Below are 226,661 nucleotides of genomic sequence, written 5' to 3'. Positions count from 1 at the left end.
GACAAATCCCTGGTGCAGGCGGCGTCGGCGGAACTGCGCGCCGAGCAGGTTTTGCGCCGTCTGCAGACCATGGCGCAAGACCTGGGACTGATCACCATCGCCGAAGGCGTCGAAGGCCGTGAGCTGCTGGAATGCGTACGCGCCATCGGCATCGACTGGGGACAGGGCTATCTCTGGGGGCAGGCGCAGGGTTTGAATGCAAGCGGCATCAGTCTTGTGGGCTAAGGGTGGTATAAGTGGTCAGCGGCAAGATGCACACAAAGAGTGACCTGGAATGAGTCGGCAAGCCGCCCCATTCCGCTGGGGGGGTTGGAAGGATGAACACAACCATTGGAGTCCAATCATGATGCGCACGACCGTTTTGAAGAGTCTGTCAGCCGTTGCGCTGGCTGTCGTTCTACTGCCCGCCGCCCAGGCGGATGACAATCCATTCTGGTCATTGGCCATCGGCGTGCCGGGGGTCGTGGCCAATCTGGGCAATGCCTACCCGGTCGCCCCGCAGCCGGTGTACATGGCGCCGCCGGTGCAATACGTTCCGGCCCCCTCGTACTACATGGCTCAGCCCTATGCCCCGGTACCGCAGTACCAGTACGAGCAGCCGCGCCGCTGGCGTGAGGACCATCGCGGCGAAGGCGATCATGGCGATGGCAGTGATCGTTGAGCCGACGAACCGAGTCCGAAGCACTTCTTGAAAAACCGGCGCGAAAACAACCATCGATATGCAGCATCCATCCGTGCATTCCCCGACGCACACGTCGCGCTATGGGGCCGTAGCCCGCCTGTTCCACTGGACCGTCGTGCTGCTGCTGGTTGGCGAATATTCCCTCGCTTGGCTGATGCCCGACATCCGTAAAGGCACGCAACCCGCCGGGCTGATCGCCTGGCATCTGGCCATTGGCCCGCTCATCCTGAGCGTGATGCTCCTGCGCCTCGGGTGGCGCAGCGCAGTGGGCGCCCCTGAACCGCACCCTGGCGCCGCCTGGCAAGAACTGGCGAGCAAGCTCACGCATGGTTTGCTCTATGCGCTGCTCCTGGTTTTGCCGCTTCTCGGCTGGATCAACGCCTCCACGCGGGGCTGGTCCATTAGCCTGCTCGGCATGCCGCTGCCAGCGCTGGCAAGCCAGGGTTCGACCGTAGGCCGCGACCTGGGCGAATGGCACTCCACACTGGCCTACATCGTGCTGGGGCTCATCGGCCTGCACGTGAGCGCAGCGCTCTATCACCACTGGGTTCGCAAAGACGGCCTGCTGGCCAGGATGTGGGGCTGAACGCGGCTCCGGGCGCTGACCCAACCCGGTGAGGCCAACGAACCTTCGAGATCGCCGCGAGCTTGGAGTCATGATCCGTCCGACATGAACGTCAGATGACGAAATCGTCATCTGACGTTCATGTTCCCGTGCGAGTTCGCCGACCAGAATACGGCCACGGTTTCTCTGCCACACGAGCTTGGCATGTTTGGCCTTTTGGGTCGTTCCGGCCGGTTGGGCCAGCCAACGCCTGCGTTCGAGGTCTTCAAGGCTTGCCGATGATGCTGCCCGATGGTTTGAATTGCTTTGTTGGAGGCTTGGCCCCGGGCGTTTGCCTCAGCCCTGCCCAGGCCACGGTCGTGAAACCATCCCCTCCAGATCTCATCGGCCTGCCTCCGTCAATCGCCTTGGCATCGGCACCCAGTCAAGTGCCTGCCACAACACCTGCGCAGCGGTCGAATTGGGGTCTTTATCCTGCAAGCCCGACTTTTGGCGTTGGCCTCGCAGACACGTATCTGATCGGTGCGGCGCTCGGGGTCCTGGACTATGCGGGGCTGTACCGCCTGGATCATCCCGTTCAGCAAAACACTTCCGGCATCTGGTCCATTGCCAAATCTCCCCAGTTTCCCGCCGAGCTGATTGGTCTGACCCTGGCAGGCGCGGTCTGGGAAGGGGGAAACAACCGTCTTGGCAAAACGCTGTGGCAGAGCGTGGACGCTGCCGCCATGGCCGGAATTTCGACACAGGCGCTGAAATGGACTTTTCAGCGTACCCGCCCCTCAGCCACCAACAACCCCGGTCGACGGTTTCAGGGCGTGCATAACCAGAGCTTTCCCAGTGGCGGTGTTTCGTCCATCACGGCATTGGTCACGCCCATCATCTTGGAGTATCACTCACCAAACCAACCCGGAGGTGGATGCGCTGGCGGCCATTCCCGTGTTCGACATGGCGGCTCGCATCAAGGCGCACGGCCATTAGATGACCGACACCGTGGCCGGCGCCGTCGTCGCCAGTGGTTATTTTGCCCATCAGTTGAGCTCACCCGTCATCCTCGGCTTGCTCACGGGTGGTTTTTACATGGGTATGCGCGAGAGTTTCCAGCAAGCGCCAAAGCGGCATGCTTGAAAAGCGAACAACAAGAAATCATGAGCTTGGGACAAGACCCAAGCCGACAGGGTGCAACACGATGCAGAAGCCAAACCGATAAGCAATGATCAGCACACCTGTGACAGAAATCAACCATGAAGTTGAAATTTTCTCCAAGGTTCCAGAAATTACGCTGTATTTCTGGGTCGCCAAGTTATTGACGACGGCGATGGGTGAAGCGACTTCAGATTATCTGATGTCGCATCTGAACCCATATCTTGCCGTTTGCCTTGGGGCGGCGGGATTTCTAGCGGCCTTTGCGCTGCAGTTTGCCGTTCATCGCCATATCGCCTGGGTCTACTGGTTGATGGTGGCCATGGTGAGCGTCTTTGGCACGATGATGGCGGATGTGGTTCACATCGTGCTTGGCGTTCCCTATGCATTGTCGACCACGATTTTTACAATGGCCCTGGCCATTATTTTTATTTTATGGTGGCGCATTGAAAAAACCATTTCCATTCACAGCATCCATACGCGGCGCCGGGAGTTTTTTTACTGGGCGGCTGTGATCGCTGCCTTTGCTCTTGGAACAGCCGCGGGCGACATGACCGCGAGCACATTCCACCTGGGATATTCAGGGTCGTCGATCTTGTTTACTGTGCTCTTTGCAATTCCGATCATGGCTTTTACGCGCTTTGGTTTGAATGAGGTTTTTACCTTTTCCTGAATCCGTGAGCTCGGGCATGCGGAATTTTCATAAGTTGTTGATGCATAATGGTTTATTCGATAAAATGACCCCTTTGTCTTCTCACCCAGCGGGTGAACGTTCCGGGGTATGGCATGGGGTTTGGATTTCGCGTCAAGCAACTCGACTATGACCTGACGCCGGTGGCCGGTCTGGCCCTTGTCGGTCATCACCTCAAGCGCCTCGATCCTCTGTTCAAACGCCTGGATGCCCAGTGGCCTTGCCGCGGCGGACTGCCGCCCAGCACACTGATGCGCAGCTATGTTGGCTTGCTCGCGCAGAGCAAGAGCGACTTCGATGCCATCGAAGGCTTTCGAGGCGATCGTTTCTTCCAGGAGGCGCTGGGTCTGGTGGGTGTGCCGTCCTCGCCCACCCTGCGCCAGCGCCTGGATGCGCAGGCCGCCCTGTGGTTTGACTTCACCTCCCAGGCGATTGAAGCGCTGCTGCGCAAGAGCCAACCGGACTATGGTCTTTTGCCTTGCGGTCATGTGCCGCTGGACATCGACACCTTCGCGATGGACAACTCGGGCACAGCCAAGGATGGGGTGAGCCGCACCTACGCGGGGGTCGATGGCTACTGCCCGCTGGCGGCCTACCTGGGCACGCATGGGTTTTGCCTGGAGTTCGCCCTACGTCCGGGCGCGCAGCACTCGGCTTCGGAGACGACCTACAACCTCGAGACGGCCGTGCCCATGGCGCAGCGCCTGTCGACCGCAGGCCCCAAGGCGCCGATTCTCGTGCGCATGGATGCGGGGTTTTGCTCGGCCGCCTTGATGGCCGACATGCAGCGCTGCAACAGGCCAGGACTGCCCCGGGTCGATGTTCTGATCAAGTGGAATCCCCGCAAGACCGATCCTCTGGAGGTCTTGCGACGGCAGGAACTGGAAGGGGGTTTGTTGTGGCAGCATCCGCGCGCAGGCAAGCGCGTGGCGGTTTGGGAGGTGGCCGTGCAGGTCGAAGGCATCGCCCATCGCCTGCGCCGCATTGTGCGCATCACGGAGCGCACCGTCGATGCCCGTGGCCAGCAGTTTTTGGTCCCCGAGATCATCTTGGAGGGCTGGACGACAAGCTTGCCCAAGGCCATCAGCGCCGAGGCGATCATCGACCTGTACGCCGGGCACGCTACGCACGAGCAGTTCCATGCGGAATTCAAAACCGACATGGATCTGGAGCGACTGCCCTCGGGGAAGTTCGACACGAACGATCTTGTCTGCCAGCTTGCGGCCCTGACGATGAACGTGCTGCGCCTCATGGGGCAGCAAGGGCTGCTGGGGCCGCATGCACCGGTGCGCCATGCGGCCAGGCGACGGCGTCTGAAGACTGTGATCCAGGAACTTGTCATCCGCGCAGCACGCGTGATCAACCATGGCGGGCGGCTGTGGTTGGGACTGGGCGCCAACGACAAGGCAGCCCGTGCCTTTTGCGATCTGCATGCGCAGTTCGCCGCCAGCGGCTGAAGACGCAGTCCAAGCTTTCCCAGCACCCCAAGACGCTGGCCACAAGGGCTCNGTCCGGGCTTTTTCATGGGAATCCCGCGCCGCGGCCGGCCCCTCTTTTCGCCCAAGCTTGCGGCGTGCGAAATTCGGTCATTCCACGCTAGACTCGCGGCTATGTCGAATTTGCGCAAACCCGTCGTTCGCACAGTCGTATTTGCCGACGTTGTCGGTAGTACCGGGCTTTACAAATCACTGGGTGATGCCGTTGCGGCGAGGCTCATGACCAGCGTGACCGATGCCATGTCGACCGCCGTGAGCCAATTCCATGGCCAGGTCGTCAAGACCCTGGGTGACGGCGTCCTCGCCGTGTTCGACAACAACGCCGAGGCGGTGCACGCCTGCAGCGAGGTGCAGCGAACCCTGGCCAACTGGGGCCATACCGGCAAGACTCCGATCGCCGTTCCACTGAAAATCGGCTTGTCGCGCGGCCCGGTGGTCCTGACGCCAGGCGACTGTTTCGGCGATGCCGTGAATGCCGCCGCACGCCTTTCCGACTCGGCTGGCGGCGGGCAAATTCTGGTGAACGATGCCGTGATGGAAGGCCTGCCGCTGGAGCTGCTGGCGCGGCTTCGCAGCCTGGGCGCCATCTTCTTGCGTGGTTACGACGTGCCTGTGCCAGTGCACCAGATCGAATGGGACACCACCTGGCAGAACAGCCAGACATTGCCGCACCAGCCCACCGTCCTGTCTGCCGTCACCCAGCGGCTCAATCTGTGCTGGCTCGACACCGCCCAGGACTTCAGCCCCGAACAAAGCCCCATCCACATCGGCCGCACGCAAGCGGCGGAGTTTGCCGTCAACGACATTCGCGTCTCTCGTCAGCATGCGCGCATCGAGTGGCGCGGCAGCTATTTCATGCTCACCGACCTATCCAGCAATGGGACCTGGGTGCGTTACAGCGGCCAGGACAACGTGCTCGCCCTGCGCCGCAACGAATGCGTGCTGCACGGGCAAGGTGAAATCTGCCTGGGCGCCAAGCCGACCGATCCGACGGCGCCCACCGTGCTGTTCCAGCTTCACGACTCCTGATTTCGACGCTTTGCCTTCCATGCAGCAACCCGTCGCAGACCGCCAGTACACCCATGGCGCGGAACCCGGCATGGCCGTGCTCCTGCTGAATCTGGGTACGCCCGACGCCCCCACAGCCCCTGCCCTGCGCCGTTACCTGCGCGAATTCCTCAGCGACCAGCGCGTCGTCGAAATTCCGCGCGCCCTCTGGCTCCCGCTGCTGAACGGCATCATCCTGCCGCTGCGCGCACCCAAGTCAGCGGCCAAATACGCCAGCATCTGGCAGGCTGACGGCTCGCCGCTGGCCAGCGGCACCGCAGCACTGGCACGGGGCATGCAAGCCAGCCTGGCCGCGAAGGGGCACCAGGTCATCGTCCGTCATGCCATGCGCTACGGCAACCCGGCCACGACGGCAGTGCTCGACGAACTGCACGCGCAAGGCGTCACGCGCCTGCTGCTCGTGCCACTGTATCCGCAATACAGCGCCGCCACCACCGCCTCGTCGCTCGATGCCGTCATGGCCTGGCTGCGTCGTGCCCGTCGCCAACCGGAACTCCGCACCCTGCGCAACTATGCCGATGATTCCGGCTACATCACGGCCCTGGCAAGAAAAATTCAGCGCCATTGGGCCGAACATGGTCGAGCCGAACAATTGATCATGAGTTTTCACGGCATGCCACAGCGCACCCTCAAGCTCGGCGACCCCTACCACTGCGAATGCCACAAGACCAGCCGACTCTTGGGCCAGGCCCTGGGGCTGGATGCAAGCCAGTACAAGGTCACGTTCCAGTCGCGCTTCGGCAAGCAGGCCTGGCTGCAACCGTATACCGAGCCCACGCTGCGCGCACTCGCAAAAGCCGGAACCCAACGCGTGGATGTGGTCTGCCCGGGGTTTGCCGTCGACTGCCTGGAAACACTCGAAGAAATTGCCGTGGAGGGCAAGCAGGCTTTCCTCTCCAGCGGTGGTGGCGAATACCACTACATCCCCTGCCTGAACGCCGATCCAGGCTGGGTCGAAGCCTTCTCCGGTTTGATCGAAACCCATCTGCAGGGCTGGCCTACCCGCCGAACCGTTGACGCGGCACAGCGCAACGCCAGCCGCGACCGCGCCAAAGCCATGGGTGCGGACAACGTCTGAGCAAGGTCGCGCACGCAAGGTTTGCGCGGTACATGACAGCGCCTTGGAAGGTTCCACGCCAGTCCGGGTAGCCCTTGCCTAGAATGCGTCCTTTCTTTTTGAACGATTGCGCGCAGATTGCCGAAGATTGCTTGGCGTCTCGACATCCGCCAAGCCCCGTGCCGTTCCCCATGTTCCGCCGCCTGCCAGACTGGGCCCTTGATGCGCTGGTGCTGCTCATGGCCGCCCTGTGCCTGTTCTGGGGGTTGGGCGGGCCGCCGATTCGCGACAACAACGAAGCGCTGTACGCCGACATCGCCTGGGCCATGGCGCGCGGCGGCTCCTGGATCATCCCGCATCTGGACGGCGTGCCCTACATCGAGAAGCCCCCGCTGCTGTACTGGCTCATGGCCCTGAGCTTCAAGGCCTTCGGCGTCGGCGCCTGGCAAGCGCGCCTGCCCGACGCCCTGGCCGCCTGGCTGCTGAGCGCGGGCTGCATCGCCTACGGCCGCCATCTCGGCGCCCCACTGGGTGGGCGCTTCGCCGCCCTGGTCAGCGGCACCGCGCTGGGCCTCGTGCTGATCGCCCGCACCATCCTGTTCGACCCCCTCATGCTGCTGTTCTGGCTCAGCGCCCTGGCCCTGACGGTGCTGGGCGTGCACCAGCGCCGCCGCCTGTGGCTGCGCGCCGCCGCCGTGCCCCTGGCCCTGGCCACCCTCACCAAAGGCCCCGAGGCGCTGCTGCTGCTGGGGCTCATCGCCGTGCTGCAGCTGCTGTTCGCCCCCGGCGCCTGGACGCGCGCGGCGCTGCTGCGCTTTTATCTCGACCCCTGGGCCATCGCCCTGTTCGTGCTGCTGGCCGCCCCCTGGCATCTGGCCGCCCTGCGCGCGCAGCCCGGCTTCGCCTGGTTCTTCTTCATCAACGAGACCATCATGCGCTTTCTCGGCCGGCGCATCCCCGATGACTACCACGCCGGCCCCTGGTGGTATTACGGCCCCAAGCTGCTGATCGGGTTTTTCCAGTGGAGCGCGCTCCTGGCGCTGCTGGCCTGGCGCAGCCCATGGCTGCCACGCCCGCAGGGGCCGAGCCCGGCGGCCGATGCCACCTCCCGGACCGCCCCCCATCATGCCACCCCCGCGCAGGCCAGCGCCACAGCGCGCTGGGCGCGCAATGCCGCCGTGGTGCTCACCGTGTTCTTCTCCATGGCCGGCAACAAGGGGGCGTACTACCTGCTGCCGGTGGTGCCGCTGGTGGCCTGGTGGCTGGGGGTGAAGCTGCAACTGGCGGCGGACCAGGGGGCGCTGCCCCGTGTGCTGCCCTGGCTGGGCTGGGGTGCGGCGCTGTTCGGCCTGTTCGCCGCGGCGCTGGGGGGGGTGAGCCTGACGCCCGGGGTGCACGCCTATTGGCGGCAGATCGGCTTGCCGCAGGCGCAATTCGCGCTGCTGCCGGCGCTCATCGGCGGCGTGGCGCTGCTGGGGCTGCTGGCGGGCGCTCTCCTGGCGGCCGGGCGCTTGCACGCCGGGCTGCTGGCCTTGGGCCTGGCCGGGGTGGTGATGGTGGGCTTTGCCACCCAGCTGGACATCGCCAAGACCGCGGACACCTCGCAGAAGCATGTGGCCGCGGCCATCCACGCGGCGCTGCCGGGCGGGGCGGCGATGTTCTCCTGGCAGACCTTCGAGGACCATGATGCCTCGCTGCTGCTGTACGGCTTTCGTCCGCTGCGGGTGATCGACAGCACCAGCGCGGATCTGTGGTTCGGCTGCCGCCATGCGCCGCAGGCTGCGATCTGCGTGGGACCGCAGGCGCTGGAGCAGGCGCGCGCCCAGGGCCGGGCGGTGGCGGTGTGGGTGGCCCGCAGCCGACTCCCCAGCTTCTTGCACACCGGCCTGGCACAGGGCCTGCTGCGCTTGAACTTCCGCAACAGCGTGGTGTTCTACAGCCAGGGGGCAAGCCAGAAGATGCCGCATGCGAGCCCCACCGAGAATTCTCACGCCAACTGATGCCACCATCAACCGGCACCATCAACCGCCCCAATCTTGCAGGATTTTGAAACCCATGAAGACCCTCATGCGCAACATTGCAGAAACATTCAATGTCTATGGTGCCCGGATGCGCCAAGTCTTCCTCGTCTCTCTGCTCGGCAGCCTGATTCTGCTGCCGCCCACAAGCCAGGCGGGTGTGATGCGTTGGGCCGATCGTGCCACGCAAAACCTCACCAACATCTACGACAACGGCACACCCGATCTGTTCGTCACCGGCTACACCTGGCACGACCCGGCCACCTACACCGCAGCCAAGCGCGCTCAACTCAACAGCCATGCCTGGGGCCTGGGTTGGGGCAAGCACATCATCGATGCGAACGGCAATGACGAGATGGTTTACGCCATGATGTTCTCCGACTCGCACCGCAACGCAGAACCCGTGGTCGGTTACGCGAAGCAGTGGTTGTGGGACCCCGTCGGCGCCTTGCATTTCGGTGCCGGCTACACCGCAGGCATCACCTCGCGCGCCGATATTTTCAAGAACATTCCATTCCCCATCGCCTTGCCGCTGGTCTCGGTGGGCTATGGCCGCTTTACCCTCTACGGGACTTTCCTGCCGAAAGTGACCAGCACTTTGAACAACGGCAATGTGGCGTTCTTTTTCGCGCGCTACGCCTTTCGCTGAGGCCTCATTCGGCCAGCGCGGCTGTGGCCGCGCCTTGGTCCCGAGGCGCTTGAAACTTTTTCTTGCAGCCCTTGTGAAACCATCAACCGTCCCGCGCGTCGCCGGGCTGATCATGATGGTGCTGGCGAGCCGCGATTCGGTACTTAGGGCCTCGGTTTTTTGAGTGTTCCAGAATCGACCCCAGCCTCCAAGCAGCGCACAAAACTACCCCTCCCAGCCTTCCCCACATCGTGGAGGATGAGCCGGCCCCCTGCCTATGCGTGTCGAGTGATGCGAAGATGCTCGGACTGCCGCGTGCATGCCTGGGGATGAAGACGCCGCGCCGATGTGGCGCGGCAAACCTGCTCAAACTTTGAGTCTGGGCTTATGCGCGCGGCTTGGCGCTGGCATTTGTGGCCCAGGTTTGGGTGTGTCCGTTTGCGGCTGAACGTCGATCACGGTCACCGGTAGCACCGGAGCCAGATTCCAGAGTGGTTGGGACAGCAACACCGGCAGGTTGGGGGGCGTCACGTACAACGGTGCGCTCCATTGGGCCACGGTATTCTGCAAACTGGCCATTTGCGATTGCATGGCCTGCATTTGCTGCATGGCCCAGGCTGGCATGACGCCCCCGTCGCTGCGTTGGATCACGATGCGGGCGTTGCCCTGAGGGCTTTGCCAGGTCCAGGTCTTGACTTGCACGGGGCCTGCTTGGGTGTGCTCGACCTGCACGGTTTCATGCATAGGAATGGACTGGCCATCGAAATGCACGACGAGCGGTTGTGCGGCCAATGCCACGGCGGGTATGAACGCGGCGGCGGCCAGGAGTAAACGACGTTTACACATGGGAAACCTCCTTGATCAGTTTTGGACATCATGGCCTGACCCAGGCATCGACGGGCCAAGGCCATGTGGTTCGTTCACCAAACCCGGCGCAGGTTCCTGAAGCCAGGCTTAAGCCGAATCGACCAGGAGACGACGCCGGCAACAAAGTGCCGGTCGGGGCTCAACACTCGATGATGTTCACCGCCAGCCCTCCGCGGGCGGTTTCCTTGTACTTGGTCTGCATGTCGGCGCCGGTCTCGCGCATGGTCTTGATGACTTTGTCGAGCGAGACATGATGCTGGCCGTTGCCGTGCAAGGCCATGCGGGCGGCGTTGATGGCCTGCACCGCGCCCATGGCGTTGCGCTCGATGCAGGGAATCTGCACCAGGCCGCCGACCGGGTCGCAGGTCAGCCCCAGATGATGTTCCATGCCCACCTCGGCGGCGTTTTCCACCTGCTTCACGCTGCCGCCGAGCACCGCGCACAAGGCCCCGGCGGCCATGCTGCAAGCCACGCCGACCTCCCCCTGACAACCCACTTCGGCACCAGAGATGGAGGCGTTCTCCTTGTACAGCAGGCCGATGGCGCCGGCCGTGAGCAGGAAGTCCACCACGCCTTGCGCGTCGGCCTCGGGGGTGAGGCGCATGTAGTAATGCAGCACCGCGGGCACGATGCCGGCAGCGCCATTGGTGGGGGCGGTGACGACGCGGCCGCCTGCGGCGTTCTCCTCGTTCACCGCCAGCGCCCACAGGTTCACCCAGTCGAGTGCGCGCAGCGGGTCGATCGGGCTCGAGGCCGCCTTGCCATGCAAGGCGGCGTACAGCGCCGGGGCGCGACGCTCGACCTTGAAGCCGCCGGGCAGCACGCCTTCGGTGTGGCAGCCGCGCGCGACGCAGTCCTGCATCACGCGCCAGATGCGCAACAGGCCGGCGTCGATGTCGCTGTCGTGGCGCCAGTGGCGCTCGTTGATGCGCATGATGTCGGCGATGCTGCAGCGATGCTGCGCCGCCAGCGCGAGCAGTTCGGCACCGCTGTGAAAGGGCAGGGCGAGGATGGTGGTGTCGGGGGCGATGGCGGCGTGACGCGAGCCGTCGGCGGCGAGTTCGTCGCTCAGCACGAAGCCACCACCGACCGAGTAATACGTGCGTTCGGCCAGCAGCGCGCCGGCCGCATCGAAAGCCGCGAAACGCATGCCATTGGGGTGCAGCGGCAGGGGCTTGCCGCGCTGGAACAGCAAGTCGGTCTGCGGGTCGAAGGCCAGGCCGTGCACCCCCAGCAGCGTGAGGCGCTTGGCTTTGCGCACGGTGTCGATCCGTGCAGAAACTGCATCGACCCCCACCTTGTCGGGCTCCTCGCCCATCAGTCCGAGCATCACGGCCTTGTCACTGCCATGGCCTTTTCCCGTGGCCGCCAGCGAGCCGTACAAGCGGCATTCCACGCTGGTGGTGGCCGCGAGCAGGCCCTGTTGTTGCAAGCCGGTGGCGAACAGGCGCGCGGCGCGCATCGGCCCGACGGTATGGGAACTCGACGGACCGATGCCGATCTTGAACAGGTCGAACACCGAAACGGCCATGGTCATTCCTTGGTGAGGTGTGCAGGCACCTGGCGCAATGCGTGCCGGCTCAGCGGTTCATGCCGCCTGGGCGCAGGCGGCGGCCAGGTCGGCGGCAAAGGCGTCCACGGTTTCGGGCTGGGTGTCCCAGGCGCACATCAAGCGGCAGCCGCCGCCGGCGATGAATTCATAGAACTTCCAGCCGGCCGCATGCAAGCGCGCGATGCTGGCCGCGGGCAGCTGCGCGAACACCGCATTGGCTTGCGGCGGGTGCAGCACGCGCACTCCCGGCAGGCCGTGGATGGCCTGGTACAGGCGCTGCGCCATGGCGTTGGCGTGACGCGCGTTGCGCAGCCAGGTGTCGTGCTCCAGCATGCCCACCCAGGGCGCGGAGATGAAGCGCATTTTCGAGGCGAGCTGCCCGGCCTGCTTCACGCGCCAGGCGAAATCGGCGGACAGGTCGCGGTCGAAAAACACCACCGCTTCGCCCACCGGCAGGCCGTTCTTGGTACCGCCGAAGCACAGCACGTCAACCCCGGCGCGCCAGGTGATTTCGGACGGATGCACGTCGAGCGCGGCCACCGCGTTGGCGAAGCGGGCGCCGTCCATATGCAGCTTCAAGTGCCGGCGCTTGGCGATGGCGGCAATCGCCCGCACCTCCGCCACCGAGTACACCGTGCCGAGTTCGGTGGCCTGGGTGAGGGAGACGACCTTGGGCTTGGGGTAGTGGATGTCGTGGCGCTTGGTCACCAGATCTTCCACCGCGTCCGGTGTGAGTTTGCCCAGGAGCGCGGCGGCGCTGTCGCTTTCGCCAACCAGCAATTTGGAGCCGTTGGAGAAAAACTCCGGGCCGCCGCATTCGTCGGTTTCGATATGCGCCACCGGCGAGCAGATGACGCTGTGATAGCTCTGGCACATCGACGCCAGCGCCAGCGAATTGGCCGCGGTGCCGTTGAACACGTAGTACACGTCGCAATCGGTCTGGAACAACTCGCGCAGCATGTCGGTGGACTTTTGCGTCCAGATGTCGTCGCCATAGGCCGGCTGGTGGCCGCTGGCGTTGGCGTCGAGCAGGGATTGCAGGGCTTCGGGACAGATGCCGGCGAGGTTGTCGCTGGCGAATTGCTGGCGGGGGGTGGTGGAGGTGGTCATGGGCGATGGGAACGGGTGTGGAGCCTGGGCGCGGCGTTGTGCGCCGCCTGCTCTTCGATGGACAATCCTGCATTCGACGCTCTTTCCGCTCCGCCTTCAAGCCACACCATGCGCCTGACCCAGTTTTCCGATTACGCCTTGCGTGTGCTGATGTACGCGGCCGAGCATCCCGAGCGCCTCGTCACCATCACCGAGCTGGCCGACTTCCACCGCATTTCGCGCAGCCATCTCACCAAGGTGGTGGTGCATCTGGCGGGGAGTGGCTATTTGCAATCCGTGCGCGGCCGCGGCGGCGGTTTGCGCCTGGCGCGCGAGGCGGCGTCCATCCGCATCGGCGAGGTGCTGCGCGGCACCGAGGAAGACTTCCGCCTGGTGGAATGCTTCGACCGCCATACCGACGCCTGCGTGCTCACGCCGCATTGCCGGCTTGCCCGCGGTTTGCATGCGGCGCTCGATGCCTTTTTTCAGTCGCTCGATGGCCTGACCCTCACCGATCTGACAGCAGGGGGCGGTGCGCGAATCGACACGCAGACGGTCGCGCTTCCAACGCCGACGCGCAGGGCGCGGCGCACGGTGCCGGCCGCATAGGTCCGATCCCGTGGCGGCATGAAGGGTTTGCCGAAGCGCGTCGCGGGTTATATGATTCATGAAAAATGAATCAATAAATCCGCCCCGACACGGTGGACCCAGGACACGACCCATGAGATTCGACCCCGCACTGTGCAGCGATGACGCCATCGCCCGCATGGTGCATGCTTTCCATGCCAGCGTGCGGCAGGACGATCGGCTCGGCTCCGTCTTCGACGCGCACATCGCCGACGGGCCCACCCATTTGGCGAGAATGGTGGACTTCCGGCTTTCCGTCCTGCTCGGCTCCGGACGCTGCGGCGGCACGCCGATGCCGGCCCACCAGGCCTTGCCGCAACTCGATCCCGCATTGTTCGCGCGTTGGCTGCGGTTGTTCGAGGCCACCACCCAGGCGGTGCGCGGACCCGCGATGAAGGCCAGGGCCGACGAGTTGGCCGGGCGCATCGCGCAGAGCCTGTGGCTGGGCTGGCAGACGGCCAACCGACCGCAGGCGGCGGCTCGTGGCCTGGAGGGCACGCACCATGTCTGTTGATCTCCTGCGCGTTCAAGAGCCGGACCCGCCCCCGGTTGCCGCGCCCTCGTTCGCCGCCAGTTTCGAACTGGGTTTTCGCCCGCTGTACGCCCTGGGCATGGCCTGGGCCGGCCTCGTCGTGGCGATCTGGGTATTCGCCCCCGGCGTGGCGCATGTCCCGCTCGTGGGCGTGCTCTGGCACGCGCACGAGATGCTGTGGGGCTTCGTGGCGACCATCGCGGTCGGCTTCCTGCTCACCGCCGTGCCCAACTGGACGGGCCGGCCGACGCTGCGCGGTTGGCCGCTCGCCGCCTTGTGCCTGGCGTGGCTGCTGGCGCGCGCAGGCCTGCTTGCGGGCGGCCCGTGGTTCAGGCCCGCGGCCGCGCTCGACGTGGCGTTTTTCGCCGCCGCCGCCGTGGCCTGCGCCCTGCCCATCCTGAAGACACGCAACCGGCGCAACCTCGGCGTGCCCTTGCTGCTGCTGGGCCTGGGGGCGACCGACGCGGCCTTCCTGTGGGCGGCGCAGAGCGCGGCGTTCCCCGAACTCTGGCGGGCTCTGCATGCCGGCCTGCTGCTGATGGCCGTGGTCGCCGCCCTGATCGGCCGCCGCGTGATCCCGTTCTTCGCCATGCGCGCCGTGCCGGGGCTGCAACTGAACGTGGCCGCAGGCAGCGGTGTGGTCAACCTTGCGCTGCTGGTGCTGGCCGTGGGCTTGCAGATGCTGGGCCGCTGGCCCGTGGCCGAGGGTCTGGCGCTGTTCGGCTCGGCGGGCATCATGCTGACCCATCTGTTGCGTTGGAAGCCCTGGCGCGTGCTGCACCAGCCGCTGCTGTGGATTCTGTATCTCGGCTATGCGGGCCTGGCCGGCGGCCTGGCAGCGCGCGGGGCGCAGGCGCTCGGCGCGTCCGTCCCCGACTCGCTCTGGATTCACCTCCTCGCCGTATGCGGCTTCGCGCTGTTGATCATCGGCATGGTCACCCGCACCTCCCTGGGCCACCTGGGGCGGGCATTGCGCCTGGACCGCTGGTCCCTGCTGAGCTATGGGCTGCTGCTGGCCGCCGCGGTGCTTCGGCTCTTGGCTTTCGTGCCGTGGCCGGCGCAGGTCGCGGCATTGCAGGCGTCCGCCGTGCTGTGGGCGCTGGCTTGCTGGGTGTTCGTGCTGCGCTATCTGCCCTGGCTGCTGCGACCCCGCGCCGACCGCCCGCTTGCGGGCGGCATCGGGCGCAAACCGGGTCCTGCGCGAGGTTGACATGACATTCGTGGTCACCGAGGATTGCATCAAGTGCAAGTACACCGACTGCGTGGCGGTTTGTCCCGTGGATGCGTTCCGTGAAGGCGCGAACATGCTGGTGATCGACCCGCGCGACTGCATCGACTGCAATCTGTGCGTACCGGAGTGTCCCGTGGCCGCCATCTATCCCGAGCACGAGGTTCCGGCAGAGCAGCAGGAGTTCATCGCGCTCAATGCCGGCCTGGCGCGCAGTTGGCCGGTGATCACGCGGGTCAAGGCCGCGCCGGTGGATGCCGATGCATGGGCCGAGGCGCGGTACAAGCGGCATCTGCTGGACCGCCCCCGCCGCGCTGATCGCGCATGTTCGCGCACGCCTTGGCGCTGTCCCGTCCTCGCCGTCGAAGCCTGGGCAGATGCCGGTTTCATGCTGATCCGGAGTTCCCATGCTGCTTGAGTCCCTACTCGCTTATGCCCATATCTCCGCCATCCTCTTGCTGGCGGTGTTCCTCACCAGCAAGACCGCGTTGATGCGTCCCGAGATGATCGAGGGTCGCAAGTCCGTCCTCGATCGACTGTTGCGTCTGGACGATTGGCTCTGGGGGAGTTTCTGTGCGGTGGGCGCAACCGGGCTTGCCTACATGGTCTGGGGCGCCAAGGGCTGGGGCTGGTATGTGACCAATCCCTTGCTCTGGAGCAAAGTCGGCTTTTTCTTGCTGATGGTGGGCATGTCGATTCGCGCAAGCCTGAATCTGCGGCATTGGACACGGGAGTGCAGGCTAGGCGGGCGTTTCCCGTCGGATGATGCGATCCGCCGCCAGCGACGCTGGCTGATGTGGCAGTCGCATGTCATGATCGTGATCCCTTTATTCGGCGCCTTGTTGGCCTATGGTTTTTGAATGTCGAACGGCGTTCGGCGCTTGTTGTAAAGATCGTTACATCAAGAAATATTGTTAACATCAAGTTACGAATGGATCTGATCTGGCGCAAAAAAGATTCATAAGGTGTTCCTTATATTCGATCCCTGCTCTGCAGGCAAACTCGAGCGCCCGCCCATCCATGTCTGAACCCAGAGGAGAAAACTGTGCCAGAAGAACGCCCTTATGAACCCATGCCCGTGCTCGGACCGGATGGACGCCCCATCCCACGAGCCGACCTGCCCATGCCCGACCTGCATTTCGCCCGACCGATGGGCGCCTGGGTGATCGTCGCGGCGCTGTTCATCGTCGTCGTCGGTCTTTGGGCTGCCGTGGCGACTTACTTTTCCATCCATGCATGAGGTGAACCCATGACGACATCTGCACATGATGCTTTCGAGGACAGATTCCACCATGTTGCGTTGCGACACGAGCGGGTCTGGATTTTCATCGCAGTCGCTTTGGTCGCCGTGCTGTTTGTCGTGGCCGTGTACTTCGTGGTGCACGACTACGGACTCGTGGCCAAGACCACGAAGTTTTACAGCAACCCCGACACACCGGCGACATTGGCCGATTTTCAGGGTTCCGGCATCAAGCAGACCGGGCCCAATAGCTACAACGTGTACGAGATGGGCCGCGCCTGGAGCTGGACACCAGGCACGGCAACGCCGATCACCTTGCCGGCCGGCTCGCACGTCACGTTTTACGTGACCAGCGGCGACGTGCTGCACGGCTTCGAGGTGCAGGGCACGAGCATCAACCTCACCGCCATTCCGGGCGTGGTTGGGCACGTGAGCTACACCTTCGACAAGCCCGGCACCTACTACATCATCTGCAATGAGTATTGCGGCGCCGGCCATCAGGCCATGATCGGCAAGATCGTCATCACCGGAGCGAAACAGTCATGAGCGCAGTCCTGAGCCCTTCTGCCACCCGCAGCCTGGCCGTGCCCACCGCCGGCGACATCGCCAGTGAAAAGAAAATGCTCCTGGCCTTCTGGGTCACGGGCTTCCTGGCGCTGATGGTCGGCATCGCCATCGGCGTGTTGCAAAGCACCAATTACGCCGGGGTCGACCTCTATCCCTATCTGCAACCCTTCCTCAAGTCCTACTACCAGGGCTTGACCATGCACGGCGTGCTCAACGCCTACGTGTTCACGTTTTTCACCATCTCCGGCTGGCTCATGTATCTGCCGGCGCGCGAGCTCAAGCTCAAACCCAATATGACGCTGGCCTGGCTCACCTACGGGCTGATGCTGCTGGGCACGCTGATGGCGGCTTATGCGATGTTCGACAACTCCTCCAGCGTGCTCTACACCATGTACGCGCCGCTGCAGGGCAGCGCGTGGTTTTATCTCGGCATCACGCTGGTGGTGGTGGCGAGCATCCTGCCGCTGTTCGTCGTGCTCGGCATGCGCGCGCGTTGGAAAAAGGCCAACCCGGGCCAGCTCACGCCGCTGGTCACCTACATGAGCGCGACCATCCTGCTGATGTGGCTGCTTGCCGCGCTGGGTGCAGGCTCGGAGGCCGTGCTGCTGCTCGACCCCTGGGCGCTGGGCCTGACCAAGACCATTGACCCGCTGCTGGCACGCACGCTGTTCTGGTGGACTGGCCACCCCATCGTGTACTACTGGCTGATGCCGGGCTATATATCGATTTACGCGTTGCTGCCGCGGCAAGCCGGTGGCAAGCTGATTTCCGATCCGCTCACGCGCCTGGCCTTTCTGCTGCTGCTGGTGTTCTCGGTGCCGGTGGGGACACACCACCAGTACACCGACCCCGGCATTGCGCCGGTCATCAAGGGCGTGGTCACCGCGTTGACTTTGTCGGTCGCCATTCCCAGCCTGATCACGGCCTTCACCGTGGCCTTGAGCCTCGAGTACGCCGGGCGCCGCCGTGGAGGCAAGGGGCTGATGGGTTGGTGGACGGCACTGCCGTGGAAAGACGCATCGGTGGCGGCGCAGGTGCTGGCACTGGTCACGTTCATCTTCGGCGGCGCTGGCGGCATCGTCAACGCCAGCTGGCAGCTCGACAACGTGGTGCACAACACGCTGTGGATTCCCGCCCACTTCCATCTCACGGTGGGCACGATGACCACGCTGGTGTTCATGGGTGTGAGTTTCTGGCTGCTGCCCCACCTCACCGGACGCAAGCTCTACAGCCCGAAGCTCGCGCTGTGGAGCGTGTGGCTGTGGTTCATCGGCCTGATGACATGGGGTTTCGCCGGCCACTGGGCAGGCATGGACGGCGTGCCGCGCCGCACCTGGGTTTCGGGCCTGCCGCACGACCAGTACCTGCAGCTTTATGGGGCGGTGCATTCGGCACTCATCCTGGTGGGGATCGGCGGTGTGATCGCCGCGCTCGGCGCGGTCTGCTACTACATCGTGTTCTTCGGCACGCTGTTCGGCAAAAAAGACGACAAGGCGATGGTCGAGATTCCCTTCACCGAAGTCATCGCCGGTCCCGAAGGCTCGGCGATGGCGCGCATCGCCGAGCACCTCGGGTTCTGGACCATTGCCACGCTGATCATCACCCTGGCCGTCTACATTCCCGTGCTGTGGCCCATGATCACGCAGCCCATCCACGCACCCGGCTTCGTGTTGTGGTGAGTCAATGAGGGCTGCAAGCGCCGCGCCTCCAGCCCCCGAGCCGCTCAGGCGGCCCGGGGGCTGGAGGGCGTCGGTGCTGCGTGCCGTGCTTGTCTCCGCAGCCCTGATCGCAACGCTTTTCGCATGGTCGCGGCTGCAGCAGCACGCGGTTGCGCTGCATGGCACACCGCTTGCGCCGTCCCCCGCGCCGGCTTTCGTCGGATTCACCGACACGCAGGGCAGGGCGTTTTCCTGGGGCAATGAGCGCGGGCGCGCGGTGCTGGTGTTCTTCGGCTACACACATTGCCCCGACGTCTGCCCGCTCACCCTCTCGGCGCTGGCGCAAGCGCTGTCCACGCTTGGCCCGCTGCGCCGGCGCGTGCGCGTGGTTTTCGTCAGTCTCGACCCCGCACGGGATACGCCGACCGTGCTGCGCGCCTATCTCGATGCCTTCATCGCCGACGCCATCGGCCTGCGCGGCCCGCTATCCGCAGTGGCCGCATCGGCCCGGCAATGGGACGTGACCTGGCGGCGCGTGAACGCGGAAGGGGGCGACTACTGGATCGATCACACCGCCGCAGTCACCCTGGTCGGGCCCGATGGCCGGCTGCTGGCGCGCTACGGCTACGGCCAGCTCACCGATCCCGCGTGGCTGGCGGCCGATTTGCGCGCAACGCTGGAGTCCAGGTGACAGCCCCGGGATGGCCGCTTGCCGCATGGAGCGGCTGGTTCGCACTGGTCGCGGCTGGCGCGGCGCTGTATGCCCTGGCCGCGAGGCGAGGGCGCTGGCCCTGGTGGCGCGCGGCGGTTTTTGCCCTGGGGAGCGCGCTCACCCTGTTTGCGGTCTGGGGACTGAACAATCCGCTGGCGTCGATGACCGACTACACCGTGGCCCTGATGACGCTGGGTCAGGTGGTGTCGCCCTTTCTGCTGCTGGGTTTCCCGCCTGCTGCGCGCTTGCAATGGCGCTCCAGCGGCAATCGCTGGTGGGCGGCGTGGCTGCTCGATCCCTGGGTGGCCGCGGCGGTGTTCGTGCTGCTGACCCTGGGCGTGAATCTGCCCGGCGTGTTCGACACCGCCTTGGCCGATGCGCTGTTTTCGGCGCCCATCGGCATGTTGCTGCTGGTCTCGGGGTTGATGTTCTGGGCGCAGCTGCTGCCTGGCAGCACCGGCATCGGGCAACGCTGGGTAGCCGGCATCTATGCCTGGCTGGCCAGCCTGCCGATGATGATCATCGCCGCCGTTTGGGTGTGGAGCGGGCATGTGCTCTACACGCCGTATCTCGATGTGTTGTGTCTGTGGAACCTGAGCCCGCTGGACGATCAGCATTACGCCGGTCTGGTGATGTTCGCCGCCGGCCTGCCGCTGCAACTGCGCGCTGCATGGCTGCTGATCATGCCGGGTGACGACGAAGACCAGCAGGACAGGATGAAGGGCCGTGATTCAACCACGATGGGCGTCGCGTCTGATCGATGACGTGCGCCTTTGCCACGACTCCCGACTGAAATCGAACTGAAACGCGCCCACCGCAAGGCCTGCGAGCCTTGAAGATTGGCACATGGCGCATATTCTGTTTGTATATTCGTAGACGTTGGGCAAACCCGTCGAACGGCTTCAAGCGGCTCCAAACGCCAACCACAGCACAGCACAGCACAGCACAGCACAGCACAGCACAGCACAGCACAGGAACCACACCATGGCCACCAATGATGCGCCGCAAGGCCAGGGGAATCCGGCCGGCAAAAAATTGCCCAAGTTCGACCCCAAGACCCGCGTGCACCTGGGCTACTGGCTGATGGCCATGGTCGCCGTGTTCTGGCTGCAAAGCATCTGGTCGACATCCCAGGACGTGCAAACCGTGCCTTACAGCCAATTCCAGACCGAATTGCAGCAAGGCAAATTCAGCAATGTCGTGGTGGGCCAGCAGACCATCACCGGCACCCTCAAATCGCCAGATGCCACCGGCAAGAAAATCATGGTTGCCGTGCGGGTCGATCCCCAACTCGCCGGCCAGTTGCAGCGTCAAGGCGTGACCTATTCGCAGGCTTACAGCAACACCTGGCTGAGCAACATTCTCTCGTGGGTGCTGCCGGCGCTGGTGTTTTTCGGTGTCTGGTATTTCATGGTGCGCAAGTTCGCCGAGAAGCAGGGCGGCATGGGCATGGGCGGCTTCATGTCCATCGGCAAGAGCCGGGCCAAGGTCTATATGGAGAACAGCACCGGCGTGACCTTCGCCGACGTGGCCGGTGTCGACGAAGCCAAGGCCGAACTCGAAGAAATCGTCGATTTCCTGAAAAACCCGGTGGATCACAGCCGTCTGGGCGCGCGTGCGCCCAAAGGGGTGCTCCTGGTCGGCCCGCCGGGTGTGGGCAAAACCCTGTTGGCGCGCGCCGTGGCTGGCGAAGCCGGTGTGCCGTTCTACTCCATCAGCGGCTCGGAGTTCGTCGAGATGTTCGTGGGTGTCGGCGCCGCGCGGGTGCGTGACCTGTTCGAGCAGGCCAGGAAGCAGGCACCGGCCATCATCTTCATCGACGAACTCGACGCCATGGGCCGCGCCCGTGGTTTCAACCCCTTCGGCGGTGGCGGGCACGACGAGAAGGAGCAGACCCTCAACCAGTTGCTGGTGGAACTCGACGGTTTCGATTCATCCACCGGCCTGATCATTCTGGCCGCGACCAATCGGCCGGAAATTCTCGATGCTGCCTTGCTGCGCGCAGGCCGCTTCGACCGTCAGGTGCTGGTCGACCGCCCCGACAAGATCGGCCGGGTGCAGGTGCTGCAAGTGCATGTGCGCAAGATCCATCTCGACCCGAAAGTGGACCTGGAGCAGGTGGCTGCGCTCACGCCCGGGTTCTCGGGGGCCGATCTTGCCAACCTGGTGAACGAAGCCGCGCTCATGGCGACGCGCAACAACGCCCAGACCGTCACCACCGAGCATTTCACGCTCGCTGTCGAACGCATCGTCGCCGGTCTGGAGAAGAAGAACCGCCTGCTCAACCCCAAGGAACGCGACATCGTCGCGCATCACGAAATGGGCCACGCCATCGTCTCCATGAGCCTGCCGGGAACGGACGTGGTGCACAAGGTGTCCATCATCCCGCGCGGCGTCGGCGCCCTTGGCTACACCATCCAGCGCCCGACCGAAGACCGCTACCTCATGACCCGCGAGGAACTGGAGAACAAGATGGCGGTGTTGATGGGTGGGCGTGCCGCCGAGCACATCGTCTATGGCCACTGGTCCACCGGCGCCGCCGACGATCTGGCCAAGGTCACCGACATCGCCCGCAGCATGGTCACGCGCTACGCCATGGTGGACAAGCTGGGATCGATGACCCTGGAAAATGCGCCGCAAACCATGCTGGGCGGGCCCGTCATGCCGCAACAGCGCGAATACAGCGAGCAGACCGCCCGTGAAGTGGACTGCGCCGTGCGCGAACTGGTGAATGCCGCATTCACCAGCGCCAAAGCCATCCTCCAGAGCAAACGCGCCATGCTGGACGAAGGTGCGCGCCAGTTGCTGGACAAGGAAACACTGAGTGGTGCCGAACTCAAGGCGTTGACGCAGATTGCCGTGCCTGCCGAATCGGCCGCCGCAGAGACGAATGCAGAGATGAAGCCAGCACCCGCCGCCAGCCCGGCATCTGCCTGATTCGGCCGGGCGTCGCCCAAAAAAACGCCGGCCGATCGGCCGGCGTTTTCAACGCAAGGGGTGCGCTGCTTTACTGCGTGACCTTGGCTTGCGCGAGCAATTCCTGCTGGTACTTTTGCACCGCTTCGCGCTGCAGTTCCTGCATGATTTGGGGCTTGAGTTGATCCATGGTCGGCGGCTTGGCCGGGCGGGTCTTGTCCAGCTTGATGATGTGCCAGCCGAACTGGGTCTGCACCGGGGTGGTGGTGTACTCGCCCGGTTTGAGCTTGGTCAGCGCGGCGGCGAACGGTTCCACGTAGTTGCCGGGAGTTGACCAGCCCAGATCACCGCCCTTGACGGCCGAGGCTGCATCCTTCGAGTATTTCTTGGCCATCTCGCTGAACTTGGCGCCCTTTTTCAACTGCGCGATGATGTCATCGGCTTCCTTCTCGGTCGGCACCAGGATGTGCTGGGCTTCGTACTCGGTGGTGCCGAAGCTCTTGGCGAACTGGTCGTACTTGGCCTTGACCTGCGCGTCGGTGATCGGATGCTTTTTCAGGTAGTCCTGGAACAGGGTGCGAATCAGAATGTTCTGGCGGCCGACCTGGATTTCTTCCTGCACGTCCTTCTGGTTCTGCAGGCCTTGTTTTTCGGCTTCCTGCACCACGACTTCACGCAGGATCAGCTCTTTCTTGATCTGGTCCTTGAGTTGCGGGGTCACGGGCTGGCCGGACTGCTTGGCCATGTTCTCGGCGACGATGGTGACCATGCTCTCGGGAATGGCCTTGCCATTGACGGTGGCTGCCGTCTGGGCGAACGCCGCGGGGGACAGCAGGGCGAGTGCCAAAGCTGCTGGCAGAAGTTTGATCAGGGGTTTTTGCATGACTGAATGGGGAGGGGTTCGTGAGCGCAGGCCACAAGGACCACGAGGGCTTGCAACCTAGGGTTGGGGTGGCTTGGATAAGTCGCCCGGGGCATGCAGGTCGAGCACGAGGGCATGAATGTCGTGCGCCAGCATCGAAGCCAAAGCATCATACACGAGCCTATGGCGCGCAAGCCTTGACTTTCCGCTGAATGCATGGCTGACCATGCGCACGCGAAAATGGCTGCCCTGGGCATCGAAGCCGCCATGCCCGGCGTGGCTGGCGGATTCGTCGATGACCTGCAGTTGCTCGGGGTCGAGCGCCAGCCGCAAGGCCTGCTCGATGCGCTGGGCGCGGTGCATCAAACGCTCCATCAGGCGTTTTTTCGCGGCAGGTAGCGGGCGATCATCAAGGACTGGATGACGGCGAACACCAGCGTGAGGCCCAGGCTGCCGAAGAGCTTGAAATCCACCCAGATGGCCGTGGAGTAGCGGTAGGCCACCCAGATGTTGACGATGCCCATGACCGCGAAGTAGCCGGCCCACGACCAGTTCAGCCGCGTCCAGGCCACGGCGGGCAAATCCATCTGCGTGCCCAGCAGTTGGCGGATGAAGTTCTTGCGGAACAGCACCTGCCCGCCCACCAGCACGACGGCGAACACCCAGTACAGCACCGTGGGCTTCCACTTGATGAAGGTGTCGTTGTGCAGCAGCAGTGTGGCGCCGCCGAACAGCACGACGATGACGAGGCTGACCCAGAGCATGGGCTCCACCTTGCGGCCCTTGAACCACACCCAGCCGATTTGGGCGAAGGTGGCGGCGATGGCCACGCCGGTGGCCACATAGATGCCGCCGAATTTGAAGGCGACGAAAAACAGGATGATGGGAAAGAAGTCGAACAGGAGTTTCATGCCCGTCATTATCCTTGTTCGCCGGTGCTGTCGGCATGCTGGCCGGGGGCGAAATCGAGCGCTGCGGAGTTGATGCAGTAGCGCAGGCCGTTCAGTCCGGGGCCATCGTCGAACACATGGCCGAGGTGGGCATGGCATTTGGCGCAGCGCACTTCGGTGCGCACCATGCCATGGCTGCGGTCTTTCACTTCCTCGATGGAACGTCCCCAGGCCGGCTCGGTGAAACTGGGCCAGCCGGAGCCGGAGTCGAACTTGGTGGTGGAGTCGAACAGCAGCGCGCCGCAGCACACGCAGCGGTAACTCCCATCCGCATGGTGGTCCCAGTATTGGCCGGTGAAGGGGGCTTCGGTGGCGCTGCAGCGCGTCACGCGGTATTGCTCGGGGGTGAGTCGGAGACGGTAGTCGGCGTCGGCTTTGTCGTCGGACTGGGTGGGTGACATGAAGCAATCTCCGTGGAGAAGAAAAGCTGAAGCGTGGTTGGGGCGAACATGCCGGGGCGGTCGAGCCGGTTCAAGACGAGCAGGACAGGGCGGGAGCTTCGGCATCCTGCGGCGGTGCGGCGGCGTAAGCCGCGTGCTCGGGCTGCTCCGCATAGGGATGCCGCAGTACGGCCATCAGTTCCCGCGTGGCGGAAAAATCGCCGGCCTCGGCTTGGGCAATGACGTCTTGCGCCAGATGATGGCGCAAGACGAAGCGCGGGTTCACAAGATCCATCGCCAGCTTGCGTTCGGCGTCCGCACGGCCCTGCTGCTGCAGGCGCTGGCGGTACTCGGCAACCCAGGTGTGGAAGCGTTGCGGGCGGGTGGCGAACAGGCTTTGCAACGCCTCGGGAATCGGGCTGCCGGGGTTGGCAGACAGAGGGCTCAGCAGGCGAAAACTCAGGGTCCAGTCGGCCTGGTTCTCGGCCATGGCCGCAAGCCAGGCGTCAACCAGGGCATCGTCGCCGCCTTGCGGTGCACCCAGGCCCAGTTTGTCTTGCAACTGGGCGCGCATGGCTTGCGAGAACTGCGGCTCGAAGGCTTCCACTGCGTCAATCGCGAGCCGGGGATCGCCGATCAGCGGCAGCAAGGCCTGGGCCAGCGCCAGCAGATTCCAGCGCGCAATGGCCGGCTGCCGTCCCCAGGCATAGCGGCCGGAGCGGTCGGTGGTGTTGGGCGTGTGCGCCGGATCGAAGCCGTCCATGAAAGCGAACGGGCCATAGTCCAGCGTCCAGCCCAGCATCGACATGTTGTCGGTATTCATCACCCCGTGGATGAAGCCCACGCACTGCCATTGCGCCATGAGCCGGGCGGTGCGCGCCACCACGCCCTGCAGCAGGGCGAGGACAGGGTTGGCGGCATCGGCGCAGGCGGGATCGATGCGGGCGATGGTCCAGTCGGCCAGGCGGCGCAGCGCTGCATGCCGGCCGCTGTAGCTGAAGTGTTCGAAATGGCCGAAGCGGATGAAACTCGGCGCCAGGCGTGTGACGACCGCCGCGGTTTCCATGCGCTCGCGCGCCACCGGCAAGCTGGAGGTGACGAGGCAGAGCGCACGCGTGGTGGGAATGCCGAGGTGCCACATGGCTTCGCTGCAGAGGAATTCGCGGATGGAGGAACGCAACACCGCGCGCCCATCGCCATGGCGGGAGTAGGGCGTGAGCCCTGCCCCCTTGAGTTGCACTTCCCAGCGCGCATGGCCGCAGTTCTGCGTGGCATCCGGCGCGTCGAGTTCGCCCAGCAGGTGGGCGCGGCCGTCACCGAGTTGCCCGGCCCAGTTGCCGAACTGGTGGCCGGAATAGACGGTGCTGATCGGGTCGCAACCGGCCGGCAGGGTGGTGCCGCTGAACAACTCGGCCCAGGCCTGCTGCGTTTCAGGATGGGTCGATCCCAGATGCAGACCCAGCAGGCGCGAGGCATCTTCGCTCACCAAACTCAAGCGCGGTGCGGGTAGCCCCATTGGCCGAACAGGGCTGAAGAATTCGCTCCCCAGGCTGCGATAGGGCTGGTCGAAGCCGAGGTCGACCCTGTTTGGAGTCGGTAGCGAGCAAGTTTCCATGGCATGATTGTCCCCGAGAGCGAAAGCCCTGCGGCGACTGTGTCTGTGTGCGTCTCGAGACCAACCCGCGAGCGATGGGGATGTGGCCCAGGGCTGGCGGCCCGATGACGGAAATCACGCCATACCACTTGCGGTATCAGAATGAAACATTTTGATACCGTGGCATCGGGCCTGCCGTCGAAATGCAGGGTTTTCCCGTGGGAAAAGCGCTTGAGCAGCCTGCGTGCATTGCAGCAGAATGTCACCTGTCAAACCAACAAACTCCAATGCCGAACACGCCGATATTGCGGGCCCAGGGGCTCAGCAAGCAGTTTTCCGGTTTCGCCGCGGTGCAAAATGTCGATCTGAAAATCGAAGAGGGATCGATTCATGCACTGGTCGGTCCGAACGGCGCTGGAAAAACAACCTGTTTCAATTTGCTCAGTAAATTTCTCCAGCCCAGCGCGGGCGATATTTATTTTCGTGAGCAGAACATCACAAAAATGTCTCCAGCCAATATATCCAGGCTGGGCATGGTGCGCTCGTTTCAAATCAGTGCCACATTTGCGCACATGAGTTTGCTGGAAAATGTGCGTGTGGGCCTGCAGCGCAGTTCCGGGCTGGCGCATCAGTTCTGGTTGCCAAAGCGCGCCCTGCGCAAATTGGACGATCAAGCCATGAGCTTTCTGGATCTCGTCGGTTTGTCCGCCGAGGCAGAGCAACTGGCCACGAACCTACCCTACGGCCACAAGCGTGCGCTGGAACTTGCCACCACGCTGGCGATGAATCCGCAACTGCTCTTGCTCGACGAGCCCACCCAGGGCCTGGGTCATGAGGATGTGGAGCAGGTCACCGATCTCATCCGTCGCGTCGCCAAGGGTCGCACGGTGCTGATGGTTGAACACAACATGTCGGTCATATCCCGCATTTGCGACCGAGTCACGGTGATGCAGCGCGGCCAGATCCTGGCCGAGGGCAGTTATGCCGAGGTGTCGCGCAATCCTGAAGTGATCGCCGCCTACATGGGCGACGAAGCCGAGGAGATGGAGACATGACCGCACCCGAGGTGCTGCATGCGCCGTCCGCCTCGGCTCATGCGCCGGCTTCCGACGCAGCGCTGGAAGGCGCTGCAAGTGCCGCCTTGCACATCGACAAGCTGCACGCCTGGTATGGCGAGTCGCATGTGCTGCATGGTGTGAACCTGCACGTCCAGCCTGGCGAGACCGTCTGCCTGCTGGGCCGAAACGGGGCAGGGCGGACCACCACCCTGCGCGCCATCATGGGGCTGACGAGTGCGCGTACCGGCAGCATTCGTGTGTTCGGACATGAGGTCATTGGCGTGCCGCGCCACCGCGTTGCGCCGCTTGGGGTGGGCTACTGTCCGGAAGAACGCGGTATTTTCGCAAGCCTCAGCGCACATGAAAATTTTTTACTTCCCCCTGAATTGAAAACCGGGTTTCCCGGACTCAGCGAAGACGAGATCTATGCTTTGTTTCCCAATTTGCGGGAACGCGCCAAAAGCCCAGGAACGCGCCTATCCGGCGGCGAACAACAAATGCTCGCGGTGGCGCGCATTTTGCGCACCGGCGCGCGCCTGCTGTTGTTGGATGAAATTTCCGAAGGCCTTGCTCCTGTTATCGTGCAGGCTCTCGGCCTGGCGATGAATACACTGAAGAGCAAAGGCTTTTCAATTCTGCTCGTCGAGCAGAATTTTAGATTTTCCGCGAATTTGGCCGACCGGTTTTATGTCATGGAAGGCGGCCAGATCGTTCTGGAAATCGCGCGAGCCGATTTAGAAAAAAATCGCGCGACACTCAAGGGTTTACTCGGAATTTGAATCCGGTCAAACCATCCATCCACAAGGAGACTTGCATGAAACTGAACAAACTGACTTTGGCACTCGCCCTGGCACTGGGGACGGCATCGATGGCCCAGGCCGAGGCGCCGGTGAAAATCGGCTTCATCACCGATTTGTCTGGCGTCTATTCCGCCGTTGACGGCCCTGGCGGCGTGGCCGCGATCAAGATGGCCATCCAGGACTTCGGCGGTTCGGTTCTCGGCCGCAAGATCGAACTGACGAGCTTCGATCACCAGAACAAGGCCGACCTGGCCGCTGGCAAGGCGAAGGAATATTTTTCGCAGGACGGCGTCGACATGCTGATCGGCGGCACCAACAGCGCCACCGCACTGGCCATGGAACCCATTGCCGCACAGTACAAAAAACCGTTCTTCGTGGTGGGCGCGGGTGCGTCCACCATCGTCGGCAAGCAATGCACCCCTTACACGGTGATGTATGCCTACAACACCACGGCGCTGGCACGCGGCACGGCCAGCGCCGTCATCAAGCATGGCGGCAAGACCTGGTATTTCCTCACGGCCGACTATGCCTTCGGCAAGTCGCTCGAGAGCGAGGCGGCCAAGGTGGTCGAGGCCGATGGCGGCAAGGTCGTGGGTCAGGTCTACGCCCCGCTGGGCGCATCCGACTTCTCCTCCTATCTGCTGCAGGCGCAGGCCTCCAAGGCGCAGGTGCTCGGCTTGGCCAATGCCGGTGGCGACTCCGACAACTCCATCAAGCAGGCCAACCAGTTTGGCGTGACCAAGACCATGAAGCTGGCTGGTCTGCTGCTGTTCATCACCGACATTCACGCCGTCGGCCTGCCCGCCGCGCAAGGCCTCTACCTCACCACGCCGTGGTACTGGAACCAGAACGCGCAGTCGCGGGCCTGGGCCGAGCGCTACTTCAAGGAGATGAAGGCGATGCCGACCTTCATTCAGGCTGGCGACTATTCCGCCACGCTCACGTATCTGAAGGCGGTGAAGGCGGCCGGGACCACCGACGGCACCAAGGTGATGGACGAGATGCACAAGATGAAGGTCAACGACATGTTCATGCATGACGGCTTCATGCGCCCCAGCGGCCTGATGATCCACGACATGTACCTGGAACAGGTCAAGACCCCGGCCGAATCCAAAGAACCCTGGGACTACTACAAGCTGGTGCAGACCATCCCCGGCAACGACGCTTTCGGCCCGGCGGCCGCCTACGGCTGCCCGCTGGACAAGTAAGAGGCAAGAGGCGTTGAGGTGCCTGCCTCGCGCGCTGCCGAACGGCGCGAGGCAGGCTTTCACCGAACCGGTTTGACGTTCGAGCACCCCCAAGGTCGGCTCACCGACCCGGACCCCCGTGAGGGTCAAGAAAACTTGGGGCGGCCCTGCGTTTCCTTGAGAGGTGCAGCTTGACTGAACCCTTTGGTTTTCCCTTGCCCTTGCTGCTGGGGCAACTCATGCTCGGCCTGGTCAACGGCGCGTTCTACGCCATGTTGTCCCTGGGTCTGGCCGTGATTTTCGGCTTGATGGATGTGGTGAATTTCGCCCATGGCGCCTTCTTCATGATGGGCGCGATGTTCGCCTGGATGGGCGGGCAGTACTTCCATCTCGATTTCTGGTGGATGCTCCTGATCGCCCCCTTGCTGGTGGGACTGTTCGGCGTGTTGGTCGAGCGCCTGATGCTGCGCCGTCTGCGCGGCATCGACCCCATTTACGGCTTGCTCCTGACCTTCGGCCTCACCCTCTTGATCGAAGGCGTATTCCGCTCCTTCTTCGGCGTGGCGGGCTCGCCCTACAACCCGCCTGCGCTGCTGAGCGGCACCCTGGATCTGGGCTTCATGTATCTGCCCGTGTACTACGCCTTCGCCGTGGTCGCCAGCCTGGTGGCCTGCTTCGGCACCTGGCTGCTGATCGAGCGCACCAAGCTTGGCGCCTATCTGCGTGCGGGCACTGAAAACCCGGCGCTGATCCAGGCCTTCGGCATCAACTTCCCGCTGCTGGTCATGCTCACATTCGCCTTCGGTTCGGCGCTCGCCGGCCTCGCCGGGGTGCTTGCGGCTCCCGTCATCCAGGTGTCGCCGCTGATGGGTTCCAACCTCATCATCGTGGTCTTCGCCATCGTCGTCATCGGTGGCATGGGCTCGGTCATGGGCGCCATCGTCTCGGGCCTGGCGCTGGGCATCATCGAGGGGCTGGCCAAGGTCATTTATGCCCCTATTTCCACCACCGTGGTGTTCATCTTCATGGCCCTGGTGCTCACCGTGCGCCCCGCCGGCCTTTTCGGCAAGGAAAAATGACCATGCCCTGGCGCACGCGTTTACCTGCTCATGTGACCTGGGCCTTGCTGCTGCTGGCCTTGGCGGCGCCCTGGCTGGGGCTCTACCCGGTGCTCGGCATGCGCATGATGTGCTTCGCCCTGTTCGCCTGCGCCTTCAATCTTTTGGCGGGTTATGCCGGGCTCATTTCCTTCGGCCATGCCGCATTGTTCGGCGGGGCGGGTTATCTCACCGGCCTGGCCCTCACCGCCTGGGGTTTGCCCACGCCGGTGGGCATTCTCATCGGTGTGCTCGCCGCGCTGTGCATCGGCCTGGTGATGGGTTTGCTGGCGGTGCGGCGACAGGGCATCTACTTTTCCATGATCACCCTGGCGCTGGCGCAGATCGTTTATTTTTACGCCTTGCAGGCTGATTTCACCGGTGGCGAGGATGGCCTTCAGGGTATTCCGCGCGGCAGCCTGTTGGGCTTGCCGCTGCAGTCCGACCGGGTGATGTACTACGTCGTGCTGGCGGTGTTCGTGGCCAGTTGGTGGTTCATGCGCCGGGTGGTGAACTCCCCTTTCGGCCAGGTGCTGCAAGCGGTGCGCGAGAACGAGCCGCGCGCCATCTCGCTCGGCTACCGCGCCAACCGCTACAAGCTCGGCGTGTTCCTGCTGTCAGCCGGGTTTGCTGGGCTGGCGGGGGCGATGAAGGCGGTGGTGATGGGTTTCGAGACCCTGACCGACGTGCACTGGAGCACTTCGGGCCTGGTCATTCTCATGACCCTCGTGGGCGGCCTCGGCACCGACCTCGGACCCATCCTCGGCGCGGTCATCATTACCGTGCTGGAGGAAAAAATGGGCACCATTGCGCGCTTTCTGGTCGACCTCACCGGCATCCACTGGCTCAACAACCTCAACGACTCGGTGAGCATGGTGATCGGCGCCATTTTCGTGCTCTGCGTGCTGCTGTTCCGGCGCGGCATCGTGGGCGAGTTGCGCGCCCGGCTACGCGGGACGCAGCCGTCCTGAGATCGATTGCACAGCAGGGGTTTTGACGGTACGGATGGCCGCCCTACCGGCTTCCAAGGATCTCACCACGAAATCAACCTTCCGTGTGTTCGCTGTCCCCGGCGAGAAGACCGTGGCGAATTCAGGCATGATGCGCGCCCAGTTCAACCTCAGCCGAGCTGCAGCGAACGGCCTGTGCCGATGGTTGCCTGAGTAAGATGGGCAGCATCGACCGGATATGCGTTCGGCATGTACCGCCAACTGACTCTTCTGCGCATGCGCTGGTATGCCGCCGCCACCGGCCGCGTCTTGATGCGGCATTGGCAGCTATTCGTCATCGCGGGCGTGTTCGTGCCGGTCGGAACCCCGGTCGGCAAACTGGTGATGAGCCTCGCCATGCCGCTGATGATGGTCCTGCGCGTCGGCAGCGACACCATCTGGCATTTCCAGCGCATCGTGCTGATCCAGGGCATCGCCCTGGTCTGGGTCATGGTGCAACGCCGTCACATACTCGGCGGCGAATTCATGGCCTATGCGCAAGCGTTGCCGATCTCTCTGCGCGAGCGGCGCTGGGTGGATGTGTCGGTGCTATTGCCCGCCAACAGCCTTTTACTGGCTCCCGTGGCGGCCTTGCTCATGGTCGCGCCCACCGGCGTGTCCGGACCAACATCCACCGCGTTCCTGCTCGCCTCGGCGGGGGTTCTGGCCAGCCTTGTGCTCCTCGCCCAGCTCGCCATGCTGGAGCGACACCCCGCGGCTGTCCTCACGATCGGCGTGGCCGATGGGGTGCTGAGTTGGTGCCTGACCCGCCCGGCCGATGCGGCAGGATGGCTTGCCCTTGGCGCTTGCGTGCTTTTCGGCGCGTCCTTCCTGCGCGTTCCGCCCGGCCTGTTCAAGGCTTTGCGTCAGGCCAGGATGCGGCGCGCCTCGGCTGGAAGAAAAAACCGTCTTCGACCGTTCTTCCGGTTATTGCCGCCGGCCAGGCGCATTCAGATGCAAGCCCTGTGGTTGCAGCATGCAGGGAGCACGGCTGTGCGCATGGCGGCGGCCATGGCGCTGGTCCTGGGCGCCGACGTGCTGATGCAGGTCTTCGCCTTCGACACCCGCGCCTTGCCCACCGCCATCCTCGCCATGGCCGCCGTCGCCCTGATCATCAGCGGCCTCTACCGCGTGCTGCGATCGGCACATCTGCCGGTGCAGCCCTATCTGCGCGCACTGCCTCTGCCAAGACGTTTCTGGGCGGCGCAGGATACAGCCTTCGTCGTCGCGTTGGGCGCGGTGCCGCTGGCGGTTCTGCTGGTTCCGCTGGGCCTGCATCGCGGCTCTGCCGTCATGACCCTGCTTGCCCTGGCCCTGGCCTACTTCGTACTGCTGGCCTTGCTGCGATTTCCGCTGGTCTACGGCGGGCGGCAGGCCGTTTTGCTGGGCGTGATCCTGGCCAGCACCTGGTCCGGCGTGGCGATGGCTGCGGTTGTTCGATAGGAGTGTGGCGATGCTGCGGTTCTCTGGAATCACGAAGGCGTTCGGCTGGCGTCAGGTGTTCCACGGCATTGACGACGATCTGGCTCCCGGCGTCTATGCCCTGCAAGGGGCGAACGGCAGTGGCAAATCCACGCTGCTGGGCATCCTGTCGGGGGCGATCGCGGCCGACTCCGGCGACGTCTGGATCGACGGCGTCAGCCTGACCGCCGACCCGCTCGCAGCCCGCCAGCGACTGTCTTATGCGCCTGATGAGAGTCCCATCTATCCCTTCATGGGCGGACGGGACCTGCTGGACTTCGTCGCGATGGCCAAACAGGCCAAGGTCGATTCCGCCATGCTCGATCTCGCCGCGCAACTCGGCCTGAGCCCGTACATGCAGACCCGCTTCGGCGCCATGTCGCTGGGCACGCAAAAGAAGTTCCTGCTCTGCGCCGCCTGGATCGGCGAGCCCCGTGCGATGCTGCTGGACGAGCCTTCCAACGGCCTGGACACGCGGGCGCGCAAGCTCCTGGCGCAGCGTATCCGGGCACGCGGACCGCAAAGCCTGACCCTGTTCGCCAGCCATGACACAAGCTTCGTCGAGGCTTGCGGGGCGACGGTGCTGCATATGGACCGTTTCACGGCGCATGATCCTTGCACGCAGGCGCTCGGCTGACTTTCTGACCGGCCAGCCGCGAAATCTTGGGGGCGGGCTTGCTCAGTCGGCGTCAGGCGGCAGATCGTCCTGCGGCTTGACCGCGTCCGGGCGTGACACCAGCACCTTGTCGATGCGCTTGCCGTCCATGTCCACGATCTCGAAGCGCCAGCCGCCCCAGTCGATGTGGTCGCCGGTGTGCGGCAGCCGCGCCAGCAGCAGCATGAGCATGCCGGCCAGGGTGTTGTAGCGTTCCTTCTCCTCCTCCGGCACGGACTTGAGCGCGAGCTTGTCTTTGAGGTCGCCCACGGGAATCAAACCGTCCAGCAGCCAGGAGCCGTCGTCGCGCTGGATCGCCCAGGGCTCTTCGGACGGGTGGCTCTTGAACTCGCCGGCAATGGCCTCCAGGATGTCCTGCACCGTGACGATGCCCAGGGTCTGGCCGTATTCGCCCAGCACCAGCGCGGTGTGATCCGAGCTTTGCTTGAAGGTCTGCAGCAGCTCCAGCCCGGTGAGACTTTCGGGCACGAAGATGGCGTGGCTGGAAGCCTTGCTCAGGTCCTCGATGCCCTCGCGCCGGATGAAGCGGCCCAGCAGTTCCTTGGTCGACACCAGGCCGAGCACGTCGTCCAGGTCGCCGCGCACCAGCGGAAAGCGCGAATGCGGAGACTGCGCGATCTTGGCCAGGTTGTCGGTCAGCGGGTCTTCCACGTCGAGAAACTCGATCTCGTTGCGCGGCGTCATCAGCGAGGCGATCTGGCGGTCGTCCAGGCGGAACACGTTGCGCACCATCTCGTGCTCCTGCACCTCGATGACGCCGGCGTCCGAGCCTTCCTCCAGTACCACGTTGATCTCCTCTTCCGTCACATGCGTGGGCGCGTCGGTGCGCACCCGCAACAGGCGCAGCAGCAGGTCGGTGGAGAACGACAGCAGCTTGACGAACACCGCCACGCTGCGTGCCAGGACGAGCATGGGCTGCGCCACGAACAGGGCGATTTTTTCCGGGGCCAGCTGCCCCAGGCGCTTGGGCACCAGCTCGCCAATCACGATGGACAGATAGGTGATGACCAGCACCACCAGCGCGGTGCTGGCGATGTTGGCAAACTGCGGCAAGAGCCCGAAGCCTTGCAGCCAGAGGCTGATGGGAGCGGAGAACGCGGCCTCGCCGATGATGCCGTTGAGCACGCCGATGGACGTGATGCCGATCTGCACCGTGGACAGCAGCCGCGTGGGCTGCTCGGTCAGCCGCAGCGCGGCGCGTGCCGGAACGCTGCCGGATTCGGCCATCGCGGTCAGGCGCGCGCGCCGGGCCGTAACCAGGGCGATTTCCGACATCGCGAACAGGCCGTTGAGCAGAATCAGGGCGAAAAGAATCAGGACTTCCGTCATCATGGTCAGGCTCGTCAGTCAAACACGGGGCCGTCCCGAAGCTGACATGCCGCCTCGGGTGGCAGACGCAGCAGGCAGCGTCCAAGGGAAACTCGGGAGAGGACAATAGCCGACGCGGGATAGCCTACGCGGACAGTCAGCAGGCGCCCGCTTTGGCGGGCGCGGCAACGCGTTTGGCCGCGTGCGCTTTGGCCGCGCGTGCATCTGCGGATGCGGCTGCAGATGGGACTGCGGCTGTGCTGCAAGCCCACCAGGGAGAGGGGCGAGGTGGTCACGCCGCCGGGGGCTTCTGCCGCGGGGGCAGGAAGCAAGTAGGGCGAAGGTTCAGGCGAAGGGTCCAATGCGGTGGGCAGAGTCTGTGCGGTTCTTGAACTGGCTATGCTTGAAAGCAAAACCCGGGCCCGAGCGAGCCCGTAGCAACCCATCAGGAGAACCTTGACTCATGTCCAGTGAAGAACATGGCGGTCAATTAGACCAGAACCTTGCAACAAATCGTGAAATGCAAGCAGCGGAACACGCCGCGGTGGGGGCTGAACCGGGCGCGGCAGAACCTGCACCGCGGCCCGCCACGCTGCTGCAACACTCGCCCTACCAGGCCCCGGCTGGCTTCAGCGCCGTGCAGCCGGCCACGCACCGCGCCTCCACCGTACTGTTCGCCAACGTGGCCGCCATGCGCGCCCGCGACTGGCGCCACAAGACCGGCTACACCTACGGCCTGCACGGCACGCCCACCACCTTCATGCTGGAGGCGCGTCTGGCCGAAATCGAGGGTGCGGTGCATGGCCTGCTGTGTCCATCGGGGCTCTCGGCCATCGCACTGGTCAACCTCGCCTTGCTGCAACAGGGCGACGCCGTCATGCTGCCCGCCAACGTCTACAACCCCAGCCGCGACATGGCGCAAACGCTGCTGTCCGGCTGGGGCATCGCGCTGCAGGTCTACAGCCCCATGGACCTTGCCGCCACCCAAGCGGCCATCACGCCGCAAACCAAGCTGCTGTGGCTGGAGGCGCCGGGTTCCGTCACCATGGAAATGCCCGATCTGCGCGGACTCGTCGCCCTGGCGCGGCAGCATGGGCTCGTCACCGCCATCGACAACACCTGGAGCGCGGGGCTGGCGCTCAAGCCCTTTGCGCTCGGCATCGACATCTCCATGCAGGCGCTGACCAAATACCAGTCCGGCGGAGCCGACGTGCTCATGGGCGCGGTGCTGACGCGCGACGAAGCCTTGCAAGACAAACTGCTCGACGCCCATATGCGCCTGGGCCTGGGCGTGGGCGGCGACGACGCCTCCCTGGTGCTGCGCGGCCTGCACAGCCTGCATCTGCGCTACCACGCGCACGACCAGGCCGCGCGCCGCGTGGCCACCTGGCTGCAGCGCCGGCCCGAAGTGCAGACCCTGCTGCACCCCGCTTTTCCCGGCAGCCCCGGCCACGCCCATTGGGTGCGCGACTGCAGCGCCGCCGCCGGGCTGTTCAGCTTCACCTTCCAGCCGCAGATCACCGCAGCCAAGGTGGACACCTTCGTCGACGCCCTGCGCCTGTTCAAGATCGGCTATTCCTGGGGCGGGCCGGTGAGTCTTGTCGTACCCTACGACGTGGCCGCCATGCGCGGCGCATCCTGGCCTTACGCCAGCCCGCTGGTGCGTCTGAGCATCGGCCTGGAAGACCCGGACGATCTCATCGCCGATCTCGACCAGGCCTTGCGTGTGACGTTAGGCTGAGCCGCAAGGGCCGTACCGGCGCACCGCAGCCACCCACCTTCAACCCACCTTCGTCACGAATCACCCACAAGGGAGAACATCATGGGTTTCCGCTCCATCCTGCTCGTCGTGCTGTTCGTCCTGGTCGCCGGCTTCGCCGCGCTCAACTGGGCGGCCTTCACCGCCAGCACCACGTTGTCACTCGGCTTCACTTCGGTGCAGGCCCCACTCGGGCTGGTGATGCTGGCCCTCAGCGCCGTGCTCGCGCTGGTGTTCCTCGGCTTCGCGCTCTACGTGCAAACCACGTCCCTGATCGAGAGCCGCAAGCAGATGAAAACCCTGCAAGCCCAGCGCGAACTGGCCGACAAGGCCGAAAGCTCGCGCATCACCCAGCTGCAGCAAAGCCTGGAAGCCAGCTTCAACCGCCAGGCCGCGCAACTCGAGGCCCACAAGGCCGAACTCACCGCCCGCATCGACCGCCTGGAACAAACCCACGCACAGCACCTCACCGAGACCAGCAACGGCCTTTCGGCGGCACTGGCGGAGCTGGATGACCGCATCGCGCGCAAGGGTTGATGGCGGTTGCGGTTGCGGCCGCGGCCGCGGCCGCGAGAGCACGAGGTGCTTGTACGCAGCGCCAATACCTCGGCTGCAAGCCAGTCGCAGGTCACGTTCATGAGCCGCAGAATGACCCAGCAAAAGTAAATTTTATTGGGTCGTCATGGCGCTGACCTCACAGTTGTTCCGCGAGCACGAACCGTTCAGCGCCGTTCCCGGGCTGCCATCGGCCAGGCTTCCGCTTCGGTGAAGTTGCCCGGAATTCATGGCTTGCTGGTCGACATGCTCGTGCCGGGAAAACGTCTGGGCGACGTGGTACGCGTGCCGGAACTGTTGTGGTCCGCGCAAACCATTCCGCACCTCGACTACCGGCTCGAAGCCAGCGATCCAGGAGCCATGCTGGCTGGCGGGCAACTCGACGGCGTGATGCGGGGCCGGCGGCGGCTGCGCGGCCAGACGCCGGTTGACGAAGCGCAAGCTGCCGCCGGGCCTGCCCTGCAGAACGTCGCGTTCGCGCCCAGCCGCAACCTCGGCGACGTGTGTGGGCGCTGACCGAGCTTTGGGAGGAACGGGGATTCGGCGAGTTCAGGCGTGTGCGCCGTCGCACGCGCCGCCGCCTCGATGAAACTCAACCGACGGTGCGATCCGACGTCCAAGCTCGGCGTCCTGCGCTGGCTGCAGACGCTGGCGCTGCCGCCAGTTCCTGCTTGGCGTGGTGCAGACGGCCGAAGGATGGCCGCTGCCCCGCAGGGTCTGGGAGGGCGTCACGGAGCGAGGAGGCGCCGGCCACACCCTCCTCAAGGCACGCAAGCTCCAGAAACCGACGACAGACGCCCAGCGCGGCCTCCTCTGTCTGGGCACGTTTCGAACCTAACCCCTGCAGTATCCAGCACTGACGAGCACAATTGTCGAGCTCCGGGGGGAGGCTGCAAGGCCGCGGCGGGGTCAAGCGCCAAGCGTCCGGCTTGCAGGGCTTCACGCAAGGCCAGCGCCAAGGCGATTTGGCGCGTCGGGTCGGGCTCGATCAGCGCGGCAAGCGCACCCCTGCGGGCGCAGATTGCGTGCGAGGCCTGCGCGTGCGGTGAGCCGTTTTGCGCCGCGGTCACGGATGTCGCCGTGGTGCTCACTGGGTTTTCTTCAGCACCGTCATGGCCGAGGCGATGAGCCCCGCTGCCTGACTCATGTCGTTGGGCACGATGAGGGTGGTGCTGGCCTTGGCGACGTTGGCGTAGGCGTCGAGGCCTTGCTGCGCGACCTTGAGTTGCACGGCTTCGATTCCGCCGGGTTTGCCGATGGCGGCGGCCACCACTTCCAGCGCATGCGCGGTGGCGTTGGCCACGGCTTCGATGGCCGCGGCTTCGCCCTGGGCGCGGTTGATGGCGGCCTGGCGTTCGCCTTCGGAGCGTTCGATGAAGGCCTGGCGTTCGCCCTCGGCCTGGTTGATCTGCTGCTGCCGTGCGCCTTCGGAGGTGGCGATGACGGCGCGCTTTTCGCGTTCGGCGGTGATCTGGCGCTGCATCGCATGCAGGATTTCGCCGGGCGGCGTCAGGTCCTTGATTTCATAGCGCAACACTTTCACGCCCCAGTTCATGGCCGCGTCGTCCAGCGCCGACACCACGCTGTGGTTGATGAAGTCGCGCTCCTCGAAGGTCTTGTCGAGTTCGAGTTTGCCGATGACCGAGCGCAGCGTGGTCTGCGCCAGTTGCGAAATGGCCAGCACGTAGTTGGACGAGCCGTAGCTGGCGCGCATCGGGTCGGTCACCTGGAAATAGAGAATGCCGTCCACCGTGAGCTGGGTGTTGTCGCGCGTGATGCAGATCTGGCTGGCGATGTCCAGCGGAACTTCTTTCTGCATGTGCTTGTAGGCGACGCGGTCGATGAAGGGGACGATGAAGCTCAGGCCTGGCGCCAGGGTGCGGTCGTATTTGCCCAGGCGTTCCACCACCCAGGCATGCTGCTGCGGCACCACCTTCACGCCGCGCGAGACGATGATGATGGCGATGATGACCAGGATGATGGCCAGTTCCATGGCAGTTCTCCAGTAGGGGGGATGGGGCGCGGCGCGCCTGCTGGCGGGCTGCGGGAGGTGAATGTCGATGTCCGGCGATCAGCCCGGATGTGTGCCGGATTGTGCCTGCGCCGCGGCGGCATGGCCCGTCGCCAGCGGCTCCAGAACCAGGGTGTTACCGTCCATCGCATGAATGCGGTATTGCCCCGGCTGTGGCTCGCCCCGGCCGCCAAAGCGGGCGGTCCAGTCGCTGCCACGGTAGCGCACGCGGGACTCGCCGTTGGCGTCCCAGGCGCTGACCTGCACGACGGAGCCGATGTCGAGGTTGATGTCGCGGTTGGCCTGCGGCGCCGTCTTGACGCGCTTGTTGCGCATGGTGTAGAGCACGGCGATCAAGCCGGCGCCGACCGCTGCGGCGGCCACCCATTGCCAGGTGGCGCCCAGGCCCAGATGCGCCGCCAGCGCGCCGGCTGCGGCGCCAACGGCCAGCATCAGCAGGTAGAAACTGCCGCTGGCGAGTTCCAGCGCCACCAGCACGGCGGCGATGATCCACCATTGAACGGGGGTACTCATCATGATGGCCTCCCGAGGTTTTGACTTGTGTTCATGGGATTTTTCTACACTTCGCGCTTCACTTGGGGCGTAAGCCTATCTTTCACCGGAGTCCATCATGCGCTTTCGTTTTCCCATCGTCATCATCGACGAGGACTTCCGCTCCGAAAACAACTCGGGCCTGGGCATCCGCGCGCTGGCGCAGGCCATCGAGGCCGAGGGCGTCGAAGTGCTGGGCGTGACCAGCTTTGGCGATCTCTCCAGCTTCGCCCAGCAGCAGTCGCGCGCCAGCGCCTTCATCCTGTCCATCGACGACGAGGAATTCGCCTCCGCCGAGGTGAATGCCGAAGCTCCGGTGCTGCAGACCCTGCGCAAGTTCATCGAGGAAATTCGTTTTCGCAACGCCGAAATTCCCATCTACCTCTACGGCGAAACCCGCACCTCGCGCCATATTCCGAACGACATCCTGCGCGAACTGCATGGCTTCATCCACATGTTCGAGGACACGCCGGAGTTCGTCGCGCGCCACATCATCCGCGAATCCAAGGCTTATCTGGATTCGCTGGCGCCGCCGTTTTTTCGTGCCCTGGTCGGCTACGCGGCCGACGGTTCCTACTCCTGGCATTGCCCCGGCCATTCCGGCGGCGTGGCTTTCCTGAAAAGTCCGGTGGGGCAGATGTTCCATCAGTTCTTCGGCGAAAACCTGCTGCGCGCCGATGTCTGCAACTCGGTGGACGAACTCGGGCAACTGCTCGACCACACCGGTCCGGTGGCGGCGTCCGAGCGCAATGCGGCGCGCATCTTCCATGCCGACCATCTGTTCTTCGTCACCAACGGCACCTCGACCTCGAACAAGATGGTGTGGCATTCCACCGTGGCGCCGGGCGACGTGGTGGTGGTGGACCGCAACTGCCACAAGAGCGTGCTGCACGCCATCATCATGACCGGCGCGCTGCCGGTGTTCCTCACGCCCACGCGCAACCACTACGGCATCATCGGCCCGATTCCGCGCGATGAATTCAAGCCCGAGAACATCGAGCGCAAGATTGCCGCCAACCCGCTGACCGCGCATCTGGCGGGCAAGGTCAAGCCGCGGGTGTTGACCATCACCCAGTCCACCTATGACGGCGTGGTCTACAACGTCGACACCATCAAGCAGATGCTCGACGGCTATATCGACACCCTGCATTTCGACGAAGCCTGGCTGCCGCACGCCACCTTCCACCCGTTCTACACCGGCATGCACGCCATTGGCCAGGGGCGGCCGCGCACCAAAGAGGCGATGGTGTTTTCCACCCAGTCCACCCACAAACTGCTGGCGGGGCTGAGCCAGGCTTCGCAAATCCTGGTGCAAGATTCCGAGACCCGCAGCCTCGACCGGCCGCGTTTCAACGAGGCCTATCTGATGCACAGCTCGACCTCGCCGCAATACGCCATCATCGCCTCGTGCGACGTGGCCGCGGCGATGATGGAGCCGCCCGGCGGCACCGCGCTGGTGGAGGAGAGCATTCTGGAGGCGCTGAACTTCCGCCGCGCCATGCGCAAGGTGGACGAGGAGTTCGGCCACGACTGGTGGTTCAAGGTCTGGGGACCGGACGAATTGGCGCCGGAAGACATCGGCGCGCGCGAAGACTGGCTGCTCGGGCCGCAGGCGCAGTGGCATGGCTTTGGCGAACTGGCGCCGGGCTTCAATATGCTCGACCCGATCAAGGCGACGGTCATCACCCCTGGCCTCGACCTGCACGGCAGCTTCAGCGAAACCGGCATCCCGGCGGCCATCGTCACCAAATTCCTCGCCGAGCACGGCGTCATCGTGGAAAAAACCGGACTCTACAGCTTTTTCATCATGTTCACCATCGGCATCACCAAAGGCCGCTGGAACACCCTGGTGACGGCGCTGCAGCAGTTCAAGGACGACTACGACCGCAACCAGCCGCTATGGCGCATCCTGCCGGAATTCGTCGCCAAGTATCCGGTGTACGAGCGCGTCGGCCTGCGGGAACTGTGCCAGCGCATCCACACCGCCTACCAGGCCAGCGACGTGGCCCGGCTGACCACCGAGATGTATCTGTCGGACCTGCAGCCTGCCATGACGCCCACCGAGGCCTATGCCAAGATGGCGCACCGCGACATCGAGCGCGTGGACATCGACGAGTTGGAAGGGCGTATCACCACCGCGCTGCTCACACCCTACCCACCGGGCATTCCGCTGCTGATTCCGGGCGAGCGCTTCAACCGCAAGATCGTGCAATACCTGCAATTCGCGCGCGACTTCAACCGCCAGTTCCCGGGTTTCGCCACCGACATCCACGGCCTGGTGGAGGAAGACGGGCCCAACGGCAAGCGCTACTGCATCGACTGCGTGCGGGGAACCGCGTAAGCGCGTACCTACCGGTACGCGCTGTGAGAACGTGAGCGCGCTCAGCGCTGTTGCTGCTGGTACTGCTGCCGCAGCCGTTGTTGTTCCTCGGGCGGCAGTCTCTGGTAGCGCTGCTGCTCCTGCAGGATGCGCTGGCGGCGCTCGGGTGGCAGGCGCTCCCATTGCTGCATGCGCTGGTTCCATTGCGGTCCGCGTTCCTCGCCCTGACGTTCCCGGTTCGCCATGGCAGGCGTAGCGGCGGTCAGGCCGATCAGTGCCAGGGCGAGCCAGAGGACGCGACGTGGGAATCGACCTTGCATGGTGCGGCCCGAATCAGGCGGGGTTGGCATGGCGTGCGTCCTGCATGGCCTGGGGATGGGTGGCCAGCCATTCATAGAAGTCCATGTGCTGCACGGCGTCGGCGGTTTGCGCGTTGAGCATGATGGGCTGCAAGGGCGTTTGCGTATGGCTGGACAGCAGCGGCAGCGCAGCCAGCGTGAAGATCGCCAGAGACGCGGTGACGAAACCCGCCGCCATCACCCGCGGCCAGCGCAAGCGCCGTGCTTGCTTGGCCTGCGTGCGACGTGCCGCCAACTGCGGCAAAGGTGCAAGCCCGGCCGCCAGCCGCGCACCGAACTGGGCCTCGGCAGCCAGCGATTCATTGGACCGCAAAGCCTCCTGCACGACACGCGACTGCTCGGCATCGAGCAGGCCAGCGCGCCAACGGTCGATTTCGGCCGTTGTGATGGATGTGTTGGTGTTCATGGCGTCACCGTTCACGATGAAATTCCCCCGGTTAATGGATTATCACTCTGCAGCACATTGCGCAGGCGGGTCAGGGCGCGTAAGTGATGGGTTTTCACGCTGCCTTCGCTCACATGCATGGCTTTTGCCGTGTCGGCGATCGACAGGCCCTCCATCTCGCGCAACATGAAAGCCTCGCGCTGGCGCGCGCTGAGCTTGCCGATGGCGTCGGCAATCCGACCGGCAAGCTGCAGGTTGCCGAGTTGGTGGTCAGGGCCCGGGCCTGGGTCGGCCAGGCTTTCCCACGGTGCCGGCGCGCTTTCATCGTCATCGTCGCTGGCAAAGAAAAAATCGAACACCTTCTCGATTTTCTTGCGCCGGTGCCAGTCGGTGATGCGGTTGCGCAGAATGCTGTAGAACAGCGGTGCCCATTCCTCGGCAGGTTTGTCACGGTAATTGCTCACCAGTTTGGCCAGGCTGTCCTGCACCAAGTCGGCGGCCAAATGCGAATTGCCCGCCGTTTCCAGCAGCGCCAGCCGCAGCGCGCGCGGGCGCACCTCCAGGCAGAAGCGGTCGAGCGCAGGTTCCTGGCTCACGTCGTCAAGCGTAAGTGTGAATGCATGTGACATAGCATAGTGTGCGGTGGCTGCGGACGATTCAACGCGGTTTCCTCGCTGCAACAACGCGAAATGGGCGGCTTTTCAGGACAGCATGCGCAAGTTTTTTTGTAACAATTTGCCGGCGCTGAATCCGAACTCCTGACCCGGCCGGCCTCCCTAGAATGGGCAATCACTCTGACTTGCCGCCGTGAATCCCCTGCTCAGCCGACTCCAGCCCTATCCCTTCGAGAAACTGCGCGCCTTGACGGCGGGCGTACGTCCCAATCCTGCTTACGCGCCCATCAGTCTCGGCATCGGCGAGCCCCGGCATCCAACGCCGGACCTCATCAAGCAGGCCCTGGTCGATCATCTGGACGGCCTGGCGCACTACCCGGCCACGGCTGGCAGCGCGGAATTGCGCCAGGCTTGCGCAGCCTGGGCCAGCCGGCGCTATGGCGCGGCGCTCGACGCTGCCACGCAGGTGCTGCCGGTGAATGGTTCGCGCGAGGCGCTGTTCGCGCTGGCGCAGGTGGTGCTGGACCCTGCGCGGGAGCAAGCCACCGTGGTCAGCCCCAATCCCTTTTACCAAATTTACGAGGGCGCGGCGCTGCTGGCCGGGGCGCATTGCCATTTCGCCCCGGTGGATGCGGCGCGCAATTTCGCGGTGAACTGGGACGCCGTGCCCGAGCAGGTGTGGCAACGCACCCAGCTGCTGTATGTCTGCTCCCCGGGCAACCCTACCGGGGCCGTCATGCCCCTGGAGGAATGGGAGCGTTTGTTCGCGCTGTCCGACCGGCATGGTTTCGTCATTGCCAGCGACGAGTGCTACTCCGAAATCTGGTTCGGCGATGCAGCGCCTCTGGGCGGGCTGGAAGCCGCGGTGCAACTGGGCCGCACCGATTTTCGCCGGCTGGTGATGTTCACCTCGCTGTCCAAGCGCTCCAACGTGCCTGGGCTGCGCTCCGGTTTCGTCGCCGGCGACGCCCATATTCTCAAGGCCTTTCTGCAATACCGCACCTACCACGGCAGCGCCATGGGGCCGGCAGTGCAGGCGGCCAGCATCGCCGCATGGAACGATGAGGTGCATGTGCAGGCAAACCGGCGCCTGTATCGCGACAAGTTCGCCCGGGTTTTACCCATCCTGCAGCCCGTGCTGGATGTGCGTCAGCCCGACGCCGGTTTTTATCTGTGGGCCAAGACGCCGAACGACGATGTCGAATTCGCCATCGGCTTGCTCCAAAACTACAATTGCACGGTTTTGCCCGGCAGCCTTCTGGCCCGCGAGCAGGACGGCCACAATCCGGGCAGCCGGCGCATCCGCCTGGCCCTGGTGGCTGAAATCGACGCCTGCGTCGAAGCCGCCGAGCGCATCGCCGCCTACGCCCGCAGCCTTTGAGTGTTGCTTCCAGTCTTGCCAGCCCCAGCCATCCACACCATGACCACACAACTCCAGACCCTCATTGATCAGGCTTGGGACAACCGCGCCCAACTGAGTCCCGCCGCAGCGCCGGCTGAACTGCGTCAGGCGGTCGAGCATGTGCTCGACGAACTCAACGCCGGGCGTTTGCGCGTGGCTCAGAAAGTCGAAGGCGAATGGGTGACGCACCAATGGCTGAAGAAGGCCGTGCTGCTGAGTTTTCGCCTCACCGACAACACCATGATGCGCTGCGGCGACCTGCATTTTTTCGACAAGGTGCAAATCAAATTCAGCCGCCTGGGTGAAGAGGAGATGCGCGCAGCCGGCGTGCGCGTGGTGCCGCCGGCCGTGGCGCGGCATGGCAGCTATCTGGCGCCCGGCGTGGTGCTGATGCCGTCCTACGTCAACATCGGCGCCTATGTGGACAGCGGCACCATGGTCGATACCTGGTCCACCGTCGGCTCGTGCGCGCAGATCGGCAAGAACGTGCATCTGTCGGGCGGCGTCGGCATCGGCGGCGTGCTGGAGCCGGTGCAGGCCAACCCCACCATCATCGGCGACAACTGCTTCATCGGGGCGCGCTCGGAAGTGGTGGAAGGCGTCATCGTTGAAGACAACTGCGTCATCTCCATGGGCGTGTATATCGGCAAGTCCACCAAAATCTACGACCGCGCCACCGGCGAGGTGCATTACGGCCGCATTCCCGAGGGCTCGGTCGTGGTGTCGGGCAACCTGCCGAGCGCCGACGGCAAATACAGCCTGTATTGCGCCGTCATCGTCAAGCGCGTGGATGCCCAGACCCGCGCCAAGACGGCCATCAACGAATTGCTGCGCGACTGAGCCGCAAGGCCGACCCGGCGCTGCCGCGCACCACCAACCAGGGGGAGAAAGACATGTCGACGATGGAACGCCTGTTCAAGCTCATGGCCGAGAAAAAAGCTTCGGACATCTACATCAGTCCGCATGCTCCCATTCTCATCCGCATCAGCGGCCAGGCCGTGGCCATCAACCGCCAGGTGCTCACCCCGGAAGATCCGCCCAAACTGCTGGCCGAAATCGTCGATGCCAAACGCCAGCAGCAATTGCAGGATGAGGGCGAGCTCAATATCGGAATGTCGCGCACCGGCATCGGCAGCTTCCGCCTGAGCGCCTTCATCCAGCGCGGCAGCGTGGCCATGGTGATCCGCTACATCCCGAGCGATATTCCGCCACTGGAGAGCTTGAATCTTCCCGGGGTGATGGCCGACCTGGTGATGGAAAAGCATGGCTTGATCCTGATGGTGGGCTCGACTGGCTCGGGCAAGAGCACGAGCCTGGCGGCCATGCTGGACCACCGCAATGCGCGCATGACCGGCCACATTCTCACGCTGGAGGAGCCGATCGAGTTCCTGTTCAAGAACAAGAAGTCCATCGTCAATCAGCGCGAGGTCGGCATCGACGCCAAGAGCCTTTCCGTTGGCTTGAAGAACGCGCTGCGCCAAGCACCCGACTGCATCATGATCGGTGAAATTCGTGACACCGAAACCATGACCGCGGCGTTGAACTACGCGCTCTCCGGCCATTTGTGCCTCAGCACCCTGCACGCCAACAACAGCTATCAGGCGCTCAATCGCATCCTCGGCTTTTACCCGCTGGACATGCGCCCCGCGCTGCTGTCCGATTTGTCCGCCGGCCTGCGCGCGGTGGTGTCTCAGCGCCTGCTACGGGCCACGGCTGGCGGCCTGACTCCGGCGGTGGAGGTGATGCTGAACACGCCGCTGATCCGCGAACTCATCGCCAAAGGCGATTTTTCGACCATCAAGGACACCATGGAAAAAACCATGGCCGAAGGCTCGCAGACTTTCGAGCAGTGTCTGGCGCGCATGGTGGTGGAAGGCCAGGTTTCACGTGATGAGGCGCTGGCCTATGCCGACTCCCCCACCAACCTGATGTGGCGCTTGCAGAACGATTTTTCCAACCGCCCGACCAGCTCGCTGCCAGCCAACGCCATGCTCGATTCGGATGAGCCCTCGTTCCGCGAAATCTCGCTCGACCTCGGTGCCAACTGAGGTTTTCCCGCGCATGACATCTCCCACCCGCAAACTCGCCGAAGCCTTGATTGCGCGCCATTCCGTCACGCCTGCCGACGGTGGCTGCCAGGAGTTGCTGGCCGAGCGCCTGCGCCCCCTTGGCTTTGCCTGCGAGTTCATCGAGGCCGGGCCAGACGAATTCCGCGTGCGCAACCTTTGGGCGCTGCGCCCGGGGCAGGGCGGGGCGGATGCGCCGGTGCTGGCCTTCGCCGGCCATACCGATGTGGTGCCCACCGGGCCGCTGGAGCAATGGCACAGCGACCCCTTCATTCCCACCGAGCGTGACGGCAAGCTCTATGGCCGTGGCGCCGCTGACATGAAAACATCGCTGGCGGCGATGGTGGTTGCGGTTGAAGGCTTGCTCGCGGCGCAGCCGCAGCCGCAGGGCTCGATCGCCTTCCTGCTCACCAGCGACGAGGAAGGCCCGGCGCGCGACGGCACGGTGCGCGTGTGCGAGGCCTTGCAACAACGCGGCCAGCGGCTCGACTGGTGCATCGTCGGCGAACCCACGTCTGTTTCCACCCTGGGCGACACGATCAAGAACGGCCGGCGCGGTTCGCTCTCAGGGCACCTCAGCGTGCATGGCGTGCAAGGGCATATTGCCTACCCGCATCTGGCGCAAAACCCCATCCATCTGGCCGCACCCGCACTGGCCGAGCTCGCCGCCATGCAGTGGGATGCCGGCAACGCCCATTTCCCGCCGACCAGTTGGCAGATGTCCAATATCCGCGCCGGCACCGGCGCCACCAACGTCATCCCCGGCGGCCTGACGCTGGACTTCAACTTCCGCTTCTCCACCGAAGCCACGCCGCAATCCCTCAAGGACCGTGTGCACGCCGTGCTCGACCGCCATGGCCTGAACTACACACTCGACTGGACCCTGGGCGGCGAGCCCTTCCTCACCCGGCCTGGCAGCTTGTCGGCTGCCTTGCAGGCCGCCATTGCGGCTGAAACCGGGCAGCATGCCGAACTGTCCACGACAGGCGGCACGTCCGACGCGCGCTTCATCGCCAAGATCTGTCCGCAGGTGGTCGAGTTCGGACCGCCCAACGCCAGCATCCACCAGATCGACGAGCATGTGGAACTGCGCTTCCTCGATCCGCTGGCCGCCATCTACCGGCGCACCCTCGAGGCTTTGGTGGCGTGAACAAAGGGCACCCGGCCACGCCGCGCTTCGGCGCGGTGTGGCAACGTGCAGCGCACGAACTCCAGACCGCCGGTTTGCACTTCGGCCATGGCGCCGCGACGGCCGAGGACGAAGCCGCCTGGCTGTTGATCCACGCCCTGGGCTGGCCGCTGATGGACGGCTTCGCGGCGTTCGACGCCTTGCTGCAGCGCGAAGTGCCTGCCGATGCCCTCGCGCGCTTCGACGCCCTGCTTGGCCAGCGCATCGCCACGCGCAAACCCGTCGCCTATCTGCTCGGCGAAGCCTGGCTGCAGGGCGAGCGCTTCCTCGTCGACGAACGCGTGATCGTGCCGCGCTCCTTCATCGCCGAACTGCTGCAGGACGGGCTGGATCCCTGGCTACCTGCGGAGCCTCGGCGCATTGCCGACATCTGCACCGGCAGCGGCTGTCTCGCCATCCTCGCCGCGCAGCGCTGGTCCGAGGCCCAGGTGCTCGGCGCCGACATCTCGCCGGATGCGCTCGACGTGGCGCGGGCCAACGTCGCGCTGCATGCCTTGCAGGACCGCGTGCAACTGCTGCAATCCGACTTGTTGAACGCCTTGCCCGGCAGTGAGCGTGGGCCGGGGCTGGAGCTGATGTTGTGCAATCCGCCCTACGTCAATGCCCAGAGCATGCAGACGCTGCCGCAGGAATACCGCCACGAACCGGAACTCGCCCTGGCCGGTGGTGCCGACGGCATGGACCTGGTGCGCCGCCTGCTCACCGACGCGCGTTCGCGTCTCGCGCCGGAAGGCGTGCTGGTGGTCGAGATTGGCAACGAACGCGCGCATTTCGAGGCGGCTTTCCCGCGCCTTCCCGTGGTCTGGTTGTCCACCAGTGGCGGCGACGATGCCGTGTTCCTGGTCGAGGCCGCGGCCTTGCGCAGCCCGGCATGATTCGCCTGCAAGCCCTCACCCTGCGCCGCGCCGCCAAAGTGGTGCTGGACAGCGCCGACCTCACCATTCACCCCGGTGAGAAGGTCGGCCTGGTTGGCGCGAACGGTGCCGGCAAATCGTCACTGTTCGCGCTGCTGCTCGGCCAGTTGCATGAAGACGGCGGCAGCCTCGATTTCCCCGCCCACTGGCGGGTGGCCTCCGTCGCGCAGAACGCGCCGGATTCGGATCTGCCGGCCACCGATTTCGTCTGCCAGGCCGATGCCGCCTTGCAGGCAGCCAACGCCGCGATGCGCGCCGCCGAAGCCGTGCATGATGGCATGGCCCTGGCCGCAGCCGCCGAGGCGCTCGAACTGGCCGACGGCTACACCGCCACCGCTCGCGCCGAGGCCTTGTTGCTGGGCCTGGGCTTCGCCCCCCAGGAATTGCAACAACCGGTGCGCGACTTCTCCGGCGGCTGGCGCATGCGTCTGGCCCTGGCCCAGGCCTTGTTTCAGCCCAGCGATTGCATGCTGCTGGACGAGCCCACCAACCATCTCGACCTCGACGCCCTGGTGTGGCTGGAGAACTGGCTGTCGCGCTACGCCGGCACCATGATCGTCATCTCCCACGACCGCGAATTTCTCGACGCGGCAACCCGTGTCACCGTACAACTCGAGCACGGCAAACTGCAGCGCTTCGCTGGCGGCTACACCGACTTCGAGGAACGTCGCGCCCAGCAGTTGACGCAGCAGTCGCAGGCCTATAACCGGCAGCAGCAAGACATCGCCCATCTCACGCGCTTCGTCGATCGTTTCCGCGCCCAGGCGACCAAGGCAAAGCAGGCGCAAAGCCGGCTCAAGGCGCTGGAGCGCATGGAGCGCCTGGCCCCGGTGATGCTGAGCAACCCCCTGCGTTTCGACTTCCTCAAACCCGCGCGCCAGCCGCAACAACTGCTGCGGCTGCGCGGGGTGGACTGCGGCTACGCGCCAGGCCAGCCCATCTTGCGGGGCGTGGAACGTGACATCCTTGCCGGCGCGCGCATCGGCGTGCTGGGTGCCAACGGGCAGGGCAAGTCCACCCTGGTCAAAACCCTGGCGGGATTGCTGCCGGCGCTGGCCGGCAAGGCGCAGCCGGGGGTCGATGTGGTGGTGGGCTACTACGCCCAGCAGGAGATGGACGTGCTGCGCCCGGACGAATCACCCATGCAGCACCTCGCGCGCCTGGCCAAGCAGACCCAGCCGCAGACCACCACGCAGGACTGGCGCAACTGGCTGGGCCGCTTCCAGTTCAGTGGCGACATGGCCGAGCAGAATGTGGGCTCGATGTCGGGTGGCGAGAAGGCGCGATTGCTGCTCGCGCTGCTGGTGTGGCAGCGCCCCAATGTGCTGCTGCTCGACGAGCCGACCAACCACCTGGACCTCGCCACGCGCGAAGCGCTGACCCTGGCCCTGCAGGAATTCGGCGGCGCCATGCTGCTGGTGTCGCACGACCGCGCTTTGTTGCGCGCCGCCTGCGACGACTACTGGCTGGTGGCCGATGGCACCGTGCAGACCTTCGAGGGCGACCTCGACGACTACCAGCGCTGGGTGCTGGAGCGTGCGCGCGCCCGCATGCGTGACCGCGCGCAGGCTCCTGGCAGGGGTGCGAACGGGGCCGGCGGTGCAGCCAGCAACGCAACCGACAGCATGGCCAACAACACGGATGGCAACGCGGCAACGGAGCCTGAGTCTGCCCAGGGGACCCGCAAGGACCAGCGTCGCCATGCGGCGCAGTCGCGTCAGCAGCTGGCGCAGCAGGCCAAGCCGCTGAAGAGCGAGCAAAACCGTATCGAAGCCGAGATGCGTGCACTTGAAACCGAGCAGGCCAGTCTGGAACGCAGCCTGTCGCAAGCGACGACGCAGGCGACCGAGCGTGTCGAGCAGGGCAAGCGCCTCAAACAGGTGGCCGAGCGCCTCGCGCAATGCGAAGAGCGTTGGCTGGACATCGCCCAGGCCATCGAGGCGCTGCAGGCCTGAGGTGGAAACGGGGCAAGATGGCAGACTTGAAAGCGTGATGAGGTCGCAGCCTGGCGCCGCAGGCGTCACGACGGCTTGCGCGCCGTACGCCACAACAGCCAGGCAAAGCTGCCTGCCGCCAAGGCCAGCCCGGTCGTATTCCCCATCCAGAAACCAGCCGCGCCTTGCAGCGCCGGCGGGCTGAACCCCAGGGTGTTGAACGCCAGCCCATAGCCACCGCCCAGACCCACCCCCCACAACGACAGGGCATAGAGAGCACTGGGCAGCACCGCGATGTGATACGAGCGCAGCACGAAGGCGCTGCAAGCCTGCACCGCGTCGAACAACTGGTAAGCAGCGATGAAGAGGAAGAGGTGATAGGCCACAGCCTGCACCGCCGCATCCGGCGTGTACCAGGCCACGATGCTCGCGCGCTCGAACCAGACCACGGCGCCCAGGCTCATCGACAACAGCGCCGCCAGCCCCACGCCACCCCAGGCCGCGTGCCGCGCCGCGGCCTCATGACCGGCCCCCAGTTGCTGCGCCACCAGGGAGCCGGCGGCGATGGAGACCGACAGCGGCAACATGTACAGCACGGTGGCGAAATTGGCCGCGATCTGATGTCCCGCCAGTTCGGTGTCGCCCATGCGCGCAATGAACAGCGCCATGAACGTGAAGGCCGAAACTTCCACCAGCAGGCTCAGGCCGATGGGGCCACCCAGGCGCAACAACGGGCCTTGTTGCGCCCATGAGGGCCATTCCCAATGTCGCAAGGCCTCGAACGGCCGCAGCACGCGGCTGTGGCGATGTTGCAGCAGGGCAATGCCGAGCAGCAGCCATTGGGTGATGACGGTTGCCAGGGCGCAACCGGTGGCCCCGAGGGCCGGCAAGGCATGCAGGCCAAAGCTGGCGGGCAGCAGGAAAAGGGCGTTGAACGCGAGCTTCAGCAGCAGCCCGCCGAGTTGCAGCAGGGTGACGAGCATGGGCCTGGAGATCGCCTGACTGAGGGCGGCGTGGATGCGAAACATCAGCGCCGCGGGCAGGCCCAGCGCCAGGATTCGCAGATAGCGATCGACCGCGGGGTCGTGCGACTGCCCGGTCAAGGACAGCAGGGGGTCGGGCCACAGCAGCAGCACCATGCCCGCGAGGCAAAGCCCGGCGGACAGCCACAGTCCCTGGCGAAAGGCCGAGCCGACCTGCTGCGGCGACCCCGCTCCATACGCTCGGCCCAGCGCCGGAAGCAAGGCCTGGGTGACGCCCGAAAGCGCGACATACAGGGTGATGTAGATGGCCTGCCCGAGCGACAAGGTCGCCAGGTTGGCGGTGTTGGCATAGCGGCCGAGCATGACCGTATCGGCAACGCCGAAACCAATGATGGCGAGCTGGCCCATCAGCACGCCCGCAGTCAGCCGCAGCAGCGGCACAACCGCCTTCATTCGGCGCTCGATCTGCGGTACAGGTTCAAGCGCTCGTCAGGTTCGCCGGGGCGGTGCCCGCTCCACACCAGCACGCCCCGTTCGGCCCGTCGCAGCGTCTGTTGCTCGGCCTGTGCGTTGGCCGCCATGGGGCGTGTGTCCGAGGCTGGTGCGTTGTGCGCTGGCGGTGCGATGAGGACGTAGGGGCAGCGGCCACCGCGCAGGCCCGGAACGAGGGCTACACGACTGAAATAGCCCATCAGCGCTTGCTGCGGCAAACTCAAGCCCAGGGTTTGCACACAAGGAGCAGGCAGGCCAGGCTGATGCTCGGCGCGCAACCGGCTTGCCAGTTGCGCGCCGAGTGGGCGGTAGGTGCTGGCGTAGTTCAGCACCGGCAGCCAGAGCAACCCCACCAGGACCCACACCAGGGTCACGCCTCCGGCGGACAGCACCATGCCTTTCCAAAGCGGATGGCGGTGCCGCCCGGCGCGCCATGCCACCAGAGCAGCCCAGCCCGCCGTGGCGAGCAGAGCCAGCAAGGCTGGCAGCCAGGAAAAATGGGCGATGAAGCCTGGGGCGAGCCGGGCGATATTGGCAGCCGGCTTGGCGGGAAACCCTGTGAGCATGGCCAGCCACAAGACCCAGACCACAAGGGCGAGCAAGCTGAAAAACATGAGCGAGAACCAGTCCAACGCCGCCATGCTGCCACGGCGCATCACCGGCAAGGCGAGAGCCGCCAGCGCTGCCGCCGGTGGCAGAACCAGTACCAGCGTTGCCGCATTGCCCGGGGCCAGCAAGGCGGCAAGGGTGGCCAGCACCAGCAGTGCCAGCGGCGCGAGCACATGCCATTCCCCGAGCGATTCGCGCCAACGCCACACGGCCCATGCAGCCAGCGGCCACGCTGGCCAGACGAACCAGGCGAAGGTGCCGAGAAAATGCTGGAAGGCCGCCATGCTGGGCCAGTGCGCCACGGATTGTCCGTGTAGCAAAACCAGGACGCCGAGCGCGAAAGTCGCACCGCAGGCCAGGGCGAAACCAAGGATGGGCCACTGTTTGAGACCGGGTTCAGGAGCCTGCTGTGCAGTGGCTGCGAGAGGGTTACGAAGAACTTCCAGGTTTTCCTTGCGCGAGCCCAGCTTCAGCATGAGCAAGGTGACGGTCAGCGTCGTGAGCAGGGCGAGCCAGGGTGCTCCGCTTGCCGCGAGCGATAGCAAACCGAAGAACAGGGCCACGGAGGCCAAAACCGCCCGGGTGGGCAGGAGTGAAAGAGCCAACATCCCCCCGGTGAAGCCGGTGAGTTGCACCAGTTCGGGAATGGTTTCGTGGCCCCGGGCCAGCAGGCCCAGGCAGGCCACGAGGCTGAGCAAAGCACCGTCGGCCATGGCGCGGGCATAGTTGCGCCTGGAAATGGCCGCGGCAAAAGCAGGCTGGACCGGTTGTGCCGCCTCGCGTTGCGCGAAATGATAGGCGGCGTACCAGGTTTGCACCAAGACGAGGCCAAGCAGAATGATGAAAGGCAGGCGGCTGGCGGCAATGGTGCCGATCCACGGCCCGAGGCCGCGAATGCTGGCGGCCCCCAGCCAGTAGGGGAGCCAGCCACCGCCGACAGGCTGGCCATAGAGGCTGGGTGCCAGCCAACTCGATTGGCCCTGCGCGATTTGCCACATCACGCCGAAACTCAGGCCGTCCCCTTTCCAGGGGTCGCGGCCGACGAAACCCGGCAGCACGTAAGCCGCGCACAACAGCCACAGCGGCCAGCGCGGCAGTCTGGCGACGGCTTCGGCCGAGACCACGGGGCGTGCTGGCGATTTCCCCTGGCCTGGGGTGGTGTTGGGCGAGCTCATGGTCCTGGCCAGGAAAGGCGTTGTTGGCGAGTTTGCTCAATAAAAACGGGCAGCCAGGCTGCCCGTTTCGTGGATGCGCAACGCGTCGCCATGCGACCCGTCAGCAGCGTGTCGAAGGTTTACTTCTTCGCGGCGGCAGCCGCACGCGCGAATTTTTGACGGAACTTGTCCACGCGACCACCCAGGGCGTCGACGCTCTTTTGCGTGCCGGTGTAGAAAGGGTGCGACTCGGACGAGGTGTCGAGCTTGAACAGCGGCAATTCACGGCCGTCGTCCATCTTCACGGTTTCGCGGGTTTGCGCGGTGGAGGGGATGACGAACTTGCTGCCGTTCGACAGATCGACGAAGCAGACGTCGCGGTATGCGGGGTGGATTCCAGGTTTCATGGGGGTGGGTCCAAAAGTGAGGTCAGCCGCAGCGCAGACAACAAAGGAGGATGCGTGTCCGCTGTACTTAACCAAAAGCGCAATTATTTCATGAATTTGGCTTGATGCCAAAGCAGATCGTCGCGGCGGACACGAGTCGGGCTGAAGACCGGCGGCAAATGCTTCACCCGCCCCGGCGCATCATGTCGAAGAACTCGGCGTTGTTCTTGGTCTGCTTCATTTTTTCGAGCAGGAACTCCATCGCCTCGATCTCGTCCATCGGGTAGAGCAGTTTGCGCAGAATCCACGCCTTTTGCAGGATGTCGGATTTGAGCAGCAATTCTTCGCGGCGGGTGCCGGAGCGGTTGAGCAGGATGGCCGGATACACCCGTTTTTCCGCCAAGCGGCGCTCGAGGTGGATTTCCATATTGCCGGTGCCCTTGAACTCCTCGTAGATCACCTCGTCCATACGGCTGCCGGTGTCGGTCAGAGCGGTGCCGATGATGGTCAGCGAGCCGCCTTCCTCGATGTTGCGCGCGGCGCCGAAGAAGCGCTTGGGACGTTGCAGGGCGTTGGCGTCGACGCCGCCGGTGAGCACCTTGCCGGAGGCGGGAACCACGGTGTTGTAGGCGCGCGCCAGGCGGGTGATGGAGTCCAGCAGGATGACCACATCCTTTTTCAGTTCCACCAGGCGCTTGGCTTTCTCGATCACCATCTCGGCCACTTGCACGTGGCGCAGCGCCGGCTCGTCGAAGGTGGAACTGATGACCTCGCCCTTGACCGAGCGCTGCATTTCGGTCACCTCTTCCGGACGCTCGTCGATCAGCAGCACGATGAGCACGGCCTCCGGGTGGTTGGCGGTGATGGAGTGGGCGATGGACTGCAGCATCACCGTCTTGCCGCTCTTGGGCGGCGCCACCAGCAGGCCGCGCTGGCCCTTGCCGATGGGGGCGATGATGTCGATGACGCGGCCGATGATGTTCTCCTCGGCCTTGATGTCGCGTTCGAGCTTGAGGTGTTCCGTGGGGAACAGCGGCGTCAAGTTCTCGAACATGATCTTGTTCTTGTTTTCCTCCGGGGTCACGCCGTTGACGCGGTCGACCTTCACCAGGGCGAAATAGCGCTCACCGTCCTTGGGCACCCGCACCTCGCCCTCGATGGAATCGCCGGTGTGCAGGTTGAAGCGGCGGATCTGGCTCGGGGAGATGTAGATGTCGTCGGGGGAGCCGAGATAGTTCGACTCCGGGGCGCGCAGGAAACCGAAGCCGTCCGGCAGAACCTCCATCACGCCGTCGCCGAAGATTTGTTCGCCCGTGCGTGCACGGCGCTTGAGGATGGCGAACATCAGTTCCTGCTTGCGCAGTCGGCTGGCGTTCTCGATCTCCAGGCCGGTCGCCATTTCGAGCAACTGGGAGACGTGCATCGCTTTGAGGTCGGACAGGTGCATGGCAGGGGGCGAGGCAAGAGGGGAGAGGTGTGCGCCGGACCGGGGGCTGTGTGGCAGGGACGTGACAATCGGATTCCGATCATCGGCCCTGTGCAGGCGCTCGTGGCAACGCTAGAAGAAAAAAAGTTGGGGGGATGCAGCACGGAAAACGGTGCATCGGGCGCTCTTAGCGCCGGAGCAACCCAATGGATGCGGGTTACTCGCGTCTTGCAAAGGCATGGGGCAGAGATGTCTGCCCCATGCCATGAAACGCAATTATATATTCGCGTCCAGGAAGGTTGTCAGTTGTGACTTCGACAGGGCACCAACCTTGGTCGCAGCCACTTCACCATTCTTGAACAGCATCAAGGTGGGAATGCCGCGGATGCCATATTTCGCCGGGATGCTACGGTTCTCATCCACGTTCACTTTCATGATGTTCAGGCGGCCCTGGTACTCACCGGCGATTTCGTCGAGGATGGGCGCCACCATGCGGCAGGGGCCGCACCATTCGGCCCAGTAATCGATCAACACGGGGGTCGTGGATTTGAGAACGTCGATGTCGAAAGACGCGTCGGTTGTTTGTTTGATGAGATCGCTCATATGAATTCCAGATCAGAAGGCGCCGACACGGACAGCGAGGCGCGGCCATTGCACAAGTCGATTGACGGGCCAGAGCCGGCCAATGGCCTCTATTTAACCCCGAATTCACATTTCTGGCAGAACGCGGCTCGCCAAATTGGGTTGTGGTTGCGACAGATCAGCATTTCGTCGATTGATTTGACCGTCATACTTCCCCAGGCGATGCACCAAGGACTGTTCCGCTCCGCCTGGCTCGGCCTGGCTCCAACTGCATCGGTCCTGCCCCAGTTGCTGACCTTGAGCCAGATCCTGACGCTTCAGCGCTTGCAACAGGCAGGTCCGTCGGGGAGCGGGGCAGAGAACCTCGAGCTGCAGGCCCTTGCCCTGGCCCAGCGCTGGCAGGCCGAGGGCCATTTGCCCAAGGCCTACGCCGCCGCGCAGCTTGGTAGCCGCCTGGCCCTGGCTCGCGACGTCTTGCAGTTACGCGAACGATGGGCGCCACTCGCCCAGATGGCGCCCATCACAGCAGGTGCGTCAGCCGAAAACCACATGGCAAGCGACCATGGCGTCGTCGCCGAGGCAGCATCCAGCCCGGATGACGGCGGCTGGATGCTGCGCATGGCCTTGCAGGAGATGCCGGCCGCCGCCTGGTGGAACGACGCCGCGCAACTCGATGCCTGGTGCGCGGCCCAGCGCGGCGCCCTGGTGCTGGTGCTGGCGGAGGAGCCAGAACCGCGCCTGCGCCGCCTGATGCAGCTGGCACAGGCGCGGGGTTTGCCGTTGCTGTGTCTGCAAGCCGGTTTCGGCCGGGGTTTTGGCCCGGCGCTGGCGCGTGCCAGCGGCTGTTTTCCGGCGGCCCACGCGAGCTTGTCGCGTGGTGAAGATTCGAACGGCACGCAGTTGCCGAACCACTTGCGCGATCAGCAGCGCACAGCTTCGCTCGGCGCAGCAAGCTGTTCCTTGCCGCCGCGCATGGCGCGCTTGTTGGCGCAGCGCTTGCTGTGTGGTACGGGCAGCAAGCTGGAAGAGCAGGCGCAGGCCACCGTCGGGCTGGTCCTGCGTCAACGGGCAGCGTTGCCGCAGTCGCGCATGGCCCTGATCGCGCTCGACCGGCGCCTCGCGCGCCGCGTGAACGCCTTGCTCGCACGCGTTGGTTTGCCGGTGCGCGACGAAGCTGGCTGGCTGCTCTCCACCACGCGCGCAGCGGCCAGCCTGGAAGCTGTGTTCGAAGTGCTCGATGCGCAGGCCGGCAGCGATGCCAAGCTCGACTTGCTCAAGCAGCCCGGCGTCGCCGCTGCCGCAGGCCTGGAGGCGAAGGAACTGGAGGCGATCGAGGTGGATGTGCGCGCCGCACGCCTGCTCGACGCACGCGCCTGGCGCGCCTGGGCCTTGCAGCAAGAAAGCCCGGCGGCCGGGCGGCACCAGCGCGTGCTCGACTGGCTTGGGGAATGCATGCGCCGCATGCGCAAACCGGGCAAACACCCGGTCGCAGGATGGGCCGATGCCTTGTTGCAAACCTTGCACAGCCTGGGCTTGGCGCAGGCCTGGAGCCAGGACGCTGCGGGAGCCCAAATCCTGGCTCTGCTGCAGGCGCAAGCGCAAGACCCGAGCACGGCCCACGCCGTCCATCTGCAGCAGAACGACTATCTCGCCTGGCTGCGCCTGACACTGGAAGCCGCCGTGTTTCGTCCCGAGCCCGATGCGGCCGAGGGCGAGCCGGCCGTTCACGTGCTGGCCTTGCGCGACGCCTTGCTGCGCCCCTGGGACTTGTGCATCCTGGCCGGTGCGGATGCTGGCAATCTCCCCGCCTGGCCGGATGCGCCGGGCGGGTTGGGCGACCAAGCCTGCAATCAGTTGGGCCTGCCGACCCGTGGGGAGCGTCGCACCCAGGCGGTTCAACTGGCCGTCAAACTCGTGCTCGGTTGCCGGTGCCTTGTCGTGTTCGAAGCGTCGCCACGCCCCGACCATCCAGGACCCAGTCCCTTGCTGGAATTGTGGCGCTGGGCCATGGGCCGTTTTGGCCAGGCGCCATATATTTCCGCCATGCCCGAGCTGTCCATGGCTGACTTGCAAACACTGGGAGTCGAGCCGCAGCGAGTTCCCACCGAGGCAGCCGCGCCGCAGGCTCACCCGGCGGCTCCGGCCGACATTCCTTCCCGCTGGTCACCCAGCGCCTACGCCGATTTGCGCGCCTGCCCTTACCGCTTTTTCGCCCGCCGGATCCTGCGCCTGGCCGAGGACGAAGATCTATTGCCCGACTTCTCCAAGCGCGATTTCGGCAACACGCTGCACCGCATCCTGGAGCAATTCCACCAGCAGCAGCCGGGGCTGGACTTGCCGACCAATCGTGACTTGCTCGACCGCATCGCGGCCGAAGCCTGGAGCAGCGCCGGCGCGCTGGCCGAGCCTTTTGCCGCCGTCTGGCCCGCCGTGCGCGACAACTATCTCGACTGGTTGCAGGCCTGGCGAGCGCGGGGCTGGGAGGCGCAGGGCGAGGAGCAGAGCCTGCGTCGGGTGATCGGCATCGAAGCCGACCCGGCAGACGACGCGACCAGCGAAGGTGACGCGTTGTGGCTCGAAGGCCGGATCGACCGCATCGACCGGCGGGGTGCCGAGCGTTACGCCCTCGACTACAAGACCGGCGACCCGCAGGCGCTGAAGTCGCGCATGAAACGCTACGCCGAAGACACCCAACTGTTGTGTTACGCGCTGCTGCTGGGTGCCGATGCGCCGGATGCCGGCTCCCGACAGCCTGCGGATGCCAGCCCTGCGCGCATCGCTGCCGGCTATCTGGTGGTCTCGGAACGGCGCGATCCCGAGCACACCGATGCCGCGACCGAACTGCCATGGGCGCCTGATGACTTGCGCGAGCAATCGGCGCAACTGTTGGCGCAGATGCGCCGCGACTGGCGCGCGCTGTGCACAGGCCAGGCCATGCCTGCGCTTGGCGAGCCGCCCCTATGCGATCACTGCGAAGCACGCGGGCTGTGCCGGCGTGACCATCGGCCGTCGCCACAATCCGCACGCTCGCAGTCCACGCAGGGCGAGCGTGCATGAGCGCCCCCGCTTACGCCGCACAACTCCCGGGCCAGGACCAGGCCGCGCCGGTCACGCCCGAAACCTATGTGCGCCTGGCCTGCGACCCAGCCGCCTGCGTGGTGGTGCGCGCCTGCGCCGGTGCCGGCAAGACCTGGCTGCTGGTGGCGCGGCTGGCGCGCTGCCTGCTGGACGGCTACGCCCCGCAGGACGTGCTGGCCATCACCTTCACCCGCAAGGCCGCGGCTGAAATGCAGCAGCGCCTGCTGGAGTTGCTGCAGCACTGGAACCAGCTCGACGACCGGGCGCTGGCCGACGAGTTGGCGCGTCGCGGCCTGCCGCGTGCCGACGCCGCATTGCTGCAGCGGGCACGGGCGCTTTATCCCACGGTGCTCGCTGGCGGCACGCAGGCCACGGTCTCCACGTTTCACGGCTGGTTTGCGCAACTGCTGCGCGCCGCGCCCTTGCGCTTCGGCATTCCGCTGCATTTCGAGTTGATCGAGAACGAGAAGCCCTGGGTGCAGCAAGCCTGGCGCAGGCTGTTCGACAAGCTGCAAGCCGAGCCGGAGATGCGTGCCGACTACCGCGCCCTGGTGGCTCGAACCGGACGCAGCACGGCGGCTCAACTGATGGAGTTGGTGGTGCAGCGGCGCGGCGAATTCATGCTCGCCGCCCAAGCCGGCACCCTGGCGCAAGGGCTGGACGCGCCCGAGCCCGAAAGCTGGCCGGCCTGGCGCACGCGCAACCTGGCCGAATTGCGGCTGTGGGCGCAAGCCTGGGGCGCATGTGGCGGCGCGCATGCGCGCGAAGCGCTGCTCCATCTGCAGGCCGCGCTCGACGCGAGCGACGCGCAACAGGTGGGGGCTTTGCTGCGCAAGGTCATGCTCACGGCCCAGGGCGAGCCGCGCTCGGCGCGCAATCTGGCGACCAGGGCGGTGCAGCTCGAAATCCTCAGGCTTGGCCTGGAAGGCGACCCCGTGGGCCGCTGGGACACGCTGGCGAGCGACTGCCTGGGCGTGGTGCAGGCGCACGACGCGCTCGACATCGAAACCATCCACGCCTGGGCCTTGCGCCTCGGGGCGGAACTGCTGGGCTGCTACGAGCAGTTCAAGGCCGAGCGCGGCCTGCTCGACTTCAGCGACCTGGAGTTGCACGCCCGCACCTTGCTGGCCGATGCCGATGTCTCGGCCTGGGTGCAGACCCGGCTCGACCGCCGATACCGCCAGGTGCTGATCGACGAATTCCAGGACACCAACCCGGTGCAGTGGCAGGCCCTGCAGGCGTGGCTCTCGGCCTATGCCGGCGACGCGCAGCGCCCCTCGGTGTTCATCGTTGGCGACGACAAGCAGTCGATTTACCGCTTTCGCCGCGCCGACCCGCAGGTGTTCGAGGCCGCGGCCAGCTTTCTGCGCCAGGGCTTTGGTGCCGTGCTGCTCTCGGCGCAGCACACCCGCAGGCTGTCGCTCGCCGTGCTGGATTGGGTCAATGCGGTGTTCGCCCAGGCCCCCACCATAGCCTTCATCGCGCACACGACCGAGAGCCGGGTGCAGGGCCATACCGCCTTGCTGCCCGCGCCCGCAACGGAAGGTGAAGCGACGGCTGCCGCCACGCCGGCACAGTTCATGGAAACCGCCCCGCGCGTGCGCGACACTCTGACCGAGCCCGACGTGGATGCCGAGATCGACAAGGTCGAGCACGACGCCCAGCGCGTGGCCGCACTGTTGCGCGAGCTGATGCAGCGCCCCTGCGTGGAAGACGCCCATGGCCGACTGCGCCCAGCCAGGCCGGGCGATGTGTTGCTGCTGCTGCGCAAGCGCAAGGATCGCATGGACCTGTACCTGCGCGCCTTGCTTGCGGCCGGCATTCCCGCCGCAGCGGGCGACAGCGAGGCCAGTCTGCTCGACACCATCGAAGCCCAGGATCTGCTGGCTTTGCTGAGCGTGCTGGTGTCGCCCGGCGGCAATCTGGACCTGGCGCAGGTGCTCAAGTCGCCCATCGGCGGACTGGTGGATGACGATTTGCTCGCGCTGGCCCGCTGCGCGCGCGAAACCCGGCAGAGCTGGTGGCAGGCGGCGCAAACCCTGGCCGAGCGCGACGCGGCCATGCCCGCGCTGCGCCGCTTCATGACCCTGGCCGAGGGCTGGATGACCCTGCTCGGCAGCCTGCCGCCGCATGACCTGCTCGACCGCATCGTCGCCGAGGGCCAACTGCGCCAACGCTATGCCCAGGCCGTGCCGGCAACCATGCGGGCGCAGAGCCTGGCGCAGATCGACGCCTTTGTGCATCTCGCGCTGGACATGGACGGTGGCCGCTTCCTCACCCCCTACGCCTTCGTGCGCAAGCTCAAGCGCGGCCTGGCTCGGGCGCCTCTGCCCGAACTGCACGTTGGAGCGTATCCCCAGGCCAATGCTGCGCAGCAGCCGTCCCCCGATGGGGATGGGGATACCTGGGGCGGCCCGGCGTTTCCCCATGACGTGGTCCGCCTGTCGACCATCCACGGCGCGAAGGGCCTGGAGGCCAATATCGTCATCCTGGCCGATGCCGACTCCCGTCCTGCCGCTAACGGCCCTTCGGTGCTGTTGCATTGGCCGGCCGAGCAGACGCATCCGCTGCATTTTTCCTTGCAACTTTCGTCCAAGCGCCTGCATCCGGCCCAGCGGCGGTTGGTACAAGCCGAGCTGGATGCAGCCGAGCGCGAAGACTGGAACCTGCTTTATGTGGCCATGACCCGCGCCCGCCAACAGCTCTGGGTCACCAGCTTGCCGATGCGCGGCCAGGCACAGTGGAGCCAGCGCCTGGCCGTGGGGGCGGGTGCAACTCCAGCCGCCGTGGCCGATGCGTTTCCCAAGCTGCCGGATGGCGCGGGGCAGGGCGCCATCGAGCCGCAGGCCCCAGCCACTTCGCCGACGATGCCCGTCGAGATCCCCTGGTTGAGCAGGCCGCAAACCGCGCCAGCGGCAAGCCCGGCCAATCCCCCCCAGGCTGACATGCGCGCCACTCGCATCGGCATTGCCCTGCATGCCTTGCTGCAGTCCGCCAGCGCCACGGCCCGGCCCGGTGCCGTGATCGAGGCCCTGGATGCGCCAGGCGTCGCCCTGCAGCTCGGGCTGGACGCGGGCGAGGCGCAGGCTGCCATTCACGCGGCCCTGCGCATCGTGCGCTCGCCGCAGGCCAGCATGTACTTCGATGCGGCGCACATTCGCTGGGCGCGTAATGAGGTGGAGGTTGCGTGGAATGCACAGGCCGGAGGCGAGCCCGGCTGGGGGCACATCGACCGCCTGGTCGAACTCGATGACGCCGTTTGGGTGCTGGACTACAAGCTCGCGGCCAGCAGCCTGCAAACCGAACACTACGCTCCCATCCTCGCCCGCTATGCCCAGGCCTGCGCCAGCCTGCGTCCCGGCAAGCGGGTGCGGGTGGCCCTGATTGCGGGCGATGGCTCGGTGCTGGAATGGCAGGTGCCCGAGGCCATCAACGCGCCGCGGCCTGAGTCGCCTCGGAGCGCGTAGAGGCCGCGGCTGGAGCACCCGCCTTGCTGGCATCCGGCTCGCCCAGCAGCACGCACATGCGCTCGCGCAGTGCCGTCATCTGCTGCTGCAGCTGCTTGCGCATGAGCCACGGTCCCAACAACGGCGGCAGCCAGGTGCGCGGGTGCAGTTGGGCGGTGTAGTGCACCGCGCTGCCGCCAGCCTGCGCTCTCACCCCGGCGCGACCTTGCGAATCGAGATTGCCGTGGATTGTGAACCACGTTGCCACATGCCCGCGCAAGGTGATGTCCAGCGTGCTGCGCAGCGTCGGCCGAAAGGGCTCGATGCCGCCGCGCCCCACCTGCAGCACCCGCAGGCTGTCGCCATCGGCCGCCAGCACTTCGCTGCGTTCCATGCCAGGTATGTAGCTGGCCATCGCGTTGTAATCGGTCATGGCTTGCCAGGCCATCTGCACCGGCACGGGCGCAAAAAAGCGCACGGCCATATCGAAGTGTTTCGGCAGCGCAGCGGGTTCGAGCCGCAGTTGCAAGGGGTGCTGCTGCAATGTGGCGCGGCAACGCGAAGCGGCAGCCAAGGCGGTTGACGATGCGGGAATGGCTTCGGACGCGGGTGCCTGAAGCAGCGCGGGCGCGCTTAGAGCCGGCGCCAGCGCCCCGGCGGGGCCGGAAGCGGCGGGCGTTGCGGGCAGCGTTGCCGCATCAACCGGCATGCGGGCCGATGCAAGGCAGCACAGAGCAACGGCCAAGGTCCGCGGCACCCACGACGGGGCCTCGTCAGGCAGAAGCGGGTGGATGCGTTGCATACGCCGCATTGTGCTCGGCTTTTCGCCCAGCTCAGCGCGCACGGGACGACGACGCCCGGGTGGGGCGTCATGGCGAAATGGGGAGGGGAGGTTGACGAGCCGTTCCCCCGGCACTTGCAGTAAACGGCTGTGGCTGCTCCGTTCCCGGCCTGACCAGGTTCACCGCGCCACAATGCGGGGCGGCCCGTCAACCAGCATTGTAGGCGGGCCGGTCGATGGCCTGCCCTTGCCCATGCCCGGACGGGTTTTCGCCCCCTACAATCCGCTGCATGTCCAGTACCGTGCTGGCGCGGAAATGGCGCCCTAAAACCTTCTCCACCCTGGTCGGCCAGGACCATGTGGTGCGTGCCCTGACCCATGCGCTGGAACAACGCCGCCTGCACCATGCCTACCTCTTCACCGGCACGCGTGGCGTGGGCAAAACCACCATTGCGCGCATCCTGGCGAAGTCGCTCAATTGCACCGGGGCGGACGGGCAGGGCGGCATCACGGCAGAACCCTGTGGCGTCTGCCAGGCCTGCACCGAGATCGACGCTGGCCGCTTTGTCGACTACATCGAGCTCGACGCCGCCTCGAACCGCGGCGTGGACGACATGACCCGGCTGCTGGAGCAGGCCGTCTACAAACCCACCTCGGGGCGCTTCAAGGTCTACATGATCGACGAAGTGCACATGCTCTCCAACCACGCGTTCAACGCCATGTTGAAAACGCTGGAAGAGCCGCCCGAGTCGGTGAAGTTCGTGCTCGCCACCACCGATCCGCAGAAGGTGCCGGTCACGGTGCTCAGCCGTTGCCTGCAGTTCAGCCTCAAGTCCATGCCGCCGGCGGCCATTGCCGGACATCTGCAGCAGGTGCTGCAGGCGGAAGGCGTGGCTTGCGAACCGCAGGCGCTGCAGGCCATCGGCCGCGCCGCGCATGGCTCGATGCGCGATGCCCTGTCACTCACCGACCAGGCCATCGCCTACAGCGCCGGCAGCATCACCACCGAGGCTGTGCGGCAGATGCTGGGTGCGGTGGACGCCGGCTATCTGTTCGACCTGCTGCGCGCCCTGGCTGCCGCTGACGGTGCCGTCTTGCTGCAACTGGCTGACGACATGGATGCACGCGGGTTGTCCTTCCCCGCCGCGCTGGAGGAACTGGCCTCGCTGCTGCAGCGCATTGCCGTGGTGCAAGTGGTGCCACAGGCGCTGGATGCCGCAGACCCCGATGGCGCTGCGCTGCGCGAATTGGCCGCGGCCTTGAGCCCGGAACTCGTGCAACTGGCCTACAGCATGGTGTTGCATGGCCGGGGCGAGTTGGCGCTGGCGCCGGACGAGCATGCCGGTTTTTGCATGGTGCTGCTGCGTCTGCTGGCCTTCGCGCCGGTGGGCACCCAGGGCACCAACCTTGCCATCGGACAGGGCGACCAGAGCCGTTCGGCTGCAGAGGCAAGAGCGGACCGTCAGTCAACTGCCGCAACAGCTGCACCCTCGGCTGCTCTTGCCGCCAAACCGGCGTATGCCGCCGATATCGTCACGATCGACTCCGTCACGCCTCCCAAGGCTGACGCACATGCTGAGGCGACCAGCACCGTGCACGCCGTCGCCGAAACGCAGGCGTCGTACACGCCGCTTGCAACGGCTGCGCTGCCAGCGGCTGAGCCGCCCACAAGCTCTGCTCCGGCGCTTGCCGACGCCTCGAGTGCACCGTTCCCGGGTCCCGAGGTCGATTGGCCCAGCCTGGCCCAGCGCCTGGAAGTCGTCGCCCTGGCGCGCAGCCTCGCGTTGCAAAGCCAGTGGATGGGCGCCGAGGGCGACTGCTGGAGCCTGCGTGTGCCCAGCGAACAATTCACCCGCGCCGGCGCGCTGGACAAACTCCAGGCCGTGTTGAGCGCGACCGTGGGCCGGCCCATCAGCTTGCAGATCGAGGTGGGCGCGGTGCGCGACAGCGCCAGCCTGCGTGCCGCCGCCGCTCGGGCACAGCGGCAGCAAGAGGCCGAGTCCACCATTGCCGCCGATCCGCTGGTGCGACAGTTGATGGAAGACCTGGGCGCGCAGATCGTGCCCGGTTCGGTGCGCCCGCTCGACGCCTGAACCCGCTGTCGTTCCATTCCCGCCATCCCCTTCCACATTCCCAACGAGGACCCAACCCATGTTCAACAAAGGACAACTCTCCGGCCTGATGAAACAGGCCCAGCAGATGCAGGACAACATGAAGCGCGTGCAGGATGAACTCGGCAACATCGAAGTCGAGGGCCAATCCGGCGCCGGCCTGGTGAAGGTGCTCATGACCTGCAAATACAACGTGCGCCGCGTCGCCATCGATCCCAGCCTGGTGGGCGACGACCGCGACATGCTCGAAGACCTGGTGACCGCCGCCTTCAACGACGCCGTGCGCAAGGCCGAGGCCACGTCCCAGGAAAAAATGGCGGCCGTCACCGCCGGCATGCCCCTGCCTCCCGGCATGAAGCTGCCGTTCTGAATTTGCGCGCCGTGTCTGCTCCTGGCGGTCGTGCAGGCCCACTCGGCCTGTCATGGAACCGCCGCAAGGCGGTGCTGCGATGAGCGCTTCCCAGCTCACCCAGGTTGCCACGCTCGACGCCCTGATCGACGCACTGCGCAGCCTGCCCGGCGTCGGCCCCAAGTCCGCCGCGCGCATGGCCTTTCATCTGCTGCAGCACGATCGCGACGCAGCCTCGCGCCTGGCCGACGCCCTGACCCAGGCGCTGGGCAGCATCCGGCGTTGCAGCCGCTGCAACACCTACACCGAGCGAGAGGTTTGCGCCACCTGCGCCGACTCCAAGCGCGACCGGCGCCTGCTGTGCATCGTGGAAAGCCCGGCCGACCAGGCCGCGGTGGAGCAGACCCTCACCTACCGCGGCCTGTACTTCGTGCTCATGGGGCATTTGAGCCCGCTCGACGGCGTGGGCCCCAAGGACATCGGCCTGGATCTGCTGGTGCAGCGCTTGAAGAGCGACGAGGTGGAGGAAATCATTCTCGCCACCAACTTCACCAACGAGGGCGAGGCCACCGCCCATGTGATTGCCGAAACCCTGAGGCCGCTCGACCTGCGCATCACCCGCCTGGCGCGCGGCGTACCGGCGGGCGCCGAGCTGGAATATGTCGACCTCGGCACCATCGCCCGCGCCCTGGTGGACCGGCGCGGCGCTTGAGAACGAGGGCGGGTTTCACCACCGCGCCGCCCCAGTGAAGCTGCAGTCATGGCCGAGCGCTGGCTGCAGGTTGCCGTTAGCATCGGTTCCAGTTCTCCTTACCCCCAACTGTGTCGCCGCCATGCCCATCACCCGCCGCCAGACCCTGCAATGGGCCTCCAGCCTGCTGCTCGGAGCCAGCCCCTTCGCCAGTTCGACCGCAACTCCGGCCGGCGCCGCATCCAGCCCGGGTGAACGTGCCGGCCAACTGAGCTTGTTCGCGGGGCGGATTCAGCTCCATGGCCATACCGACGGCCCCGTGGGCAAAGCCACGTTCTTCGACCCGCGCGGCCTGGCCGTGGATCCGCGCAACGGCGACATCATCCTCGCCGACGCCGCCAATGCCCTGATTCGCCGCATCACCCCGGCCGGCGAGGTCAGCACCCTGGCCGGAGGCGCCGAAGACCGCGTCAGCAAGGATGGCCCGGCGCTGCAAGCGTGCTTCGTCGGCCCCGACGCCTTGGCGGTGGCGCTCGATGGCACGATTTACATCGCCGATTCCTACGCCAACACCATTCGCGTGCTGCGCAACGGCGAAGTGTCCACGCTGGCCGGGCAGGTGGGGCGCCAGGGGTATGCCGACGGGCAGGGTACGGCCGCGCAGTTCAACCATCCGGTGGGCATCGCGGTGGACCCTCGCACCGGCGACGTGCTGGTGGCCGACGCCTACAACAACACCTTGCGGCGCATCAGCCCCAAGGGGCGCGTGCGCACCATCGGCGGGCAGCCGGGGGTGAACGACCATCGCGACGGCATGCTGAAGCAGGCGTTGTTCAACACGCCCGTGGGTATTGCCGTGGCGCCCGACGGCGCCATCTATGTCAGCGAATTCTTCAACCAGGACGTGCGCAAGATCACCCCGCAGGGCATGGTCGGCACCCTGGCTGGCAACCCGGCCAAGCGGGGGGACACCGACGGGCGGGGCGCTGCCGCGCTGTTTCGCAAACCGCAGCAACTCTGTCTCGACGCGCATGGCAACATCATTCTGGCTGATGGCGGCAACCACAAGGTGCGCCGCATCACGCCCGCCGGCGAGGTCACGACCCTGGCCGGCCAGGGCCAGCTCGACAAGGTGGAACTCGGCCCCTTGCCGGGCGCGCTCATCACGCCTTATGGCGTGGCGCCGGGGCCGCAAGGCAGCGTGCTGGTCAGCAGCGGCGAGGCCGTGTTGCGCATCACCGAAGCCGCCTGAATCGGCACGCTGACGGGTCTCAACCGCCCGTCAGCGCCGGTTGCGCCGGTTCGAACTGGCTGAGGTCGACGCGGGGTTTGGGTTTCCAGCCGCGCTTGTGGTGTTCCACCACCACATTGGTATAGATGCCGCCACGCACATACCACTGGGCCGTGACGCGCAGAAAACGCGGGGCGATGGCTTTCACCAGATCGCCCAGAATGGTGTTGGTCACTTTTTCGTGGAAAGCACCCTCGTTGCGGTAGCTCCACATATAGAGCTTGAGGCTCTTGAGTTCCACGCATTTCTTGTCGGGAATGATGTCGAGCACGATGCGGGCGAAATCCGGCTGGCCGGTGAGCGGGCACAGGCAGGTGAACTCGGGCACCTGCATATGAATGTGGTAGTCACGCTCGGTGGCCGGGTTGGGGAAGGTCTGCAGAGTCTTGCTGGGTGGGCTGCTCATGGGGGTTGGAAAGGGTCGGGGGTAGGGCGGATGAAGTGCGAATGAAGGGCCGATGAAGGGGCTCGATGCGGCGTACTGGCAGGCCGCATGCGGGTTGCGGCACCGTGCAAACCCGAATTATCCGAGGCCTTGACGGCGGCTTCGGCGGCGGCGCCTGTACGGGATGAGCGCCGGGCGGATGCTATCATCCAAAAAAGGCCTTGGATCAGGCTATTTTACTTTGTAAATCAATAACTTACTCACGTGCGCCTGTCCTGGATCAAGCTCGCCGGATTCAAGTCCTTTGCCGACCCCGTGGCCTTTCAAATGCCCGGGCAACGCATTGGCGTGGTCGGGCCGAATGGCTGCGGCAAGTCCAACATCATCGACGCGGTGCGCTGGGTGCTGGGCGAGTCCAAGGCCTCGGAGTTGCGTGGCGAGTCCATGCAGGACGTGATCTTCAGCGGCAGCAGCACGCGCAAGCCGGCCGGGCGCTGCAGCGTGGAACTGGTGTTCGACAACAGCGAGCATCGCATCACCGGAAACTGGGGCCAGTTCACCGAAATCGCCGTCAAGCGCGTGCTCACCCGCGACGGCGCCTCCAGTTATTTCATCAACAACCAAGTCGTGCGCCGGCGCGACGTGCAGGACATTTTCCTCGGCACGGGGCTGGGGCCGCGCGCCTACGCCATCATCGGCCAGGGCACCATCACCCGCATTCTCGAATCGCGCCCGGAAGAATTGCGCGTCATGCTGGAAGAAGCGGCCGGCGTGTCGAAGTACAAGGAACGCCGGCGCGAAACCGAGAATCGCCTGCACGGCACGCGTGAAAACCTGCTGCGCGTGCATGACATCCTGCGCGAGTTGAATGCGCAGATCGACAAGCTGGAGCAGCAGGCCGCCGTGGCGCAGCAGTACCAGCAGTTGCAGCGGCAGCTCGAAACCAGCCAGCATGGCTTGTGGCTGCTGCGCTGGCAGGAAGCCCAGGCAAGGCAGACCCGCATTGCCGCCGCGGCTGGCCAGGCGGTGAATGCGCTGGAGGCGCAAACCGCGCAGTTGCGTGCCGCCGAGGCCGAGCTGGAAACCCTGCGCCAGGCGCAATACGCCGCGAGCGACGCGCTCAATGCCGCGCAAGCCGAGCTGTACGCGGCACAGGCGCAAGTGGCTCGGCTGGAGACGGAAATCCGCTATGTCGTCGAGGCGCGCGACCGCGCCCTGCGCAGCCAGATCGAGCTGGGCGCCGAGCAGTCGCAGTGGTTGGCAAGGCAGCAGGCGGCGCAGCAGGATGCCGCGTCCGCCGGAACCGAGATGGCCGAAGCCGAGCTGCTGCAGGCCGAAGCCGAGGCCCGGGTGGTGGAGCATGGCGAGCAAATTCCCGCGCTCGAAGCGCGGCTGAGCGATGCCCAGATGCGGGCCGCCGAGCAGCGTGCCCAGGCGGCGGCAGCGCAACAGCGCCTGCAAGCCGAGGCCGAGCGCCAGCGCGCCCTCGGCCAGCAAGCCCAGCAGATTGAACAACGCCTGCAGCGCCTGCAGGCCGAACGCCGCGCCGTGCGGCGCCCCGACAGCCTGCGCCTTGGCGATTTGAACGCGCAGCAAAGTCGCCTTGGCGACGAGCGCGACGAAGCCGAAGCCCGGCTGCAGGCTTTGCGGGAACAACTGCCCGGGCTGCAGGACGCGCGCCAACTGCAGCAGGCCGCAGCGCAGCAGGCAGCCGCCGAGCTTGGCTCCAGCACCGCGCGGCTGCATGCGCTCAAGGCCTTGCAGGACAAGGTGATGACCGAGGGCCGCATCCAGCCCTGGTTGGCGCGGCATGGCCTGGACACCCTGGCCCGGCTTTGGACCCGCATCCACATCGAACCCGGTTGGGAGACTGCGCTCGAAGCCGCCTTGCGCGAGCGCCTGGCAGCTCTGGAAGTGCGCGGGCTCGACGCCATGGCCGGTTTCGCCGCCGACCCGCCTCCGGCCAAGCTGGTGTTTTTCGCCGCGCCACAGGCAGCCGCCCCCATCCCAGCCACGATGGACCTGCAGCCCCTGGCCGCATTGCTGCGCCATGTCGACCCCGGCCTGCGCGCCGTGCTCGACGACTGGCTGGCCGGTGTCTTCACCGCCGACTCCATGCTGCAAGCCATGCAGCGCCGTGCCGGCCTGCCGCCGGGCGCCATGCTGGTGACGCGCGATGGCCATGCCACCACGCGCCACAGCGTGAGCCTGTACGCCGCCGACAGCGAACAGGCCGGCATGCTGGCGCGTGCCCAGGAGATTGAAAACCTGGAACGCCAGACCAAGGCGCAGCAACTCATGGCCGACGGCTCCCGCAGCGCCGCGCTGCAGGCCGAAGCCGCCTGGACCCAGGCGCAGGAGCAAGCCGCCGCCGAGGGGCGTCGGCTGCAGGCGCTGACCCAGCAATTCCACGCCGTGCAGGTGGAATGGCTCAAGCTGCAGCAGCAGGAGCAGGAGTCAACCGCGCGCGCCGAACGGCTCGACACCGACCTCGCCGAACTGGCCGCGCAGGGTGACGAACTCGCCGCCGCACAGGCCGAGAGCGAAGCGCGTTTCGAGCAGCTCGACGCCGAACTCGGGCAACGCCAGCAGGATCAGGCCGACCTCGACGGCGAGGCCCTGCGCGAACAGGCCGCGCTCAACGAGGCCCGCGCCAAGCTGCGCGCGCTGGAGCAGCAGCAGGCCGAAGCCGGCTACGCCATTCGCAGCCTGCAGCAACGCCAAGCGGATGCCCAGCGCATGGCGGCCACCGCGCAGCAGCACCTCGGCGAAGTGGCCGCGCGGCTGCTGGGCGTGGAAGGTGAACTGGCGCGTCTGAGCGACCAGACCGCCAGCGCCGGTTTGCAGGACGCCCTCGCCGTCCAGCAGGCCAGCCAGGAGCGGCTGGCGCTGCGCCGTGCCGAGCATGACGAAATTGCCGCACGCCTGCGCGCCCTGGAGGAAAGCCGCCTGCGCCTGGAGCGTGAGGCCGAACCGCTGCGCGCCGCCATCAATACCCGCCAGCTCGACGAGCAGGAAGCACGGCTGCAGGGCGAGCAGTTCCAGCAGATGCTGGCCGACGCTCAGGTGGACCTTGAGCAACTGGCCGCAAGCCTGCCGCAAGGCGTGCAACCCGAGCAACTGGGCCGCGACACGCAACGCCTGCAGCGCGACATTGCCGCCCTGGGCGCGGTGAATCTGGCCGCGCTCGACGAACTAGGCCAGGCGCGCGAACGCAGGCAATTTCTCGACGCGCAAGTGGCCGACCTGGAGCAGGCCTCCGGCACGCTGGAAGACGCCATTCGCAAGATCGACAGCGAAACCCGCGGGCAACTGCGCCTGACCTTCGACGCCGTGAACGAGCATTTCGGCCGCCTGTTCCCGCAGCTCTTCGGCGGCGGCGCGGCCAGGCTGGTCATGACCGGCGAGGAAATACTCGATGCCGGCGTGCAGGTCATGGCCCAGCCGCCGGGCAAGCGCAACAGCTCCATCCACATGCTGTCGGGCGGCGAGAAGGCGCTCACCGCCATTGCCCTGGTGTTCGGCATTTTCCACCTCAATCCCGCGCCGTTCTGCATTCTTGACGAGGTCGATGCACCGCTGGACGATTCCAACACGGAGCGTTTTGCCCAGCTCGTGCGCTCCATGTCCGATGCGATTCAGTTCCTGTTCATCTCGCACAATAAGATTGCCATGGAAATGGCCGAGCAGTTGGTGGGCGTGACCATGCAGGAGCAAGGCGTGTCGCGCATCGTCGCGGTGGATATGGACACCGCGGCGCACATGGCCGAAGCGGTGGCTTGATGGTGGTCTGAATGTTGGCCTGAATGTGGTGGTGAGCGCAGCGGGCATTGCGTCCAGCCCACAGCGGCCATGTGCACAAGGCGCGCAGCAACACCGGAACCAAGCCAGCCTGCATGGTCTTAGCTCCATCACCAACGAATACGAACGAGGACGAACACATGGGTCAATTGCAGCAGGCCTTGCTGGTGGTGGGGGCGCTGATCATCGCCGCCGTGGTGGCGCTCAACCTTTGGCAATCCTGGCAGTTGCGGCGCCGCCGGGCGCGGCCGGAAACCAGTTCGCCGCCTATCAAGCCGTCATCGGGCAGTGAGCTGCACGCGATCGAACACGGCCAGCGCGAACCAGAACTGGACGACCGGCCCGAACGCGTCGAACCCGAGCTGGCGCCGGTCGAGCCGGGCCGAACGCGAGCCCCCGCGCCGCATATCGACCCCTTGATCGACGCCATCGTCAGTTTCCTGTTCGAACTGCCCGTGCCCGGCGAGGCCCTGCAGCAACGCTTGCCGCGCAGCTCACGTGCAGGCACCAAGCCCATGCTGTTCGAGGGGCGCAACGCGCAGTCGGGCCTGTGGGAGGCCCTGCAACCCGGCGCACGCTATGTCGAGCTGCAGGCAGCCGTGCAGCTGGCCAGCCGCAGCGGCCCGCTCAACGCCATCGAGTACTCCGAGTTCGTCACCAAATGCCATGCCCTCGGCGAGGCCCTGGGCGCCGCGCCCGACCTGCCCGATATGGCCGAGGCGTTGGAGCAGGCGCGCGATCTCGACAATTTTGCCGCCGCCAACGACGCGCAACTGTCCATCAACCTGCAGGCGCAGGGCGTGGCCTGGAGCGTGGACTATCTGCGCCAGCAGGCTCAGGCTGCAGGTTTCACCACGACCCTGTCGGCCGGTCGGCTTGCGCTGGTGGATGTCATGCCGGCATCGGCCGGGCCTGGCGAGACGGACATTGCCGAGCCCGGTCGGCCCGTATCGATGGTGCAACTCCAGTTCGACGCTCAAGCCGCCCTGGCCGACAACCCGGAAATGCCGGTGAGCCGCGCCACCCTCCTGCTCGACGTGCCCCAAGTGCCACAAGCCCTGCGGCCGTTTGCGCGCATGCGCGAGGCCGCGCAGCGCCTGGGTCAGGCCCTGGATGCGAAACAGGTCGACGACAACGGCGCACCGCTCTCGCACACCTCGCTCGACCAGATCGAGCAGCAATTGCAACGACTCTACGCAGCACTCGACGCCCGCAGCCTGCCAGCTGGAACCGCCACCACGCAACGACTGTTCAGCTAGTGTCCTGAATTCCCAATTCAGGACACTAGCTGCCGACATGGGCGCAGCCGCGGCCGCTTCCACGTTTGCCTCCAGCCACATGTCTCAAGCACAAGCTCCGCAATCCGCATCGCTCTTTGCCGACCCGGCGGCCCGCGCTGCCGCGTTGCGCGCCGAACTCGCCCGCCTCGACCACGCCTACTACGTGCTCGACGCCCCACTCGTTTCCGACGCCGACTACGACACCCTGTTCCGCGAGTTGCAGGCACTCGAAGCCGCGCACCCCGAGCTGCGCACGCCCGACTCGCCCACCCAGCGCGTGGGCGGTGCGCCGCTGCCGCAATTCGCCCCGGTGCGCCACGCCGTGCCGATGCTGTCCATCCAGACCGAGACGGACACCACGCCGCAAGGGGCGGCCGCGTTCGATCAACGGGTGCGCAACAAACTGGCCTTGAGCGCGGACGACCCCCCGGTGACCTACAACGCCGAACTCAAGTTCGACGGCCTCGCCATCAATCTGCGCTATGAGCACGGGACCCTGGTGCAGGCCGCCACCCGTGGCGACGGCGAGACCGGCGAGGATGTGACGCAGAACGTACGCACCATCCGCAGCGTGCCGCTGCAACTGCACACCACCCATCCGCCGGCAGTGCTGGAAGTGCGTGGCGAGGTGCTGATGAAGCGCGCCGACTTCGAGCGCTACAACGAGCGCCAGCGCGCCAAGGGTCTGCCCACCCTGGTCAACCCGCGCAACGGTGCGGCAGGCAGCATTCGCCAGCTCGACCCCACGATTGCCGCGCAGCGTCCGCTGGCCTTCTACGCCTATGGCTGGGGCGAAATCGTCGGCTGGGTGCATCAGCCCGACACCTATCACGCCATGCTCGATGCACTGGCCGCCATGGGCCTGCCGGTCGCAGAGCAGCGCGTGCACGGCCCCGGCGCGCAGACCCTCATCGACTTCCACGGCCGCATCGCCACTGAACGCGACAGCCTGCCGTTCGACATCGACGGCGTGGTCTACAAGGTCGACAGCCTTGCGCTGCAGGCTGAACTCGGCTTTCGCAACCGCGAGCCGGTTTGGGCCGTGGCGCATAAATATCCCGCGCAAGAGCGCAGCACCCGCGTTCTGGCCATCGACATTCAGGTGGGCCGCACGGGCAAGCTTACCCCGGTGGCCAAGCTGGAGCCGGTGTTCGTCGGCGGCGTCACCGTCACCAACGCCACGCTGCACAACGAAGACGAAGTGCGCCGCAAAGACGTGCGCGTGGGCGACGCCGTCATCGTGCGCCGGGCGGGGGACGTGATTCCCGAAGTGGTGAGCGTGCTGCTCGATCAACGCCCCGCCAACGCGGGCCAGCCCTTCGACCTCGACAAGCAACTCGGCGGCCACTGCCCGGTGTGCGGCTCGGCCATCGTGCGCGAAGAGGGCGAGGCCGACTGGCGCTGCACCGGCGGCTTGTTCTGTGCCGCGCAACGCAAACAGGCCATCCTGCATTACGCCAGCCGCCGAGCCATGGACATCGAAGGCCTGGGCGAAAAACTGGTCGATCAACTGGTGGACGGCGGCATCGTCAACGTCCTGCCAGACCTCTACCGCCTCGGTTTGCTCAAGCTCGCCGCGCTCGACCGCATGGCCGACAAAAGCGCCACCAACCTGCTCGACGCGCTGCAAGCCAGCAAGTCCACCACCTTGCCGCGCTTCATCTATGCGCTGGGCATCCGCCAGGTCGGGGAGGCCACCGCCAAGGAACTTGCCCGTCATTTCGGCAGCCTCGACACCCTGATGGACGCCAGCCTGGAACAACTACAGGCCGTGTCCGACGTCGGACCGGTCGTGGCCCGAAGCATCCGCACCTTCTTCGACCAGCCGCACAACCGCGAAGTCGTCGAACAACTCCGCGCCTGCGGCGTGCATTGGGATGAATCAGCCCCTGTCGAAGCCGCAGCGCCCAAACCCCTCGCCGGAAAAACCTTCGTCCTCACCGGTGCCCTGCCGACGATGAGCCGTGAAGAAGCGAAAGAACGCATCGAAGCAGCGGGCGGAAAAGTGGCGGGGTCGGTGTCGAAGAAAACCGATTATGTTGTTGCTGGGGCCGAGGCTGGGAGCAAACTCGCCAAGGCGCAGGAGTTGGGGATCGCAGTGCTTGGCCAAGAAGGCTTGATGACCTTACTCGATCATGATGGAGCCGCAGACCAGGGCGCCTGAAGTTTTCTCAGCACCAACCTCTGTGGCGCCAAGATCGAAAGTGAATTGCCCCTGCTTTCCTAGGAGACTGTCGGACTTTGCGGTCTTCCGGATGAAGACGCTATCCGAGACAATTGCTGCTGCACAACCGAGAGCCCGAGCCGATGAGCCGCTTCGTCCCTGTTGACCGAGACACCGCATATCTGTTGCCACCGTCGGTGGACGAATGGCTGCCCACTGATCACTTGGCGCGCTTCGTGGTCGAAGTCATCGAGCAGCTTGATCTGGGCGATCTGGCCCGACAGTACGCAGGCCGGGGCTCGGCGGCGCACCATCCGGCGGTGCTGCTGGGCCTGCTGATCTACGGCTACGCCAACGGCGTGCACTCCAGCCGCAAGATCGAGCGGGCGACCTACGACTCGGTGGCGTTCCGCTTTGTTGCGGCCAATACCCACCCCGATCACGACACGCTGGCGACGTTCCGCCGCCGCTTCTTGAAGGAGGTGGAGGCACTGTTCGTGCAGGTGCTGGTTCTGGCGCGCGAGATGAAGCTGCTCAAGCTCGGACACATCGCGCTGGATGGCACCAAGATCGACGCCAACGCCAGCAAGCACAAGGCCTTGTCGTGGGCTCATGCCAACAAGATCGAGGCGCAGCTGCGCCAGGAAGTACAAACGCTGCTGGCGCTGGCAGAGAACAGCGACCGCGCGACGGTACCCGACGGCATGGATGTGCCGGCGGAGATCGCCCTGCGTGCAGATCGCTTGAGCGCAATCGCGCAGGCCAAGGCCAAGATCGAGCAGCGCGCCAGCGAACGCCATCAGGTCGAGCAGCAGGAGTACGAGGCCAAGACCGCCAAGCGCCAAGCCCAGCGCGAGGCGGGCAAGAAGCCGCGCGGCAAGGACCCTGAGCCGCCAGAGGCCGGCCCCCGGAGCAGCGATCAGGTCAACCTCACGGATGAAGAGTCGCGCATCATGCCCGTGTCGGGTGGGGGCTTCGAGCAAAGCTACAACGCACAAGCCGGCGTGGACATCGCGACGATGATGGTGATCACCCAGCATGTGAGCCAGGCATCCAACGACAAGCGCGAAGTTGTGCCTACGCTGCAGCAGATCCAAGCGTTACCCGCGGTGCTGGGCGAGGTGCACACGCTCATCACGGACAACGGCTTCTTCAGCCAAGCCAACGTGATCGCGTGCAACGACGCGGGTATCGAGCCGCTGCTGGCGCTCAAGCGGGAGTCGCATCACACGCCGGTGATGGGGCGCTTTGCACCCGATGTGCCCGAGCCCCAGACGACGGATCCGCTCGTGCAGATGGCACACCGCCTGGGCACGCAAGCAGGCCGAGCCCTGTACGGCCTGCGCAAGCAGACAGTGGAGCCGGTGTTCGGCATCATCAAGCAAGTGATGGGTTGGCGCCAGATGAGCATGCGCGGGCTGGCCAAGGCACAAGGCGAATGGAGCTTGGTGACCATGGCTTGGAACATCAAGCGCATGCACGTCCTGCGAGCCGCGTGAGGGCAATAGTGCGCCCCGACCACGCCAAAACCGAGTCCCCAGGCCGCCCCATGTGCCCTCACAGTGTCTCGCCAACCATCGAGAGCGTTCGATCAGCGCGCCGCTGTCAAAAAAAACGCGTCGCACTGATCAATCGGATTCGCTCGGGTTCAAGTCCGACAGCCTCCTAGACACTTGCGAGCGAGTTGAAATACTGCCGTTCGAACTCGACCGGCGAGAGCCGATCGTTGTTGCCGTGGCGGCGCTTGGGGTTGTAGAACATCTCGATGCAATCGAACACGTCGCGCCTGGCCGCCTCGCGGTCGGGGTGTGTCTTGCGGCGGATGCGCTCGCGCTTGAGCAACTGGAAGAAGCTCTCGGCCACGGCATTGTCGTGGGAGTTGCCGCGACGGCTCATGCTGGGTTTGAGGTTGTGTTCCTTCGGGAAGTCCTGCCAGTCGTAGCTGGAGAACCGGCTGCCTTGTCCGAGTGCACCAGAACTTCGCCAGAAGGCCGCCTGCGCCACACGGCCATCAGCAATGCGCTGCTAGCCAGCTCGCGGTCCATGCGCGGCTGCATGGACCAGCCCACGACCTGGCGCGAGAACAAATCGAGCACGACGGCCAGATACAACCCAGCCCTCGCGGGTTCGGATGTACGTGATGTCGGTCACCCAAACCTTGTTCGGCTCGGCTACGTCGAACTCGCGTGCCAGATGGTTCGGCGCCACGACCGCAGGCTTGTTGCCGAACGGCCTGGGACGCCGGCCATACCCGCTCTGGGAACGCAACCCCTCGGCTCGCATCAGGCGTGCAATGCGGTTGTGGCCGCAGCGTTCGCCGAGATCGCGCATGTCGTCATGGACCTTGCGATAACCGTAGACGCCGCCACTCTCCAGCCACGACTGTTTGATGCGCCCGAGCAAGCGCTGGTCGTCAACGGCACGCGCGCTGCGGCTCGTTGCGCCAGGCGTAGTAGCCGCTCGGGTGAACTGCCATCATCTTGCACAGCCTTCGAACCGAATGGATCTCTTCCTGGGACCTGATGAACGCGTACTTCACCCGGACTGCCTGGCAAAGTACGCTGCGGCCTTTTTTAGGATGTCGCGCTCCTCGGTCACGCGCCTGGGTTCGGCCTTCAGCCGTCGAATCTCGGCCGACTGCTCCTGGGCTTCCACGCGCGCTCCCGCAGGCTTGCTGAGTTCCTTCGTCCACCGATGAAGGCTCCACGCCGATACACCCAGCCGCGCCGCCACGTCAGCCGCCGGATACCCGCGCTCGGTCACCTGCTTGACCGCTTCCATCTTGAACTCTTCTGTGTACCGTTTGCCGCTGGTCATGATGCCTCCTGACGTCATCGTAGAAGGCGCGCATGTGTCTACGGAACCGGGGACGATTCAGCTCTGGGGCCACGCGGTTGGCATGCCAGCGCCTCACCAATCGGGTGAGTTGCGGCGGGTGGCTGTATAGCCGCTGGTGTGCCGCAGATAGGCCAGCACCACCCCGCGTTCGCGCTGGGTGCGCCGGGGCCGTCGAAAAGCTCTCCGAGCATCCGGCTGATGTGGGCGTCGCGCTGCGTATCGTCGCCATGCGCCGAAAACCCGACTTGGGCATTGGCGCTGAGAAATTGCTCAAGTTGCGCGATTGTGGTCAGTCGCGTTTCGTCCATGTTGATCACCATCCGGTCCGCCGGCGTGCAGGCGTTGATCGGTGAAGCGAACGCTTTGCGCCAGGCTGGCGTTTCCCGCATCCGCTTGTCGCCCTGCAGCCACGGTTTTGTCGATATGCTCCGGCAATTCGACGCGGTCTACAACCACGGCGCCCCGCCGGCGAGGCATTGGCTCGTCTGCGCGCCCTCGACCTGCCGTGGGGGATTGATCAACGGGTATGCACACCGCCGACCGGGCATGCAGTTTTCGCAGGACTGCGCATGATGTCCTCGCCGCCGCATTCCCGTGATGTGGGGCATGCGTCGGCGCTGCGCCGGACGCAGCCTCTGGCGGCCGGGCAAGACCATGCCCAGGCGTGGTTGAGCAGGCTGGGCGGTGCCGCGGTGGGGCTCGCCGCCGCGACCCCCGGGCCGGTGTGCCGCGTTTTGCGCCACCTGCCGACACAGCCGCCTTCCCTGGTCCTGGCGCGTGTACTGGATCGCGTCCTGCTCCCGCGCCTGCGCGCCGATTGGATGTGATCGGGCCTTTGCTCTAGCGCGGTTTGCCCGGGCTCGGCGCAATCGCGCCTTCTTGCGCAAGGCGGCGCCTCGTCGTCACGATGCCCGGTGCGAGCTCGGGACGGAACCCCTTGGCAGCTTGACGAGGAATCGTGTTCGGCCAGCGGCCGAAACGGCGGAAACGGCCCCGCCGTGCGCCTCGACGATGGACTTCACAATCGCCAGCCCGAGTCCGGCGCCGTCGCCCTTGCGCTGACGCGAGGGATCGACGCGGTGGAAGCGGTCGAAAATGCGCGGCAGATGCTCGGCTGGGATCTCAGGACCCGGATTCTCCATCTGGACCTCGATCCAGTCAGCCCCACGCGCAAGCGTGACAGCGACGGTCTGCCCCGACGGCGTATGGCGGATGGCATTGGACATGAGGTTGCTCAGCGCGCGGCGCAGCATCAGGCGATCGCCGCGCACGCTCGGCGCCTCGCCGCGAAGCGCCAGGGCCACGCCGCGATCCTCCGCCCAGGCCTCGAAATACTCGAACAGCCCCTGCACCTCGTCGGCGAGATCCACATCGGCCAGCTCGGGCCGGATCAGGTCGCGGTCGGCCTGTGCGAGGAACAGCATGTCGCCGATCATCTTGCCCATGCGCTCGTACTCCTCCAGGTTGGAATAGAGGATCTCCCGGTACGCCTCGAGGCTTCGCGCCTTGGACAACGCAACCTGGGTCTGGGTGGACAGGTTGGTCACCGGCGTGCGCAACTCGTGCGCGATGTCCGCGGCGAAATGCGACAGGCGGCGAAAGCTCTCTTCGATGCGCTCGAGCATGGCGTTGAACGACGACACCAGTTCGGCCAGCTCGATGGGAACCTGCCCGGGATCGAGCCGGACATGCAACTGCTCGGAGGTCACGCTGCGCATCCTGTCGCTGATGCGGCGGATCGGCGCATGCCCCCATTGCCCCGCCAGCCACGCGACCAGGATGGCAACCGCGCAGGCTGAAAGCGTGCCGATCAACAGTCGGTGCCGAAGTTCCGACAGGTAGCGGACGTGGGACTCCATGGCCGTTGCCAGCAGCACGGTGTAGGCGCCCATGCGCAGCACCGTGCCGCGGTAGGGCCGGTCGCGCACGGTCCAGATGCGCAGCGCGTCGGTGTCCAGGCGCGCCGCTGCCGGCTGGGTTCGCGCCACGTCCGCCAGGCCGCGGCCGGCGGTGTCGTACAAGGGCCGTCCCTGCCCGTCGAGGACGAGAAAGAACACGCCGTGATGTCCTGCCACCGCGCCGGCGAGCTGATGTTCCAGTGCGCTTCGGTCCCGTTCCGCCGCGGCATCGCTGAGCGCCGCCTGGATGGATTGCGCAACGGCCCGAAGTTCGTCGAGGTCCTGCTCGGCGAAGTGCTGCTCGATCGAGTGCTCAATGCCCCAGGCGAAGATCAGGAACACCAGCGTCGTCGCCACGCCGACGAATGCCGTGACCCGCAGCGCCAGCGAGGCCGGGCGGCGTTTGTTCGCCTCAGCCGGCATCGGGCGCGTCCAGCGTGTAGCCCATGCCGCGGATGGTCTGGATGAGCTTGGGCTCGAAGGGGTCGTCGACCTTGGCGCGCAGGCGGCGAATGGCCACGTCGATCACATTGGTGTCGCTGTCGAAGTTCATGTCCCACACCTGTGAGGCGATCAGGGACCGCGGCAACACCTCGCCCTGACGCCGGATCAGCAGTTCCAGCAGGGCGAATTCCTTGTTCGTGAGGTTGATGCGCGTACCCGCACGCGTGGCGCGGCGGCGCGGCAGGTCGAGCACCAGATCCGCCACTTGCAGGCGATCCGCCCGGACGGGGGCGCCGCCTCGGCGCAGCAGGGTACGCACCCGCGCCAGCAGCTCGGAGAACACGAACGGTTTGACCAGGTAGTCGTCGGCGCCAAGCTCCAGGCCCTTGACGCGATCGTCCACGCTGCCCCTGGCGGTCAGGAACAGCACGGCCGTGCTCTTGCCGGCGCCGCGCAAGGACTGCACGATGCGCCAGCCGTCCACGTCGGGCAGCATGACGTCGAGCACGATTAGGTCATAGGGCTCGGTCATCGCCAGGTGATGTCCGTCCAGGCCATTGCGGGCGAGGTCCACGACGAAGCCGGCTTCGACCAGGCCCTGGCGCAGATAGTCGCCGGTTTTGCTTTCGTCCTCGACCACCAGAAGTTTCATGGGCCATCCTCACCGCAGATCGGTCGTCACGCAGCCGGGCGCGAATGTCTGGGGCCGCGTGGCGATGCACGCTCCCAATGTACGCCCCCGATGCTGCCGGCAAGATGACCGATTGATGACATGAATGTAATGGACCGGTCATGCGCGTGACAGTGCCGCCTGATTATGGTTGCGGTCATGAAGACGGGATCTGCGTGCCGGATGCGGCCGATGCAGGTTCGGTCCAGATCTTTTCCCCCTGGAGACCTGCTCAGATGAAACTGCATACGCCCGAGTTCGCCGCCGCGCCCCACCTTCCGCGCCGGCGCTTTGTCCAGGGCCTGGCCGCCGGAGGCGTCGCGCTCGGGCTGTCGCCCTTCGCCCGGCCCGCGCGGGCGGACGGCGAGGCTACGTCAACGGGCGCAGCACCAGTGCTGCGCGGCACCGAGTTCGACCTCGTCATCGCCGAGTCGCCGGTGAACTTCACCGGCAAGCCGCGCACGGCCACCACCATCAACGGCTCGATTCCCGGCCCCACGCTGCACTGGCGCGAGGGCGACACGGTCACGATCCGCGTGACCAACAGATTACGCGAATCCACTTCGATCCACTGGCACGGCATCCTCCTCCCGTTCCAGATGGACGGCGTGCCGGGCATCAGCTTCGCCGGCATCGCTCCGGGACAAACCTTCACCTACCGCTTCAAGGTGGAGCAAGGCGGCACGTACTGGTACCACTCGCACTCCGGCATGCAGGAGCAGACCGGCATGTACGGCGCCATCGTCATCGAGCCGTCCGGCGGCGAGACGATCCGCGCCGACCGCGACCACGTCGTGCAGCTCTCCGACTGGACCGACGAAGACCCGATGCGCGTCTTCGCCAAGCTCAAGGTGCAGGGCGACTACTACAACTACAACCAGCCCACGGTGGTGGACTTCTTCCGCGACGTCTCGCGCCAAGGCCTGGCGGCCGCGCTGGACAAGCGCAAGATGTGGAACGAGATGCGCATGAATCCGACCGATCTGTCGGACCTCTCGGCCGCGACGCTCACCTATCTGGTGAACGGCACCACCCCTGCCGGCAACTGGACTGGATTGTTCCGCCCGGGGGAGAGGGTCAGGTTGCGCTTCATCAACGGCGCAGCCAATACCTACTACGACGTGCGCATCCCGGGATTGAAGCTCGTGGTGGTGCAGGCCGACGGCCAGAATGTCGAGCCCGCCGAGGTGGACGAATTCCGCTTCGGCCCCGGCGAAACCTACGACGTGATCGTCACCCCGAAGCACGACGCCTACACCCTCTTCGCGCAGTCCATGGACCGCACGGGCTATGCCCGCGGCACGCTCGCCACCCGCGCCGGGCTGGCGGCGCCGGTTCCCGCGCTCGACAAGGCCGAATGGCTGAGCATGGCCGACATGATGGGCGCGATGGCTTCTGCAGCGGGCGGCGCGAATGGTGCGGAGCACGCTGGCATGCCCGGCATGGGTACGGGAAACATGTCGGGCATGGACATGGGGCCGGGCCAGGCCCCGGGCGCCGCGGTGCGGCACGCCAAGAGCGAATACGGCCCGAGTACGGACATGCATGTGGATACGCCGCGAACCAACCTGGACGACCCGGGCATCGGCCTGCGCGACAACGGCCGCCGCGTGCTGACCTACGCCGATCTGCGCACCCTCGGCGGACCGCTTGACACGCGCCGCCCCGAGCGCGAGATCGAGCTGCACCTGACCGGCAATATGCAACGCTATGCCTGGTCGATCGACGGCCTCCCATTCGGCCAATCCACGCCCGTGCACTTTCGCCACGGCGAGCGCCTGCGCGTGGTGATGGTCAACGACACCATGATGACCCATCCCATGCATCTGCACGGCATGTGGAGCGAGTTGGAAAGTCCGCAGGGAAATTTCCAGGTGCGCAAGCACACCATCACCGTGCAGCCCGCCCAGCGGATCAGTTTCCTCGTCACCGCGGACGCCCTCGGCCGCTGGGCCTGGCATTGCCACCTCATGCTCCACATGGAAGCGGGCATGTTTCGCGAAGTGGTGGTGGCCTGAGCCGCCCGCAATCGCCTGATGGACAAAGACACGAACATGAACACAAACCTTCGATTGAGCTGCATCGCCGCCGTCCTGTTGACTCTGGGCGCGGCACCCGCCTGGGCGCAGGCTTCGGCGCCGCACGGCGGCATGGACATGCCATCGGCCGCCGGGGCGCAGGACATGAGCCCGGCCTCGGCCGCAATGCCCGGCATGTCTGGAATGGGCGGCATGAGCCATGGCGAAGCTGCGGGGAGCGCGATGCCGATGGCGCCGATGCAAGGCGGCTCCGCGCCGCCCGGCGCGCGGGATCCGAACGCCTATTCCGGCGGCTACACGCTGGGTTCAGGGCCGTACACCCTTGCCGGCGTGCAGCCGCCCCGGCTGGCCGACGAGCACAGCTTCGGTACGCTGCTGATCGACCGGCTGGAGCGGGTCTACACCCGCGACGGCAACGCCACGGCCTACGACGCACAAGCCTGGTTCGGCCGGGATCAGAACAAGCTGGTGCTCAAGGCCGAGGGCGATGCCGCCCGGGGCCGGCTGCAGGGCGCCCGGACCGAACTGCTCTGGGGTCACGCAGCGGCCACCTTCTGGGATACGCAACTGGGCCTGCGCTACGACAGCGGCGCGGGGCCGGACCGCAAGTGGCTGGCATTCGGCGTGCAGGGCATCGCCCCCTACTGGTTCGACATCGAGGCCACCGGTTATCTGGGGGATCAGGGGCGCAGCGCGCTGCGCCTGGCGGCGAGCTATGACGTTCTGCTCACGCAGAAGCTCATCGCGCAGCCGCGCATCGACGCCAATGTCTACGGCAAGAGCGACCCGGCACGCGACATCGGCAGCGGGCTGTCCAACCTCACCGCCGGCCTGCGCCTGCGCTATGAATTCACGCGCCAGTTCGCGCCCTATGTCGGCGTGGAGTGGGCCGGCAAGTTCGGCCAGACCGCCGACCTGGCCCGCGCCGCCGGCGAACGACCCAGGCAAACGCGTCTGGTCGCCGGGGTGCGATTGTGGTTCTGATTTCCCGCCCGGCTACGCAAGACCGGGATCTTTCATTTCACGCGAACGAACTACAGAGGTTTCGATGAAAAAGACACTCTTGATCCTGACCCTCGGCGCATTGCCGGCCCTGGCGCTGGCGGCAGGCAGCCATGGCGCAGGCCACGGCATGGAAGGCCCGCAGACGATGCAGGGCCACGACATGGCCGGCATGCATGAGGACACGCATGCGTCGATGGCGGGCAAGCCCGGGGATCCGTCCCGGGTCAGCCGCACCATCGACATCACGATGGACGACTCCATGCGCTTCGCGCCGGACACCATCCAGGTCAAAAAGGGGGAGACCGTCCGCTTCACGCTCCAGAACGCCGGCAAGATGTCCCATGAGATGGTGCTCGGCACTCCGGACGAACTCAAGGAGCATGCCGAGATGATGCGCAAAATGCCGATGATGCAGCACGCCGAACCCAATATGGTCCGGCTTGCACCAGGGCAGCGCGGCAGCATCGTCTGGCAGTTCGACAAGCCTGGAACGGTTGACTTCGCCTGCCTCGTGCCCGGGCACATGGAGGCCGGCATGATGGGCAAGGTGTTGGTCGAATGACCGCCGCCATCCAGGCCTTGCGCCATGGCGCGGGCATCGAATTCGGGAGATCGACGTGAAAACCCCAATCCTCAAGTTGATTTTCATCGGCCTGATGACGGCCCCGGCGGCGTGGGCCGCGCCCGGCGCGGTGAAGCCGCCGACTGTGCAGGTCTACAAAGACCCGGCTTGCGGCTGCTGCACCGCCTGGATCAAGCACCTGCAAGCCAACGGCTTCCAGGTCGTCGCCCATGACACGAATGACGTGGCGGCCCACAAGCAGCGCCTGGGTGTGCCGTTCGGCGTGGGTTCCTGCCACACCGCCGAAGTGGGCGGCTACGTGGTGGAAGGCCACGTGCCGGCGCAAGACATCAGGCGCCTGCTGAGCGAGCGGCCCCGCGTGCGCGGGCTGGTTGTGCCGGGCATGCCGATGGGGTCTCCCGGCATGGAAGGCGAACGCAAGGACGCGTTCGATGTCCTCCTGATTGACCGCGACGGCTCCACTCGCCAGTACGCCCGTTACTGAACACATCTCGCCTCACCCCGACCCACGTTCACGAAAGGAACGACCATGAAACCGACCCGCAACACCTCGACCCTCCAGCGCGCGCTGCTGGCCTTGGCCTTCGCCCTGGCGGCGCCCTCCGCCCTGCTGGCCGCCGAGTTGAACCCGGATGCGCATGCGGCGCACCACCCCGAGCCGACCCAGGCCACCAGCGCGACGCAGTCCGGGCAGGGGCGCCCACAAGGCATGCTTCAGAGCGGGGCGGCCAAGCCGTCCGTGCCGATGGATGATGGATCGCAGATGAAAGACGGCAAGGGGATGATGGGCGGCATGGATCACGGCTCCAAGGCCGGTGGGCAGAACGGCATGGGCATGCAGGGCCAAAGCATGCACGGCAGCGAAGCAGGCCACGGCCCCATGATGGACATGGGCAAGTCCCAGCCCAACCCGGCGAACCCGGGGCAGTGAACGGCGGCCGTGCGCCGCGCCGGGCTCTGCGCACGGCGCACGGCATATTCCATGGATGCCTGGAGGCGGACCATGATGGGCTTCGAATATGGCGGAATGGGGTTGGGATGGATTGGGATGATCCTGGTCTGGGCCATCCCGGTTTTTCTGATCGTCGGGCTGGTGCGCTATTTCATGCAGGATCGGTCCGAGCCGCGCCAGCGCACGGCTCTCAAGACTCTCGACGCGCGTTACGCCCGCGGCGAGATCGACCGCGACGAGTATGTGAAACGGCGCGCCGACTTGACGGGAGGCGCGTGAACGGCTGGTCCGCGGTTGCGAGCGGGGGCGGATCGCGCCGCGCCTTCACCCTCGCGCATCGGCAGCACTGCCTTGCACCGACCCCTTGATGAGGATGTCGCCATGCCCGAGATGACCCATCTGCCGCCCGGCACCGAGTGCACCTGCCCGATGCATCCGCAGGTCCGGCAAGCCGGCCCCAGCATCTGCCGCAGAATGTGCTGCTCGTTTGGTCATCTTCCGGCAGAAGAAGAAGTGACCGTCCTAAAAAGATGAATCACGAAGCAGATTTGCGACGGGTGCGCGAAGCAATGCGACGCGCATGACATGGAGCAACGGTAAGCGCTGCGCCAAGGCTTGCTGCCAGGGTCGGCTGATCAGGAAACTCCACCACAGCAAGATGAATACGAAATTCGCAGTACGGATATATTCAGTAACAAAGAGCAGTGAGGCGGTCACGTTTGTATACCAACAGCTTTAGCAATTTACTGCTGGCACGTGTGACAACCTGAACGTGGTGGCAATAAAACCGGGGGATGTCCCCGCTAACCAAGGAGTAAATCATGAAACATTCGGTTTTAGGAAAAGTTGGCGCGTTATTGCTGATCACAGGCACCGCATTCGCGGTTCCGGCCTATGCAGCAAACCATGCCGGACAGGGTGGAACGATGCCCGGCGTGTCCGGTATGCAGGGCATGAGCGACAAGGGCGAGTCTGGCGCGCAGCAAATGTCGGGGCTTATGAACGACATGTCGAGTGAGATGAAAGATATGTCCGGCATGCTGGAAAGCGGCAGCATGGACCCGGCCACGATGAAGAAGATGTCACGCCAGATGAAGCAAATGGGCGCCATGATGAACAGCATGTCGGGCATGATGAACAAGGATATGGCGATGGACGCCGGTACGCAGAAGACGATGGGCCAGATGCGCAAACAGATGGACCAGATGCGCAAGGACATGCCTGCTTCACCCGCGAAGATGTGAGCGTGCTAAATCAGGCGGGCAACCCGCCTGGTTTGCTTGGAGGTAACTATGGATGTAATGATCATCGCGACGAAAGCCTGTACGCATCGTAAAAACCTGGAAAAGGAACTCGAATGCTTGCGGATTCCGTACCGCGTGTGTTTCGTGGAAGACTGCGCCGACCTTGTCCAAAAGTTCGGCATCCGGCATTCGCCGAATCTGGTGGTGGACGATGAGGTCGTGTTCCGGAAACAGCCGACGGAAGTGGAACTGCACGCCTATTTCGACACCAAGAAATAAACCCGGCCCGGAAAACCGGGTTTATCACCAATACAATTTCAGGAGCGCCTCATCAAGTCGACACCCTTTGGAAAGAGGCATCACCATGCAAACTGAACTTTTGAAAGTAACAGGCATGACTTGCGGGGGCTGCACCAGCAATGTAACGCACGCGCTGAAGGCGATTCCCGGAGTCGGCGAGGTAAAAGTGTCGCTGTCGGCCGGCGAAGCCACGGTGCAGTATGACGAGCGGCTGACCTCGCCCGACCAACTGAAATCGGCCGTGAAAGGCGCGGGCTATGGCGTGGATACCACCCAACACCGCGCAGGAACCTCAAGGCAAGGGCGGCTGCTGCGGCTGACTCGCGCTGATATCCATCAGTGAAATCGCCAATCGACTGTTTGATTGAGTAGAGGAGCAAATCATGGAATGGCTTTCACAAAACTGGGTTTGGGTGCTGTTCTTCGCCGGAATGATCGCGATGCATCTGTTCGGCCACGGCGGGCACGGTGGACACGGTGGTGGGAGTGGCGGTGACCATAATGACCACAAGCCCGCAGGCAAAGACAGTGAGCAACGCACTCCGGAACAAGGGCCGGGGCACAAACATTGACCCTTTAGGTATTGGTTTTTAAACAGGGGAGACGACATGCTGAATATAAAAATCGTGACTTGGTCATTGGCGATTTGGACCACGTTTACGTTCGTGTTTTGTGTCGTCTACGGCCTGCTGACGCCGGCGAGCATGCACATGGTTGCGTTTCTCGAGCAAGTATTGCCGGGATTCGAATGGCTCAGTTGGCGGGGCTTTTTCGCTGGCTTGATTCAGAGTTTCCTCTATGGCGCGTACGCGGGTCTCGTCTACGTGCCCATTTACAATTTTCTGCATCGCAGGTGGGGCAAGCAATAACTATGGGCAAGAAAATCAAACAACAAGAATCGAACGCGCCCGAGATTTCAAAAAAGTCCTACAAGGACAGCCTGCACAAGCTCCAGATCGAACTGGTCAAGCTGCAGCGACATTTCATTCAGTGCGATGACAAAATCCTGATCATCTTTGAAGGCCGGGACGCCGCCGGGAAGGACGGCACGATCAAGCGCATCGTTGAGCATTTGAGCCCGCGCGAAACACGCGTCGTGGCCCTCGGCAAGCCCTCGGACCGAGACCGTACATCGTGGTACTTCCAGCGTTATGTCCGGTATTTGCCGGCGGCCCAGGAACTCGTGCTGTTTAACCGCAGCTGGTACAACCGGGCGGGGGTGGAGCGGGTCATGGGCTTCTGCACCGAGGCCGAGTACCAGGAGTTCATGGGCTCGGTGTCAGAGTTCGAGCATATGTTGGTGCGCTCGGGAATCAAGCTCCTCAAGTACTACCTCGACATCAGCAAACCCGAGCAGAAGCAACGCTTGAATGAGCGCAAGCGTGATCCACTCACACAATGGAAAGTCAGCACGCTTGACAACCTGGCGCTCAAGAAGTGGAAGCAGTACAGCCTGGCGCGCGACGAGATGCTGGCGCATACCCACAACGCCATAGCGCCGTGGGCCATCGTGCGCGCCGACGACAAGCATCTGGCGCGGCTCAACATCATCAAGAACCTGCTCGGCCGGCTTCACTATGCAGGCAAGGACAAGCGGCTGATCCTGCCGGACCCTGATGTTGTCTTTATGTACGACGAAACGTATTTGAAAAACGGCATGATTGCCGAGTGAATCAGGCGCGCGGCGGAGATGAGGGCTCGTTCATGAATAACCTGAATATCGCGGCACTCGTCATGTCCGGCAACTCCGCGCTATTGGCGATCAATGCGCCCATGCTGAAGCGCACCAAGCTGGCAGGTATCCGGCCTGGCGGAGCGGCGGCGGCAGCGACCGTTGCGGCGCAGGTGCCGGCATGACGGTCACCACGCAGCGCTCAGCCAGCATGCCCCGTGCCACCATGGCCACGCCCATGCTCGCCGTCTTCACGGTGTCGGTCGGCTTTGGCGTCGTGCTTCCGCTTCTGCCCTACCTGATCGAGCGGCTCCTGGGAGCGGGCGTCGAGGCTGCGCAAGTTTCCCGGCACACCGGGCTACTGACCGCTGTCTATACCCTCGCGCTTTTCCTGTTCGCTCCAGCGTGGGGCCGGCTATCCGATCGGCATGGACGCCGTGGCGTGCTGCTTGTCGGGCTCCTCGGGTTCGGCGTCACCATGCTGGTTTTCTCGTTCATCGAGAGTCTTACTGCGGTTTACGCCGAGCGATTCTTGAGCGGCATGTTCGCCGCGGCGGTGACGCCAGTGGCGGCGGCTGTGATCGGCAACTTCACTACGACCGAGCAGGGGCGCGCCCGCCGGCTCGCGTTCGTCAGCATGGCCGGCATTGCCGGTTTCCTGCTTGGACCGATGCTGGGTGTGTTCGTCACGCGCTTTGCGGCGGGTTTTTTCACTCTCGCCCTGCCGGCCGGATCGGTCGCGGTCCCGCTCGCGGCGACCGCACTGCTCGCCTTTCTCGTCAGCCTCGCTGTCGTGTTTGCCGTTCCAGGTCGGCAGGGCAGTGATCGGTCGAAGAAGGCTTCGACCGCCTCGGTCGATAGGACCGCATGGGTCGTGCCGAAGCTGCTCATCCTCACCTTCATCGTCTCGGCCGGCGTCGGGGTGTTCGAGGTCGGACTCGCACTGCGCGGCAAGCAGGAGCTCGGCTTGACCACGTACCAGATCGCGCTGATGTTCACCGAATGCAGCCTGGTCATGTTTGTGATACAGGCAATCGTATTCTCGCCCTGGTTCAAGCCGGATAGGACCCGCTGGCTCATCGCGCCCGCGCTGTCCGTGCTGACGGCCGGCTTGTTCCTGGTACCGTGGGCGTCTGATTTTACCTCGATGCTGGTCGTGATCGGTGCAGTCGCGGCCAGCGCCGGCATCCTCTCGCCGATACTGACTTACTGGATCTCGGCCAAGGCCGGGAGCGCGCAGGGCTGGGAACTCGGCAAGCAGACGGCAGCCGCCAGCCTGGGGGGCACCGTGGGCTCGGCGGCAGGCGGACTCCTCTTCAATATCGCCGCCTTGCCTGGCGCCCCCTTCGTCCTGACCGCGGGCCTTGCCGCACTGGGCTTCCTGCTAAGCCTCGGACTGCCGCATTTACTCGTGCCCCGTAATCTCGGAAATGGCCTGCTTGCGCCGTAGCCGGAGACTGACAAAACATGCTGAAGACGACTGAGGAGCAACGATGAAAACGACCGTCATTGATGTGCGCGACCTGCTCTCCCCGCTGAGTGCCCGGGGCGTCGAGAAACAACTGGTCAGGATGCCGGGGGTAAAGCAGGTCGATGTGAACTACGTTTCGGGCAGCGCGACGGTGGTGTATGACGAGACGGTGACGGACCTCAATGCCATCAAGGCGAGAGTGCGCGAGTGCGGCCATCACTGCGGCGGCGAGCTGGTGCCCATGCATCTTTGCGAATCCGAAGCTGCGCCTGGTGCACAAGTCATGGCAGTACCCATCCCTTCCCCCGCAGTGCCACCCGGTCATGGCGAGCAGCCCGCGCCCGCGGAACATCGCCAGCACACCGGGCATGTCGAACCGGCCGGGACCGATCAAGCTGGCCAACCTGCCGAGCATGCGGACATGGACAGCATGGGCCATGAGATGGGCCACGGCGCCGGCATGGACATGCAGGCGATGGCGCGCGACATGCGCAATCGTTTCTTCATTGCGCTGGCATTTGCGGTCCCGGTGTTTCTCTACACCTCGATGGGGATGCAGTTTCTCAAGCTCGAACCGCCATTCGGGATGGACCGCAACATTTTGCTGTTCGTGCTCGCGAGCGGTGCGGTGATCTACCCCGGCTGGCCGTTTTACGTCGCCGCGTTCCGCGCCATCCGCAACGGCGTGGCCAACATGGCGGTGCTGGTTCTCCTGTCGGTGGGAACCGGCTATTTTTTCAGCGTGGGCGCCACGTTTTTCTTCGCCGGCGAACAGTTTTACGAAGCCTCGTCGGTGCTGCTGGTATTCATTCTGCTGGGCCACTGGCTGGAGATGCGCGCCCGCGCCGGCGCGTCCGATGCCATCCGTGCGCTGATGGACCTCGCCCCGCCGAAGGCGACCGTGCTGCGCGAGGGACGCGAGATCGAACTGCCGACGGCGGACTTGCAAGTCGGCGACACGGTGATCATCCGGCCCGGCAATAAAATTCCGGTGGACGGCGAAGTCATCGAGGGCGAATCGCAGGTGGACGAATCCATGCTCACCGGCGAATCCATGCCGGTCAAAAAGACGCTCGGCGCCAGCGTGATCGGCGCCACCATCAACAAGAGCGGCAGCTTCAAATACCGCGCGACCAAGGTCGGCGCCGACACCGCACTCGCCCAGATCGTCAAGCTGGTGCAGACGGCGCAGAACTCCAAGGCGCCCGGCCAACGGCTGGCCGACCGGGCCGCGCAATGGCTGGTGCTCGCCGCCATCATTACCGGTCTGGCGACCTTTGCGGTGTGGTTCTGGTGGATCGGCCAGCCGCTGCTGTTTGCCATGACGCTGACCATCACCGTCTTCGTGATTGCCTGCCCGGACGCGCTGGGCCTGGCCACGCCCATGGCGATCATGGTCGGCACCGGCCTGGGGGCCATGAACGGCATCCTGTTCAAGAACGCCGCCGCGCTGGAGGAGGCCACCAAGCTCAACGTCATCATCTTCGACAAGACCGGCACCCTGACCCTGGGGCAGCCCGAGGTCGTGGATGTGGCGACGGCGGCGGACACCGACGTGGACGCCATGCTGGCCTTGGCCGCCGCGGTGGAGCAGGGCTCCGAACATCCCCTCGCCCAGGCGATCCTGAAGCGTGCGGCCGGCATGCCGGCGCAGCCCAGCAGCGGCTTCACCAATATCGACGGCATGGGCGCCAAGGCGGAAGTTTCAGGAAGCACCGCGCTGCTGGGTAACCGTAAACTGATGGACGCGGAACAGGTTGATATGAACAACTTGGCCGCCAGGGCCGACGAGATGCAGGGCGCGGGCCGCACCGTCGTCCACGTCGCCCATGGCGGCAAGCTGCTCGGGCTCATCGCCATCGCCGATGCGCTGCGGCCGACGTCGAAGGATGCCATCCAGGCGCTGCAGCGACGCGGCGTGAAAGTGGCCATGCTCACCGGCGACAACCGCGCCACCGCCGAGCGCATCGGCCGGGAACTTGGTATCGACATCGTGCTCGCCGACGTGCTGCCGGGACAGAAGGCGGACAAGGTCAAGGAACTGCAAACGCAAGGCAGCAAGGTCGGCATGGTGGGCGATGGCATCAACGATGCGCCCGCCCTGACCCAAGCCGACGTGGGCTTCGCCATCGGCGCCGGCACCGACGTGGCGATGGAGAGCGCCGATGTGGTGCTGATGAAGAGCGACCCCTTCGATGTGGTCGGCGCGCTGGAGCTTTCCCGCGCCACGCTGCGCAAGATGCACCAGAATCTCGGCTGGGCGGTCGGCTACAACGTCATCGCCTTCCCGCTCGCCGCGGGCGTGTTCTACCCGTTCACGCTGAGTCCCGAGATCGCGGCGCTGGCCATGTCCGGCAGTTCGGCGCTGGTGGCCATCAATGCGCTGATGTTGAAGCGCACCAGGCTGGCGGGCATCCGGCAGCCTGGCGGGGCCGCCAAGATATGAGGCGGCCAGGAGATGATTCCTCGGCTGGGGCCGGCTCGGGCCCGCGCCGAGCCGGGTCCATGACAAGACCGGCATCGCCACGGCGCGCCAGTTGTCGCTCGCGACGGTGGCCAACATGCTGCAAAATTTCATGTTCGCGTTCCTCGACGACGCACTGCGCCTGCGCCACGCGCGCCTGCCGTGGGGGCGCTCACCGGCAGATTCCATCTCTTTACCCTCGCCGATATGGAGGCGGCGCAGCAGCGCATGATCCACGCCCGCGTGCGCCTGCTGCTGGTGACCGATATGAGCGGCAACGTGCTGGGCCTGGTCACCGCGCGCGACCTGCTCAGCGAGAAACCGATCCGCATCGCGGTGGACGATGGCCTCGCGCGCGACGCGGTGACGGCAGCGCGGGTGATGGTGCCGCGCGAGCGCATCCAGGTGCTGGACTACAGCGAGGTGCGGCACTCCCTGGCGCTCGAACAAGGCCCGGTGCCGACCATCCGCGATCCGCGGCATCTTCTCCACCACCCAGATCGGACGCCCGCTCGGCGCGCCGAGCGAGGCGTCGGAGCGGGCGCAGAACTTCGCCGAGGTCGAGCATCTGCTGGCGGCAAGCTGAGCAGGCCGCGGGGTTCGCCGCCATCGCCGCCCCCTCACCTGTGGAGTCGCCACGGGGGCGGCACAATGGCCATACGTGGGACAGGCCCTAGACGCCGCCCGGCCGCGCAACCCCCTACACCAGGTCCACACCCATGCACGATCTCGGCCTCGAAGCCCGCCAATTCGTCCGCGCCCATCCCAACGGCGTGCTGTCCACCTTGTCGAAACGCCTCGGCGGCATGCCCTTCGGCTCGATCGCGCCGTTCATGCTCGACCACCAGGGTCGGCCGGTGATTTTGATTTCAACCCTGGCCGAGCACACCAAGAACCTGGACGCCGACCCGCGCGCCAGCATCATCGCCCACCCCTGCGCCGACGATGCGCAGGCGGCGGGGCGCGTCACCCTCGTCGGCCGTGCGAGCCGCCTGGCGGACAAGGATGCGCCGGGCTCGCGCTATCTGCGCTACCTGCCCGAGGCCGATGGCTACTTCGGCATGCACGATTTTTTCTTCTACCGCATCGAGGTGGAAGCGGTGCGCTTCATCGGCGGCTTCGGCAAGATCCACTGGATCGCTCCGGCCGATTTCGCCCCTCCGGCCAACAGCCTGGAGCAGGCCGAGCCCGGCATCCTCGCCCACATGAACGCTGACCATGTGCACAACCTGAGGGCCTACTGCGCCCATCTCCACGGCGTGCAGGCGCAGGAGGTAAGCATGGTCGGGGTGGACACCGACGGCTTCGACCTGCGCGCCGACGGCCGGCTGCTGCGCATCGATTTCGCCGCGCCGGTGCACAACGCGGGCGAGGTGCGCGAGGCGCTGGTGGCGCTGGCCCAGCAGTGCCGCGAACAGGCCTGAGCCGCCGAGAACGCGCGCCCGCCGAGTTCACGCCACGCTGAACTGCCCCATCATGCCGTTGTCCTCGTGTTCGAGGATGTGGCAGTGGTACATGAAGGGATGGGACGGCCCGGCGGGCTGGCCGAAGCGGGCGATCAGGCGCACGGTTTCGGCGTGGCGCGCCAGCACCGTGTCCTTCCAGCCGCGCTCATGCTCGGGCGGCGCGGCGCCGTTGCGGGCGAGGAGTTGGAACGAGGTGCCGTGGAAGTGGAAAGGGTGGGCCATGTTCCCGTCGTTGCTCACTTCCCAGACCTCGGTGCTGCCCAGGCGCACCCACTGGTTGATCCGCGCCATGTTCATGAACTGGTGGTCGACGGAAAACAGCTTCTGTCCACCGGTTCCCAGGCTCATGCCACCGGGGCCGGAGGCCGCGGGCGCGTCCTGCCCACCTCCCATGCCGCCCATCGTCGACCCCACCGCCATGCCGCCTCCCCCCATCATGGCGTCCATCATGCCCTGCAGGCTGAAGCGGCGCACCGGGGCGTCGGGCTGGAGCGCGGGGATTACGGCCAGCCATGCGGGCAGCACGCCCGCATGCCCGCTGGGCGCCACCACGCGCAATTGCATCAGGTCGAAGCCCTCGTAGTCGTAGCGGTCGGCGCCCATCGGCATGGTGTTCAGGCCCGGCACCACCGCGCCCGAGTCGCTGCGCAGCATCAGGGCTGCGCACCTCCACCGGCCACGCCAGCAGTCCGGCGTCGGTGGCGACGACGTGAAAGGCGCGCCGGTCGGCGAAGGCGAGGTTGTAGACGCGCGCGTTCGAGCCGTTGAGCAGGCGCAAGCGCGCCCATCGCGCCGGCACTCGCACGTAGGGCTGTTCGCGGCCGTTGACCAGGAAGCGGTCGCCCTTCATGCCCATGCGGTCCATCATGCCGGTCATGTTGTGCAGGGCCGGCGGCGGCAATGCGCCGATCTTGCATGATCACCGGAATGTCGTCCACCTCCCCCAGATGCGTGGCAGCCGCAGTTCCCGGTAAGGAACGCGCCGACGCCTGCTTCGCCGGATCCCTGGCCGTGCTTGCCATGCAGGCGCTCGCAGCCGGGCGCTCCACTCCCGAAAGCTCCTCGCACGGCCGCTGCGGCGAGCCGCCGTCACGGTGCCCGGAGCAGCGAACACGTGAAAGGAGACGCCCAGGAAATCCGGGAAATAGCGCTTGCGGAAAGTTGATATATCACATATTGTGTTGGATATGGAGATTGGCGAATGGGGCATCGGCCATGTCTGCGCTCCGAAAAAACCATTGCCACCCGAAGGATGCGAGGGCCGCCGCAAGCGGCGCTTTCAGGCGCTTTTTTGATGAATGCGACAAAGTTCTAAAGGAGACGACGATGTCAGCAGTAGCGGGGATTGCAGAATCGGCAACGACCACGGCCGACGACACACTGAAGCTGAAAAACAGGGCGGCCGGAGTCATTTCCGGCGGGCACCTGGTGGCCAGGGCACTGAAGAACGAGGGCGTCGACACCATCTTCACCCTCTGCGGCGGCCACATCATCGACATCTATGACGGCTGCATCGACGAGGGCATTCGCATCGTCGACGTGCGCCACGAACAGGTCGCCGCGCATGCCGCGGACGGCTATGCCCGCCAGACCGGCAAGCTGGGCTGCGTGGTGACCACCGCCGGTCCGGGCTGCACCAACGCCGTGACGGGGGTGGCCACGGCGTTCCGCTCCGAGAGCCCCATCCTGCACATCGGCGGACAGGGTGCGCTCAGCCAGCACAAGATGGGCTCGCTGCAGGATCTGCCCCATGTGGACATGATGGCCCCGATCACCAAGTTCGCCGCCAGCGTGCCCAGCACCGAGCGCGTGGCGGACATGATTTCGATGGCGGTGCGCGAATGCTTCAACGGCGCCATGGGTCCGAGCTATCTGGAAATTCCGCGCGATGTGCTGGACCGCGAAATCGATACGGCCCGTGCCATCATTCCACGCCCCGGCCACTACCGCGCCTCGACCAAGTCGATCGGCGACCCGCGCGACATCGAGAAGCTGGCCGACATCCTGGTCAATGCCGAACGGCCCGCCATCCTCTATGGCCAGCAGGTCTGGACCGCGCGTGGCCACGTGGAGGCGGTGGCGCTGCTGCGCGGGCTCGACATCCCGGGCTATTTCAACGGCGCCAGCCGCGGCCTGCTGCCGCCCGGCGACCCCCACCATTTCGACCGCACCCGCTCGCAGGCCTTCGCCAACGCCGACGTCATCGTCATCGTCGGCACGCCGTTCGACTTCCGCATGGGCTACGGCAAGCGCATCAGCAAAGAGCTGACGCTGGTGCAGATCGACATGGACTACCGCACCGTCGGCAAGAACCGCGACATCGACCTGGGCCTGGTCGGCGATCCCGGCGCCATCCTCGGCGCCGTGCTGCAGGCCGCCAGCGGCCGCATCAAGAACGACAAGCGCCAGGCGCGGCGCCAATGGATGCAGCAGTTGACCGAGGCCGAGGACGTGGCCACGCAAAAACTCATGCCGCTGTTCAGGTCCGAGAACACGCCGATCCATCCCTACCGCGTGGCCTACGAGTTGAACGAATTCCTGACCGACGACACGATCTACATCGGCGACGGCGGCGACGTGGTCACCATCTCGGCGCAGGCGGTGCGCCCGCGCCGCCCCGGGCACTGGATGGACCCCGGGGCGCTCGGCTCGCTCGGCGTGGGCACCGGCTTTGCCATCGCCGCCGGGCTCGCCAGCCCGGGCAAGGAAGTCCTCTGCTACTACGGCGACGGCTCGTTCGGCATGACCGCCTTCGACATGGAAACGGCCAATCGCTTCGGCGTGCCCTACCTCGCGGTCATCGGCAACAACTCGGCGATGAACCAGATCCGCTATGGCCAGTTGGCCAAATATGGCGAAGCGCGCGGCAACGTCGGCAACCTGCTCGGCGACATCCCGTTCGGCAAGTTCGCCGAGATGCTCGGCGGCTACGGCGAGGAGGTGCGCGACCCGGGCCAGATCGCCGCGGCGCTGCGGCGCGCGCGCGAGTCCATCCGCCGCACCGGGCGCTCCGCCGTGGTCAACATCTGGGTCGACCCGCGCGAGTACGCGCCGGGCACGAAGAACCAGACCATGTACAAGTAAACAGCACGGGGAGAAGCCAGATGGGCAAGGCATTGGAAGGTGTACGCATCCTCGACTTCACGCATGTGCAGTCCGGTCCGACCTGCACGCAGTTGCTGGCCTGGTTCGGTGCCGACGTCGTCAAGGTCGAGCGCGCAGGAGAAGGCGACATCACGCGCGGGCAACTGCGCGACATACCCGACGTGGACAGCCTGTATTTCACGATGCTCAACCACAACAAGCGGTCGGTGACGATCAACGCCAAGACGCCGCAGGGCAAGGAGGTTCTCGAGGCGCTGGTGCGCATGTGCGACGTGCTGGTCGAGAACTTCGCCCCGGGCGCGCTGGACCGCATGGGGTTCACCTGGGAGCGCATCCAGGAGCTCAATCCGCGCATGATCGTCGCCTCGATCAAGGGCTTCGGCCCGGGACCCTATGAAGACTGCAAGGTCTACGAGAACGTTGCCCAATGCGCGGGCGGCTCCGCCTCGACGACGGGCTTCGACGACGGGCCGCCGCTGGTCACCGGTGCCCAGATCGGCGACAGCGGTACCGGCCTGCATCTCGCGCTCGGCATCGTGACGGCGCTCTATCAGAGGATCAGTACCGGTCGCGGGCAGCGGGTGATGGCGGCCATGCAGGACGGGGTCCTCAACCTCAGCCGCGTCAAGCTGCGCGACCAGCAGCGGCTCGCGCGCAACGGCGTGCTGCAGGAATACCCGCAATACCCCAACGGCAAGTTCGGCGAAGCCGTGCCGCGCGCCGGCAACGCCTCGGGCGGCGGCCAGCCCGGCTCCATCCTGAAGTGCAAGGGCTGGGAGCACGACCCGAACGCTTACATCTACTTCATCACGCAGGCACCGGTGTGGGAGTCGATCTGCAAGGTCATCGGCAAGGAGGACTGGATCTCCAACCCCGACTACGCGACACCCGCCGCACGGCTGCCGCGGCTGTCGGAGGTGTTCGCCGCGATCGAGCAGTGGACCATGACCAAGACCAAGTTCGAGGCCATGGAAATCCTCAACAAGCACGACATTCCCTGCGGGCCGATTCTTTCGATGAAGGAGATCGCGCAGGACCCGTCGCTGCGCAGGACCGGGACCATCGTCGAGGTGGATCATCCCCAGCGTGGCAAATACCTCTCGGTCGGCAACCCGATCAAGCTCTCGGACAGCCCCACCGAGGTCAGGCGCTCCCCGCTGCTGGGCGAGCACACCGATGAAGTCATGGCCGAACTGGGCTACACCCCGGAGCAGATCTCTGCATTGCGCGCCGCCGGGGCGATTTAGCGATTCCTGGGAGCGCTTGCCGCAGGCGAGCGCCGATCCTCCCCCAACTCTGGAGACAACGATGGCATACGACGAAACGATTGAGGGACAGGCCTTGGCCGGTCCGAAAGCGGGCGGCCGCGGCGCAACGCGTGCGGCACCGCAGGCTTCGGCCCAGGCGGTTTTCGACAAGGCCGCCGTGCGGCGCATGCTCGATCAGGTGAAGGCCGCGGGACGTACCGCGCTGACTGCCCCCGAGGGCAAGCTGGTGTGCGACGCCTACGGCATCGCGGTGCCGCAGGAGGGGGTGGCCGAATCCGCGGCCGACGCGGCCCGGCTTGCGCAGGCCATGGGGTTTCCCGTGGTGCTGAAGATCGTGTCCCCCGAGATCCTGCACAAGACCGAGGCGGACGGCGTGCTCGTCGGGCTCAAGTCCGCGGCCGAGGTCGAGCGCGGGTTCAAGACCATCATGGCCAACGCCAGGAAGTACGACGCGCAGGCCAGATTGCTCGGCGTGCAGGTGCAGCAGATGATCGGCGGCGGGCAGGAGGTGATCATCGGCGCGGTGACCGACCCCTCTTTCGGCAAGCTGGTGGCTTTCGGTCTCGGCGGGATTCTGGTCGAGGTGCTCAAGGACATCACCTTCCGCCTGGCGCCGCTGGCGCAGGACGAGGCGATGTCGATGCTCGACAGCATCCAGGCCGCCCAAGTTCTGAAGGGCGTGCGCGGCTCCGAGCCGGCCGATCGCGAGGCGCTCTCGGCGATGATCCAGCGCGTCTCGCAGCTGATTGCCGATTTCCCGGAAATCTCCGAAATGGACCTGAACCCCGTGTTCGCCAGCGCGAAGGGCGCGGTGGCCGCCGACGTGCGCATCGTCGTCGACTTCGCGCCGCAGCCCGAGCGCTACCGTCCGAGCCAGGACGAGATCGTGCGCCAGATGAACCGCATCATGCGCCCGGGCACGGTGGCGGTGATCGGCGCCTCGGCCGAGGACCGCAAGATCGGCAACTCGGTCATGAAGAACCTGATCAACGGCGGTTACCAGGGCAAGATCTATCCGATCCATCCCAAGGCCGACGAGATCATGGGATGCAAGGCGTACAAGAGCGTGCTCGACGTGCCCGGCGACATCGACGTCGCGGTGTTCGCGATCCCCGCCAAGCTCGTCGCCCAGGCGCTTGTGGAGGTCGGGAAAAAGGGCATTCCCGGCGCCGTGCTGATTCCCTCGGGGTTCGCCGAAACCGGCAATGTCGAAGGCCAGGCAGAGCTCGTGCGCATCGCGCGCCAATTCAACATTCGCCTGATGGGCCCGAACATCTACGGCTTCTACTACACGCCGAAGAATCTGTGCGCAACCTTCTGCACGGCCTACGACGTCAAGGGCAAGGCGGCGCTGTCCTCGCAGTCCGGCGGCATCGGCATGGCGATCATCGGCTTCTCGCGTTCGGCCGGCATGGGGGTCTCGGCCATCGTCGGGCTGGGCAACAAATCGGACATCGACGAGGACGACCTGCTGACCTTCTTCGAGCAGGACGAGAACACCGAAATCATCGCCCAGCACTTCGAGGACCTGAAGGACGGCCGTTCGTTCGCCGAAGTGGCGCGGCGCGTCTCGAAGAAAAAGCCGGTGGTGGTGCTCAAGGCCGGCCGCACCAGCCAGGGCGCGCGCGCGGCCAGATCCCATACTGGCGCGCTCGCCGGCAACGACAAGATCTACGACGACGTGTTCAAGCAGGCCGGGGTGATCCGCGCCCGCTCGCTGCGCGACCTGCTCGAATTCGCGCGCGGCATCCCCAAGCTGCCGACGCCGCAGGGCGAGAACGTCGTCATCATCACCGGCGCGGGCGGCTCCGGCGTGCTGCTGTCGGACGCCTGCGTCGACAACAGCCTGTCGCTGATGACCATGCCGGCCGATCTCGACGCCGCCTTCCGCAAGTTCATCCCCCCGTTCGGCGCGGCCGGCAACCCGGTCGACATCACCGGGGGCGAGCCGCCCGCCACCTATGCCAACACCATCCGGCTCGGGCTCGAGGACCCGCGCATCCACGCCATCATCCTCGGCTACTGGCACACCATCATCACCCCGCCGATGGTGTTCGCCAAGCTGGTGGTGGAGGTCAAGGAGGAGATGATGGCCAGGGGCATCGAAAAACCCATCGTCGCCTCGCTTGCCGGCGACGTGGAGGTTGAGGAGGCCGCCGAGTATCTGTACCGGCACGGCGTCCCGGCCTATGCCTATTCGACCGAGATCCCGGTGGCGGTTCTGGGCGCGAAGTACCAGTGGGCGCGCGGCGCCGGCCTGATCTGACCAGGCCCCGGCCTGCGCGCTCTCGGGGAGGACAGGGACATGTGCGCAGCCAGCCAGCCGATGATGCGAGCGGTCGAGATCAGCCAGCCCGGCGGCCCCGAGGTCCTGCGCATCGCCCAGCGGCCCCGTCCCGTACCCGGGCCGGGCGCGCTCCTGATCGAGGTTGCCGCCGCCGGAGTGAACCGGCCCGACGTCATGCAACGCAAAGGCATCTATCCCCCGCCTCCCGGCGCTTCCGATATTCCCGGTCTGGAGGTGGCGGGGCGGATCGTGGCGCAGGGGGAGGGTGCTCACCACCCCGCGGTCGGCGAACAGGCCTGTGCCCTGGTGACGGGCGGAGGCTACGCCGAATACTGCGTTGCTCCCGCTGAGCTTTGCTTGCCGATCCCGGATGGCCTGAATGCCGTGGAGGCCGCGTCGCTGCCGGAACCCTGTTTGACCGTATGGAGCAACGTGTTCGAACGGGCCCATCTGCAGAAGGGCGAAACGCTTTTGGTCCATGGCGGATCCGGCGGCATCGGAGCGACCGCGATCCAGATGGCAAAGGCCCTGGGCAGCCATGTGTTGGTCACCGCGGGCAGCGCGGAGAAATGCGCGTTCTGCCAGCGCCTGGGGGCCGAGCACGCCATCGATTATGCGCTTGAGGATTTTGTCGCCGCGGTCCGCCAGATCATCGGCGGAAAAGGTGTCGATGTGATTCTCGACATGGTCGGTGGCGATTATCTCCAGCGCAATGCCACTGCATTGGCCGACGATGGCCGTCTGGTGTCCATCAACACCATGATGGGCGGGCAGGTGCAAATCAGTCTGCGAGATGTCATGGTGAAACGTTTGACGATGACCGGGTCCACGCTCAGGTCGAGGCCGTTGGCGGTCAAGGCCGCCATGGCATCGGCCTTGCACAAATCCGTCTGGCCGCTTTTCGCGTCAGGCCGCATGAAACCCGTTGTCTACCGTACCTATTATCGGAGGCGGCTTCCGCGCACGCACACTGATAAAGCAGTGCGCACCTTGGAAAAATCGTCTTGACCAACTCCTGATTCACCAGACTAGCTAACCTGCGCAACTTGCCGCGTGTGTTCGACGGTTCGATTGGACGCACCTTGGGCGTTATGTGCGGCTTCCCCTTGATCCTGCATGCTGCGCAGTCGAAGGTATTCATTCTTTCTTTCGTAAATCAGGGTGCTCAGGAATTCCGCATTATAGGATTTGAGCAAATGGGGATGGTATTGCCGGATGAACTCGGCAATACGGGATTTTTCGCACTGGATGCTGCCCAGACTGTCCAGCACGCCAGGATCCCAGCGAAAGCGAAGGCCCAATTCGCTGAAAGCGGCGTTGTAGGCATAGATTTGAAGATCCTTGGGCAGGTCCATCATGCCGGGTTCCGCATAACCCGGCGTCGCGTTGATCGATTGCATGGTCCGACTCCTGATTCCATCATCCATGGGTGACGTTTGCAATCGAGCTTAGTCGCGAAGATCGATTAATGATAGTTAAATATTTTTTGAAAAACCATAAATTATTGCTTATGGTTTCGGCATGTCGAACCTTCCTCGGATTCCGGTGATGGTTTGGATGAGACTGGCGCCCTCAAGCATCAGGAACTCCTTGAACGCTTGGGCGACAGGGGGGAGTCGTTTACTTTTGCGATGCACCACATACCAATTCAGCATGACGGGGAAGCCCTCCACATCGAGCACGGCAAGCCTGCCCACTTCGAGTTCCAGGCTCACGGTATGCGCCGACAGGAAAGCGATCCCCATGCCGGCAATCACGGCTTGCTTGATGGTCTCCGTGCTCTTGATCTCCATGGCGATCTTCAGGTTGCGGATGCGGCCGGCGAAACCCTCCTCCATGGAGTTCCAGGTGTCGGACCCCTTCTCCCGAACGATGAAGGACTGGGAACCCAGGTCCTCGAGCGGGATGTCGCGCTGGCCGACGAGTGGATGGTCGGGCGCGGCCACGATCACGTACGGATGTGGCGCGAACGATTGGTTGACCGTGTCGATGCCTTGCGGCGGCCGGACCATGACGGCCAGATCGGTCAGATTGGCCGACAACTGATGCAGCAGCTCCTCCCGGTTGTAAACAGCAAGATTCAGACTCACGCCCGGATGCCGACGAAGGAATTCGGCCAGCAAGCGGGGGAAGAAATAATCTCCCGCACTGATGACGGCAATATTCAGTTTCCCACCCGACACTCCCTTCAGTCTTGACATCGCCTCGTCGGCTTCGTGAAATTGCTGGATGATTGCCCGGCTGTAATGGAGCATTTCCACCCCCGCCGGCGTCAAATAAATTTTCTTGCCCAGCTGTTCGAATAACGGCAAGCCGACATGCCCCTCCAATTGACGAACCTGAGTCGAGACCGCTGGCTGGGTGAGATGAAGTTCCTCGGCAGCGCGCGAGAAGCTCAACTGTCGTGCGACAACCTCGAAAACCTTGAGCTGACGTAAAGTGGCATTTCTCATGATTCACCATGGTTCGCAATCCATCAATAAAGCGTAATGATAATAATAAAAAACTTTCACTATTGCTAATTCGACTTTAGACCTAGCATGGGTCGCAGGTCAACACGCCGACGGACATCATCCATATCCGGGTAAACACCGATGGTGCTGCAGCTGGGTCGGCCTGATGCGCCTGTTGTCGAGGATGCGCGGTTTTCTCTTTGATGATTTCGAATGGTAGCACTCGCCATTCTGCATTGAAACGCGATGCGCCAGGATCACACGACGCGCTTGAAAACAATGGATGCACAAAACCCACAGGAGACAAATGATGAGACTAGAAAATGGTGGCGGTTACTCAAATGTTGCCGGGCGGCAACATAATCGCTGGTTTCAGCTTATATTGGCAATTGTTTGCATGGGTTTGGTTGCCAATCTGCAGTATGCATGGACTCTTTTCGTATCGCCGATACATACCAAATATCATTGGAGTATTGCGGATATTCAGGTTGCATTTTCGATTTTCGTGCTGACAGAAACATGGCTGGTCCCGCTGGAGGGTTGGCTTGTCGATAGGTTTGGACCGCGACCGGTCGTTGCGTTCGGCGCGATTTGCGTCGGCTTGGCATGGGTGTTGAATTCTTATGCTGCATCGCTGCATGCCTTATATTTTGCGGCAGTCGTTGCCGGTATCGGCGTGGGTTGTGTCTACGGCACCAGCGTTGGTATTGCGCTTAAATGGTTTCCGGACCGGAGGGGCTTGGCTGCTGGCTTGGCTGCTGCTGGTTTTGGCGCCGGTGCGGCTGTCACCGTCATCCCGATTGCCAACATGATCCACGCTGCCGGCTACGAACACGCCTTTTTCTTCTTTGGAACCTTGCAGGGCATCGCAATTTTTGTTCTGGCGATGCTGATGGTGAGGCCACAACCGCCTCAGGGCGCCATGGCAGCGAAAGCCGTGCTGATCAGCCGTGAAAATTACACGCCGGGCCAGATGGTCAGGACGCCGGTATTTTGGATGATGTATGCCTGTTTTGTCGCGGTCGCAGCCGGCGGATTGATTGCCACCGCCCAGATCGGACCGATCGCAAAAGACTACGGATTCGCGAAGATGCCGATCGCGCTGTTCGGCCTGACCTTGCCCCTGCTGACGATGACGCTTGCCATCGATAACCTGGCCAATGGTTTTACACGCCCTTTGAGCGGATTCATATCGGACAAAATCGGCAGAGAAAACACCATGCTCATTATCTTTTTTGGTGAGGGATTGGCGTTGCTCGGCTTGATGGAATTTGGCCATAATCCGTACGCTTTCATGGTGCTCGCGCCGGTGATTTTTCTCTGCTGGGGTGAGATCTTTTCGATTTTCCCGGCACTTAACGCCGACACTTTTGGTTCGAAATACGCAACGACCAATGCCGGGATTCTCTACACGGCAAAAGGCACGGCTTCACTGCTTGTTCCCTTAGCCAGCGTGCTGGCGGCCACTTCCAGTTGGAATGCGGTGTTCATCGTCGCCGGTCTGGCTTCGATCATCGCGGCGTTGGCGGCAAAGCTGGTCCTGGCCCCGATGCGGCGGCGCTGGATCGGTCGGCGCGCCGAATCCGCAAGCGAGGATGCCCGACATTTCCGCGATCTCCCGCTACAAGCCGGCGAGTAGGCGGCACTGGAAACAATGACTCACGCCTGCGCCCACGCCCGTCCTGACCAGGTTGTCCGGTGTTGATTGGGGCAGCCTTCCTGGAAAGGAAGCGGGAGGCAGCGTAGGTTCCTCGCTGTACCGCGGCCGCTGGCCGGGGCTCCGCCTGGCGGACTCCCGGCTCCGGCCGCACTCCGTTCAACCCCCCTCGCAGTTTGTCCCCGAAGCGCCGGGCGGATGGCCACTGGCCTGCGCTCGCTGCGCCCATGAGAATGGCGGGCATCTGCGCCTGTTCAACTCCACCCTAACCTGCCAGAGGCCTCCGAACATGAAGATTCACGAATACCAGGGCAAACAGATCTTGCGCGAATGCGGGGTGTCCGTGCCACGCGGCGCGCCCGCGTACACGGTGGATGAGGCCGTGCATGCGGCGCAGCAACTCGGCGGGCCGGTGTGGGTGGTCAAGGCGCAGATCCACGCCGGCGGGCGCGGCAAGGGCGGGGGCGTGAAGCTGGCGCGCTCGGTGGAGGAGGTGCGCACCCTGGCCGGGCAGATGCTTGGCATGCAACTCATCACCCACCAGACCGGGCCTGCGGGCCAGACCGTGCGGCGGCTGCTGATCGAAGAAGGCGCCGACATCCGCCAGGAGTACTACGCCGGGCTGGTGATCGACCGCGCGGCGCAATGCGTGGTGGTGATGGCCTCCAGCGAGGGCGGCATGGACGTCGAAGACGTCGCCGCCCACAGCCCCGAGAAGATCCACAAGGTGTGGGTCGATCCGCTCACCGGCCTGCAAGACGCCGACGCGCTGGCCCTGTGCGCCAAGATCGGCCTGCCCGAAGCCAGCCGGGCCCAAGGCGCCGCCGCCCTGCAAGGGCTGTACCGCGCCTTCTGGGACAACGACGCCTCGCTGGCCGAGATCAACCCCCTCATCGTGCAAGGCGACGGCAGCGTCAAGGCCCTGGACGCCAAGTTCAACATCGACGACAACGCCCTGTTCCGCCACCCCGAGCTGCAAGCCCTGCGCGACCTCGACGAAGAAGACCCCGCAGAGATCGAAGCCTCCAAGCACGAGTTGTCCTACATCCAGCTCGACGGCAACATCGCCTGCCTGGTCAACGGCGCCGGCCTGGCCATGGCCACCATGGACACCATCAAGCTGTTCGGCGGCGAGCCGGCCAACTTCCTCGACGTCGGCGGCGGCGCCACGGCCGAGAAAGTCACCGCCGCGTTCAAGATCATGCTGCACAACCCGCATGTCAAAGCCATCCTGGTGAACATCTTCGGCGGCATCATGCGCTGCGACACCATCGCCGAAGGGCTGATTGCCGCCAGCCAGGCCGTGGCGCTCAAGGTGCCGCTGGTGGTGCGCATGAAGGGCACCAACGAGGACATCGGCAAGCAGATGCTGGCCGAGTCCGGCCTGCCCATCATCAGCGCCGAAACCCTGGCCGAAGCCGCCCAGAAGGTCGTCGCCGCGGCGGCCTGAGCCCACACCCCTTTCCGGAGCCTTTCTCCATCCTTTCTGCACGTCCAAAGCGCAGGGCCGCCCCAAGCTTTGGACGCCCATTCAATCCGGGGCCAAGTATCGCGGGAGCGCAGCGACCGAAACTTGGCCCCGCTCGGAGGCTTGTATGTCCATCCTCATCGACAAGAACACCAAAGTCATCACCCAAGGCATCACCGGCAAGACCGGCCAGTTCCACACCCGCATGTGCCGCGACTACGCCCACGGCCGCGCCGCCTTCGTCGCCGGGGTCAACCCGAAGAAGGCCGGGGAGGACTTCGAGGGCATTCCCATCCACGCCAGCGTGGCCGAGGCCCGCGCGGCCACCGGAGCCACCGTCTCCGTCATCTACGTGCCGCCCCCCGGCGCGGCCGCGGCGATCTGGGAAGCCGTCGAGGCCGACCTCGATCTGGTCATCTGCATCACCGAGGGCATTCCGGTGCGCGACATGATGGAAGTACGCGCCAGGATGCGCGCCAAGGAGGCCGGCGGCGGCAAGCGCACCCTGCTGCTGGGGCCGAACTGCCCGGGGCTGATCACGCCGGATGCAATCAAGATCGGCATCATGCCCGGGCACATCCACCGCAAGGGGCGCATCGGCGTGGTGTCGCGCTCGGGCACGCTGACCTACGAGGCGGTGGGGCAGGTCACCGAGCTGGGGCTGGGGCAGAGCAGCGCGGTGGGCATCGGCGGCGACCCCATCAACGGTCTGAAGCACATCGACGTGCTCAAGCTGTTCAACGACGACCCCGACACCGATGGCGTCATCACGATCGGCGAGATCGGCGGCCCCGACGAGGCCGAGGCCGCGCTCTGGGCCAAGCAGCACATGACCAAGCCCATCGTCGGTTTCATCGCCGGGGTCACCGCGCCTGCGGGCAAGCGCATGGGCCATGCCGGCGCGCTCATCGCCGGCGGCGCCGACACCGCCGAAGCCAAGCTGGACGTGATGCACGCCTGCGGCTTCACCGTCACCCGCAACCCGTCGGAAATGGGCCAACTCATCCACCAAAAACTGCGCTGAGACGGGCGAGGCGGGCCAGGACTTTGAATCGCAAGCATCCAGAGCGCGCCTCGCGATTGGCCAGGGATTTTTGGCAGCGTACCGTCCGTGCTGGACGCGCCTGGCGAAATGCACGATGGTTCAGTCAGCGCCATGTCTTTCCCGACACGCTGAACGGCGCGTTGCATGCCTATTGGACACATGAAAGGAGGGGGCGATGAAAGTTTGTATTTTTGGCGCCGGTGCCATTGGCGGCCTGATCGGAGGCCAGCTCGCCCGGGCCGGGATCGACGTGAGCTTCGTCGCCAGGGGAGCGCATCTTCAGGCCATGCAAACGAATGGGCTGCGCCTGCGGATCGACGGCCAGGAGCATGTGGTCCGGGTTCCGTGCACCTCGAATCCCGCCGACCTCGGTCCTCAGGACTATGTTTTCATCACGCTCAAGGCTCATTCAGTGCCTGGCGCGGTCGAGTCGATGCACCCGCTGCTGGGCCAGGATACCGCCGTGGTCACCGGAGTGAACGGACTGCCTTATTGGTATTTCCATCAGCATGGCGGCCCGTATGCGGGCACCGTACTGAACAGCGTGGATCCTGGCGGCCTGCAGTGGAACATCCTGGGACCCGAACGCGGCATCGGCTGCGTGCTGTACCCGGCGGCCGATCTCATCGCCCCTGGGGTGATCCAGCATGCCTATGGCAAGAAATTCCCCATCGGCGAACCGAGCGGACAGTCCACGGAGCGGATTGCCCGCCTGCACGAAGTGATGACGGCCGCAGGGTTCGACGCTCCGGTTCGCAACGACATCCGCGACGAGATCTGGCTCAAGCTCTGGGGTAATTTGTGCCTCAATCCCATCAGCGCGCTCACGCACGCGACCCTGGACGTTATCACCACAGACCCGGCGACGCGCGCGCTGGCGCGCGGCATGATGCTGGAAGCGCAAGCACTCGCCGAATTGCTGGGGGTGCGCTTCCGGGTCGGGATCGAACGGCGCCTGGACGGGGCCGGCGCCATCGTCGGCCACAAGACATCCATGTTGCAGGATCTGGAGCAGGGCAGGCCGATGGAGATCGATCCCTTGTTGGGCGTGATCCAGGAAATCGGACGCCTGGTCGGCCGGCCGACGCCACTGGCCGATGCCGTGCTCGCCCTCATCAAGCTGAGAGAGAAAATGGCGCTGCTGCGGCAATAAGCCGCGCCATCCGCTGCCGAACGCAGGCCCGCGCCGTGTTGCAGGCCATGGTCATGGCCCGTGCAGGTTTTCAGGGGTCGCAAAGAACGTGGGCAAGGCTCGTTGTTTTTTGTATACTGTATCAAGGATACGTTGAAATTTTGTTGCAGCGCAGCGTAGAATGAAAACTTCTCAACCACTTTTGCATCGAGCAGGATCGGGAATTTTCATGGATACGTCATCGTTGTTCATTTTCGCCATCGAGTTGATCGCGGCAGGTTCGGCTGCGACGTTTTTGCTGGCCGACAGCATTCCTGTGAAGGCGGATGAGCCTTCACAGGAACTCCCACGGCTCGCCGGCAGCGTCGCCCAGGCGCTTGGCCGGGGCATTTGCAAGCACAGTACGGGTCGATGAATGTCCATCATTTCTCCAACTGAAGCACGGGTCAACACCCTGACCCGGTCGCTGCAGCCGATCAACCCGGTCGCGAGCCTGCGCGATCAGGCCTATGCCATGCTGCGCCAGGCGATTGCCGATGCCGACATCTACCAGACACGCGAGGAAATCCGTCTCGACGAGCGCGTCCTGAGCGAGGCGCTGGGCGTCAGCCGCACCCCGATCCGCGAGGCCATGACCCTGCTCGAGCAGGAGGGCTTCCTGCGCATGGTGCCGCGGCGCGGCATCTATGTCGTGCGCAAGACCAAGCGCGAAATCGTCGAAATGATCCAGATGTGGGCAGCGCTCGAAAGCATGGCTGCGCGCCTGGCCACCAAACGGGCCAGCGACGAGGAGATCCGGTCGCTGCGGCACATGTTTGACAACTTCCGCGACACGACCCCCGCCGAACATATCCAGGAATATTCGGACGCCAACATCGCCTTTCACCAAGCCATCGTGCAGTTGTCGAAATCGCAGGTCATCATGGAGGCTATCAAGAACATCTTCATCCATGTCCGGGCGATCCGGCGCATGACCATTTCGCAAAGCGACCGCGCCTCGCGCTCGATCGTCGATCACCTGCGCATCATCGAGGCGCTGGAACAGCGCGACACGGAGCTGGCGGAAAAGCTGGTGCGCCAGCATTCGCTTGACCTTGCAGACCACGTCGAAGCCCATTGCGAGTTTCTGGATTGAGCCGGCGCTGAACTAGGCCCGGCTTCCACGGGGTGTGCGCGCAATCCGACACGGTCATGATGCGAAACCTTGCCTATCCAGAACACGACTTTGACCATCGCCATGACGCCTGATGTTTTTCTCGGTATCGACCTTGGCGGCACCAAGATCGAAGTCGCCGCGCTCGATGCGCAGGGGCGCTTTCTGCTGCGCGAGCGGCAGGCCACGCCGCAAGGCGACTATGCGGGCACGCTGCGGGTGATGACGGAGTTGGTGGCCTTGGCGGATGCGCGGCTGGGGCGGATCGGGGCGAGCGCGCTGCCTGTGGGCGTGGCGATTCCAGGATCGCTGTCGCCGACGAGCGGGCTGATTCGCAATGCCAACTCCACCGCGCTCAACGGCCAGCCCCTGCTGCGCGATCTGGAGCAGGCGCTGGCGCGCCCGGTGCGGGTGCGCAACGACGCCAACTGCCTGGCGGTGAGCGAGGCGGTGGACGGCGCGGGGCAGGGTGCGCGCATGGTGTTCGGGTGATTCTGGGCACTGGCGTGGGTGCCGGCATCGCCATCGGCGGTGTCGATTGGCTGGGCGCGAACGCCATCGGCGGGGAGTGGAGCCACAACCCCTTGCCCTGGCCGCGCCCACCCACAGCGTGGCGTGAACTGCCAGGGCCGCATTGCTGGTGCGGGCAACTGGGTTGCATCGAAACCTGGCTGAGCGGTCCGGGTTTTGCCGCCGACCATGCGGCGCACACCGGGCAGTCCTTGACTGCGCCCGACATCATCGCTGCCATGCGCGCGGGTGATGCTGCGGCGCGGGCGAGTTTCACCCGCTATTGCGACCGGCTGGCGCGGGGGCTTGGCGTCGTCATCAACCTCCTCGACCCGGATGTGATCGTGCTGGGTGGCGGCATGAGCAATGTGGCGGAGTTGTACGCCGAGGTGCCGTTTCGCTGGGGCGCGTGGGTGTTTTCGGATGCGGTGCGCAGCCGCTTGCTGCCCGCGCAGCACGGCGACTCGTCCGGCGTGCGCGGAGCGGCCTGGCTGTGGAGCCAGCGCTGATCAGTTGTCAGGCGAAGGTGCTGCTGTCTGGCTGTTGATGCTCAAGCCGTTTTCCTGCAACTGCCGCACCGACTTGCGGCCCAGACCCGGGATGCGCCGCGCCAGATCGGCGGCGTCGGTGTAAGGGCCGTTGTGCTCGCGCTCCGCGAGAATTTGCTCGACCCGCGTGACGCCCAAGCCATGGATGCTTTCCAGTTCCGACTGGGTTGCGGTGTTGACCTCGGTGGCAGCGTGCGCGGTTGCGGCCAGGGCGAGCAGGCCGCCTTTCAGCATGGCGCGGAGAAGGGCGGTTTTCATGGCGTCGATCCTGCGGGGTGGGGCTTGGTGCGGTTGGAGAGAAGCGCCACAGCGTCAATGCGGCAGATGTTGCAGCAGGTGCCGCACATAACTGCCCACGCCCATGGCGACGTCGGTGAAGACATGGTTGCAACCGGTGGCGCGCAGGTTTTGTAGGTCAGCCTCGGTATGGCATTGGTATTTGCCGACCAGGGCGGCGGGGAAGTCGATGTACTCCACCAGCTTGTCCCGCACCATCTGCTCCAGGCTCAGCGCTTGCAGTGCGTGCGCGGCACGCAGGCTGTTGATGACGGCGTAGGCCACGTCGTTGAAGGGCTGGGCGCGGCCGCTGCCGAGGTTGAACACACCGCTGTGCTGCGGGTGATCGAAGAACCAGAGGTTCACTGCGACGACGTCGTCGATGTAGACGAAGTCGCGCATTTGAGCGCCGGGGCCGTAGCCGCCGTAGCTGCCGAACAGCTTCACCTTGCCGTCGCTGCGGTATTGGTTGAAGTGGTGAAACGCCACCGAGGCCATGCGGCCCTTGTGCTGCTCGCCGGGACCGTAGACGTTGAAGTAGCGAAACCCGGCAACCTGGCTGCGCGCCGCAGGCAGGGCGCGGCGCACCACTTGGTCGAACAGCAGCTTGGAATAGCCGTAGACGTTGAGCGGGCGCTCGAACTGCGGCTGCTCGATGAAGCTGGTGGAGCCGCCATAAGTGGCGGCGCTGGAGGCGTAGAGCAGGCGCGTGCCGCTGGCCTGGCAGGCGTCGAGCAAGAGCTTGCTTGCGGCGTAATTGTTGTCCAGCATGTAGCGGCCGTTGCGCTCCATGGTGTCGGAGCAGGCGCCTTGGTGGAAGATGGCTTCGACCTTGCCGAAACGGCCTTGCGCGAAGTCGGCGTAGAAGGTGGTTTTGTCGAGATAGTCGCTGATCTGCACATCCACCAGATTGTGGAATTTATCGGCCTGGGTGAGGTTGTCGACGGCGATGATGTCGGTGATGCCGCGTGCATTCAGGCCGCGCACGATGTTGCTGCCGATGAAGCCGGCCGCGCCGGTGACGATGATGCGCTGGGTCATGGTGGGGCGTGCGCTCTTACGTGGGCTCTTGCGTGTGAATCCGAATCGGGGCGGCACATTCAGGGCTGCGGCCAGAGTTCGGCGGGCGTGGCGCTGGCGGTGCCTAGCTTGCCGACGACGATGCCGGCGGCGCGGTTGGCGGTGCGTACCGCCTCTTCCAGGCTGCTGCCGGCGCCGAGCATCACGGCCAGGGTGGCGATGACGGTGTCGCCCGCGCCCGAGACGTCGAACACCTCCTTGGCCGCGGCCTGCACGTGCAAGTGGCCGGCGTCGGTGAACAAGCTCATGCCGTCTTCCGCGCGGGTGACGAGCACGGCCTGCAACCCGAGCGCGGCGCGCAACTTGTCGGCATGCTGTTGCAGCTCGGCCTCGCCTTGCCAGTCGCCGGTGGCGAGCGCGAACTCGGCGCGGTTGGGGGTGACGAGCGTGGCGCCCTTGTAGCGCGAGTAGTCGCGCCCCTTGGGGTCGACCAGCACCGGCTTGCCGCGCAGCCGCGCCATTTCGAGCATGCGCGCCACATGGGTGAGCCCGCCCTTGCCGTAGTCGGACAGCAGCACCACGTCGTGCAGGTCGAGTTCCTGCTCGTAGCGGTCCATCAGGTCGAGCAGCACCTCGTGGTCGGGCTTGGACTCGAAGTCCATGCGGATGAGTTGCTGCTGACGCGAGACCACGCGCAGTTTCATCGTGGTCCTGAGCCCCACGACCTGGCGCATGGCGCTGCGGATGGGCGAGTCGGTGACGAGATGGGCCAGGCGCCGTCCGGCGTCGTCCGAGCCCACCACCGACAGCAGCGTGGTCTGGGCACCGAGGCTGGCGGCATTGAGCGCCACATTGGCGGCGCCGCCCATGCGGTCCTCCTCGCGCTGCACCAGCGCCACCGGCACCGGCGCTTCGGGCGAGATGCGCTCGACGGCGCTGAACCAGTAGCGGTCGAGCATGACGTCGCCCACGACGAGCACGCGGGCCTTGGCGAGTTGATCGGCGGTCATGGAGTGATGAGTTGGAGTTCTTCGGTGCGGCGCGGCGGATACGTTTCCCAGCCCTGGCAGGCCGGGCAATGCCAGGTGTAATTGCGCGCCTCGAAGCCGCAGGCGGCGCAACGGTAGCGCTGCCGGGTTTTGAGCGCGCCTTCCACGGCTTGCGCCAGCGCCAGCCGCGCCGGTTCGGGCGACAAGGCGGTGCTGGACTGGTCGAGCACGCGGCGCGCGGACAGCAGGCTCTTGTGGGTCTGCAAATACGAGAGCGCCAGGTGGTAACGCTCGCTGGCGTCGGCTTCGAGCAGAAGCACGGCATCGAGCACATCGATGGCGGGGTAGTCCTGCAACTGGGCCAGCAGCCAGGCGCGGCCGGCATCGGCTTGGCCGAGTTGCTGGAACAAACGCGCTGCATCCAGCGCGACGAGCGCGGTGAAATCGGGCTGCATTTGCGCAATGTGGCGCAAGTGCTCGAGTGCCTGCGGCGGGTTGTCTTGCTGCTGGGCGATGGCGGCGCGCAATTGCCAGGGCCGTACCGCCTGGGGCTGCGCCTGCACCGCCTGCTCCAGCGCCTCCTGCATGCCCTGGATGTCACCCGACTGCTGACGTTGCAGGCCGAGTTCGCACCAGTAATGCGCGATCTGCCGGCCATAGCTGCCGGCGCCCAGACGTTCGAGTTGGCCGGCGATGTCGATGGCGCGCGGCCATTCCTTGGTGCGTTCGTGAATTTGCAGCAAGGCCGCCAGCGCCTCGGACTTGTAGGGCGATGCCGCCAGCGTGGTGTAGACAGCTTCGGCACGGTCGAGCAGACCCGCCTTGAAAAAATCCTGCGCGAGCGCGATCTGGGCGCGCTGCCGTTCGGCAGCGGGAAGGTCGTTGCGCGACAGCAGATTCTGGTGCACGCGCACGGCACGTTCGTACTCGCCGCGCCGGCGGAACAGGTTGCCGAGCGCGAAGTGCAAATCCACCGTGTTCGGGTCGGCGGTGACGGCCTCGATGAAGGCGTCGATCGCTTTATCCTGCTGCTCGGTGAGCAGGAAATTCAGGCCACGGAAATAGGACAGGGGAGCGTCGCGCTTGAGCTCGCTCTCACGCTTCCATTGACGCAGATCCAGCCTGGAACCCAACCAGCCCAGCCCAAAGGTGATGGGCAGCGCGAGCAGCCACCACAGCTCAAACTCCATCGGGCGTGCTTCCGTCGATGGCGGTGGGCACAGACCGCACGGGCGCTTGCTCCTGGGGCTCCAGCGCTGGCATGTTGGGACCAGGATTTCGAGCGACCTGGGTGCGACGCGCACGCATCCAGCCCGGCAGCATGGCCAGGGCTCCGAGCACGGCGCCCAACGTGAACGCTGCCAGCAACAATACGAACAGCGGGGCGGTCCATTGCGTGCCGAACAGCAAATGGAGAACCGTGGGCTCCAGGTTGTTCAGCGCCAGGCCGAACAGCAGCAGGAACAGAATCAGACGGACGAACCAGTTGAGGGCGCGCATGGGTAAGAGTTCGAAAGACCGCGCGTGGAGTGCGCAGTAGCGCGCATTTTAGGCGGCGGGCGCGAAGGGAAATCCTGGGGAAGACGGCCGTGGTCGCGACGGCTTGGCGCGAGCGGCTTGTCGTGTCGAACTGATGGCCTGCCGCATGGGCCGATCGGCCCATGCGGGCGCGTGAAAGGCCAGCCGCTTTGTGGCTCAGGTGCTGGATTTGAGGTTGGAGGCTGGCGTCGAGGCAGCAGCCTCGGGCTGGTCGACCAGCAGGCGTAAGGACTTGCCCGGTTTGAAATGGGGCATGCGCTTTTCCGGCACGATGACTTGTTCGCCGGAACGCGGGTTGCGGCCGATGCGTGCGGGACGATGGCTGACGGAAAAACTGCCGAAGCCGCGAATCTCGACGCGGTGGCTGTTTTCCAGCGCGTCGGATAGCGCGTCGAGTATCGTCTTCACGGCCAACTCGGCATCGCGATGGGTCAGTTGAGCAAAGCGCTCGGCAAGCAAATCCACCAGATCGGAACGGGTCATGGCAAGGGTTGAAGTTGCAGCAGGTGGATTGGATGGACCCGTTTCGAATGGATTTTTGAATTCATCGCTTAACAGACCGCTTAAAAAAACGCCCGCCTGACTTGTGGCCGGCGGGCGCTCGTTCCAAAACAACTTACTCTTGTTGCTGATTGTCGAGCTTGGCGCGCAGCAGGGCCCCCAGATTGGTGGTGCCCGTGGCTTCGCGCTGCTCGCCGGCCAGGCGGTTCATGACCTCTTGCTGGTCCACGCTGTCCTTGGCCTTGACCGAGAGCTGGATGCTGCGGTTCTTGCGGTCGATGTTGATGACCATGGCCGAGACCTGGTCGCCTTCTTTCAGCAAGTTGCGGGCATCTTCGACGCGGTCGCGCGAGATTTCGGAGGCGCGCAGATAGCCTTCGATGTCGTCGCCGAGGTCGATGGTGGCGCCCTTCGCATCCACGGATTTGACGGTGCCTTCGACAACCTTGCCCTTGTCGTTCATGGCGGCAAAGTTCATGAACGGATCGCCTTCCATCTGCTTGATGCCAAGGGAAATGCGCTCACGCTCGATGTCGATGCCAAGAACCAGCGCCTCGACCTCCTGGCCCTTCTTGTAGTTGCGCACGGCGGCTTCGCCGGTCTCGTTCCAAGACAGGTCGGACATGTGCACGAGGCCGTCGATCCCGCCTGGCAGGCCGATGAACACGCCGAAGTCGGTGATGGACTTGACCGGACCCGTGACCTTGTCGCCACGCTTGTGGTTGGCGGCGAACTCGTCCCAGGGGTTGGCGCGGCACTGCTTCATGCCCAGGCTGATGCGGCGACGGTCTTCGTCGATTTCCAGCACTTGCACTTCCACTTCGTCGCCGAGCTGGACAATCTTGCTGGGGGCCACGTTCTTGTTGGTCCAGTCCATCTCAGAAACGTGCACCAGACCTTCGATGCCGGGCTCGATCTCGACGAACGCGCCGTAGTCGGTGAGATTGGTGATCTTGCCGAACAGACGGGTGCTGGCCGGGTAACGGCGCGCCACGCCAACCCAGGGGTCGTCGCCCATTTGCTTGAGGCCGAGCGAGACGCGGTTCTTTTCCACGTCGTACTTGAGCACCTTGGCGGTGACTTCCTGGCCGGGTGTGACCACTTCGCTGGGGTGGCGCACACGACGCCAGGCCAGGTCGGTGATGTGCAGCAGGCCGTCGATGCCGCCGAGGTCGACGAAAGCGCCGTAGTCGGTGATGTTCTTGACCACGCCGGTGACGATCTGGCCTTCCTTGAGGTTCTCCAGCAGCTTGGCGCGTTCTTCGCCCTGGCTGGCTTCGACCACGGCACGACGCGACAGCACGACGTTGTTGCGCTTGCGGTCGAGCTTGATGACCTTGAACTCCATGGTCTTGTTTTCGTACGGCGTGGTGTCCTTCACCGGGCGGGTGTCGAGCAGGGAGCCGGGCAGGAAGGCGCGAATGCCGTTGATCATCACGGTCAGGCCGCCCTTGACCTTGCCGGTCACGGTGCCTTGAGCGAACTCGCCCGATTCGAGCGCCTTTTCCAAGGACATCCAGGAGGCCAGGCGCTTGGCCTTGTCGCGCGACAGCATGGTGTCGCCATAGCCGTTTTCGAGCGCATCGATGGCGACCGAAACGAAATCGCCGACCTTGACTTCAATTTCGCCATGGTCGTTCTTGAATTCTTCGAGGGGGATGTAGGCATCCGACTTCAGGCCGGCGTTGACGATCACGAAGTTGGGATCGACACCGACCACTTCTGCGGTGATGACCTCACCGGTGCGCATATCGCGCGTCTTGAGCGACTCTTCGAACAGAGCGGCGAAAGATTCGCCAGACGTGCTGGCGCTAGGGTTGACTGACATGGACAGACTCGCAAATCCGCAGGTGGCCCCGCGGGGTTGGTTGCACAACCTGAGTACGGCTGCTGCGCGAACTCAGGAACGTTGACGCCACCACTGCAGCACCTGATGCACGGTCTGATCGACGTCGAGCTCGGAGGTGTTGAGGGGCAGCGCATCCTGCGCGGGCTTGAGGGCCGCAACACTGCGCTGGGTATCGCGCGCATCGCGTTGTTCGAGCTCGTGCAAAACGTTGAATATTGTAGTTGAAATCCCTTTAGAAATCAATTGCTTATACCGCCGCTGCGCGCGCGCATGAGCGTCGGCGGTGAGAAACACCTTGAGCTGCGCTCCCGGGAACACCACGGTGCCCATGTCGCGCCCGTCCGCCACCAGGCCCGGCGCCCGGCGCAGGCTGTGCTGCAGCTCGAGCAAGGCGCGCCGCACGGCGGGCAGAGCCGAGAGCGTGGAGGCCGCCTGACCAACGGCTTCGGTGCGTATGGCCTCGCTGGCGTTTTCCGGCCCCAGCCACACGGCGCTGCCTTCGCAGCGGATGGGCAGGTGCCGGGCCAGCTCGGCCAGCGCCGCTTCGTCGTCCAGCGCAATGCCCTGGCGCTGCGCCAGCAGGGCGGTGGCGCGGTACAGCGCGCCCGAGTCGAGGTAGTGAAAGCCCAGGGCTTGCGCCAGATGCGAAGCCACCGTGCCTTTGCCGGATGCGGTGGGGCCGTCGATGGTGATGACGGGAACGGGGCGCGCCATCGCGGCGAAGGTCAGGAAATAGCCGGGGAAAGTCTTGGAGACGCAGCCGGGTTCGAGGATGCGGATGTCAGCCGGCCCGAAGCTGGCCAGCGAGAAGCACATGGCCATGCGGTGGTCGTCGTAAGTGGCAATGCTGGCGTTGCGCCAGTGCGCATCGGCCAAGGGTTCGATGCGCAGCCAATCATCGCCGGACTGGACATGGGCGCCGATCTTGGCGAGTTCGGTGGCCATGGCGGCGATGCGATCGGTTTCTTTCACCCGCCAGCTGCCGATGCCGGTCAGCAGGGTGGGAGACGCGGCAAACAGGGCGGTGAGGGCCAGGGTCATGGCGGCGTCGGGTATCGCCAGGCAGTCGATTTCCCCTCCCGCCAGTTGGCTGCGCCCGGTTTGCAGGCCACGCGTGGCGATGTAGCCATCGCCCCATTCGACGTTCGCCCCCAGGCGTTCGAGCACATGGGCAAATTCCACGTCGCCCTGAATGCTGCGGGCGTCCACGCCCTCCACCCGCACGGCTTCGCCCTGGCCGTGCAGGCTGCCGAGCACGCCGGCGGCCAGGAAATACGATGCGGAGGAGGCGTCGCCCTCCACCGCGATGCGCCCGGGACTGACGTAGCGGCTGCCGGCAGCGATGATGAAACGCTGCCAGTTCTGGTGCTCGATCTGCACGCCGAAGCGCGCCAGCAGCTTCAGCGTGATGTCCACATAAGGGCGTGAAATCAGCGTGCCGACGACTTCGATGGTGATGTCGCGCGCGCCAGCCACCAGCGGCAGCGCCAGCAGCAGGGCCGTGAGGAACTGGCTGGAGACATCGCCGCGGACGCGGATGGGGGCGGCGATATCGACCAGTCCCATGCCGATGCGCAGCGGCGGGTAGCCGGGCTGGGCGCCGTATTCAACGTCGCAGCCTATGGCGCGCAAGGCGTCGACCAGATCGCCGATCGGGCGCTCGTGCATGCGAGGCACGCCACGCAGGGTGTAGCCGCCGCCAAGCAGCGCGAGCGCCGCGGTGAGCGGGCGGATGGCGGTTCCGGCGTTGCCCATGAACAAATCGGCCTTGCCCACAGGAAAGCGGCCGCCGCAACCGTGCACCAGGGTGACGGCGTCGCTCTGCTCCACCTTCACGCCCAGCGCGTGCAGCGCGGCGAGCATCACGCGGGTGTCGTCGGAATCGAGCAGACCGGTGATGTCAGTCGTGCCGCTGGCCAGCGCGGCCAGCAGAAGCACGCGGTTGGAAATGCTTTTGGAGCCGGGCAGGCGAACCGTGCCGCCGGCGCCGATCAGCGGGGGCAGGTCGAGAAATTCAGGCGATGTCATCGGCGGGAGACGGCGAGGCCCAGTCCTTGCGCGACTGGCTGGCTTGGCGAATGAGGGACTCCAGCACGCTCCAGTTGCCCTGGCGCATCTGCGCCTCGAAGCCGGCGATGGCCTGCTTGAACAACTGCAATTGCTGCAGGGTCTCGGCGCTGTTGGCGCTGAACACATCGCGCCACAGGGTGGGGTCGCTGGCGGCGATGCGGGTGAAGTCGCGAAAGCCAGGGCCGGCGAGCTGCAAATAGCTGCCGCCCTTGGGCTGGCGCGCCATGGCGTAGACGTAGGCGAAGGCCACCAGGTGGGGTAGATGGCTCACGGCCGCGAAAGCGGCATCGTGCTCGGATGGGTCCATGATGGACACGACGCCGCCGACCGCCTCCCAGATTTGCAAAGCGACCTCGACGAAACGGTCGGGGTTGTTGGCCATCGGCGTGATGACGACGCGGCGGCCATCGAACAGCGCCGAGCGTGCGTACTGCACCCCGCTGTGCTCGCCCCCGGCAATGGGGTGGCAAGGGACGAACTGGCGGCTGGCCACTTCGCCCAGAGCCTCCTGCGCGGCGGCGGCCACATCGCCCTTGGTGCTGCCGACATCCATCACCAGGGCGTGGGGCGACAGGCCGATGCGAATCTGCTTGAGCAGGGGGCCGATGGCCGAGACCGGCACGGCCAGCAGGATCAGGTCGGCGCCGGTGGCGGCATGCAGCGCCGAGTCGGCGCCGTGGTCGATGACCTTGGCCGCTTTCGCCGCCTTGATGGTGGAGGGCGACTTGCTGTAGCCCACGATTTCCTGCGCCAGGCCTGCATGCTTGGCCGCCAAGGCGAACGAGCCACCCAGCAGGCCCACGCCCAGAATGGCCAGACGTTTGAACTGCGGTTTCGCGGGAGTGTCGGCGTAGGTACCGATCAAGGTGTCCATGGATTCAGTGCGCCCCAAGGGCGCTGCGCAGCGCCCCGATGCAGCGCGTATTTTCGGTCTCCAGCCCCACCGAAATGCGCAGCCATGGGCCCAGGCCGTAATTCCCCACCGGTCTGGCGATCACGCCCTGCTTGAGCAGGGCTGCGTTGATGCGGGCGCCGGCTTGGTCGTCTTCCCCCATGCGCACCAGCACGAAGTTGCCGTGCGAAGGCAAGTGGCGCAAGCCGAGTTCGTCAAAAGCTGCCGTCAGTTGGGCCATGCCGGTGCGGTTGACCTCCACGGCGCGTTGCAGGAAGTCGGCATCGGCGAGGGCAGCAAGCGCGGCGGCCTGCGCCACCGTGCTGGTATTGAAAGCCGAGCGCACGCGGTTGAGCACGTCGGCCAATGCCGGGTGCGCCGCGGCGTAGCCAATGCGCAAACCCGCGAGGCCATAAGCCTTGGAAAAGGTGCGGGACACGACCAGATTGGGATGCTTGCGCAGCAGCGCGATGCTGTCGGTGCGCAGTGCCGGGTCGAGGTATTCGACATAGGCCTCGTCCAGCACCACGACCACGTCCGGCGGCACGCGCTGCAGGAAGGCGGCGATCGCCTCGGCCGACGCCAGGGTGCCGGTGGGGTTGTTGGGGTTGGCCACGAACACCAGCCGGGTGGACGGCTCGATGGCGGCTGCCATGGCCGGCAGGTCGTGGCCGTAATCGCGGGCCGGCACGACGATGTGCCGCGCTCCGGCCTGCTGCACCGCCAGCGGATAGACGATGAAGCCGTACTGCGAATAGACGCAGGAATCACCCTCGCTCAGCAAGGCGCGTGCGGCCATTTCCAGAATGTCGCTGGAGCCGTGGCCCAGCACGATCCAGTCGGCCGGCACGCCCAGGTGCGCGGCCAGCGCCTGGCGCAGGGCATAGCTGTCGTTGTCGGGGTAGCGGGGCGATTCGGCCAGCGCATCGACGATGGCCTGGCGCGCAGCGGGCGACATGCCCAGCGGGTTTTCGTTCGAGGCGAGCTTGACGATGCGGGTCTCGTCCATGCCGATTTCGCGGGCAACTTCCGCAATCGGCCGGCCGCCCACGTAGGGCGAGATGGTGCGGACGTAATCGGTGCCCCATTGCGGAGCGCTGGACGATGTGGGCATGGTGATGGGCGATTCAGGTGGTTGCGGCTGGCATTTCTGCAAAAGGCGCTTGCAGTCATTCCCGCCCGATGGGGTAGGAGCCGAGGTTTTTGAAGAAGGCGCAGGATTGACGCAGGGCCTCGAGCGCTCGCGCGACGCGGGCGTCGTCCTGGTGGCCTTCGATGTCGACGTAGAAAAAATATTCCCAGGAGCCGGAGCGGGCCGGGCGCGATTCGAAGCGGCTCATGCTCACACCATGATCGGCCAGCGGCTTGAGCATGCCGAACACGGCGCCGGCACGGTTCGGCACGGCGAGGATCAGGCTGGTGCGGTCATGTCCGCTGGGCTGGGTGGGCTGGCCACCGAGCACGACGAAACGGGTGCGGTTCTGCGCCTCGTCCTGAATGCGCGGGGCGGCAACCTGCAGCGCGTATTGGCTCGCAGCCTGCTCACCGGCAATCGCGGCCAGGCTCGCGTCATGCGCGGCCAGGCGCGCTCCTTCGGCGTTGCTCGACACAGCGCGGCGCTCGACGCCGGGTAGGTTCTTGTCCAGCCATTGCCGACACTGCGCCAGGGCCTGAGGATGTGCCAGCACGGCGGTGACGCCGTCAAGCCCGTCGTGCCGGCGCAGCAAGTTGTGGTGGATGGTGAGGCTGATTTCGCCGCAAATCTGCACGGGATGCGCCAGCAGCAAATCCAGCGTGCGGGCGACTGCGCCTTCGGTGGAGTTTTCGATGGCCACCACCGCAAAGGCACTGCTGCCGCTGAGCTGGCTGCGGAAGACCTCATCCAGATCGGTACAGGCAGCGAAGTTGCAGCTGGAGCCGAAAAACTGGCGCGCTGCCTGTTCGCTGTACGTTCCCTCCGGGCCGAGAAAAGCCACCTGCTGACGTACCTCCAGGGCGCGGCAGGCCGACATGATTTCGCGCCAGATCGCCGTCACACCGTCGCTCAGCAGCGGGCCGGCGTTGGCTTGCAGCACCTTGGCGATGACTTCGCGCTCACGCTCGGGCCGAAACACCGGCTGACCGGCGCGGTGCTTGTGCTGCCCGATGTCCTGGGCGTGGCGGGCACGCTGGTTCAGCAGCTCGAGCAATTGGCGGTCAATCGCGTCGATCCGGTCGCGCAGGGGTGTGAGGTCGGTATCCATCGGGAGGATGTCAGTGGCTGCGCTCGAACTCGTGCATGTAATCGACCAAAGCCTGGACGCCGGCCAAGGGCATGGCGTTGTAGATGCTGGCACGCATGCCGCCCACGGACTTGTGGCCTTTGAGCTGGAGCAGTTGGCGTTGCTGCGTCCCTTGCAGGAAGGCGTCGTTCAGGCTCTCGTCGCGCAGGAAGAACGGCACGTTCATGCGCGAGCGGCATTCGCGCGCGACGCGGCTGGTAAACAGCTCCGAGGCGTCGATGCAGGCATAGAGCAAATCGGCCTTCTTGCGGTTGCGCTCGGCGATGGCGGCGATGCCCCGCAGTGCGTCTTCGGTCTGGCGCTTGACCCACTGGAACACCAGCCCCGCCACATAGATGGCATAGGTTGGTGGGGTGTTGTACATGGAACCGTTCTTCGCGACCACGCCGTAGTCGAAGGCACTGGGACAGGAGGGCAGGGCGTGGCCCAGCATGTCACGGTGGACGACGACCAGGGTGAGGCCGGCCGGGCCGATGTTTTTTTGCGCCCCGGCATAGATGCAGGCATGGGCCGCGACGTCGATGGGGCGCGACAGGATGGTGGACGACATATCGGCCACCAGTGGCAGGCTGAACTGGGTGGGGGCGACGTGGAACTCCACGCCATCGATGGTTTCGTTGGCGCAGTAGTGCAGATACTGCGCGTCATGCCGCGGATTCCACATGTCCAGCGGCGGAATCAAACCGTAGCCCGTGGTGTCGTGGGTGCTTGCTGCCAGATGCACGTCGCAGAATTTGCGCGCTTCCAACTGGCTTTTCTGCGACCACGAACCCGTGACGACGTAATCCGCCTTGGCCCCGCGCGACAGATTCAGCGGCACGATGGCGTTTTCGGCCAGCGCGCCGCCCTGCATGAACAGCACGTGGTAGTCGGCAGGGATGGCCAGCAGTTCCCGCAGGTCGGCCTCGGCCTGGGCCAGGATGCTGCCGAATTGCGGGCCACGATGGCTCATTTCCATCACGCTCATGCCGCTGCCATGCCAGTCCAGCATCTCGGCGGCAGCCTGTTGCAAGACCTCGTTCGGCATCGCAGCCGGCCCGGCGGAAAAGTTGTAGGGGCGTTGCAGCATGGTGGATGGCAGCCGCTCAGGCATCGTCGCTGGAGTCTTGCGGCGGTTCGACGCCTGGCTCGGAACCCGGCTCGGCCTCGATCACCTGGGCATCCGATTCCGCCACGCGCTGTACGCCGATGAGTTGCGCCTTGTCGTCCAGAGCGATGAGCGTGACGCCCTGCGTGGCCCGGCCGAGTTCGCGGATCTCGGCCACGCGCGTGCGGACCAGCACGCCCGTGTCGGTGATGAGCATGATCTCGTCCTCCGCGCGCACCAGGCAAGCAGCCACGACCTTGCCGTTGCGCTCGCTGGTCTGGATGGCGATCATGCCCTTGGTGCCGCGGCCATGGCGGGTGTATTCGACGATGGAAGTGCGCTTGCCGAAACCGTTTTCGGTGGCCGTCAGCACGCTCTGGCTCTCGTCTTCGGCCACCAGCATGGCGATGACCTTCTGCCCGTCCTCCAGATTCATGCCGCGCACGCCGCGCGCCTCGCGGCCCATCGGGCGCACGTCGTTTTCGTCGAAGCGAACGGCCTTGCCGGAGTCGGAAAACAGCATCACGTCGTGCTGACCGTCGGTGATGGCCACACCCACGAGGTAGTCGTCATCGTCGAGCCCGCAGGCGATGATGCCGGCGGTGCGGCGATTGGCGAAGGCCGACAACGGCGTCTTTTTCACCGTGCCGCGCGCCGTGGCCATGAAGACGAAATGGTCCTCGTCGAACGCCTTCACCGGCAGCACGGCCGTGATTTTTTCGCCTTCCGCCAGCGGGAACAGATTCACCAGCGGCCTGCCGCGCGAGCCACGCCCACCCTGCGGCGCTTCATACACCTTCATCCAGTACACCCGGCCGCGATTCGAGAAGCACAACAGCATGGCGTGGGTGTTGGCGACGAAAAGCTGATCGATCCAGTCGTTTTCCTTGGTTCCGGTGGCCAGTTTTCCCCGGCCGCCGCGACGCTGGGCACGGTACTCATCCATGGGCTGGCTCTTGATATAGCCGACGTGCGAGATCGTCACCACCATGTCTTGCGGGGTGATCAGGTCTTCGATGTCCAGCTCGGTCGCATTCGGCTCGATGGTCGAGCGGCGCGCATCGTTGAATTCGGCCTTGAGCGCGGCCAATTCGTCGGCAATGATGACGGTGATGCGCTCGGGCTTGGCCAGGATGTCGAGCAGATCGGCCACCTGCGCCATGACATCCTTGTATTCCTGCATGATCTTGTCCTGCTCCAGGCCAGTCAGCCGCTGCAGGCGCATTTGCAAGATTTCCTGGGCCTGCACCTCGGACAAGTGGTAGCCATCGGTCTTCAGGCCATAACGCGGGTCCAGGTCGTCCGGCTGGAAATCAGCGGGGTTGCCCTCGACCCGCGCCAGCATGGCACGCGCCTCACCCGGCGCCCACACCTCGGCCAACAGGCCTTCCTTGGCGATGGGTGGCGTCGGCGCGGCCTTGATCAGCTCGATCATGCGGTCGAGGTTGGCCAGGGCAACGGCCAGTCCTTCCAGCACATGGCCGCGTTCACGCGCCTTGCGCAGCTCGAAAACGCTGCGGCGGGTGATGACCTCGCGCCGGTGCTGCAGGAAGGCGGCCAGCATCTGCTTGAGGTTCAGCAGGCGCGGCTGCCCGTCCACCAGGCAGACCATATTGACGCCGAAGGTGTCCTGCAACTGCGTCTGCTTGTAGAGCTTGTTGAGCACCACCTCGGCCAGTTCACCGCGCTTGAGTTCGATCACCACGCGCATGCCCGACTTGTCGGACTCGTCCTGGATGTGGCTGATGCCCTCGAGTTTTTTCTCCTGCACCAGTTCGGCAATGCGTTCCAGCAGGGTGCGTTTGTTCACCTGGTAGGGAAGCTCATCGACGATGATGGCCTGGCGCTGGCTGCGGTCGATGTCCTCGAAGTGGCAACGTGCGCGCATCACCACCCGGCCGCGCCCGGTGCGGTAGGCGTCGCGCACGCCGGTCAGGCCATAAATGATGCCGGCAGTCGGGAAGTCCGGTGCCGGGATGTGCTGCATCAGTTCTTCGACATCCGCTTGCGGATGGCGCAGCAGATGCAGGCAGCCGTCGACCAACTCACCCAGGTTATGCGGTGGAATATTGGTGGCCATGCCCACAGCAATGCCGGCCGAACCATTGAGCAGGAGGTTGGGAATACGCGCCGGCAATACCAGCGGTTCCTGCTCGGAACCGTCGTAATTCGGGCCGAAATTCACTGTTTCCTTATCGAGGTCGGCCAGCATTTCATGGGCAATCTTGGCCAGACGGATTTCGGTGTAGCGCATCGCAGCGGCGTTGTCGCCGTCCACCGAGCCGAAATTGCCCTGGCCATCCACCAGCATGTAACGCAAGGAGAAATCCTGCGCCATGCGCACGATGGTGTCATAGACCGACTGGTCGCCGTGCGGGTGGTATTTGCCGATCACATCGCCCACGATGCGGGCCGATTTTTTATACGGCCGGTTCCAGGAGTTGCTGAGCTCGTGCATGGCAAACAACACCCGGCGGTGCACCGGTTTCAAGCCGTCGCGCACATCCGGGAGGGCGCGCCCGACAATCACGCTCATCGCGTAATCCAGGTAGGAACGGCGCATTTCTTCTTCCAGACTGACTGGAAGGGTTTCTTTGGCGTAGGCGGACATTCGGGACCCAGTGCGGGGCACTGCTGCGGGTTTGCATGAGCAGTGCTATTTCAAATCAAGCTTTCAATGGTAGCAGCGCGGTTTAGGGCTGAATCGGCAATGACGCACTCTCGAATCTTGCTGCCTGCGGTTAGGGCATCCGATCGGTGATGTCCATCAATGTCATCGAACTCACAGAGGCGATGTGGCAGAATTGACACGGCTGATGACTGATCCCGGCGCAGGTCTGTAACTCGCAGGCTTGACGCTCTATGATGTCTGTATAAGATTGATTGCGGTCCTTACTTTTGAGAGGAAAGAACGATGATTAAAGCCAACGAATTCGCAAAACTCCTGGTCGTGACGGCGCTAGCCGCCACAGCAAGCACGGTTGCCTTCGCTCAAGACGCGAAAACCATCGACAACTGGAAGGACCCGTTCGGTCTGGTCTGGAAAAATGGGGACAACACTCTGTGCTGGCGCGACAACTTCTGGACTCCGGCAACTGCCGCCGAGGGCTGCGATGGTGCCATCGTCGCCAAGGCCGTGGAACCTGCTCCGGCTCCAGCCCCGGCACCTGCCCCGGCTTCAGCCCCGGCACCTGCCCCCGTGCCTGCTCCTGTGCCCGTGAGCGAGAAGGTCACCTATTCGGCTGACGCATTCTTCCAGTTCAACAAGGCTGTTCTGCAGCCAGCCGGCAAACAATCGCTGGACGATCTGGCTGACAAGATCAAGGCTGTCAATCTGGAAACCGTCATCTCCACCGGCTACACCGACAGCTTCGGCAGCGTTGCCTACAACCAGAAGCTCTCGCTGCGTCGTGCTGAAGCGGTCAAGGCTTATCTGGTGAGCAAGGGCATTCCTGCTGACAAGATCTACATCGAAGGCAAGGGCAAGACCGATTTCCGTGTCGACCCCAAGAGCTGCAAGGGCACCTTCAAGAAACAGATCGAGTGCCAGGCACCCAACCGCCGCGCTGTGGTCGAGATTGTTGGCTCACGCACTGTGACCAAGTAATCAAGATCCGTCTCGGTTCGAAAAGCCCCGCTTCGGCGGGGCTTTTTTTTGCGCCGGGCGCATAGCATGGAAAGCTGTCGACAATCTTCCAGCACATCCAGAAGGAATCGAACATGAATGCTGAAGCTGCGGAGTTGAAAAAATTCGGAGATGCGGCGCATCGCTGGTGGGATTTGAGTGGCGAGTTCAAGCCGCTGCATGACATCAACCCGGTGCGGTTGGATTGGATCCTGAGCCATGCCAGCTTGGCCGGTCGGCGCGTGCTGGATATCGGCTGTGGCGGCGGCATACTCAGCGAGTCGATGGCCGCCGTCGGCGCGCAGGTCACCGGTATCGATCTGGCGGAGAAAGCGCTCAAGGTGGCGGGGCTTCATGCACTGGAGTCCGGCCTGTCCGTGGACTACCGGCTGATCTCCGCCGAGCAGTTCGCTTCCGAGCAAAAAGGGCAATTCGATGTCGTGTGCTGCATGGAAATGCTGGAGCACGTCCCGAATCCGGCCTCGGTCGTGCAAGCCGCTGCAATGCTGGTGCGCCCTGGTGGTTGGGTCTTTTTCTCCACCATCAATCGCAACGTCAAGGCGTTCGCCATGGCCATTCTGGGCGCTGAATATCTTTTGCGCCTACTGCCCAAAGGCACCCATTCCTATGCCAAATTCATCAGGCCCAGCGAGCTTGCAAGCTGGGCACGGAACTCGGGCCTGGAGCCCGTTGAATTCAAAGGCCTGGAATTCGGCTTGCTGGACCGGACATTTCGTCTCGGCACGAATGTCGACGTGAATTATTTTTTTGCGTGCCGGCGCGCAGCATGACGCCGCCTTTCCAAGCTATCTTGTTCGACCTGGACGGAACGCTGGCCGATACGGCGCCAGATTTGGCTGCTGCACTCAACCGCATGCGCCTGGAGCGAGGCATGGAGGCGTTGCCATTGGCGTTGTTGCGGCCCATGGCTTCGCATGGGGCGCGGGGCCTGATCCAGGTCGGTTTCGAGTTGGGGCCGGACCACGCCGGGTATCTACCGCTACGCGATGAGTTTCTGCGCAATTACGCGCAAGACATCTGCGTCCACACGCGCCTGTTTCCCGGCGTTGAGCGGGTCCTGCGGCAACTGGCGGATCAGGCGATTCCATGGGGCATTGTCACGAACAAGGTGGCCATGCTGACGCATCAGCTGCTGGCTTGTATGCCGCTGCCATTCCCGCCTGGCTGTGTCGTGAGCGGGGACACCACAGCCAAACCCAAACCTGCACCCGATCCGCTTTTGCATGCGTCTGCCGTGCTCGGTGTGCCTGCGCAACAGTGCCTTTATGTTGGCGATGATTTGCGCGACATGCAGGCCGCGCATGCGGCTGGCATGGGAGCTGTGGCGGCTGCTTATGGCTATTGCGGCCACCAGGAGCCGCGCCATTGGGGCGCGCAATTCATTCTGGACGAGCCAACGCAGCTGCTCCAACTCGGTTTGATCTAAGGCGACGCTGAACAAGTCCCTCGTGCGCATCGCCCTAATCGCCCCGAGGGGGATCAGGGAACTTCGGGCGGCGGTGCTTTTTCTCAGCGCGCAATGCAATGGGCGCTCGCGCGGCCCAACATCAATCAATCCACGATGGGGACGATCTGCTTGCCGTAGGGGAAAAATGAAAGTGCGGCAAGCTTGATGTGTTGAAGCGCAAAGGGTATGCCGATGATGGTGATGGCACACAGCACCGCCGAGACCAAATGCCCCAACGCCAGCCACCACCCGAAGAAAATGGCCCAGATCAGATTGCCAATGGTGCTCAGGCCGGCGGCAACGGCCCCCTCTGGCTTGTCCACCACGCGCTGGCCGAAGGGCCAGAAGCTGAATGTGCCAATGCGAAATGCCGCGACCGCCCAGGGGATGCCGACGATGGTGATGGCGCAGAGCAGGGCTGCCAACCACCAAGCCAGGCCCATGAAGAAGCCGCCAAGAACCAGCCAGATGATGTTGCCGATGAGTCGCATGGCTTTATGTTGAGAAGGAGAGCTTGAGAACCAGGGGGATCTTGCAGTCTACCCATCCGATTCATCGAGGTTCATGCAGGCAGCACATGCACCGAGCCCGCTGCCAGGTGCAAGCGCAGCGCGTGGCCAGGCGCCAGGGGCCAGCCTCGCAATTGCCAGGGCAGGGCGTAGGCCAGGATGTCGAGGCGGCCGCCCAAGCGGCAGTGCAGTTGCACGACCGAAGCCAAGTCGGTGCGATCGACAAGTCGGACCTCGAGCTGGTTGGGGCTGTCTGGTGCTGCTTGCCCTGGAGCGATGAGTTGCAAGTCGGCAGCGCGCACGCACAGGCGCACGCGGGCGCCCATTTGCAAGTCGACAAGCTCATCGCCGCGCAGGGCCTCGATCCAGCAAGCCTCGGGTTCCAAGCCGAGGCTTATCCGTACCGTGCCGTTGTCCGGCAAGGCCGCAACGACACCCTGCCAGATGTTTTCAACGCCCAGCAGTTGGGCCGAACGCAGACGGGCTGGGTGCGCGAACATGGCTGAAGCCGGGCCGATTTGCAGCAGTTCGCCCGCATCCATCACCCCCACCAGCTGCCCAAGGGCCATGGCCTCGGCCGGATCGTGCGTGACGACGATGGAGGGTGCCGAACAGGCGCGCAAGTGGCGTGCCAACTCGTCGCGCATGGCTGGGCGTGTCGCCGGGTCAATGGCGGAGAGTGGCTCATCCAGCAGCACGGCATCCGGATTGCCCGCCAGGGTTCTTGCCAGGGCCACGCGCTGGCGCTCGCCGCCGCTCAGTTGCCCTGGGCGGCGCGCGGCCAGGGCGCGGAGATCGAAGCGGTCGAGCAGGGTGTCGAGGTTCTCGCTGGCAAGTCGCCCGAATTGCAGGTTTTGGCCGACGGTCAGATGCGGAAACAGGGCGTCCGTCTGGAACAGATAGCCAACGCGTCGGGCTTCGGGTGGGGCATGGGTGCAATCCCTTCCGGCCAACAGAACCTTGCCCGCCCGCGGTTTCAGGAAGCCGGCGATGGTTTCGAGCAGCGTGGTTTTGCCGGCGCCGTTGCCGCCGAGCAGCGCCAAGGTCTGCCCCGGCCCCAGGCGAAAGCTGATGGGCTGGCTGCGGTAGCTGCCGACGGTTGTCACCAAGGCAGCCAGCTCGAGTGTCTGCTGTGCCGGCGATTGCGTTGTCAATTCATCGCGCCGCAGCAGGTTCGACGCGGCGGTCCGAGTGGCGTCCATAAGCCAGCAGACGCAGAGCCCAGAACAGGCCGAGCACGATGACGAGGAACAGGACCGAAGCAGCTACCGATTCGTTCAGGCCGACCTGGAGGAACAGGTCGTAGATTTTCACGGGCGCCGTCATCGGGTAGTACGCGAGCAGAACCACGGCGGCAAACTCGCCAATGGCACGCGCAAAGCAGAGCGTCAGCCCCGTCATCACACCACGCCAAGCCAGGGGCATGCTGACACGGTAGAACGTGGCCCATGGTCCCGCGCCCAGGCTGCGCGCCGCCTTCTCGATGCGCAGATCGACCGCCTCGAAGCCGACACGCGCGGCGTTCACGGCGTAGGGCAGGCCAACATAAGCCATGGCCAGAACCACGCCGGCGAACGTGCCCCAGAACGTCAGGCCAATGCTGGCGGCGGCGGGGCCGAGCCAGCCATTGCGCGAAAACACCAGGAGCAAGGCGATTCCGGCAATGGTGTGGGGAATGGTGAGCGGCAAATCGACCATGGCTTCGACCACCGCTTTGCCGCGAAAGCGCTGGCGAGCCAGCACATATGCAAGCGGCAAGCCGAACAGCATGGAGAGGGATGTTGCCAGCGCCGCGCCTTCTAGACTCAGCAAAAACGAATCGCGAATGCCGGCGTGCATGGCGGCGTCGCGCAGTTGCCCGAGCGTTGGCCGCAGGAGCAGCGCCAGCAGTGGCAACGAGATGAAGGTCAGGACCAGGCAGCCCGAGAGCCAGAAAATCCAGAACATCAATCCGCGGCGCGATTTCATGATGGCTTCGAGGTCGACGTCCTAAGCTCGGGCGTCAGCCTGCGCGCCGGAATGGTGGCGTCGCAGGTCACTGCCCGGGCCATGCAACCGTCATTTTGCGCAAGGATGCGGGCATTTTGGCGGCGTATTGCGCATAGGCTGGGTGCACCGGCGTGAAGCCATTTTGCGCAATCAACTTCTGGCCTTGCGGGCCGAGCAGATAGGCAATGAACTCGGCAGCCAGTTTGGGGTGAGGGGCTCCGGTTGGAATCGTCAGCGCATAGACAATGGGCCTGCCGGGCAATGCGCCGTTCGCCGTTTCGGCCGTGCTCTTGGCGTAGTCCGCGGCGTACTTCGGATCGCTCAGGTTGATCTGCGCGGGCAACCGGATCGACTCCAGGTGATGCTGCAGCGCGTCCGACTGGTAGATGGCGAGGTAGTCGATCTGGCCGAGTTGCAGTGCGGCGATCAGGTCGGTCTCGGTATCGCGCATATTGGTTGTGGGCGCGTTCGCCAGCACCTTCTGCTCGAGTTGCGGATCGTGGTAGTAGCTCGAAGCCAGATCGAGCATTTGCAGGGTCTGGTAGCCGGAAGGATCGGTGTTCGGGTTGGAGCGGCCGATCTGCACGCCGGGCTGACTCAAGATCTGATACCAATTGCTGGCGTTGATCTTGCCGGCACCCTTGCTTTTTGGCGTGTAGACGAAGGTGATGGCGTTGCGCAGAAAGCCGATCGACCAGTCCGCAGTCGCGGCCTGGTCGCCCTTGGCGTACATGTATTTGGGGATGACCGAGTAGTCGGCCACGGCCACGACATCCGCCGGGGTGTGCAACTGGGTCACCATTTTGACCATTTTCACGCTACCGCCGAATTGAGGCTCCACGGTCACGCCGGGGTGTGACTTCTCGAAGCCTTTCGCCGCCTCTCTGAAGGTCTTCCCCAGGGTTCCGGCTGCAAGCACGCTGAGGGTGGTTGCACTGGCTTGGGCAGCCGTTCCCAGCGCCAAGGCGCCGAGTAAAAGTGCGACGAGGGATTTGTTCAACTGCTTGGATTTGTGCATGGCTGTCTCCGCGTTTCAGGGGGCTGGTAGCCTGCTCGAGCTTGAACTACCGCTCGCGTTGTTGTTGCAGGCGATAAACATTTCAAGCATATCGTAGACGTGAACCAATCCGGCCGTCATGCAAGGTTTCCCGCTGCGATTGAAATCCGGCGACGCTGCGAGTTCAGCCTTTGGGCCGCTGAGCAGATTTCGGGCGGAAGGCGTCGCACACGGCCGGATCGCATTCCAGATACGGCCCACCGATCAGGTCGACGCAGTAGGGCACTGCGGCAAACACGCCGCGAACCGTCACGGCCCCTTCGGCATTGCGCAGTCCTTCGAGGGTCTCGCGGATGGACTTCGGCTGGCCTGGCAGGTTGAGAATCAGGCAGGTTTTGCGAATGACCGCGACCTGGCGCGACAAAATCGCCGTCGGGACGAAGTTCAGGCTGATGCGCCGCATTTCCTCGCCAAAGCCTGGCATGAGTTTGTCGGCGACATCCATGGTGGCCTCCGGCGTGACGTCGCGCACAGCCGGACCCGTGCCGCCGGTGGTCAGCACCAGATGGCAGCCAAGGTCGTCCACCAGTTCGCGCAAGGCTTGGGAGATTTCTGCGCGCTCGTCGGGAATCAGCCGTTCGGTGTAATGCACCGGGTTGCGCAAGGCGCGGCCCAGCCATTCGCGCAGGGCCGGCAGGCCTTGGTCGAGGTACACGCCGCTGGAAGCACGGTCGCTGACGGAAACCAGGCCGATGTGCAGGCCGTCGAGGGCTGCGGACTGGATCTCAGAGGTCGTCGGGTTCATCGTCTTGCGGCTCGAGCAGGGTTTTGAGGGTTTGATAGAGCGCCCGATACTGGCGCGGCGGTTTGCCTGCGGCTTGTTCCGCGCGCGTCGCGCGCACCAGTTGGCGCAGCGCCTGGGCGTCGGCGTGAGGGTGTTCCTGCATGAAGGCGGTGAGCGCGTCGTCGCCCTGCAGCAGGCGTGTGCGCCAGTCTTCGAGCAGGTGCATGCGGGCCACCGCCTCGCGGTTCTCGCCCGTTGCGTCGAGCAAGGCCTGGCGCAGGGGTTCCGGGTCGACCTTGCGCATCAGTTTGCCAATGTACTGGGCATGCCGCCTGCGTCCTTCATGGGCATGAATGCGCGACAGTTCACGCAGTGCGTCGCGCAGCGCTGCGGGTACGTCGAGCAGGTCGATGCGGTGATTGGGGAGGGCAGCCAGGCGCTCCCCCAAGTCCTGCAAGGCCTGCATCTCGCGTTTGAGCTGGCTCTTGCTGGGGCCTGCGTCGTCTGCCGACGAAGCATCCGCAGCATGCGGGGTGGTGTGATGGAAGGGCGGGGATTTCATCGGCTCGTATTATCGTTCGCTGTTCTGTCGCATCGCATCGCTGCTCTGGTTTTCACAAGAACAGGGCTTGCGTCAACTCGACACTTTCCGTTCCAAACAAAGGTTCAATGTGGGCCAATTTTCCTTTTCCAAATCTCAATTTCAAGACTTGGCGGCGTTGGCGTTGGCCGAGGCTCGCAGCGCCGGCGCCAGCGACGCGGCGGTCGAGGTGTCCGAAGGCCAGGGCTTGAGTGTGAATGTGCGCCGTGGCAAGGTGGAGCAGGTTGAGCACAACACCGACAAGGGGCTCGACATCACGGTTTACGCAGGCCGGCGCAAGGGGCATGCGAGTACCTCGGACTTTTCCCCTGCAGCGATACGCCGTACGGCACTTGCCGCTTTCGACATTGCGCGCTACACCGCCGAAGACGATTGCGCTGGTCTGCCCGAGCCCGAGTTGCTGGCGAAGGCAGTACGCGACCCGCAGCTCGACCACCCTTGGGATATCTCGGTGGAAGACGCTGCCGAACTGGCACGCCGCTCCGAGGACGCAGCATTCGCCACCGATGGCCGCATCCGCAACAGCGAGGGAGCCAGCGTCTCGGCCCAGCACATGCATTTCGTGCTCGCCAACTCGCGCGGCTTCTCCAATGGCTATGCCACCACGCGTCACAGCCTGTCTTGCGCGCCCATCGCCGGACGGGGCAACGATATGCAGCGCGACCACTGGTACAGCAGCAAGCGCCGGGCGTCGGAGTTGGCATCGCCCGAAGTGGTGGGCCGTTACGCCGCCGAGCGCGCGCTGTCGCGTTTGCGCGCCCGCAAACTGCCAACCGGGCAGTATCCGGTGTTGTTCGAGGCGCCCATCGCCGCAGGGCTCATCGGCTCGCTGGTGCATGCGGCAAGCGGTGGCATGCTGTACCGCAAGGCCTCATTTCTGGTCGACCATCTCGGCAAGACGGTGATGGCCAAGCACCTTGACCTGGCCGAGGATCCCAAGGTTGTGGACGGCATGGGCACCGCGCCATTCGACGACGAGGGTGTACGCACAAGTGCCCGCTGCGTGGTGAAAGCCGGGCGGCTGGAAGGCTATTTTCTTTCCACCTATTCCGGGCGCAAACTCGGCATGCCGACCACGGGCAATGCAGGCGGTCCGCACAACCTGATGCTCACCAGCCGGCTGACCCTGCCTGATGACGATCTGGCGGCCATGTTGCGCAAGATGCATCGCGGCCTCTTGGTCATCGAACTCATGGGCCATGGCGTGAATTACGTGACCGGCGACTATTCCCGTGGCGTCATGGGTTTCTGGGTGGATGGCGGCGTCATTCAGTATCCCGTGCAGGAAATCACCATCGCCGGGAACTTGCGCGACATGCTCCTGGGCATTGCAGCCGTGGGAGCTGACGTCTATCAAAGCGGCAGCAGATCGACGGGCTCCATTCTTCTGGATGCCATGACTGTGGCCGGCAGCTGAACGCGCCGCCCGGGCTTGCCGGGCGACTCACACGACTGATCACCTTCATCATTTCCGAGGCTGATCTTCGGGTAAGCCAGAGGGCAATTTTGTTGTAACCAGTCAATACAATGAGCGTCAATCTGTACGCGACGAGTACCGAGACTGCAAATCACTTCACAACTTTTGAGGGAGACTCCACGATGGAACGTCGTTCATTCGTCAAACATGCTGGCCTGGCAGGCATTCTTGCCGCTGGCACGGCCCCGGCCGCCGTGATGGCGCAGCAAACCGTGCGCTGGCGCCTGGCTTCAAGCTTTCCCAATTCGCTCGACACGATTTTCGGTGCGGCCAGCATCTTCTCGCAGAAGGTGAAGGAAGCCACTGACGGCAAGTTTGAAATTTCGGTGCATGCCGGCGGTGAACTCGTTCCGCCCTTCGGCGTGGTCGATGCCGTGCAGCAGGGCACGGTTGAGTGCTGCCACACCGCGCCGTATTACTTTTTCGGCAAAGACCCGACCTTCGCGCTGGGTTGCGCCGTGCCCTTCGGCATGAATTCGCGCCAAATGACGGCCTGGATGTATCAGGGCAATGGTCTGAAGCTCATGCGCGAGTTCTACGCCGGTTACAACATCATCAACTTCCCCATGGGCAACACCGGCGCGCAAATGGGGGGCTGGTTCCGCAAGCCCATCAAGAGCCTGGCCGACATGAAAGGCTTGAAAATGCGCATCGGCGGCTTCGCCGGCAAGGTGATGGAGCGCATCGGCGTGATTCCGCAGAACATCCCTGGCGGCGATATCTACCCTTCGCTGGAAAAGGGAACCATCGATGCAGCGGAGTGGATCGGTCCTTATGACGACCTGAAACTGGGCTTCTACAAGGTCGCCAAGAACTACCTTTATCCCGGCTGGTGGGAAGGCGGTCCCGAGTTGGATCTGTTCGTCAACACCAAGGCCTGGAACGCGCTGCCCAACGACTACAAGGCTGCCGTCGAATTGGCGGCTTCACACGCTCATGTCAACATGCAAGCCATGTACGACGCGCGCAACCCCAATGCGCTGCGCGAACTGGTGGGCAAGGGGGCCAAACTGCAGCCTTTTCCCAAGGACGTGATGGAAAGCGCCTATAAGGCGGCCAATGAGCTGTATGCCGAGTTGTCGAGCAGCAATGCGAACTGGAAGAAGGTCTACACCGACTGGGCCAAGTTTCGCAACGACGACATTCTCTGGTTCCGTATTGCCGAGAATGAGTTCGACCGCTTCATGATGACGCGCAAGCTGTAAAGTTGCATCGTTTGGCATTCGGCTCAAGCCGCCACAAGGGGCGGCTTTTTTGTGGCATCAAGCTTTGCGTTCGTAAAGGACGAAGTCGAACGCGGGGAGATTGCCCTGGGCGGGATGCGGATCGCGGCTGACTTCGACGAAGGCGTCGCGGTTCCAGGCCGGAAAATACACGTCGCCCTGCGGCTCGGCGTGAATCTCGGTCAGCCACAGTTGCTGCGCCAGCGGGATGGCCTGGGCATAGATTTCGGCACCGCCGACGATGAAGACTTCGGGTGCTTCGGCGCAGATGCTCATGGCGTCCGACAGCGAGGTCGAGGTTTCAGCACCAGGCGCGATGAAATCGGCATCGCGGCTGATGACCACATTGCGCCTTCCCGGGAGCGGCCTGCCGATGGATTCCCAGGTCTTGCGCCCCATCAGGATGGGGTGATCGAGGGTGACGCGCTTGAAATGCGCCAAGTCGGCCGGCAGATGCCAGATGAGCGCGTGACCGCGTCCAATGACCTGGTTATGGGCCACTGCGGCAATGATGGCCACGCGCGGCCCGGCGTTTTGATGTTGAGGGATTGGCATGGGGATGTCTCAGATCGCGACCGGCGCCTTGATGGCTGGGTGATGGCGGTAATCCAGCACCTCAAAGTCTGCCAAGGTGTAGTCGAACAGGCTGCCGGGCTTGCGCTGCATGCGCAGCACCGGCGCGGGGAGGGGCGGGCGCGAAAGCTGCAGGCGCACTTGCTCGAAATGGTTGTGATAGATGTGGCAATCGCCACCGGTCCAGATGAAATCGCCCACATCCATGTCGCATTGCTGCGCCACCATATGCGTGAGCAGCGCGTAGCTGGCGATGTTGAACGGCACGCCGAGGAAAAGATCGGCACTGCGCTGGTAGAGCTGGCAACTGAGCTGCGGCCGGTCACCGGCTTGCCCCGGCGGGCCCACATAGAACTGGAACAGCAGGTGGCAGGGCGGCAGCGCCATCTCGCCAATTTGGCCGACATTCCACGCACTGACGAGATGACGGCGCGAATCCGGATTGCGCTTCAGGCCCTCGACGAGCTGGGCGATCTGATCGATCTGGCGCCCATCTGGCGCCGGCCAGGCGCGCCACTGCACGCCGTAAACCGGGCCAAGTTCGCCGTTGGCATCGGCCCACTCGTCCCAGATGGTGACGCCATGCTCATGCAAGAAACGCACGTTGCTGTCACCACGCAGAAACCAGAGAAGCTCGACGATGATGCTCTTGAGGTGCACTTTCTTGGTCGTCACCAGCGGAAACCCCTGGCGCAAATCGAAACGCAGTTGCGCACCGAACAGGCTGCGCGTTCCAGTTCCTGTGCGGTCGGCCTTGTCGGCACCGCGGCGCATCACCTCGCGCAGCAAGTCTTCATAGGGGCTGGGAATGATGGGATTTGTCATGATGTTCAGCGCGACGGCGCGGAGCGAATCCAACTGGCGCGGGGTCGCTGCAATCCGTAGGCCAATCGGCGTTCTCGATCGGGTGACTCGTCAGTGTATTCAGGTTGATGGGTCGGGCCGGGAGATCACACGGAACCATGCCACGGTCTAAGATCAAATCCCGCAGCCATCGACCTCAGACCTTGCGAGCGCCACCATGACCGACCCAAGCCAGCCCAGGCTCGACTTCGTGCAATGCCTGCATGCCGGTGGCCTGCACCGCATGGCTTATTGGGAATGGGGCGCGCCCGACAACCCTGACGTGGTGGTCTGCGTGCATGGCCTCTCCCGGCAAGGACGCGATTTTGACCAACTCGCGCGGGCCTTGCAGAACCGCTTCCGGGTGATCTGCCCTGACGTGGTCGGTCGCGGCAAGTCGGACTGGCTGGAGCAGCCCATGCTCTACCAACTGCCGCAATACGTCGCCGACATGGTCACCCTGCTGGCGCGGTTGAAGGCGCGGCGCGTCGGCTGGGTGGGTACATCCATGGGAGGGCTCATCGGCATTGGGCTTGCCGGCCTGAAGCGCAGCCCGATCGACACATTTGTCCTCAATGACATCGGGCCGTCCATCGCGCCGGGTGGTTTGCAGCGCATTGGCAGCTACGTCGGCCAACCCAATGCGTTCGCCACCGTGGCCGACGCAGCCACCTATCTCGCGTCCATCTCCGCCGGCTTCGGCCCTCATACGGACGAGGAGTGGCTGGAACTCAGTCGTCCGATGGTCGTGCCGCACGAGGGCGGCTGGCGTCTGCACTACGACCCCGGCATTCGTGCCCCCATGGCGCAAAGCGCGCCTGAGGCCGCACGGGCTGGGGAAGCGGCACTCTGGGCCTTGTATGACAGCATCGCCGCGCCGACGCTGGTGTTGCGCGGGGCGGATTCCGATATCTTGGCCCGACCCACAGCGCTCGCCATGACCGAGCGCGGCCCGAAAGCCAGCCTCATCGAACTGGCTGGGGTGGGGCACGCGGCGACACTCGTCCACGCCGACCAGATTGCGGCCGTCGACGCCTTTCTCAGCCGACACCTGGCAGCCCATGTTGCCTGACTTGCCCCTTGAGCCAGTGCCGCCGGGTACGCCTGGCTCACGTGTCGCTGACGCTGCCCCCGAACTGCAAACCAAAGCGCGGGCGTTCGCATCGGCCTTGCTGGGTGGCGTGGAGATGGAAACCGGCGAGCCAGTCTTGCTGCATGCGGATGGCGCCTGCCGCATTCTGAGCGCCATCGGCGCCGACGCCCAGTCCCAAGCTGCCGCCTATCTCAGCCAGGCGGCCACGCAACTCGCCAAGCCCGAAGAGCAATTGACCAAGGCCTTCGGCCGCGAACTCGCCGTGTTGGCGATGGAAAGCCGCAAACTGGTCGATGTGTTCCGCGTGGCCCGTGGCGTGTCGGAGCAGGAAACCGCGCAAGAGGCGGCGCATCACCAGGAGTTGATGCGCCGCCTCTTGCTCGCTTTCTCGCAGGACTTGCGCGTGGTCATGCTGCGCCTGGCGTCTCGCTTGCAATCGCTGCGCTACTACGCCGGTTGTGACCGACAGCCGACCACCGAATTCACCCAGGAGTCCCTGGAGGTCTATGCGCCGCTGGCCAACCGGCTGGGTCTGTGGTCGCTCAAGTGGGAAATTGAAGACCTCGCTTTTCGCTTCGCCCAGCCGCAGGCCTATGCCCGCATTGCGCGCTGGCTCGAACAACATGGGGCACAGCGCGAAGCCCTCATCGCCGAAGCGGGGCAGCAATTGCGCCTCGCGCTGGCCGAACAGGGCCACCGTGCCCAGATCAGCGGGCGCAGCAAACACATCTACAGCATCTGGCGCAAGATGCAAGGCAAGTCGCTCGGGATCGATGAGGTGATGGATCTGCTTGCGCTTCGCATCATCGTGCCATCGGTCGATGCCTGCTATGCCGCGCTCAGCACGGTGCACTCGCTCTGGACACCGGTCGACACCGAGTACGACGACTACATCGCCAAGCCCAAACCCAACGGCTACCAATCGCTGCACACCGTGGTTCATGGCCCTGGAAACGCGCCCATCGAAATCCAGATCCGTACCCAGGAGATGCATGACCATGCCGAGCAAGGGTTTGCCGCGCACTGGGCCTACAAGGAAGCCGGCGTGCAGGGCTATCGAGGTGTTTTGGCCGCCTCGGAATACGACGCCAAGATTGCCTTGGCGCGTCAACTGCTATCGCTGCAGCGGGAACTGGTTGAGCGCGGCATGCCAGTGCACACAGATCCATCGAGCAGCAGCGCCGCCAAGTTGTTCGACGACCGCATCTACGTGCTCACGCCCCAGGCTCGCATCGTCGAACTGGCCAGCGGATCAACTCCGGTGGACTTCGCCTACGCCGTGCACACCGACATGGGGCACCGCTGCCGCGGTGCTCGCGTGGATGGTGCGCTCGTCCCTCTGACCACGCCCTTGCGCAGCGGGCAGACGGTGGATATTGTCGTCGCCAAACAAGGCGGCCCCTCGCGTGACTGGCTCAACCCCGAACTCGGTTTTCTGCAAACCCAGCGTGCGCGAGCCAAGGTTCGTGCCTGGTTCAACGCCCAGGTCATCGAGCAAACGTTGACCAGCGGCCGTGCGCAGGTCGAAAAGCTGCTGCAGCGCGAGGGCAAGACCGGCGTGAACTTGCAGGAACTGGCCGCCGGACTCGGATTTCGTAGCCCCGAACAACTGTTCGAGCGCGTGGGTAGCGATGCCTTGTCCCTGCGTCAGATTGAAACCCATCTGCGCGGACAGGACGCAAGCCATCCGACCGAAGCCGGCATCGACCTTCCGCTCAAGCCACCCAAGCCCCAGCAACATGCGGGCGTGCTGGTGGTCGGCGTCGATGCCTTGCTCACGCAACTCGCCAAATGCTGCAAACCAGCCCCGCCCGATGCCATCTGCGGCTTCGTCACGCGCGGGCGCGGCGTCTCGGTGCATCGGGTCGATTGCCCGAATGCACGCAACCTCACCCGCCAGCATCCTGAGCGCGTCATTCCCGTCACCTGGGGCGTGCGCAGCAATACCGTCTATCCAGTCGACCTGATCGTCGAGGCCTCGGATCGGCAGGGCCTGCTGCGCGACATTTCCGAAGTGTTTTCGAAAGAAAAAATCAACGTCATCGGTGTGCAGACCCAGAGCCGCGGCGATGTTGCGCACATGTTGTTTACCGTGGAGTTGCTTGGACTGGAGGGTTTGCAACATGCCCTGGGCATGTTGCGCGACGTCAAAGGCGTGCGCAGAGCGGCACGACGTTGAGGCAGCTCATGCTAAAATTTTGGGTTCCCAGGCGGTTAGCTCAGATGGTTAGAGCGCTTGCTTGACATGCAAGAGGTCGTTGGTTCGATTCCAATACCGCCTACCAAGACGATGTGCACCACAGTGCGCAGCAGTGCAAAAACACCTAGGAATTCAACAGCCTAGGTGTTTTTTCTTGTCTGCGACGTGCGCAGGCGTGCGCAGAAATGCGTGGACAGCCGCGTAAGTTTGGCGGTACTTTTGACGGTATAAAGGGTCCCTGCGTGGCAGATACCGTCAAAAATACCGTCAACTCGGAGATCTTCATGGCACTCGCACTTGCTCAGATCAAAGCCGCGAAATCATCGGACAAGCCCATGAAGTTGTCCGATGAGCATGGCATGTATCTGTTCGTGAACCAATCCGGCAAATACTGGCGCTTCGACTATCGGTTCGGGGGTAAGCGCAAGACGATGTCCATCGGCGTATTCCCAGCCGTTGGCTTGGCGCAAGCTAGGAGACTGTCGGACTTTGCGGTCTTCCGGATGAAGACGCTATCCGAGACAATTGCTGCTGCACAACCGAGAGCCCGAGCCGATGAGCCGCTTCGTCCCTGTTGACCGAGACACCGCATATCTGTTGCCACCGTCGGTGGACGAATGGCTGCCCACTGATCACTTGGCGCGCTTCGTGGTCGAAGTCATCGAGCAGCTTGATCTGGGCGATCTGGCCCGACAGTACGCAGGCCGGGGCTCGGCGGCGCACCATCCGGCGGTGCTGCTGGGCCTGCTGATCTACGGCTACGCCAACGGCGTGCACTCCAGCCGCAAGATCGAGCGGGCGACCTACGACTCGGTGGCGTTCCGCTTTGTTGCGGCCAATACCCACCCCGATCACGACACGCTGGCGACGTTCCGCCGCCGCTTCTTGAAGGAGGTGGAGGCACTGTTCGTGCAGGTGCTGGTTCTGGCGCGCGAGATGAAGCTGCTCAAGCTCGGACACATCGCGCTGGATGGCACCAAGATCGACGCCAACGCCAGCAAGCACAAGGCCTTGTCGTGGGCTCATGCCAACAAGATCGAGGCGCAGCTGCGCCAGGAAGTACAAACGCTGCTGGCGCTGGCAGAGAACAGCGACCGCGCGACGGTACCCGACGGCATGGATGTGCCGGCGGAGATCGCCCTGCGTGCAGATCGCTTGAGCGCAATCGCGCAGGCCAAGGCCAAGATCGAGCAGCGCGCCAGCGAACGCCATCAGGTCGAGCAGCAGGAGTACGAGGCCAAGACCGCCAAGCGCCAAGCCCAGCGCGAGGCGGGCAAGAAGCCGCGCGGCAAGGACCCTGAGCCGCCAGAGGCCGGCCCCCGGAGCAGCGATCAGGTCAACCTCACGGATGAAGAGTCGCGCATCATGCCCGTGTCGGGTGGGGGCTTCGAGCAAAGCTACAACGCACAAGCCGGCGTGGACATCGCGACGATGATGGTGATCACCCAGCATGTGAGCCAGGCATCCAACGACAAGCGCGAAGTTGTGCCTACGCTGCAGCAGATCCAAGCGTTACCCGCGGTGCTGGGCGAGGTGCACACGCTCATCACGGACAACGGCTTCTTCAGCCAAGCCAACGTGATCGCGTGCAACGACGCGGGTATCGAGCCGCTGCTGGCGCTCAAGCGGGAGTCGCATCACACGCCGGTGATGGGGCGCTTTGCACCCGATGTGCCCGAGCCCCAGACGACGGATCCGCTCGTGCAGATGGCACACCGCCTGGGCACGCAAGCAGGCCGAGCCCTGTACGGCCTGCGCAAGCAGACAGTGGAGCCGGTGTTCGGCATCATCAAGCAAGTGATGGGTTGGCGCCAGATGAGCATGCGCGGGCTGGCCAAGGCACAAGGCGAATGGAGCTTGGTGACCATGGCTTGGAACATCAAGCGCATGCACGTCCTGCGAGCCGCGTGAGGGCAATAGTGCGCCCCGACCACGCCAAAACCGAGTCCCCAGGCCGCCCCATGTGCCCTCACAGTGTCTCGCCAACCATCGAGAGCGTTCGATCAGCGCGCCGCTGTCAAAAAAAACGCGTCGCACTGATCAATCGGATTCGCTCGGGTTCAAGTCCGACAGCCTCCTAGACAGGCCCTATACGAAGCGCGCGCCCTGCTTTCCAAAGGGATGGATCCCATGAAGCAGAATGGATCCACCGAGGCGGTGATGGAGGAGAAGAGTCGCAAAGATTTTGAGTCGGTGGCCAGGGATTGGATCAAGAACATGGAGGAAACCTGGGCATCGGAGCACGAATCGCGGGTGCGACGATCACTTGAGAACTGGGTCTTCCCATGGATCGGCGCTAAGGTCGCCAACGAGATCCACGCCGCTGACTTGCTGTCGGTGGCGCGACGGATCGAAGAGGCAGGACGGCTGGAGACAGCTCATCGCGTCGTGTCAGTCTGCGGGCAGGTCTTTCGTTACGCCATTGCCTGCGGAAAGGCGTACCGCGATCCATCACAGGATTTGAGAGGCGCTCTGAAGCCTTACAGGTCCAAGCCAAGAGCGGCCATCACATCCAAGGCCCGTCTGGCAGAAGTTCTTTGCGCAATCGATGGATACGCTGGAAATTTCCAAACGCGTTTGGCCCTCAGGTTGCTTCCGCTAGTTTTCGTTCGCCCCAAGGAACTTCGGCTGATGGAATGGGCCGAGGTGGATCTGGATGCAGGGTTGTGGTCCATCCCGGGTCCCAAGATGAAAATGAGGCTGCCGCACGTTGTGCCATTGGCGCGGCAAGCAATACGAATTCTTCAGGAGATCAAACCCTTGTCAGGATCATCTGAAGAAGTCGGGTTCGTGTTCCCGGGAGTTCGGGACAAAGGACAACCGCTCAGTAATATGACGCTGAATGCGGCACTTCAAAGGCTCGGATTCGACACCCAAGACGAGATCACTTCACACGGTTTTCGCACAGTGGCGTCGACTTTTCTTCATGAACTCGGGTTTCCCCCTGATGCGATTGAATTGCAGCTTGCGCATCGAATCGGCGGCGTGCGTGGGGTTTATATGCGTAGCCAGTACCTGGACCAGCGGAAGGCGATGATGCAGGCTTGGGCCGATTTCCTGGATTCGATCAAGAGCAGCAACCGCGCCGCTGTGTAGCCTCTGCAGCGTCAAGCCATGAAAGCACTTTCTGACGACGCCAGCGGCTGCATACACCAAATTTCACAGGAGACGGAAAACCGTCTTCACGAATCATCTGATAGATCTTTGAACGAGACAGTCGCATGAGTTCCTGAAGGTCCTCGATACTCAGCAACTCAATGTCGAGGTGCCGCTCTGGCGTGCTTTTTTGTGTTTGGGCGTCCATAGGTGTATTGAATCTAGGAATGCCCAGAAAGAGGGGTCAAAAAAAGACGCCAAACTATCAGCTTTTGAAATGGGAAGCCCACGACTCCCGGCGCGGCCTGGAGGTCGCCCCCACTATGCTGGACCGTCAATTCGCGCCGAGCGTGCCCAGTCAGGCGTAGGCGTCGGACATCACATATCTGTGGACGCACGAAGGTTGGATGTGCCTGGCGAACAGCGGAGGCCGTTTGCTCATGTCGATGCCAAACTTGTGGAATAGGCCAGAATCACCTTCGGAGCTGCGTCACGGAAAATTGTGACCTTTGCGCAAAATCGTGACCTTTCGCGAGACGGTTTCTTGTGGAATCAAAAGCTTGCAATGCAACGAGGTGTTCCGTCGCGGAATTTTCGAGGTCTCGTAAGGGGTTTAGGCCCAATACTGTTCAGATACGTAGCGCTGGCGTTGGCTAATGCCGTTGGTGGAGCAATTCGCCTCGATGGCGCACGTTGAAGTTGCTCATCTTGCGCTTCACACCGCGTGGGTTGAAGCGTCCGCGACTGCTGACGCAGCGACCGCGCGAGATCTCATCGAGCACGGCGTCGTGCCACGCCGTCAAACGCTCAGGGGGGAACGGCCGCGGCTTGCGGCAATTTGCGTTTGATGACGCGCACGGCGTGCGTAAAGCTCAAGCGGTCCGGGTCGAGGCCGCGCGGCCACGCAGCCTGCGCCATCAACTGTCGGATGGCGAAGTGCGCCAGCAGCAAGCCCCACAACTCTTGCTGGACCAGCTCTGGCGTCTTGCTGCGCAGCACGGTGCTGTTGGCGCGCAGGTGCGTCTTGAACTCGTCGAACACCCCCTCGATCTCCCAGCGCTCGTGGTACAGCGCGGCCAGTTCCAGCGCCGGCGCCTGTTCGGGGTTGAGGATGTTGGTGACCAACCGGTAGCTGTCGTGCACCGCGGTGGCTGAGTCGTGCAGCGTGTACTCGATCACGCGCACGATCTGCCCTTCGCGGCGCTGCCTGTCCGCGCTGTCGAAGACGGTGCTGAGGAACGAGCCATCGGGCAGCACTTGTTCCACCGGCAGCTTGAGGTTGGATTTGACCCGCCAGGCCAGCTTGGCGCCGCTGGCGCAGGCGATGCGCCAGAGCTTGAAGCCGTAGAAGTTGCGGTCGGCCAACACCAACATGTCGGGCTGGAGCTTGGCCGGTAGCCATTGCGCGGCCATGGCCTGCTCGCCATGGCCATAGGGGGCCACCTCGGCGGCCGTCACCACATGCGTGCCGCACTCCACCAGGCCCAGCAAGCGCGCCTGCGGGAAGGCGCTCTGGCCGCGTGAGGCACCCGGATAGCCGAAGTACTCGGCGTTGGCCGCCTCGTCGGCCACGTCCATGCAACTGCCGTCCAGCGCCATGATGCGCAGCCCTCGGTACCACGCGCCCGGCGCCCCCACATCGGCCAGTGGCCGCAGCACGCGCTCGGCGAGCCGGCGCATGACCTGCGGGCCCAACCGGGTACGCGCCTGAGAGATCGCCGATTTGCTGGCCTGCACCGCGCCCGCCTCGCCGCCGCCGAGCCATTGCAGGCCTTCGCACACCACCCGCAGCACTTCCTCCAGCGGCGCCTCGCGCCACAGGGCGAGCGCCATCACGTAGTACACGACCGCCGGTGCCGGCAGCAGGCGTTCGCGTTGACTCGCCTTGCCCGTCTCGGCCAGCACCTCCTCGATCAACGCTCGTGGGCACACGCTGGCCAGCACACCAGCGCTGATCAGATGCGCAACGTCCACCTTCGCTGGTAACGCCTTGCGGGTTCTCGCCATCGTCCATGCCCATCGCAGTTTCGACAAACATGGATTATCAATGAGTTTCTTCTATCTGAACAGTATTGCGCCTAGCGGACGGTGGACAGTGGAAGGAACAGCGTCAAAGGCGAGTCCGGCAGCGCAATGAAGCCATGATGCCGGTAGAAGGCCGCCGCCTCGTCGTCCTTGGCATCCACGATCATGGCGAAGGCCACAATTTCGGAACTGGCGGCACGGCGCAGCGCGTTGGCCAGAAGGGCCGAACCCAGACCCTGCCCCTTGAACGCTTGATCGACAGCCAGCCGTCCCATGCGGATCGTCGGCACAGCCGGATAGCGCGGCAGCTTGCGGCTGATGCCGACAGGAAGATCGCCCAGAGGCACGCTGGCCGTCGCCAGCGTGTAGTAACCGGCGATGCGCTGCTCGTTGGTGAGTGCCGCAAAGCAAGCCGCTACCCTGCGGCGGATGTCTTGCGTGACTTGTTCCCGCAAGTAGCGGTCCAGCGCCGGCGTGCCGCTGTCGAACGTGGAACGGTCATGCGCCGCATCAAGCGCCGCGATCAGGAACGGCGCACCGCTCATTCAGTGCGCAGCAGCTTGTCGTGACGGGCGAAAGCGCGCTTGAGCGCCGCCGAGGGGCGCGGCGGTGACAGCAAGGCCTGGGCAAAGCATTGTTGATCGGCCAACGACAGGCGGATGATTTCTGCCTGCTCGATGGCACGCTGGGCGGCATCCTGCACGGCAGAAACCACGAAATCGGTCATGGTGCGGCCCTGAAGTTCGGCGGCACGCTTGAGCATGGCGTGCAGGTTGGTGCTGATTCTGGCTTCGAGTCGAGCGGTTGAAGCGGCTGTTGGCATGGTGTGGGCCTCCTGTTGAAATTGTACGGCAATATGCCGTGTCAGGCAAATCACCGACCGCGGCAACAACCTGTCTTCCCATAAGGCGTTCCGAATGGACTGCTAGCCAAGGCCATCCCATCTTTCGTGCGGCGCTGCTCATTCGGCGCTGATGCCACGAGTAACAGGAAAAACCCGCCGACGGCCAGGCATGCGAGATAACCCAGATCATCGTGGCCAAAGGACAGCCCAAGGATTGCGCCCAGCGCGCCGGCGGAGGCCGTTTGCGCCAGACCGATGCCAAACTTGTGGAATAGGCCAGAATCACCTTCAGATCTGTGTCGCGGAAAATTGTAACCTTTGCGCAAAACCGTGACCTTTCGCGGGCGTGTATTGAATGGAATCAACAGCTTGCGAAGCAACCAAGCGTTCCGTCGCGGAATTTTGCGGCTCTCGCGCGGGCGCGTCGGCACGGTTTCTTGTGGGAACACTGAAGCCGATCCAGGCCCGTCGCACCATTGCGACCGCCCCCTTGATGTCTTATTGCACCTTGGATGTATCCAAGACGTCGCAAGGTGCAGCAATCTTGTTCACGGCGATATCGGGTAGATCGATTCCGCCAATCTGCCGCATGGCAACAAGTCGCCGCGAGACTTTCTCGCATTGCCCATGCCCGATCTCTTCCACACGCTCGCCGGTCCACGTGGCCGAACGCGTCACGGCGCTGATGTAAGTGAGCGGCTTGGAGTGATCCACCAGAACCTTGTGCGCATCACCCGCAAAGGCGAACTGCGCACTTGCAGTCAGAACGGAAGCAGCAAGAATCAAAGCAGAGGTTTTCATCAATGACTCCCAAAGATGGGTTGAAAAGAGAGTGATCCGGCGCCTTCCCGGGTTTTCGGCGACATGCCCGCGAATCCTGGATGGGGTTGCCGCGGCTGGCTTGACGCTGGCCGTTTGCCTTCGATCCGAGCCTTGCAATGGCATTGTTGGATTCTGGGCGGACAGTCGGCGGATTCAAAATAGAAACATCATCAGTTCTTGAATGTTTTCAGGCGAATTGGCGTCAAGATTGCGCGATGATTGGCCGGACGATTTTCGTAATCCGCCTCAAGGCGAAAGGCCCATCACCATGCCCCATCAAGAATTGGTGCCCGGCGGTGTGCCGGCATCCACTGCATTACCCATCACCAAGCCCACCACTGCTGGCCCTGCCGCCAAGGAAGATGCGCTCAAGCGCGAAATCGAAGCGGGTTTCCGTGTGATCGAGCAATACGGTTACACGGACAACCGCGTCATCAGCATCGACCTGGCTCTTGTCAGGTCAGCGGATATCTGCGTCATCCGCAACGGCGGACATCCAGAGGATCGGCGGCAGGGCTGGGATCTGATGGAAATCGAATCTCAGGATCCAGAGGATCTGGATTTCGCGATCGAGCGCGCCAAGGCCAAGTTCTGGAAACTGCGCGCAAGCGCCGGAGGCCGCGCGCTGCTTTACAAGCCGTCCTCTGCAAAGGAGGCGTGGGACGAAGATGGCGAAGCCGCGTTTGCTTCGCTGATCGAGGCTTTCTGAGTCTCGGGGAATGGCTGCAAAGCCTTGCCCAATGTGACCAATCGGGTCCCATTGGGTCATTCTGTGCGTCCATTATCCTGTTGTTCCTCGTGGTATTCTTGTTGGGCGTCGCGGTCTATTGGGTGGCGACAGTCGCTCATGCTGTCAAGGAGATCCGCGCCATCACATCGGGAGATTGACATGTTTCGTCTATTTGTTCGGTCTTTCATCGAAGGTTTCGCTTCTGAGTTCGGTTCGCCGAAAGACATCGATCATGCTGTTCGCCAAGGCTATGCCGAAGGCCGGCGCGAATTCTGGGCACCGCTTGTCAATCTGCGTCGCCGGATCGTTCAGACTTGGCGGATGGAAAGCCGCGGTACAGGCGACCACAAACACGCATGACGACTTGCGCTTCCTGAGTGCCGGTTCTGTTGCCCCACACGCGTGGGGATGGAAGGATTTTCGTGATTGTGATGATGAACCAGAACGCGCTTGCGCTGCTAGGCAAGCTGCTTGGTTTCGTGAACTAGCCGTACGACGCCTGCCCCACACGCGTGGGGATGGAAGGTGAAATAGCCGTACGACGACCCCGCTCGATCGGGGGATCAACCACCAAAACAAACGCCCCGCGCCAGAAATGGCCGGGGCGTTGTCGTTGGCCTTCCTCATCCTTTTGACTCTCACACCCAAGCGGCTAGGCCGTTATGGGTGGAGTTGTTCATAACCAAGTTTCCGGCGGATCGCCCTCATCCTCATCGCTGTATGCAGCAGGAGCATGGATTTTCCCTGCATAGGCATCGCGGCCAGGGTCCGGGTAGTCCAACGAGTACAACGTGCCGTCATCCAGAACCCGTGCATCAAAGCAGGTGTAGACCTGGCACTGTTCACAACGCCCCGCAGCTTGAATCAGCACCGCACGGTCATATCTCCGAATACGGCCGTGCGGCACGATCGGGTTTGAACATTTGCGACACTGAAATCGCGGCGCATCGATCCGCGTGCCATTGGCCAGGTGAACGGGGAAATGCCACAGCACCTCGGGTCGCACGAGGAGCGCGTCGATATGCGCGTCGGACATGGTGTCCGTCACGGCGCGACTGTCTTCGTCGTACTCGTCCCATTCAGTCTGTGCTGTAAATCTGAAAAACGTTACTCTGTCCTGGCATGGGCTTCATCATGACCTCCTGAACCAACATTACCACGCGATGTGACAGTAGCAAGCCACAAAATTCACATCCTCAATTTTCATCCCCACACACGTGGGGCAGGACAAAGATCAGGCCATGCGCGTCGCCACCTTCCCGAACCCGCGCGCATTCGCCAGAACGGGCCTTGGCAGCCGCGTGAAATCCACCCCGGCAAACACCTCGCGCATCGCGTCCTCGAAATAGCTCGCGCCACCGCCCGCCAGGACCAAATGGTCGACACGGGTTTTATTGCTCTGCTGGCTGCGCTGCAGCATTTCGGCCATACGCTGGGCGATGATCTTGGCGCCCTTGCGCACCGTCTGCCGATACTCCGAGAAGTCGATGCTGCCGACGCCGACCAGTGTGAGCTTGCCGCGCTCCAGCCCATCCTCGACCGTCTGGATGTCGATCCGCGCATTCGGATGCTTGCGGGTGATCGCCACCGAGACATCTTTCAGGAGTTCGGACACCCCACCATCGAAAGCGCCGGACAACTCCGGGATGATCGAATGGCCGCGCATGGAGAACCAGTCGAAGGTCTTGTAACCCGGATCGGCAACGATCACCGTATCGCCGTCAGGCGGCGGCGCGGTCAGCCTCCCGCGCCAGTCGGTCATCGCGCCCACCGGCTGCGGCATCACCTTGACCGCCTTCGCCCGCACGAACACCGTGTCCCGGCCATAGGCGGCACGCAACTTGGCCGGAACCGGCACCTCGAAGCCCTTGCCCATCTCCGAGGCGAGCCCTTCGCGGAACTTGCCGAAGCTGTACACCGGCAGGCCGACCACCAACGCATCGATCACCTCGACCACCTCGCCGAGTTCCTTGAACGCCGTATAGAGGGCGCCAGCGATGAGCGCCCGGTACTGCGGCGTATGGATGTAGTCGTCATGCAGCGTGCGCCCGTAGACTGCGGCGGACGGGCCGACGACATAATGGCGGCCATCGACCCGCACCAGCACCTCGTCGGTCTGCCCGGCCGACGCCAGGGCGCGGCAATCGTTCAGATCGCGAATCTCGTGCGCCACCGATGGGATGATGACGTTGTGTTCGGGGCCTGCATCCGCGGACCAGACGCCCTTGGTATTGCCATAGCCCACATCCAGGCCGAGATTGAAACGGTTGACTGCCATATTGAAACTCCAGTTTGAGAGGTGATGCGCCAGCAGGCGCGATCAGGTGAGATTGGCGAAATCGAGGTTGTCGATGAAGGCATCCACGTGCTCCGGGTCTTGCGGCGCCGGAGCAACCACTTGCTGCGTTGCAGGATGGATGGCTGGGGTCGGCGGTTGCGCGACGCCCCGCCCATAGAGCGCTGCCGCGCCCGCGTAGAGCACTTGCTGAATCGCCCGGGCGCGATGCTGCTTGCCTGGGCCTTGCGGGAGGACGGCCAAGTGTTCATATAATGGCTTCAAGGCCGGGTCATCCGGGTCGATGGTGAGATTGAAACGCACGCTTTTTCCTCACGATTGGGGTTGAAACGGGACAACAAAAACAAGGCACGTTGATCCAACGTGGAATAACGTGGCTTGGCGACGAAAATCGCGATGGCGTCGAAAAGAACCGGCCAAACCACGTCAAGGCCATGCAGTTGTTCTACACCGACATCGTGCATTCGCAAATCCGTTCCTCAGAGATCGAAAAGGACGCCGTTTCACCAACGATTCGCCCCACGCAAACCCGGTGGCTGAGGTTTAGGATGCATCCATCCCGTCAACGGGAGCCGTTTTTCCAGTCCCGCACAAGCGGATAGCATCACCCGGCAAGTCCGGTGTTCGCGCGCCAGCCTTTGCTGACGCGTCAGACAGTGCTCCATGCGAGCCAACAAAGCGTCGACCGCCGCCAGGCGGTTTTTTTGGGCGCCCTCATCAAAAAAACCTTCAAAACCCTGAGTGAGGCACGAAACGAGTCTCGCTGCGGCTCCTGGGCGGTTTGCAACACCCTACAGTCACCCATATCGAAAAAGTTTGAGGCTAAAAAGCAGGGCCAGGCCGCCCGCGCCGCGTCTCGCAGAAGCATGCGACCGCGACGATGCCACGTACTCCGAGGAGACGTGGCCGCCGAACTGAGGTTCGGTATCCAGGAGATCAAGCGTTGATGCAGCGAGTGGGGATTGACCCACGGCATCCGCCCGGCCCCCGTCACAGGGCCAGTTCCTGCCTTATGGCGGGAGACCATCACCCGCAAGGGCGTGGCTCACAAAAACCGTGGCGACGGTTGCGTGAGAATGCGAGACTCCTGAAGAAATTTCGTCCCCTGTACACAGGTGAAAGGCAGGACCCGGAGCCTTATCCGCGGCGATGAAGATGCTCATCTGACAGCATCAGCCCCATCCTTGCCTGTGCGAGGGTGGTTTGCAGCACCTGATTGCCCGCGCCGGGGTGAATGGCGAGATGCGCCGCGGCCGTTGCAGCGAAAGCGCCCCATGAGAGGCTGGCTTTTGTGCCGGCATGCGCCGCGGCCGTGCCTAACCTGACTGCTTCAACGAGGAGCAGCCATGCTGGCAATCGCAGAACCCATCATCCGCCTCGACTTCGAGGGCATCCCCATTCTGGTGCAGATTGGCGAGGATGGCGTCGCCTGGTATGCGGCCAAGCCCCTGTGCACCGCGCTCGGATTCAAGAAGATGACGGCGGCTCTTGAGCGATACGTCAAGCCAGGCAACCAGCAGCCCCATGGCGTGCAGTCGGCGGGCGGCGTGCAGCAGATGATGCACGTCAACGAAGCCGGGATGCAATCACTCGTCGCGGCAAGCGTCTTGGTGAGGGCGAGGCGCTTCAAGCAGTGGATCGCTGCTGGCGTGATTCACGCGGCTGTGCGTGCCGTGGAAGCCAAGCAAGAGCCGCTGCTTGGAGACACGCTCCAAGGAATGACCGAATTCAAGCCCATCGAGCAGAAAAACGAAGTGGCGCCGGGCGGCGGCAAAGGCGAAGCGATTGGTGCTGCGGATGCAGTTGACGTGCCATTTCAACCGCTCAGCAAGTCAAAAGCATGGCTCAAGCCGTCCACCGCAACACCCAAGCAGCGGATTGAAGTCGCCCGGCGCACCACGGCGAGCGCCGCAGGGCTTGGGGCCAAGACCAAGAGCTACAGCGTCATCATTGGCCGAGACGGGATGATCTGGTATCCGGCGCAGCCGATCTGTGAAGACCTGGGTTACGCGAGCTTGGAACAGGGCTTGTCGTTGCTGAGCGCCAGCCAGACGGGGACGCACAGCGCCAGGCTCGGGAACGGTTACATGCTCGCGGTTGATTACGTCAACGGGGCCGGGGTCATGGAATTGATCGCTGGGAAGCGTAGAAACGTCGCTCTAGGGCTGCCGCCAATGGATTGGCAGAGGCCAGCAGGGGTTCCGGAACAAGGTCCGGCAGCAGCGACAAAAGTTCAACCAGTGGCAGACAAACAGGAGCAGGCCATGAGTACGGAAGTGATGGAGTTCAGTTTCGGCGGTAAGACGTTCAAAGCCAGGCTGGATGTGAACGGTCAATCGTGGTTTGTGGCACGGTGTGCGAGTATCGCGGCACAAATTTTTGCTAGAGCCAAATTTCTTTTCACGCTCGCTTTCATGCTAAACACTGACCGTGGGCGCGCGCCAGCGCAGCATTCAACGTCACCCTCGATACCTTGAAATGTTTGGCGACTTCTGCCTTCGTCATCATCGGATCATGCAGCATAGCGGCGCCTTGCGTCGGACTCTACCTGGCGGAGGGACCTTGTTCGACAGCATCCGAGGTGGCGATCCAGCAATCACGGTAGCCCAGGAACTCATCGCCATGCTGGGAGAGGAAAAGGCCAAGCGGGACGCACTGCAAGCCTATTCAACGACCTCGATTTCGAACGGCATGCACATCTGCCCGCTCGGCGCAGCCACGTGCGAACTCTGCCGACGCGAAGGCCGGGGAGCGACGCTTCGCGCGATCCTGGCGGACTGCAAATCCCCATACGTCGGGTTGGCATCGATCAACACCGCATGTCTGCCATGAGCCAGGGCAACCTGCGCGGTCGTGCCGCTTCCGCCAAACAGGTCAAGAACGATATCGGCCACCGGCTCGGCGCCGCAGGAACACCCTGCTCGCCATTGCCCAGTGCTAAGCCGAAGAGCGGCCAGGACGTTGCCGCCGCCGGAGCCGATGCGGGATCGCCCGCCCGGGTGGTTCAGGTTGAGCGTGGTGTGGCCGGTGCCGCCTTTCTTGTTCGCGGTCAAGTCGTAGGGCGGGTCGGTCACCACAGCGTCGACGCTCGCGTCAGGCAGGGTCTTGAGAATGTCGCGGCAGTCGCCGGTGCGAAGGTCGGCGCGGGGCGGCGCGACGGGCAAGTCGGGCACGATGCCAGCCATGTGGGGTAAGGTGTGTGTCATACCCCTGAAAATACCGTCTCGCAGGTGCGGTGCAAACGTGAAACATCCGCGTGGACCATGATGATTCACCAGTGCATGCGAGACACGATCTGATCTGATGTCGCACAAAACCATGGAACTGGTCGATTCGTTTTCAATGCAAACGAAGACCCCATACTTGGGACCACGGACCGTGCTCAGTAACGGCTGAGCGCGGGAATGGGCGGGAAGAAGTTGTCACAACTGCAGTTTGATACTGCGGATGCGACAGACCGACGATGCCGACACGCCCGTGGTGCTCAGTATGGGTTTTTCTCGCACAAACCTCAGGCTCGCGTGCTCAGTAGATGTTTTGCCAGTCACCCCTCACTGAAATCGAACGTCATGGATGCCCCGCTCGTTTGGGTGGTGAAGATGACGGTCCGGGCGCTGGTCTTGCAGACCCAGGTTTGCTGCGCATGCGGTTCGGGAATTGACAAGGCGCTGGGCTGAAAAACCGCAGCGCACATCCCATTCTCCATGCGTGCCGACTCATAGCGGATCGCATCGATCCTGGGTGCCGCGCCGCGCACGGCATCGGCCAAGACGTGGCAGGCCGTGTAGCCCCTGGGGTCGCGCCAGATCGCGCGCAATGCGCTCCAGGGTACGCGTGTCAGATCAAGTTCCGCCCCTGCAAACGTCGCTTTGAACAGCGTGTGCTCGGTGATGATGTTCGTGTCCCGCAGGCCTTCGCTGTCCTGCAGGAAGCGCCAGCGCCAAAACGCCAGCTCAGCGCAGACCGTTTGCGGGTCGTCGGCTCCGTACCACAGGCCGGGCGCATTCGCGCGCCGAAATCGGCTCGGATGGGGCGAGGTGTAACGGAAGGGTGTGAAGATCAGGTAGTGCTGCTTCAGGGTGACGGCGGGAAGTGGCGGCTTGCTCGTCTCGAGAATGCGCTCCAGGATGTCCTGCTCGGCCGCGGAGTCCACCAACCGCATCGTTGCCACTTGATGCTGGGCCTCGACCCCGCGCCACAACTCGCGTTCCGTGGAGCCTACGGTTTGCAGCCATTGTGGCTCCCACCCTGCACTCATGCCAGTGCGCGTGCGCCATCCAGATAGGTCACCACGCGCACCAGTCCTTCGGGCGTCAGCATGGCTTCCTTGGGGACCGCGTGCAGCGCGTCGTTGTAGCTGCTGATCCAGCGCATGCGCTGGTCCCCATCGTTGCCGACCAGGGCGTCCAGCGATCTGTAAATGCGGACGACCAAGGCTGCCATCTGGCCCGGCTTCGATTCCGGAGGCAAAGGCCGCTCCCCGCTGGCCACGCGGGAAACCGTGGACTCACTGCTGCCGATGACTTCAGCCAAGTGCCGTCCGGTGATCCCCAGCAAGGTTGCGGCCCGGATCGTGGCTTTCGCCAGGATGAAACCTGGCTCGTTGCTCGGCTGTTTGGGTGCATGTGCTTGGTACATAGCTGACCTCTAATTGCTGATGCAAATATAGCCTGTCATTCTTTCCCGAGCAAGACGCGCCGGCTGTTGGCCAGCGGAAAAGGCGCATTGACGCATCACAACTGCGACCAAGTGCTGTTGAAACTGTCGTTTTTGACGTGGCATGGCAAGGGCGGTGCCAAGCAAAGATGGGTCGCAGCGCACAACGAGGGCGACGCGCTGATTGAAAACTCAGCTTCGCCAATCGGCCCCGGGCATGATGCGGCGCATGAAGGCGTCGAACAAAGGCACCGTGAACGCCGTATCCCCGTGATTCGGGCTCCAGATCATGCCCTTGGCGATGAGTTGACTGCGCGTTGGCCCAAGCGACGTGACGTTGCGGCCAAGCGCATCCGCGATGTCGCCCGAGCGGTGCGGTCCCGGACCAAGTTCCGCCATGGCACGCATGTAGCGTTTTTCCGTTGGGGTCAAGCGGTCGAATCGCACACGGAAGAAGCTCTCGTCCAGTGCGGCGATGGAAATCTTCGAGGCTGCCTCGACGTCGGTGGCGGTAATCGGGGATGAGCTTGCCGCATCCCAGGCTTGCTTGCCCCATTCCTGGATGAAATAAGGGTAGCCGTGCGTTTCCACGACGATGGCAGTAAGCGCGCCGTCGTCAATTCCAACGCCCTGGTCATGCAGGGGCTTGACGATGGCGGTCTTGGCCGCTTCATCGGGCAGGGGGCCGATTTGCGGGAAATCGAACAACCGTTCGGCGTAGGACTTGGCCAGCCCCATCTGGCCGCGGAGCTGTGGCAAACCAGCGCCAACCATCGTGACGGGTAAGCGGCGCTGAGCGCAGCGGTGCAAGGCCGTGATGAGGGCAGCCAATTGTTCCTCATGCACATACTGCAGTTCATCCAGGAACAGCACGAGGGCAGTGCCGGCCTCGCGTGCGGCGCTACCTGCCGCTTCAAACAAGTCTGGGAGGTCATTTTCCAGGTCGCCGTTATCAGCCAGGCCTGGCTCCGGATCGAAATCCAGGCCGACTTCGATATCCTGGTACTTCAGCTTGAGCGCCCTGGCGAATCCGGCCAGCCCCCTGAGGGCGCGCGTGGCGAGATCCTTGGCTTGGTCGTTGCGGGACAGGCGAAGCAATGCGATGCGCAGTTGAGGCGCCAAAATGGCAGGCAAGGATCTCTGCTCCGGAGCTTCGATCCTCACGCATTGGAACCCGGTTGCTGCGGCATCTTCCCGCATGCGGTCCAGCAAGACCGTCAGTATTGCCGACACCGCGCAAGCCAACCATGATGACGCTTTTCGTGGGGTGGCCAAGACGCACGCGCTCCAGCGCGATCCGGACGGTCTCACGCACGGTGTCTCGTCCGGCAAGCTCAGGTGGAGGTGTTCCGGCGCCAGGTGCGAATGGATTGTGAATGGGATTCATATTTTGAATCTTACACAACTTTTATGACTTTATAAGAAAATAATAAAGTAGGATAAATTCGCTAAGAATAAAACCACAAGAGAGATGTTGAGCCGCGGTCTTACCGCGACGTCAAACCCAAAAATACATCTCTTACTCAGTCTGGTCGGTTGCGGCTTCACCACCTCCAACCTGGGCCAGCGCAGCCATGTCGTCGCCAGACAGGACATGGCCAACGTCAAGAAGAATGGTGAAGCCGGACTCCGTGCGCGCCATACCCCGGATGAACTCCTTGCGCAGACCCATGCCAAAGCTCGGGGGCGGCTCGATCTGCGTGCTCTCCAGATCCAGCACCGAGTTGACCGCATCGACCAAGACACCAACGGCCTGCGAGCCGTCCTCACCGTCGACCTCGACGATCACGATGCAAGTGCGCGCATGCAACTCGGTGGCCGGGCGGCCGAAGCGTTGTGCCAGGTCGATGACGGGCAACACGCTACCGCACAGATTGATGACCCCATGCACGGCTGCCGGCATCATGGGGATGGTGGTGGGGCGGGTGTATTTCATGATTTCACGCACCCGCAGGATGTCCAGTCCGTACAGCTCGCCTTGCAGGCTGAAGGTCAGGACCTGCCCTCCGCTATTTGCAAGGATCGCATCATCGGCGACAGTCGCCGGCAGGTCGGCCTGAGGGCCAGCCAGACTGGGTACTTCGACAAGGGCATGTTCCATGCTGATCTCCAGACGATGATCGGATTAGAACTTGACGAAGTCGCCGCCGGCCTCGGTCGCGAGCCGAGCCTGAGGACGTGGTGTGCTGGCCTTGGGCCGTACAGACGTTGCACGAACCGGAGCCTTGTGCGGCGGCTCTTGATCACCGGCAAGCTTGAACAGGCCCACGGTTTCCTGCAGTTGCTGGGCCTGGACATTCATCTCCTCGGCGGTGGCGGCGAGTTCTTCCGAGGCCGACGCGTTTTGTTGCGTCACCGCGTTGAGCTGTCCCACCGCCTGGTTGATCTGTTGCATCCCCGTGGCCTGCTCCTCGGACGCGGCGTTGATCTCCTGGACCAAATCGGATGTTTTCGTGATGGCGGGAACCATCTGACCCAGCAGACTGCCAGCCCGCTCGGCTTGTTTGACGGAACTCGAGGCCAGGTCCCCAATCTCCTTGGCGGCGACCTGAGAACGCTCAGCCAGCTTCCTGACTTCGGCGGCCACCACGGCAAAACCCTTGCCATGCTCGCCGGCGCGGGCCGCCTCGATGGCCGCGTTCAGTGCCAGCATATTGGTCTGGTAGGCGATGTCGTCGATGATGGAGATACGCTCGGCAATTGACTGCATGGCCGTGACGGTTTGCTCAACCGCTTTTCCACCCTCCTGCGCCTGGGTCGAGGCCTGCTGCGCCATGGTGTCGGTGAGGCGGGCGTTGTCGGCGTTTTGCTTGATGGAAGCCGTCGCCTGTTCCAGGGTGGCGGAGGTTTCCTCGATGGAGGCGGCCTGTTCGGTTGTCGCCTGCGACAGGCTCTGTGACGTCGCAGAAATCTGGGTGGAGGCCGACGACAGGTTATCCGCTCCGGATCGCACGGAACCGAGGGCAGCCGTCAGCCGGTGCACCATCTCGCCCAGCGCACCGAGCAGTTGCCCGGTCTCGTCACGCGAGTTCGCTTGGACCTGGACCGTGAGGTCGCCTTCGGCCACGCGTTGCGCCACGCCGACCGCCTGGCCCAGCGGGCCGGTGATCGAACGGGTGACCCAGGTGCCAAGGATCAAGGCCAGAACGAGCGCAAAAACCGTTGTGACCGACGCAGTAACAAAGGCGCTGGAATACGCGGCATCGGCCTGTTCCGTGGCCTGCGTGAAGTGGCTGACAAAGCCCTTGTCGAGATGGTCGAGATCAGCTTTGACTGCGGCCTCGGCAGGCTTGACCTGCTGGGTAAACACGCCCAGCGCATTGTTGCTCCCCGTTTGCTCTGCATTGAAGCAAACCGTCATGGCGTTGCCGTACTGGGCGAGATTGCCTTTGGTTTCATGCAGGAGCGCCTTGCTTTGCGCGTTGCGCACTTCCTGGGCGAGTTGCGTCAGATCCTGGCGGCTGGCCTGTTCGCTGGCTTGGATCTTTTGTTGAATTTTGGACTGTTCGGCCGGGTCTTTGCTGAGAAGGAGGTCTCGACAGTCCGACCCCATTTGATTCACGTCGGCCTTGATTTCGCTCACGCGATGTGCTTCGGGCCACGCCACCTTGGTGGCTTCATCGGTCGCCCGCTTCATGGCATTCATGTTGATGATCGCGACCGCAGCCAAAGCGACCAGCAACATGACGATCAAGCCAAAACCCAGGCCCAGGCGTAGGCCAATTCGCATATTCCGAAACATAAGAGACCTCGATAACTGAGTTGGAAAGAGCGCCTTTCGGGGATCACAGTTACCGATCAGGCGACGAATGTGACGACAACAACATGCAATACCCATAGCGGCATTTTTAAATCGTTGTTGAGATTCGTCGCAGACAAGCTTGCAACTGAATGTGAATGCTTTTGCAGCGGATTTTGTTGACAATTCCATCCGATGGCTTTATCCGGGCATATCCGCTGCTTCGGTGGAACCCTTGATACTGGGCTGATTGGATGGTCCTTGGAAAGCGTGGAAAGCGCTGCCTTGAGCACGTACCAACTCGGCGAGCCACGCCGTGAGTTTCTTGCTCGTAGCCTTGCGCACGTCCGCGTCCGAGGCCGTGTGCACGGTGGCGTGCCAAGTCCTCGCATCTTCCGCTCCTGCGCCGCACGCCTGCAGAAACGCTGTGAGCGGACAAGCCTCGATTGCCCGCACCTGATGCGGCTGGCCGTCATGTGTGTCGAGCCAGTGATACGCCAAAGCGCCAAGAGCGGTCGTGATGCGCGTAGGTGATAACCCGTCGCCGGGAGCTTGCCGGTTCAAGGCGTACTGCGCTGCCCAGTCCTGCAACTGCTTGGCAGGCATCGGCCGCGCGATGCCATAGCCCTGCCCGAACGTTGCGCCCAGAATCGTGACCGCTTCGATGATCGCTGCATTCTCCACCCCCTCGACAACAACCTCTTTCTCGAAATCCCGCCCGATCTGCACCACGGTGCGCACCAGACTCAGCGCTTTGATCGGGTCGCGGTCGATGTCCTCGATGATTCCCTGATCGATCTTGATCACATCGAAGGGCAGGCTGGCCAGGCGCTTGAGACTGCTGAATCCCGATCCCAGGTCATCGATCGCCAGGCGCACACCCAGTCGTCCCAGCGTGGCGATGGCCCTGTCGCGCAGCGCCTCATCGACCTCCTGCGACTCCAGCAACTCCAGCACGAGATGATGCGGCGCGATGCCGTGCTCGCGCAGCGCCTCCCGAATCCATTGGGCACAATCCGGGTGCAGGAGCGTCGATGGCGGCAGATTCAGCGAGACGTCGAGTTTCATGCCGTGGTCGCGCCATTGCGCCAGCCAGTGCAGGCTTTGAGACAGGCCCATGCGGAACAATGCGTCCAGATCGGCTTCTCGCAGCGCTGGCAGGAACAGCCCCGGCGCGACGACGCTGCCTTCAGGGGAGACCAGTCGCGCCAGCGCCTCGACCTTGCTCAGCCGTCCATCGCGCAGATCCACTACTGGTTGCACGAACATGTGCAGACCGTCGGCGTACAGCCACTGGCGGTACAACGCGGCATCCTGCTGATCAACCACGGGGTGGCGTTGACGCAGTAAATCGTCGACCAGATTCCAGCGGTTTTGCGCCGCAGTCAGAAAGGTTTGTCCTTGCTGCGTGTCGAACTGATTGGGGTAAGCGCCGTAGAGTGCCAGAACCGAATCGGCCTGCCCGGTGCGCATCAGTGGGATCGCTGCCATGCTGCGGATACCAAAGTGTGCGGCGATCCCCTCCCAGGGAGCCAGCCCCACACAACCCTCATAGCTTTTAGCTGTCATGATCGACTCTGTACGCCAGGCCTGCGCGGTCATGCCCTTGCCGGTGGCACTGTTGGAATCCAGCGAGGGCTGCAATCCTGGGGTCGACAGGGTTTGTGCCACGTCCGCCGCCAGTTCACCGCTGCTGGCCTGCACGATGAACAGCCCCTGCGCGTCGGGCCGCAGCAGCGCACAGCACCGAATGCCGGGCAAAGCCCCGAGGGCCTGCAACTTGGCATCGATCACCTCGACCCGCGCTTGGCTAAGCCGTGGCAAAACCCGAGCCAGATAAGCGTTGTAGGCGTTTTGCACAAGCAGCATGGCATCGAGCTGGCATTGCAGATCGATCTGGATGCGGGTGTCGAACACGCGTTGCAGGCGATAGCGCTCACGTGCGGCCTGTTCGCCCGCATCCAGATGCCAGTGCAGCAGATCTCGATAGAGTTGCATCGACGCGCTCAGCCACGACGGCGCCACCCCCACCAGGGCGTGCAGGCGGCCCAGATGTTGGGCGCGGGCCTGGATCTGTGCCGCGGTCGTCGCCGGGTTGAGCAAGAAGCGCAAGTGCGCCGCCTGGCTCGCCTTTAAGCGAGCCATCCTCGCGACGCTCAGCGCGGCGAGGATGGCCGCCGTGTCGCTGCGCTGCGCGAGCTCGCTGTAAAAGGGTTCCACGAACTCGCGCTCGACGACGTCCAACAGCCGTCCGATGCGACTCAGAAGAGTCTGCGCGTCCGAGCCAAAGGGGTCGAAGGGGGGCTCGGGAATGTCGTCCCCAGGATCGACTCCCACCAGGGTCCACCACTGGGTGCGTGTGGCTTTGCGAGCTTTGATCCGGTACATCGCTCCATCGGCCAAGCGCAGCAGGGTATCGGCGCTGCTGCCGTCGGCAGACGTCAGCGCGACACCCATGCTCATGCCCACGCTAGCGGTACGTCCGTCCCCAAGGTCGAAGGGTGTTTGCACGGCCTGATGCAGGCGCCCCAGAATCGCGGCGAGCTGGGTCTGGGCATGCTCGACATCGAGATCTTCGATGACGACCACAAACTCGTCACCACCGAGCCGGGCCATCATGTCCGAACCGCGCATGAGTTGATGCAGACGTTCGCCGAGCTGCTTGAGCAGCCTATCGCCGACACTGTGCCCATAGCGGTCGTTGACTGGCTTGAAGTCATCCAGATCGATCAGGCCGACGGCCACTGCTGCGCCCAGACGCCCGGCACGCACGATCGCACGTTCGAGGGATTGTTCCAGTGCGCGCCGGTTCGGCAGGCCAGTCAGCGGATCAGCCTTGCTGAGATGCTCCATTTGTTGCATCAGGCGCTGGCGCTCGGTGACATCGACTGCGGTCCACACGACAAAAGTAAACCCATCTGGATCCGTGTCGATTCGTCTTCCTGAGATGGCGATGCAGGCTGGCTGGCCATCGGCACGGACGATATCCAGTGCGTCCACTTCGACTTGGCCGTCTTTGAGGGCCACACGCGTGGCCTTGACCATGCCGTCCTGGATCAAGGAGGGAGCAGCATCGCCCACGCTGCGGCCCAACACATCGCTGACGTCGCGAATGCCAAAGACGCGCGCAATGGCGGCGTTCGCCTCGACGATGGTGGCGCCGGGGTAGCGCACCATGACCACACCGGCTACGGTGTTGCTCAGCAGGCTGGCGTGTTGACGTTGCAGCAAGGCCTGACTGCATAAAAGATCCAGACGGTCCAGTTCATGGGACAGATCGTCGGCCAGATCTAGCAGGGTACGTTGCAGATCCGGGGTGAATCTCGTCGAATCTCCGCAGTAAATGTTCAACACGGCCCAAACCTTGCCACTTCGGTGCAGGGGCAGGCCGGCCGAGGCGTTGAGCCCGAAGCGCTGCAGTCTTTCGCGCCATGGGCGCAAGACCGCAGAGCCCTGGGTGTCCATGGTGAATATCGCGCGGTCCTCACGCCAGACCATTGCGGCGCTTCCCCCGCCTTCGGGGATGGATCCATCGGCGCTGATCACGAGGCCATCGACATAACTCGCCGCCGGGCCGGCTTTGGCCAAATAGACGAAGCGCCCGTCGTCGCCGGGGCGACCGATGCAGGCCAGCGCAATGGCCAGGTCGTGCACGGCCAGGCGGCAAACCGTCTCCAGCAGGGTTTGCACGTCGCGCGTCTGCACGATCGCCTGATTCACATGCGCCAGCATGGCGTTGAAGCGTGCCAGCCTGGCGTTTCGTTGCAGAAGCTTTTGTCGGCTGCGCAGTAAGCGATCGACGACCAAGGCAGCCAGGATGAAAAAGGCAAGGACGACAACCCGAGCGGCAAGCCGCCATGCCAGACCGTGGCGGTAGAGTTGCCAGACTTGGGCGCTCGGCCAACTCACCGCAACGGCCAGCGGCAAGCCGCTGATGGGTTCTTCAACACCGCCTTCGGTCATCGAAGTCGGGTGCACGACCTGGCCGTGCGACAAGGCGCCCAGCACGCTGTCGTCGCGCAGATCGCGCACCGTCAGCGGCCAGTCGTCAGCAACCGTCGAGGCCAGGAGCGCGTCGACACGGTACGGCGAGCCGACAAAGTACAAGGTACGCCCCTGGGCGTCGCGCATACGGTAGCGCATCGACTGGATCAAACCGCCGTAACGGGGTGCATAACGGCTCTTCCCAAGGAGGTCATCAGGCCGGCCGGGAAGCGACGTGAAATCCCGAGTTCCGAACATCGGTGTGGCCGGCTGGGGGTGGCTGGACCACAGGATGCGCCGGCCATCAGCGGACTGGATGTTGAGCGCGAACAGTTCCGGGTGCTGCGCGGCGAATCGATCGAGCAGGGCTTGGGTCCGCGTGTCGAGAGTCTCGGGGTCTTGTCCGCCCACGATGGCCTTGGCGACGAAGCCCAGTTGCAGAAACTGCTGCATCAAGCGCAGTTGGATCAGTTGGCCTTCGGCCATGGCTATGTGCCGGGCTTGATTGGCGACCTGTGTGCGGACGTTCTGATCGTCCATGCGCTCCTGGTTCACAAACCAAACCAGCACGAGCAGGACTGGAAGCCAGAGTAGGCCACGCAGCAGGTGTTTGCGCAGCACGGGATTCATCGCATCCCACCACGTACGGCACGCAGCCACAACAGGACAACCGGCGTTCTCTGATCTTCGTTGCGCTCCCCAGCGCGCATGGCGTCGATCTGGGTGAACACGATGCCCGCAGTGGGCGCAGTCGGTCGCAGCGTGTCCAGGCTGACTGCGTCGCCAACACGCATGTCCAGGCGCCGATCGAGCCGGATCACATGGAAATCACCCGTCTGATGCACCCGCCAGACGTCGAACCAAGCCGCGCCTTCGCGCCACGACAGGCGCAAGCGCGCCGGTCGTGGTTTGAACGTTGCACGCGCATCGATGCGCAACCCCTCGGTCTTGCGCAGCAGTTCCTGCAGCCTGGGATCGTTCCAGTCGACGTCGATGAGTTTGCTGCCGATGGTCATGGCTGGAGTGCCGCCGCGTCAGGCGCCTCGGATGCCAGGCAGACGCAGGGTGGCTCGATCCGGAACGTGACGTCTCCGCGGCCTGGTGGCCGGGAGGAGCGACCGAGATACAGTGTGCCCTCTCCCTGCAGTAACGCGATGTTCTGGCGTACGCACATGGCGGTGTGGCCATCGCCGTAAGCGATCCAGGTGCCATGGCGGCTCATGTCGGTGAGGATGTAGCCATAGCCTTTCCAGGCAATCACGGCATGGCGGCGCGAAGCAGTCTGGTGGTCGACGACGATGGTGCTGTCGGGGGCGCGACCGAGCAGGATGGCTTGACCACTGGCATGGGCGTGCGGCAGGCCGGATTGGCGATCGACGAGGGTGAGGGTCGGCACGGCCGTGGGTGGGGGCATGGCTTGCGGGCACACCAGGCCCCAGATTTGGCCGCCGTCATCGAACCGTAAAGGGTGCAGGCGGTTTTGCAGGGCAGCACAGAGCTGAGCGCGCACGGTTTGGTCGAGCAGAATCTGGCCTTCGCTTGCTGCGTTGGCCAGGGCGGCGGCATGCTGCAGCGTCTGGCCCTCGTAGACCGGAGGATGGCACAGCACGAGCCCGGCGCTCAGGCCGACGTCGAGATCCAGGGCCATGTCCTGCTGGACAGGCTGCAGCCATTCCTGCAGGGCGCGCCGCAGACCGCACGCAGCCTGGACGGCTTGATCCGCGTGTTCGAACAAGGCGACAAGGTCGCTTGGGCGCGCGCCGATGACCAGACCTCCGGAGGCTGCAAGGCCGTGCCCCAGACGTTGCGCGGTGCGCTGCAGGAGAGCCTGGGCGCGCGATTCACCCAGCGCCCTGAACATGGTGTCGCCACCCGTGATTTGCGCGTGCAGGGCAATGCGGGATGCGACTGTGTGATTCGCCGAGTGGCGTCCGAACATCGTGGAACCGACGGTTCAGGTGAGGGCGACGGTGTCGGCCCATGGGTCTTGGCGCAGCACGTGAATCCAGCAGAGCGCGTGCGTATCCTCGGGCCGGTTGCCCACGTGCACCTCGCTCACCAGATACGGGCCGGCCTGGGCGTGATCACTGTGCGTGGACTTCTCGACCCAGCAGGTCTCCTCCAATGCGAGGGGCTCGGCAAGGACGACGACCAGGGAGCCATCTTCGTGGACGGTGACGAGGGTGACGACCTGCGTTGTGTCGAAGTCAGGTGCACGGCACAACGCGATGGGCCGTGGCGCAAAGCTGCCTCGGGGATCGATCAGCAGGGCATCGATCTGGGCAAGGACGGAGGATGGCAGGAGAGGAGTGCGGTCCATGGAGTGTGACCATCCGGCGCATGGTCGGAATGTGTCGGGTCTCTGGAGTAAGGGGGCGGGGTTCTCTTTGTAAAGCGCAGTCCCCGCGACGGCAAGATGAGGGGGAAAGAACTGCGCGGTTCTGTGAGAAAGTTCACATACAAGCGGGTTCTCACGTCGTGGCGTTGCGACGCGAGCAGTATTCGTCTTGGATTGCGCGCCGCTGCTTCAGCCACCCTGTTCCTGTCGGCGGCGCAGGCTGATCTCGCCAAACTGATCGCGCAATTTGCCCAGTTCAAGCGCTCGCCGCTGTCGCGTTAGAGGTGCGAGTTGGATCGCTTTTGCCGCGGGCCGTCTGGAGTGGAGCCGCCCGGCGCAAGTGGCCGTCCAGTTACCCGCAGTCGTGTTCAATCGTCTGGGCGAGCTTCAGGCCGACGCATGCAACTGCGTCGTGGCTGATTCGGCCAAATCGTGAATTTGTTCACGATGTCTGGCGATTTCTTCCTCTCGCTCCCTTGCTTGCCGAGGGGCTTTCACCCTAGATTGCAACCACTCGAGAATGCAGGCGCATTGCTCGATGTCGCCCAACTTTCCCATCCGGAGATCAGGGCAAGTCAGGCTCATGCTCACCCGCCGATTCTCCTCATGGACGACATCAGTCAAAGGACTCCCAACCAAAGCCGCAGCGCATTCTGGTCTGTCGTGTCCATGGGGTTCATCGTCTGGTTAACCGCCGCCCTTGGGTACGGTTTTCAGAGCTGGCGTGCGGTTGCGGACCAGGCGTGGCTGCAACTCGACGCCACCTCGGCGCTGGCCAAATCCGTCACCCAGCAGAACCTGCAACAATATTTGCGCGGATTTGATTTCCTGAATCATCACCTCAAGGCAGATGCTCCGGCTCTTGAGCACGCCGACCCCCAGGCGATTTTCGCCTTGTTGCGGCAATTTCGCAGGATGTATCCGGATTTCGACGCCATCGACGTCATCCTGCCGGACGGCCGGGTCGTCGCAGATGCATCCAAGCAAGATCTGCGCGCAGTCCAGCCCGTCACCCAAGCCTATTTACACAAGCTGCGCCAACGCCCGGACGTGCACACGGCCTTTCCCAAAGCCGCCGCCTCGGCCGCTGGCTTGGCGGTCGTCCGCTTGGGATTCGCGCAGCGCAGTGCAAGCGGCGCCATCGCGTACGACCTCGTCGCCGACATCGATCTACACCGACAGATCACGAGCTGGTTGCGTCCGGAACTGGCTGCGGATATGGCGCGACACCTGCAGATGGGCCTGGTCACCCGACAGGGCGATCTCCTGGGACTGTGGCCCGAGCCCACCGGTCCGACGATCTACGCCGCACGCCTCGCATCCTGGTTTCGCCTCCATGCCTTGCCTCCATCCCCGAGGCATCCGCTGGTGGCGACGCCCGAGCATGTCGTCGGCCCGATCCATGTGGATGACTCTGGCACGGACCGCATGGCCTGGAGTGTCCTTGTCCCGCTGAAGGGGGCACCCCTCGAGACCTTCGTGTCCGTTCCGCGGGCGACGGTCCGGGATGCCTGGTGGCAGCAGGTGCGTCTGCCCCTGCTGGAATGGACGCTGCTGGGTGTGCTCTTCGCACTGATGGCCTTGCGCCTGAACAAGCTCCAGCGGCTGGAGCGTCAACGCACCTTGCGTCTGGAACAGGCAGAGCGCACGGCACGCCAATCATCGCTGTTCTATGCCGCCCTGGCCCAGACGACTCAGGCACTGATGGGGCACAAGGCCGGTGATGTGTCGGCCACATTCGAAGATCTGGCGACCAGCCTTTGCGCCTTGCTGCAAGCACGCCTCGTCTGCGTGGGACGACTGCCTCTGGGCCAGATTTGGGTCGACATGACCGCCTGCGCGGGCCCCGCCAGCAACTTTGCCCAAAACTTGCGGATCAGCACCGACAGCCATCGTCCGGAAGGCCGGGGCCCTGCCAGCCAGGCCATCACGACAGGAAAGCCCCAACATGCCACGATCGAGGCTCCGGAGTTCGCCCCCTGGCGACGGCGCGCACAAGCTTTCGGGATTGCAGGCGTTCTGTCGGCCGCAGCACGGACTCAGGACGGAGAGGCCGTTCTCGTCTGCGCGTATTACGCCAGCGAAAGCGTCATCGGCCCGGAGGCGGCCCAAGTCTTCCAGCGCATGGCCGACGCCTTTGCCGAATGCATCGACCGGCAAGCCAATATCGTCAAGTTGGAACGCATCGAGCGTTACCGCTCGGCGCGGCGCAAGATCCAGCGCGGACTGCTGGAAGCCACCGACGCCGCGGGCGTGTACAGGGTTCTGGCGCAAACGCTGGTCGCTGAAACGGGAGCCGACGTCGTCGAGGTCTTCGCTCCCGAAGGGGACATGATCAAGCGCCGCGTCATTGCCGGGCCCCTTGAGCAGGCGCTAAGCCATCTGACGGACGTGCCACTGCAAGCGCTCGCCAGGGGAGAAGGTGCTTACATGCGCGCGCGTGTCTGGAACGCGCGCGCTCCCGTTCTCATTCAGACCCCGTCGGCCGATCCCAAGTTGTCGCCACGCTGGCGTGAGCAGCCCTTGTGTGCCATGGGCCTGCTCGCGGGCTGGCCCATCTTGGCGGTTGACTCTGGAGAGCCGATGGGTGTGGTCATTCTGGTGGCCCGAGATCCGCACGCCATCGACGAGGAGCTCCAGCATCTGGTCACCAACATCCTGGAGAGTGCGGCCATTGCGCTACGCCAGGTGCGCGACCGTCAGCGTATTGAAACGTTGGCCTTGACGGACGCTCTGACGGGGCTGCCCAACCGCCGGTCCATCCTGGAACACATTCCTCAAGCCCTTGCCCGGGCGCAAAACCGCCGCAGGCAAGTCGCCATCGGCATTTTGGATCTGGACGATTTCAAGTCCATCAATGACACCTGGGGCCATGCCGCCGGTGATGCGCTGCTGTGCGACGTGAGTCGGCGCCTGCAGACCACGCTACGGGGTGCCGATGCGATCGCAAGGCTCGGTGGCGATGAATTCGTCGTTGTCCTTGAAGAACTCTCGGGTCCCGATGACCTTTCGACGGTGCTGGACCGTCTGGAAGCCGAGCTGACGGCGCCGTACACGTTGCCCGGGGGACAATCGACCCCCATGCGGATCAGCCTGGGGCTGACGGTTTACCCTTCGGATGACGCCACGCCCGACATCTTGCTCGGCCATGCCGATGAGGCGCTTTATGACGTCAAGGCGCGCAAAGGTTCACGCCAACGCGGCTGGCAGCTCTGGAGCCGGACGCCTCGTCCGACGACCATATCGACCGCTGCCCATGACGGCCCGGCGCATGACTCGCCCCACCTTGAGAACGACACGACATGCAAGGCAAGTTGAACATCAACCTCGACAGGTATCTCGATATCAGTATTTTGCTCATCGCTGCACTTGCGGTGCCAGTGGCGCTGCTCAGACTTCCCGAGTACCAAGTCGGCCTCATTCGTACTCAGGAACTCCTGCCACATCCGGTTGTATTCCTTGTCTTCGCAGGCATCGTGATGGCGCTCTTCAGCAGATTCGCTTGGCTGCGCCGGCTTCTGCGGGAACGCATGGATCGCAAAATCCTGGTCGCAGCAGGACTGGCGCTGGTGTTTGCAGGGGGGGGGCGCTGGATTGCTGGCGACAACCCTCATGGGAAGGCACGCCCAGCACGTCCTGAGAACACGTTTGCAACACGACAATGACCGGCTTGCGCTCACACTGAACCGAGAGATACGCAATCGCGGTCAGGACGTCGCCGCGTTAGCCGCAAATCAGCGCGTCTTGAGCTTTCTGGATGCTTCGTCGGGCATCGACTCACAACACAGTGGGCTTGAGGACGCCGTGGAAGATCGCGCTCAGCAAATTGCCCCTGAATGGCTTGTCCTGCGCAATCTCCAAGGGCAGATTGTGTATCAGATGGGGCGTTTCACGGCAAGCGATGCCGGGTTGCCCGTGCAGTGGCCGTATCCGGGCCAGGCATGGCTGCTGCGCGACCCGCATAGCTTGCAGTTCATCCTTCGCGTCCACATGCCGATCCGCAAGGACGGGCGTGTTTTGGGAAGTCTTGAAGCGGTATTGCCCTTGCAGTCCGATTATTTTTCCGAACTCGCGCTCCATGAGAGGGATCCAGGGCATACGGTTGTGGTCTGCGCCCGGCAACAGGGCGGAGCTTTGTGTTCGCCGGGCCATGCGAATGAGCATCCACAGTTTATGACTGAGCCCCAACGACAAACAGACGCTCCCGAGTTCCTGGCCTTGCACGCCGAACACGGGGTGGTGATCCGCCCGACCCGGCATCAAAACGGGAACGAGGACGCGATGATCGTGGCCTACGCCCCGGTGGCCAGCACCGGACTGGGCATGGTCAGTCAGATATCCGCAAGGGCATTGTTTGGCTCCTTGATCACGACCTCCCGCGTGGTGCTCTTGCTGCTCCCTGCCTTGTTGCTGGTGGGGCTGGCACTCCTGCGCTGGCAACTGCGTCCGATGGTGCGCCGGCTGCATGACAGCCAACAGCGCGTGCGCATCGGTCTGGACTATTCCGGCATGGGCATGGCGACCTTTGGTTGGGACGGACGCATCCAGGAAGCCAATGGCGCCTTGGTCGACATGCTGGGCTTCTCCGAGGAGGAGTTGCGCCGACTGCCCAGTGTCTTGGACCTGCTTCATCCAGAGGATCTGAAGCAAGCCACCTCGAGTGTGGCCGATATCTTTGCGGATTTAAGCGGTGCCTACTGTGCGCAGCGCCGCTATCGCTGCAAGTCCGGCGACCATGTCTGGGTACGCCTGCATGTCGCCCCAATTCATGACGAGCACAGGGCCATTCACATGGCCATTGTGTTCGTGCAGGACGTCAGTGAACTCCTGGCCAAGGCCGATGTCTTGCGCCGCGACCATACCTTCTTGCAAGCGGTACTGGACAACATGACCGACGGCGTGGTGGCTTGCGATGAGCACGGCCACATTCAATATACAAACGCACTCATTGATTGCCAACATGAACACGCCGCGCGTCCGATGGACCTTGACGAGTGGGCCCGCGACCACGCGCTGCTCCATCTGGATCGACGCCCTGTACCGTTCGCGGGGCGGCCACTGTCGCGAGCCTTTCGGGGTGAGGTTGTTGCTGGAGCTGAATTCCTGGCGTACAGCGGGACAGGCGAGTTACGGCAGATCCAGATCTCCAGCTACCCCTTGCACGATGCGCAGCAGACCTTCCTGGGGGCGGTGGCCATGTCGTGCGACCTGACAGAAATCCGGACCGCGCACGCACATGCGCAGTGGCTGGCCTATCACGACCCTTTGACCGAACTGCCCAACCGCAACAAACTCCTGGAGTACACGGAACACGCGATGGCCAGGGCTCGCCGAAACGGGGAAGAAATGGCGTTGTTCTTCCTCGAAATCAACCGTTTCAAGGCCATCAACGACACCTTGGGGCATACGGTCGGAGACCAGGTTCTGGTTCAAGTAGCGGCGCGATTGCGTTCAAGCCTGCGTGGAACCGAGACGCTGGGGCATGTCGGCGACGACGAGTTCGCCATAGTCTCGGAGCACATGCTCAATACGCAGGCCGTCACCGAGCGCGCGGAGCAATTGCGCCAAGCGCTCAAGGCCCCGCTGCTGTTGGGGACGCAACAGATCCACGTCAGCGCCAGCATGGGCATCGTTCGCTACCCCGCCGACGGCGACGATGTCAGTGCGCTGTTCAGCCGCGCAGACATCGCGATGCACGAATCCAAGAAGAAGGGAGTCGGGCAATGGAGTCTGTATCAACAAGGTTTGTATGCGCGCCAGCGTCAGATGTTCGAGATGGAGGGGGCCCTGCGCAAGGCGCTGGATGCGACAGAATTCGTACCCTATTACCAGCCGAAGGTCGACGTCGCCACTGGCCGGATCGTCGGTGCGGAGGCTCTACTGCGGTGGCAGCGCCCGAAGCAAGGCCTTGTGGCGCCAGCCGAGTTCATCCCGATTCTCGAGGACACCGGGCTGATCGTTCCAGTGGGCACATGGATGCTTAACACCGTGTGCGCGCAGCAAGCGCATTGGCGGCGATCTGGAATCACGATTGTTCCCGTTGCGGTGAATTGTGCCGTGGCGCAATTGCAAAGCGATCATCTGCTTGCCGTCGTCCAAAACGTCCTCGACACGCACGCGCTGGATCCCCGCATGCTGGAACTCGAAATCACCGAGAGTGTCCTGATGCACGAACCCGAACGGGTTGCGGCACTGATCGCCGAATTGAGGGCAAGGGGCGTGGATACGGCGATCGATGACTTCGGGACGGGCTACTCGTCACTGGCCTACCTGAAACGCCTGCCAGTCTCCGCCCTCAAAATCGATCGCGCCTTCATCAAAGATTTGCCGAATGACGCTGAAGATATCGCCATCACCAAGGCTGTGCTCTTGCTGGCAAGGGAGTTGGGGTTGCGTGTTGTGGCCGAGGGCGTGGAAACCGCAGAGCAGTTGGAATTTCTGCGGTCCCATGGTTGTGACACCTACCAAGGCTATTTCTGCAGCCGGCCCGTGCCTGCGGATGAATTTGCGGCTTTGCTCCGTGGGCAGGGCCGTCTGATTCCAACGTCCTGACCTGTCAAGACGACATCGGCGGCTCAAGTCCCAAACACCGTTGGGTTCCTGGATTTTTGTTGAGGGTTGCTCGCGGCGGCTGGAGCATCCTCGCAAACGTCATAGGCTTTGGGATGCGTTCACGATTGATCAGAAGAACTCGTACGCCACCTGGGCCAGCCACGTCCGCCGAGGTGCCGCCGCATTGATGCCGAGCACCACCCCGAAACGGTATTCGAGGTTGCTGGTCGTGCCCGGGACATGCCATTCACCGGCAACAATTGGGCCTGCCTGATACGCACGATCACCGGGCCGCCCATAAGCTTCAATGCCGGGACGCAAGGCTGCGGAGACCGCATAGGTGCCCGAGTAGCTGTAACGAAACATGTATGTGCCACTGGCGCCCGCGCCCACCTGTTTCTCCCAGATCAAATTCAACCTGTGGGTGAACCGCCCCATCGTCTTTTCGACCAGCGGCCCAAACTCGACGGCATCAGGCTTACCGGTGACAACCTGGTGTTCGTACGCGGCCAGAAAACCGAAATCGGCCCACGACTCGCCCGGCTGCGTCAACTGAAAGGTGTTCTCGAACTCGTAGCCAAGCAGTCGCCCGGCACCTCCCGGTTCCCGCTGATATCTCGTGAGATAGAGTTCCGGTTTCCACCAATCGGTGAACGCATGGGAAACCGAGAGTTCGGCAGCCTGGCCGCCGTTGAAATCGGCACGTGGATCGCCATACCCATAACCGCGTAGCTCGATCTCCGACTGGGTGGCGAGGACGTGCGGCGAGTAGACGACAAAGTCGTCCGCTTGGGCCGCTGCGGTGACGAGCAGAAGGATCGCTCCCAGACCGATGGCGCATGAACGCTGGATGCCGTCGTGAACACGAAGGGCCGAAGGTTTTCGAGGGAACGATGGATACACGGGATGGCTCCTGTGGTGATGGTTCAAGACGCACGTTCCCGACCGGCGGCAGCATGCCGCGGATACGAGCGAGCAGCAAAGGGGGATCGAGCTAGCGCAGCGACTCGGTCGTTGGGTCCGGAAGCTGCGAGCGTATGCGTGGCGAGGGTGACGGCGATGCTCGGCCCAGCCGCCGCATGCTGACGACCAGCAGCAGCAACGTGGTCGCGTAGAAGACAAGCTGAATCCCTGCTGGGCTGGCGTCGTAACCAATGAGGATGCCCAACGTCTGGCCTGCCAGCGAGCCGTTCGACAGCAACCAGGAGGTATCCCACACTTGAGTCCCCCAGGACGGCAGCAGATTGCCCTGGACCAGGAAGCGCGCGGCAGTGGAAGCCAGTCCCGACGCCAACAACACCAACATCCAGTTGGTGACCTTGAAGAAATGCTTCATCGGAATGCGCAGCAGACCGAAATACAGCGCGAAACCGAGCAGTGCACCGCTGCCGACACCCAGCGCGATCCCGCCGGTCAACCCCGCCGCGCCGATTCCACCGATGGCCATGCCATAAATGAACAACACGACCTCGGAGCCTTCGCGCAGAACCGCGATCGCCACCACCGCCAGCAGCAGCGTCAGCGAACTGGAGCCCGCCCTGACGGCACTGCCGATCGCATCCATGTGCTGGGCCGACTCACGACCGTGTTTGGACATCCATACGACGTGCCAGCCGATCATCACAACGGCGGACAGCAGCACGCAGGCGTTGAAGATTTCCTGGCCGGAACCGCTGGCAAATCGAGCGATGAGGTCAGCCCCCATGGCCACCAGGAGTGCGCCAGCTACACCTAGCCCAATGCCTGCGGTCACGAACCATCCGCGACGCGCAACGTCGCGTGTGGCGGCACAGACAATGGAGACGATCAGCGCCGCCTCCATCACTTCACGAAATACCAACAAGGCAACACCAAGCATCACGTCACTCCACGATCAGCCGGCCTTGAGCCGTGTTTTGATGGAAGTCACCGAAAAACTTGTAGCGACCGGCACGTAACGGCCCGAGGTAAACGAGGGAACTGCTGTTCGGCAGCACGATCTTCTCGCGATTCAAGTCCGTACTCTCGAACTCTTCCGGGGTGGCGTCCTCGTTGTGCACGATGAGCTTGAACTTGACGCTGGCTAGCACCTTGAGTTCGCTGGGTTGATAGATGTGATTCTTGATGACCAGTTTGTATTCCGGCAGATCGCTGGCGACCGCCGTGCTGGCGGCCAGAGCCAGCAGCATCGGTGCAGTGAAAAATAGGACATGTCTCATGGGAAGAACTCCGCAGCAATTCAGCGAATGATAACGATTCCTATTATATAAATAAAGAGTATGCCGTGGTAGGCGGGCAAAATTGTTGTCGCCGACGATCAAATGCTCTCGGCATTGTGTGCCGCGATGCGATCGGATACTGGGCTCAGTGGGCCTGTTGAATCAACAACTCATTTGACTCAGTAGTGTCCGGTTGATTGGCTGTCAGCGAGCCGCCGAGCCAATGTTGACGCGGGTTTTGAGCGATTCATGGGTGTCCACGATTTGAATTTCGGTTTGCCGATTTGCGATGCTGACGGGTTTGCACGACCCGAGGTGATGCATGAACATCGGCAAGACGCTGTTTGCGCAGGTGATGGAGTTTGTGCCATGGAAGACGTTTGGTCGCATCATCGAGCGGCACCAGGGCGATGCCGGTGTGCGTACGCTGGGGTGCGCCGATGTGTTTCGCGTCCTGGCGTTCGCGCAACTCACCTGGCGCGAATCGCTGCGCGACATCGAGGCGTGTCTGGCGGCCAACCAGACCAAGCTGTTCCACATGGGGATCAAAGCTGTGCCTGCGCGCTCCACGCTGTCCGATGCGTTGACTCAGCGCGATTGGCGCATCTATCACGCGCTGGCGCAGCGGTTGATCGCCCGGGCACGGGCGCTGTATGCGCAGGAGCCTTCGGACCTGGGGCTCGACGCCACGGTCTACGCGCTGGACTCCACCACCATCGATCTGTGCCTGAGCTTGTTCGACTGGGCACCATTTCGCTCCACCAAGGCCGCCATCAAGCTGCACACGCTCTTGGACTTGCGTGGGGCGATTCCCGCCTTCATTCACATCAGCGACGGCAAACTGCACGATGTCAACGTGCTCGACGTCCTGCCCGTGGAGGCTGGAGCGTTCTACGTGATGGACCGGGGCTACGTGGATTTCGCGCGGCTGTATGCACTGCATCAGGCCGGCGCCTTCTTCATCACGCGAGCCAAGAAGGGCATGGACGCGCGGCGGGTGTACTCGGCTGCCACCGACCGCAGCACGGGGGTGATCTGCGATCAGAGCATCCGCTTCAACGGCTTTTACGCCAGCCGGGACTATCCCGAGCATCTGCGCCGCATTCGTTTCAAAGACCCCGAATCGGGCAGGACGCTGATCTTCCTGACGAACAACACGAGCCTGCCAGCCTTGACGATCGCCGCACTCTACAAGAGCCGCTGGCAGGTCGAACTCTTCTTCAAATGGATCAAGCAGCATCTGCGGATCAAGCGTTTTCTGGGCACCAGCGAGAACGCGGTGAAAACGCAAATCTGGTGTGCCATCGCCACCTACGTGCTGATTGCCATCATCAAACAGGAGCTTCACCTCGATGCCTCGCTCTACACATGTCTACAGATTCTGTCGGTCTCGGTTTTCGAGAAAACCCAGCTTTCATGCGCCTTGCAGCCCGATCGCACCCAACCCGAACTGGTCTCGATCGCTAACCAATTGAATCTGTTCGAGATTTAACCGGACACTACTACATTTGACTGGAGTTTGAGAGCAGGTAGAAGGGCCATGTCGGGGCGCAGTGCAGTTCGGCGTCAGCCGCATGGCGCGCAGCACTGGCCTGCCGTCCACATCGGCCAGCGGGAACCAGGCCCAGCCTGTGGTCGGGTCGATGGCCACGCTATGCGCATCAGGCCCAACGAAACCGCGCCACAGCGTCCGCAGCTTGCCGGCAGCGATGCTGAACACGCTCACCACCCCGCTTTCGCTGGCAACCCACAGACGCTGACGCCGCGTATCAAGCGCCAGCACGTCGGGGTCGCGGCCGAGGCGGTTGAGTTGTACCGGGCGCAGGCTGGGCAAGCTGAGGGTCAACAATCGGGCGTTGCCATCGCAGGCGACGAAGGCCAGATGGTCAGCGTCGTCCACCAGCAGGCCGTGGTTGTGCTGGCAGGTCGCGGGCAGGGTGACTCGGCCCTCAATCTCCATCGTTTCGGGGTCGATGGCGACGATTTGGCCGCGGGACTGCACATTCACCAGCACCCGGTTTGAGGCCGCGTCGAACGCGCTGTTGCCTGCCTCGCCGCCAAGTTTGAGGGTTTGTTCCACCCGCAGGGGCGCATCACCGCCGATGACGGTTTCCACGCCGCCGCGCTCATTCGAAACGAACAATCGACCCAAGGCCGGCACCCAGGCGCTGCCGTCGGGAAAGCCGCCCGCAGCAAACCGTTGCACCACTGCCAAGGTGCGCAGGCTGACCGCCACTACGCTGCCGTCGCCCCAGACCCGATCCAGTCCAGCGCCGGGATCGCTGATGAACGCCAGGTGCAGTCCCGGAGCGAGAGTGATGCCGGTGGGCGCAGCCAGGCCGACAATCTGACCGATCAGGCGCTGCTGTCGCAGGTCGAACACCAGGGTGCGTCCAGCGCCCATTTGGTTGATGAATAGGCGGTCCTTGGCCGCATCCAGCCCCATGTAGTCGAAGCGGCCCGCCGCGCCCGGCAGCACGATTTCGGCCATGCGCTGCATGGTGTCGGGCAGGCTGCCGCGGCCGCTAGCAAGGTTCGGCAATAGCAGCGCGACCAGCAAAAGCAGAAAGCGGGTGATGGGCTGCATGAGTGTTCCGATCAACGACGAGGAGCGAGGAAATCCGATGGATGTTTCAACTATAGCGTTATAGTATTAACTATTACAAACGTCGTGTTTGTCGCTTTCGCTTCCCCATTCCGCGCACACCATGACCTGGCTCGCCCTTTTCCTCAGCCTGCCCGCCAAGGCGGGCACCGGTCGCATGCGGGTGTGGCGCGAACTCAAAGCGCTGGGTTGCGCCACCTTGCGCGATGGTGTTTACCTGCTGCCGGACGCACCGGAACATGCGCAGGCGCTGGAGACAGTCGCCGCCGCAGTGTTGGCCGCCAAGGGTACGGCGGAAATCTTCCATCTCAGTGGCCGTGATCCGGCGCAGGACGTTGCCTTACGCGCTTTGTTCGACCGTCGCTCCGATTACGCCGTGTTGGCAACGGCCTTGCGCGACCTGCAAAGCGGCCTGGATACCTTGGACGCCGCCACGGCGCAGCGTCGACTGCAGGCGCTGGAGCGGCGCTTCGCTCAACTGTGTGCAGTCGACTATTTCGCCGGTGAGGCGCAGCGCCAGGTCGGCGCCCGGTTGCAAGATTTGCGCGCGGCACTGATCCGCCATTTCCATCCCGGCGAACCGCATGCGGCACCCGCCAGCCCCATCGCCCGCCTCGACCTGACGCGCTACCAGGGCCGCATCTGGGCCACCCGCGCCCGGCCCTGGGTGGACCGTCTGGCCTCGGCCTGGCTGATTCGCCGCCGCATCGACCCGCAGGCCCGCATCGTCTGGCTGGCTGCTCCTGCCGATTGCCAGCCCGATTGGCTGGGCTTCGACTTCGACGGCGCAGCATTCAGCCATGTCGGAGCCCGCGTCACTTTCGAAACCCTGCTGGCGAGCTTCGGCCTGGACGCCGAAGCTCCGCTCGCGCGCCTGGGTACCCTGGTGCATGCGCTGGATATGGGCGGTTTGCAGGTGGCCGAAGCTCCCGGGGTCGAGGCGCTACTGACCGGTCTGCGCGCCAGCCAGCCCGACGACGACGCCTTGCTGACCGAAGCGATGAAGGTGTTCGACTGGCTGCTGCAGAGCAATCAAACGGAGCCCCGATGAGTTCACCGAACCCCGTTCTCCCCGCCTCGCCGCCGTCTGCGCTCATGCCGCTCACCGCACCGCCTGTGAGCCCNGCCGATGGACAACCTCAAGCTTGCGGGCATACGCGTTGGCCTGATGGACGCCCTCGCCGCCACCGCCGGCGTGCCGCTGGAGCGCCGCCCGGTGGCCGAGTGGGAGTTGCGCTGCGCCGACGAAATCCTGCTCACGTCCGCCACCAAGGAAGTGCTGGCCGTGACCACGCTCGACGAGCGCCAGGTGGGCACGGGCAAGCCCGGGCCGGTGTATGCCGCGCTGCATGCGGCGTATCAAGGCGCAAAGCAGCAGCAGACCGATTAGCAGCCGAACTCGCAGGACAAGTCGCGTCGCCGCCGAGGGCAGCGGCGCACGCCGGTCGTCTCCTGCGCATTCGGTGCGCACTCGGCGTGCACCCAATCGGAGCGTCGCCCACAGACAACGCGCTGGCGGCATGGCGGTTGGGGGTAATACGGCCAGGGTCCGCTGCCCGGCGTCATCTGCGGGACAATCGGCCCATTCCGAACCACCAGTGGCCGTGCCGCGCGCAGGCGCAAGCCCAGCCCCAACTCCCACATGAACACCAAGATGTCCGCAACCCTGCGCAGTGTCAAGCTGGATGGCGACAGCCTGATCGTCTACCCGAGCGATTTCCCCATCAAGATCATGGGGCGCAACGCCGATGGCTTCGCCGAGACCATCGCCGCGCTCGTGCGCGAGCACGCTCCCGACTTCGATCCCGCCACCATGGAGTTGCGCCCCTCCAGCGGTGGCAATTACCTCAGCTGCACCTGCACCATCCGCGCCACCAGCCGCGCCCAGCTCGACGCCCTGTACCAGGCGCTCAGTTCGCATCCGATGGTGGCCGTGGTGTTGTAAGACTCGGCGGATTCATGGCCTGGCATCCGAGATCTGGCGCTGGCATGCAGCAATCGGTTTGCGCGCAATCTTCAAGAGCGACCGGCCGCACGCTCCCGACCCTGTCGGTTTCGTTTCCGCTGGTCGCTTCGGCATCCCACCCAAGGTCGACTTGAGCGCGCTGCAGCCTCTACCCCCGTCCACCCTCGCGCCGCCTGTCGCCCCGCGTTTCACCGAGGCGCTGCTGTTCTGGCTCAAGCTCGGCTTCATCAGCTTCGGCGGCCCGGCCGGGCAGATCGCGGTGATGCACCAGGAGCTGGTCGAGCGCAGGCGCTGGATTTCCGAACGGCGCTTCCTGCACGCGCTCAACTACTGCATGGTGCTGCCCGGGCCGGAGGCGACGCAGCTCGCCATCTACATGGGCTGGCTGCTGCACCGCACGCGCGGCGGCATCGCCGCCGGGGTGCTGTTCGTGCTGCCTTCGCTGTTCATCCTCATCGGCCTGAGCGCTGTCTACATGGCCTACGGCAACCAGCCGCTGATGCTGGGCGTGTTCGCCGGGGTCAAGCCGGCGGTGGTGGCGGTGGTGGCGTTCGCAGTCTGGCGCATCGGCTCGCGCGCCTTGAAGAACGGGGCGCTGTGGCTGATCGCGGCGGCGGCCTTCATCGCCATTTTCGCGCTGGGCCTGCCGTTTCCGGCCATCGTGCTGAGCGCCGGGGTGGTCGGCTGGATCGGCGGACGCATCATCCCGGGCAAGTTCCAGATCGGCGGCGGCCACGCCGCGGCGCACGCCGCATACGGCCCGGCGCTGATCGACGACGCCACGCCGACGCCCGCGCACGCCCGCTTCCGGCCCTGGCGCCTGGCCGCGTTGCTGGCCATTTTCCTGGCGCTGTGGGCCGTGGCTTTCGCGCTGCTTCCCGCTGGCACGCTGCGCGACATGGGACTGTTCTTCACCAAGGCCGCCTATGTCACCTTCGGCGGCGCCTATGCCGTGCTGCCTTATGTCTACCAAGCCGGGGTCGAGCATTTCCACTGGCTCACCGGTCCGCAGATGATCGACGGCCTGGGCCTGGGCGAGGCCACGCCGGGGCCGCTGATCATGGTGGTGGCCTTCGTCGGTTTCGTCGGCGCCTGGACGCACCAGGTGTTCGGCCCGCAGTCGCTGCTGCTGGCGGGCGCGGCGGGCGCCGTGGTGGCCACCTTTTTCACCTTTCTGTCCTGCTTCCTGTTCATTCTCGCCGGTGGCCCGCTGGTGGAAGCCACGCGTGACGACCTGCGCTTCACCGCACCGCTCACCGGCGTCACGGCGGCCGTGGTGGGTGTGGTGCTGAACCTGGCGGTGTTCTTCGCCTGGCATGTGTTCTGGCCGCAGGGCGCCGGGACTGCGCCGTTCGCCGGTGGCTTTCAGTGGTTCGATGCGCTGCTGGCGCTGGCCGCCTGGCTCGCGCTGTGGCGGGGGCGTGCGGGCATCATGACGGTGGTGCTGGCTTGCGCCGCCATCGGCCTGGTTCACACGCTGATGGTTTGAGCGGCCCGTGGCGCTCAAGGAAGCTTGGGGCGGCCCGGCGTTTTCTCTGGAGAAATTGATGGTGTCCCTGTTGCCTGAAGGCACTGTGCCGCAAGCCCGCCTGCTGTTGCTGGGGCGGGCTTTGCGCGCCTTGGTGGATGGTTTTGTCGCGGTGCTGTTGCCGGCGTATTTGTTGGCACTGGGCTTCACCACCTGGCAAGTCGGTCTGCTCAGCACCACGACCCTGCTGGGCTCGGCGCTGCTGACGCTGGCGGTGGGCGCATGGGGCCACCGCGTCGATTCGCGCCGCTTGCTGCTCGCGGCTGGGCTACTCATGACCACCACCGGCCTGGCCTTCGCCGGGCTGTCCGCGTTCTGGCCGCTGCTGCTGGTGGCGTTCGTCGGCACCATCAATCCGGGCTCGGGCGATGTCAGCGTGTTCCTGCCACTGGAGCATGCCCGCCTGGCCCATGCCGCACAGGGTGAGGCGCGCACGCTGCTGTTCGCCCGCTACAGCATGGCTGGCGCCCTGTTCGCGGCCATCGGCGCACTGGCCGCCGGTGTGCCGGCCTGGCTCGCAGCCCATGTCGGCCTCGACCCGCTGCTGGCGCTGCGTGGCATGTTCGTGCTGTATGCGGTCGTTGGCGTCGGCGTGTGGCTGCTGTATCTGCGTTTGCCCAAGGCGCACGAGAATCCCCAGCCGCCGGCCGCACCGCTTGGCCCGTCGCGCCGCAACGTGGTCAAGCTCGCCGCATTGTTTTCCATCGATGCTTTCGCCGGCGGCCTGGTGGTCAACACCCTGTTGGCACTCTGGCTGTTCCAGCGCTTTCACCTCTCGCCGGGGGCGGTCGGCCTGTTCTTTTTCTGCGCTGGGCTGCTGGCAACGGCTTCGCTGCTGGCCGCACCGCACGTGGCGCGGCGCATCGGCCTGCTCAACACCATGGTGTTCACGCACATCCCCTCCAGCATGTTCCTGATGTTGGCGGCACTCGCGCCCAGCCCGCATCTGGCCCTGGGCTTGCTGCTGGCGCGTGCCGCGTTGTCGCAAATGGACGTGCCCACCCGCAGTGCCTATGTCATGGCGGTGGTGACGCCGCCCGAGCGCACGGCTGCCGCCAGCTTCACCGCCGTGCCGCGCAGCCTGGCCGCCGCACTCGGCCCGACCCTGGCTGGCGCCATGCTCGGCGCAGGCTGGCTGGCCCTGCCGCTGCTGGCCTGCGGGGCGCTCAAGATCGGCTACGACCTGGCGCTGCTGAAGACTTTCCGCGGTCTTGGCGGCGAACTTTGATACGCGCCGCCGAGTTTGCGCTGTAATCTCTTCACCTCCATCCGCACCCAGAATGCAAATTGAAATGAACAGGTCGACTGCATGATCGATTCCACCGCCCCACCCATCGCCGCGCTGCGCCAGCAGTTGGCGCAAGCCATCGTCGGCCAGGCTGCGCTGCTCGACCGCCTGGTCATCGCCCTGCTCACCGGCGGCCATCTGCTGGTGGAGGGTCTGCCTGGGCTGGCCAAGACCACCGCGGTGAAGGCCTTGGCGGATGCGGTGCATGCCGGTTTCCAGCGCATTCAATTCACCCCCGACCTGCTGCCCGGCGACTTGACCGGCGCCGACGTCTACCTGCCCGCCACGGGCGAGATGCGCTTCGTCCCCGGCCCGCTGTTTCACGACATCGTGCTGGCGGACGAAATCAACCGCGCCCCGGCCAAGGTGCAATCGGCGCTGCTGGAGGCGATGCAGGAGCGGCAGGTCACGGTGGGCGGCGTCACGCGCGCGCTGCCGCCCTTGTTCCTGGTGATGGCGACGCAAAACCCGCTGGAGCAGTCGGGCACCTATCCGCTGCCCGAAGCCCAGCTCGACCGTTTTTTGCTGCATGTGGCGCTCGACTACCCCAAGGCCGACGAGGAGCTGCGCATTCTCGACATGGACCTGCAACGCCACGCCGACGGCCACCCGGCGCTCGCCCGCCAGGCCCTGGCCATGGACGCCGCCGCCGTGCTGCAGGCGCGCCATGCGGTGCGGCGCATTCACCTCGCGCCCATCCTGCGGCATTACATCGTCGAACTGGTGCGCGCCACACGCGACCCCGGCGCCCATGTGCCGCGGCTGGCCGGCATGGTCGAGGCCGGCGGCTCGCCGCGCGCGGTGCTGGCGCTGGCGCATGCGGCGCAGGCGCTGGCGTATCTGCGTGGGCGCGATTTCGTGCTGCCAGACGACATCATCGAACTGGCGCCGGATGTGCTGCGGCATCGCATCGTGTTGGCGTTGGAGGCGGACTTGCAGGGGCTGACCCGCGATGCCCTGATCGCCGCATTGTTGCGGGCCATCCCCGCGCCTTGATGGGAGTGCTCCATGTCCGGAAACAGCTTTCCGTTGCTGAGCCAGATCCTGCAAGGCTTGCGTGATCAAGTGCTGTCCATCAAGCGCGCCGCTGTGGGCCCGCCGTATCGTCCCTCTCAGACCTTGCATCTGGTGAGCGCCGCCGACTGGGCTGAGATTGCGGCGATCGCCCGCCAGCGCCAAACACCGACGACGGTGGGGCGATTCGCGCGTCACCGCAATCCCGGTGAAGGACGATCAGCGTTCACCGGGCGCGGGATGGATTATGTCGAAAGCCGTGTCTACCAGTCGGGCGATGATCTTCGCAGCATGCACTGGAAACTGCTGGCGCGCACCGGCAAGCCCCACGTCAAGCTGCACGTCGAGGAGCATGCCGGATCCTGGCACGGGCTGATCGACGTGCGCGGCGCGATGGTGTTTGGTACCCGTGTGCGCACCAAGGCGCAGCAGGCGGCGCGACTGGGGTTGCTGGCGGCCGCCTTGCAGGCGCAAGAGTCGCCACAGACCCTGATCGCCTGCACGCTGTGGAACACGTCGGGCTTGCACTGTCGCCAGTTTGGGCGAGGGATCGTGGCCGTGCGGCGGCTGGCGGCTTGGCTGATGACCGAGCCACTGCATGCGCCTGCGCCCGGGGCAAGTCCACGGGTTGACGATGCGGACGTCGCTAAACGTGATTTCATCGCTTGGGTGCAACGCCTGCGCGCGGGCCGGACAATGCCCACGCATGCGATGCTCATCAGCGACTGGACCTGGATTGACGCTGCCACCGCCTCAGCACTGTGGCCGATCGCCGCGGCAGCCGAGGTGCTGAGCCTGCGCGTGCGCGATCCTGTGGAAATCCAGCTTCCCAATCTGCCTCGATCCTGGTTCGTCGATTCCACCAGTGGCAAAGCGGGATGGATGCTGCCAGGGGTCAGGGCGCGGCAGTGCTTCAACGATTCCGCTGAGCGCCATGCACAGGCGCGAGCTCAGGCCATGCGGCGCAGCGGCATCAGGCTGACCGATGTGTTGAGCAGCAGCGATGCGCTCGATGCATGGCGAGCCGTGGGCGCAAGCTTGGCTCCGTCTTTGGCTGAAACGTCGTCCACGCCGCCTGGAGCTCCTGCGCATACCGTCCACAGGGCCAGCCAGTCATGATCGATCGCATTGCGGCGCTGGCCCACATCGTCCCGCCGATGACCGTCTCGCCCCCGGCACCGCCGCCTTGGTTTCAGGCAGTTTGGGGCCTTGTCCTGGCCGTCACCCTTTTGGGGGTGCTTTGCATTGGGTTGTGGGCCGTCTGGCGTACCCGCAAACAGCGTCATGCCATTCGCGTTCTTGGCCGTCTTGGGCGCGGTACCGACATGGGAGCGTTTGCTGATTCGAGCCGCACATCGCACCTCGCCAGTCGGGCCTGGGCCTGCGCGCAGGGTGGTGGGGTGAAGCTGAGCGATCTGACTCCTGCCGATCGTGCGATGCTCGACGCCTTGCGCTACCAGCGTTGGCCAACAGCCGCTGCGATGCCAGGCATGCTCGCGACATTAGCGGCGATCCTACGCCGTAGAGCCTGGCAGCGTTTGAGGCCGGTTCGCTTCAGCGCGAGACGTGCAAGTCCGTGCGTGGAGGCCCAGTCCGATCCGCGGGGTCGGCGTCGACGTAGCGCTTCATGATGGGCGCGCTTTCATTCGCCACCCCGATATGGTCGGACCTGAGCAGGCTGCTGCAATCCATCCAATGGGGCCAGCCACTGGCTTTCGCCTTGGCTCCGCTTCCGGTGCTGTGGGCCTGGCTTCACTGGCGAGGGGCGCCGTTCTTGCAGGATGCCCCGCCACGCCTGGCACTGCTTCACCCGAACTTGCATGGCTTGCTGCATCAACCGCACACGGAACCTCGCCGCGCGCGCTGGTTCCGCCTGTTGCCCGCCCTATCGCTGGCCAGCCTGGTGCTGGCGTTGGCCCAGCCGCAGCGCCTGGGTGCATGGGTAATGCCTCCACCACAAGGCCGGGACATCATGGTGTTGCTGGATACCTCGCTCACCATGAGCATCCAGGATTTACGGTGGAACGGCAAGCCGGCCGAGCGCCTGGCGGTCGTCAAGCAGGTGTTGACGCACTTCATGAGGGCGCGCGTGGGGGACCGCTTCGGCATCATCGCTTTCGGAACCCAGGCGGCAACGCTCCTGCCGCCCACATTCGATCGCCAGCTCGCCGCGGCCATGGTCGCGCGCGTCCGCATCGGCATGCTGGGTGACGACACCGCGTTGGGCAATGCCATGGGCCTGGCGCTGCGCCAGGTGCAAGCGGAAGGGCAGCTCAAACCCGTGTTCATCCTGTATTCGGATAATGGTGCGAGCAATACGGGGCAGATTAGCCCGACACAGGCCGTGGCGCTGGCCAGCGCGCTGGGTGTGCGTGTTTTTACGGTACAGGTTGGCGATACTCCGGCCGATGGAACCCCCTATGAAGTGCCGGCCTATCGGGGGCAGCAGCCCGACATGCGAGCGATCGCCGAGCAAACCGGTGGCCAGTATTTTTACGCGGCAAGCCATGGCGCGCAGGAGGCGGCCATCCGGACCATTGGCCAGCTCACCCCCACGCTGCAGCCCCCGCCGCATCGGCGCCAGGCCCAGCAGCTTTATATCTGGCCGCTATCGGTCGGCTTGTTGGTGTGGCTTCTCGCGCTGTGGCCGCCGCTGGCTCGGGGAGGCCGGCGGCAGCGGGAGGCTGAAGGGGCAGATACCTTGGTGACGTTGCCATGAATCGGTGGCTACTCGGCTTGCAGTGGGCACATCCTTGGGCATGGCTGCTGGCGCTTGTGCCGGCAGCACTTTGGGGCTGGCGTCGATGGCGGCGTGCGCAAGATCGATCTGAGGCGCTAGCTTATGCCGATGCACATCTTCACCCTTGGGCTGTGCTGAGTGGCCAGGGCCGAGTGCCACGCTGGAAGCATGTGGCCGAAGGCATGCTCTGGTTGCTGCTGGCGGCGAGTCTGGCCGGACCACGCCAGCCGCTGGCGCAACCCCGAGATGGTATGCCGCAGAATCGTCACCTGGTCAACGTGATGGTCGTTCTCGACGCATCGCCCAGCATGGCGGCCACAGACGCGCAAGGCCTGTCGTTGATGGAGCGCGCGCGCATCGTTTTGCAGGATTTGCTGCCGACCCTGCGCGGCGAGCGTCTTGGTTTGGTCATCTACGGCCAGGGAGCTGGCATCTTGCTGCCCTGTACCGACGACATGGCGATTTTTCGCCACGCCCTGCAGCAGGCTGACCCCGCACTGCTGCATGACCAACAGGGCGCCGGGCTTCCCGGCGCCCTGGAACTGGCACGCCGAGAGCTGGCGGCGACACCGGGCAGCTCTCGCGCCGTTTTGCTTGTCGCTGGAGCAGACCCTGGACGTCCGGCCAGCCAAGCTTTGCGCAAGCAACTTCTGGCGCAGGCACGAAGCCTGCATGCTGCGCATGTTCCGGTTTATGCCTTGATGCTCAAGCACATGTCCTGGTTAGGAACCTCCGCGTCGGCACTGGATTCGACAGTGATCGAAACCCTCGCCCGTGAAACCGGTGGCAAGACCGCCAATCTTGGGGATGCTCCCTGGCAAGCCCTGTATGCGCACGGGCTCGCCCGGCTTCCTTCCAATCCTGTTCCACCCGGCGATGTCCTTGCCTGGCGCGAGTTTTATGGTGTACCCCTGCTCGGGGCGATGGCGCTGCTGATGCTGCTGAGCTGGCCTGCAGGGGGCAGGTTGCGGAGAACTCCGACGTCTCTTGCCGCAGGGCTGTTCCTTGTTCTGGGAGCGAGCATGATCTTGAGCACGAACCCGGCGCATGCGCAAACGGTGTCCCCATCCATCCGCTACCAGGCGTGGCTCGCCTGGCATGCCACACGTTACGCGCAGGCTTGGCAGTTGTATGCCGCTTTACCCGGTTATGACGCACGCATGGGCGAGGGCGACAGCGCCTACCGCCTCGGGGACTATCCCCAGGCGCTCGCCGCATTCCGCCGTGCCATGCTCGACGCCGACAGCGACGCCCATCGGGCCCAGGCGCTGTACAACTTGGGCAATGCCGCGTTCCATATACCCGGTGCGCTGCGCGAGGCCATTGATGCCTACACGGCAAGCCTGGTGCTGAGCCCGGGCAACCCAGCAGCGTTGCGGAACCTTCGCCTGGCCGAGGCGCAGTGGCGTTTGGAACATCCCGAAAACGCACTCACCGGCATTCGAAAACGTGGGGCGGCGTCATACCAGTCCGCGTTCGGTCAAACCAGCGAACGTTCCCCGTCGCAGATGCGAAACAGACCGAAGCGACAAGACCAACAGCCACAAGCCGATCAGCTCTTGCAGAGCGGTGGGCAATTGCGACCGCAGGCGTCGGGCGTGCAGGTACAGGCCGTGCGACCGGGTCGGTCGCTTGCGGACACGCAAGCGGCGCAGCGCAAGATGCAATTGTTGGAGGACCACGCACCGCAGCTCCTTGGCGGTTTGCTGGAGCAAGACAACAGGCGCGCATTGCAAGCCTTGGAGCCGGCGCCATGAAGATCTCACAGTCGTTCACCATGCGCGTGGGTCTTGCGTGGGTCTTGTTTGCGCGCGTCGCCTGCGCAAGCACCCTGGTGTGCAGCACCGAGCCAGCCAAACCCGTGATTGGTCACGCTGTGAAATGGCGCATCGAGGCCACTGACCTTCCTCAACAATTGCCCACCTGGACTGCCGCTGATTTCGGCAGCGATTGGTTGTTGCATGCACAAAGCGCCTCCCAGTCATCCGATGGCAAAGGCCATAGCACGCAGTCGGCCGAGGTGACGCTGTATCCCATGCGTAGCGGTGAACTGCGCCTACCGCCGCTGTCCTTGGGCGCACGGCATTGCGCGATCTCCAGCGTGGGTGTCGCCGAACACGCGCCGGGCGAGCCGGCCTTGCAAGTCTCTACCCGTATCGAACCTGCGCAGCCGGTCACTGGACAGGTCGCGCGGATCGAGTTGGATGTGGCCGGACCTGGCGGACTGAACTGGGAGCCCGTCGCGGCCCTTTCCACCGACGCGCGCTTGCGCGAGTTGCCGACACTGGACACCAACATATCCATGCATGGCGAGCGGCTGCCCCTGCAGCGCCACACCTGGGCCCTGCTGCCCCTGCGCGCAGGAAAACTGGACGTTCGATTCAGCTTGCTCAAGGCCACTCGCTTTGGCGAACTGGAGATCTATGCTTCCCCCGTCCTGCCGGTCCAGGTCCGGCCCTTGCCGGCGTATTGGCCTGCCGACTTGCCAGTCGGGCCCCTTCTGTTCCAGACGCAGCCAGCTCCGACCACGCTTGTGCTTGGGCAGTCGGGGGGGTTGCGTTTTGAATTGTCGGCGGCTGGGCTCGACTCGAGGGCCATTGGGCGCTTGCTGGCGACGACAAGCCAAAGTGGGGTGCTGAAGATGTACCCGCCGCGCATGCGGCAAATGCCAGGCGCATCGTCGTCACTCGACCAGACGTGGCAGATTGCTTGGCCATTCCGCGTCGAGCGCGCAGGGGCGATCCTCTACCCTCAAGTGCGCATTCCGTATTACGACCCTCAGCTTGGTGCTCCACGCATTGCGTTGATTGCTTGGGGGCTGGCGAAAGCCCAGGACCTTCGGCCCTTGCACTTGGCCTTGGGACTTCTTGCCGCCGTCGCGCTGCTCCTCACGCTCGCTGGCTTGCGCTGGGCATGGTGTACTTTGCAGCATGCGAAACGGCGCAATTTCTGGAGGCGCATTGCGAAAGATCATGACCAGATTGCATTGCTGGTTCTTTGGACCAAAGCCAGACGAACAAGGCCAGATCATGATGCTTCCAAGATGACCATCAGGACATGGTTGACGCAAGAGCAGGGGGCGCATCGAGGCATTGATGCTGCGCACTGGCGTTTGGCCGAGCAGATCGAGAAATATCGCTATGGTGATGATGGGCCGATAGAAGGGTGATGGATAGGAGTGTTCTTCAATCTCCTCTCCGTCATGGCCACAAAGCACAAGCAGATGGTGAGACGAGATCAGTGGAACGGATCGCACCACAACCTATTGATCTTTCCGTAAATCATGACAACCGTTGAGCTGGTCATGCGTTGTACCGATATTTGGGAAGTCGGGGACGCGAGACATGGTGACGAAACGATTGGACGAATCTGTGCGGCGGCGCTTGCGAGCCGCTCGCATGTTGTTGGCGGGCAAGACGCCCGCGCAGGCTGCACACGCGGTGGGTGTGGCGCGCCAGACGGTGTACACATGGAAGGCGTTGCTCGATGAGGGGGGCATCGAGGCGTTGCGAGCGATGCCCGGGCGAGGCCGGCCGGCGCGTCTGGATGATGAGCAGTTGCAGGCACTGGGGCGAATGCTGCTGCAAAGCCCAACCGAGCACGGCTTCGGCACCGAGTTGTGGACGCTCAAGCGCGTGGGCGCGCTCATCGAGCGCCAGCACGGCGTCAAGTTCAGCCAGACCCAGATCTGGCGCATCCTGGGCGGATTGGGGTTCTCGGTCCAAAAGCCCGATCGCCGCGCCATCGAGCGCGACGAGGACGCCGTGCAGGCCTGGAAGCGCAAGACCTGGCCTGCGCTCAAAAAAAAGCCAAGCGCCAAGGGCGACTGATCGTCTTCATCGACGAGTCGGGCCTGAGCGAGCGACCCACGCGAGTGCGTACCTGGGCACCCAAGGGCCAGACGCCGATCATCCAGTTCCACTTCAACTGGACCCACATCTCCGTGATCGCCGGCCTGACATCCACGAATTGCATGTTCCGGCTGCACGAGGGCAGTATCAAGAAGGAGCAGCACGTCGAATTCCTCAAGGCGCTGCGGGCGCACTTGAAACGGCCGTTGCTGATCATCTGGGACGGGTTGAAGGCGCACCGCAGCAAGCTTGTGCGCGAGTACCTGGACTCCACCGACGGCGCCATGCAGATGGCGTTCCTGCCGCCGTACTCGCCGGACCTGAACCCGGTCGAGTACCTGTGGGCCTGGCTCAAGCGCCACGCGCTGGCCAACTTCTGTCCGGCCAACCTCAACGAACTCAACACGACCGCCCGTGCCAAGCTCAAGAGCGCTCAGCGACGTCCGTCCATCATTGCCGCCTGCTGGGTCCAGGCGGGTCTGTGGTGATGTCGCTATTTACGGAAAGCTCAATAATGTCGTGAGTTAGAAGTTCGAAGACAAAATCTCTCGATACTGGCGAGGATGTCATCACTTCAGGCGTTTCTCTGCTGCTTGGAACGGTGCTGTATGCCTTGTTCATTCCATCGATGGCCAACATGCAAGGCAACTCCATTACCGGCGTGCCATCGATCATTGGATTCGTCATCCTCCAGAATGGCCTCGACGCTTTCTTCGGCATCCTTACGCGCCAGGTGAGGGTGGCGCTCAGCCAGGCGGTCGATCAGTTCGGAGCGGAAGCATCATGAGAGGAAGCGGGGCAAATCGCAAGTGTAGGTGTGGGGGATACGCAAACTGACGACGGCGGGTGTTGAGCCTGTATTTTCGCCGCAAGGCTTACCGACCGAGATCGCCCTGCTGGCGAGACGGAGGTACCCGAGAGGGGGAACGCGGGGCAAGAGAAGCCGCCAATTGCTTGGCCTCTGGAATATCCCCGACAGCGTGGGCTGTTGAAATCAAGATCTCCCGATCTGCCTTGGCCAGCGTCCCGAGATCGCCATCATTGAAATAATTCAGGGCCTTGAGGCACTGCGTGGGCTGGAAGTTCGGCTGGAACATCTGCCGGGCGATGCCCAGTCCTCGATCGAGCGCAACACCTGCGCGCAGCATGGCGGCAATGTCCTGGTAATCCTTGGCTTCCGCCCGCTGCAAGATCACCTTGAGTTTGGTACCCATCAAATCATCCAGCGACGCCGCGCAGACCACGCCATCCTCGGTACGCTGTGCCTTGCCGAAGCGGCCAAAGCCGATGGTTCCGAAAAACGAAACCTGAACGGGCCTGTCGCTGGTCTGCGGCATGGTGATGAGCGCGGTATAGGCGTTCGGCGCATCCTGAAGCACTTTGGCTGCGGCCAGGCATGGCAGTGACGTCATGATGGCCGCCTTGTCCAGCGGCTTCTCGGTGAAGAAATCAAAGTCCACCGAATGGCGATGCCCGATGCGCAAGGCGATGGCCGTCCCACCATAGAGAACGAGGCCCAGCTTGACCAGTGGCTTCAACTGCGGCCAGAGTTCACGCTGCGCCGGTGGCAGAATGTCCAGACGCGGGCGAAAGCTCATGAGAGCAAACGCTGCGGCAGCGCCGGCATCGACTGGTTTGGACTCACCAGCCCCAGGCGGTAGTGCCAGAAATGCCAGGACGGCGGGCTGAACCAACCGGCCTCGGCGTGTCGCAGTGCGTCACGCAGGGCATCATGGCCTAGAGCCTTCTCCATCGCGCGCACATCGTCCCAGTCGCCCATATCCATGATTTGCGCGACCAACCGTCGCGGATAGAGCATGGCGTCCTCGGGCTCTTTCCACCAGATGTAGGTGCGAGCCAGGCGGAGCAACAAATCGGATGATGCGGGCGTCAAAGCGTTTTCCATTCCATGGGTCGATGGGCCAATTTTACGGCGCAGTTCCTTGCATGGCATGCACTTCGTCCCGCCCCACCACCCCCCAATTCCTGCTGTCAAACGAGTCTTTCGGCCGCCCTGACCCATACGTCCAATACTGCCCAGGCCCGAGCTTCGTCTCGCCGAAATCCACCGGCAGCGTCAAACCAGGCCAGTCCTTCGGATGCGCAATCGGCCGACTCATCGGCAACATCCGTCCGTTGATCGTCACCCCTGCCGCCGTCACGTCCACCACATCGCCCGGCACGCCGACCACCTCCTTCAGAAACGGCGCGCCGCCGTTCGGGCACGAACCAGGAACCATGAACGGTTCCAGCTTCACGGGCGGGCAGAAGGCAATCAGATCGCCGCGCTGAATCACGGTGTCTGCAGCAACCGGCTTCATGCGGTAGACCCCAACCGGCTCACTCGGCGTGAGGTTGACGCGCCAGCCGGTCGCCCAGGCCGAGCCGATGGCCGACGCCACGACCGCGCCGGCAATGAGCGGCCAGCGCAGGCGGTTCCAGTGGGGACGACGAATGTTGAGGTTCATTTCGCCCCTTCAATCCTTGCCCCTGCCCGTCTCCACCGGCGCCGCAATCGCGCACCGCGCCGCGAACTCCGGATCTTGGTAATAGATGATCTTCTTGGCATAGATCGGCGCATGCCCAGCCACGAAGATCAGATCGTCCTCGGGCGGCAGGCGCATGCACTCGTCGGCCGTCAGCAGCGGGCGCTGCACGATCTGCTCGTTGGTGTTGACGTTCTGCAGCACCACGGCCAACCTGTTGCCTGAATACTGCCGCTGGGTGTGCTCCACCGTGGCCGTGCCCGCCATCTTCGACAGCAGCTCCGCCGTCTCGATCTTGTTGGGCGCGTAGGCAATGCGGATGTGAACCGCCCCGGGTTTCGTGGAGGCTGGTTGGTTTAAGTCATGCCGGAATGGCGTGGTGACTGGCTTGTTGCCGCCAGTAGTTTGCCTCAGCTTCTGCCGGAGGGATACCCCCAATTGGTTTGAGCAGTCGGGTGTGGTTGAACCAGTGCACCCATTGCAGGGTGGCAAGTTCTACGGCTTGCCTGGTTTTCCAGGGTCCGCGGCGGTGAATCAATTCGGCCTTGTACAGCCCGTTGATGGTCTCGGCCAGGGCGTTGTCATAGGAGTCTCCTTTGCTGCCCACTGAGGGCTGGATGCCTGCCTGCGCCAAGCGTTCGGTGTACTTGACGCTGACGTATTGCACTCCTCTGTCCGAATGGTGGACCAAGGCATTGGCAGCGGGCCGACGCGCGTACAAAGCCTGCTCCAGCGCGTCCATCACGAAATCGGTCTGCATGGATGTGCTCACCCGCCAGCCAACGATGCGTCGGGCAAACACGTCGATGACGAAGGCCACGTACAGCCAGCCTTGCCAGGTGCTCACATAGGTGAAGTCCGACACCCAGAGCTGGTTGGGCCGCTCGGCTTTGAACACCCGGTTGACGTGGTCCTGTGGACATGGCGCGCAAGTGTCGGGTACCGTGGTTCGCACCTTCTTGCCCCGCCGGGCACCCTGCAGCCCCAGGCGTTTCATCAGCCGCTCGACCGTGCAGCGCGCCACCCGATTGCCCTCGCGGTTCATCTGCAACCAAACCTTGTCAGCTCCATACACCTAACAGTTGGCGTGCCACACACGCTGGATGTCGGCAGCCAGCGCATCGTCGCGCTGAGCACGGGCGCTGCGCAACTCGGGGTTGCGCTGGCGGGCGGCATGGCGCCAGTCACACGACGGGGCCATCTGCAGCACTTTGCAGATGGGCTCGACCCCGTGCATGGGGCGGTGCTGGTCGATGAATCGCTTCAGCCCTTCAAACGGCGGTCGAGCTCCGCCTGGGCGAAAAAAGCACTCGCCGCTTTGAGGATGTCATTGGCCCGGCGCAATTCCTTGTTCTCGCGCTCGAGTTGTTTGAGGCGTTCACGCTCGCTGCTCGTCAGGCCGTCGCGCTGGCCTGTATCGACTTCCTCGCGCTTGACCCATTCGAGCAGCGTCTGTGGCACGCAGCCAATCTTGGGGGCCATGGATTCGACTGCGGCCCACAGCGAGGGGTACTCGCCTCGGTGCTCCTGGACCATGCGTACCGCGCGCTCGCGCACTTCGGGGGAAAACTTGTTCGTCTTGTTCATGGCTCCATCTTCTCAAAGGTTGGAGCCTCCTCAAAACCCGGGGCGGTTCAGTGCAGGTTGATCGGGAAACTGCAAATGCTGATCGGCTGCTTTGGCGTCGTGGCCGGCGGCGATCTTGCGATTGGCCCGCACCAGGATGTCAAGGGACGCCGCTGTTTCCGCAGTATCGGAAAGAGAAAGACGCGAGGGCGCTGCAAGCGCTGACCGCGTCCGCTTCGCCTTGCGAACCGCAAGCCGAACCCATCGCGTCCATGCGAGCAGTTGGGCAAGCTTCTTGAGCCCGTCTTCCAATTCCAGCGAGGTCATGCCGACAAGGATGCCGCGCTGATATCCCTTGATGCCGCCTATCGACAACGCAAAGCAGGTCAGGTCCGCGACGCCTCCCAGTTTCACTTTGCCCAGGTTGGCGGCGTAGCACTCGGAATCGCCCGCAGGCTTGCTTAGATTGACCTGCTGCCAACTCGCTGTTTCCACCCGATCCTTGGGAAGGGATGAACGGACGCCGTCCCGAGCTCGTGCAAATTCAACCCTGCGGGTCGGATCGACTTCTACAACATAGTGCAGCTCGCTGCGGCCGCTTGCTTCCAAGCGTTCTACGATCTGCGCTGCTGCTACCGTACGGAAGCTGCACACGATGACGCCGCTGCGCGCCTTGGCCTGTTCAAGAAGAGCCATGGCCGTGTCTGCACGCGAGGATTCCCCACCCAGATTCAGCTCCTGCTCGGCCGTGAGCACGTCCCCGCTGAGCCGGTAAAGCCTCATGTGCGGTGCGCCGGTTTTTTTGCCTTGGGCGCGCAAGTGGCCCGCCACCTCTTCGATGATCCAGATCGGTCCCAGATCGGCCGTCGCCGAACCGACGCCCGTCAGCATCTGCGGCTCGAATACACATGGCGCGGCTGGCTCCGGCAAGTCAAAAGTCACTGCACTCATGCTCCGGCCATCCGAGGGGGGAGGGGAACAACAGCCGCCGGGAAGTGGAGAGGCAGTTGCTCCAGGGCAGGGAAGCTGCTGGCCCACGCAGCCTGCAGCTGCTCTGCGAATGGACGCATGGGAACCAATATGGCGGGGGCATCAAGGTCGGGTTCGCGCGTCAGCAGACTCACTTCGCCGCGCTCGACGTCAACGAGAAGACGCCGGTCTGCCAGTAAGGGCCAGCTGGTATTGCGACACAGGGAAAACAGGCCCGTCGAAGCGGTAGCCAGTGCCCCGACGCTGATGCCCATCACCTTGACCAGATGTCGAACCACCAGCAATGCCAGCGCGTCTCCAGGCGCAAAGCATGGCGTATAGCCGTTCAACCCAGCGAGCGGAGGCAGGACCTGTCGCCAGTGGCGCAGAGTCTGGTCCGACAGATGCGCCACCTGAGCGACTTGTTGTGGGGTGAGCTTTAGCATAGTGTCATTGTATTCCGCAGTCATCCTGTTGTTAACAACAGAATGGACGGTTGCCGAGGATCTGTACACTGCGAAGCTTCAACCCGACGGCTTCGCAGCCGCCTTCGATTTTCGGTATGCTTTGCGACGGTTGATGATGGTGTTCCCAGAGACGCTTCCCCGCAAATTGCTCCATCTCCCGCGCCAGCAAAAGGTCCGCGGTTCTGACGGTAAAAGCGACGGTAAAGCCCCATGTCGATCGAAGCCAAGTCCTTTAACCATGCGGGTTTGGAGACCTTGTTGATGATGGAGTGGAACAGCCATGCGCGCAGGATTCGGTTTGATCGGTTTGTTGCTGGCGCTGCTCATCGTCGCCTGGCTGGCCAAGACCGAGTTGGCACCACGGCCAGTCGCGCCGCAAGCAGGCGGCGCGACGGCATCCGCCCCGCAGGATTCGAGCATCAACACCCCGGCGCAAGGCGCGGCGGCGCTGGACCAGTTCAAGCAGAAGCTGAACCAGGCATTGCAGACCAGGCCGGTGAACACGCCTTCGTCGCCTTCAGCGCGCTGACATGACCACGGCGATGACCGAAGCCGGCGCGGCCGACATCGCGTTCATGCGCCTGGCGCTCGATCAGGCGCAGAACGCCTGGCTGCTGGGCGAGGTGCCGGTGGGCGCGGTGATCGTGCACCAGGGCAGGGTGATCGCCACGGGCTACAACCGGCCCATCAGCGACAGCGACCCCACGGCCCACGCGGAAATCATCGCCCTGCGCCAGGCCGCCAGCCTGCTCGGCAATTACCGCCTGCCGGGCTGCACCCTCTACGTCACACTGGAGCCCTGCGCGATGTGCGCGATGGCGCTGATGCACGCGCGACTGGACCGTGTCGTGTTCGGCGCGCACGACCCGAAAACGGGTGCCGCCGGCAGCGTGCTGAACTTGTTCGATGAACCGCGCCTGAACCACCATTGCGTTTTGCACGCCGATGTCGAGGCCGAGTCCTGTGGGCGCCTGTTGCAAGATTTTTTCCGTGAGCGCAGAAGCCAGTTGCGGCAAGCGCGCGATGCTGCAGCCGTGGATCGGGCCACGCCGGCCGACGCCGACGGCGATGTGGGCAGCGAAGATGCCGAGAGCCGCGTGCACGCCACGGGGATCGACGTGCAGCACCTCGACGAAGCCGGTGATGTAGGCGCGATCCCGCCGCAGGCTTAGCCTGGTGCGATTGGCATGGCCTCGTTGCGGCGCCGTCGCTACCAGTTTGCGCGCAGTTCCAGAGCCGCCAGGCCTGTTTCATCAACCACTTCTCGTTTTTAGGCGATCTTCCTCATGACTGCGACACACGGTCCCCATCAAACCCACCCACGCGGCCTGCTGCGGCTGATCTCCCCTTCTGGCGCGGTGCCCGAGCCGCAACGCATCGAGCGCGCGGAGCAGCATTTGCAGGCAGTCGGCTTTCGCGTGCAGCGTGACGCGCAGGCTTTGAGCCGCGTGCAGCGCTTTGCCGGCACCGATGCGCAACGCCTGCAGGCCATCCACCGTGCCGCGCGCAGCAAGGCGCACGTGGTGCTGGCCACACGCGGTGGCTACGGCCTCGGCCGCATCCTGCCGCGGCTGGACTACTCCTTGCTGGCCGAGGCCATGACCCAGCGCCGGCAATGCTGGGTGGGGCATAGCGATTTCACCGCGCTGCAACTGGCGGTGCTGGCGCAGACCGGCGCCGTCACCTACAGCGGACCGATGGCGGCTTACGACTTCGGCAACGAGAAACTCGACGCCATCACTGTGGACAGCTTTCTCGACGCGCTCGACGGCAGCCAGGAGGCCGTAGGTTTCACCTGCGACGACGCCCCGCGCGGGCTGGACGCCGCAGGCGTGCTGTGGGGCGGGAACTTGAGCCTGGTGGCCAGCCTGGTGGGCACCCCCTACCTGCCGAAACTACGTGGCGTTCTCTTCCTGGAAGACGTTGCCGAGCAGCCCTACAGCGTGGAGCGCATGTTCATCCAACTCTTGCACGCCGGTGTGCTGCAGCGGCAAAAAGCCGTGGTGCTGGGCGCGTTCACCGAGTACAAACTCACCGCGCACGATGCCGGCTTCGACCTTGCCGCCGCCGTCGCCTGGCTGCGCGCCCAGCTTAAAACCGATGGGGTGCCGGTCATCACCGGCCTGCCGTTTGGCCATGTGCGCACCAAACTGACCTTGCCGCACGGCGCCAAGTGCCGGCTGGTGCGCGATGGGGGCGAAGCCTATCTCGTGTTTGCGCACGGACATGGTTGAGGCGCGGAGGTTTCAGGCGCCCATCCCAGATCCTGATTTCAGGTCCCGATTCGCACCACGATTTTCCCCATCGCCTCGCGCTTGCTGAGCCGCGCGATCGCCTGCGCGGCCTGATCCAGCGTCACCTGTTCCGTGATCTGCGGGCGCACGCTGCCCGCCGTGAACCATTGCAGCAATTGCCGCACATTGCCGGCATGTTGCTTCGGGTCGCGTTGCACCGCCTCGCCCCAGTAAACGCCGAGAATCTGGCGCTCTTTCAGCAGCGCGAGATTGAGCGGGATGCGGGGAATGTCGCCCGCCGCGAAACCCACCACCAGGTAGCGGCCACGCCAGGCGGTGGCGCGCAGCGCGGCTTCAGCGTAGGCGCCGCCCACCGGGTCGAGCACCACGTCGACGCCTTTGCCGTCGGTCAGCGCCAGCAGGCGTTGGCGCAGGTCTTCGCTGGCGTAGTCCAGCAGTGCATCGGCACCATGCTCCTGCGCAAGCTGCAGCTTGGCCTTGCTGGATGCAGCGGCGATCACCCGCGCGCCCATGGCCTTGGCGATGTCCACCGCGGCCACGCCCACACCGCCACCAGCCCCGAGCACAGCCAGGGTCTCGCCGGGCTGCAACAGCGCCACGTCTTTCAGCGCGTGGATGGATGTGCCGTAGGTCAGCATGAACGCCGCGCCTTGCTCGAAGCTCATGCCCGCAGGCAGTGGCATCACGCGGCGCGCATCCACCGCGCAGCGCTCGGCCAGGCCGCCGTGGCCAGCGAAGGCGATGACGGCGTCGCCCGGCTTGTAGGCCGTCACGCCGGCGCCCGCTTGCAGGATGGTTCCGGCAAACTCGGCGCCGGGCGAAAAGGGTAGGGTCGGCCTGGTCTGGTAGAGGCCCTGGACGATGAGCGCATCGGGAAAGTTCAGCGCGCAGGCGCGCACCGCGACGACCACCTCGCCGGCTGCTGCCATGGGATCGGGCGCGTCTTCCAGGCGCAGGGTGTCGATCGGGCCATAGGGCGTGCACAACAGGGCTTTCATCGGGACACCTCGGCTGCGGCGGGTGGAGTGGGTGAAGCTGGCGGCGTCAGCGGCGTGGGATTGCGGCCTTGCACCATGTCCTGGCAGCGCAGTTCCACCGCCTGCAGAATTTTGCGGTGCGGCACGATGTAGAACTGCCCTTGCTCCACGGCAGAGAACGTGATGCGGGCGATGTCGTCGGGCGTGAGCTTGCCGGACTGCACCGCCTGGGCCATGCGCACCGCGTAGGCGGTCGATTGTGGCGACAGTTCGGGCTCGGCGCCGAAACGCGGCTGCCGATGGCGTGCGCTCTGGTTGATGCCGGTGGGCACCCAGGCCGGGCACAGCACCGAAACGCCGACCTGCGATTTCTGCTCGGCAAGCTCCGCATACAAGGTTTCCGACAACGTGACCACGCCATGCTTGCTCACGTTGTAGGCCGCCATGCCGGGGCTGGATACCAGGCCCGCTGCGGAGGCGGTGTTCACCACATGGCTGGGCTCGCCTTGCTGCTGCATGCGCGGCACGAAATGGCGAATGCCGTGGACCACGCTCATCAGATTGACGCCCAGCACCCAGTCCCAATCGGCGGTGCTGTGCTCGGTGGTGAGTCGGCTGCAGCCCACGCCGGCGTTGTTGAACAGCAGATGCACGGCGCCGAAACGGGCGAAGCTGGCATCGGCCAGGGCGGCCACATCGGCTTCGCGGCTGACGTCGGCGGCGTGCAACAGCAAGCGCTCTGGCGGCAGGCCGAGGCTGGCGGTGGCTTGTTGCAAGCGGTCGACGTCGAGATCGGTCAACACCAGCTTCATGCCGCGCCCGGCCGCCTGCCGCGCCAGGGCCAGGCCGATGCCACCAGCGGCACCGGTGATGACCGCAGTCTTGTCTTGAAAATTCTGCACGGCCAATCCGTTCGAGAGTGTCAGGAAGGGCGTGCCGTTCAGGCTGGATCGAACACGATGACGCCGCGGGCATTGCGCCCGGCCTGCAGGTCGGCGAAGGCTTGCGCGGCTTGGTCCAGCCGATAGCGCTGGGTGATGAGTTCATCGAGTTTCAGGCGTCCGGCGCGGTACAGCGCAATGAGCCGGGGAAAGTCTTGTCGCGGCCGTGCCGAGCCGTAATAGCTGCCGGTGAGGGTCTTCTCCTCGAAGGTGAGGCTGGCGGTGCGCACGCTGGTGGTATCAGTCTGGGCGGCCACGCCCACCACCACGGCCGTGCCGCCTTTGCGCAGGCTGCCATAGGCCTGCGCGGCGAGCGTGCCGAGGCCGACGCATTCAAACGCATAGTCCACGCCGCCATCGCTCAGCCGCTTGATGGCCTTGACCGCATGGGGTTCGACGCTGGCATCCACGGTGTGGTTGGCGCCGAACAGGCGCGCGAATTCGAGCTTGTGGGCCATGGTGTCCACCGCGATGATGCTGGCGGCCCCGGCGATGGCGCAGCCCTGGATGGCGCTCAGGCCGACGCCGCCGCAGCCGAACACGGCCACCGTCGATCCGGCCTGCACCCGCGCGGTGTTGAACGCCGCGCCCACCCCGGTCATTACGCCGCAGGCAATCAGGCAGGCCGGCTCCAGCGGCATGGCGGCATCGATCTTCACCACGTTGTCCACGTGCAGCGTGGCGTATTCGGCCATCACGCCGCAACCGGAAAACACCGACAGCGGCTGGCCGGCAGCGTCGAACGTGCGCACCGTGCCGTCGGGCAGGGTGGTCAGCGCCCGGGCGGCCTGGTCGCACAGTTGCGGCCTGCCGGTCTGGCAATAGCGGCAATGCCCGCACATGCTGACGAAGGAACTCACCACGGAATCGCCAACGGCGAATTCAGTCGCGCCTTCGCCGACCTCGACCACGATTCCGGCGCCTTCATGCCCCAGCACCAGGGGCGGCGCCATGGGAATGGTGCCGTTGGTGGCCGAGAGATCGCTGTGGCACACGCCGCAGGCGGCGAGGCGGATGGTGACTTCGTTGCGGCGCGGTGGCTCGACGCGAATGGTCTCGACTTCAAAAGCGCGTTCCGGGCCACGGCAAACCACGGCGCGGGCATGGCGTGCAGGCATGCGTGTTCTCCTGAAAGGGTCAGGCGGCGAGCAGGCCGCGGGCGACATGCTGCAACTGGGCATCGCTGTCGCCCAGCCAGAGTTCGATGGTGGTCAGGCGCTTGAACCAGTGACTCACCTGCATCTCGTCGGTCATGCCCATGCCGCCATGCAATTGCACCGCCTGCTGCGAGACGAAGCGACAGGCCTGGCCGACGCGCGCCTTGGCGGCGGCGAGCATGCGGGCGCGGTGCATGGCATCGCCGTGGGCGCAAACCTCGGCGGCGAGCAAAGCCATGGAGCGCGCCTGCTCCACCTCCATCCACATGTCCACGGCGCGGTGCTGCAGCACCTGAAAGCGGCCGATGGGCTGGCCGAATTGCTGGCGGGTGTTGAGATAGGCCACGGTGGCATCCAGGGTGGCCTGCAAAAGACCGACGCCCTCGGCGCACAGCGCCGCCAGCCACAAGGCGCGCAAGTCTTCGCCCATCGCCATGCCCTGGCCGGCCGGGTCGATGCGGGCGTCGGCTGCAAGCTGCACGCCATCCAGCTTCACGTCGGCGGCGCGCTGGGCGTCGAGCAGGGCATAGGGGCGCAGGCTGACGCCGCGGCTGCTTGTGGGCACGGCAAACCAGGCGACGGCCGCGTCGTCGGCGCGCGCCGACACCAGCAAGACATCGGCGATTTGCGCTTGCAGCACCAGGGTCTTGGCACCGTCGAGCCGCCAGCCATCGGCATGCCGCGTGGCCGTGGTGCGGGGCCGCTCGGCGTCGAAGCCGTTGCCCGGCTCGAACACCGCCGGGGTGGCGATAGCCTGGCCTGCGGCCATGCTCGGCAGCCAGGTTTGCGCAGCTGCGCTGCCCTCGCTGGAGGCGAACAGTCGCGTAGCCAGCAGACTGCTGGCCAGCACCGGCTCCAGCGGCAGCGCGGGGGCCAGGGTCTGCAAGGCATGCAGGCCGTCCTGCAGACTTGCGTTCAGGCCGCCGTGGGCTTCGGGCACGAGCATGGCGGTGATGCCGAGTTCGGCCAGAGTGGCCCAGGCTTGCGGGCTGAAGCCTTTGCCGGCGGCCAGGGCGCGGCGTTGCTCGAAGCCGTAGTCGCACTGGATGAAGCGGCGCAGCGCGTCGGCCAGTTGGCCTTGTTCATCGGTGGATTGCCACTGCATGAGGTTTCCTTCACAAACCTAAAGCACGGGTCAGGATGTTTTTCTGGATTTCGTTGCTGCCGCCGAAGATGGAGAGCTTGCGCCAGTTGGCGTATTGCGCGGCGAGCAGTTCATCACCCTGGTTTTCAGTCCCGGGCGCATCCGCGCCTTCGGCGGCAAGCCCAAAGGGCAGGGCGCGCTGGCCCGCGGCGTGCATCAGCAGTTCGGACAGGCGCTGCTGCAGCTCGCTGCCCAGCACCTTGAGCATGGAGCTTTCCGGCCCTGGCGGGCCATCGCGTTGCAGCATGCGCAGTTGCGTCGCTTCCAGCGCCAGCAGGTCGATCTCGACCTGGGCGACGCGCACCGCAAACAGCGCATCCCCGCGCAGGCGTCGACCGTTGGCGTCGGCCCGGGCGACGATGTCCTTCAGGCGTGCCAGCTCCCGCTTGGCGATGCCCACGCCGGCAATATTGCTGCGCTCGTGACCGAGCAGATATTTGGCGATGGTCCAGCCCTGGTTCTCTTCGCCGACGCGGTTGGCCACGGGCACGCGCACGGCGTCGAACCAGACCTCGTTGACCTCGTGCTCGCCGTCCAGGGTGATGATGGGGCGCACCGTGACGCCGGGCGCGCGCATGTCGATGAGCAGGAAGGAAATGCCTTGCTGTTGCTGGGCCGTGGCGTCGGTGCGCACCAGGCAAAAAATCCAGTCGGCATATTGGCCCAGCGTGGTCCATGTTTTCTGGCCGGTGACGATGTAGTCGTCGCCGTCGCGCAGCGCACGGGTCTTGAGCGAGGCCAGGTCCGAGCCGGAACCCGGCTCGGAATAGCCCTGGCACCACCACACGGCACCGCTGGCAATGTCGGGCAGCAGGGTCTGGCGCTGGGCTTCGCTGCCGAAGCGCAGCAGCACCGGGGCCAGCATCTTCAGACCGAAGGGCAGTTGCCGCGGCGCACCGGCGAGGGCGCATTCCTCGTCGAACAGGACCTGCTGGACAGCGCTCCAGCCGGTGCCGCCGCATTGTTCCGGCCAATTCGGCGCGGCCCAGCCATGGGCATGCAGGATGCGTTGCCAGCGCACGAAATCGTCTTTCTCCAGACGCGAGCCGCACAACACCTTGCGGCGAATATCGCCTGGCAGGGCCGTGTCTAAAAAGGCGCGCACTTCGGTGCGGAAAGCGGCGTGCTCAGGAGTCAGGTCGATATCCATGTGCGGATTGCATGCCGGGTGGGGGAAAACTGACAAAAACCGATTGACTGTAAAACCGCATTGCGGAATTTCGTTCCGTGAAATATGGTGGCGATTGTTCGGCGTGCCGGGTGGGCTGTCAAGCCTCGCCAGGCGCCACCTTCGCAGCAAGCATCGAGACTTCGCCCCGACCATGAAAACGTCCATTCCCAAGCCGTCACAGCCCATGCCGACTGGCAAGCTCAGCCCAGACGCGAAAGACGACCGCCAATTCGTCACCGCGCTGGCGCGGGGCCTGGAGGTGTTGTCCAGCTTTCGCTCGCGCGACAAGGCCTTGGGCAATCTGGAAATTGCGCAGCGCTGCAAGCTGCCCAAGTCCACCGTCTCGCGCCTGACCTACACCCTCACGCGCCTGGGCTACCTCGCGCAAGACGAGGACAGCGGCAAGTACCGCCTGGGCACGGCCACTTTGTCGCTGGGCAGCACGGTGCTGGCGCGCATGGATGTGCGCCAGGTGGCGAGGCCCTTGATGCAGGAACTGGCCGATGCGTCCAAGGCCATGGTGTCGCTGGGTACACGCGACCGCCTGTCGCTGATCTATGTGGAGAACTGCCGCAGCGCCTCGGCGCTGACCCTGAGTTTGGACGTGGGCTCGCGCATCCCCATTGCCACCACGGCGATGGGCCGCGCCTACCTCGCCGTGGTGGGCGAGCGCGAACGCGCCGCGGTCTACGACGACTTGGCCGCACTCGACGGCCTGGCCTGGCCGGCGCTCAAGCGCGGCATCGACAAGGCGCTGGACGACTACCGCAGTCTGGGCGTGGCTTGCTCCTTCGGCGACTGGCAGCCTGACGTGAACGCCATCGCCGTGGGCTTCGACCCCGGCGGTGGCATGCCGCTGATGGCCATCAACTGCGGCGGCCCGGCATTCCAGTTGTCCCCCGCCTTCCTGCTCGACGAGGTCAGGCCGAAACTGATGGCGATGGTGCAGCAACTGGAACGGCTGATCATGCGCTGAACAGCGTTCGCTGCCAACCGTCGCGGATGTTTCGAGCCAGGCGCCGGGGTCTTCGCGCGTCTTCGCCCTGCCGTGCCGTCCCTCAAGCCGCGTCCAGAAACGCGCGGATCGCCGTCTCGACTTCCTCCGGCTGCTCATGCACCACCCAGTGCGAAGCGCCCGGCACGCGGTGGATGCGCAGATCGGGCACGACGGCGTCCAGCCCGTCGAGCAGCGCGGGCAGCAGGGCATGGTCCTGCTCGCCCCAGATCACCAGGGTGGGCATGGGCACGAGAAAGTCTTTCGGCTCCAGCTTCAATCCTGCTGCGCCCGCTTGTGTCGGCGTGGGTGGCACCAAGGGCGAGGCGCGGTAGTAGTTGAGCATCGCCTCCATCGCTCCGGGTCGTAGCCAGGCTTGCTTGTAGAGCGCGATCTCGGCCTCGGTCAGCACCACCTGCCCCGTCACGGGATGGCGGAACAGGGCGAGCAGGCGCTGGCAATCGTCGCGCAGCAACAACTCGGCCGCGCCGCTCTCGCGCAAGCGCAGCATGTAGCGGCTCGCGGCCTGCTGCGCCGGGTCATGGGTGAGGGCGCGGGCAAAGGGGATGGGGTGGGGCGAGTTGAGGATGACCAGGCGCGAGATGCTTTGCGGCTGGCGTGCCGCCAGGCTCCAGGCCACCGCGCCACCCCAGTCGTGCGCGACCAGCACGCATTGCGCATAGCCGAAGTGCTGCATCAGGCCGAGCAGGTCGTCCATCAACGGTTGCACCCGGTAGGCGGCGACACCCTGCGGCTTGTCCGAGAGGTTGTAGCCGCGCAGGTCTGGCGCCAGAGCGAAATGATCGCGGCCGAAGGCCACGAGTTGCGCCTGCCACGCCGCCCAGCATTCGGGGAAGCCATGGACGAACAGCATCAAGGGCTTGCCCTGCTCCCCCGCGCTCGCGGCGTGCAGGCGGATGCCGCTGGGCAGCGTCGCGTCATGGTGTTGCAGCATGTTGGGCTCCCGTTCAAGGTGAAGGCACGCGCACCAGACGGCCGTCCACCAGGCGTGCAACCACGTCATCCGCGTGCGGCTGGGCCGCGTACTCCACTTCGGCGTCGAGGTGGCGCGACGTCATCAGCCGTCCGACGCGCGAATCGCGCAGGCTGCGCAGGGCGTCGCTGCCTTGGTGCAGGGCTGCGGCGGCCAGCGCCGCGTCCGAAAAACTGCGCACGCCCGGCGCCTGCTGCAGACAGGACACGAGCAGGCCGGCGCCGTAAAAATCTTCCAGATTGAACTGCCCGCTTGAGCCGGCGCAGACCACCAGCACGCTGCTGTGCGCATGCTCGCGCAGCACATGCTCGATGGTGGCCCGGGCGTTGCGCAGGCTTGCGGCGTAGACCCGTGCGGCAGCTTGAGCCTTGTGCAGCGCGACCGTGCCATTCGTGGTGCTGTAGATCAGCATGCGTTCGCGTAAGTCGTGGCGCAACAGCGCAAGCGGCGTGGGGTGGGCAAAGCCGGGAAGGGTTTCGGCGTCGAGTTCGCCGCTGAGGATGGTGCTTGACGGCTCCAGTCCTGCGGCGATGCTGCGTGCGTGCGCGGCGTCCAGCGCCGGAATGACAGCACTGGCGCCCGCCTGCAGCGCGGCCAGCGCCGAGGTGGTGGCGAACAGGACGTCGAGCACGATGACCACGCGGCCATCCAGGCGCTGGGTGTCGAGTTCCTCCTTCGTCAGGAGGACGTGAATTTTTTGCATGATTCTGACCTGACGCAGCGGCGTCGTTTGGCGCCTTTACAAGTGAACGTCGGCAGGCTAGCATCGATCGCATTCAAAACAAAGTTCTGCATTGCGGAATCAAGCGTCCGCAATCGCACCGGGCTCGTTCACATTCCAGGAGACAGCATGAGCAGCGTCATTGCATCGCGCCTCGGGGACGTCGCCGTCCTCACTCTCGACAACCCCCCGGTCAACGGCTTTGGCAGGCAGCAGCGACGCCTGCTGGTGGAGGCCATCGACGCCGCCGCCGCCGACTCTGCGGTGCGCGGCATCGTCGTCACCGGGGCCGGGGCGATGTTTTCCGGCGGCGCGGACATTCGTGAATTCGGCAAGCACGAGGCGATGGCTTCGCCGCATTTGCTCGATGTCATTGCCGTGGCCGAAGCCTGCGCCAAACCGGTGGTTGCAGCCATCAACGGCACCTGCATGGGCGGCGGGCTGGAATTCGCGCTCGGCTGCCATGGCCGCGTGGCCCTGGCTTCTGCCCTGGTTGCGCTGCCGGAGGTCAAGCTCGGGCTGCTGCCGGGTGCAGGCGGCACCCAGCGCCTTCCGCGCGCCGTGGGGCTGGAAAACGCCATGAACATGATTGTTTCCGGCGAACCGGTGCCGGCCAAGATGCTGGCGAAAACCGCGCTGTTCGACGCCGTGGTCGAGCAGGACGTGGTGGCGGCGGCCGCTGAAGTCGCGCGCAAGCTGGCGGCCTCGCCGCAGCCCACGCCCAAGGTGCGCGAGCGTGCGATTGACCACGCCGACGCCGAAGCCTTCATCCAGTTCACCCGCACCATGGTGCAGGCGCAATTCCCGCGCGAGCCGGCACGCCTGCAATGCGTGGAGGCGGTGGCCGGCGCGCTCAAGCCCTTCAGCGAAGGTTTGCTGCAGGAGCGCGGCCTGTTCGCCATGCTGATGGCCACGCCCGAATCGCAGGCGCTGCGCCATGCCTTTTTCGCCGAACGTGCAGCCTCCAAGATTCCCGACGTGCCCGCCGACACGCCAACGCGCACCATCGCCAAGGTTGGCGTGATTGGCGCTGGCACCATGGGTGGCGGCATCAGCATGAATTTTTTGAATGCCGGCATTCCCGTCACCCTGCTTGAAACCAAGCAGGAGGCGCTGGACCGTGGCGTGGCCACCATCCACAAGAACTACGACAACTCGGCCAAGAAGGGCAAGCTCAAGCCCGAACAGGTGGACAAACGCATGGGCCTGCTGCATCCCACGCTGGACTTCGCGCAACTGGCCGATTGCGACCTCGTCATCGAGGCCGTGTTCGAGACCATGGAGGTCAAGCGCGATGTGTTCCAGCGCCTGGACACCGTGGCCAGGCCGGGGGCCATTCTCGCTTCCAACACCTCGACCCTGAATCTGGACGCCATCGCCGGTTTCACCAAGCGCCCGCAAGACGTCATCGGCATGCATTTTTTCAGCCCCGCCAACGTCATGAAGCTGCTGGAAGTGGTGCGCGGCAAGGCCACCGCCAAGGACGTGCTCGCCACGGTGATGAAGGTGGCCAAGACCATCCGCAAGACGGCGGTGGTGTCCGGCGTGTGCGACGGCTTCATCGGCAACCGCATGATCGAGCACTACGGCCGCATGGCCAACTTCCTCGTGGAGGAGGGCGCGAGCCCGCAGCAGGTGGACCGTGCGCTCGAAACCTGGGGCATGGCGATGGGGCCTTACCGCATGGGCGATCTGGCAGGCAACGACATCGGCTGGGCGATTCGCAAACGGCACTATGTGGAGAAGCCGACGGTGAGGTATTCCGCTCTGGCTGACCGCCTGTGCGAGCGTGGCCGTTTTGGCCAGAAGACGGGGGCGGGCTGGTATCGCTACGAGCCGGGCAAACGCGATGCGCTGCCAGACCCCGAAGTGGACGCGCTGATTCTCGGCTACCGCAAGGAGATTGGCGTCACGCCGCGCCACTTCAGCGACGCCGAGATCGTCGAGCGTTGCATCTACGCCTTGGTGAACGAAGGCGCGCGGCTGCTCTCCGAAGGCATCGCGCAACGTGCCTCGGACATCGACTTGGTGTACCTGGCCGGCTACGGTTTCCCGGCCTGGCGCGGCGGGCCGATGGGCTACGCCGACAGCGTCGGCCTCGCCATGGTGGTGCGGCGCATGCGCCAGTTCGCGGCGCAGCCCGGGGGCGATGCCGAGTTCTGGCAACCCGCGCCGCTGCTGGCCGAACTGGCGGCGCAGGGCAAGACCTTCAGCGGCGCTTGACCACTCAAACTCCGCCCCCGAACCCTGATCGCCCGTGCCCTGATTACCGGACCATCGGCTCGCGCGCAGGCACGCATCGGCGCACCACCACGTCACACGCATCACACCCTACCCATTGGAGTTCCCCATGCTTGAGGCCGTCATCGTCTCCACCGCGCGCACGGCGCTTGCCAAATCCTGGCGCGGCGCGCTCAACCTCACCCACGGCGCCACGCTCGGCGGCCATGTGGTGCAAGCCGCGGTGCAGCGCGCAGGCATCGACCCTGCCGAGGTGGAAGACTGCATCTTCGGCTGCGCCTACCCCGAGGGCGCCGCCGGCGGCAATATCGCGCGGCAGATTGCGCTGCGCGCCGGACTGCCGGTGACGGCAGCGGGTGCCACGGTCAATCGCTTCTGCGCGTCGGGCCTGCAGGCCGTCGCCATCGCGGCGCAACGCGTCATCGTCGACCAGGTTCCGGTGATGATCGCCGGTGGCGTCGAGTCCATTTCCTGCGTGCAGAACGACCGCGCCAACAAGCACATGCTGCGCGAGGCCTGGCTGCTGCAGCACAAGCCCGAGATTTACTGGACCATGCTGCAAACCGCCGAAACCGTGGCCAAGCGCTACGACATCTCGCGCCAACTGCAGGATGAATACGGCGCGCGCAGCCAGCAGCGCGCCGCCGCCGCACAGGCGGCAGGCAGGTTCACGGATGAGATCGTGCCCATCACCGTGTGCGCCGGCGTGGCCGACAAGGCGACCGACCAGCTCCTCACGCGCGAGGTCACGCTCAGTGCCGACGAAGGCATACGCGCCGACACCACTTATGAGGGCGTGGCCAAAATCCGCCCGGCCCTGCCCGGCGGAGTGATTGCCGCCGGCAATGCCAGCCAGTTTTCCGACGGCGCCTCGGCCTGCGTGGTGATGAACGCCAAGCTCGCCGAACAGCGCGGGCTCAAGCCCCTGGGTGCCTTCCGCGGTTTTGCCGTGGCCGGCTGCGAGCCGGATGAAATGGGCATCGGCCCCGTGTTCGCCATTCCGCGCCTGCTGCAGCGCACGGGTCTGAAGATCGACGACATCGGCCTGTGGGAGCTGAACGAGGCGTTCGCCGTGCAGGTCATTTACTGCCGCGACAAGCTCGGCATTCCCGACGACCGCCTGAACGTCAACGGCGGCGCCATTGCCGTCGGCCATCCCTATGGCGTGACCGGCGCGCGCCTGGTGGGCCATGCGTTGATCGAGGGCAAGCGCCGCGGCGTGAAATATGTGGTGGTCACCATGTGCATCGGCGGCGGCCAGGGCGCGGCGGGTTTGTTCGAAGTGCTGTGATTGCCGCTTGCAAAGAGCCGCCGTTGAGCCATGCGCCAAACCATCGATTTCCTGTTGCGTGACTGGCTCGACGTTGAAGCCCTGAACGCAAGGCCTCGTTACGCCGAGCCCAGCTTGGCCACCTTCACCCCGGTGCTCGACACCTGCGAACGCATCGCCCGCGACAAGTACGCGCCGTTCAATCGCCCGGTCGATCCTGAGAAGCCGCGCCAGGACGGCGACCGGGTCATCCTGCCGCAAGCCACGCACGATGCCTGGCGGGCCTACGCCGAGTCCGGCATGCTGGCCCCGGCGCAGGCCGAAGCCCTCGGCGGCATGCAGCCGCCCTACACCGTGGAAGCCGCAGCCAACGCGTTTTTCGCCAGGGCCTCGGTCAGCATCAGCGCGGGCATGCTCACGGCGGGCAATGCCAACCTGCTGATGGCGCATGGCGTCCCGGCGCGGCAGCGCGTGTTCGCGCAAACCGAGTTCAGCGGACGCTGGGCGGGGACGATGTGCTTGTCCGAACCGCAGGCCGGCTCCAGCCTGTCGGACATCGCCACCCGCGCCTTGCCGGATGGCGACGATTTCGAGGCGGACGCACTCGGCCCCCGCTACCGCCTGTTCGGCAACAAGATGTGGATTTCAGCCGGCGAGCACGAACTCACCGAGAACATCGTGCATCTGGTGCTGGCCAAGATTCCGGGGGCGGACGGCAAGCTCGTCCCCGGCCCGCGCGGCATTTCGCTGTTCATCGTGCCCAAGATGATGGCCGATGCCGATGGCCGACTCTCAAGGAAACGCAGGGCCGCCCCAAGTTTCCTTGATCCCCTCGGGGGGCGGGTCGGCGAGCCGGCCTTGGTGGCAGTTGAATACCTTCGCAACGACATCACCCTGGCCGGGCTCAACCACAAATGCGGTTGGCGCGGCACGCCCAACACCCTGCTCAATTTCGGCGACGGCCGCCATCCGGCGCGCGGTATGGCAGGAGCCATCGGCTGGCGCGTCGGTGCGCCCGGCGATGGCCCGCGCTGCATGTTCCACATGATGAACGAGGCGCGCATCGGCGTCGGCCTGGCCGCTGCCATGCTGGGCATGGCGGGCTTTGATGCATCGCTGGCCTACGCGCGCCAGCGCCCGCAGGGGCGCCCGGTCGGCCCCGCAGGCAAAGACCCGAGCCAGCCGCCGGTGGCCATCATCGAACATGCCGACGTGAAGCGCATGCTGCTGGCGCAGAAGGCCTACGCCGAAGGCGCGCTGGCGCTGGAGCTGTATTGCGCGCGGCTGGTGGACGAACACCGCACCGGCGATGAAACCCCGGCCCGCGACGCCGGCCTGTTGCTGGAAGTGCTCACGCCCATCGCCAAGAGCTGGCCGTCGGAATGGTGCCTGGAAGCCAACAGCCTGGCCATTCAGGTGCATGGCGGCTACGGCTACACGCGCGACTTTCCGGTGGAGCAGTACTGGCGCGACAACCGCCTGAACATGATCCACGAAGGCACCCACGGCATTCAGGCGCTGGACCTGCTTGGCCGCAAGGTGGTGATGGAGGGCGGTGCCGGGCCGGCCATGCTCGCCGCCCGCATGCGCGCCACCGCCGCCCGCGCCGAAGCCTTGCGGGCTCTGCAGGCGCATGCCGCGGCGCTGCAACAGTTGCTCGCGGCCACCCGCGCCGCATGGGAGGGTGGCAACCCGGCCGCGACCCCTGCCGCAAACGGCACATCGCTTCGACATCCAGCCCTCGCGCCGCGTGCCGGTGAATGGCTGGGATTACACCAACCAACACGGCATTCGCGCCGCCTACGAACTTGGACGGAACGATGCGCGGCAACTCCTCGTTCGCATGGGCGAACGCGGTCTGGCAACTTTCCTGGAGAACACACATGGCTGACCATAATTTGCAACTCGTCCTTGCCGAACGGCCCAGCGGCTGGGTGGAAGAGCATCACTTCCGGCTCGAACGTGGCCCCGTGCCCGAGCCGGGCGAGGGCGAAGTGCTGGTGCGCAACCACTGGCTGTCGCTCGACCCCTATATGCGCGGGCGCATGTCCGACGCCAAGTCCTACGCCGAACCGGTGGCGCTGGGCGCGGTGATGGTGGGCGGCACGGCGGGCGAGGTCGTGGCTTCGCGCGATCCGCACCTCAAACCCGGCGACAAGGTGGTGGGCATGCTGGGTTGGCAGTTGTATGGCGTCGCTCCCGCGCGCGCTCTGCAAAAGGTGGATGTGACCCATGTGCCGCTGGCGGCCTACCTCGGCCCGGTGGGCATGCCCGGCGTCACGGCCTGGTATGGGCTGAACGCCATCTGCGAGCCCAAGACGGGCGAGACGGTGGTGGTGACCGCAGCCTCCGGCGCGGTGGGCAGTGTGGTCGGCCAACTCGCCAAGGCCAAGGGCTGCCGCGCCGTGGGCGTGGCGGGCGGCGCGGAGAAATGCCGCTATGTGGTGGAGGTTCTGGGCTTCGACGCCTGCGTCGACTACAAGGCCGGTAACCTCAAGGCCGATTTGAAAGCGCGCTGCCAAACGGGGCGGACTGCCTGTTCGAGAACGTCGGCGGCGAGATTTTCGACACCCTGCTGACGCGCACCAACGCCTTCGGCCGCATTGCGCTGTGCGGCATGATCGCCGACTACAACACCACCGATCCCTACTGCATGAAGAACGTTCGCACGGTGTTGATCAACCGCCTGAAACTGGAGGGCTTCATCGTCTCCGAGCATATGGACCAGTGGCCCGCGGCGCTGCGCGAACTCGGCGGCCTGGTGGCCAGCGGCAAACTGCAATGGCGCGAGTCGGTGGCACAGGGGCTGGAACAGGCGCCCGCCGCCTTCATCGGCATGCTCAAGGGCCAGAACTTCGGCAAGCAGTTGGTCAAGCTGAACTGAACCAGGGACAAGCGATGCAAGCCGATACCCGCGAAGTGGCCCCCGCATTGGCGTTCGACGTGGCGGCCCTCGCCAACTACTTGCGTGGGCACATGCCGGATGTGCAGGGGCCCTTGCAAGTGGCGCAGTTCAAGGGCGGCCAGTCCAACCCCACGTATTTGCTGACGGCGGCCGACGGGCGGCGTTACGTGCTGCGGCGCAAGCCGCCGGGCAAGCTGCTGCCTTCGGCCCATGCGGTGGACCGCGAGTTTCGCGTCATGCAGGCTTTAGGCCAGAGTCAGGTTCCAGTGCCGCACATGCAGTTGTTGTGCATGGACGAGAGCGTGATCGGCACGCCGTTCTACCTCATGGACTTTGTCGAGGGCCGCATTTTCTGGGATCCGCTCCTGCCCGGCATGCAGTCCACCGAGCGCGCGGCGATTTTCGACGAGATGAACCGCGTGATCGCCGCCCTGCACCGGGTCGATGAGGCCGCGCTGGGGCTGGGCGACTATGGCAAGCCGGGGCAGTACATCGCCCGCCAGGTGGCACGGTGGACGCAGCAATACCGCGCCAGCGAAACCGAGCGCGTCGAGGCGATGGACAAGCTCATCGACTGGCTGCCGGCGCACATTCCCCCGGGCGACGAAACCGCCATCGTGCATGGCGACTATCGCCTGGACAACGTCGTCTTTCACCCCACCGAGCCGCGCATCCTGGCGGTGCTCGACTGGGAACTGTCCACCCTCGGCCATCCGCTGGCGGACTTTGCCTATCACTGCATGGCCTGGCGCCTGGAGCCGGGGCAATTTCGCGGCCTGGTCGGCGGCGATCTGGCCGCCCTGGGCATACCCAGCGAGGCCGAATACGTCGCGCGTTACTGCGAGCGCACCCAGCGCGCCCCAGTCTCGCCGAGCGACTGGGAGTTCTACGCCGCCTTCAACATGTTCCGCCTTGCCGGCATTCTGCAAGGCGTGCTGGCGCGGGCGCTGCAAGGCAACGCGTCCAGCGCGCAGGCGCTCGAAGCGGGCCGCCGCGCCCGGCCTTTGGCCGAGGCTGCCTGGGCGCAAGTCGAGCGCGTATTTGGTCATTGAGAGGCCATCGATCGGCTATTGAGCACGCAACCCAACCACCAAGGAATCCACATGGAATTCAGTCACAGCGACAAGGTCAGCGCCCTGCAAGAGCGCGTCGGCGCCTTCATGGAGGCGCATGTCTACCCGAACGAGGCACGGTTTTTTGCCGAGGTCGAGGCCAACCGCAAGGCCGGCGATGCCTGGCAGCCCACCCGGGTGATCGAGGAACTCAAGGCCGAGGCGCGCAAGGCGGGCTTGTGGAATTTGTTCCTGCCCGAGTCCGGGCGTGGCGCGGGCTTGAGCAATCTGGAGTACGCGCCACTGTGCGAGATCATGGGCCGCTCGCCTATCGCTCCCGAAGCCTTCAACTGCTCGGCGCCCGACACCGGCAATATGGAAGTGCTGGAACGCTACGGCACAGCGGAGCAGAAAGCGCAGTGGCTGGAGCCGCTGTTGCGCGGCGAGATTCGCTCGGGCTTCGCCATGACCGAGCCAGGCGTGGCCTCGAGCGACGCCACCAACATCCAGGCCAGCATCCGCCGCGATGGCGATCATTACGCCATCAACGGCCGCAAGTGGTGGACCTCGGGCGCCAACGATCCGCGTTGCAAGGTGCTGATCTTCATGGGCAAGACCGACGCTGACAACCCCGACCGCCATCGCCAGCAGTCCATGATTCTGGTGCCGATGGACACCCCCGGCGTGCAGGTGCTGCGCCATCTGCCGGTATTCGGCTATGACGACGCGCCGCATGGCCACGCCGAAATCCAGTTCACCGAGGTGCGCGTGCCGGTTGGCAACATGCTGCTGGGCGAGGGCAGGGGATTCGAGATTGCGCAAGGGCGCCTCGGGCCCGGCCGCATCCACCACTGCATGCGGCTCATCGGTCTGGCCGAACGGGCTTTGGAAACCATGTGCAGACGGGCGCTTGCGCGCACCGCGTTCGGCCGGCCGGTTGCCGACCAGGGCGTGACGCGCGAGCGCATCGCCAATGCCCGTCTGCTGATCGACCAGGCGCGCCTGCTGGTATTCAAGGCCGCCGACACGATGGACCGCGCCGGCAACAAGGTGGCACGCAAGGAAATCGCCATGATCAAGGTCGTCGCCCCGAACATGGCCTGCCAGGTGATCGACTGGGCGATGCAAGTGCATGGCGGCGGCGGCGTCAGCGACGACTTCGGCCTGGCCTACGCCTACGCCAACGCCCGCACCCTGCGCTTTGCCGACGGCCCCGACGAGGTGCACCGCGACCAGATCGCGCGGCTGGAACTGGAGCGCTATCGCCCGCGGCATTGAAGGGTGGGCTTGATCGCATCGGACCTCGCCAGGCCGACAAGTCCAAGAAAGGGGACAAGCCATGAACACGCGCCATCGGAAATTCTGGCCCAAGGGGTTGCCGCATCACCTCACCATCCCGAACTGCGCAGATGCGGCCGCTGCTGGGGGAAGGCCTGAGCCACATCATCGTGGCAGCCTACAGCGACTACATCTCCAGCGAAGCGCGAATCACCGTCCCCCCGTTCGCCGCGGCGTCACGCGAGAACCTCGCCGAGCCTGGGTGACTCTCTGGGTCGACATGCTGGCGCAAAAACTGCCCAAGTCCGGCACGGGCAAGGTGCAATGGCGTGCCTTGCAGGAACGCGAGTCCAGATGAGCTTTGTCGGCGAGGCTGCGCGCGGCCTGCGCGCCAGTTGCCCAAGCATGGATTCTTGGGTGCATCGGTTCCAGCAGCGAGCGGCTTACCGGCGCGCCCTGGAACGCGGCGGGTCCTGCTCCTTTGCAGCTTGATCAAGGGGGGCAGGCCGCCCGACCTGCGACCGGGTTCGCGGCAAACCCGGTCAGTCCTGAACCATGAACAAGACCGTCTGCCAATCGGCCACCAGCGCCGGTTTGACCTCACCTTCGATCTCGACCGTGACGGCGAGCCGCATTTGAAATCGGTTGGCGGCTTGCTGCTCCAGCGCGACGAGTGAAAAAACGCCCCGAATGCGAGAGCCGGTGCGCACCGGCGCCACAAAGCGCACCCGATCGAAGCCGTAATTCATGCTCATGGCCAAGCTCGAAATGTCAGGCAGCACGGCTTCGGCGAAATGGCTCAGCAAGGACAGCGTGAGAAATCCATGCGCAATGGTGGACCCCAGCGGGGTGGCCTGGGCGCGGGCAGGATCGACATGGATGAACTGGTGATCGAGCGTCGCCTCGGCAAAAGCGTTGATGCGCGACTGCTCGATCAACAACCAGGGCGAGGTCCCGATCACCTCGCCAGCACGGGCACGCAGCGCGTCGATCCCCAGCGGTTTTGCCGCAGCCTGCTCCATTCGCTTCATCCCCTCATCGATAAATGCCACTGTGGTCAATCCAATGCAATGTGCTCAATGTGATTGACGGGCATCCGGCAAGTTGCCGATGAATCAGCCTTGATCAGCACCTCCTGGCGATTCCACCTGCGCTCCTCACGTGCCTAAACCAGCCAAGTTTGGCACGATTTCGGACTCAACTTTTGCCGCAATTCGAACATGGTGCCCGCCGTGTTGTGTCGATGAATTTGCATTCGTCGTTGCAACCATAAGCAGCGATTTTTGGGCTATGTACCGCGCATACCCTAGAGGACAATAGCCTTCAAGTTGCATTTGTCCTGATTGCAGGGCAAGTTGGTCATTTCAAGTTTTGCCCTGCAGAACATAATTCCACCTATTGACAGGGCCAGCGGCGATGGCTTCAATGCGTAACAATCGAAAAACATTACGTTTCGACCTGCCTGAATGCGCCGAGACCCATGGATCAGATCGTTCAACTGTTGTTCAACGGACTCACGCTCGGGGCCATCTACGGCCTCGTTGCACTCGGTCTCACGCTGGTCTACGGAGTTCTGCACATTCCCAATTTCGCCCACGGCGCCTTGTATATGGTGGGTGGCTATGTGGCTTACACCCTGATCGACAAACTGGGGCTGGGGTATTGGTGGGCCATGCTCGGGGCGGGAGCAGCGGTGGCGCTGCTGGCGATGTTGATGCAAGCCCTGGTCTTCGCCCCTTTGCGCAAGGCGCCCGAGCTTTACGACATGATTGGCGCCATTGGCGTGATGCTGTTTCTCGAAGCTGTGGCTCAGTTCATCTGGGGCGCTGAGTTCCACCGCCTGCCGACGCCTTATGGCCACGTGCTGGAAATCGCCGGGATGCCGTTTCCCCTGCAGCGCCTGCTCATCGTCGTGGCGGCTTTCGTGCTCGTCGTGGTGCTGCATCTCTTCCTCACGCGCACCGTCACCGGCTCCACCATCCTGGCGCTGGCGCAAGACCCGCAGGGCGCGGCACTCGTGGGCATCGATGCCCGCCGCGTGACCTATCTGGTGTTCGCCATCTCGGGAGCGCTCGCAGCGGTGGCCGCCGCTCTGTATGCGCCGATCAACCTGCTGTACCCGACCATGGGCAATCTGGTCATCGTCAAGGCCTTCGTCATCATCATCCTGGGTGGCATGGGCAGCTTTCCCGGCGCCATCCTGGGCGGCCTGATCATCGGCCTGGCCGAGAGTTTCGGCGGTTTCTACGTTTCCACCGACTACAAGGACATCATCGCCTTCGTGTTGCTGGTGGTGATTCTCTCGGCACGACCGCAAGGATTGCTGACGCAGGGGGCACGCTGATATGCGCAAGCTCAAGCGCACCTGGCCGTGGCTTGTGCCGCTGGGTCTGGCCCTAGCCTTGCCGTGGCTCGCCGGCGGCAATGACTACATCTTGTCCGTGCTCTCCCTCGCCTACATCTACGCCATCGCCGCGCTGGGTTTGAACCTCATCACCGGTTACACCGGCCAACTCAACCTGGCCCACGCCGGATTCATGGCCATGGGTGCCTACACCGTGGGCATCCTCACGGTGGACCATGCCGTGCCGTTCTGGTGGGCCTTTGTGTTGTCGGGCCTGATTCCTGCCGTATTGGGAATGCCGATCGGCTGGTTGTCGTTGCGTCTGCGCGGGCATTACTTCGCCATCTTCACCTTGTGCGTGGGCAGCATCATCAACCTGGTGATCGAGAAGTGGGACGGCCTGACCCACGGCGTGGTGGGCATCATCGGCATTCCCGTCCCACCGGGCCTGGGGGCGCTGCAATTCGCCACGCCGCGCGGCCAGTACAACCTCACGCTGGCTTGTCTGGTGCTGATGACCTGGCTGATGCAGCGCATCGTGCGCTCGCTGGTCGGGCGTAGTTTCGTCGCCGTGCGCAACAGCGAGCCATTGGCCGAAGCCCTGGGTATTCCAGTGATGCGCACCAAGCTGCTGGCCTTTGTGCTGTCGGTGGTCTACGCCGGATTTGCCGGCGGCCTTTACGCCGGAACCGTCCGTTTCCTCGGCCCTGATCTGGCCAGTATCGCCCACACCTTCGACATGGTCACGGCCATGCTGATCGGTGGCATCGGCACCGTGGCCGGGCCCATCGTCGGCTCGCTGGCGCTGCCCTGGGTGACCCAATACCTGCAATTCATGCAGGACTACCGCATGCTGGTCTTCGGCCCCTTGCTGGTGCTGCTGCTCATTTTCCTGCCCGCAGGCATCGTCGGCAGCTTGCGCAACTGGCAGGCGCGGCGGGCCGCGAAGACACAGGATCCGGCCGTAGCGCAGCCAGATGCGCCTGCGGTGCCAGGGCAGGGCGCTGCTGCAGCGCCAGGGTGCGGCCATGCTTGAGATCGACGACATCGGCGTGCGCTTCGGCGGGCTGGCTGCCGTCGACGGCGTCAGCACCTGCATCCGCCAAGGCAGCATCACGGCCATCATCGGCCCGAACGGTGCCGGTAAAACAACCTTTTTCAATCTCATCAGTGGTGTGTACAAACCGACGCGAGGCCGCATCCGTTTCGACGGGCAAAGCGTGACCGGGTCGCGCCCCGACCGCATGGCCAGGCTGGGCGTGGCACGCACGTTCCAAAGCACCCAGCTGTTCGACCATGCCAGCGTTCTCGACAACCTGATCGTCGGTCATCGCCTGCGCACCCGCGCCGGTTTGTGGGACGTGCTGCTCGGCACACCCAGATTGCAGCGTGAGGAAGCGCTATGCCGCGCCAAGGCCGAGGCTGCGCTGGAATTCGTCGGGCTGCGGGCCGTTGCGCACCGCCTCGCGGGTGACATCACGCAGGAGCAGCGCAAGCGCGTGGCCATCGCCCTGGCCTTGGCCACCGAACCCCGGCTCATGCTGCTGGACGAACCGGCGGGCGGCATCAACCCGGAAGAAACGGTGCAACTCGCCGAACTCGTCCGCAAACTCGCCACCAGCGGCATGACCGTGTGCCTGGTGGAGCACAAGATGGACATGGTCATGCGCCTGGCCGATTGTGTGCTCGTGCTGAACCACGGCAAGAAAATCGCCGAAGGCACGCCGGACGCCATTCGCGCCAACCCCCATGTCATTCACGCCTATCTGGGAGTGCCCGATGCTGCGGCTTGAGGGTCTGACCGTGGGCTACGACGCCTTCCTCGCCCTGCAGGGCGTCGACCTGCAGGTGCGGGATGGCGAACTGGTGGTGCTGCTCGGCGCCAACGGGGCCGGCAAGAGCAGTTTGTTCCACGCCTTGAGCGGCTTGCTGCGCATACGCGCCGGGCGGGCCTGGTGGGGCGGTCTCGAACTGACCCGCATGCGTGCGCCACAAATCGTGGCCCATGGCGTGGTGCATTGCCCGGAAGGGCGCAAGCTGTTCGGCCAGCTCTCGGTGCTGAAAAATCTGCAGCTCGGGGCCTATGTGCACCGGCTGCGCGCAACCGCCATGCAGCAGCGCCTGGAGCAGGTGTTCACGCTGTTTCCGGTGCTGGCCGAAAAGCGCGCGCAACCAGCCGGCTCGCTGAGCGGTGGTCAGCAGCAGATGGTCGCGATCGGGCGCGCCCTGATGGGCCAGCCCAGGTTGTTGCTGCTCGACGAACCGTCCCTCGGGCTTGCGCCGCTGGTGGTGAAACAGATGTTCGAGGTCGTCCAGGCCATCAACCAAGCCGGCACCACGGTGTTGCTGGCGGAGCAGAACGCGCACGCGGCGCTGCGCATCGCGCACCGCGGTTATGTGATCGAGCAGGGCAGGGTCGTGATGAAGGGCAGCGCCGACGCGCTGCTGCATGACGAAGGCATACGCAGGGCGTATATCGGCACCTAGGAGACTGTCGGACTTTGCGGTCTTCCGGATGAAGACGCTATCCGAGACAATTGCTGCTGCACAACCGAGAGCCCGAGCCGATGAGCCGCTTCGTCCCTGTTGACCGAGACACCGCATATCTGTTGCCACCGTCGGTGGACGAATGGCTGCCCACTGATCACTTGGCGCGCTTCGTGGTCGAAGTCATCGAGCAGCTTGATCTGGGCGATCTGGCCCGACAGTACGCAGGCCGGGGCTCGGCGGCGCACCATCCGGCGGTGCTGCTGGGCCTGCTGATCTACGGCTACGCCAACGGCGTGCACTCCAGCCGCAAGATCGAGCGGGCGACCTACGACTCGGTGGCGTTCCGCTTTGTTGCGGCCAATACCCACCCCGATCACGACACGCTGGCGACGTTCCGCCGCCGCTTCTTGAAGGAGGTGGAGGCACTGTTCGTGCAGGTGCTGGTTCTGGCGCGCGAGATGAAGCTGCTCAAGCTCGGACACATCGCGCTGGATGGCACCAAGATCGACGCCAACGCCAGCAAGCACAAGGCCTTGTCGTGGGCTCATGCCAACAAGATCGAGGCGCAGCTGCGCCAGGAAGTACAAACGCTGCTGGCGCTGGCAGAGAACAGCGACCGCGCGACGGTACCCGACGGCATGGATGTGCCGGCGGAGATCGCCCTGCGTGCAGATCGCTTGAGCGCAATCGCGCAGGCCAAGGCCAAGATCGAGCAGCGCGCCAGCGAACGCCATCAGGTCGAGCAGCAGGAGTACGAGGCCAAGACCGCCAAGCGCCAAGCCCAGCGCGAGGCGGGCAAGAAGCCGCGCGGCAAGGACCCTGAGCCGCCAGAGGCCGGCCCCCGGAGCAGCGATCAGGTCAACCTCACGGATGAAGAGTCGCGCATCATGCCCGTGTCGGGTGGGGGCTTCGAGCAAAGCTACAACGCACAAGCCGGCGTGGACATCGCGACGATGATGGTGATCACCCAGCATGTGAGCCAGGCATCCAACGACAAGCGCGAAGTTGTGCCTACGCTGCAGCAGATCCAAGCGTTACCCGCGGTGCTGGGCGAGGTGCACACGCTCATCACGGACAACGGCTTCTTCAGCCAAGCCAACGTGATCGCGTGCAACGACGCGGGTATCGAGCCGCTGCTGGCGCTCAAGCGGGAGTCGCATCACACGCCGGTGATGGGGCGCTTTGCACCCGATGTGCCCGAGCCCCAGACGACGGATCCGCTCGTGCAGATGGCACACCGCCTGGGCACGCAAGCAGGCCGAGCCCTGTACGGCCTGCGCAAGCAGACAGTGGAGCCGGTGTTCGGCATCATCAAGCAAGTGATGGGTTGGCGCCAGATGAGCATGCGCGGGCTGGCCAAGGCACAAGGCGAATGGAGCTTGGTGACCATGGCTTGGAACATCAAGCGCATGCACGTCCTGCGAGCCGCGTGAGGGCAATAGTGCGCCCCGACCACGCCAAAACCGAGTCCCCAGGCCGCCCCATGTGCCCTCACAGTGTCTCGCCAACCATCGAGAGCGTTCGATCAGCGCGCCGCTGTCAAAAAAAACGCGTCGCACTGATCAATCGGATTCGCTCGGGTTCAAGTCCGACAGCCTCCTAGAAGTCAATCAGACCGCGGGCCGAATGGTGCATCACCAATCCACAGGAGACAAGCATGGGCGCGTTCACAACCTTGAATCGATTTGTACTGGCTGCAGCGACGGTCGTGGCGTTCGGCGCGATGGCGCAGGCACAGGAGGTTGTCAATATCGGCTACACGGGGCCACTCAGCGGCGGTGCGGCGCAGTATGGCAAGAACGTGCTGTCGGGCATCGAGATGGGGGTCAATGAGGTCAACGCCGCAGGTGGCGTGACCGTCAAGGGAAAGAAATACACCTTCAAAGTAGTAGCCCTGGACGACCAGTACAACCCGGCCCAGGCGGCCATCAACGGCCGCCGATTGGTGGAACAGGACAAGACCCCGGTGATTTTTTGCCCGCATTCGGGCGGCATTTTCGCGCTGCAGACCTTCAACACCCAGGCCAATTTCTTGCTGATGGCCTACTCCAGCGTGCCGCGTATCACTGAGACCGGCAACAAACTGACCATCCGCATTCCTCCGTCCTTTGCCAGCTATGTGCCGGCCTATGTGCGCAACGAGATGAGGCTGTTCGGGAAAAACGTCGGGCTGGCGCCATCCGACACGGACTACGCCAAAGCCTGGGTGAAAGTCTTCCGCGAGGGTTGGGAAAAGGATGGGGGCAAAGTGGTGGCAGACAACCCGATGTCCTACAACAAATCCGCCGATTTTTACGCCGGGGTCAGCAGGGTGCTGGCGACCAAGCCCGATGCGATGTTCGTCGGTGGCCCATCGGAGCCGACGGCGCTGGTGATCAAACAAGCGCGCGATCTGGGCTTCAAAGGCGGGTTCGCGGTGATGGATCAAGCCAAGTTCGATGAAATGGCCAAGGTCCTGGGTGGCTATGCTCCGATGAACGGCTCGATCGGTGTGCTGCCCCTGGTTTCTGACACGCGCCCGGCCATGCAGGCCTTCGTCGCGTCCTACGCCAGGAGTCACGGCGGCAAGGAGCCGACCTCCGAAATGGCGTTGAACTACACCATGGTGCATGCGCTGGCTGCAGCGCTCAAGATGGCCGGCAGCGTGAGCGACCCGGCTGAGATCCGCGCGCAGTTGCCTGCTGCGCTCAAGTCTTTGCCCGCGGCTCAGAATCCGCAGGACTTCACCGGCATCGACTCCAACGGCGGCACCGAATCCGATGCGCCTTTGGCCCTGATCGAAAACGGCAAGCTGCGTCAGGTCAAGACCAGCGATTTGATGCAATGACGGAAAAACAAGAAGCACGTCCGCAAGCCGTTGCATCGTTCATCCACGCGACGACAGCGCCGGCTGGCCTCAGTTCAATCCGCAATTTCAGTTTTTCTTTCCCAGGCAGCGACCATGGACATGCAATACGTCAATGTGGACGTCGATGAGGCAATTTGCACCATCACACTGAACCGAGCCGACAAGCGCAACGCCGTCAACGGCGCCGTCGCCGCACAACTGCGGGCGGCGTTTGAGCGCTTCGAGTCTGATGACGCCTTGCGGGTGGCGGTCTTGACCGGTGCGGGCGGCAATTTTTGCGCCGGCGCCGATCTGGCGGCCTTGGGTGACCCTGCCCTGCGCAATGAACTCGATCCCGCAGGGCAGGGGAGCGGCCCGATGGGTCCGACTCGGATGCATTTGTCCAAGCCGCTGGTTGCAGCGATCAATGGCTATGCGGTTGCAGGGGGCCTGGAACTGGCCCTGCTGGCCGACCTGCGCGTGGCTGACGAAGACGCGGTTTTGGGAGTTTTTTGCCGGCGCTGGGGGATTCCGCTGATCGACGGCGGCACGGTACGGCTGCCCCGCATCGTGGGCATGGGGCGCGCGCTCGACCTGATCTTGACAGGGCGCCCGGTCCACGCTCCCGAGGCCCTGGCCATGGGGCTGGTCAACCGTACCACCCCGTCAGGCGGCGCGCTGGCGGCCGCGCAGATGTTGGCGCGTCAGATCGCGAAGTTTCCGCAATTGTGCATGCTGACCGATCGCCGCTCTGTCTATGCGCAATGGGATTTGCCCCTGGCCGAAGCTCTGCGGCAAGAAGGCGCGCGGGGTGTTCCGATTGTTTTCGCCGAGGGCGAGGCCGGCGCCTGCCGCTTTTCCCAAGGCGTCGGTCGCCACGGTCATTTCAATGCTTAATGTGTGAACAACGCCACTCGCATTCCCAATGGAGGCAGACATGGATGCCCAAGCCGCGACCACTCCTGCACGCAGCCCAACCTATCTAGTAGTTCGTTCCAGCAATACGGTTACTAAATGAGCGATAATAACCTCGTTCCGTTCGCAACCCTTGATGGAGGTGACGATGGCGAGGAAGTCCAAACGTGCGGCGCTGGTGCTGACACCGGAGCAGACGACGACGCTCAAGGAACTGGCTGGCTCGAGGACCGCGCCCGTGCGCGAAGTCGAACGGGCCAAGGTGCTGTTGGGTTACGCCGCGGGCACTTCGATCACGGAACTGCAACGCCAGCTCGGGTTCAGTCGTCCGATGATCTATCGCAGCGTTGACAAGGCGCTGGCAGCCGGTGTGCAGACGGGTTTGAAAGACAAGTACCACCGGCCGCATGAACCCGAGATTACCGATGAAGCCAAAGCCTGGGTGGTGAGCATCGCGTGCACCAAGCCCAAGGATCATGGCCTGGCGGCCGAGTTGTGGAGCATCTCCGCACTGGCGCGGTTTGTGTCTGAAGCAGCCGAGGCCGCGGGATTCGCTCGCCTGGCCAACGCGGGCAAAAGCACCGTGTGGCGCATCCTCAACGAGCACGAGATCAAGCCCCACAAGATTCGCTACTACCTGGAAAAACGGGATCCCGAGTTCGACCGCAAGATGCAGGAGGTCCTGATGGTCTACCGGGATGTTTCGATCTATCAGGAGGGCGCCGTTCATGATGCGCGCCCCAACCCCATCTATACCGTCAGCGTCGATGAGAAGCCGGGGGTTCAGGCGATCGGCTTGACTGCGCCGGATCTGCCTCCGGTACCGGGCAAGGCATCGACCGTCGGGCGCGACTATGAGTATGTCCGTCGGGGCACGGTATCGATCCTCGCCGGAATCGACTTGCACTCGGGTCAGATCTTCGCCACCGTCGAGGAGCGGCACCGCAGTGTGGAGTTCATCGCGCTGCTCAAGCGCCTGGACGCGCACTATCCGAGCGAGGCCATCATTCGCGTGGTGCTGGACAACCATTCGGCCCACATCTCGAAGGAGACCATGGCCTATCTCGCCGCGCGCCCCGGGCGCTTCGAGTACGTTCACACCCCCAAGCATGGCTCCTGGCTCAATCTGATCGAGTGCGTCTTCTCCAAGATGGCCCGCACTTTCCTGCGCCTGTCCAAGGACCAACAGGCCGCCGAGATGAAGTGGTTCATCGACGCCGCCAGGAAGCTGCAGGCCAGGGGCGTGAAGGAGATCACCGGCATCAAGGTCAAGCACGACATCATCCAGGAAGGCGACGTGGTCGAGAAACTGCAGACCTCGATGCAGTCGGGCAGGTCGATCTACGACGGCTGGATTTCCGATTCCGACTTGATCGGCACGCACTACCGCTACGGCAAGATCATGAACCTGACCGACTACATGGCCGGCAAGGGCAAGGAGTGGACCATCAAGGCGAAATACGGCTATGACCTCGGCGTGCCGCTGAACTGGAGCGCCTACGAAGAAAGTACGCGCCGAAGGAAGCGATCGGCATGACCTTCGGCGAAGCCGGTCCGGTGCCTGCACAAGGCCAGATCGCACAGCAGATCTTCTGGTACACGGCCTTCACTGCAGACATGACCAAGCCCGGCCTGCCGGTGGTCAACGCCGACGGCACACCGGAGTGGCGCATGGCCCCCGGCCCGAACGGTGCGTACTGGAAGCAGGGCATGCAAAACGGCTACCAGGACGTGGGCTCGTGGACCTTCTTCGCCAACCACGACGCCAACCGAACGGCTGCGGCCTGGCTGTACGCGCAGTTCGTGACCGCCAAGACCACCTCGCTGAAGAAAACCATCGTCGGACTGACGCCGATTCGCCAGTCCGACAGCCAGTCCAAGGCGATGACCGACCTGGCACCCAAGCTCGGCGGGCTGGTCGAGTTCTACCGCAGCCCGGCGCGCGTGGCCTGGACGCCGACCGGCAACAACGTCCCCGACTACCCCAAGCTGGCGCAGCTGTGGTGGAAGAACGTCGCCGTAGCCGTGACCGGCGAGAAGACGCCGCAGCAGGCGATGGACAACCTGGCCACCGAGATGGACGACGTGATGGGGCGCCTGCAGCGCGCCGGCATGGCGCATTGCGCACCCAAGCTCAATCCCAAGAGCGACCCCGCCAAGTGGCTGAGCGACAAGCACGCGCCGTGGAAGAAGCTGGCCAACGAGAAGCCGAAGGGCGAGACCATCGCCTACGCCACGCTGCTGAATGCGTGGAAAACCGGCAAGGTGCGCTGACCGGACGCAACTGCTGATCCGACACCGCAGCGGCGCACGCCGTTGCGGTTCGCGCTCTCCTCGACACGATCGACGAACTCAAGACCAGCGGGATGAGAGCCGAGCGGAGACACATGCCGAGTACCAGCGCATCCAATGCGTGCTCATCCGTGCGCCCCTGGGCAGCACAGCGGCGCAGATTGCCCCGTTGCTGGGTTGGTCCACGGCGACGGTGCATGGGAGCCACTCGCGCTCGGCTCAGGAGGGCGATGCGATCTTCGAACTGTCAGTGCAGCAGTTTGATGATCGCCGCTGCTTATTTAACATAATGCCAATATGCTCCGAAACAGGCCGACCGAGACAGCCAGGTCGATCTTTTCGGGGAGATTGCCGTTACCTGGCCGCAGTGCGTGGCCTGGGTGCATGCCGTGGCGCCGCACATGGCGCGCACTGAGCGCAGCCTGCAACGGTACGTGGAACAGTGGAACGTGGTGGACAAGGTGCGGCGAGCCATCGCCGATGGAAGCCTGGAGGCCATCCTCACGCGCAGCCCCTATCGCCCCGATCTGGAGCGACAAGCCGGGGACGACGGCGGACGCAAAGCCGCCGACGCCCCCTGACCACCCTCGATCCCAAGGAGATCAAGCATGGCTACCTACGAGTCTATCCACGAAGCCCTGGAAAACGTCCGCGACGCCGTGGCATTCGCCACCTCACTTGTAGAGTCTTACGACGAGCTGCAGTACGCAGCAAGGGGCGGAGCCAACGGCAACAGCAACCACTGGGTGTTCACGGTCAAGCAGACGACCGAGAACGTCGCCAAGGCCACGGAGCAGTTGGAAATGCTGCTGCTCCAGCACGCCTTGCCCATCCTCAAAGACATGGCCCAGGTGAACACCAAGGCCGTGCGGTAGGCGTTGCGACCGCTAGCGCTTGCCGCCGCCCTGACGCTGCTGCTGCTCGCGGCGCTGGCGTTCGATCTCGGCCACCCGCTTGCGGATGTCGCTGGCGCGGTCGGCCAGGGCGGGCAACTGCTCGGCCAGTAGGGCCAACACGACCTGCGTCCGGGACTGTCCCGTGGTTTCGGCGCAGTGATCCAGCAGCAGCAGCAGCCCGGGGGGCAGATCAATCGTCAAGCGCGTGCGATCCGCCACCGGCGCCGCTGGCGCTCCATCCGAGGAAGTCTTCATGTTCATGGCGACACTTTATCACCAATTGGCGACATCTTGTCGCCACGTGATCAAGATGTGGAAAAAAGACCTGTTGTGGCGGGCGACTTGTTGTAAATGGACAAGCCCAGGGGCCACCCCCCGCCTACGGCGGGTAGCGGCCCCAGAAACCCGGGCACGGCACAAGCCGGTGGGACAGACCGGGGCAGACCCCCACCTTGCCGACGCGCTCCAAGGGGTCCACCCATGCGCCGACCAGCACGCGGCCGCGCGGCCGCGGAGAAACGGCCTCAGGGCTGCGCCCTGCCCCCTGCGATTACTCGGGGTCGGCCTTGCAGTGCCCGACGATCAGTATCAGTCTGCGACAAACTGTAAAAGCGCAGCCGAGATAATGGCATGGCGCATAATCAGAAAACCCCGCGTCGAACGCCAAGGCAGCGTTTAACGAAACATTTATATGCGCGTGAAAACCCACTTTGC

At 64.4% G+C, this 226,661-nt stretch carries 203 protein-coding genes, 1 tRNA gene, 1 other RNA gene, 10 pseudogenes and 1 other annotated feature (1 of these 216 cut by a window edge); of the genes and pseudogenes, 128 read left to right on the top strand and 87 right to left on the bottom strand.

Annotated elements, in window-relative coordinates:
* From THIX_RS13840 to pagP, 10 genes are all read left to right on the top strand, one after another.
* A protein-coding gene (locus tag THIX_RS13840; RefSeq protein ID WP_112486668.1) for an EAL domain-containing protein crosses the window boundary here: on the top strand, positions 1–225 show its 3' portion. Its footprint begins 651 nt before the window's first position; the window shows 225 of its 876 coding nt (coding positions 652–876); the start codon falls outside the window, past its left edge; its stop codon occupies positions 223–225.
* 118 nt (positions 226–343) lie between these two features.
* Entirely contained in the window at positions 344–661 is a 318-nt protein-coding gene (locus THIX_RS13835) for a hypothetical protein (protein WP_112486667.1), read from the top strand.
* A gap of 58 nt (positions 662–719) precedes the next feature.
* Complete coding sequence (locus THIX_RS13830; RefSeq protein WP_112486666.1) at positions 720–1,268, top strand: cytochrome b; 549 nt, start codon at positions 720–722, stop codon at positions 1,266–1,268.
* Positions 1,269–1,525: 257 nt separating this feature from the next.
* Positions 1,526–2,461 (top strand): hypothetical protein, encoded by a 936-nt coding sequence (locus THIX_RS23065; protein ID WP_146748557.1) that lies wholly within the window; start codon positions 1,526–1,528, stop codon positions 2,459–2,461.
* Complete coding sequence (locus THIX_RS13825; protein ID WP_112486665.1) at positions 2,458–3,060, top strand: hypothetical protein; 603 nt, start codon at positions 2,458–2,460, stop codon at positions 3,058–3,060. The genes THIX_RS23065 and THIX_RS13825 overlap by 4 nt, the downstream gene beginning before the upstream one ends.
* Before the next feature lie 113 nt (positions 3,061–3,173).
* A complete protein-coding gene (locus THIX_RS13820) occupies positions 3,174–4,535 on the top strand; it encodes an IS1380-like element ISCARN34 family transposase (protein ID WP_086558171.1) in 1,362 nt (453 codons plus the stop codon).
* 153 nt (positions 4,536–4,688) lie between these two features.
* Positions 4,689–5,603: an adenylate/guanylate cyclase domain-containing protein gene (locus THIX_RS13815; RefSeq protein WP_112486664.1), complete on the top strand. Its 915-nt coding sequence runs from the start codon at positions 4,689–4,691 to the stop codon at positions 5,601–5,603.
* A 19-nt stretch (positions 5,604–5,622) separates the two neighbouring features.
* A complete protein-coding gene (gene hemH, locus THIX_RS13810) occupies positions 5,623–6,720 on the top strand; it encodes a ferrochelatase (protein ID WP_112486663.1) in 1,098 nt (365 codons plus the stop codon).
* A gap of 170 nt (positions 6,721–6,890) precedes the next feature.
* Positions 6,891–8,699 carry a glycosyltransferase family 39 protein gene (locus tag THIX_RS13805; protein WP_112487107.1) on the top strand — a complete coding sequence of 603 codons (1,809 nt, stop codon included), beginning with the start codon at positions 6,891–6,893 and terminating at the stop codon, positions 8,697–8,699.
* Positions 8,700–8,766: 67 nt separating this feature from the next.
* Positions 8,767–9,366, top strand: a complete 600-nt coding sequence (gene pagP, locus THIX_RS13800; protein ID WP_233224561.1) for a lipid IV(A) palmitoyltransferase PagP — start codon at positions 8,767–8,769, stop codon at positions 9,364–9,366.
* A gap of 345 nt (positions 9,367–9,711) precedes the next feature.
* On the opposite strand, the gene THIX_RS13795 is transcribed toward pagP, so the two are convergent.
* From THIX_RS13795 to THIX_RS13785, 3 genes are all read right to left on the bottom strand, one after another.
* Positions 9,712–10,191 (bottom strand): hypothetical protein, encoded by a 480-nt coding sequence (locus THIX_RS13795; RefSeq protein WP_146748556.1) that lies wholly within the window; start codon positions 10,189–10,191, stop codon positions 9,712–9,714.
* A gap of 160 nt (positions 10,192–10,351) precedes the next feature.
* The gene (locus THIX_RS13790; protein ID WP_112488377.1) at positions 10,352–11,743 is read right to left on the bottom strand and encodes an L-serine ammonia-lyase; all 1,392 of its coding nucleotides are present in this window, start codon (positions 11,741–11,743) and stop codon (positions 10,352–10,354) included.
* A 57-nt stretch (positions 11,744–11,800) separates the two neighbouring features.
* Positions 11,801–12,874: a low specificity L-threonine aldolase gene (locus tag THIX_RS13785; protein WP_112486661.1), complete on the bottom strand. Its 1,074-nt coding sequence runs from the start codon at positions 12,872–12,874 to the stop codon at positions 11,801–11,803.
* A gap of 108 nt (positions 12,875–12,982) precedes the next feature.
* Here THIX_RS13785 and THIX_RS13780 point away from each other — a divergent pair, with 108 nt between their 5' ends.
* The 11 genes and pseudogenes from THIX_RS13780 (at position 12,983) to ftsH (ending at position 22,354) form a co-directional block, all read left to right on the top strand.
* Positions 12,983–13,462 carry an Rrf2 family transcriptional regulator gene (locus THIX_RS13780; protein ID WP_158540894.1) on the top strand — a complete coding sequence of 160 codons (480 nt, stop codon included), beginning with the start codon at positions 12,983–12,985 and terminating at the stop codon, positions 13,460–13,462.
* 112 nt (positions 13,463–13,574) lie between these two features.
* Positions 13,575–13,994, top strand: coding sequence for a group III truncated hemoglobin (locus THIX_RS13775; protein WP_112486659.1), 420 nt, complete (start codon positions 13,575–13,577; stop codon positions 13,992–13,994).
* Positions 13,984–15,222, top strand: coding sequence for an NnrS family protein (locus tag THIX_RS13770; protein WP_112486658.1), 1,239 nt, complete (start codon positions 13,984–13,986; stop codon positions 15,220–15,222). Before THIX_RS13775 ends, THIX_RS13770 begins: the two co-directional genes overlap by 11 nt.
* A 1-nt stretch (position 15,223) precedes the next feature.
* Positions 15,224–15,544 (top strand): annotated as a pseudogene (gene fdxA, locus THIX_RS13765) (ferredoxin FdxA); the annotation flags it as partial.
* A 103-nt stretch (positions 15,545–15,647) separates the two neighbouring features.
* Positions 15,648–16,100: a DUF2214 family protein gene (locus THIX_RS13760; RefSeq protein ID WP_112486656.1), complete on the top strand. Its 453-nt coding sequence runs from the start codon at positions 15,648–15,650 to the stop codon at positions 16,098–16,100.
* Positions 16,101–16,285: 185 nt separating this feature from the next.
* Complete coding sequence (locus THIX_RS13755) at positions 16,286–16,480, top strand: hypothetical protein (RefSeq protein ID WP_112486655.1); 195 nt, start codon at positions 16,286–16,288, stop codon at positions 16,478–16,480.
* A 9-nt stretch (positions 16,481–16,489) separates the two neighbouring features.
* Positions 16,490–17,026, top strand: a complete 537-nt coding sequence (locus tag THIX_RS13750) for a cytochrome c oxidase subunit II (RefSeq protein ID WP_112486654.1) — start codon at positions 16,490–16,492, stop codon at positions 17,024–17,026.
* Entirely contained in the window at positions 17,023–18,726 is a 1,704-nt protein-coding gene (locus THIX_RS13745; protein ID WP_112486653.1) for a cbb3-type cytochrome c oxidase subunit I, read from the top strand. The genes THIX_RS13750 and THIX_RS13745 overlap by 4 nt, the downstream gene beginning before the upstream one ends.
* 73 nt (positions 18,727–18,799) lie before the next feature.
* Positions 18,800–19,396, top strand: coding sequence for an SCO family protein (locus THIX_RS13740; RefSeq protein ID WP_233224560.1), 597 nt, complete (start codon positions 18,800–18,802; stop codon positions 19,394–19,396).
* Positions 19,393–20,181, top strand: a complete 789-nt coding sequence (locus THIX_RS13735) for a cytochrome c oxidase assembly protein (protein WP_112486651.1) — start codon at positions 19,393–19,395, stop codon at positions 20,179–20,181. The genes THIX_RS13740 and THIX_RS13735 overlap by 4 nt, the downstream gene beginning before the upstream one ends.
* A 319-nt stretch (positions 20,182–20,500) precedes the next feature.
* Positions 20,501–22,354 carry an ATP-dependent zinc metalloprotease FtsH gene (ftsH, locus tag THIX_RS13730; protein ID WP_233224750.1) on the top strand — a complete coding sequence of 618 codons (1,854 nt, stop codon included), beginning with the start codon at positions 20,501–20,503 and terminating at the stop codon, positions 22,352–22,354.
* 70 nt (positions 22,355–22,424) lie between these two features.
* Here the strand turns inward: ftsH and THIX_RS13725 are convergent, their stop codons facing one another.
* From THIX_RS13725 to THIX_RS13705, 5 genes are all read right to left on the bottom strand, one after another.
* On the bottom strand, positions 22,425–23,216 hold the full coding sequence (locus THIX_RS13725) for a peptidylprolyl isomerase (RefSeq protein ID WP_112486650.1): 792 nt from the start codon (positions 23,214–23,216) through the stop codon (positions 22,425–22,427).
* 57 nt (positions 23,217–23,273) lie between these two features.
* Positions 23,274–23,558, bottom strand: a complete 285-nt coding sequence (locus THIX_RS13720) for a BolA family transcriptional regulator (protein WP_112488375.1) — start codon at positions 23,556–23,558, stop codon at positions 23,274–23,276.
* 11 nt (positions 23,559–23,569) lie between these two features.
* On the bottom strand, positions 23,570–24,106 hold the full coding sequence (locus THIX_RS13715) for a septation protein A (RefSeq protein WP_112488374.1): 537 nt from the start codon (positions 24,104–24,106) through the stop codon (positions 23,570–23,572).
* A gap of 8 nt (positions 24,107–24,114) precedes the next feature.
* Positions 24,115–24,546, bottom strand: coding sequence for a peptide-methionine (R)-S-oxide reductase MsrB (gene msrB, locus THIX_RS13710; protein ID WP_112486649.1), 432 nt, complete (start codon positions 24,544–24,546; stop codon positions 24,115–24,117).
* A 70-nt stretch (positions 24,547–24,616) separates the two neighbouring features.
* Positions 24,617–26,140 (bottom strand): YdiU family protein, encoded by a 1,524-nt coding sequence (locus tag THIX_RS13705; protein ID WP_112486648.1) that lies wholly within the window; start codon positions 26,138–26,140, stop codon positions 24,617–24,619.
* 266 nt (positions 26,141–26,406) lie between these two features.
* Between THIX_RS13705 and THIX_RS13700 the strand changes: the two genes are divergently transcribed.
* From THIX_RS13700 to THIX_RS13670, 7 genes are all read left to right on the top strand, one after another.
* Positions 26,407–27,174 (top strand): ABC transporter ATP-binding protein, encoded by a 768-nt coding sequence (locus THIX_RS13700; RefSeq protein ID WP_112486647.1) that lies wholly within the window; start codon positions 26,407–26,409, stop codon positions 27,172–27,174.
* Positions 27,171–27,956 carry an ABC transporter ATP-binding protein gene (locus tag THIX_RS13695; protein WP_112486646.1) on the top strand — a complete coding sequence of 262 codons (786 nt, stop codon included), beginning with the start codon at positions 27,171–27,173 and terminating at the stop codon, positions 27,954–27,956. Before THIX_RS13700 ends, THIX_RS13695 begins: the two co-directional genes overlap by 4 nt.
* A 35-nt stretch (positions 27,957–27,991) precedes the next feature.
* Positions 27,992–29,185: an ABC transporter substrate-binding protein gene (locus THIX_RS13690; protein WP_112486645.1), complete on the top strand. Its 1,194-nt coding sequence runs from the start codon at positions 27,992–27,994 to the stop codon at positions 29,183–29,185.
* 170 nt (positions 29,186–29,355) lie between these two features.
* A complete protein-coding gene (locus THIX_RS13685) occupies positions 29,356–30,243 on the top strand; it encodes a branched-chain amino acid ABC transporter permease (RefSeq protein ID WP_112486644.1) in 888 nt (295 codons plus the stop codon).
* Positions 30,240–31,232 carry a branched-chain amino acid ABC transporter permease gene (locus THIX_RS13680; RefSeq protein WP_112486643.1) on the top strand — a complete coding sequence of 331 codons (993 nt, stop codon included), beginning with the start codon at positions 30,240–30,242 and terminating at the stop codon, positions 31,230–31,232. Before THIX_RS13685 ends, THIX_RS13680 begins: the two co-directional genes overlap by 4 nt.
* A gap of 228 nt (positions 31,233–31,460) precedes the next feature.
* Positions 31,461–32,693 carry a hypothetical protein gene (locus THIX_RS13675; RefSeq protein WP_112486642.1) on the top strand — a complete coding sequence of 411 codons (1,233 nt, stop codon included), beginning with the start codon at positions 31,461–31,463 and terminating at the stop codon, positions 32,691–32,693.
* Positions 32,694–32,703: 10 nt separating this feature from the next.
* Positions 32,704–33,348, top strand: coding sequence for an ABC transporter ATP-binding protein (locus THIX_RS13670; RefSeq protein WP_112486641.1), 645 nt, complete (start codon positions 32,704–32,706; stop codon positions 33,346–33,348).
* A 42-nt stretch (positions 33,349–33,390) separates the two neighbouring features.
* Here THIX_RS13670 and THIX_RS13665 read toward each other — a convergent pair whose 3' ends face one another.
* The gene (locus THIX_RS13665; RefSeq protein WP_371412921.1) at positions 33,391–34,719 is read right to left on the bottom strand and encodes a hemolysin family protein; all 1,329 of its coding nucleotides are present in this window, start codon (positions 34,717–34,719) and stop codon (positions 33,391–33,393) included.
* 496 nt (positions 34,720–35,215) lie between these two features.
* Here THIX_RS13665 and THIX_RS13660 point away from each other — a divergent pair, with 496 nt between their 5' ends.
* The 3 genes and pseudogenes from THIX_RS13660 to THIX_RS24295 form a co-directional block, all read left to right on the top strand.
* Positions 35,216–36,436, top strand: a complete 1,221-nt coding sequence (locus tag THIX_RS13660; protein ID WP_112486640.1) for a cystathionine beta-lyase — start codon at positions 35,216–35,218, stop codon at positions 36,434–36,436.
* A gap of 81 nt (positions 36,437–36,517) precedes the next feature.
* Positions 36,518–36,991: a LapA family protein gene (locus tag THIX_RS13655; protein WP_112486639.1), complete on the top strand. Its 474-nt coding sequence runs from the start codon at positions 36,518–36,520 to the stop codon at positions 36,989–36,991.
* A gap of 387 nt (positions 36,992–37,378) precedes the next feature.
* Positions 37,379–37,675, top strand: a pseudogene (locus THIX_RS24295) (IS1634 family transposase); the annotation flags it as partial.
* A 421-nt stretch (positions 37,676–38,096) separates the two neighbouring features.
* On the opposite strand, the gene THIX_RS13640 reads toward THIX_RS24295, so the two are convergent.
* Positions 38,097–39,002 (bottom strand): SPFH domain-containing protein, encoded by a 906-nt coding sequence (locus THIX_RS13640; protein ID WP_112486636.1) that lies wholly within the window; start codon positions 39,000–39,002, stop codon positions 38,097–38,099.
* Positions 39,003–39,080: 78 nt separating this feature from the next.
* Positions 39,081–39,557 carry an NfeD family protein gene (locus THIX_RS13635; protein WP_371412919.1) on the bottom strand — a complete coding sequence of 159 codons (477 nt, stop codon included), beginning with the start codon at positions 39,555–39,557 and terminating at the stop codon, positions 39,081–39,083.
* Positions 39,558–39,651: 94 nt separating this feature from the next.
* Here THIX_RS13635 and THIX_RS13630 point away from each other — a divergent pair, with 94 nt between their 5' ends.
* Positions 39,652–41,913, top strand: a complete 2,262-nt coding sequence (locus THIX_RS13630; RefSeq protein ID WP_112486635.1) for an arginine/lysine/ornithine decarboxylase — start codon at positions 39,652–39,654, stop codon at positions 41,911–41,913.
* 41 nt (positions 41,914–41,954) lie between these two features.
* Here THIX_RS13630 and THIX_RS13625 read toward each other — a convergent pair whose 3' ends face one another.
* The 3 genes from THIX_RS13625 to THIX_RS13615 are packed head-to-tail and all read right to left on the bottom strand — an operon-like array spanning position 41,955 to position 43,232.
* Positions 41,955–42,212, bottom strand: coding sequence for a DUF3106 domain-containing protein (locus THIX_RS13625; protein WP_158540893.1), 258 nt, complete (start codon positions 42,210–42,212; stop codon positions 41,955–41,957).
* A gap of 13 nt (positions 42,213–42,225) precedes the next feature.
* Entirely contained in the window at positions 42,226–42,657 is a 432-nt protein-coding gene (locus THIX_RS13620) for a hypothetical protein (RefSeq protein ID WP_112486633.1), read from the bottom strand.
* Between the two features lie 11 nt (positions 42,658–42,668).
* Positions 42,669–43,232 carry an RNA polymerase sigma factor gene (locus THIX_RS13615; RefSeq protein WP_233224558.1) on the bottom strand — a complete coding sequence of 188 codons (564 nt, stop codon included), beginning with the start codon at positions 43,230–43,232 and terminating at the stop codon, positions 42,669–42,671.
* Positions 43,233–43,443: 211 nt separating this feature from the next.
* Here THIX_RS13615 and dapC point away from each other — a divergent pair, with 211 nt between their 5' ends.
* From dapC to THIX_RS13585, 6 genes are read left to right on the top strand one after another with little or no spacing between them, the layout of a single operon-like run.
* Positions 43,444–44,631, top strand: a complete 1,188-nt coding sequence (gene dapC, locus THIX_RS13610) for a succinyldiaminopimelate transaminase (RefSeq protein WP_112486631.1) — start codon at positions 43,444–43,446, stop codon at positions 44,629–44,631.
* 39 nt (positions 44,632–44,670) lie between these two features.
* Positions 44,671–45,492, top strand: a complete 822-nt coding sequence (gene dapD / locus THIX_RS13605) for a 2,3,4,5-tetrahydropyridine-2,6-dicarboxylate N-succinyltransferase (RefSeq protein WP_112486630.1) — start codon at positions 44,671–44,673, stop codon at positions 45,490–45,492.
* Between the two features lie 53 nt (positions 45,493–45,545).
* Entirely contained in the window at positions 45,546–46,700 is a 1,155-nt protein-coding gene (locus THIX_RS13600; protein ID WP_112486629.1) for a PilT/PilU family type 4a pilus ATPase, read from the top strand.
* 13 nt (positions 46,701–46,713) lie between these two features.
* Positions 46,714–47,868 carry a succinyl-diaminopimelate desuccinylase gene (dapE, locus tag THIX_RS13595; protein WP_112486628.1) on the top strand — a complete coding sequence of 385 codons (1,155 nt, stop codon included), beginning with the start codon at positions 46,714–46,716 and terminating at the stop codon, positions 47,866–47,868.
* Positions 47,865–48,782 (top strand): 50S ribosomal protein L3 N(5)-glutamine methyltransferase, encoded by a 918-nt coding sequence (prmB, locus tag THIX_RS13590; RefSeq protein ID WP_112486627.1) that lies wholly within the window; start codon positions 47,865–47,867, stop codon positions 48,780–48,782. The genes dapE and prmB overlap by 4 nt, the downstream gene beginning before the upstream one ends.
* Positions 48,779–50,776: an ABC-F family ATP-binding cassette domain-containing protein gene (locus THIX_RS13585; RefSeq protein WP_112486626.1), complete on the top strand. Its 1,998-nt coding sequence runs from the start codon at positions 48,779–48,781 to the stop codon at positions 50,774–50,776. Before prmB ends, THIX_RS13585 begins: the two co-directional genes overlap by 4 nt.
* Before the next feature lie 65 nt (positions 50,777–50,841).
* Here the strand turns inward: THIX_RS13585 and THIX_RS13580 are convergent, their stop codons facing one another.
* From THIX_RS13580 to trxA, 5 genes are all read right to left on the bottom strand, one after another.
* Entirely contained in the window at positions 50,842–52,191 is a 1,350-nt protein-coding gene (locus THIX_RS13580; protein ID WP_112486625.1) for an MATE family efflux transporter, read from the bottom strand.
* The gene (locus THIX_RS13575) at positions 52,188–54,014 is read right to left on the bottom strand and encodes a hypothetical protein (protein WP_112486624.1); all 1,827 of its coding nucleotides are present in this window, start codon (positions 54,012–54,014) and stop codon (positions 52,188–52,190) included. The genes THIX_RS13580 and THIX_RS13575 overlap by 4 nt, the downstream gene beginning before the upstream one ends.
* 119 nt (positions 54,015–54,133) lie before the next feature.
* Entirely contained in the window at positions 54,134–54,400 is a 267-nt protein-coding gene (locus tag THIX_RS13570) for a type B 50S ribosomal protein L31 (protein WP_112486623.1), read from the bottom strand.
* Positions 54,401–54,563: 163 nt separating this feature from the next.
* Positions 54,564–55,826 carry a transcription termination factor Rho gene (gene rho / locus THIX_RS13565; RefSeq protein WP_112486622.1) on the bottom strand — a complete coding sequence of 421 codons (1,263 nt, stop codon included), beginning with the start codon at positions 55,824–55,826 and terminating at the stop codon, positions 54,564–54,566.
* 255 nt (positions 55,827–56,081) lie between these two features.
* Complete coding sequence (gene trxA, locus THIX_RS13560; RefSeq protein WP_112486621.1) at positions 56,082–56,408, bottom strand: thioredoxin TrxA; 327 nt, start codon at positions 56,406–56,408, stop codon at positions 56,082–56,084.
* Here trxA and THIX_RS13555 point away from each other — a divergent pair, their 5' ends adjacent.
* Complete coding sequence (locus THIX_RS13555; RefSeq protein WP_112486620.1) at positions 56,409–59,444, top strand: PD-(D/E)XK nuclease family protein; 3,036 nt, start codon at positions 56,409–56,411, stop codon at positions 59,442–59,444. It abuts the gene before it with no gap.
* Entirely contained in the window at positions 59,441–62,932 is a 3,492-nt protein-coding gene (locus THIX_RS13550; protein ID WP_112486619.1) for an exodeoxyribonuclease V subunit beta, read from the top strand. Before THIX_RS13555 ends, THIX_RS13550 begins: the two co-directional genes overlap by 4 nt.
* On the opposite strand, the gene THIX_RS13545 is transcribed toward THIX_RS13550, so the two are convergent.
* Positions 62,895–63,620: an SRPBCC family protein gene (locus THIX_RS13545; RefSeq protein WP_158540892.1), complete on the bottom strand. Its 726-nt coding sequence runs from the start codon at positions 63,618–63,620 to the stop codon at positions 62,895–62,897. The genes THIX_RS13550 and THIX_RS13545 overlap by 38 nt on opposite strands.
* A gap of 183 nt (positions 63,621–63,803) precedes the next feature.
* Positions 63,804–63,902: signal recognition particle sRNA small type (ffs, locus tag THIX_RS13540), an RNA gene on the bottom strand.
* Between the two features lie 80 nt (positions 63,903–63,982).
* Here ffs and dnaX point away from each other — a divergent pair.
* The 4 genes from dnaX (at position 63,983) to THIX_RS13520 (ending at position 68,095) form a co-directional block, all read left to right on the top strand.
* Complete coding sequence (gene dnaX / locus THIX_RS13535) at positions 63,983–65,785, top strand: DNA polymerase III subunit gamma/tau (RefSeq protein ID WP_112486617.1); 1,803 nt, start codon at positions 63,983–63,985, stop codon at positions 65,783–65,785.
* Positions 65,786–65,843: 58 nt separating this feature from the next.
* Entirely contained in the window at positions 65,844–66,173 is a 330-nt protein-coding gene (locus THIX_RS13530) for a YbaB/EbfC family nucleoid-associated protein (protein ID WP_112486616.1), read from the top strand.
* 79 nt (positions 66,174–66,252) lie between these two features.
* Positions 66,253–66,864 (top strand): recombination mediator RecR, encoded by a 612-nt coding sequence (gene recR / locus THIX_RS13525; protein ID WP_112488371.1) that lies wholly within the window; start codon positions 66,253–66,255, stop codon positions 66,862–66,864.
* Between the two features lie 121 nt (positions 66,865–66,985).
* Entirely contained in the window at positions 66,986–68,095 is a 1,110-nt protein-coding gene (locus tag THIX_RS13520; RefSeq protein ID WP_233224557.1) for a hypothetical protein, read from the top strand.
* Positions 68,096–68,114: 19 nt separating this feature from the next.
* On the opposite strand, the gene queF is transcribed toward THIX_RS13520, so the two are convergent.
* Positions 68,115–68,540: a preQ(1) synthase gene (gene queF, locus THIX_RS13515; RefSeq protein WP_112486615.1), complete on the bottom strand. Its 426-nt coding sequence runs from the start codon at positions 68,538–68,540 to the stop codon at positions 68,115–68,117.
* A 243-nt stretch (positions 68,541–68,783) separates the two neighbouring features.
* Here queF and smc point away from each other — a divergent pair, with 243 nt between their 5' ends.
* From smc to THIX_RS13495, 4 genes are all read left to right on the top strand, one after another.
* Complete coding sequence (gene smc, locus THIX_RS13510) at positions 68,784–72,302, top strand: chromosome segregation protein SMC (protein ID WP_112486614.1); 3,519 nt, start codon at positions 68,784–68,786, stop codon at positions 72,300–72,302.
* A 158-nt stretch (positions 72,303–72,460) separates the two neighbouring features.
* Positions 72,461–73,579: a cell division protein ZipA C-terminal FtsZ-binding domain-containing protein gene (locus tag THIX_RS13505; RefSeq protein ID WP_112486613.1), complete on the top strand. Its 1,119-nt coding sequence runs from the start codon at positions 72,461–72,463 to the stop codon at positions 73,577–73,579.
* Positions 73,580–73,658: 79 nt separating this feature from the next.
* On the top strand, positions 73,659–75,764 hold the full coding sequence (ligA, locus tag THIX_RS13500; RefSeq protein ID WP_112488369.1) for an NAD-dependent DNA ligase LigA: 2,106 nt from the start codon (positions 73,659–73,661) through the stop codon (positions 75,762–75,764).
* A gap of 143 nt (positions 75,765–75,907) precedes the next feature.
* The gene (locus THIX_RS13495; RefSeq protein ID WP_112484377.1) at positions 75,908–77,263 is read left to right on the top strand and encodes an IS1182-like element ISThsp16 family transposase; all 1,356 of its coding nucleotides are present in this window, start codon (positions 75,908–75,910) and stop codon (positions 77,261–77,263) included.
* A gap of 166 nt (positions 77,264–77,429) precedes the next feature.
* Here the strand turns inward: THIX_RS13495 and THIX_RS13490 are convergent.
* The 3 genes and pseudogenes from THIX_RS13490 to THIX_RS13470 form a co-directional block, all read right to left on the bottom strand.
* Positions 77,430–78,581: pseudogene (locus tag THIX_RS13490) on the bottom strand (IS3 family transposase).
* 923 nt (positions 78,582–79,504) lie between these two features.
* A complete protein-coding gene (locus tag THIX_RS13475) occupies positions 79,505–80,923 on the bottom strand; it encodes a Cu(+)/Ag(+) sensor histidine kinase (RefSeq protein ID WP_112486611.1) in 1,419 nt (472 codons plus the stop codon).
* Positions 80,913–81,596 (bottom strand): heavy metal response regulator transcription factor, encoded by a 684-nt coding sequence (locus THIX_RS13470; RefSeq protein WP_112486610.1) that lies wholly within the window; start codon positions 81,594–81,596, stop codon positions 80,913–80,915. Before THIX_RS13470 ends, THIX_RS13475 begins: the two co-directional genes overlap by 11 nt.
* A 254-nt stretch (positions 81,597–81,850) precedes the next feature.
* On the opposite strand from THIX_RS13470, the gene THIX_RS13465 reads away from it, so the two are divergent.
* The 17 genes from THIX_RS13465 (at position 81,851) to THIX_RS13390 (ending at position 94,768) form a co-directional block, all read left to right on the top strand.
* On the top strand, positions 81,851–83,632 hold the full coding sequence (locus tag THIX_RS13465) for a copper resistance system multicopper oxidase (RefSeq protein ID WP_112486609.1): 1,782 nt from the start codon (positions 81,851–81,853) through the stop codon (positions 83,630–83,632).
* A 36-nt stretch (positions 83,633–83,668) separates the two neighbouring features.
* Positions 83,669–84,637 (top strand): copper resistance protein B, encoded by a 969-nt coding sequence (locus THIX_RS13460; RefSeq protein ID WP_233224556.1) that lies wholly within the window; start codon positions 83,669–83,671, stop codon positions 84,635–84,637.
* 64 nt (positions 84,638–84,701) lie between these two features.
* Positions 84,702–85,220 carry a plastocyanin/azurin family copper-binding protein gene (locus THIX_RS13455; RefSeq protein WP_112486607.1) on the top strand — a complete coding sequence of 173 codons (519 nt, stop codon included), beginning with the start codon at positions 84,702–84,704 and terminating at the stop codon, positions 85,218–85,220.
* A 55-nt stretch (positions 85,221–85,275) separates the two neighbouring features.
* On the top strand, positions 85,276–85,725 hold the full coding sequence (locus THIX_RS13450; protein WP_371412917.1) for a DUF411 domain-containing protein: 450 nt from the start codon (positions 85,276–85,278) through the stop codon (positions 85,723–85,725).
* Between the two features lie 45 nt (positions 85,726–85,770).
* Positions 85,771–86,172: a hypothetical protein gene (locus THIX_RS13445; protein WP_112486606.1), complete on the top strand. Its 402-nt coding sequence runs from the start codon at positions 85,771–85,773 to the stop codon at positions 86,170–86,172.
* 72 nt (positions 86,173–86,244) lie between these two features.
* Positions 86,245–86,472, top strand: a complete 228-nt coding sequence (locus tag THIX_RS13440) for an SHOCT domain-containing protein (protein ID WP_112486605.1) — start codon at positions 86,245–86,247, stop codon at positions 86,470–86,472.
* Positions 86,473–86,574: 102 nt separating this feature from the next.
* A complete protein-coding gene (locus THIX_RS23440) occupies positions 86,575–86,727 on the top strand; it encodes a hypothetical protein (RefSeq protein WP_158540891.1) in 153 nt (50 codons plus the stop codon).
* A gap of 287 nt (positions 86,728–87,014) precedes the next feature.
* On the top strand, positions 87,015–87,437 hold the full coding sequence (locus THIX_RS13435; RefSeq protein ID WP_146748554.1) for a hypothetical protein: 423 nt from the start codon (positions 87,015–87,017) through the stop codon (positions 87,435–87,437).
* Positions 87,438–87,485: 48 nt separating this feature from the next.
* Entirely contained in the window at positions 87,486–87,716 is a 231-nt protein-coding gene (locus tag THIX_RS13430; protein ID WP_112486603.1) for a thioredoxin family protein, read from the top strand.
* 85 nt (positions 87,717–87,801) lie between these two features.
* Positions 87,802–88,080 (top strand): heavy-metal-associated domain-containing protein, encoded by a 279-nt coding sequence (locus THIX_RS13425; RefSeq protein WP_112488367.1) that lies wholly within the window; start codon positions 87,802–87,804, stop codon positions 88,078–88,080.
* A gap of 40 nt (positions 88,081–88,120) precedes the next feature.
* A complete protein-coding gene (locus THIX_RS13420; RefSeq protein ID WP_112486602.1) occupies positions 88,121–88,309 on the top strand; it encodes a DUF2933 domain-containing protein in 189 nt (62 codons plus the stop codon).
* A 36-nt stretch (positions 88,310–88,345) separates the two neighbouring features.
* Positions 88,346–88,606 carry a DUF5676 family membrane protein gene (locus THIX_RS24290; RefSeq protein ID WP_112486601.1) on the top strand — a complete coding sequence of 87 codons (261 nt, stop codon included), beginning with the start codon at positions 88,346–88,348 and terminating at the stop codon, positions 88,604–88,606.
* Positions 88,607–88,608: 2 nt separating this feature from the next.
* Complete coding sequence (gene ppk2 / locus THIX_RS13410) at positions 88,609–89,409, top strand: polyphosphate kinase 2 (protein WP_112486600.1); 801 nt, start codon at positions 88,609–88,611, stop codon at positions 89,407–89,409.
* Positions 89,406–89,594, top strand: a complete 189-nt coding sequence (locus THIX_RS13405) for a hypothetical protein (RefSeq protein WP_112486599.1) — start codon at positions 89,406–89,408, stop codon at positions 89,592–89,594. Before ppk2 ends, THIX_RS13405 begins: the two co-directional genes overlap by 4 nt.
* 53 nt (positions 89,595–89,647) lie before the next feature.
* Complete coding sequence (locus THIX_RS13400; RefSeq protein WP_199195298.1) at positions 89,648–90,859, top strand: MFS transporter; 1,212 nt, start codon at positions 89,648–89,650, stop codon at positions 90,857–90,859.
* Between the two features lie 43 nt (positions 90,860–90,902).
* Positions 90,903–93,326 carry a cation-translocating P-type ATPase gene (locus THIX_RS13395; RefSeq protein WP_112486598.1) on the top strand — a complete coding sequence of 808 codons (2,424 nt, stop codon included), beginning with the start codon at positions 90,903–90,905 and terminating at the stop codon, positions 93,324–93,326.
* Positions 93,327–94,063: 737 nt separating this feature from the next.
* Positions 94,064–94,768, top strand: a complete 705-nt coding sequence (locus THIX_RS13390) for a HugZ family protein (RefSeq protein ID WP_112484478.1) — start codon at positions 94,064–94,066, stop codon at positions 94,766–94,768.
* A 27-nt stretch (positions 94,769–94,795) separates the two neighbouring features.
* On the opposite strand, the gene THIX_RS24285 is transcribed toward THIX_RS13390, so the two are convergent.
* Positions 94,796–95,464, bottom strand: coding sequence for a multicopper oxidase domain-containing protein (locus THIX_RS24285; RefSeq protein ID WP_233224555.1), 669 nt, complete (start codon positions 95,462–95,464; stop codon positions 94,796–94,798).
* Between the two features lie 672 nt (positions 95,465–96,136).
* On the opposite strand from THIX_RS24285, the gene THIX_RS13380 reads away from it, so the two are divergent.
* From THIX_RS13380 to THIX_RS13365, 4 genes and pseudogenes are all read left to right on the top strand, one after another.
* Entirely contained in the window at positions 96,137–97,894 is a 1,758-nt protein-coding gene (locus THIX_RS13380; RefSeq protein ID WP_112486597.1) for a thiamine pyrophosphate-binding protein, read from the top strand.
* Between the two features lie 20 nt (positions 97,895–97,914).
* The gene (gene frc / locus THIX_RS13375) at positions 97,915–99,162 is read left to right on the top strand and encodes a formyl-CoA transferase (RefSeq protein WP_112486596.1); all 1,248 of its coding nucleotides are present in this window, start codon (positions 97,915–97,917) and stop codon (positions 99,160–99,162) included.
* 61 nt (positions 99,163–99,223) lie between these two features.
* Complete coding sequence (locus THIX_RS13370) at positions 99,224–101,449, top strand: acetate--CoA ligase family protein (protein WP_112486595.1); 2,226 nt, start codon at positions 99,224–99,226, stop codon at positions 101,447–101,449.
* 63 nt (positions 101,450–101,512) lie between these two features.
* Positions 101,513–102,489 (top strand): annotated as a pseudogene (locus tag THIX_RS13365) (NAD(P)H-quinone oxidoreductase).
* Between the two features lie 9 nt (positions 102,490–102,498).
* On the opposite strand, the gene THIX_RS13360 reads toward THIX_RS13365, so the two are convergent.
* Together THIX_RS13360 and THIX_RS13355 are read right to left on the bottom strand one after the other, a co-directional pair.
* Complete coding sequence (locus THIX_RS13360; protein WP_112486594.1) at positions 102,499–102,870, bottom strand: hypothetical protein; 372 nt, start codon at positions 102,868–102,870, stop codon at positions 102,499–102,501.
* Between the two features lie 108 nt (positions 102,871–102,978).
* A complete protein-coding gene (locus THIX_RS13355) occupies positions 102,979–103,923 on the bottom strand; it encodes a LysR family transcriptional regulator (protein WP_112486593.1) in 945 nt (314 codons plus the stop codon).
* Positions 103,924–104,233: 310 nt separating this feature from the next.
* Here THIX_RS13355 and oxlT point away from each other — a divergent pair, with 310 nt between their 5' ends.
* From oxlT to THIX_RS24890, 7 genes and pseudogenes are all read left to right on the top strand, one after another.
* A complete protein-coding gene (gene oxlT, locus THIX_RS13350) occupies positions 104,234–105,562 on the top strand; it encodes an oxalate/formate MFS antiporter (protein ID WP_199195380.1) in 1,329 nt (442 codons plus the stop codon).
* A gap of 307 nt (positions 105,563–105,869) precedes the next feature.
* On the top strand, positions 105,870–107,030 hold the full coding sequence (gene sucC, locus THIX_RS13345; RefSeq protein WP_112486591.1) for an ADP-forming succinate--CoA ligase subunit beta: 1,161 nt from the start codon (positions 105,870–105,872) through the stop codon (positions 107,028–107,030).
* 145 nt (positions 107,031–107,175) lie between these two features.
* Positions 107,176–108,072 carry a succinate--CoA ligase subunit alpha gene (sucD, locus tag THIX_RS13340; protein WP_112486590.1) on the top strand — a complete coding sequence of 299 codons (897 nt, stop codon included), beginning with the start codon at positions 107,176–107,178 and terminating at the stop codon, positions 108,070–108,072.
* A 196-nt stretch (positions 108,073–108,268) separates the two neighbouring features.
* Positions 108,269–109,246 (top strand): 2-dehydropantoate 2-reductase, encoded by a 978-nt coding sequence (locus tag THIX_RS13335; RefSeq protein WP_112486589.1) that lies wholly within the window; start codon positions 108,269–108,271, stop codon positions 109,244–109,246.
* Between the two features lie 160 nt (positions 109,247–109,406).
* The gene (locus tag THIX_RS13330) at positions 109,407–109,640 is read left to right on the top strand and encodes a hypothetical protein (protein WP_146748553.1); all 234 of its coding nucleotides are present in this window, start codon (positions 109,407–109,409) and stop codon (positions 109,638–109,640) included.
* Positions 109,641–110,360, top strand: coding sequence for a GntR family transcriptional regulator (locus THIX_RS13325; RefSeq protein ID WP_112486587.1), 720 nt, complete (start codon positions 109,641–109,643; stop codon positions 110,358–110,360).
* 102 nt (positions 110,361–110,462) lie between these two features.
* A pseudogene (locus THIX_RS24890) lies at positions 110,463–111,397 on the top strand (ROK family protein).
* On the opposite strand, the gene THIX_RS13315 reads toward THIX_RS24890, so the two are convergent.
* The 13 genes from THIX_RS13315 to gyrA form a co-directional block, all read right to left on the bottom strand.
* On the bottom strand, positions 111,398–111,694 hold the full coding sequence (locus THIX_RS13315; RefSeq protein WP_112486586.1) for a helix-hairpin-helix domain-containing protein: 297 nt from the start codon (positions 111,692–111,694) through the stop codon (positions 111,398–111,400).
* A gap of 54 nt (positions 111,695–111,748) precedes the next feature.
* Positions 111,749–112,753, bottom strand: coding sequence for an ADP-glyceromanno-heptose 6-epimerase (gene rfaD, locus THIX_RS13310; protein ID WP_112486585.1), 1,005 nt, complete (start codon positions 112,751–112,753; stop codon positions 111,749–111,751).
* A 59-nt stretch (positions 112,754–112,812) separates the two neighbouring features.
* Complete coding sequence (gene rfaE1, locus THIX_RS13305) at positions 112,813–113,742, bottom strand: D-glycero-beta-D-manno-heptose-7-phosphate kinase (protein ID WP_112486584.1); 930 nt, start codon at positions 113,740–113,742, stop codon at positions 112,813–112,815.
* Entirely contained in the window at positions 113,739–114,911 is a 1,173-nt protein-coding gene (lapB, locus tag THIX_RS13300; protein ID WP_112486583.1) for a lipopolysaccharide assembly protein LapB, read from the bottom strand. The genes rfaE1 and lapB overlap by 4 nt, the downstream gene beginning before the upstream one ends.
* Positions 114,901–115,221 carry a lipopolysaccharide assembly protein LapA domain-containing protein gene (locus tag THIX_RS13295; protein WP_112486582.1) on the bottom strand — a complete coding sequence of 107 codons (321 nt, stop codon included), beginning with the start codon at positions 115,219–115,221 and terminating at the stop codon, positions 114,901–114,903. The genes lapB and THIX_RS13295 overlap by 11 nt, the downstream gene beginning before the upstream one ends.
* A 195-nt stretch (positions 115,222–115,416) precedes the next feature.
* Entirely contained in the window at positions 115,417–115,743 is a 327-nt protein-coding gene (locus THIX_RS13290) for an integration host factor subunit beta (protein WP_112486581.1), read from the bottom strand.
* A 133-nt stretch (positions 115,744–115,876) separates the two neighbouring features.
* On the bottom strand, positions 115,877–117,589 hold the full coding sequence (gene rpsA / locus THIX_RS13285) for a 30S ribosomal protein S1 (RefSeq protein WP_112486580.1): 1,713 nt from the start codon (positions 117,587–117,589) through the stop codon (positions 115,877–115,879).
* Positions 117,590–117,661: 72 nt separating this feature from the next.
* Positions 117,662–119,638 carry a bifunctional 3-phosphoshikimate 1-carboxyvinyltransferase/cytidylate kinase gene (locus THIX_RS13280; protein ID WP_112486579.1) on the bottom strand — a complete coding sequence of 659 codons (1,977 nt, stop codon included), beginning with the start codon at positions 119,636–119,638 and terminating at the stop codon, positions 117,662–117,664.
* On the bottom strand, positions 119,625–120,554 hold the full coding sequence (locus THIX_RS13275; RefSeq protein ID WP_112486578.1) for a prephenate dehydrogenase/arogenate dehydrogenase family protein: 930 nt from the start codon (positions 120,552–120,554) through the stop codon (positions 119,625–119,627). The genes THIX_RS13280 and THIX_RS13275 overlap by 14 nt, the downstream gene beginning before the upstream one ends.
* Positions 120,555–120,558: 4 nt before the next feature.
* Positions 120,559–121,686, bottom strand: coding sequence for a histidinol-phosphate transaminase (gene hisC, locus THIX_RS13270; RefSeq protein WP_112488365.1), 1,128 nt, complete (start codon positions 121,684–121,686; stop codon positions 120,559–120,561).
* A 55-nt stretch (positions 121,687–121,741) separates the two neighbouring features.
* The gene (gene pheA / locus THIX_RS13265) at positions 121,742–122,815 is read right to left on the bottom strand and encodes a prephenate dehydratase (RefSeq protein ID WP_112486577.1); all 1,074 of its coding nucleotides are present in this window, start codon (positions 122,813–122,815) and stop codon (positions 121,742–121,744) included.
* A 10-nt stretch (positions 122,816–122,825) separates the two neighbouring features.
* Positions 122,826–123,920, bottom strand: a complete 1,095-nt coding sequence (serC, locus tag THIX_RS13260; RefSeq protein WP_112488364.1) for a 3-phosphoserine/phosphohydroxythreonine transaminase — start codon at positions 123,918–123,920, stop codon at positions 122,826–122,828.
* A gap of 19 nt (positions 123,921–123,939) precedes the next feature.
* The gene (gene gyrA, locus THIX_RS13255; RefSeq protein ID WP_112486576.1) at positions 123,940–126,552 is read right to left on the bottom strand and encodes a DNA gyrase subunit A; all 2,613 of its coding nucleotides are present in this window, start codon (positions 126,550–126,552) and stop codon (positions 123,940–123,942) included.
* A 303-nt stretch (positions 126,553–126,855) separates the two neighbouring features.
* Between gyrA and ompA the strand changes: the two genes are divergently transcribed.
* The 3 genes from ompA to THIX_RS13240 all read left to right on the top strand — a co-directional run bounded on the left by ompA (position 126,856) and on the right by THIX_RS13240 (position 129,013).
* Positions 126,856–127,548 (top strand): outer membrane protein OmpA, encoded by a 693-nt coding sequence (gene ompA / locus THIX_RS13250; protein WP_112486575.1) that lies wholly within the window; start codon positions 126,856–126,858, stop codon positions 127,546–127,548.
* A gap of 113 nt (positions 127,549–127,661) precedes the next feature.
* Entirely contained in the window at positions 127,662–128,357 is a 696-nt protein-coding gene (ubiG, locus tag THIX_RS13245) for a bifunctional 2-polyprenyl-6-hydroxyphenol methylase/3-demethylubiquinol 3-O-methyltransferase UbiG (protein WP_112486574.1), read from the top strand.
* The gene (locus tag THIX_RS13240) at positions 128,354–129,013 is read left to right on the top strand and encodes an HAD hydrolase-like protein (protein ID WP_112488363.1); all 660 of its coding nucleotides are present in this window, start codon (positions 128,354–128,356) and stop codon (positions 129,011–129,013) included. The genes ubiG and THIX_RS13240 overlap by 4 nt, the downstream gene beginning before the upstream one ends.
* 125 nt (positions 129,014–129,138) lie before the next feature.
* Here the strand turns inward: THIX_RS13240 and THIX_RS13235 are convergent, their stop codons facing one another.
* The 6 genes from THIX_RS13235 to yjgA form a co-directional block, all read right to left on the bottom strand.
* Positions 129,139–129,525, bottom strand: a complete 387-nt coding sequence (locus THIX_RS13235; RefSeq protein WP_112486573.1) for a YccF domain-containing protein — start codon at positions 129,523–129,525, stop codon at positions 129,139–129,141.
* 71 nt (positions 129,526–129,596) lie between these two features.
* On the bottom strand, positions 129,597–130,649 hold the full coding sequence (locus tag THIX_RS13230) for an ABC transporter ATP-binding protein (RefSeq protein WP_233224748.1): 1,053 nt from the start codon (positions 130,647–130,649) through the stop codon (positions 129,597–129,599).
* Positions 130,650–130,698: 49 nt separating this feature from the next.
* On the bottom strand, positions 130,699–131,511 hold the full coding sequence (locus THIX_RS13225) for an ABC transporter permease (RefSeq protein WP_112486571.1): 813 nt from the start codon (positions 131,509–131,511) through the stop codon (positions 130,699–130,701).
* A 67-nt stretch (positions 131,512–131,578) separates the two neighbouring features.
* Positions 131,579–132,550: an extracellular solute-binding protein gene (locus THIX_RS13220; RefSeq protein WP_112486570.1), complete on the bottom strand. Its 972-nt coding sequence runs from the start codon at positions 132,548–132,550 to the stop codon at positions 131,579–131,581.
* Between the two features lie 163 nt (positions 132,551–132,713).
* Positions 132,714–133,334, bottom strand: a complete 621-nt coding sequence (gene mog / locus THIX_RS13215) for a molybdopterin adenylyltransferase (protein WP_112486569.1) — start codon at positions 133,332–133,334, stop codon at positions 132,714–132,716.
* Positions 133,315–133,875: a ribosome biogenesis factor YjgA gene (yjgA, locus tag THIX_RS13210; protein WP_112486568.1), complete on the bottom strand. Its 561-nt coding sequence runs from the start codon at positions 133,873–133,875 to the stop codon at positions 133,315–133,317. The genes mog and yjgA overlap by 20 nt, the downstream gene beginning before the upstream one ends.
* Positions 133,876–133,984: 109 nt before the next feature.
* On the opposite strand from yjgA, the gene pmbA reads away from it, so the two are divergent.
* Positions 133,985–135,331, top strand: coding sequence for a metalloprotease PmbA (pmbA, locus tag THIX_RS13205; RefSeq protein WP_112488362.1), 1,347 nt, complete (start codon positions 133,985–133,987; stop codon positions 135,329–135,331).
* 182 nt (positions 135,332–135,513) lie between these two features.
* Entirely contained in the window at positions 135,514–136,596 is a 1,083-nt protein-coding gene (locus tag THIX_RS13200; RefSeq protein ID WP_112486567.1) for a TRAP transporter substrate-binding protein, read from the top strand.
* Between the two features lie 57 nt (positions 136,597–136,653).
* Here the strand turns inward: THIX_RS13200 and THIX_RS13195 are convergent, their stop codons facing one another.
* Together THIX_RS13195 and THIX_RS13190 are read right to left on the bottom strand one after the other, a co-directional pair.
* Positions 136,654–137,169 (bottom strand): dihydrofolate reductase, encoded by a 516-nt coding sequence (locus THIX_RS13195; protein ID WP_112486566.1) that lies wholly within the window; start codon positions 137,167–137,169, stop codon positions 136,654–136,656.
* Between the two features lie 9 nt (positions 137,170–137,178).
* Complete coding sequence (locus THIX_RS13190) at positions 137,179–138,012, bottom strand: thymidylate synthase (protein ID WP_112488361.1); 834 nt, start codon at positions 138,010–138,012, stop codon at positions 137,179–137,181.
* Positions 138,013–138,208: 196 nt separating this feature from the next.
* On the opposite strand from THIX_RS13190, the gene THIX_RS13185 reads away from it, so the two are divergent.
* From THIX_RS13185 to THIX_RS13160, 6 genes are all read left to right on the top strand, one after another.
* Positions 138,209–139,102 carry an alpha/beta fold hydrolase gene (locus tag THIX_RS13185; RefSeq protein WP_112486565.1) on the top strand — a complete coding sequence of 298 codons (894 nt, stop codon included), beginning with the start codon at positions 138,209–138,211 and terminating at the stop codon, positions 139,100–139,102.
* Positions 139,092–141,302, top strand: a complete 2,211-nt coding sequence (locus THIX_RS13180) for a bifunctional (p)ppGpp synthetase/guanosine-3',5'-bis(diphosphate) 3'-pyrophosphohydrolase (RefSeq protein ID WP_112486564.1) — start codon at positions 139,092–139,094, stop codon at positions 141,300–141,302. The genes THIX_RS13185 and THIX_RS13180 overlap by 11 nt, the downstream gene beginning before the upstream one ends.
* Before the next feature lie 29 nt (positions 141,303–141,331).
* Positions 141,332–141,408 (top strand) — tRNA-Val (locus THIX_RS13175).
* Between the two features lie 199 nt (positions 141,409–141,607).
* Positions 141,608–141,901: an Arm DNA-binding domain-containing protein gene (locus THIX_RS13170; protein WP_112488360.1), complete on the top strand. Its 294-nt coding sequence runs from the start codon at positions 141,608–141,610 to the stop codon at positions 141,899–141,901.
* Entirely contained in the window at positions 141,879–143,234 is a 1,356-nt protein-coding gene (locus THIX_RS13165) for an IS1182-like element ISThsp16 family transposase (RefSeq protein ID WP_112484377.1), read from the top strand. Before THIX_RS13170 ends, THIX_RS13165 begins: the two co-directional genes overlap by 23 nt.
* A 219-nt stretch (positions 143,235–143,453) precedes the next feature.
* Positions 143,454–144,419, top strand: coding sequence for a site-specific integrase (locus THIX_RS13160; protein WP_199195297.1), 966 nt, complete (start codon positions 143,454–143,456; stop codon positions 144,417–144,419).
* Here the strand turns inward: THIX_RS13160 and THIX_RS24885 are convergent.
* From THIX_RS24885 to THIX_RS13135, 5 genes are all read right to left on the bottom strand, one after another.
* Entirely contained in the window at positions 144,391–144,627 is a 237-nt protein-coding gene (locus tag THIX_RS24885; RefSeq protein ID WP_112486562.1) for an AlpA family transcriptional regulator, read from the bottom strand. The two genes, THIX_RS13160 and THIX_RS24885, sit on opposite strands and share 29 nt — an antisense overlap.
* Positions 144,628–145,226: 599 nt before the next feature.
* A complete protein-coding gene (locus tag THIX_RS13150; protein ID WP_112486561.1) occupies positions 145,227–146,426 on the bottom strand; it encodes an IS4-like element ISCARN35 family transposase in 1,200 nt (399 codons plus the stop codon).
* Between the two features lie 71 nt (positions 146,427–146,497).
* Positions 146,498–146,989: a GNAT family N-acetyltransferase gene (locus THIX_RS13145; protein WP_112486560.1), complete on the bottom strand. Its 492-nt coding sequence runs from the start codon at positions 146,987–146,989 to the stop codon at positions 146,498–146,500.
* Positions 146,986–147,267, bottom strand: coding sequence for a DUF1778 domain-containing protein (locus THIX_RS13140; protein ID WP_112486559.1), 282 nt, complete (start codon positions 147,265–147,267; stop codon positions 146,986–146,988). Before THIX_RS13140 ends, THIX_RS13145 begins: the two co-directional genes overlap by 4 nt.
* A 519-nt stretch (positions 147,268–147,786) precedes the next feature.
* Entirely contained in the window at positions 147,787–148,233 is a 447-nt protein-coding gene (locus tag THIX_RS13135) for a hypothetical protein (protein ID WP_158540889.1), read from the bottom strand.
* A gap of 58 nt (positions 148,234–148,291) precedes the next feature.
* Between THIX_RS13135 and THIX_RS13130 the strand changes: the two genes are divergently transcribed.
* Both THIX_RS13130 and THIX_RS23060 read left to right on the top strand, forming a co-directional pair.
* Positions 148,292–148,819 carry a hypothetical protein gene (locus tag THIX_RS13130; RefSeq protein ID WP_112486557.1) on the top strand — a complete coding sequence of 176 codons (528 nt, stop codon included), beginning with the start codon at positions 148,292–148,294 and terminating at the stop codon, positions 148,817–148,819.
* A gap of 180 nt (positions 148,820–148,999) precedes the next feature.
* Complete coding sequence (locus tag THIX_RS23060) at positions 149,000–149,200, top strand: hypothetical protein (RefSeq protein ID WP_146748551.1); 201 nt, start codon at positions 149,000–149,002, stop codon at positions 149,198–149,200.
* A gap of 316 nt (positions 149,201–149,516) precedes the next feature.
* Here THIX_RS23060 and THIX_RS23055 read toward each other — a convergent pair whose 3' ends face one another.
* From THIX_RS23055 to THIX_RS13120, 3 genes are all read right to left on the bottom strand, one after another.
* Positions 149,517–149,876, bottom strand: a complete 360-nt coding sequence (locus tag THIX_RS23055; protein ID WP_146748550.1) for a hypothetical protein — start codon at positions 149,874–149,876, stop codon at positions 149,517–149,519.
* Between the two features lie 198 nt (positions 149,877–150,074).
* Positions 150,075–151,118, bottom strand: coding sequence for a ParM/StbA family protein (locus THIX_RS13125; RefSeq protein ID WP_112486556.1), 1,044 nt, complete (start codon positions 151,116–151,118; stop codon positions 150,075–150,077).
* Positions 151,119–151,160: 42 nt separating this feature from the next.
* Positions 151,161–151,439, bottom strand: a complete 279-nt coding sequence (locus tag THIX_RS13120; RefSeq protein ID WP_112486555.1) for a hypothetical protein — start codon at positions 151,437–151,439, stop codon at positions 151,161–151,163.
* Positions 151,440–152,482: 1,043 nt separating this feature from the next.
* Here THIX_RS13120 and THIX_RS13115 point away from each other — a divergent pair.
* Positions 152,483–153,613 carry a Bro-N domain-containing protein gene (locus THIX_RS13115; RefSeq protein ID WP_112486554.1) on the top strand — a complete coding sequence of 377 codons (1,131 nt, stop codon included), beginning with the start codon at positions 152,483–152,485 and terminating at the stop codon, positions 153,611–153,613.
* A 186-nt stretch (positions 153,614–153,799) separates the two neighbouring features.
* Here the strand turns inward: THIX_RS13115 and THIX_RS13110 are convergent, their stop codons facing one another.
* The 10 genes from THIX_RS13110 to THIX_RS13065 all read right to left on the bottom strand — a co-directional run bounded on the left by THIX_RS13110 (position 153,800) and on the right by THIX_RS13065 (position 165,835).
* A complete protein-coding gene (locus THIX_RS13110; protein ID WP_199195296.1) occupies positions 153,800–154,321 on the bottom strand; it encodes a DNA methyltransferase in 522 nt (173 codons plus the stop codon).
* A 359-nt stretch (positions 154,322–154,680) separates the two neighbouring features.
* Positions 154,681–155,394 carry an RES family NAD+ phosphorylase gene (locus THIX_RS13105; protein WP_112486553.1) on the bottom strand — a complete coding sequence of 238 codons (714 nt, stop codon included), beginning with the start codon at positions 155,392–155,394 and terminating at the stop codon, positions 154,681–154,683.
* The gene (locus THIX_RS13100; protein ID WP_112486552.1) at positions 155,391–155,774 is read right to left on the bottom strand and encodes an antitoxin Xre/MbcA/ParS toxin-binding domain-containing protein; all 384 of its coding nucleotides are present in this window, start codon (positions 155,772–155,774) and stop codon (positions 155,391–155,393) included. Before THIX_RS13100 ends, THIX_RS13105 begins: the two co-directional genes overlap by 4 nt.
* A 210-nt stretch (positions 155,775–155,984) precedes the next feature.
* On the bottom strand, positions 155,985–157,004 hold the full coding sequence (locus tag THIX_RS13095; RefSeq protein ID WP_371412912.1) for an ATP-binding protein: 1,020 nt from the start codon (positions 157,002–157,004) through the stop codon (positions 155,985–155,987).
* A gap of 307 nt (positions 157,005–157,311) precedes the next feature.
* Entirely contained in the window at positions 157,312–157,893 is a 582-nt protein-coding gene (locus THIX_RS13090) for a chemotaxis protein CheW (protein ID WP_112486551.1), read from the bottom strand.
* A gap of 24 nt (positions 157,894–157,917) precedes the next feature.
* Positions 157,918–159,723, bottom strand: a complete 1,806-nt coding sequence (locus THIX_RS13085; RefSeq protein WP_233224552.1) for a methyl-accepting chemotaxis protein — start codon at positions 159,721–159,723, stop codon at positions 157,918–157,920.
* Positions 159,724–159,732: 9 nt separating this feature from the next.
* Complete coding sequence (locus THIX_RS13080; RefSeq protein ID WP_112486549.1) at positions 159,733–164,145, bottom strand: EAL domain-containing protein; 4,413 nt, start codon at positions 164,143–164,145, stop codon at positions 159,733–159,735.
* Positions 164,142–164,531: a hypothetical protein gene (locus THIX_RS13075; RefSeq protein ID WP_112486548.1), complete on the bottom strand. Its 390-nt coding sequence runs from the start codon at positions 164,529–164,531 to the stop codon at positions 164,142–164,144. Before THIX_RS13075 ends, THIX_RS13080 begins: the two co-directional genes overlap by 4 nt.
* Entirely contained in the window at positions 164,528–165,454 is a 927-nt protein-coding gene (locus tag THIX_RS13070) for an FHA domain-containing protein (protein WP_112486547.1), read from the bottom strand. Before THIX_RS13070 ends, THIX_RS13075 begins: the two co-directional genes overlap by 4 nt.
* 15 nt (positions 165,455–165,469) lie before the next feature.
* On the bottom strand, positions 165,470–165,835 hold the full coding sequence (locus THIX_RS13065; RefSeq protein WP_112486546.1) for a hypothetical protein: 366 nt from the start codon (positions 165,833–165,835) through the stop codon (positions 165,470–165,472).
* A 96-nt stretch (positions 165,836–165,931) separates the two neighbouring features.
* Between THIX_RS13065 and THIX_RS23050 the strand changes: the two genes are divergently transcribed.
* From THIX_RS23050 to THIX_RS13055, 4 genes are all read left to right on the top strand, one after another.
* Entirely contained in the window at positions 165,932–166,135 is a 204-nt protein-coding gene (locus THIX_RS23050) for a hypothetical protein (protein ID WP_146748549.1), read from the top strand.
* A gap of 387 nt (positions 166,136–166,522) precedes the next feature.
* Entirely contained in the window at positions 166,523–169,171 is a 2,649-nt protein-coding gene (locus THIX_RS13060) for a sensor domain-containing diguanylate cyclase (protein ID WP_158540887.1), read from the top strand.
* Positions 169,156–169,518, top strand: coding sequence for a hypothetical protein (locus THIX_RS23045; RefSeq protein WP_158540886.1), 363 nt, complete (start codon positions 169,156–169,158; stop codon positions 169,516–169,518). Before THIX_RS13060 ends, THIX_RS23045 begins: the two co-directional genes overlap by 16 nt.
* Positions 169,502–172,405 carry an EAL domain-containing protein gene (locus tag THIX_RS13055; RefSeq protein ID WP_158540885.1) on the top strand — a complete coding sequence of 968 codons (2,904 nt, stop codon included), beginning with the start codon at positions 169,502–169,504 and terminating at the stop codon, positions 172,403–172,405. The genes THIX_RS23045 and THIX_RS13055 overlap by 17 nt, the downstream gene beginning before the upstream one ends.
* A 129-nt stretch (positions 172,406–172,534) precedes the next feature.
* Here THIX_RS13055 and THIX_RS13050 read toward each other — a convergent pair whose 3' ends face one another.
* The 3 genes from THIX_RS13050 to THIX_RS13040 form a co-directional block, all read right to left on the bottom strand.
* Positions 172,535–173,308: a hypothetical protein gene (locus tag THIX_RS13050; protein ID WP_199195295.1), complete on the bottom strand. Its 774-nt coding sequence runs from the start codon at positions 173,306–173,308 to the stop codon at positions 172,535–172,537.
* A gap of 91 nt (positions 173,309–173,399) precedes the next feature.
* Entirely contained in the window at positions 173,400–174,263 is an 864-nt protein-coding gene (locus THIX_RS13045) for an FTR1 family protein (protein WP_112488357.1), read from the bottom strand.
* Positions 174,264–174,267: 4 nt separating this feature from the next.
* Positions 174,268–174,603, bottom strand: a complete 336-nt coding sequence (locus tag THIX_RS13040) for a cupredoxin domain-containing protein (RefSeq protein WP_112486543.1) — start codon at positions 174,601–174,603, stop codon at positions 174,268–174,270.
* 322 nt (positions 174,604–174,925) lie between these two features.
* On the opposite strand from THIX_RS13040, the gene THIX_RS13035 reads away from it, so the two are divergent.
* Complete coding sequence (locus tag THIX_RS13035) at positions 174,926–176,095, top strand: IS4 family transposase (RefSeq protein WP_112484535.1); 1,170 nt, start codon at positions 174,926–174,928, stop codon at positions 176,093–176,095.
* Here THIX_RS13035 and THIX_RS13030 read toward each other — a convergent pair.
* Positions 176,018–177,190 carry a YncE family protein gene (locus THIX_RS13030; RefSeq protein ID WP_112486542.1) on the bottom strand — a complete coding sequence of 391 codons (1,173 nt, stop codon included), beginning with the start codon at positions 177,188–177,190 and terminating at the stop codon, positions 176,018–176,020. The two genes, THIX_RS13035 and THIX_RS13030, sit on opposite strands and share 78 nt — an antisense overlap.
* Positions 177,191–177,311: 121 nt before the next feature.
* Between THIX_RS13030 and THIX_RS13025 the strand changes: the two genes are divergently transcribed.
* The 12 genes from THIX_RS13025 to THIX_RS23435 all read left to right on the top strand — a co-directional run bounded on the left by THIX_RS13025 (position 177,312) and on the right by THIX_RS23435 (position 190,382).
* Entirely contained in the window at positions 177,312–178,259 is a 948-nt protein-coding gene (locus tag THIX_RS13025) for a chromate resistance protein ChrB domain-containing protein (RefSeq protein ID WP_112486541.1), read from the top strand.
* A gap of 78 nt (positions 178,260–178,337) precedes the next feature.
* Positions 178,338–178,598, top strand: a complete 261-nt coding sequence (locus THIX_RS13020; protein ID WP_112486540.1) for a hypothetical protein — start codon at positions 178,338–178,340, stop codon at positions 178,596–178,598.
* Positions 178,599–178,862: 264 nt separating this feature from the next.
* Entirely contained in the window at positions 178,863–179,153 is a 291-nt protein-coding gene (locus THIX_RS13015; RefSeq protein WP_112488356.1) for a YbeD family protein, read from the top strand.
* Positions 179,154–179,286: 133 nt separating this feature from the next.
* Entirely contained in the window at positions 179,287–180,663 is a 1,377-nt protein-coding gene (gene chrA, locus THIX_RS13010; RefSeq protein ID WP_371413004.1) for a chromate efflux transporter, read from the top strand.
* Positions 180,664–180,721: 58 nt separating this feature from the next.
* On the top strand, positions 180,722–181,930 hold the full coding sequence (locus THIX_RS13005; RefSeq protein ID WP_112488354.1) for an MFS transporter: 1,209 nt from the start codon (positions 180,722–180,724) through the stop codon (positions 181,928–181,930).
* Positions 181,931–182,011: 81 nt separating this feature from the next.
* Positions 182,012–182,986, top strand: coding sequence for a MoxR family ATPase (locus tag THIX_RS13000; protein WP_112486539.1), 975 nt, complete (start codon positions 182,012–182,014; stop codon positions 182,984–182,986).
* Between the two features lie 12 nt (positions 182,987–182,998).
* On the top strand, positions 182,999–184,123 hold the full coding sequence (locus tag THIX_RS12995; protein ID WP_112486538.1) for a DUF58 domain-containing protein: 1,125 nt from the start codon (positions 182,999–183,001) through the stop codon (positions 184,121–184,123).
* Between the two features lie 757 nt (positions 184,124–184,880).
* Positions 184,881–185,723 (top strand): VWA domain-containing protein, encoded by an 843-nt coding sequence (locus THIX_RS12990; RefSeq protein ID WP_233224551.1) that lies wholly within the window; start codon positions 184,881–184,883, stop codon positions 185,721–185,723.
* A gap of 203 nt (positions 185,724–185,926) precedes the next feature.
* Positions 185,927–187,501: a VWA domain-containing protein gene (locus THIX_RS12985; protein ID WP_158540884.1), complete on the top strand. Its 1,575-nt coding sequence runs from the start codon at positions 185,927–185,929 to the stop codon at positions 187,499–187,501.
* A gap of 119 nt (positions 187,502–187,620) precedes the next feature.
* Positions 187,621–188,913: a hypothetical protein gene (locus tag THIX_RS12980; protein ID WP_233224550.1), complete on the top strand. Its 1,293-nt coding sequence runs from the start codon at positions 187,621–187,623 to the stop codon at positions 188,911–188,913.
* 175 nt (positions 188,914–189,088) lie between these two features.
* A protein-coding gene (locus tag THIX_RS12975; RefSeq protein WP_112485457.1) for an IS630 family transposase occupies positions 189,089–190,083 on the top strand; the annotation gives its coding sequence in 2 pieces (ribosomal slippage) (positions 189,089–189,554 and positions 189,554–190,083; 996 coding nt in all).
* A gap of 149 nt (positions 190,084–190,232) precedes the next feature.
* Positions 190,233–190,382: a hypothetical protein gene (locus tag THIX_RS23435; protein WP_233224549.1), complete on the top strand. Its 150-nt coding sequence runs from the start codon at positions 190,233–190,235 to the stop codon at positions 190,380–190,382.
* A gap of 88 nt (positions 190,383–190,470) precedes the next feature.
* On the opposite strand, the gene THIX_RS12965 is transcribed toward THIX_RS23435, so the two are convergent.
* From THIX_RS12965 to THIX_RS12935, 7 genes and pseudogenes are all read right to left on the bottom strand, one after another.
* A complete protein-coding gene (locus tag THIX_RS12965) occupies positions 190,471–191,133 on the bottom strand; it encodes a nucleotidyl transferase AbiEii/AbiGii toxin family protein (protein ID WP_199195294.1) in 663 nt (220 codons plus the stop codon).
* 56 nt (positions 191,134–191,189) lie between these two features.
* The gene (locus tag THIX_RS12960; RefSeq protein WP_233224548.1) at positions 191,190–191,489 is read right to left on the bottom strand and encodes a hypothetical protein; all 300 of its coding nucleotides are present in this window, start codon (positions 191,487–191,489) and stop codon (positions 191,190–191,192) included.
* A gap of 34 nt (positions 191,490–191,523) precedes the next feature.
* The gene (locus THIX_RS12955) at positions 191,524–192,063 is read right to left on the bottom strand and encodes a S26 family signal peptidase (protein ID WP_112486531.1); all 540 of its coding nucleotides are present in this window, start codon (positions 192,061–192,063) and stop codon (positions 191,524–191,526) included.
* A 9-nt stretch (positions 192,064–192,072) separates the two neighbouring features.
* Entirely contained in the window at positions 192,073–192,519 is a 447-nt protein-coding gene (locus tag THIX_RS12950) for a type IV secretory system conjugative DNA transfer family protein (RefSeq protein WP_233224547.1), read from the bottom strand.
* Positions 192,443–193,668: pseudogene (locus tag THIX_RS12945) on the bottom strand (IS3 family transposase). Before THIX_RS12945 ends, THIX_RS12950 begins: the two are co-directional and overlap by 77 nt.
* Positions 193,274–193,390: a sequence feature (AL1L pseudoknot), on the bottom strand. Its footprint overlaps the pseudogene before it by 117 nt.
* Positions 193,669–193,698: 30 nt before the next feature.
* On the bottom strand, positions 193,699–194,598 hold the full coding sequence (locus THIX_RS12940; protein ID WP_146748547.1) for a hypothetical protein: 900 nt from the start codon (positions 194,596–194,598) through the stop codon (positions 193,699–193,701).
* A complete protein-coding gene (locus THIX_RS12935) occupies positions 194,595–195,062 on the bottom strand; it encodes a hypothetical protein (protein WP_158540882.1) in 468 nt (155 codons plus the stop codon). The genes THIX_RS12940 and THIX_RS12935 overlap by 4 nt, the downstream gene beginning before the upstream one ends.
* 301 nt (positions 195,063–195,363) lie before the next feature.
* Here THIX_RS12935 and THIX_RS12930 point away from each other — a divergent pair, with 301 nt between their 5' ends.
* The 3 genes from THIX_RS12930 to THIX_RS12920 all read left to right on the top strand — a co-directional run bounded on the left by THIX_RS12930 (position 195,364) and on the right by THIX_RS12920 (position 197,317).
* A complete protein-coding gene (locus tag THIX_RS12930) occupies positions 195,364–195,612 on the top strand; it encodes a hypothetical protein (RefSeq protein ID WP_112486528.1) in 249 nt (82 codons plus the stop codon).
* 1 nt (position 195,613) lies between these two features.
* A complete protein-coding gene (gene tadA, locus THIX_RS12925; RefSeq protein ID WP_112486527.1) occupies positions 195,614–196,255 on the top strand; it encodes a tRNA adenosine(34) deaminase TadA in 642 nt (213 codons plus the stop codon).
* 114 nt (positions 196,256–196,369) lie between these two features.
* Positions 196,370–197,317: an LD-carboxypeptidase gene (locus THIX_RS12920; RefSeq protein WP_112486526.1), complete on the top strand. Its 948-nt coding sequence runs from the start codon at positions 196,370–196,372 to the stop codon at positions 197,315–197,317.
* A 38-nt stretch (positions 197,318–197,355) separates the two neighbouring features.
* Here THIX_RS12920 and THIX_RS12915 read toward each other — a convergent pair whose 3' ends face one another.
* The 5 genes from THIX_RS12915 to THIX_RS12895 are packed head-to-tail and all read right to left on the bottom strand — an operon-like array spanning position 197,356 to position 202,707.
* The gene (locus tag THIX_RS12915; protein WP_112486525.1) at positions 197,356–198,336 is read right to left on the bottom strand and encodes an NADPH:quinone oxidoreductase family protein; all 981 of its coding nucleotides are present in this window, start codon (positions 198,334–198,336) and stop codon (positions 197,356–197,358) included.
* A complete protein-coding gene (locus THIX_RS12910) occupies positions 198,333–199,217 on the bottom strand; it encodes an SDR family NAD(P)-dependent oxidoreductase (RefSeq protein ID WP_112488353.1) in 885 nt (294 codons plus the stop codon). The genes THIX_RS12915 and THIX_RS12910 overlap by 4 nt, the downstream gene beginning before the upstream one ends.
* Before the next feature lie 38 nt (positions 199,218–199,255).
* Positions 199,256–200,374, bottom strand: a complete 1,119-nt coding sequence (locus THIX_RS12905; RefSeq protein ID WP_112486524.1) for a zinc-binding dehydrogenase — start codon at positions 200,372–200,374, stop codon at positions 199,256–199,258.
* A 19-nt stretch (positions 200,375–200,393) separates the two neighbouring features.
* The gene (locus THIX_RS12900) at positions 200,394–201,518 is read right to left on the bottom strand and encodes an acyl-CoA dehydrogenase family protein (RefSeq protein ID WP_112486523.1); all 1,125 of its coding nucleotides are present in this window, start codon (positions 201,516–201,518) and stop codon (positions 200,394–200,396) included.
* Between the two features lie 10 nt (positions 201,519–201,528).
* Positions 201,529–202,707: an acyl-CoA dehydrogenase family protein gene (locus THIX_RS12895; RefSeq protein ID WP_112486522.1), complete on the bottom strand. Its 1,179-nt coding sequence runs from the start codon at positions 202,705–202,707 to the stop codon at positions 201,529–201,531.
* 205 nt (positions 202,708–202,912) lie between these two features.
* Here THIX_RS12895 and THIX_RS12890 point away from each other — a divergent pair, with 205 nt between their 5' ends.
* Positions 202,913–203,704 (top strand): IclR family transcriptional regulator, encoded by a 792-nt coding sequence (locus THIX_RS12890; RefSeq protein WP_112486521.1) that lies wholly within the window; start codon positions 202,913–202,915, stop codon positions 203,702–203,704.
* An 82-nt stretch (positions 203,705–203,786) separates the two neighbouring features.
* Here THIX_RS12890 and THIX_RS12885 read toward each other — a convergent pair whose 3' ends face one another.
* Positions 203,787–204,677: an alpha/beta fold hydrolase gene (locus THIX_RS12885; protein WP_112486520.1), complete on the bottom strand. Its 891-nt coding sequence runs from the start codon at positions 204,675–204,677 to the stop codon at positions 203,787–203,789.
* Between the two features lie 13 nt (positions 204,678–204,690).
* A complete protein-coding gene (locus tag THIX_RS12880; RefSeq protein ID WP_112486519.1) occupies positions 204,691–205,419 on the bottom strand; it encodes a 2-phosphosulfolactate phosphatase in 729 nt (242 codons plus the stop codon).
* A gap of 147 nt (positions 205,420–205,566) precedes the next feature.
* Here THIX_RS12880 and THIX_RS12875 point away from each other — a divergent pair, with 147 nt between their 5' ends.
* The 6 genes and pseudogenes from THIX_RS12875 (at position 205,567) to THIX_RS12850 (ending at position 214,183) form a co-directional block, all read left to right on the top strand.
* Positions 205,567–207,660 carry a 3-hydroxyacyl-CoA dehydrogenase NAD-binding domain-containing protein gene (locus tag THIX_RS12875; RefSeq protein ID WP_112486518.1) on the top strand — a complete coding sequence of 698 codons (2,094 nt, stop codon included), beginning with the start codon at positions 205,567–205,569 and terminating at the stop codon, positions 207,658–207,660.
* A 127-nt stretch (positions 207,661–207,787) separates the two neighbouring features.
* Positions 207,788–208,969, top strand: a complete 1,182-nt coding sequence (locus tag THIX_RS12870; RefSeq protein WP_112486517.1) for an acetyl-CoA C-acyltransferase — start codon at positions 207,788–207,790, stop codon at positions 208,967–208,969.
* A gap of 30 nt (positions 208,970–208,999) precedes the next feature.
* Positions 209,000–210,646, top strand: a pseudogene (locus THIX_RS12865) (acyl-CoA dehydrogenase family protein); the annotation flags it as partial.
* Positions 210,647–210,831: 185 nt separating this feature from the next.
* Positions 210,832–211,832 (top strand): annotated as a pseudogene (locus tag THIX_RS12860) (NADP-dependent oxidoreductase).
* Between the two features lie 14 nt (positions 211,833–211,846).
* A complete protein-coding gene (locus THIX_RS12855; RefSeq protein WP_112486516.1) occupies positions 211,847–212,905 on the top strand; it encodes a phosphotransferase in 1,059 nt (352 codons plus the stop codon).
* Between the two features lie 51 nt (positions 212,906–212,956).
* A complete protein-coding gene (locus tag THIX_RS12850) occupies positions 212,957–214,183 on the top strand; it encodes an acyl-CoA dehydrogenase family protein (RefSeq protein ID WP_112486515.1) in 1,227 nt (408 codons plus the stop codon).
* Between the two features lie 542 nt (positions 214,184–214,725).
* Here THIX_RS12850 and THIX_RS12840 read toward each other — a convergent pair.
* Complete coding sequence (locus THIX_RS12840; RefSeq protein WP_233224546.1) at positions 214,726–215,214, bottom strand: MaoC family dehydratase; 489 nt, start codon at positions 215,212–215,214, stop codon at positions 214,726–214,728.
* 449 nt (positions 215,215–215,663) lie between these two features.
* Between THIX_RS12840 and THIX_RS12835 the strand changes: the two genes are divergently transcribed.
* The 11 genes and pseudogenes from THIX_RS12835 to THIX_RS12785 all read left to right on the top strand — a co-directional run bounded on the left by THIX_RS12835 (position 215,664) and on the right by THIX_RS12785 (position 225,926).
* Positions 215,664–216,527 carry a branched-chain amino acid ABC transporter permease gene (locus tag THIX_RS12835; protein ID WP_112486513.1) on the top strand — a complete coding sequence of 288 codons (864 nt, stop codon included), beginning with the start codon at positions 215,664–215,666 and terminating at the stop codon, positions 216,525–216,527.
* Position 216,528: 1 nt separating this feature from the next.
* The gene (locus tag THIX_RS12830) at positions 216,529–217,563 is read left to right on the top strand and encodes a branched-chain amino acid ABC transporter permease (protein ID WP_112486512.1); all 1,035 of its coding nucleotides are present in this window, start codon (positions 216,529–216,531) and stop codon (positions 217,561–217,563) included.
* Positions 217,556–218,320, top strand: coding sequence for an ABC transporter ATP-binding protein (locus THIX_RS12825; protein ID WP_112488352.1), 765 nt, complete (start codon positions 217,556–217,558; stop codon positions 218,318–218,320). Before THIX_RS12830 ends, THIX_RS12825 begins: the two co-directional genes overlap by 8 nt.
* Positions 218,307–219,014 (top strand): ABC transporter ATP-binding protein, encoded by a 708-nt coding sequence (locus THIX_RS12820; protein ID WP_112486511.1) that lies wholly within the window; start codon positions 218,307–218,309, stop codon positions 219,012–219,014. Before THIX_RS12825 ends, THIX_RS12820 begins: the two co-directional genes overlap by 14 nt.
* An 80-nt stretch (positions 219,015–219,094) precedes the next feature.
* Positions 219,095–220,450 carry an IS1182-like element ISThsp16 family transposase gene (locus THIX_RS12815; protein WP_112484377.1) on the top strand — a complete coding sequence of 452 codons (1,356 nt, stop codon included), beginning with the start codon at positions 219,095–219,097 and terminating at the stop codon, positions 220,448–220,450.
* A 224-nt stretch (positions 220,451–220,674) separates the two neighbouring features.
* Complete coding sequence (locus tag THIX_RS12810; protein WP_112486510.1) at positions 220,675–221,844, top strand: ABC transporter substrate-binding protein; 1,170 nt, start codon at positions 220,675–220,677, stop codon at positions 221,842–221,844.
* Positions 221,845–221,964: 120 nt separating this feature from the next.
* On the top strand, positions 221,965–222,741 hold the full coding sequence (locus THIX_RS12805; protein ID WP_371413003.1) for a crotonase/enoyl-CoA hydratase family protein: 777 nt from the start codon (positions 221,965–221,967) through the stop codon (positions 222,739–222,741).
* Between the two features lie 154 nt (positions 222,742–222,895).
* Positions 222,896–223,918, top strand: a pseudogene (locus tag THIX_RS23820) (IS630 family transposase); the annotation flags it as partial.
* A 12-nt stretch (positions 223,919–223,930) separates the two neighbouring features.
* Positions 223,931–225,033, top strand: a pseudogene (locus THIX_RS23815) (hypothetical protein); the annotation flags it as partial.
* A 419-nt stretch (positions 225,034–225,452) separates the two neighbouring features.
* Positions 225,453–225,632, top strand: a complete 180-nt coding sequence (locus THIX_RS12790; RefSeq protein ID WP_146748546.1) for a hypothetical protein — start codon at positions 225,453–225,455, stop codon at positions 225,630–225,632.
* Positions 225,633–225,659: 27 nt separating this feature from the next.
* Positions 225,660–225,926, top strand: a complete 267-nt coding sequence (locus THIX_RS12785; protein WP_112486506.1) for a hypothetical protein — start codon at positions 225,660–225,662, stop codon at positions 225,924–225,926.
* Positions 225,927–225,938: 12 nt separating this feature from the next.
* Here the strand turns inward: THIX_RS12785 and THIX_RS12780 are convergent, their stop codons facing one another.
* Entirely contained in the window at positions 225,939–226,208 is a 270-nt protein-coding gene (locus THIX_RS12780; protein ID WP_112486505.1) for a hypothetical protein, read from the bottom strand.
* Positions 226,209–226,661 lie beyond the last annotated feature (453 nt).

It is taken from the genome of Thiomonas sp. X19, assembly GCF_900089495.1.
Lineage (GTDB): Bacteria > Pseudomonadota > Gammaproteobacteria > Burkholderiales > Burkholderiaceae_C > Thiomonas_A.
The sequence above is the reverse complement of the archived record's forward strand: the minus strand, read 5'-3'. Positions and strand labels throughout refer to the sequence as shown.

What these genes read in the sequence shown, in the direction of transcription:
- THIX_RS13835 (WP_112486667.1), top strand. Translation starts at nt 344, where the DNA reads ATGATGCGCACGACCGTTTTGAAGAGTCTGTCAGCCGTTGCGCTGGCT.
- THIX_RS13830 (WP_112486666.1), top strand. Translation starts at nt 720, where the DNA reads ATGCAGCATCCATCCGTGCATTCCCCGACGCACACGTCGCGCTATGGG.
- THIX_RS23065 (WP_146748557.1), top strand. Translation starts at nt 1,526, where the DNA reads ATGATGCTGCCCGATGGTTTGAATTGCTTTGTTGGAGGCTTGGCCCCG.
- THIX_RS13825 (WP_112486665.1), top strand. Translation starts at nt 2,458, where the DNA reads ATGATCAGCACACCTGTGACAGAAATCAACCATGAAGTTGAAATTTTC.
- THIX_RS13820 (WP_086558171.1), top strand. Translation starts at nt 3,174, where the DNA reads ATGGGGTTTGGATTTCGCGTCAAGCAACTCGACTATGACCTGACGCCG.
- THIX_RS13815 (WP_112486664.1), top strand. Translation starts at nt 4,689, where the DNA reads ATGTCGAATTTGCGCAAACCCGTCGTTCGCACAGTCGTATTTGCCGAC.
- hemH (WP_112486663.1), top strand. Translation starts at nt 5,623, where the DNA reads ATGCAGCAACCCGTCGCAGACCGCCAGTACACCCATGGCGCGGAACCC.
- THIX_RS13805 (WP_112487107.1), top strand. Translation starts at nt 6,891, where the DNA reads ATGTTCCGCCGCCTGCCAGACTGGGCCCTTGATGCGCTGGTGCTGCTC.
- pagP (WP_233224561.1), top strand. Translation starts at nt 8,767, where the DNA reads ATGCGCAACATTGCAGAAACATTCAATGTCTATGGTGCCCGGATGCGC.
- THIX_RS13795 (WP_146748556.1), bottom strand. Translation starts at nt 10,191, where the DNA reads ATGTGTAAACGTCGTTTACTCCTGGCCGCCGCCGCGTTCATACCCGCC.
- THIX_RS13790 (WP_112488377.1), bottom strand. Translation starts at nt 11,743, where the DNA reads ATGGCCGTTTCGGTGTTCGACCTGTTCAAGATCGGCATCGGTCCGTCG.
- THIX_RS13785 (WP_112486661.1), bottom strand. Translation starts at nt 12,874, where the DNA reads ATGACCACCTCCACCACCCCCCGCCAGCAATTCGCCAGCGACAACCTC.
- THIX_RS13780 (WP_158540894.1), top strand. Translation starts at nt 12,983, where the DNA reads ATGCGCCTGACCCAGTTTTCCGATTACGCCTTGCGTGTGCTGATGTAC.
- THIX_RS13775 (WP_112486659.1), top strand. Translation starts at nt 13,575, where the DNA reads ATGAGATTCGACCCCGCACTGTGCAGCGATGACGCCATCGCCCGCATG.
- THIX_RS13770 (WP_112486658.1), top strand. Translation starts at nt 13,984, where the DNA reads ATGTCTGTTGATCTCCTGCGCGTTCAAGAGCCGGACCCGCCCCCGGTT.
- THIX_RS13760 (WP_112486656.1), top strand. Translation starts at nt 15,648, where the DNA reads ATGCTGCTTGAGTCCCTACTCGCTTATGCCCATATCTCCGCCATCCTC.
- THIX_RS13750 (WP_112486654.1), top strand. Translation starts at nt 16,490, where the DNA reads ATGACGACATCTGCACATGATGCTTTCGAGGACAGATTCCACCATGTT.
- THIX_RS13745 (WP_112486653.1), top strand. Translation starts at nt 17,023, where the DNA reads ATGAGCGCAGTCCTGAGCCCTTCTGCCACCCGCAGCCTGGCCGTGCCC.
- ftsH (WP_233224750.1), top strand. Translation starts at nt 20,501, where the DNA reads ATGGCCATGGTCGCCGTGTTCTGGCTGCAAAGCATCTGGTCGACATCC.
- THIX_RS13725 (WP_112486650.1), bottom strand. Translation starts at nt 23,216, where the DNA reads ATGCAAAAACCCCTGATCAAACTTCTGCCAGCAGCTTTGGCACTCGCC.
- THIX_RS13720 (WP_112488375.1), bottom strand. Translation starts at nt 23,558, where the DNA reads ATGCACCGCGCCCAGCGCATCGAGCAGGCCTTGCGGCTGGCGCTCGAC.
- THIX_RS13715 (WP_112488374.1), bottom strand. Translation starts at nt 24,106, where the DNA reads ATGAAACTCCTGTTCGACTTCTTTCCCATCATCCTGTTTTTCGTCGCC.
- msrB (WP_112486649.1), bottom strand. Translation starts at nt 24,546, where the DNA reads ATGTCACCCACCCAGTCCGACGACAAAGCCGACGCCGACTACCGTCTC.
- THIX_RS13705 (WP_112486648.1), bottom strand. Translation starts at nt 26,140, where the DNA reads ATGGAAACTTGCTCGCTACCGACTCCAAACAGGGTCGACCTCGGCTTC.
- THIX_RS13700 (WP_112486647.1), top strand. Translation starts at nt 26,407, where the DNA reads ATGCCGAACACGCCGATATTGCGGGCCCAGGGGCTCAGCAAGCAGTTT.
- THIX_RS13695 (WP_112486646.1), top strand. Translation starts at nt 27,171, where the DNA reads ATGACCGCACCCGAGGTGCTGCATGCGCCGTCCGCCTCGGCTCATGCG.
- THIX_RS13690 (WP_112486645.1), top strand. Translation starts at nt 27,992, where the DNA reads ATGAAACTGAACAAACTGACTTTGGCACTCGCCCTGGCACTGGGGACG.
- THIX_RS13680 (WP_112486643.1), top strand. Translation starts at nt 30,240, where the DNA reads ATGACCATGCCCTGGCGCACGCGTTTACCTGCTCATGTGACCTGGGCC.
- THIX_RS13675 (WP_112486642.1), top strand. Translation starts at nt 31,461, where the DNA reads ATGTACCGCCAACTGACTCTTCTGCGCATGCGCTGGTATGCCGCCGCC.
- THIX_RS13670 (WP_112486641.1), top strand. Translation starts at nt 32,704, where the DNA reads ATGCTGCGGTTCTCTGGAATCACGAAGGCGTTCGGCTGGCGTCAGGTG.
- THIX_RS13665 (WP_371412921.1), bottom strand. Translation starts at nt 34,719, where the DNA reads ATGATGACGGAAGTCCTGATTCTTTTCGCCCTGATTCTGCTCAACGGC.
- THIX_RS13660 (WP_112486640.1), top strand. Translation starts at nt 35,216, where the DNA reads ATGCAAGCAGCGGAACACGCCGCGGTGGGGGCTGAACCGGGCGCGGCA.
- THIX_RS13655 (WP_112486639.1), top strand. Translation starts at nt 36,518, where the DNA reads ATGGGTTTCCGCTCCATCCTGCTCGTCGTGCTGTTCGTCCTGGTCGCC.
- THIX_RS13640 (WP_112486636.1), bottom strand. Translation starts at nt 39,002, where the DNA reads ATGGAACTGGCCATCATCCTGGTCATCATCGCCATCATCATCGTCTCG.
- THIX_RS13635 (WP_371412919.1), bottom strand. Translation starts at nt 39,557, where the DNA reads ATGATGAGTACCCCCGTTCAATGGTGGATCATCGCCGCCGTGCTGGTG.
- THIX_RS13630 (WP_112486635.1), top strand. Translation starts at nt 39,652, where the DNA reads ATGCGCTTTCGTTTTCCCATCGTCATCATCGACGAGGACTTCCGCTCC.
- THIX_RS13625 (WP_158540893.1), bottom strand. Translation starts at nt 42,212, where the DNA reads ATGCAAGGTCGATTCCCACGTCGCGTCCTCTGGCTCGCCCTGGCACTG.
- THIX_RS13620 (WP_112486633.1), bottom strand. Translation starts at nt 42,657, where the DNA reads ATGAACACCAACACATCCATCACAACGGCCGAAATCGACCGTTGGCGC.
- dapD (WP_112486630.1), top strand. Translation starts at nt 44,671, where the DNA reads ATGACCACACAACTCCAGACCCTCATTGATCAGGCTTGGGACAACCGC.
- THIX_RS13600 (WP_112486629.1), top strand. Translation starts at nt 45,546, where the DNA reads ATGTCGACGATGGAACGCCTGTTCAAGCTCATGGCCGAGAAAAAAGCT.
- dapE (WP_112486628.1), top strand. Translation starts at nt 46,714, where the DNA reads ATGACATCTCCCACCCGCAAACTCGCCGAAGCCTTGATTGCGCGCCAT.
- THIX_RS13585 (WP_112486626.1), top strand. Translation starts at nt 48,779, where the DNA reads ATGATTCGCCTGCAAGCCCTCACCCTGCGCCGCGCCGCCAAAGTGGTG.
- THIX_RS13580 (WP_112486625.1), bottom strand. Translation starts at nt 52,191, where the DNA reads ATGAAGGCGGTTGTGCCGCTGCTGCGGCTGACTGCGGGCGTGCTGATG.
- THIX_RS13575 (WP_112486624.1), bottom strand. Translation starts at nt 54,014, where the DNA reads ATGAGCTCGCCCAACACCACCCCAGGCCAGGGGAAATCGCCAGCACGC.
- THIX_RS13570 (WP_112486623.1), bottom strand. Translation starts at nt 54,400, where the DNA reads ATGAAACCTGGAATCCACCCCGCATACCGCGACGTCTGCTTCGTCGAT.
- rho (WP_112486622.1), bottom strand. Translation starts at nt 55,826, where the DNA reads ATGCACCTGTCCGACCTCAAAGCGATGCACGTCTCCCAGTTGCTCGAA.
- trxA (WP_112486621.1), bottom strand. Translation starts at nt 56,408, where the DNA reads ATGAGCGATCTCATCAAACAAACAACCGACGCGTCTTTCGACATCGAC.
- THIX_RS13555 (WP_112486620.1), top strand. Translation starts at nt 56,409, where the DNA reads ATGAATTCCAGATCAGAAGGCGCCGACACGGACAGCGAGGCGCGGCCA.
- THIX_RS13550 (WP_112486619.1), top strand. Translation starts at nt 59,441, where the DNA reads ATGAGCGCCCCCGCTTACGCCGCACAACTCCCGGGCCAGGACCAGGCC.
- THIX_RS13545 (WP_158540892.1), bottom strand. Translation starts at nt 63,620, where the DNA reads ATGCCGGTTGATGCGGCAACGCTGCCCGCAACGCCCGCCGCTTCCGGC.
- dnaX (WP_112486617.1), top strand. Translation starts at nt 63,983, where the DNA reads ATGTCCAGTACCGTGCTGGCGCGGAAATGGCGCCCTAAAACCTTCTCC.
- THIX_RS13530 (WP_112486616.1), top strand. Translation starts at nt 65,844, where the DNA reads ATGTTCAACAAAGGACAACTCTCCGGCCTGATGAAACAGGCCCAGCAG.
- recR (WP_112488371.1), top strand. Translation starts at nt 66,253, where the DNA reads ATGAGCGCTTCCCAGCTCACCCAGGTTGCCACGCTCGACGCCCTGATC.
- THIX_RS13520 (WP_233224557.1), top strand. Translation starts at nt 66,986, where the DNA reads ATGCCCATCACCCGCCGCCAGACCCTGCAATGGGCCTCCAGCCTGCTG.
- queF (WP_112486615.1), bottom strand. Translation starts at nt 68,540, where the DNA reads ATGAGCAGCCCACCCAGCAAGACTCTGCAGACCTTCCCCAACCCGGCC.
- THIX_RS13505 (WP_112486613.1), top strand. Translation starts at nt 72,461, where the DNA reads ATGGGTCAATTGCAGCAGGCCTTGCTGGTGGTGGGGGCGCTGATCATC.
- ligA (WP_112488369.1), top strand. Translation starts at nt 73,659, where the DNA reads ATGTCTCAAGCACAAGCTCCGCAATCCGCATCGCTCTTTGCCGACCCG.
- THIX_RS13495 (WP_112484377.1), top strand. Translation starts at nt 75,908, where the DNA reads ATGAGCCGCTTCGTCCCTGTTGACCGAGACACCGCATATCTGTTGCCA.
- THIX_RS13475 (WP_112486611.1), bottom strand. Translation starts at nt 80,923, where the DNA reads ATGCCGGCTGAGGCGAACAAACGCCGCCCGGCCTCGCTGGCGCTGCGG.
- THIX_RS13470 (WP_112486610.1), bottom strand. Translation starts at nt 81,596, where the DNA reads ATGAAACTTCTGGTGGTCGAGGACGAAAGCAAAACCGGCGACTATCTG.
- THIX_RS13465 (WP_112486609.1), top strand. Translation starts at nt 81,851, where the DNA reads ATGAAACTGCATACGCCCGAGTTCGCCGCCGCGCCCCACCTTCCGCGC.
- THIX_RS13460 (WP_233224556.1), top strand. Translation starts at nt 83,669, where the DNA reads ATGAACACAAACCTTCGATTGAGCTGCATCGCCGCCGTCCTGTTGACT.
- THIX_RS13455 (WP_112486607.1), top strand. Translation starts at nt 84,702, where the DNA reads ATGAAAAAGACACTCTTGATCCTGACCCTCGGCGCATTGCCGGCCCTG.
- THIX_RS13445 (WP_112486606.1), top strand. Translation starts at nt 85,771, where the DNA reads ATGAAACCGACCCGCAACACCTCGACCCTCCAGCGCGCGCTGCTGGCC.
- THIX_RS13440 (WP_112486605.1), top strand. Translation starts at nt 86,245, where the DNA reads ATGATGGGCTTCGAATATGGCGGAATGGGGTTGGGATGGATTGGGATG.
- THIX_RS23440 (WP_158540891.1), top strand. Translation starts at nt 86,575, where the DNA reads ATGCCCGAGATGACCCATCTGCCGCCCGGCACCGAGTGCACCTGCCCG.
- THIX_RS13435 (WP_146748554.1), top strand. Translation starts at nt 87,015, where the DNA reads ATGAAACATTCGGTTTTAGGAAAAGTTGGCGCGTTATTGCTGATCACA.
- THIX_RS13430 (WP_112486603.1), top strand. Translation starts at nt 87,486, where the DNA reads ATGGATGTAATGATCATCGCGACGAAAGCCTGTACGCATCGTAAAAAC.
- THIX_RS13425 (WP_112488367.1), top strand. Translation starts at nt 87,802, where the DNA reads ATGCAAACTGAACTTTTGAAAGTAACAGGCATGACTTGCGGGGGCTGC.
- THIX_RS13420 (WP_112486602.1), top strand. Translation starts at nt 88,121, where the DNA reads ATGGAATGGCTTTCACAAAACTGGGTTTGGGTGCTGTTCTTCGCCGGA.
- THIX_RS24290 (WP_112486601.1), top strand. Translation starts at nt 88,346, where the DNA reads ATGCTGAATATAAAAATCGTGACTTGGTCATTGGCGATTTGGACCACG.
- ppk2 (WP_112486600.1), top strand. Translation starts at nt 88,609, where the DNA reads ATGGGCAAGAAAATCAAACAACAAGAATCGAACGCGCCCGAGATTTCA.
- THIX_RS13400 (WP_199195298.1), top strand. Translation starts at nt 89,648, where the DNA reads ATGCTCGCCGTCTTCACGGTGTCGGTCGGCTTTGGCGTCGTGCTTCCG.
- THIX_RS13395 (WP_112486598.1), top strand. Translation starts at nt 90,903, where the DNA reads ATGAAAACGACCGTCATTGATGTGCGCGACCTGCTCTCCCCGCTGAGT.
- THIX_RS13390 (WP_112484478.1), top strand. Translation starts at nt 94,064, where the DNA reads ATGCACGATCTCGGCCTCGAAGCCCGCCAATTCGTCCGCGCCCATCCC.
- THIX_RS24285 (WP_233224555.1), bottom strand. Translation starts at nt 95,464, where the DNA reads ATGCTGCGCAGCGACTCGGGCGCGGTGGTGCCGGGCCTGAACACCATG.
- THIX_RS13380 (WP_112486597.1), top strand. Translation starts at nt 96,137, where the DNA reads ATGTCAGCAGTAGCGGGGATTGCAGAATCGGCAACGACCACGGCCGAC.
- frc (WP_112486596.1), top strand. Translation starts at nt 97,915, where the DNA reads ATGGGCAAGGCATTGGAAGGTGTACGCATCCTCGACTTCACGCATGTG.
- THIX_RS13370 (WP_112486595.1), top strand. Translation starts at nt 99,224, where the DNA reads ATGGCATACGACGAAACGATTGAGGGACAGGCCTTGGCCGGTCCGAAA.
- THIX_RS13360 (WP_112486594.1), bottom strand. Translation starts at nt 102,870, where the DNA reads ATGCAATCGATCAACGCGACGCCGGGTTATGCGGAACCCGGCATGATG.
- THIX_RS13355 (WP_112486593.1), bottom strand. Translation starts at nt 103,923, where the DNA reads ATGAGAAATGCCACTTTACGTCAGCTCAAGGTTTTCGAGGTTGTCGCA.
- oxlT (WP_199195380.1), top strand. Translation starts at nt 104,234, where the DNA reads ATGAGACTAGAAAATGGTGGCGGTTACTCAAATGTTGCCGGGCGGCAA.
- sucC (WP_112486591.1), top strand. Translation starts at nt 105,870, where the DNA reads ATGAAGATTCACGAATACCAGGGCAAACAGATCTTGCGCGAATGCGGG.
- sucD (WP_112486590.1), top strand. Translation starts at nt 107,176, where the DNA reads ATGTCCATCCTCATCGACAAGAACACCAAAGTCATCACCCAAGGCATC.
- THIX_RS13335 (WP_112486589.1), top strand. Translation starts at nt 108,269, where the DNA reads ATGAAAGTTTGTATTTTTGGCGCCGGTGCCATTGGCGGCCTGATCGGA.
- THIX_RS13330 (WP_146748553.1), top strand. Translation starts at nt 109,407, where the DNA reads ATGAAAACTTCTCAACCACTTTTGCATCGAGCAGGATCGGGAATTTTC.
- THIX_RS13325 (WP_112486587.1), top strand. Translation starts at nt 109,641, where the DNA reads ATGTCCATCATTTCTCCAACTGAAGCACGGGTCAACACCCTGACCCGG.
- THIX_RS13315 (WP_112486586.1), bottom strand. Translation starts at nt 111,694, where the DNA reads ATGAAAACCGCCCTTCTCCGCGCCATGCTGAAAGGCGGCCTGCTCGCC.
- rfaD (WP_112486585.1), bottom strand. Translation starts at nt 112,753, where the DNA reads ATGACCCAGCGCATCATCGTCACCGGCGCGGCCGGCTTCATCGGCAGC.
- rfaE1 (WP_112486584.1), bottom strand. Translation starts at nt 113,742, where the DNA reads ATGACCGCCGATCAACTCGCCAAGGCCCGCGTGCTCGTCGTGGGCGAC.
- lapB (WP_112486583.1), bottom strand. Translation starts at nt 114,911, where the DNA reads ATGGAGTTTGAGCTGTGGTGGCTGCTCGCGCTGCCCATCACCTTTGGG.
- THIX_RS13295 (WP_112486582.1), bottom strand. Translation starts at nt 115,221, where the DNA reads ATGCGCGCCCTCAACTGGTTCGTCCGTCTGATTCTGTTCCTGCTGCTG.
- THIX_RS13290 (WP_112486581.1), bottom strand. Translation starts at nt 115,743, where the DNA reads ATGACCCGTTCCGATCTGGTGGATTTGCTTGCCGAGCGCTTTGCTCAA.
- rpsA (WP_112486580.1), bottom strand. Translation starts at nt 117,589, where the DNA reads ATGTCAGTCAACCCTAGCGCCAGCACGTCTGGCGAATCTTTCGCCGCT.
- THIX_RS13280 (WP_112486579.1), bottom strand. Translation starts at nt 119,638, where the DNA reads ATGACATCGCCTGAATTTCTCGACCTGCCCCCGCTGATCGGCGCCGGC.
- THIX_RS13275 (WP_112486578.1), bottom strand. Translation starts at nt 120,554, where the DNA reads ATGGACACCTTGATCGGTACCTACGCCGACACTCCCGCGAAACCGCAG.
- hisC (WP_112488365.1), bottom strand. Translation starts at nt 121,686, where the DNA reads ATGCCCACATCGTCCAGCGCTCCGCAATGGGGCACCGATTACGTCCGC.
- pheA (WP_112486577.1), bottom strand. Translation starts at nt 122,815, where the DNA reads ATGGATACCGACCTCACACCCCTGCGCGACCGGATCGACGCGATTGAC.
- gyrA (WP_112486576.1), bottom strand. Translation starts at nt 126,552, where the DNA reads ATGTCCGCCTACGCCAAAGAAACCCTTCCAGTCAGTCTGGAAGAAGAA.
- ompA (WP_112486575.1), top strand. Translation starts at nt 126,856, where the DNA reads ATGATTAAAGCCAACGAATTCGCAAAACTCCTGGTCGTGACGGCGCTA.
- ubiG (WP_112486574.1), top strand. Translation starts at nt 127,662, where the DNA reads ATGAATGCTGAAGCTGCGGAGTTGAAAAAATTCGGAGATGCGGCGCAT.
- THIX_RS13240 (WP_112488363.1), top strand. Translation starts at nt 128,354, where the DNA reads ATGACGCCGCCTTTCCAAGCTATCTTGTTCGACCTGGACGGAACGCTG.
- THIX_RS13235 (WP_112486573.1), bottom strand. Translation starts at nt 129,525, where the DNA reads ATGCGACTCATCGGCAACATCATCTGGCTGGTTCTTGGCGGCTTCTTC.
- THIX_RS13225 (WP_112486571.1), bottom strand. Translation starts at nt 131,511, where the DNA reads ATGAAATCGCGCCGCGGATTGATGTTCTGGATTTTCTGGCTCTCGGGC.
- THIX_RS13220 (WP_112486570.1), bottom strand. Translation starts at nt 132,550, where the DNA reads ATGCACAAATCCAAGCAGTTGAACAAATCCCTCGTCGCACTTTTACTC.
- mog (WP_112486569.1), bottom strand. Translation starts at nt 133,334, where the DNA reads ATGAACCCGACGACCTCTGAGATCCAGTCCGCAGCCCTCGACGGCCTG.
- yjgA (WP_112486568.1), bottom strand. Translation starts at nt 133,875, where the DNA reads ATGAAATCCCCGCCCTTCCATCACACCACCCCGCATGCTGCGGATGCT.
- THIX_RS13200 (WP_112486567.1), top strand. Translation starts at nt 135,514, where the DNA reads ATGGAACGTCGTTCATTCGTCAAACATGCTGGCCTGGCAGGCATTCTT.
- THIX_RS13195 (WP_112486566.1), bottom strand. Translation starts at nt 137,169, where the DNA reads ATGCCAATCCCTCAACATCAAAACGCCGGGCCGCGCGTGGCCATCATT.
- THIX_RS13190 (WP_112488361.1), bottom strand. Translation starts at nt 138,012, where the DNA reads ATGACAAATCCCATCATTCCCAGCCCCTATGAAGACTTGCTGCGCGAG.
- THIX_RS13185 (WP_112486565.1), top strand. Translation starts at nt 138,209, where the DNA reads ATGACCGACCCAAGCCAGCCCAGGCTCGACTTCGTGCAATGCCTGCAT.
- THIX_RS13180 (WP_112486564.1), top strand. Translation starts at nt 139,092, where the DNA reads ATGTTGCCTGACTTGCCCCTTGAGCCAGTGCCGCCGGGTACGCCTGGC.
- THIX_RS13170 (WP_112488360.1), top strand. Translation starts at nt 141,608, where the DNA reads ATGGCACTCGCACTTGCTCAGATCAAAGCCGCGAAATCATCGGACAAG.
- THIX_RS13165 (WP_112484377.1), top strand. Translation starts at nt 141,879, where the DNA reads ATGAGCCGCTTCGTCCCTGTTGACCGAGACACCGCATATCTGTTGCCA.
- THIX_RS13160 (WP_199195297.1), top strand. Translation starts at nt 143,454, where the DNA reads ATGAAGCAGAATGGATCCACCGAGGCGGTGATGGAGGAGAAGAGTCGC.
- THIX_RS24885 (WP_112486562.1), bottom strand. Translation starts at nt 144,627, where the DNA reads ATGGACGCCCAAACACAAAAAAGCACGCCAGAGCGGCACCTCGACATT.
- THIX_RS13150 (WP_112486561.1), bottom strand. Translation starts at nt 146,426, where the DNA reads ATGGCGAGAACCCGCAAGGCGTTACCAGCGAAGGTGGACGTTGCGCAT.
- THIX_RS13145 (WP_112486560.1), bottom strand. Translation starts at nt 146,989, where the DNA reads ATGAGCGGTGCGCCGTTCCTGATCGCGGCGCTTGATGCGGCGCATGAC.
- THIX_RS13140 (WP_112486559.1), bottom strand. Translation starts at nt 147,267, where the DNA reads ATGCCAACAGCCGCTTCAACCGCTCGACTCGAAGCCAGAATCAGCACC.
- THIX_RS13135 (WP_158540889.1), bottom strand. Translation starts at nt 148,233, where the DNA reads ATGCCATTGCAAGGCTCGGATCGAAGGCAAACGGCCAGCGTCAAGCCA.
- THIX_RS13130 (WP_112486557.1), top strand. Translation starts at nt 148,292, where the DNA reads ATGTTTTCAGGCGAATTGGCGTCAAGATTGCGCGATGATTGGCCGGAC.
- THIX_RS23060 (WP_146748551.1), top strand. Translation starts at nt 149,000, where the DNA reads ATGTTTCGTCTATTTGTTCGGTCTTTCATCGAAGGTTTCGCTTCTGAG.
- THIX_RS23055 (WP_146748550.1), bottom strand. Translation starts at nt 149,876, where the DNA reads ATGTCCGACGCGCATATCGACGCGCTCCTCGTGCGACCCGAGGTGCTG.
- THIX_RS13125 (WP_112486556.1), bottom strand. Translation starts at nt 151,118, where the DNA reads ATGGCAGTCAACCGTTTCAATCTCGGCCTGGATGTGGGCTATGGCAAT.
- THIX_RS13115 (WP_112486554.1), top strand. Translation starts at nt 152,483, where the DNA reads ATGCTGGCAATCGCAGAACCCATCATCCGCCTCGACTTCGAGGGCATC.
- THIX_RS13110 (WP_199195296.1), bottom strand. Translation starts at nt 154,321, where the DNA reads ATGGCTGGCATCGTGCCCGACTTGCCCGTCGCGCCGCCCCGCGCCGAC.
- THIX_RS13105 (WP_112486553.1), bottom strand. Translation starts at nt 155,394, where the DNA reads ATGAGTGCAGGGTGGGAGCCACAATGGCTGCAAACCGTAGGCTCCACG.
- THIX_RS13100 (WP_112486552.1), bottom strand. Translation starts at nt 155,774, where the DNA reads ATGTACCAAGCACATGCACCCAAACAGCCGAGCAACGAGCCAGGTTTC.
- THIX_RS13090 (WP_112486551.1), bottom strand. Translation starts at nt 157,893, where the DNA reads ATGGAACATGCCCTTGTCGAAGTACCCAGTCTGGCTGGCCCTCAGGCC.
- THIX_RS13085 (WP_233224552.1), bottom strand. Translation starts at nt 159,723, where the DNA reads ATGGAATTGTCAACAAAATCCGCTGCAAAAGCATTCACATTCAGTTGC.
- THIX_RS13080 (WP_112486549.1), bottom strand. Translation starts at nt 164,145, where the DNA reads ATGAATCCCGTGCTGCGCAAACACCTGCTGCGTGGCCTACTCTGGCTT.
- THIX_RS13075 (WP_112486548.1), bottom strand. Translation starts at nt 164,531, where the DNA reads ATGACCATCGGCAGCAAACTCATCGACGTCGACTGGAACGATCCCAGG.
- THIX_RS13070 (WP_112486547.1), bottom strand. Translation starts at nt 165,454, where the DNA reads ATGTTCGGACGCCACTCGGCGAATCACACAGTCGCATCCCGCATTGCC.
- THIX_RS13065 (WP_112486546.1), bottom strand. Translation starts at nt 165,835, where the DNA reads ATGGACCGCACTCCTCTCCTGCCATCCTCCGTCCTTGCCCAGATCGAT.
- THIX_RS23050 (WP_146748549.1), top strand. Translation starts at nt 165,932, where the DNA reads ATGAGGGGGAAAGAACTGCGCGGTTCTGTGAGAAAGTTCACATACAAG.
- THIX_RS13060 (WP_158540887.1), top strand. Translation starts at nt 166,523, where the DNA reads ATGGGGTTCATCGTCTGGTTAACCGCCGCCCTTGGGTACGGTTTTCAG.
- THIX_RS23045 (WP_158540886.1), top strand. Translation starts at nt 169,156, where the DNA reads ATGCAAGGCAAGTTGAACATCAACCTCGACAGGTATCTCGATATCAGT.
- THIX_RS13045 (WP_112488357.1), bottom strand. Translation starts at nt 174,263, where the DNA reads ATGCTTGGTGTTGCCTTGTTGGTATTTCGTGAAGTGATGGAGGCGGCG.
- THIX_RS13040 (WP_112486543.1), bottom strand. Translation starts at nt 174,603, where the DNA reads ATGAGACATGTCCTATTTTTCACTGCACCGATGCTGCTGGCTCTGGCC.
- THIX_RS13035 (WP_112484535.1), top strand. Translation starts at nt 174,926, where the DNA reads ATGAACATCGGCAAGACGCTGTTTGCGCAGGTGATGGAGTTTGTGCCA.
- THIX_RS13030 (WP_112486542.1), bottom strand. Translation starts at nt 177,190, where the DNA reads ATGCAGCCCATCACCCGCTTTCTGCTTTTGCTGGTCGCGCTGCTATTG.
- THIX_RS13025 (WP_112486541.1), top strand. Translation starts at nt 177,312, where the DNA reads ATGACCTGGCTCGCCCTTTTCCTCAGCCTGCCCGCCAAGGCGGGCACC.
- THIX_RS13020 (WP_112486540.1), top strand. Translation starts at nt 178,338, where the DNA reads ATGGACAACCTCAAGCTTGCGGGCATACGCGTTGGCCTGATGGACGCC.
- THIX_RS13015 (WP_112488356.1), top strand. Translation starts at nt 178,863, where the DNA reads ATGTCCGCAACCCTGCGCAGTGTCAAGCTGGATGGCGACAGCCTGATC.
- THIX_RS13005 (WP_112488354.1), top strand. Translation starts at nt 180,722, where the DNA reads ATGGTGTCCCTGTTGCCTGAAGGCACTGTGCCGCAAGCCCGCCTGCTG.
- THIX_RS13000 (WP_112486539.1), top strand. Translation starts at nt 182,012, where the DNA reads ATGATCGATTCCACCGCCCCACCCATCGCCGCGCTGCGCCAGCAGTTG.
- THIX_RS12995 (WP_112486538.1), top strand. Translation starts at nt 182,999, where the DNA reads ATGTCCGGAAACAGCTTTCCGTTGCTGAGCCAGATCCTGCAAGGCTTG.
- THIX_RS12985 (WP_158540884.1), top strand. Translation starts at nt 185,927, where the DNA reads ATGCTCTGGTTGCTGCTGGCGGCGAGTCTGGCCGGACCACGCCAGCCG.
- THIX_RS23435 (WP_233224549.1), top strand. Translation starts at nt 190,233, where the DNA reads ATGCAAGGCAACTCCATTACCGGCGTGCCATCGATCATTGGATTCGTC.
- THIX_RS12955 (WP_112486531.1), bottom strand. Translation starts at nt 192,063, where the DNA reads ATGAACCTCAACATTCGTCGTCCCCACTGGAACCGCCTGCGCTGGCCG.
- THIX_RS12940 (WP_146748547.1), bottom strand. Translation starts at nt 194,598, where the DNA reads ATGAGTGCAGTGACTTTTGACTTGCCGGAGCCAGCCGCGCCATGTGTA.
- THIX_RS12935 (WP_158540882.1), bottom strand. Translation starts at nt 195,062, where the DNA reads ATGCTAAAGCTCACCCCACAACAAGTCGCTCAGGTGGCGCATCTGTCG.
- THIX_RS12930 (WP_112486528.1), top strand. Translation starts at nt 195,364, where the DNA reads ATGCGCGCAGGATTCGGTTTGATCGGTTTGTTGCTGGCGCTGCTCATC.
- tadA (WP_112486527.1), top strand. Translation starts at nt 195,614, where the DNA reads ATGACCACGGCGATGACCGAAGCCGGCGCGGCCGACATCGCGTTCATG.
- THIX_RS12920 (WP_112486526.1), top strand. Translation starts at nt 196,370, where the DNA reads ATGACTGCGACACACGGTCCCCATCAAACCCACCCACGCGGCCTGCTG.
- THIX_RS12915 (WP_112486525.1), bottom strand. Translation starts at nt 198,336, where the DNA reads ATGAAAGCCCTGTTGTGCACGCCCTATGGCCCGATCGACACCCTGCGC.
- THIX_RS12905 (WP_112486524.1), bottom strand. Translation starts at nt 200,374, where the DNA reads ATGCCTGCACGCCATGCCCGCGCCGTGGTTTGCCGTGGCCCGGAACGC.
- THIX_RS12900 (WP_112486523.1), bottom strand. Translation starts at nt 201,518, where the DNA reads ATGCAGTGGCAATCCACCGATGAACAAGGCCAACTGGCCGACGCGCTG.
- THIX_RS12895 (WP_112486522.1), bottom strand. Translation starts at nt 202,707, where the DNA reads ATGGATATCGACCTGACTCCTGAGCACGCCGCTTTCCGCACCGAAGTG.
- THIX_RS12890 (WP_112486521.1), top strand. Translation starts at nt 202,913, where the DNA reads ATGCCGACTGGCAAGCTCAGCCCAGACGCGAAAGACGACCGCCAATTC.
- THIX_RS12885 (WP_112486520.1), bottom strand. Translation starts at nt 204,677, where the DNA reads ATGCTGCAACACCATGACGCGACGCTGCCCAGCGGCATCCGCCTGCAC.
- THIX_RS12880 (WP_112486519.1), bottom strand. Translation starts at nt 205,419, where the DNA reads ATGCAAAAAATTCACGTCCTCCTGACGAAGGAGGAACTCGACACCCAG.
- THIX_RS12875 (WP_112486518.1), top strand. Translation starts at nt 205,567, where the DNA reads ATGAGCAGCGTCATTGCATCGCGCCTCGGGGACGTCGCCGTCCTCACT.
- THIX_RS12870 (WP_112486517.1), top strand. Translation starts at nt 207,788, where the DNA reads ATGCTTGAGGCCGTCATCGTCTCCACCGCGCGCACGGCGCTTGCCAAA.
- THIX_RS12855 (WP_112486516.1), top strand. Translation starts at nt 211,847, where the DNA reads ATGCAAGCCGATACCCGCGAAGTGGCCCCCGCATTGGCGTTCGACGTG.
- THIX_RS12850 (WP_112486515.1), top strand. Translation starts at nt 212,957, where the DNA reads ATGGAATTCAGTCACAGCGACAAGGTCAGCGCCCTGCAAGAGCGCGTC.
- THIX_RS12840 (WP_233224546.1), bottom strand. Translation starts at nt 215,214, where the DNA reads ATGAAGCGAATGGAGCAGGCTGCGGCAAAACCGCTGGGGATCGACGCG.
- THIX_RS12835 (WP_112486513.1), top strand. Translation starts at nt 215,664, where the DNA reads ATGGATCAGATCGTTCAACTGTTGTTCAACGGACTCACGCTCGGGGCC.
- THIX_RS12830 (WP_112486512.1), top strand. Translation starts at nt 216,529, where the DNA reads ATGCGCAAGCTCAAGCGCACCTGGCCGTGGCTTGTGCCGCTGGGTCTG.
- THIX_RS12825 (WP_112488352.1), top strand. Translation starts at nt 217,556, where the DNA reads ATGCTTGAGATCGACGACATCGGCGTGCGCTTCGGCGGGCTGGCTGCC.
- THIX_RS12820 (WP_112486511.1), top strand. Translation starts at nt 218,307, where the DNA reads ATGCTGCGGCTTGAGGGTCTGACCGTGGGCTACGACGCCTTCCTCGCC.
- THIX_RS12815 (WP_112484377.1), top strand. Translation starts at nt 219,095, where the DNA reads ATGAGCCGCTTCGTCCCTGTTGACCGAGACACCGCATATCTGTTGCCA.
- THIX_RS12810 (WP_112486510.1), top strand. Translation starts at nt 220,675, where the DNA reads ATGGGCGCGTTCACAACCTTGAATCGATTTGTACTGGCTGCAGCGACG.
- THIX_RS12805 (WP_371413003.1), top strand. Translation starts at nt 221,965, where the DNA reads ATGCAATACGTCAATGTGGACGTCGATGAGGCAATTTGCACCATCACA.
- THIX_RS12790 (WP_146748546.1), top strand. Translation starts at nt 225,453, where the DNA reads ATGGCGCGCACTGAGCGCAGCCTGCAACGGTACGTGGAACAGTGGAAC.
- THIX_RS12785 (WP_112486506.1), top strand. Translation starts at nt 225,660, where the DNA reads ATGGCTACCTACGAGTCTATCCACGAAGCCCTGGAAAACGTCCGCGAC.
- THIX_RS12780 (WP_112486505.1), bottom strand. Translation starts at nt 226,208, where the DNA reads ATGAACATGAAGACTTCCTCGGATGGAGCGCCAGCGGCGCCGGTGGCG.